Origin of the sequence: Neorhizobium sp. T6_25, from assembly GCF_002968555.1 — a bacterium.
Classification (GTDB): Bacteria; Pseudomonadota; Alphaproteobacteria; order Rhizobiales; family Rhizobiaceae; genus Neorhizobium.
In genome coordinates this window covers 1-218,899 of the sequence record NZ_PVBL01000004.1, presented here as the reverse complement: position 1 = coordinate 218,899, position 218,899 = coordinate 1, and the positions used below count along the sequence as shown (strand labels likewise).

Sequence of the window (218,899 nt, the reverse complement as noted above, 5' to 3'; positions counted from 1 at the left end):
CAAAGCAGCAATTCTGCGTCGATCCGGCCCGCATCTATGCCTCGGGCTATTCCGGTGGCGGCCGCATGTTGTCGGCCTACCTCTGCTCCGGTCATGACGATTTCGCAGCCGCCGGCTTCGTACATTCGCTGCGCGCCGGACGCCCGGTCGAGACCGACGGCAAATGGGGTCCGGATGCGCAAGGCTGCAATCCCGCCAGGCCTGTCTCGATCATGGCCTTTGCCGGCGTCAAGGATGCAGCCAACCCTTACGCGGGCGGCGGCAATACCTATTGGCAATACGGCTTCAAGACCGCGATCCAGCGCTGGACCGAACTCGACGGCTGCAAGGGCAATGGCGACGTAAAGACCGTCGACGGCGTGACCTTCAGTCTCTACGGTACCTGCAAGAACGGGGCACGCGTCGCATCCTACGTCTTCGCCAACGGCACGCATGACTGGCCGAAACCGGTTGCCGCCACGGAAGCCGTGATCGCTGCCGCCAAGGACGGGGCCGCGAGCGTCACCAAGGTGGCTGCGGTCACTGTCTCCAAGCCGGCATTCGACGCAAATGTTGATCCGGCCTCGCGGATGTGGGAGTTCTTCGGCAAGGCCGACAGCACCGACGTGATCGCCACCGCAGCGCCGGCCAAGATCGGTTCGGCGGGCAAGTCTGGCACGGGCGTTGCATCGGGCTGCGGAACCGAAGCCGATCTTCAGGGGACGACGTGCAACAGCAACCAGCCGATCGATATGCGCCGCAGCGGGCAAGGGGTGCAGGACGCCTTGTAACCAAGGCTTTCGGCGGGCGGACACGGCTCGCCGAATTCTACCAGGAAGGCTGCGCAAAAATTCGCCTTCCCGAAACATTTTCGCCTGAAATGGAGGCGATTTTAATCAATACGTCGGGGGGACTGACGGGCGGCGACGTGATCGAATGGTCCGTCGCCGCTGCCGCTTCCACAAGACTGTCGGTCACCACCCAGGCGAACGAGAAGATCTACAAGGCCTCGTCCGGCACGGCCTCCGTCTCCACCCATGTCACCGTCGGCGAAGACGCCTCGGTCCACTGGCTTCCCCAGGAAACCATCCTTTTCGACCAGTCCTCGCTGACCCGCCGGCTTGACGTCGATCTTTCCGAGAGGTCCGAATTTCTGGCCGTCGAAGCGGTCCTGCTCGGCCGCAAGGCGATGGGCGAAGCGGTCGCGAACGGCTTCTTCCGCGACCGCTGGCGGGTGCGCCGCGGCGGCCAGCTGATCCATGCGGAAGAGATGAAGTTCGAGGGCGAGATCGAGCAGCTTTCCCAGGCTGCCGCGGTGCTCTCCGGCCAGGTCGCCTTCGCAACATTATTTTACACCGGCCCGCTCGCCGAAATGCTCTTCCCGAAACTCCGCCAGATTGTCGACGGCACGCCCGGCGGAGCCAGCCTTTGGACCGGCGGAGCCAGCCACTGGAACGGCAAGCTGATCGCCAGGCTCGTGGCGCCGACCGGATTTGACCTGAGAAAAATCCTGACACCGGCAATTTCCGTATTGCGTAACGGCGCGCCAGTGCCGAAAGTCTGGAACATCTGATCTTACAGCGGGATTCCCATGAACCTGAGCCCACGAGAAAAAGACAAACTGCTGATTTCCATGGCGGCGATCGTCGCGCGTCGCCGGCTGGAACGCGGGGTCAAGCTCAACTATCCGGAAGCGATCGCCCTCATTACCGATTATGTGGTGGAAGGCGCGCGCGACGGGCGCTCGGTTGCGGACCTGATGGAGGCCGGCGCCCATGTCGTCACCCGCGACCAGGTTATGGAAGGCATTGCCGAGATGATCCACGACGTGCAGGTGGAGGCGACTTTCCCGGACGGCACCAAGCTCGTCACTGTCCACGAACCGATCCGCTGAGGAGGCGGCCCATGCTGGAACTGCGCCCCAACTGCGAATGCTGCGACAAGGATTTGCCCCCGGAAAGCCGGGAAGCGATGATCTGCACCTTCGAGTGCACGTTCTGCGCCGACTGCGCGACCGACGTGCTGAACGGCACCTGCCCGAATTGCGCCGGGGAACTGGTTCGCCGGCCCGTACGTCCGGCGGCCGCACTGCTAAGCAATCCAGCCTCCACCAAACGTGTTCTGAAGGCCGAGGGCTGCGCGCCCAAGGCGGCTTGAAGGAGAATACCATGATCCCCGGCGAAATCATTGCGGCAGAAGGCGAAATCGAGCTCAATGCGGGCGCTCCGACGGTGACCATAAAGGTCGCCAATACCGGCGACCGGCCGGTGCAGGTGGGTAGCCACTACCATTTCTTCGAGACCAATAACGGGCTCTCCTTCGACCGGGACAAGGTGCGCGGCATGCGTCTCGATATCCCTGCCGGAACCGCGGTGCGCTTCGAGCCCGGCCAGACGCGGGAAGTGACGCTGATCCCGCTTTCGGGCAAGCGCGAGGTCTACGGCTTCCAGCAGAAGGTCATGGGTGCGCTGTGAAGCCCGCATCCGCGTTTTCCGCCGCGTTCATGGCGCTTCTTGCCCTGCCGGCGGTGGCGCAGGAGCCGAAGGCAAATTGCAAGAACCCGCAGACGCAGATGGAAATGAACATCTGCTCGCAACGCGACTACGAGGCCGCCGACAAGGCTCTTAATGCCCAGTACCAGACAACTCGCAAGGCGATGAAGAAATGGGATGCGGACAGTTCCGCGGATCTCAAGGGCGCCGAGGATGCGCTGGTCAAGGCGCAACGGGCCTGGGTCGTCTATCGCGACGCGCAATGCATCTCCTCCGGCTTCCAGGCCCATGGCGGCTCGATGGAGCCGATGCTGATTTCCGGATGCCAGGCGGACCTCACCCGCAAGCGCATCGAGGAGCTCAAAGAGCTGACCGAGGCGATGGGGAACTGAACGTTGAGCGTGTTTGTGGTAGTTATGGGAGCGGGAAGGAGAGCGACATGACCGAAACAGTCAAGATCAGCCCTGAAAACCAGATAACCCTGTCTGCCGAAGCGCTCGCTTTGCTTGGCGTCAAGGCCGGAGACCAGGTGGATATCGTACCGAGTCAGGACGGCCATCTGGAAATCCGGCCGAAACGATGGACGTTCGCGGATCTGAAAGGGATCGTAAAGCTGGATAAGCCGATTACCGCCGCCGAACTGGATGAATGGGTCGCCGAAGCACGTGGCCGGATTCCTGAAGGCGGCAACGACCTATGATCGGAATCGACACGAATGTCCTCCTTCGTTGGCTCGTGCGCGGTCAGTTGATCGGAGAGCCGGCATTGATGCAGAGCGAGGCGCTTACTGCGCTCTTCGATAAGAGTGAGGAAGCGTTCTTCATCAACGAGATCGTGGTCGTCGAAATTGCCTGGGTCCTGAAACAGCGCGCTCGCCTACCAAAGGCCCGGATTGCAGAGATCATCTGGGGTCTTCTGAATTTGGAAAATGCGGTCGTGAAGGACCGAGAGATTTTGAGCGCCGCCCTCCAGACCTATTCCGAGTTCCCCGGCGATTTCTCCGACCACCTGATTGGAGAGATCAATAGCCGCAACGGCTGCCGTACTACTATGACGTTCGATAAAGCTGCATCGAAATCCTCCCATTTTACCGAGCTTACAAGGTAGACCGCCCATGCCCCACAAGATGTCCCGCGCCTCCTATGCCAGCATGTTCGGTCCGACCACGGGCGACAGGGTGCGGCTTGCCGATACCGAATTGTTCATCGAGGTGGAGAAGGATTTCACCGTTTATGGCGAAGAGGTGAAGTTCGGCGGCGGCAAGGTCATTCGCGATGGCATGGGGCAGAGCCAGGCGACGCGGGCGGAAGGCGCCGTCGATACGGTCATCACCAATGCGCTGATCGTCGACCATTCGGGCATCTACAAGGCTGACGTCGGTTTGAAGAACGGCCGCATCCACGCGATCGGCAAAGCCGGCAATCCGGATACCCAGCCGGGCGTGACGATCATCGTCGGCCCGTCCACCGAGGCGATTGCCGGCGAGGGCAAGATCCTGACGGCCGGCGCCATGGACGCGCATATCCATTTCATCTGCCCACAGCAGATCGAGGAGGCGCTGATGAGCGGCGTCACGACCATGCTCGGCGGTGGCTCCGGCCCGGCACATGGCACGCTTGCCACCACTTGCACCGGCGCCTGGCATATCGAGCGGATGATCGAAAGCTTTGATGCCTTCCCGATGAACCTCGCGCTTGCCGGCAAGGGCAATGCGTCGCTTCCCGCACCACTGGAGGAAATGATCCTCGCCGGTGCCTCGTCGCTGAAGCTTCACGAGGACTGGGGTACGACGCCGGCCGCGATCGACAACTGCCTGACCGTCGCCGACGCCTTCGACGTGCAGGTGATGATCCACACCGATACGCTGAACGAAAGCGGTTTCGTGGAGGATACGGTCGCCGCCATCAAGGGCCGCACCATCCACGCCTTCCACACGGAAGGGGCCGGCGGCGGCCACGCCCCCGACATCATCAAGGTCTGCGGCAATCCGAACGTCATCCCGTCCTCGACCAACCCGACCCGGCCCTACACGATCAATACGCTTGCCGAACATCTCGACATGCTGATGGTCTGCCATCACCTGTCGCCGTCGATCCCGGAAGACATCGCCTTTGCGGAAAGCCGCATCCGTAAGGAAACCATCGCTGCCGAAGACATACTCCACGATCTCGGCGCCTTCTCGATCATCTCCTCCGACAGCCAGGCCATGGGCCGTGTCGGGGAAGTGGCGATCCGCACCTGGCAGACGGCCGACAAGATGAAGCGCCAGCGCGGCAGCCTGAAGGAGGAAACCGGCAATAACGACAACTTCCGCGTCAAGCGCTACATCGCCAAATACACGATCAACCCGGCGATTGCGCACGGCGTTTCCCACGAGATCGGTTCGGTCGAGGTCGGCAAGCGGGCGGATCTCGTGCTCTGGAGCCCTGCCTTCTTCGGGGTGAAGCCGGAAATGGTGCTGCTCGGCGGCTCGATCGCGGCCGCACCGATGGGTGATCCGAACGCCTCGATCCCGACGCCGCAGCCGATGCACTACCGGCCGATGTTTGCGGCATACGGCAAGCTGCGCACCAATTCCTCCGTCACCTTCGTCAGCCAGGCTTCGCTGGATGGCGGCCTTGCCCAGCGCCTCGGCGTCGCCAAGAAGCTGGTGGCGGTCAAAAACACCCGCGGCGGCATCTCCAAGGCCTCGATGATCCACAATTCGCTGACGCCGCATGTGGAGGTCAACCCGGAGACATACGAGGTGCGGGCCGATGGCGAGCTGCTGACCTGCGAGCCCGCGACGGTGCTGCCGATGGCGCAGCGCTATTTCCTGTTCTGAGGCGCTGGCACCTCGGGGCCCCTGAATGAAGACGTTTTTGCGCTGGCTCCTCGCTGCGGTCCTGTTCGTGGTTGTCGCGGTGGCCGTCGGGACGTTCATCCCGCGACCGTTGTTTGCGCCGAGCCGAGCGGCGGACCCGGCGGCGCAAAGGCGCATCTTGGTTCTGTCCAACCCGATCCACACGGACATTGCCATTCCGCTGGCTGAGGATACCCGCGCCGCCTTCGCTTTTCTGGAGCGGTCCGGAATTCCCGTTGCCGATCCCGGTGCGGAATGGCTGGTGCTCGGTTGGGGTGGGCGGGCCTTCTATCTTGAAACGCCGACCTGGGCGGACTTGAAGCCGCTGCCGGTGTTGCGGGCACTGACGATCGACAGTTCGGTCGTGCATGTGGACGTTGCCGGCGGGATCGATGAAAGCCATCCGGCGGTGATGCCGCTCGACCTGGAGGCGGCGGAATTCCAGCGGCTTCTAGCGTTCATCCAGACGAGTTTCAGCCGTCCGGCAGGCGAGGTGGCTGTGGTGGCGGACGCGGGCTATGGCGATAATGACCGGTTCTTCGAGGCAAACGGCTATTTCAACGCAGTTGTCGGCTGCAACACGTGGGCTGCCGCGGCACTTCGCGCCGCCGGATTGCGCACCGGCCTCTGGAATCCGTTGCCGCAGACGCTTACCCTCTCACTCAAGCTCTTCAATTGACCCCGGAGTATTCCATGCAGCACGTCCACTCCTATCACCCCGCCGGCGTGGTCACCGATCCGCCGATCGATATCGTCACGCTGCCGCATGATCTGCGGCATCTGCGCCGCAAGCTGCTGCATCTCTCCAATGGCGAGATGGTGATGCTCGACCTCAAGGAGGCCGTGCTCTTCCATCATGGCGACCGCCTGGTACTTGAGAACGGTGACACGATCGAGGTACATGCAGCCCCGGAAAAGCTCTTCGAGATCAGGGGCCGCGATACGCTGCACCTGATCGAACTCGCCTGGCATCTCGGCAACCGGCACCTTCCGGCGCAGATCGAGGAAGGCCGTATCCTCATCCTGCGCGACCACGTGATCCGCGCCATGCTGGAAGGACTGGGCGCCACGGTTGCCGAGGTCGAGGAAGGTTTCCAGCCCGCCCGCGGCGCCTATCATTCGCATGGTTCCCACGGCCACGACCATCACGGACATTGAGCCGCAGTGACCAACCTCGATACCAAGGTTCTTCTGAGGCTGATGGCCTGGCTCTCGCCGGCCTTTCCGATCGGCGGTTTCGCCTATTCGGGCGGGCTCGAACGGGCGGTGCACGATGGCCTCGTCAAGGATGCGGCAGGCCTGATCGCTTGGCTGACGAGCCTGCTGCGGCACGGCGCCTTGTGGAATGACGCCGTGCTGTTCGGCGAAGCCTGGCGGCGGTATGAGGACGGTGTCGCGTTGAAGGAGATAGCCGAATTGGGGCTGGCGCTTGCCGGCTCCACAGAGCGCCACGCGGAGACATTGTCGCTCGGCAAGGCATTCGCCGCGGCGGCATCCGCATGGCCGCATCCGGTTCTCGACCGCCTGCCGCCAGCCGCGCCGTTCCCCGTCGCGGTCGGTGCGATTGCGGCAGGGCATGGCGTGCCGGTAGCCCAGGCGCTTGCCGCCTATCTGCATGCTACTGTCTCGCAATCGGTATCTGCCGGTATCAGGCTTGGGGTTTCCGGGCAGGTGGAAGGGGTGGCCGTGCTCGCGGACATCGAGAACCTGATCAGCCAGATTGCAGAGAAGGCAAGCCTTGCCACGCTCGACGATCTCGGCGGCGCCGCAGTGCAGGCGGAAATCGCTTCTCTGCGGCATGAAACACAGCATTCGCGGCTTTTCCGCTCCTGAAAGCGGGCCTAAGCTGATGTCTGAAAAAATGGAAGGACGACATATGAAATCGGCGAACGGACCCTTGCGCGTCGGCATCGGCGGCCCCGTCGGCTCGGGCAAGACGGCATTGACCGAGAAGCTCTGCAAGGCGATGCGCGCGGACTATTCGGTCGCGGTCGTCACCAATGACATCTACACCAAGGAAGACGCCGAGGCGCTTGTGCGCATGCAGGCGCTCTCCTCTGACCGCATCGTCGGTGTCGAGACCGGTGGGTGCCCACATACCGCCATTCGCGAGGACGCGACGATCAATCTGCAGGCGATCGCGGGCCTGAACGAGCGTATACCGGACCTTGACGTGGTGTTCATCGAATCAGGCGGCGACAATCTCGCGGCGACCTTTTCGCCCGATCTTGCCGACATCACCATCTATGTGATCTCCACCTGCCAAGGTGAGGAAATCCCGCGCAAGGGCGGCCCAGGCATCACCCGCTCCGACCTGCTGATCATCAACAAGAAGGATCTCGCTCCCTACGTCGACGTCGATCTCGACGTGATGGACCGCGACGCGTATCGCATGCGCGAGGCCAAGCCGCATCTGTTTACCGATTTGAAGCGCGGCGTCGGCGTGGACCATGTGGTCCGGTTCCTGAAGGAGCAGGGTGGGCTTTAAAAAATTGAGGCCGGTGCCCCCTCGAAGCCACCGGCCTTATCTGCATGTCGCGGTCCCGCCGCCAGTGTCGCAACATGCATCCAAAGAAAGCCCGGACCCGCCCGGCCGGTCTCGCTTCGTTTAACTTCAGATCTCGCGCAGGGCCTGCACGTCGACGACCTGGATCACTCGCCCGCGCACCGTCACTCCGGTCCGCCGGAGAGTGGAGAATGCGCGGGAGAGTGCCTCGGGCGCCAATCCCAACATGCCCGCTAGCAGGTTCTTCTGGAACGGCAGGCGAATGGAGGCTGGGCCGCCATCCACTGGGCATCTTTTCAGTATATAGTCGGCCACCCGCTGCGGCGCCGTATGCAACCTGTCGTTGGCGACGCAGTCCATCGTGGTGATGAGGTGTTTCGACAGCGAGGTGATCACCGCCTTGGCGATATCCCGTTCCTGCTCGGCCAGATCCCGCACCGCCTGCATGTCGAAGCGGGCAAGCGTCGTGGCTTCGGCCGTCTGGGCATGATGGCGATACTTGGTGCCGCCATAGAGAAGACATTCGGCGAACGTGTCACCCGGGCTGCAGATGCGGATATCCGCCTCGCGGCCGTCACGATTGAGCTGGTAAAGTCGCACATAGCCGCTGAGAACGCAGTAAAAAGCGTCTGCGTTCTCGCCCTCGCGAAAGATCGACTTGCGGTTCGTCAGACTGATGACACTCATGGCCGACATCATCCGGACGAGAGAATTGCCGGTCAGGCTCGTCAGGAAAGGCGTCTTCATCAGGACGGCCCGGTCCCTGTTGTTGAGCTTGAAATTGCTGTTCATCATGTCCGCCGTCTCTTCCATAACCTGAACCGCCGCGCATTCCCGATGTCGCTAAAATAACAGGTTCATGAAATCAGAATTTGACATCGATCAAATCCGTGAAATTTTTCTGCAATCTCCGCGAGTTGGCTTGTTCCAACGAAAAACGCCGGGCCCAAGGGCCCGGCGCTATCGAAGATAAGGTTCGGAAATGGAGTTATTCGGCGGCCAGCGGCGGCAGGCGCAGCACGTTGCTGCTGGCTTGCGCACCGGGAGAGCGATCGTCGTTGGCGCTCGTCTGCCGTTCCATCTGGTTGAGGCGTTCTTCCAGGGATGCGATCGACTGCGCGTTCTTGCGAGCCTCCTGGCTGAGCTCCTCGTTGGAAAGACCGAAGTCCTCCTGTTCCTTCTTGCCGACCATGCGGCCGAAGATCTTGCCGAGCAGGCGCGACAGGTCGTCCATGATCAGGAAGAAGGATGGCACGACGAGGAGCGAGAGCACCGTCGAAACGATGATGCCGCCTATCACCGCGATCGCCATCGGCGCACGGAAGGAGCCGCCTTCGCCGACGCCGAGCGCCGAGGGCAACATGCCCGCGGACATGGCGATCGACGTCATGATGATCGGACGGGCGCGCTTGCGGCCGGCCTCGACCATGGCATGGACCCGTTCCAGGCCTTGCCGCTTCATCTCGATCGCGAAGTCCACCAGAAGGATGGCGTTCTTCGTGACGATACCCATCAGCATCAGGATACCGATCAGGACCGGCATCGACAGCGCGTTCTGGGTAATGATCAGCGCCACCGCCACGCCGCCGATAGCAAGCGGCAGCGAGAACAGGATGGTGAAGGGCTGGATGACGTCCTTGAAGAGCAGGATCAGCACCACGAGCACGAGCATCAGGCCCATCAGCATCGCATTGCCGAAGCTCTGCTGCATTTCGGCCTGCACTTTGGCGTCACCGCTTTCGGCCAGACGAACCGTCTTCGGCAACTCGGTCTCGCCGACGATCCGCTTGAACTCGGCCGATGCGGTATCGAGCGCCGTGCCGAAGGGCACGTCGGAACCGATCGCCACGACGCGGTTGCGGTCGTTGCGCTTGATCGAACTCGGGCCTTCCGAATAGTCGATGTCGGCAACGTTGTAGAGCGGCACGCTGGCACCGGCCGCAGTCTTGATCTTGAGCGCCCGGATCGAGGCCAGATCGCGCCGCACGTCGAGCGAAGCCTGGACGCGGATCGGGATCTGCCGGTCGTCGAGCGAGATCTTGGCAAGGTTGGCATCGACATCGCCGATGGTCGCGACGCGGACCGTCTCGGCGATCTGCTGCGGCGTGATGCCGAGGCGCGAAGCCTCCGCCATGCGCGGCCGGATCTGCAGTTCCGGACGGGGCAGGGCGCCTTCCGAGGAGACGTTGAAAAGGATCGGCGAGGCCCGCAGCTTCGATTCCAGCATGCTGACGGCGTCGTTCAGGTGCGCCTCGTTGGTGGAGAGGAAGTTGAACGAAAGGTCGCGCTCGGCGCGGTCGTTGACCTTGGATATCCGCACGTCCGGAATGGAGCGGACGGCAGCGAAAATGTCCTTTTCGACATCCCATTGCGGACGCGTGCGGCCATTTTCCTTGATCCTCGGCACAACGTCACGGATCAAGGGGATCGATCCCAGGCCCTTGTTGACCAAGGTCTTGACCAGCGAATGGTCGAGGTTCTGCAGGATGACGCGCACGGTTGCGCGGCGCAGTTCGAGGTCGCCCTTAGGTGACGCTCCGCCGAGGATGAAGACGCTCTCGACACCGTCGATATGGCGCACCGCATCATAGATGACGTCGGTGCTGGCGCCCGTTTCGTCGAGCGTCGCATTCGGCGGCAATTCCACCGACAGCACGACACGCGAGTTGTCGTCCGGCGGCAGGAAGCTGCCGGGGACCTGGGATAGCAGCATCACGGAGCCGATCAGGAAGCCGATTGCGGCGAGCATCGTCGTATAACGCCAGTACCAGCGGCGGGTCGTGCCGGTGACAAGGCGCGTATAGGCCTTCATGATCCAGCCGTCGTTGTCCTGATGGTCTTCCATCCCGTCTTCGGGGCTCATCAGATAGGCGGCCATCAGCGGCGTGATCAGTCGCGCCACCGCAAGCGAGAAGAACACCGAGAAGGCGACCGTCAGGCCGAACTGGATGAAGTACTGGCCCGGAACGCCCGGCATGAACGACACCGGCACGAACACGGCGATGATCGTGAAGCTGGTGGCGATGACGGCGAGGCCGATTTCGTCGGCGGCTTCGAGCGCGGCCTTGTAGGGCGATTTACCCATCTTGATATGCCGCGCGATGTTCTCGATCTCGACGATCGCGTCGTCGACGAGAATACCGGTCGCGAGCGTCAGCGCCAGGAAGCTTACGAGGTTCAGCGAGAACCCCATGAGGTCCATGATCCAGAAGGTCGGGATCGCGGACAACGGCAGGGCAACCGCTGCGATCAGCGTCGCGCGCCAATTCCTCAGGAACAGGAAGACCACGATGACGGCGAGGACCGAGCCTTCCACCAGCGTATGGAGGGCAGCTTCGTAATTGCCGTAGGTGAAGTAGACCGAGTCGTCGACCATTTCGATCGCGACGTTCGGATTGGCCTTGCGCACTTCGTCGAGGCTGGTGGCAACGGTTTCGGCGACCGAGACCTCGCTTGCACCCTTGGCGCGGAACACGGCGAAGGTGACCGACGGCGTGCCGTTGAAGCGCGAGAAGGATTTCGGCTCCTCGTAGGTGTCGGTGATGGTGCCGAGTTCGGTCAGCTTGACGAACTGGCCGTTGGGCAGCGTGATCGTCGTGTCGGCAAGCTGAGCGACGCTGCGGGCATCGCCGAGCGTGCGGATCGTCTGTTCGTTGCCGGCCACCTGGCCGCGGCCGGAGCCGAGGTCGACGTTGGTGCCGCGCATCTGGGTGCTGACATCGGCAGCGGTAATGCCATAGGCATCCAGCTTGGCGGGGTTCAGCGACACCCGGACTTCACGGTCGGAGCCGCCGTAACGGTCGATACGGCCGACGCCGGCCTGGCCCTGCAGGGCGCGCTTGACCGTGTCGTCGACGAACCAGGAGAGCTCCTCGAGGGTCATGTTCGGCGAGGAGACGGCGAATGTCTGGATAGCCTGACCTTCGACGTCGACCTTGGTGACGACGGGTTCCTCGATGCCGGCGGGCAGGTCGCTGCGGATCTTGTCGATCGCGTCCTTGGTGTCCTGCACGGCCTCGGCGGTCGGCTTTTCGATGCGGAAAACGACGACCGTCTGCGACTGGCCGTCCGTCACCGTGGACTGGATTTCGTCAATGCCGCTGATGGAGGCGACAGCGTCCTCGATCTCCTTCGTCACCTGCATTTCCAGCTCGGCGGGGGCGGCCCCGCTCTGGGTGACGGTGATCGACACGACCGGAACGTCGATATTCGGGAAACGGGTGATCGGCAGCGCGTAAAACGACTGAATGCCGACAATAAGCAGCAGGGCAAAACCGAGCATCGGCGCTATCGGATTGCGGATCGACCAGGCAGAGAAGTTCATGCGGCTCAACCTCAGTTCGCGATAGTGGCGGGTTCGGCCGGGACCGGGGCGATCTTGTCGCCGTCCCGAACGAAGGCGCCGGCCTTCGCAACGACAATGTCACCGGCCGTAAGACCGCTGACGACCTGCACGAAACCGCCATCCTGGATGCCGGTTTCAATCTTCACCTGCTTGACCACATTGTCTTCGACCTTGCGGGCGGTGGAACCGTTCCGCCCGGTGGTGACGGCGGAGAGCGGCAGCACCAGTGCATTGGTCTCGGTGATGACGATCTCGGCGCTCCCATACATGCCCGAGCGTGCGCCGGTTTCATCGTCGATGACGATATGCACAGCGCCGAGGCGGGTGACCGCATCGACCGTCGGGGAGACGAGCCGAACCTTGCCCTCGATCTTCACCTTGCCGCCGGCGACCGTAACGATCGCCTTCTGGCCGGCCTTGATCTTCTGGATGTCGGTCTCGGAAAGATCGGCGACCAACTCGATCGCGCTATCCTTGATGATCGTGAAGAGCGGATTACCGGTGCCGCTGGCGATCGCGCCGACCTTGGCATTGCGGACGGAAATGACACCGCCGACCGGCGCCTTCACGCCGGTGCGGGCGAGCTTCAGGTTGATGTCCTCGATCTGGGCGTCAACCACCTTGATGTCGGACTGGCCAACCGCGACCGCCTGCTTGGCGGCGTTCAGCTTGGCGTCGGATACCTCTACGAGCGCGTTTGCCTGTTCGAGCTGCGAAACCGTGCTGGTGCCGCTCTGGCTCAGGCGTTGCGTGCGGTCGCGCTGGCGTTTGGCGTCGGCAAGGTTGGCTTCCGCCTCGATCACCTGCGCCTTGTACTGCGCAAGACCAGCCTCAGCTTTTGCCTTGTTGGCCTGCAGCTGGCTTTTCTCAAGGATCAGCGCGTCGTCGTTCAACGTCGCAAGCACGCTGTCGGCCTTCACTTCGTCACCGACATCGGCATTCAGCGTCTTGATCGACAGGGCGTCGACGAGCGGCTGGACATAGACTTCCTCGACGGGCCTGACGGTACCGGTCGCGATGACGCGGTCGATGAGCGGCTTTTCGATCGCTTCCGTCACAATGATCGAGGGCAGCTTGATTTCCGTCTGCGCCGGGGCCGGCTTGGCCGCGTCCTGCGCAACAGCAGAATTGGGGATCAATACGGAGCCTGCGGCAAGCGCAATGCTGGCGCCGAGTGCAAGGCGAAGAGCCGGGATACCGGCGGACTTGGTAAACTTGCGAAACATGCGATTACTTTCAAACTGAAGTAAGGGGCAAATATTCCGCTGGGAACCGCTCCGGTCACGTAACGCCCCCTCAGCGCACGATAACCCGGATCAAGGTGGTAACCGCGCAAAACGGTTACAAGACCGGCAGCGAAAGATTCATCAACGCCGCACTTTTACGTGTTTGCGTTGCACAAATCAATCCGTCGCCCTTATGAGACGAATGAGTTTTAGTTATGTTTTGTGTGAGAAAAATTTCAAAAACGCGCGGCATGTAGCCGCGCGTTCTCTTTTAACAAGCCAGCGGCGATTATTATTTCAATGCCGCGTCGGTGATCTCGCTCGTATAGGCGCCTTCCGGCTTCTTGGTGATGATCTTCTGGTCGAGCAGCGCCTTGACCGTGCGGTCGTAGGTGGCAGTGTCGAGCTTGCCGGTGCCGGTGCCGATCAGCTTGGCCACTTCGCCCATCATCCGCTTCTGGTGGTTCTCGTCCTGGCCGCCATTGTCCATGACGATCCCGGCGGCTTCACCCGGATTGGCGATGGCGTATTTCCAGCCCTTCATCGACGCACGGACGAACTTCACCATGGTTTCCTTGAACTTCGGATCCTTGAGCTTGGTGTCCATCACGTAGAGACCATCCTCGAGCAGGTCGTTGCCCATGGCGGAGAAGTTGAAGACGACGAGCTGCTCGGGCTTGAAGCCGGCATCGATCGCCTGCCAGTATTCGTTATAGGTCATCACCGAGATGCAGTCGGCCTGCTTCTGGATGAGCGGCTGCACGTCGAAACTCTGCTTCAGAACGGTCACGCCGTCCTTGCCTCCGTCGGTCTTCAGGCCGAGCTTGTTCATCCAGGCGAAGAACGGGTATTCGTTGCCGAAGAACCAGACGCCGAGCGTGCGGCCCTTGAAGTCGGCTTCGGTCTTCACCGGGCCGTCCTTGGGGCAGATCATCTGCAGGCCGGACTTCTGGTAGGGCTGGGCGATGTTGGTGAGCGGCACGCCCTTTTCGCGGGCAACCAGCGCACCGCCCATCCAGTCGACGATCACGTCGGCGCCGCCGCCGGCGATTACCTGCTCGGGAGCGATGTCCGGGCCGCCCGGCTTGATCGTGACGTCGAGGCCTTCATCCTTGTAGAAGCCCTTGTCCTTGGCGACGTAATAACCGCCGAACTGGCCTTGAGCCACCCATTTCAGCTGCAGGGTCACCTTGTCGGCGGCCATCGCAGCTTGGGCTGCCGCGAGCGACATGGCGCCCGCCATCAGCGCAACGAGAATTTTTCTCATGTTTTTTATCCTTCCCTCTGAGGTTTGCCGGTTCCGCCGAAGCGGGCCGGATTTTTCGCGTTTAACCACCGCGGTTAGACGGATGCCAGAACGTCGTCGCTCTTTCGCCAAGCGCCACGACGCCATAAAAAACTGAACCGACCAGCGCTGCAACAGCGATTTCGGCCCAGACCATGTCGACATTCATGCGGCCGATCTCGGTCGAGATCCGGAACCCCATGCCGACGATCGGCGTGCCGAAGAATTCCGCGACGATCGCACCGATCAGCGCCAGCGTCGAGTTGATCTTCAGCGCATTGAAGATGAAGGGCATGGCGGCCGGCAGGCGCAGCTTGATCAGCGTCTGCCAGTAGTCGGACGCGTAGGAACGCATCAGGTCGCGTTCCATGGCGCCCGAGGCCCCGAGCCCTGCCACCGTGTTCACCAGCATCGGGAAGAAGGTCATGATGATCACGACCGCTGCCTTGGAATGCCAGTCGAAACCGAACCACATGACCATGATCGGTGCGACGCCGATGATCGGCAGCGCCGACATCAGGTTGCCGATCGGCAGCAGCCCACGGCGCAGGAAGGCAATGCGATCGGCAAGGATGGCGACGACGAAGCCGGAGGCGCAGCCGACGACGTAACCGAACAGCACCGCCTTGAAGATCGTCTGCTGCACGTCTGCCCAGAGGATCGGCACCGAGCTTGCGAGCCTTGCGCCGATCGAGGACGGCGGTGGCAGGATGATGAAGGGAATGCCGGCACCGCGGGTCGCCGCTTCCCAGAGGATCAGGATCCAGGCCCCGAAGATCGCCGGGATCAGCAGCCGGAGAAACGTATCGCCGGTTTTGGATTTGGCACGGATGCCGGACAGGACCGTGACGCAGCGCCAGGCAATCAGCCAGCAGGCCGTGATTATCAGGAAGAAGGCAAGCGTCGCCTTGCCCTCGTTGCCGGCGATGCCCGCAAGCAGCAGCCAGACGGCGAGATGGGCCGCGAGGAACAGGACCGTTGCGAGGAGGGGCTGGGAAAGCCTGGTGAACGAGACCAGGGCTGCGCCGGCGACGAGGAGAAAGATCACGGCGAGGGCGCCGGCGCCGAACGGTGAGGGCGCGTCCGCCGCCATCAGCGGCAGGGAGGCGAGGGCGGCGAGACACAGGAGCAGCGCCATCGCGCCCTGCCAGGAACGAAGTGCCACCGTCATGCCGGCCTCCCGCCCATGGAGCGATCGACGATCTTGGCGATGATCCCGACGATGGCAACGAGAGCCGCCGCCAGCACCGAACCGGCGATCAGCGCCGCCCAGATATCGATCGTCTGGCTGTAATAGGCCCCGGCCAGCAGTTTCGAGCCGATGCCGGCGACGGCCCCGGTCGGCAGCTCGCCGACGATCGCGCCGACCAGGCTTGCGGCAATTGCCACCTTCATCGAAGTGAACAGGAACGGAATGGAGGCCGGCACCCGGAGTTTCCAGAAGGTCTGGGCACCGCTTGCATAATAGGTGCGCATCAGGTCGAGCTGGATGATCTCGGGGGAACGCAGGCCCTTTACCATGCCGACTGCCACAGGGAAAAAGGAGAGGTAGGTCGAGATCAGCGCCTTGGGAACGAGCCCGGTGACGTTGATCGCGCCGAGCACGACGATCACCATCGGCGCCACCGCGAGAATCGGCACGGTCTGCGAGGCGATGATCCAGGGCATCAGGCTGCGGTCGAGCGCCTTCAGATGCACGATGCCGACCGCGATTAGGATGCCGGTCAGCGTGCCCATGGTGAAGCCGACCACGGTTGAAGAGAGCGTCACCCAGGCATGGTAGACGAGGCTGCGGTTTGACGTGACGCTGCGCAGAAACGTATTCTCGAAGACGTTGCTCACCACCTGATGCGGCGCCGGCAGGATGGGCTTCGGTTGCGCCATCGTCTTGCCGATGAACTCCATCGTCGTGGAGGTGACGTTGGCACGCCGGTCGAGATCCCGCTGGAACGGCGCGTTCATGAAATAGGCGGCGACGTACCAGACGGCGAGGATCACAACGAGGATGGTGAGGACGGGGATGATGCGGGATTTGAGGGAGTCGGGTTTCATGCCGCTGCCCTCTCACGTCTCAGCCCGGAGCCACAGAGGGGGGGATTCCCGGAATGCAAAACCTCACTCCTCATAACTATGCCCCGCTCTCAACCCCTCGCGCACCCGATGCGCGATCTCCAGGAATTCCGGCGTCTCGCGGATTTCGAGCGGGCGTTCCCTGGGCAAGGTCGATTCGATCACGTCGGTCACCCGGCCCGGACGCGGCGACATGACGACGATGCGGGTCGAGAGGTAGACTGCCTCCGGGATGGAGTGGGTGACGAAACAGATGGTCTTTTCGGTGCGCGCCCACAGCTTCAGCAGCTGCTCGTTCAGGTGATCACGGACGATCTCGTCGAGCGCGCCGAAGGGTTCGTCCATCAAAAGCAGGTCGGCGTCGAAGGCGAGCGCACGGGCGATGGAGGCGCGCTGCTGCATGCCGCCGGAAAGCTGCCAGGGGTATTTCTTGCCGAAGCCGGAAAGGTTGACGAGGTCGAGGGTGCGCTCGATGCGCGCTTTGCGATCCACCGACGAATAGCCCATGATTTCCAGAGGGAGGGCGATATTCTTCTCGATCGTCCGCCACGGATAAAGCGCCGGCGCCTGGAAGACGTAACCGTAGGAGCGCGATTTGCGTGCCTCTTCCGGCGTCATGCCGTTGACGGTGATCTCGCCGGCAGTCGCCTTTTCGAGATCGGCGATGACGCGCAGGAAAGTCGTCTTGCCACAGCCGGACGGGCCGATGAAGGAGACGAAATCCCCCTTGTTCACCGTGAGATCGACATTCGACAGCGCATGTACCGGCCCGTCACCGGTCTCGAAGGTCAGGCCGAGCTTTTTGGCCGAAACGACGGAGGATGGAGCATTGTTCATCGGCATTTGGGCATGGGTCCGAGTTTGGTGCCGTCCGGGAAACTGACGGTATAGCCTTTGGCGGATTTGGTGAGCGTAGCGGTGTCTTCCGGTCCGACTTCCCCGTCGGCCTCGCATGCTGCCTTGATGGTGAAACCGTTCGCCGTCTTCTTCGGCATGCCTTTGAATTCGCAGGCGGAAACGGAAGTCGTCACGCCGTCGTCGTTCAGCAGCAGGAAATCATCGGCACCGGACGATTCGCCGGTCCTGGCGTAAATGCAGCCTTCCTTGCTGCCATAGGCGCCGTCGAGGAAGGTCGCGGCCTTGGCGGGAACGGCAATCGAGATCGTGGCAAGGACCGCCGATGCGATGCTGAAGTGGATTGTATTCAGTGACATTTCCCGAAAGGCCCCCATTCAAGTCCGTCTGCGAAGCGTACAGTATAGACATCACCGTTGCGCAGGATATCGATCATTGCGGTGTCCAAGAGCCCTCTCTTTTCGTCTGTCTCGGCTGCCGCTCTTGAGCCGGCGTGATATGCTGGCGGCGGATCCCGTTCGACGGAGGAACCTGGCGATGGACAGTGCATCAAAACCCACCTGCCGTGTCGTCAAGCCCGGTGCGGCCTACGACGGCAAGCAGGGCCTGAGCTATTTCGAGGGGATCGCGGCGGAAACGGTCGGCTCCAAGGGCATTTGCATGCATCTTGTCACCATCCCGCCAGGCGCGCGGGCGAAGGCCCATCTGCATGAAACCCACGAGACGGCCATCTACGTGCTCTCCGGCTCGGCCATCACCTGGTACGGCGACCGGCTGGAGGAATGCGCCGAACTCTCGGCCGGCGAGATGATGTATATCCCCGCCGGCGTCCCGCATCTGCCGGCCAACATTTCCGACGCGCCCTGTTCGGCGGTCATCGCCCGCACCGACCCGAACGAACAGGAAAGCGTGGTGCTGCTGCCGGAGCTGGACGGCTTGGTGAAGGGGTGACCTCTGCGGAAAGGACATCGTTTCCCGTTCAAACCCCGCTGGCCGGAATGCCTGCGCGTTCCACCTTGCGCGGCGAGGTCAGTTCCTTCCAGGTCGACAGCGCCTTGTTGACCGCCGGATAAGGCTCGCGCTTGACGAACTGGCCGTGGCCTTCCTGCGTCCTGATCGCCCCGTCCTCGATCGCGACCACGCCGCGGGTCAACGTGTAGCGCGGCAGACCGGTGACTTCCTTGCCCTCGAAGACGTTGTAGTCGATCGCCGACTGCTGGGTCTTGGCCGAAATGGTCTTCGACTTGTTCGGATCGAGAACGACGATATCTGCGTCGGCGCCGACCAGGATCGCGCCCTTCCTCGGATAGATGTTGAGGATTTTCGCTATGTTGGTGGAGGTCACTGCCACGAACTCGTTCATGGTGATGCGGCCGGTTGCGACGCCATGCGTCCACAGCATCGGCAGCCGGTCTTCGAGGCCGCCGGTTCCATTCGGGATCTTTCTGAAATCGCCGAGACCGGTGCGCTTCTGGTCGGTCGTGAACGCGCAGTGGTCGGTTGCTACCACCTGCAGCGAGCCGGAGGCGAGGCCCGCCCAGAGGCTGTCCTGATGCTGCTTGCTGCGGAAGGGTGGGCTCATCACCCGGCGGGCCGAATGGTCCCAGTCCTTGTTGAAATATTCGCTCTCGTCGAGCGTCAGGTGCTGGATCAGCGGCTCGCCATAAACGCGCATGCCGTTCTGGCGGGCGCGGCGGATCGCTTCATGGGCCTGCTCGCAGGATGTGTGGACGACATAGAGGGGCACGCCTGCCATGTCGGCAATGATGATGGCGCGGTTGGTCGCCTCGCCTTCGACGGAGGCGGGACGGGAATAGGCGTGTGCCTCTGGCCCGTTATTGCCCTCGTCCATCAGCTTGGTCTGCATGGCGGCAACGACGTCGCCGTTTTCGGCATGAACGAGCGGCAGGGCACCGAGTTCGGCGCAGCGCGAGAACGAGGCGAACATCTCGTCGTCGTTCACCATCAACGCGCCCTTGTAGGCCATGAAGTGCTTGAAGGTGTTGATGCCGTGATGCGCGACGACCGCTTTCATCTCGTTGAAGACCTGCTCGCCCCACCAGGTGACCGACATGTGGAAGGAATAGTCACAATTGGCGCGGGTCGCCTTGTTGTCCCAGCGCTTCAGCGCGTCGAGGAGGGACTGGCCGGGCTCGGGCAGGCAGAAATCGACCACCATGGTGGTGCCGCCGGCAAGTGCTGCCCGCGTGCCGCTCTCGAAATCGTCGGCGGAATAGGTGCCCATGAATGGCATTTCCAAATGCACATGCGGATCGATCCCGCCCGGCATGACGTAACAGCCGGCGGCGTCGAGCGTGGTGTCGCCGAAAAGGTTCGGGCCGATCTCGATGATCCGGCCGCCGTCGATCTTCACGTCCGCCTTGTAGGTCAGGTCGGCCGTGACGATGGTTCCACCCTTGATGACTGTGGTCATTGTTGTTCCCCTTTTCTTGTCGGTTCCCTTACGGGCGCGATGGTGTGCGTCAAGCCAGTGATGTGGACGAGCGCAACTTCGATCTGCCTCATGTCGCTGTCGGCCAATCGGCCGATCCGCTGGCCGATGACCTCTTTTCTGACCGGCGTGATCTTTTCGACCATGACCTGCGACGGATATTGAAGTCCGTTCTGAGCACTGGGCTCGATGATCGGCCGAAGAAGCGGTGCCTCAAGCAGATGGGTCGTCAAAGGGCAGGCAAGAGCCGTCGTATAGGTCACGAGAAACTCGTCAGCCTGAAGAATGACGGCGGGCCGAGGTTTGCCAAGTTCACCGGGAAAAACCGCGATCACGACGTCTCCTCGGCTCAGCTTCACGGCTTGTCCCAATCCGTTGGGCCAACGGCTTCGATCCAGTCCTCAATGTCTTCTTTCGCATCCGCGTCTGCGATCCGGCGCATTTCTTCCTCCGCCTGTCGGCGGAAGGCTTCGTGGGTGAGGTCCGGTACCCAGATCTCAATCGGCCGGTATCCCTGGCGGATCAGTTCGGCCCGTTCTTCGGGTGATATTTCCCTCGGTCGTCCCATTGTCCGGTTCCTGTCTTGAAGTGGCGGTGACGATGCTACTCCACAATCTCCGCCGTCTCCAGCACGGCATGGAACAGCACATCCGCCCCCGCCGCCGCCCATTCCTTGGAAATCTCTTCCGCTTCGTTGTGCGAAAGCCCGCCGACGCAGGGGCACATGATCATCGTCGAGGGTGCCACCTTGGCGGCCCAGCAGGCGTCGTGGCCGGCGCCGGAGATGATGTTCATATGGCTGTAGCCGAGCTTTTCGGCCGCTTCGCGAACACGGCCGACCAGGACCGGATCGAAGGTCACCGGGTCGAAATGGCCGACCGCCTCGACAGAACAGCCGACGCCGAGCGGCTCGCAGATTTCGACCGCCTGTTTCTCGATCGTCGCCCGCATGCGGTCGAGCTTTTCCTGGGATGGCGTGCGGATATCGACGGTGAACACCACCTTGCCCGGCAGCACGTTGCGGGAATTCGGCGAGAAGAACACCTGGCCCACCCCGCCGACGGCGCCCGGCTGTTCGGACATCGCCACCGCCTGCACCATTTCGAGGATGCGGCCGAAGGCAAGGCCGGCATTGACGCGCAGGTTCATCGGCGTCGAGCCGGTATGCGCCTCGCGGCCGGTCAGCGTGAATTCCAGCCACCAGAGGCCCTGACAGTGGGTGACGACGCCGATCTGCTTGTTCTCCGCCTCAAGGATCGGCCCCTGTTCGATATGGTATTCGAAATAGGCATGCATCTTTCGGGCGCCGACCTCTTCGTCGCCGAGCCAGCCGATGCGCTTCAGCTCGTCGCCATAGGTCTTGCCGTCCGGATCCTTGCGGCCATAGGCGTAGTCGATCGAGTGAACGCCGGCGAACACCCCCGATGCCAGCATGGCCGGGGCGAAACGCGCGCCTTCTTCGTTCGCCCAGTTGGTGACGACGATCGGATGTTTCGTCCTGATGCCGAGGTCGTTCATGGTGCGGACCACTTCCAGCGCGCCGAGCACGCCGAGCACGCCGTCATATTTGCCGCCGGTCGGCTGGGTGTCGAGATGGCTACCGACATAGACCGGCAGGGCGTCCGGATCGGTGCCGGCGCGGGTGGCGAACATCGTGCCCATCCTGTCGACGCCGACCGTCATTCCTTCGGCCTCGCACCATGTCTTGAAGAGGTGGCGGCCTTCGCCGTCCGCATCGGTCAGCGTCTGGCGATTGTTGCCGCCGGCAATGCCGGGGCCGATCTTTGCCATGTCCATGAGCATGTCCCACAGACGATCGCCGTTGATGCGCAAGTTCTCGCCGGGTGCTGCCACCATTTTTCAGTCCTCGCCTGTTTTCACGTCCACCCGTGCGGGCGGCATGTTTTTCGTTCCCATGGTCCTCCGCGCGCCCGCTTTGAAAAGAGGCATGCGAAGATCGGCATTGCGTTTATTCTGCTTGTCGCCGATAATTTGACCGCTTGGTAAAACATTACAATTTCCTCGGCTCCACTCAAGACGAAAATCACGAAAAATCCAGAGGAATTTCCAAAGCGCCGGGTGGACGCGGAAGAGGGCAAGGACAGGCATGGCCATCCCAAGGGCGGCGAAGACGCAGAGACGCACCCGCATTCAGGAGGAGAAGGAGGAACGCATCCTCGAAGCGGCGCTCGACGTATTTTCCCAGAACGGTTTCCGCGGCGCCACGATCGACCAGATCGCCGATGCGGCCGGCATGTCGAAGCCCAATCTGCTCTATTATTTCCGTACCAAGGAGGCGATCCACCGTCACCTGATCGACCGGGTTCTGTTCACCTGGCTGGAGCCGTTGCGTGCGTTCAACGCCGAGGGCAGCCCTGAATCCGAGATCCGCTCCTATATCCGCCGCAAGCTCGAAATGGCCCGCGATTTCCCCCGCGAAAGCCGGCTTTTCGCCAACGAAGTGCTGCAGGGCGCGCCGCATATCGAGGATGAGCTGAAAGGCCCGCTGAAGGCGCTTGTCGACGAAAAAGCGGAGGTGATCCGCGCCTGGGCGCGGTCCGGCAAGATCGCCAAATGCGATCCCTACCACCTGATCTTCTCGATCTGGTCGACGACCCAGCATTATGCCGACTTCGACGTGCAGGTGCGCGCCGTGCTCGGCCAGGACTATGCGGGCGAGGGGCGTTTCGAGGATGCAGCGCGGTTTCTGGAGCAGCTCTTCATTGACGGGCTGCGGGCGCGCAACGCCTGAGATTCCTTCGTAAATCCGAAAACGAAAAACGCCGGCGCTGAGGCCGGCGTCTTCTTACTTATTGATTGCCGGGCCTGGTATCAGGCGGCGGCGGAAGCCCGGTTGGTCGGGACTTCGGCGATCGTCTTCAGAACCTGGGAAGCGATCTGGTAGGGGTCGCCCTGGGAGTTCGGACGGCGATCTTCCAGATAGCCCTTGTAGTCGTTCTTGACGAACGAATGCGGCACGCGGATCGAGGCACCGCGGTCGGCAACGCCGTAGGAGAACTTGTTCCACGGAGCCGTTTCGTGCTTGCCGGTCAGGCGCTTGTCGTTGTCCGGGCCGTAGACGGCGATGTGGTCCATCAGGTTCTTGTCGAAAGCAGCCATCAGCGCTTCGAAATAGTCCTTGCCGCCAACTTCGCGCATGTACTTGGTGGAGAAGTTGCAGTGCATGCCCGAGCCGTTCCAGTCGGTGTCGCCGAGCGGCTTGCAGTGGTATTCGATGTCGATGCCGTACTTTTCAGTCAGGCGCTGCAGCAGGTAGCGTGCCATCCAGATCTGGTCGGCGGCCTTCTTGGAGCCCTTGCCGAAAACCTGGAATTCCCACTGGCCCTTGGCCACTTCGGCATTGATGCCTTCGTGGTTGATGCCGGCGGCGAGGCAGAGGTCGAGATGTTCTTCGACGATTTCGCGGGCGACGTCACCAACGTTCGAATAGCCGACGCCGGTGTAATACGGGCCCTGCGGAGCCGGGTAGCCCTGTTCCGGGAAGCCGAGCGGACGGCCGTTCTGGTAGAAGAAGTATTCCTGCTCGAAACCGAACCAGGCGTCCTCGTCGTCGAGGATGGTCGCGCGGGCGTTGGTCGCATGCGGCGTGACGCCATCCGGCATCATGACTTCGCACATGACCAGCGCGCCGTTGGTGCGGGCCGGATCGGGATAAAGCGCAACCGGCTTCAGCACGCAATCGGACGAGCGGCCTTCGGCCTGCATGGTCGACGAACCGTCGAAGCCCCACAGCGGCAGCTGTTCGAGCGTCGGGAAGGTGTCGAATTCCTTGATCTGCGTCTTGCCACGCAGGTTCGGTACCGGGGTGTACCCGTCGAGCCAGATGTACTCGAGCTTATACTTGGTCATATTTTATCTCTCAGGCCGTGACGTTCATGGTTGAGCCATCCTGAGGAAGCGGCATCGCAACGATACCGCGCCTCCGGGGTAACCAGAAGAACGCATTTCCCGTGCCAGTTTGCATCGGAGCGACGGTTTTGGATTAAAAAAGTGTGAACGAAGGGCCGCGGGGGGAGCGCCGGGAGGGACTAAAGGTCCGGTAGATCAGCACGGTCTCATGAAATCTCCGAGTTTTAAAGGTTCTATCCAGATTGCTCGGAACCGGGTTCGGTTGGCGCACGTTTCCCCGCCGGAGGTTCCTGCGAGCAAAATAGATCGCCGGGACCGCGCTGCCGCTAAATTAGCGCCTAGCGCGAGTCGGAAAAATGATATAAAATCATGCAATAAGCACAAAAAATGTGCAGATTTGTGCTCTGTGCGTGTTTGAATGCACTTTTGAAGTTAGGAGACGATAGGATGGCAATTCACATCCATCGTGAGTCGGCAACCATCTACCAGTTCCCGGTCCGCCCAAGGCGGCGGCTCGAGGATGGCCGGACCGTGCCGACCGGAATCCACGAAGTTGCCTTGAGCGTTGTCGATACCAATTGCTGGTACCATGACGAGGCGGTGCGGGATTCCGGCCCGAAGAACGACCAGCCGAAGCCATGCTGACCCATAGATGACGAAAGGCCGCGCCATTGGATGACGCGGCCCTCGTTCTTTCGATCTGATTTTCCTCAGAACGCGAACAGCTTCAGCATCGCGTAGCCGAAAACCGCGATGAACAGCCAGCCGAATGCGCCGAGCGCGAGCGGCCGCCAGCCTTCCGCCTTCAGCTTGCGGATGTCGGTCTGCAGTCCCATGGCCGCAAGCGCCATCGACAGCAGGAAGCTGGTCGCGGTCACGAGCGTCTGGCTCACCTCTGCCGGAATGGCGACGGCGCTGTTGATCAGCATCATCGCGATAAAGCCGAGAACGAACCACGGCATGGGCGCCGAGGCCTTCGATGTACCGTCCGCGCCAGAGCGCATGGCGAGCGCCAGCGTCATGATCAGCGGTGCCAGCATGACGACGCGGGCGAGCTTGGAGATGGTGCCGAACTGCCCGGCGACATCGCCGCCCTGGAAGGCGGCGGCCACCACCTGTGCGACCTCATGGATGGTGGAGCCGCTCCACAATCCGTAACCGCGTGCGTCGAGCCCGAGCGGGGCGGCGAGCAGCGGATAGGCAAGCATCGACAGCGATCCGAACAAAGTCACGCAGGCAACGGCGTAGGCGACATGCTCCTGCTTGCCACGCACCACCGTATTGGCGGCGATGACCGCCGAGGCGCCGCAGACCGAGGTGCCGGCGGCAATCAGGTCGGTCAGCGAGCGATCAACCCCCATCGCTCGGCCGACCAGCCGGATCGCCACGAAGGTGGTCACCAGCGTCAGGGCCACCATCGCCAGACCAGCGCCGCCGAGCGAGAGGATCTGGCCTGCGGTTACCTGCAGGCCGAGCAGCACGATGCCGAAGCGCAGGATACGCTTCAGCGAAAAGCCGATGCCGGGCTCGACAGCTGCCGGAACCGGCAAGGCGTTGCGGATCAGCATGCCGAAGACGATCGACAGGATGAGCGGGCTCAGCGTCATCCAGCCTGTCAGGTAGCGGACGGTGAGGGCGACCGTCGCAATCGCGGCGGTCAGCAGAAGTCCGGGAAGAAGCTGGGCGAAAGCCGGCCAATAGGGAGAGGAGAGGTGGGCGCGCTGTTCCGCAGTCGGCTGGATCGGCTTCATGATTTTTCCACGAGGGTCTCTATTCGTCGAAAATCATTCTCCCTTTTCCAGAAACACAAATCCAATTGATAAGTTTTCTGATATCGTTCGTTAAAAGCGAATGGTTTTGAACGATGACCCTCGATCAGCTCCGAATTTTTCTGGAAGTCGCCGCCCGCGAACATGTGACCCGTGCGGCGGAGGCGCTGAACCTCACCCAGTCGGCGGTGAGTGCAGCGATCTCGGCGCTGGAGGCACGGCATGCCGTAATCCTGTTCAACCGGGTCGGGCGGCGGATCGAACTCACCGAAGCGGGAAAACTCTTTGTGCCGGAGGCGCGCGCCGTTTTGGAGCGGGCACAGACCGCCGAGCACGTGCTTGCCGATCTCGGCGGGTCGGCCTCGGGCATCCTGCGGATCCATGCCAGCCAGACGGTCGCGAGCTACTGGCTGCCGGCCCGGCTCGTCAGTTATCACGAGCGGTTTCCGCGCGTCGACCTGCGGCTTACCGTCGGCAATACCCAGAGCGCGGCCGAAGCGGTGCTGACCGGGGCGGCGGAACTCGCGGTCGTCGAAGGCGAGGTATTTCTGGCGGGGCTCAAGCGCCGCAAGGTGGCGGAGGACCGGCTGGTGCTGGTCGTAGGCAGCCGCCACCCCTGGGCGGACGGGCGAAAAATCCGCTCGAGCGATCTTCTCGAAACCAACTGGATCATGCGCGAACTGGGATCCGGCACGCGTTCCGCCTTCGAGGCGCAGCTCACCAATCTCGGAATCGAACCGCAGTCATTGTCCGTTGTCCTTGAAATGCCGTCGAACGAAGCGGCGATGGCGGCGGTGGAGGCGGGGTTGAGCGCGACGGTGCTTTCAAGCCGGGCAGCATCGTCCCACTCCTTCTCCGGCCGGCTTCACATAGCGGATTTCCCGATGCCGCTCCGTCAGTTCTCGGCGATCTTTCATGGTGAGCGGCACGTCACCCGGGCGCTGCGCGCCATGCTCGACCTGTTGAACGAGCCCGCTGAAGACAGCTCCCGCTGATCCCCCACGTAAGTGCGCGCCTTGTGTGAACGATAAAATTTAAGTCGTTCAGTATCTGCGAACAATACGTCTGCAACTTGCTGTCTATTCCCGGCGGCCGTGTTGCACCATCTTGAGCATCAGAAGCGCGGCAACGAGCTTCGAAAGACAAGATCAGACACACAGAGGGGCTTCGAGAAACTCGACCCACCACATGCAAGGAAGAAGACAATGAACAGAATTTCCTCCGCCATCGCCGCAGCCCTCATCGCTTCGGCTTCGTTCGGCTCTGCCGCTCTTGCCGAAGGCGACTATTACCAGGGTGTCCAGAACGCTCCTGCCGCTTCGGCCACCGTTGATCGCATCAGCACCGGCAGCATCGGCCAGAACGACAAGATCCAGGCCGACGTCAACAGCGGCGACTATTTCGACGGCGCAAACCGCCCGAACTAATTGCAGCTCATTCAAGATACCGAAACAATCTCCGCAGGCCAGGTCGCAAACTCAAAGCCGCGGGTCACTCTGAAAGGACTACCATCATGACCAAGATCACTTCCGCTATCGCCGCAGCCCTTATCGCTTCGGCCTCGTTCGCTTCCGTCGCTCTTGCTGAAGGCGACTATTACGAAGGCGCCTCCAAGGCTTCCGCTACCGTCGATCATGTTCAGACCGGCAGCATCGGCAAGGATCAGCAGAACGCCAACCAGATCCCAGCTCCGATCGGCCGCGGCGACTATTTTGAAGGCGCAAACCGCCCGAACTGACCAACATTACACACAGACGAAGAAGGCCCGGTAACCGCCGGGCCTCTTTGCGTTCGTACGTCCGTCTCCAGGCAATTCGCATACGCTCCGGGTCGTGGTACAATCGCCGCATCGAAAGAAGTCTTGGGAGGCAAAAGCCATGGAGAGACTGCTTTTTAGGAACCTGCGGCCGCTATACGGCTGGCTTTTCATCGTCGCCTGGTTCGCCATTCTCGGATGGATGACCTGGGTGTTTTTCCGCAACAGCGGCGTAGCGCAGGAGCCCCTCAGGGCGCTCATCCTCGCCTTCTTCTGGGGGCTGGGCGGCTGGCTGGCATCCGGATCCCTTGCCCGGCCGATCGTCTCGGTCCGGCAGGAAAGCGATGGCAGCTGGATCGTCACCCGCCGTTGGCTCTGGACCCATGACGAGGAGCGTATCGACCCCGACCGCCTGCCATCGCCAACGGTCGAGGCGGAAAGCGACGGGGAGGGCGGCATGCACTACCGCTGCCTTTTGAAGACGCCGGAACACGGCTCGGTGGAATTCAGCGAACACCTCAAGCTCGACAAGGCCGCGCTCGCGCGCGATCGCATGGCATCGCTGATCAGGAGCGCCAGAACGAAAATGCCCCGGCCGAGCTGACCGGGGCATAGGATATGGCCTACTCGGCGGCCTGCCTTGTCATCGGGTTGTTCGGGTGCTGGGTCCAGTTGGCGTAGGTCGGATCGACCACCTTGCCGGTGCGCTTGTCCAGTTCGCCGGCGGGCAGGGCTTCCATGGTGATGCAGTTTTCGACGGGACAGACGTTGACGCAGAGATTGCAGCCGACGCATTCCTCTTCCATCACCTCGAAATGGCGAACGCCGTCGACCATGCTGGTGATCGCCTGGTGGGAGGTGTCCTCGCAGGCGATGTGGCAGCGGCCGCACTTGATGCAGGCGTCCTGGTCGATATGCGCCTTGGCGATGTAGTTGAGGTTGAGATATTGCCAGTCGGTGACATTGGGCACCGCGCGACAGATGATGTCGTCGAGCGAGCGATGGCCCTTCTCGTCCATCCAGTCGGAAAGACCGGTGATCATCTCCTCGACGATCTTGAAGCCGTAGGTCATCGCCGCGGTGCAGACCTGCACGTTGCCGGCGCCGAGCGCCAGGAACTCGGCCGCGTCGCGCCAGGTGGTGATGCCGCCGATGCCGGAGATCGGCAGGCCGTAGGTCTCCGGATCGCGGGCGATTTCGGCGACCATGTTGAGCGCGATCGGCTTGACCGCCGGGCCGCAATAACCGCCATGGCTGCCCTTGCCGCCGACCGACGGGTTGGGCGAGAAGGTGTCGAGATCAACGGAGATGATCGAGGAGATCGTGTTGATCAGCGAGACGGCGTCGGTGCCGCCGCGCTTGGCGGCGCGGGCGGGGTGGCGGATATCGCTGATATTGGGCGTCAGCTTGGTGATAACAGGCATGCGGGTATACTGCTTGCACCAGCGCACCACCATTTCGATATATTCCGGCACCTGGCCGACCGCGGAGCCCATGCCGCGTTCGGACATGCCGTGCGGACAGCCGAAATTGAGCTCGATGCCGTCGACTTCAGTCTCTTCGACCAGCGGCAGGATCGCCTTCCACGCCTGTTCCTCGCAAGGGATCATGATCGAGGCGACGATTGCCCTGTCCGGCCATTTCTTCTTCACTTCCTTCATCTCGCGAAGGTTTGTGTAGAGGTCGCGGTCGGTGATCAACTCGATATTGTTCAAGCCGAGCAGGCGGCGGTCGGCGCCCCAGATGGCGCCGTAGCGCGGGCCGTTGACGTTGACGACCGGGGGACCTTCCTCGCCGAGCGTCTTCCAGACCACGCCGCCCCAGCCTGCCTTGAAGGCGCGCTCGACATTGTAGGCCTTGTCGGTCGGCGGCGCCGACGCCAGCCAGAACGGGTTGGGGGATTTGATGCCGACGAAATTGTTGCGGATATCAGCCATTGTCGTTCTCCCTCAAGCCACTGCGGTTGCCGGCTGCGCTGCGGCAGCCAGGGCTTTTGCGATGCTTTCCGCGGCGTCGCGCCCCTGCGCGACGGCCGAGACGGTCAGGTCTTCGCCGGTGCCGATGCAGTCGCCGCCGGCCCACACGCCCTCGATCGAGGTGCGGCCCTCGGGATCGACTGATATCTTGCCCTTTTCGAACTGCAGCGCGCCGAGGCCCGAGGCGGAAAAGGTCTGGCCGATGGCCTTGAAGATCTGGTCGGCGGCGATGACGCCGGTCTCGCCGGTGCCGATCAGCCGGCCGTCGCGGATCGCGGTATATTCCACCTCGATGCCGGCCACCTTGCCGTCCTTGCCGATGATCGATTTCGGCGCCAGCCAATGGCGGATGATGACGCCGTTGGCCGTCGCAAGATCCTGTTCGTAAGGCGAGGCGTTCATGTTGTCCTTGCCGCGGCGATAGCAGATCGTCACCTCTTCGGCGCCGAGCAGCTTCGACTGGATGGCGGCATCGATGGCGGTCATGCCGCCGCCAAGAACGACGACGCGCCGGCCGATCGGCAGCACGCTCCTGTCCTTTGCTTGGCGAAGGGCGGCGATGAAATCGACTGCGTCCTCAACGCCCGTCAGCGCTTCACCCTCGATACCGAGGCCATTGACGCCAGCAAGACCCATGCCGAGGAAAACGGCGTCATATTGCGTGGTCAGGTCGGAAAGCGAGAAATCCCGGCCGAGCGCCTGGCCGTTCCTGATCTCGATGCCGCCGATCGCGGTGACGTAATCCACCTCGCGGGCGGCGAAATCGTCGACGGCCTTGTAGGTGGCGATGCCGTATTCGTTGAGGCCGCCGGCCTTTTCGCGGGCTTCGAGGATCACCACCGAATGGCCGTGCATGGCGAGCCGGTGTGCGGCGGCAAGGCCGGCGGGACCGGCGCCGACCACGGCGACCGTCTTTCCGGTCGAAGCTTTGCGGCTATAGAACTGCCGGCCCTGTTCCATGGCGATGTCGGTGGAATAACGCTGCAGCTTGCCGATCTCGACCGGCTTGTCCTCGGCGGTGTTGCGCACGCAGGCCTGTTCGCAGAGCGTCTCGGTGGGACAGACGCGGGCGCACATGCCGCCCAGAATATTCTGGTCGAAGATAGTCTTCGCCGAACCGATCGGATTGCCGGTCTGTATTTGTCTTATGAACAGCGGGATATCGATGGAGGTGGGACAGGCCGTCATGCATGGCGCGTCGTAGCAGAAATAACAGCGATCGGATTCGACCAGCGCCTCGTGCCTGTCGAGACGCGGGTGGAGATCGGCGAAATTCGCCTCATAGTCGGCAGCGGCAAGGCGGCCAGCCTCGATTCCGGCCTTCGGACCGTTTCCCAGTCGTTCCATCCTAAGTTCCCTCTTTTATGGATTCATGGACAACTATTGGGCAAAAGGTACCACAGCATAAAAATTTATCAAACGGTAAATTTTTGCCTTGGGCAGGCCGTATCAGGGCGCCCGATATATCATGATAAAAAGAGTCCACTTTAATCTTTACTCTGAAAATCAACTTTAATATGGTGCCGGCCATCGAGGAACTGCGGTTCAGCAGAATCGGCGGCGAGGGGCATATGGCCAAGAAGCAGAAGCACAGACATGGCAATTCCGGCGCGGCGCCGAAAGGCGCCGAAACGCGGGGGCCGGCTGTCACCGACGTCCGTAGCTTTCTCTATGTCGGCGGCCGTGACTGTCAGGTGGCGCACCTGAGGGAGATCGCCAGCAATTTCGGCGCGGAACTTATCCACCACGACGGCGGTTTGCGTGAAGCGGTTTCCCGCATCGATACCGTGCTGCCCTCGGTCGACTGCGTCTTCTGCCCCATCGACTGTATCAGCCACGATGCGTGTCTGAGGGTGAAGACCGGCTGCAAGAAGTTCGGTGTCGCCTTCGTGCCGCTTCGCAACGGCTCAAAATCCAGTCTGGAGCGGGCGCTTCAGACCATGAAGGAACGCAATGATGAACGAAGAACGTCGTGACACCAGCCTTTTCATCGGCCTCCACAAGCTCGCCGAACAGAACGGCGACGGCCTGGTTCCGGAACTTTACGCGCTGCTGACAAGGCGGGCGGAAGCGGCTGCGGATATGACCAACGTAGTGGTGCTGCCGAAGACGGTTCGGGCGGCTCCCGCAGAAGCCTCCAGCAGCGATAGCGCCCGGGTACTAGCGTTCAAGCGGTAGGCCCAATTGGCGCTCCCTCTTCTCCCCAGCGTGGAGAAGGTGGCCCGACGGGTCGGATGAGGGGGGCGAAGCCACAACTTAGTTGCCGAACGCGTGGGCCCCCTCATCGCCTTGCATACGCTCGGCACTTCTCCCCGCTGGGGAGAAGAGGGAGTGCGCGGTGGCGTTCCACCCCTTTTCTTGCCTCTGTGGAGAAGAGAACGAGGAGCCTTAAACCTCCCGCACCCTCAAAAACGCCCCGGCCGCGATGATCAGCCAGCCCAGCATCATCCCTGTTCCGCCCACCGGCGCGGCCATCGGAAACAGCCGATCGCCGAGATAGTGCCGGGAGACGAGATCACCCGCGAAGATGACCGTGCCGAGACCGAGCACCAGTGCGCCAGGCGTTGCCGTGCGAAAATGCCGGTGGCCGAGATAGAGCGCCAGCAGGACCGGGGCATGTGCCAGGCACATGGTCGAGGCGGAGCCGAGGAAAACCGTATCGCCGCCGTGGCTTGCCGCTGCCGCCAGCGCCACGCCGGCCGCGCCCATCAGGCCGCTCACAAACAGAATCAACGGCCTGATATTGTCGAGTCTTTGCAACGGCCTATTCCTTGTTCTGCATGTGGAAGGCCAGCCGCTCGATGGGCGGCCAGATGATCTGGCGCAGTTTCGGGTTTTCGATCGTCTCGTCCATCGCGCGGCGGAAGCAGAGCATCCATTCATCGCGTTCGAGAGGCCCGATCGCCGCCCCGAAATGGCGCGAGCGCAGCCTCGGGTGGCCGTGTTTTTCCACATAGACCGGAGGCCCGCCGAGATAGCCGGTCAGATAATCGTAAAGTTTCGCCTCGCTGCCTTCGAGGCTCGGCGGATGGACCGCGCGGCAGTGGGCCGCTTCCGGCAGCGTGTCCATCAGGCCGTAAAAGCGTCTCACCAGCGCCCGCACCGTCGCGTCGCCGCCGATCGCCTCGTAAAGTGTGATGGTTTCGTCCGCCATGCCCGTTTGGCTCGCTCGCTCTGATCGTCTCAAGCGGTGTTAGCGATCCAGGCCCGCACGGGCAAGCGTTACTGCGTCGCAGATGAAGAGCTGGAGGAGGATGCGCCGGTCAATCGGATCCCGCATCCACCTCTTTCGCATTGGGCTCGGGCAGCGAACCGGCACCGGGCGTTTTGTCCCTGTCGATCAGATGGTCCTTGGCATGCGGCCCTGCCGGCGGTTGCTGGGCCGTTTTCATCCGCTTTTCCGAGTGTTCGACGGTTTCCTGTGCAGTCCGATCTTCAGCCATGTCCAGTCCTCCGACATTTTCGGTTTCTGAAAAGCCAACGTCGAGGGAGGAGAGGAGTTCCGAGATCCGGCAATCTCCGGAACATGCGGCAGCCGGCCTTGGCCAGCCGATGTCGCAGCACGGCGCGATTCGCCTTCAAGCGATAAGGCGGAACCGGGAAAGAGCCCGGTTCCGCCTCTGCGCTACCCTTGATCAGCGGCGGGCTTCAAAGGGCAGGCGCAATTCCGTCTGGCAGTCACACCACCTTCATGGCGCCGGGGCCTGGCGTGGCGCCGGGCGGCACCTTGCCGAGGATGATCATGCCGAGCACCTCGTCCTTGGTGACGTCCTCGGTGCGGGCATGGCCGACCACCTTGCCGTTCTTCATCACGAAGACGCGGTCGGCGAGGTCGAAGACATCGTGGATGTCGTGGCTGATCAGGAAGATGCCGATGCCTTCGCGCTTCAGCTGCTTGATGAGGTCGCCCACCTGCGCCGTCTCCTGGGGTCCGAGCGCTGCAGTCGGCTCGTCCATGATCAGGATGCGGGCGTCGAACAGGATCGCGCGGGCAATCGCCACCGATTGCCGCTGACCGCCGGAAAGCGCCTTCACCGGTTCCTTGAAGCGCTTGAAGTTGGGGTTCAGGCGCCCCATCACCTCGCGGGCGCTGGCCTCCATGGCGACGTCGTCGAGCGTGCCCCATTTTGTCTGCAGTTCGCGGCCGAGATAGAGGTTGGCGGCGGCATCGACATTGTCGGCAACGGCAAGCGTTTGGTAGATCGTCTCGATGCCGTATTTCTTGGCGTCGCGCGGGTTGCGGATGTCGGCGGTCTCGCCGTTGATCATGATGTCGCCGTTGTCGCGCTTGTATGCGCCCGACAGGATCTTGATCAGCGTCGATTTTCCGGCACCGTTATGGCCCAGCAGCGCCACGACCTCGCCGGGGAAAAGATCGACCGAGGCATTCTCGACAGCGTGGATCCCGCCGAAGGAGATGGAAATGTTCTTCATTTCCACGAGCGGAGTGGTTTGTTCCGTCACGATGAAAACTCCTGTTATTTGGCGCGAGAGCGATAGACGGTGTCGAGCCAGACAGCGGTGACGAGCACCATGCCGACGACGATGCGCTGGAACGGCGAGTCGATGCCGAGCAGCACCATGCCGGACTGAAGCGACTGCATGACGAGCGCGCCGAGCATGGCGCCGGCGATCGACCCCATGCCGCCGGCAAGCGAAGTGCCGCCGATCACGGCTGCGGCGATCGTGTAGAGTTCGTCGAGCTCCCCTTGCGCATTGGTGGCGGCGTTGAGGCGGGCGGTAGAGATCGCGGCGGCGATGGCGCAGAGCATGCCCATCAGCGCGAAGATCTTGACCGTCACCCAGCGGGTCTTGATGCCGGCGAGTTCCGCCGCTTCCGGGTTACCGCCGATGGCGAAGACATAGCGGCCGAAGCGCAGGCGGGTGGCGATGAAGGTCATGACGATGCCGACCGCGATTGCAATCAGCACCGGGATGGCGATCCCCTGCGAGATCAGCAGCCCGCCTTCCGGCCAGGCGATGTTGTTTGCCTCGGCGTACCGGCGGGCGATGGCGATCGGCCAGTAATAATTGTTGGCGATATAAACCGCGCCGAGCACGACGATGCAGCCGAGCGCGACCAGCACGTATTCGGCCCAGACCGGGCGGCGCGGGAAGGAGAATCGCTTGCGCTGTCGGCGGGCGTTGATGATCGCCGCGATGATGGCGAGACAGGCGATGATGCCGACGACCCAGCTCCAGGTGGCGCCGATCGAGCCTTCGGTGCCGCCGCCCATCAGACGGAAGTTGACGTCCATCGGAGCCACCGTCTGGCCGCTCGTCACGAACCAGGTGGCGCCGCGCCAGATGAGCAGACCGCCGAGCGTCACGATGAACGAGGGCACGCCGAGAAAGGCGATGATGGAGCCCTGCAGCGTACCGATCAGCGCTCCGATGGCGATGCCGCCGGCCAGCGTGATGATCCAGATGGCCGGGTGGTTGAAGCCGAACAGTTCCGGCAGGAGCCGGGCCTGCAGCACGCCCATGATCATGCCGGTGAAACCGAGGATCGAACCCACCGAAAGGTCGATGTTGCGGGTGACGATGACCAGCACCATGCCGGTCGCCATGACGGCGACCGAGGCGGTCTGCACCGAGAGGTTCCAGAGGTTGCGCGGCGTCAGGAAGAGGCCGCCCGTCAGGATATGGAACCCGACCCAGATGATCAGCAGCGCGCCGATCATGCCGAGCATGCGCGTGTCGATCTCGGTCGCGCGGAAGAAGCGGGCAATGATATTGCCTTCCGCCTGTCCTGCCGCTCCCGATGTCTTGGAATTCGTTGTGGACTGTATTGTCTCGGCCATGATTCGCCGTTCCCCACTTTAGCGAGACGCTGCGGCTCGAAGATCTCGTGCCGGATCGCGCCTGCGCGACGTTCAGCCGCCGGGTAACCCGCCGGGGGTACCTTTTATGCGGCCGCGCCATCTTACGCCGAAAACCGACGCCGCGGCAGAAGTGCTGCGGCGTCGGTGAGTTTATCGTCTGCGCAAAGCCATGCGTTACTTGCAGGCAGCCACTGCGCCGGCCTTGACGCCCTGGCAGGCTTCAGCCTTGCTGATCCAGCCCGCCTCGATGACGACGTTCAGGTTGTCCTTGGTGATTGCCTGCGGCTTCAGGAAGACCGACTGCATCTTCACCTTCTTCGGACCGCCTTCGAAGGTCTGGACGCCCTTGATCTCGGTCAGCTTCTTGCCGCCGGCAAGCGCCAGAGCGATTTCAGCGGCGTTCTTGCCGAGTTCTCGGCTGTCCTTCCAGACGGAAACCGTCTGGGTGCCGAGCGCCACGCGGTTCAGGGCTGCCTTGTCGGCGTCCTGGCCGGAGACCGGAACCGAACCTGCCAAGCCCTGAGCGTCGAGCGCCGCGATCGCACCGCCGGCAGTGCCGTCGTTGGATGCGACGACCGCGTCGACCTTGTTGTTGTTCTTGGTCAGGAACTGTTCCATGTTCTTCTGGGCGTTTTCGGGCTTCCAGCCGTCGGTATAGGCTTCGCCGACATTCTTGATCTTGCCGCCGTCGATCGCAGCCTTCAGCACTTCCATCTGGCCGGCGAACAGGAAGTCCGCGTTCGGATCGGAAGAAGAACCCTTGATGAAGACGTAGTTGCCTTCAGGCTTCGCCTTGAAGACGCCCTGCGCCTGCAGGCGGCCGACTTCCTTGTTGTCGAAGGTGATGTAGAACGCAGCCGGGTTTTCGATCAGGCGGTCGTAACCGACGACCGGAATGCCTTCGGCTGCTGCCTTTTCGACAGCCGGGCCGATGGCGCTCGAATCCTGCGCCAGAACGATCAGGGCGTTGGCGCCCTGGGAGATCAGCGACTCGACGTCGGTGAGCTGCTTTGCGGCGGACGACTGGGCATCAGCGGAAATATACTTGGCACCGGCAGCCGTAAGTGCCTTCTTGATGGCGGCTTCGTCAGTCTTCCAACGCTCTTCCTGGAAGTTCGACCAGGAAACGCCGACGACGAGATCGGCTGCCATAGCGGCGGAATGCATGGAAACGAGGATGGCCGCGCCGGCCATCAGCTTTACGAATGATCTCATAATGTCCTCCCGAGTGACGGCGGATGGGCGCTAGCCTCCGTGCTCTCCCTCCGCCAGATGATCTGCCGGAGAAAGCATTCGGCTTTTTTCTCGACAGTCGAGAAATTAGATGTCAGAGATTCCGAGGGCTGTCAATCGGCACTTGTGGAGGGGAAGGCACTGCCGTATCGACAGTTGGAGTGAGGGAGGCTGTAGGCGGAATGCTGGCGAAATCGAGCACGGAACTGGTCCGGCAGCAGAACAGCGCGCTCGTGCTGTCTGCGCTGCGTCGCCACGGCCGGCTCGCGCATACGGAAATCTCGGATGCGACCGGGCTGGCGTCGGCGACGATCTCCTCGATCACCGCCGATCTGGAGCGCGCCCGCATCATCGAAAAAAGCGAGCAGCAGGCGACCGTCGGCCGGGGACGGCCCCGCGTGCTGTTCAGCCAGCGCCGCAATTGCGGTTATCTCATCACCGTCATCATCTCGTCGGACCTGATCCAGTATTCGCTGGTCGATTATGCGGGCACGCTGCTCGACCGGTTCAGCGAATCCCGCGGCGAGGGCGCCACCGCAGCCTTCCTGGCAGCCATCTCGGCGGGCCTGGAACGGGCGGTCGAACGCTCCCGCATCGACCGCGGCAGCGTGCTGCTCGTATCGGTCAGCAGCAAGGGGCTGGCGCATCCGAGCGAACCGGTGCTCGTCTGGTCGCCGGTTTTCGGTTCCCAGCCAGTGGATTTTGCCGCGGCGTTGAAAGGCGGCTGGCACGCCAAGGTCATCCTCAACAACGAGACGCTGTTGGTAGCCGGTGCGCTGCTCGAGCGGGAAGTGAAGACGCAGGGCGGCGGCGAGCCTGTTCTCGCGGCGCTTTCGCTCGGCCACAGCATCGGGCTCGGCATCGCGCGCCGGGTTGCCGCCGGGGTTCCTGAAATCTCCGCGCCCAATTTCGGGCACATGCTGCACATGCCGAACGGCGGACTTTGTCGCTGCGGTGCGCGCGGCTGCGTCGAGGCCTATGCCGGTTTCTACGCTATTCTCCGCGCCGCCTTCGAGGTGCCGCTGGATACGATCCCCGCGAAATTCGTGCCGGTCGCCGAAATCGACAAGATCGCCACCCGGGCCCGGCAGGGCAATCGCATGGCACAGCTCGCGTTCCGCAATGCGGGTGCGGCGTTGGGCTATGGCCTCTCGCGGCTGCTCAGCCTGCATGGCCATATGCCGGTCTTCATCACCGGTCCCGGCACCCGCTATCAGGATCTGCTGCAGGCGGGCATAGAGGAGGGGCTGGCGCAGACGCATGTGGTGCGGCTCGGCGGCATGCCGGGCCTGACCGTCGTGCCGGACGAACCTTCCCTGGTGTTCGAGGGACATCTCAACCTTGCATTTTCGATCGTCGACCAGGATATCATCGGTTCACGCCAGAGCATGCAGACCGCCGGGGAATGACCTATGGCGAGTGACTGGTGGCGAACGACTGGCCGGGAGTTAAGACTATGATCGATCCGAACCATCCCTTCTACGAGCCGCTCTGGCGCCGGGTGCTGATCCCGGCGGTCTGCGCCGCGTGGGCGATATTCGAACTGGTTGCCGGAGAACCCTTCTGGGCGGTCATCGTCGGCGCCATGGGTGCCTATGCCGCCTACAAGCTGTTCATCGAAAGGAAAAAGCCGCCGGCGGAGAAACCTGTCGACGAGCCGCAGGACCAGGATTTGAGCTAGCGCCAGAACAGGCCTTTGATCGCCGTGTCGATCAGCAGGTTGGCGGTTTTCATGCGGGTATTGGCGTTCTCCCGGAATTCCGGTGCGACCCCGTCGGGATGGTTGGCCTTGGCGAAATGCCGGCGTTTTTCGCCGAGCGTCGCCTCCGTGTCGGCAGCCGTGATGTCAAGCTCCGCGGCAATCTCCTCGGTCGTCAGCCGCAGCAGGTGGGCGGGAATGACCGGTGCCGGCGGTAGCTCTTGCGGCGCCTCTTGCGCTAGCACCGATTCGATTGCGATCTCGGTAACGTCCGGAAGGAAAGCGAAATAGGCCTCGGTCCCGGTGGCCGTCACCACCGGGCCATCATCCTGCGGCGCGACGAAACCCATGCCGAGCCCCTTGATGCGGAAACCCGTGCCGGCCTCTTCGGCCTCGTCTTCGCTATGCTCCTGCCTCAGTCGCGTCAGAACCGACTGGAAGACCGATTGCCCAAACAGCATGCGCCACCTCTTTTATGGGGCGGGACCAGAACATGCGAAGGTGGCGTCGAGCTTGCGGGCATATCGGCGACTGATCGGATGAGCCCCGTCCGGGGCTCATCGAGGCGTCAGGCTGGTTTCAGCGCACGACGGGTTCGCCGTGGTATCTGCGCTTTGAGGGCTTCGATACGCCGAACCCGACTTCCATCATGAGCCTCGGGTGATGTTTGGCGACCGTCCCCATATGGAAGCCGAAGGGGTCTTCGACGAACCCGTAGCCGGCCTTGCCCGTCAGGGTGACAGCGCTCTCCTCTCCGTAGAATTCGAGCACTTCTTCCGCCGGATGCCCGACGAGCAGGGTCAGCTGGTGCTTGAGACGCCGCTTGTTGTGGCTGCCGCGCATATAGACGTGCGGGCCAGCGTCCTCATCGACATTCGACAGGTAGAAGAAGAATTTCAGCATCCGCCAGTCGTCGAGATCGAAATGGAACTTGAAGGAGGCGCGGCTGAGGTCGGCCTCCGAAGCGGATTGTGTCGGAAAGCTCCACCACGTCCGGGTGGTGATCAGCTTGGCTTCGCCACCGAGGTAGTGCCTTGCGATATCCAGAAGAAGAGGATCCTGCTGCACCGCGACCGCCGCCTCGCAGTCGGCGATCCTTTCGAAATGGTGGCCGCTCAAGATCGCTCGACCGAATCGGCGCTCCGCTTCCGCATGTTCGCCGGCACGGAATTCGAGTTTCCGCTCGAAATTGCCGAAACAAGGGGTTTCGGATGCAAAACGGGCGATCTCCTGCCGAATCGCATCGGGCAGGACGAGGCCGGTGAAAATCCCGTTCCGTCTGAGTTCGTCGGCGACCATATCGGCTTCGATATCGCCGAACATCGATGTTTGCCTCGGCGCGGATTTCGAGACGGGCCTGGCGGTCAGCCAATGCGCCCGCCTGAACGGAATTGTCCGGGCCAAAAGGAACATCGGAAGCCAAGCCGGGTTTTCCCGCAGGTCGGTGAAGTAGGTGGGCAGGCGTGCGGCGATTCGCCGGAAAGTTCCGCCATGACGCGCGATCGATTCGAGATCCTGCGGCTTGGTCTTGGACGTCTCAAGCATCTGGTATCCTCATTCAGGCATGGCATTGCCATGCGTTTCGGTAACCCGCAGCCCCACGCATCGCAGCATAAGTCATGCCGCAATGCAGCATAAAGATCCGCCTTAGAGCGATCTTTCAACCCTTGAATTGGTTATGAAATCCGGCAACGCCGTCTATGGTTAACAAACCGTTGCGCCGCAGGGCGGTCCGAGCAGGTGATTTTACGGCCTGCCGAGAACGCCTGCCATGACGGAAGGCGCCCCGGTTTTTGCGCGTCCGTCACCCTTGGGACTGCGTCTGGCCCTGCTGGCTTTGGGTTTGCGCCACCGTCAGCGAGACCTTGAGGTTTTCGCCGGCCGGGCCGAGGCGCATGCCGGAGACGGGGGCGCAGTCGCGGTAGCAGAGGCCGGAAGCGACCCGCACGTAACTGTCGTTCGGGCAGATCTTGTTCGACGTGTCGAAGCCGACCCAGCCGAGGCCCGGTAGATGCACTTCCGCCCAGGCATGGGTGGCGGCCTGTTCGGTCTCGCCTTCCATCAGCAGGTAGCCGGAAATGTAGCGCGCCGGGATATCCAGCAGGCGGGCGGCAGTGATGAAGATATGGGTATGGTCCTGGCAGACGCCGGTCTTTGCCTCGAGCGCCTGTTCGGCGGTCGTCTCGGTGCCGGTCGCACCCGGCACATAGGCAACGGTCTCATGGATCGTTTCCATCAGCGCGTGCATTTTTGCAAGCTCGCTGTCGCCCTTCAGGCTTTTGGCGAGTTCGCGGATGAGCTTGCCCGGCTTGGTCAGCGCCGTCTCGCGCAGGAACAGCCAGAGCGGGCAGAAACCCTGATGCGGGCCGAACACGCCGGCGCGGTCGAGGGTCTCCACCTCGCCGGAGGCGACGATGCGGATCATGTGTTCGGTGCCCTCGGTGGAGACCAGCTCGACGCGGTTGCCGAACTGGTCGGCATAACCCGCCTCGATCTTGGCGCCATCGACGGTGATCGACCAGTTGACGACCTTCTGGCCGGGACCGTCGGTCGGCGTCAGCCTGAGCCGCTGCAGCGAATAGGGCACCGGCTCGTCGTAGAGATATTCGGTCGTATGGGAGATCTTCAGCCGCATGTGCGGTAAATCCTGTGCCTGTTGGGCCTACTGATAAAAGCGGTAGCCTTCGGAGATTTCGGCGCTGAGCTGGTTGTTGCGGCTGACGAAATCCTCCAGGAATTCGTGCAGGCCCTGGTCCATGATGTCGGAAATGGAGCCACGCTTCAGCGTCGAATGGATCGCTGCCGCTGTCTCGTGGGCCTTCACCTGCTCCCCATAGGTTTCCCCAAGATAGCCGAGATTGCTGACGATCTTCTCGTAACAATAGGCGAGCGAGCGCGGCATCTGGACTTTGAGGATGAGGAAGTCGGCGATGTTGGCTGACTGATATTCGCCGTCATAAACCCAGCCGTAGGAACGGTGGGCCGAAACCGAGCGCAGAATCGATTCCCATTGGTAGTTGTCGAGCTTCGACCCGACCTGGCTGATCGCCGGCAGCAGCACATAATATTTCACGTCGAGAATGCGGCTGGTATTGTCGGCGCGCTCGATGAAGGTGCCGATGCGCGAGAAATTGTAGAGGTCGTTTCTCAGCATCGAGCCGTGGAAGGCGCCGCGGATCAGGCCGCAGCGGTGCTTGATGACGTCGATCAGTTCCGGCAGGTCGGTCGCCTTCTGCTTGCGGGCGAGCCGGGCTTTGAGGTCGATCCAGCATTCGTTGGTCGCCTCCCAGGTCTCGCGGGTCAGCGCGGTGCGCACCATGCGGGCGTTGTTACGCCCGAATTCGATGCAGGACATGACGCTCGACGGATTGGCCTGATCGCGCAGCAGGTAGTCGATGGCGTCCGCCGCCGTCAGTTCGGTATGCACTTCCGAATAGGCTTCGCGAACTCCGGCGCTTTCGAGCACACCGTGCCAGTCCTCGTCGGAGGAGCCGGCGCGGGTCAGCGATACGCGCAGGCCGGCATCGACGAGGCGGGCGATATTTTCCGCCCGCTCGATGTAGCGGAACATCCAGTAGAGGCCGTTTGCAGTTCTTCCGAGCATGTATCTACGACCTCAATCTTCCAGTACCCAGGTGTCCTTGGTGCCGCCGCCCTGGCTGGAATTGACCACCAGCGAACCCTGTTTCAGGGCCACGCGGGTCAAGCCGCCGGGGATGATCTTCACCTTGTCGGAAACCAGCACATAGGGGCGCAGGTCGACGTGGCGGGGGGCAATCCCCTTGTTGACGAAGATCGGCACGGTGGACAGCGCCAGCGTCGGCTGGGCGATGTAGTTGTCGGGCCTTGCCGCCAGCTTCTCGGCGAAGTCGGTGCGCTCCTTCTTGCTCGCCGTCGGGCCTACCAGCATGCCGTAGCCGCCCGAACCGTGCACTTCCTTGATGACCAGTTCCTCGATGTGCTCCAGCACGTATTTGAGGCTGTCGGGCTCGGAACAGCGCCAGGTCGGCACGTTTTCGAGCAGCGCCTTGCGGCCCGTATAGAACTCGACGATCTCGGGCATGTAGGAATAGATCGCCTTGTCGTCGCAGATGCCGGTGCCGGGCGCATTGGCGATGGTGATGTTGCCGGCCCGGTAGACGTCCATGATGCCTGGAATGCCGAGCGCCGAATCCGCGCGAAAGGTCATCGGGTCGAGGTAGTCGTCGTCGACGCGGCGGTAGAGCACGTCGATCGCCTCGTAGCCCCTTGTCGTGCGCATCTTGACGCGGCCGTCGATGACGCGCAGATCGCCGCCCTCGACGAGCTCGACGCCCATCTGGTCGGCGAGGAACGAGTGTTCGTAATAGGCAGAGTTGAAGATGCCGGGCGTCAGCACCGCGACGCGTGGCCGGCCCTTGCAGCCGGGAGGCGCGAGCGAGGCGAGCGACTGGCGCAGCAGCCGCGGATAGTCCTCGACCCGCTGCACCTTGTTCAGCGCGAACAGTTCGGGGAACATCTGCATCATGGTTTCCCGGTTTTCCAGCATGTAGGAAACGCCGGATGGCGTGCGGGCATTGTCTTCCAGCACGTAGAACTGGTCCTCGCCGGTGCGCACGATGTCGGTGCCGACGATGTGGGTGTAGACGCCGCCGGGCGGCTTGAAGCCGATCATTTCGGGAAGGAAGGTGACGTTCCTCTCGATCAGCGCGCGGGGAATGCGGCCGGCCTTGATGATCTCCTGCTTGTGGTAGATGTCGTCGAGGAAGGCGTTGAGCGCCAGGACTCGCTGCTCGATGCCCTGCGCAAGCTTGCGCCATTCACGAGCCGAGATGATGCGGGGAATGATGTCGAAGGGGATGAGCTTTTCGGAACTGTCTGCGTGTCCGTAGACCGCGAATGTGATGCCTGTCTTTCTGAATATGTTTTCCGCGTCTTGGGTTTTGCGGATCAGGTGCGCAGCGTCCTGACTGGCATACCATTCGTGGTAGGTCTTGTATGGCGGTCGCGGAAGGTTTTCCGCAGTCAACATTTCATCAAATGCCAAAGGCGCATTCCCCTTTTTTGGCCATAAGAGTACAACGGTGCAGGCAATGCAAGAACTGTGCGCAATTCGCGGAAAAGAATTCTGCGCGTCAAAAAAATACAGGCTCAAGGCTCCACCTGTCAGTAAATGCGCTGATTCTAGCGTGCGGCAAGCATCCTATTTTAGGAGGAGGTGAATAAGCCTCCTGCCTTGAAAAACATCATCTGCCCCAAGTGATGTCCAAGCATTGTTCAAGCGCTGCTCATCGCAATCATCAGTTTTTCTGCTTTGACGACGAAACGGGGTGGGAATAAGCAGGCGGCTTCCGTGAAAACGGCCGCTGCCGAAATCTCCGCCGGACATCCCCATCATGCTCGACCGCCTGGCTCCGGCCCTCTTCGTCCTCCTTTGGTCCACGGGCTGGATCGTCGCGAAATATGCGGCGGTGCATGCCGACCCCCTGACGTTCCTGGCCGGACGGCACGCCCTTGCCGCCATGGCGTTTTTCGCGGTCTGCCTGATCACGCGGGCAAAATGGCCGAAGAGCCGGGCCCAGCTCGGCCATGCGATGTTCTCGGGTGTTTTCCTGCACGGGCTCTATCTCGCCGGCGTCTGGTATGCGATCGGGCAGGGCGTGCCGGCCGGCCTTTCCGGCATCATCGCCGGCCTACAGCCGCTGCTGACCGCCATGGTCGCGCCGCTTTTCCTCGGCGAGCGCATCAAGCCCTTGCAGAAGATCGGGCTGGCGCTCGGGTTTGCCGGCATCCTGATCGCGATCTCACCGCAGCTTCTCGACCTCTTCGAGCGCGGACTGGCCGGACTTGCGGTTCCGGTGCTAATCAATCTCGTCGCCATGACGTCGGTTACCTACGGCACGCTCTATCAGAAGCGGCACCTGCAGGAGGGCGATCTGTTTTCGATCGCCACGCTGCAGTTCGTCGGTGCGCTGATCGTCACCATCCCGCTGGCGCTCAGCCTTGAAAACCTGCGCTTCGACTGGACGCATGAGGCGATCTTCGCCATGGCCTGGTCGGTCCTCGGCCTGTCGATGGGCGCCGTCGGCCTGCTGCTCTACCTCATCCGCCGCGGCCAGGTGTCCCGGGCCGCCTCGCTCATCTACTTGATGCCCCCGGTGGTGGCGATCGAGGCGGCCGTCCTTTTCGGGGAACCGCTGACCCTGCCGATGATCGTCGGCACGGTGATCGTGGTGGCGGGCGTCTACATGGTGAACCGAAAGGCCTGAGGGAGTTTTTCATTCGGTCAGGAATCGGGTGTCGATGCGAACCGGGCGGCCTTAGACAGCGGATGTAACCAACAGGAGGTACATCATGCTAACCGACAAAGTGGCCATCGTTACCGGCGCATCAAGCGGCATCGGCCGCGCCGCGGCCCTTCTCTTCGCTAGGGAAGGGGCTGCCGTTGTTGCCAACGCGCGGGGCGAGGCAGAATTGCAGACGCTTGTTTCCGAGATCGAGGCGGCCGGCGGACGTGCGGTCGCCGTGGCAGGCGATGTCGCGGACGAGGAAACCCACCGGGCATTGCTCGAAGTGGCACTTGGCCGGTTCGGCGGCCTCGACATCGCCCTGAACAATGCCGGCACGGTCGGGCCCTACAAGCCGTTAGGCGAGGTGACGCTGGAGGAGTGGCAGCATACCCTGGCCATGAACCTCACGAGCGCCTTCCTCGGCGCCCGTTTGCAGATTCCGGCCATGCTCGAGCGCGGCGGCGGGTCGATCATCTTCACCTCTACCTTCGTCGGCACCAGCGTCGGCATCCCCGGCATGGGGACCTATGGCGCATCGAAGGTCGGGATCATGGGTCTGGTGAAAGGGATCACCGCTGATTACGGAGCGCGCGGCATACGGGCCAATGCGCTGCTGCCGGGCGGCACCGACACCCCGATGGCGGGCGACGCGGCGCAAAAGGAATGGGCGGCGGGCCTGCATGCCCTCAAGCGCATCGCCCAGCCTGAAGAAATCGCCCGGGCCGCACTTTTCCTGGCGAGCCCGATGGCGAGCTTCGTCGCAGGGTCCGCGCTCTATGCGGACGGCGGGAACGCCGCGGTCAAATGACAAAAAAAGGGGCCGCGCGAGCGGCCTCTTGGCTTTGTTTCCCTATGTAGGGTTTCTTTACGCCGGGCGGCGTGTGCGGCCCTGCTGGCCGGAGCGGTTGTCGTTGCCGAACTTTACCGGACCTCCGTTGCCGCCGGCGGCGGGCCGGGCGGCTTCGACGCGCGGGCCGCGGTTGTTGCGCTGGGCAGCGGGCTCATGGGCGCCGTGTGCGGCATGGGGGTTCTGAGCCCCATTGCCGCCCTTGCGGTGTTCCTTGCGGGGCTCGGTGCGTGCCGGGCGGCCTTCGCCGTTCTGGGAGCCGAACTGCTTCTTGGCCGGGCGGAAATCCGACGTGGTCGAGAGGTCGTTGTCGACTTCCAGGCGCGGAGCGTCCTCACCGCGGCGCTGGCCGCGGAAATCGTCGTTGCGACGGTTGTCGCGCTGCGGGCGGTCACCATGGGGACGATCGCCATTGGCGCGGGCCGGACGCTGGGGACGGTCACCGCCCTCGGCGCCTTCCGCTGCGAAGAACGGCTTGCGGGCCGGACGGTCGCGGCGCTCGGGACGGCCTTCGCCGTTGCCGCGTGCCTGGCCGTTGCCGCCCCGGCCGCTTTTGGCCGCGCCGCCACGGTTGTTGTTGCCGGCTCCGCCGCGTGGCTGGCGGCCGCCTTCAGGGCGTTCGCCGGATGCGGTGGTGATCTCGATGTTCATCAGGCGCTCGATGTCGCGCAGCAGGCGCGCTTCGTCGGGAGCGCAGAAGGCGATCGCGATGCCGTCACGACCGGCACGTGCGGTACGGCCGATACGGTGAACGTAGGCGTCCGGTACTTCCGGGAGATCGTAGTTGAAGACGTGGGTAACGCCGGGGATGTCGATGCCGCGGGCAGCAACGTCGGTGGCGACCAGAACGCGGATCTCATTGTCACGGAAGGCCTTGAGGGCGCGTTCGCGCTGGCCCTGGCTCTTGTTGCCGTGGATCGAGGCGACCTTGAAGCCGATATGCTCGAGATGCTTGGAGAGCTTCTCGGCGCCGTGCTTGGTGCGCAGGAAGACCATGGCGCGGCCGGTCGGATTTTCTTCGAGCGACTTCTTCAGAAGGTCCGTCTTGTCATTCTTGCCGACCACGAAGTGGACGAACTGTTCGACCTTGTCGGCAGCCTTGCCCGGAGGCGTGACCGAGACCTGAACCGGATCCTTGAGGAAGTCGGAGGCAAGATCTGCGATCGCCTTCGGCATGGTGGCCGAGAAGAGCAGGGTCTGGCGCTTGTTCGGCACCATCTTGGAAATCTTGCGCAGGTCGTGGATGAAGCCGAGATCGAGCATCTGGTCGGCTTCGTCAAGAACGAGGTAACGAACCGCGGTCAGGCCGATGGCACGGCGGGCGATCAGGTCGAGCAGGCGGCCCGGGGTGGCGACGAGAATGTCGGTGCCCTTTTCGAGCTGCAGCTGCTGTTTGTTGATCGAGGCACCGCCGACGACGGCGTTGATCTTCATCGGCGTGCCGCGCACGTAGCTCTTCAGGCTGGCGGCGATCTGGTTGACCAGTTCGCGGGTCGGAGCGAGGATGAGCGTACGGGTGGTGCGGTTGTCAGGACGCTTCGGGTCCTTGGCAAGCATTTCGATGATCGGGAGACCGAATGCGGCGGTCTTGCCGGTGCCGGTCTGGGCAAGGCCGACCATGTCGCGGCCTTCGAGAAGCTGGGGGATGGCCTGGGCCTGGATAGGGGTCGGCGTTTCGTAACCGAGCGCAAACAGAGTGGCTACGGTCTGCTTGGACAGACCAAGCTCGTGGAAATTCGTCAAGTCGAATACCTTTTCGGGGCGCCAAAAGCGTATCGCCGGACTGGCACCATGCCGTCCGGTCTGCCTTTGGCGTCAAGAACCCCGCGTGAAGTGGGAACTTGCAAGTTGGAAATTGCTCTCCAGCGCTTAAACCCTCCGGGATCGAGGGCGATCTATCTGTGCGCCTTGTTCCTTCTTCGCGGTGTCTTTAATGACGCGGGGCCAACTCACGCGGCGGCCGGAAGGTGAAAGCTGAAGCGCATTTGGTGGTTTTCCGGGCAAAAGTCAAGCAGATGTTTCGCAATCGCGAAATGGCGTGGCTTCCCGGCGGTGGCCGCAACGGCGCTCAGAACGTCTCCACCACAGCAAAAAGCCTGCCTCCGCCGCGGCGGAAACAGGCCCTTCAGGATATGCGATCAGCCTTGCGGATCAGCGCGAGCAGACTTCGACGCGATAAGGTTCGCCATAGCGGTTGCGGCGCCATTCGAGTTCGCAGACCGGCGGGTAGTCGCGGTAATAGGCGCGGCGGTAATAAACGGGCGGCGGGGGCGGGGGAGCGTAATCGTATTCCGGCTCCACATATTCGGGCTCGGCATAGGCCGGCCGCTGCGATCCGGCGACGATCGCGCCGCCGATGATGCCGCCGGCAAGTCCAGCCGCCACGCCCGGCCAGACGTCGCGATGGCGGTCGCGGGCTTCGGCCGCAGGAGCGGTCACCGTCAGGGCGCCCGCTACGGACAGTGCGACGAGGCCGAGTGATATCGTCTTCTTCAGTGCCGACATGTTTTTTCCTTTCCCTTTTTGTCCTCAAGGGGTGCAGAAATCGTGGCGCGCAAAGGCGGCGGATTGATGAAGACGATTTCCCGATAGTCTGAACGGACGTTCAGCTTCATGCCGCTTTCGGTTGATTTTCGTCAAGCCTGAGCAATCGCCAATGGGGATCGTGGCGAGATTGTGGCAATCTCACGGCAAAGATTTGGCAGGGCAAAACCGGCTAAGCCTCCGATTCTCCTTCCCGATCGACCCGCGACAGCCTTCATCCGCGTCGCGGGCGACCAGTAGCTGCACTCGACCTCAGGCTGTATTTTCGCTCACATATCGGAGCTTCCGATTGATAAATGCCAAAAATGATAAGTCGTACCGTTTCAACAACACGATATTAACACTCGCTATGGTGTTATCAGTCGATTGGGAGACAAACGAATCGAGCCGGATATCGGCCGGCACGAAGGAGCGGGGGAAGGTGGACACGGAAAGCGAACTCTTGAAAACGGCGTGCGAGCGGATCAACGATCTCGCCGAGCCCGCCTTCATCAAGGACAGCGCCCTCATCTACGTGGCGGTGAACGCCGCCTATGCACGCCTTTTCGGCATGCATCCGAGCGAATTTGCCGGCAATACCAGCCGCGGCCTTGCAGGCGCGCCCGAAGATGCCGACCGCAAGGAGAAGGAATGCCGGGCGATCGTCTTCGGCACCGACGAGACGGCGCTCTGCTTCGACCGCTCGGGTGTCGTCCGCCATGAGATCCATATCGAGCGTTTCCTCACGGAAGACGACCACACCTATCTCTTCGGCACGTTTGCAGCGGTTCCGGGCATTGGTGCCGGGTTCGAACCGAAGCTGGTCACCCCGGTTGCCGGCACCTCGATCACCGGCGCAAAGCCCATCGCGCCGTTCTCACCGTTCAACAATGCGCTTCTCGACGATGCCCTCGACATGCTCGAAATGGGTATCGGCATCTACGACAAGCACAACGTCCTGCTCTACTGCAATTCCCAGCTCATCAACCATTTTGCGTCGATCTCGATCGATATCCAGCCGGGGATCACCCTCAACGATATTCTCGGATTTGCCTATGATCGCCGCCAGCGCGTGTCGCCGGCGAGTTTCGGTCCCGATGTGCCGAGCAAGGACACATGGATTGCCGAGCGGATGAAGCCGTTCGAACTTCCCTATTCCGAAAGCACCGACCAGCTTTCCGACGGGCGCTGGCTGCGGAGCATCAACAAGCGCCTCGAAAACGGCCTGCTGATCGCCATCCGCCACGACGTGACCGAATTCAAGGAGCAAGAAATGCTCCTGCGCACCCATGTCTCCGAGACGGACCTGTTCCGCGCGGTCCTCGAAGACCTGCCGGTGCCCGTGTTCGTGCGAAACAGCGACCGCCAGCTCACCTATGCCAATGCCGCCTACGAGGCGATGCTCGGCAAGCCCAGAAGCCATTTTCTCGGCAAGACCGAAATGGAAATGTTCCCCGACGCGGCCGATCGTTTCCGTGTCGAGAACGACCGGGTGATGACAGGCGAGGACATCGAGAAGTCGGAGGACATCACCTTTCCCGACGGAACCGTTGTCCCGGTCATCACGCATCTGCGCCGGGTGACCACCAATGACGGCGCCCACAACCTCGTCGGCTCGCGCATGGACGTCTCCCGCATCAAGGAGGCGCAGAACAAGGCGGAGAAGATGGGCAAGGATCTGCAGACGATCCTGCGCACCATGCCCGTCGGCGTGGCGATCCTCGACGAGCAGTTCCTGTTCGAATACGCCAACCCGGCCTTCTATTCCTTCTGGGATGCCGGAGAGCAGTTCGATCTGCCCGGGCGTTCCTACCGGGATTTCCTGAAGGTCAATTTCGACCACGGCATCTATAGCGGCTCGACGAGCAGCTTCGAGGAAATCTACCAGGAGCGCATCGCCGCCTTGACCGATGGCCAGGAGCGGCCGCCGATCGAGGTGAAAAGCCGAACCGGTCTGGTGATCGTCATTTCCGGCACCCAGCTTTCCGGCGGAAAGATCCTGCTGAGCTACATGGACATCACGGCTGTCCGCAAACGCGAGCAGGAGATCCAGGAGGCCCGTGCGGCGCTTGAAACCCACGGCGCGCTGATGCGCGACGCGACGAGCGCGATGTCTCAAGGGCTGCTCATCCTGCATGACGGCGAGATCATCTTCTCCAACGATGCGCTGCCGGCCATGCTCGACATGTCGGCCGATATGGTGCGCGCCGGTGGCCTGTGGCGCGATCTGTTCCGCCATTGCGTCGAGCGCGGCGATCTCGGCACGCCCGAGGAGGCGGCGGCGACCCTCAAGGCCTGGGAAGACAATGTCGCAGCCGGCAAGCCGGTGTTTGCCGCTTTCCGCGTCGAAGGCCGCAAGTGGATCCATGTCGAGGCCAAGCTTACCGGCAGCGACCATTGGCTGGCGGTGTTCACCGACGTCACCGAAATGAAGAGCCGCGAGGAGGAACTTACCCGCCTCCTGCACCGCGCCGAGGCCGCCGACCGGGCGAAGTCGGAATTCCTCGCCAATATGAGCCACGAGATCCGCACGCCGATGAACGGCGTGCTCGGCATGGCGGAGCTGCTCGCCAAGTCCAATCTCGACACCCGCCAGAAGACTTTCATCGACATCATCGTCAAATCGGGCAACGCGCTCCTGACGATCATCAACGACATTCTCGACTTCTCCAAGATCGATGCCGGGCAGATGACGCTGCGCAAGGCGCCGTTCGATCCGGTCGAGGCGATCGAGGACGTGGCGACGCTTTTGTCGTCATCGGCCGCCGAGAAGGATATCGAGCTCATCGTGCGCGGCGACGTCTCGATCCGCGAGACGGTGATGGGCGACGCGGGACGTTTCCGTCAGATCATCACCAACCTCGTCGGCAACGCGGTCAAGTTCACCGAAAAGGGGCATGTCTTCATCGACCTGAGGTCGGAGGCGAAAGGCCCCGGCGAGATGATGCTGTCGATCCGCATCGAGGATACCGGGCTCGGCATTCCCGAAGAGAAACTGAAATCGGTCTTCGAGAAATTCTCGCAGGTCGATACATCCTCGACGCGCCGCCACGAAGGCACCGGTCTCGGCCTGGCGATCACCGCGGGCCTCACCGAACTGTTCGGCGGCTATATCGACGTGACCAGCGAAGTCGGACGCGGTTCGGTCTTCACCGTGCACCTGCCGTTCCAGGTGGTCAGCGAACGCAATGTGCTCACCACCCTGCCGATCAACACGAGCGGTGCCCGCATCCTCGTCGTCGACGACAATGCCGTCAACCGCCGTATCCTCACCGAACAGCTCACCATGTGGGGCTTCGACACGGTCGCAGCCGAAAGCGGCGCCGAGGGCCTGGCGATCCTCAACGAAGCCGCCCGTATCGGCGTCACCGTCGACGCGATCGTGCTCGACTACCACATGCCGGAGATGAACGGCCTCGATTTCGCAAAGCACCTCAGGCGCGACGCGCGCTTCGACGGCACCGGCGTGGTCTTCCTGACCTCCATGGACATGGCCGGCGACGACAGCATGTTTGCCGCCCTCAACGTCCAGGCCCATCTGATGAAGCCGGCGCGCGCCAATCTGCTGCGCAGCACGATCATCGACGTCGTCCGCTCGATCCGCACCAAGCGGCGGTCGGTCGAAGCAGGGCAGGCGGCTGCTCGTCCTCAGGCGACAGTGCCGACCCTCGTCCCGGTTGCCACGCCCACGCTGGCTGCTTCAACGCCGGTGATTGCCGAACAGCCGGCGGCGCCGGTTTCCACGCCGCCCATGCAGGCGGCACCGACGCTCGACGTGCTGGTCGCAGAGGACAACGAGGTCAACCAGATCGTCTTCACCCAGATCCTGCAGACCACCGGCTGGCTGTTCCAGATCGTCAAGAACGGTGCGGAAGCGGTCGAGGCGTGGAGAAAGCACGATCCGGCGGTCATCATCATGGACGTCTCGATGCCGATCATGAACGGGCATCAGGCGACCCAGAAAATCCGCGAGCTCGAACAGGAGACGGGAACCCACACACCGATCATCGGCGTCACGGCGCATGCGCTGGAAAGCGACCGCGAACTCTGCTTCCAGGTGGGCATGGACGATTATCTTTCCAAGCCGATCAGCCCGGAGGCACTGGAAGCCAAGGTCCGCAACTGGCTCGGCGGCGCAATCGTGAGTTCCGTTTCCAACTGAGCCGGAGTTTCTGGTTCGAGGCGCTCGCCTGCAGCAACGGGGGAGTTAACCCTGGCGGAAGCTCACTCTGGACAACTTGGCGCTGTGCGGTAAATCTCGGGACGCTAGGAGAGCTGCCATGATTACCCGCATCGTTTCCGTCCTTCGCCCGATCTGCGTCGCCGCCACGATCGCGCTTGCCGTCGTCCTGATCCTCTGCTTCTGGGGCATTCAGGTTGTGACGTGGGACATGTTCTGGAAGCTGTTTTTCTCGTATGTCGCGTTGATGATCGCATCGACGCTGATCTGTTACATCGACGATCCCAGGCGGATTACGGGCCGGGAGTAGTCGCCTCTCCGGGACGCCGCCGAAACCCTGGCCGACTGGACCACGGTCCCAGCTCATGCGGCGACGAGAACGTGGCCAAGCCGGTCAAATTCTCCTTTCCCGCGCCGTGCCGGCCATCGAGGGGGCGGGCATGGCGTCGGTAATCCTCATCTGCACTCTGCCCGTCGTCGGTTGAAACGTGATCCAGCGCGCCAGATCGTCGCCGAGGCTGGTGTCGACAAGCTTGATGCCCTCTTCCAGAAGGAACCGTCTCGCGAATGCGGAATTGAGAGATCCCGGATCGTAGCCGCTCGACTTTCGCGTGCGGCCGCCAAAGAGCTTGGCCCTGAGATTTCGGCGTTCGGCACCGAAATCATAAAGGTCGTCGACCAGCGTGCGCATGGCCAGGTCACCATAACGTTCCGGGCGCTCGGCGATATCCAGACCGCCGCTCGTCGGCAGGATGAAATGGTTCATTCCTCCGATGTTGGTGACCGTATCATAGATGCAGGCCGAGACGCAGGAGCCGAGAACGGTCATCAGTATGATATCAGGATCGGCGGATACCGCATATTGACCACCGAGGACATGAATATGGTGGGAGTCCATGAAGTTCATCTAATGCTCCGATCCCGTGCATGCGACATTCACTTTCCCGCAAAAGTATGAAGGCGCTACGCGGACGGGAAGGCCCAACAATGAATGACGAGAAATACTGGCTGGGATGCATTTTGTAATTCCAGGGACGTGGGCAGGGGCGGTCCGTGCTCGATCGGGAGCGGCACGCGCGGCGGCCCTTCTTTCGTAGAGCCGGCCGGACGCCTCGCGGTCGATCCTGTCACAGGCTTTCTGCTGCGAGCGGCTTTTCCGTTCAGGGAGCGTTAAGCAGGGCATGTGCATTGTTCCGGAATATCGGGCTTTTTCCTGCCGCTCGCAGGCGCGCTCGGTGGAAACGGAGACGCTTGTGATGAAGAAGATAATTGTCTCGGCGCTGATCCTGGCGGCCACCTGCACCAGCATCGTGGTACCCGCCGGTGAAGCTGCGGCCCAGCAATGGGACAGACACTATGACCGATACGATCGATACGACCGATACGATCGCCGTGGTCCTCCGCCTCCGCCGCGCAGACATCGTAACAACGACGGCGCCATAATCGCCGGGGGCCTGGCGGCCGGCGTCATAGGCGGCCTGATCGGCGGCGCTCTCGCCAATGACGGCGGGCCGCGCTACATCGATCCGCCACCGCCGCCTCGGCCGCGCTGCTGGTTCGAGGACCGCCGCGTCCGCAACGCCTATGACGGCGGCTGGCACATGGAAAGCCTGCGCGTCTGCCAATAGGTGGTCTGCGATGTGACGGATGGCAGCCGGTCCCAGGGCCGGCTGTTTTGCGTTGGGCGGCCTTGGATCAGGTCGCCGGTTTGATGCCGCACAACATCTCGCGCTTGCCGGCAAAGCCGGGCCGCCGCTCGACCGTGAAACCGGCGGCCTGCAGGTTCCGCCGCACGAAGCCGGCGGCCGCATAGGTGCCGAACGTGCCGCCGGACAAGGTCTTGTCGTAGATCGCCTGCATGATTTCCGGCGACCACATGTCCGGATTGCGCGATGGTGCAAAACCGTCGAGGAACCAGGCGTCGAAATCGGCCTCCGCCACCGAGACGCCTTCGAGCGCGGGGCCGCAGACGACCGTCAGCCGGGTCTGGGCGTCAGCGTCGATCACGACGTGGCCAGCGGGTTTGTCCGGCCAGGCCTCGATCAGCGCCTGCCGTTCCGCATCGATCTCCGGCCAGCGGGCAAGCGCCCGGTCGATCTCGTCGCGCTGCATCGGGTAAAGCTCGAACGAGGTGAAATGAAGCTTCGCGCCTGCGGATCGAAAAAGCTTCCACTGCCGCCATGTTTCGCAGAAGTTCAACCCGGTGCCGAAGCCGAGTTCGCCGATCCGGAAAGTCTGTTGCCTTTCCCAGCGCTCCGGCAGGCCCCAGCGCTCAGGCAGGCCATTGCCGGCCAGAAACGTGTGGCCGCATTCCAGCCGACCGTCGGTGCGGCAATAAAAGTGATCGCAAAACTTTTGCGAATAGGGCATATCGCCGTCATGCCAGTCCAGGGTCTGGCTTTCGGTCACACGAATTTCAGGATCACGGTCGCTCATGGGACATGCGGATAATCCTGCCGGCTCCGGTGGTCAATCTCATGTCCTTCCGCCATCCGCCGATCTCGTCATCCTCGGCGGCGGCATCATGGGCCTCTGGGCGGCGGTCAAGGCCGACCGGCTCGGTATCAATACCCTGCTTGTCGATGCTGGACCGCTGGGGCAGGGGGCGAGCGGCGGGCTGCTCGGCGCCCTGATGCCGCACATGCCGGACAAGTGGAACGACAAGAAACAGTTCCAGTTCGATGCGCTTCTGTCGCTGGAAGACGAGATCATCGAGCTCGAAGTCGAGACCGGCGTCGTCTGCGGCTACCGCCGCTCCGGCCGGCTGATCCCGCTGCCGAAGCCGCACTTACGGAAGATCGCGCTCGGGCACTCGGCCGATGCGGAAGCCTGCTGGCGGCGCGGCGACCGCCGTTTCCATTGGCATGTGCTCGACCGTCCCCCGCAAAAAGGGTGGCCGGATGCCTCATTCGCGGCTGCCGGACTGGTGCATGACACGTTTGCCGCCCGGGTTTCGCCGCGCGGACTCGTCTCGGCGCTGGTCGCTTATCTGCGGACGGCCAGCAATGTTCGGCTCGTCGAAGGCCTGGAGGCGGAGGCGATCGACCCCTCAGGAAATAGGATTATATTCCGAGGCGGCGAAAGCGTAGCCTTCGGTCACTGCATCGTCTCGGCCGGCCACCGGTCCTTCCCCCTGCTTCAGGGCATCTCGCCGCCGCTGAACCATGCGATCGGTCAGCCGGTCAAAGGGCAGGCAGCGCTCCTCAAGGCCGATGTCGATCCGTCCCTGCCGGTGATCTTCCTGAACGGCCTTTATGTGGTCGCCCATGAGGGCGGTCACGTCGCGGTCGGCAGCACCAGCGAGGATGTGTTCGACGACCCGTCCTCGACCGATTCCCAGCTGGACGAACTCATTGCGCGTGCCCGGGCGCTGGTGCCGGCCTTGGCCCGGGCCCCGGTCATCGAACGCTGGGCGGGATTGCGGCCGAAGGCGATCGATCGCGATCCAATGGTCGGCGCGCATCCCGATCACGCCCGAGTGATCGCGCTCACAGGTGGTTTCAAGGTGAGCTTCGGCATCGCGCACAGGTTGGCCGATGCTGCCCTCAATGCCCTGAACGGCCGGGAAATGCGACTTCCGGCGTCGTTCACGCTCGCCAATCACCTTGCCGTCGCCTCGCGTTAAACGCGAACTTTCAGTCCTTCGCGTCGTTATTCTGTCACGCAAATCACTTAACCCCCACGGTGGGGATTGTTGAGCAATGCGTAAAACATGGGGTTGCTGAAAAAGGACGTTCAGAAGGTGACGCATGCGCTATGCCATTCATTTCACGCCTCCGGCGCATGACCCGCTGACGCTTGCCGCGGCCCAGTGGCTCGGTCGCAATGCCTTTTCGGGCGAGGCGATGGAGCCGCCGGCGATCCGCGGCATCGGCATCCACGACATTGCCTTCAATACCGCGCTGCCGCGTCGCTACGGTTTCCACGCGACGCTGAAGGCGCCGTTCCGGCTGGCACCCGACGTCACCGAACCGATGCTGCTGCGCCACCTGATGCGCTTTGCGGGCACCCACAGCCCGTTCGAACTGCCGAAGCTCGAAGTCGTCCGGCTCGGCAATTTCTTCGGCCTTGCGCCGGTCGTCCCCTGCGATACCGCCCGGTTCCTCGCCGCTTCCGTCGTCCAGGAGTTCGACAATTTCCGCACGCCGCTGTCGGAAGCAGAGCTGGAGCGCAGCGATTCAGGCGATCTCTCGGCGCCGCAATTCGCCAACCTGTATCGCTGGGGCCACCCTTACGTGATGGACGAGTTTCGTTTCCACATGACGCTGACCGGCCCGCTGTCGCCGGTCGAGATGCCGCGTTTCGAAATTGCGCTGCGCGATTATTTCGAGCCCTATCTGAAAAAGCCGGTCGAAATCGCCAACCTGGCGCTGTTCATCGAGGAGGAGCCCGGCGCGCCCTTCCAGGTGCATTCACTGCACCCGATGGGACGAGTGGCGGCGCGCAAGATCGCCTGAGATTTTGGGTGCCGGCGGCGTCACTTTTGTTCAAGAGCAACCGCGCTGTCATCTGCTATATTCCCCCCATGGAGAATATCTCGCAGGAACAGGCCACCGACCACATGCCGCTGATGCCGGCAGAGGTGACCCGTTTCTGGCGCGACGATCGCTTCGGCGGCATGGAATGCCTGCGCGCGACGTTTCTCACCCACGAATTCGCGCCGCATGCGCATGATACGTTCAGCATCGGTGCGATCGAGCAGGGCATGCAGGTCTGCACCATCAAGGGCAGCCGTGAGAGCGCCGGGCCGGGCGGGCTCTACCTGATCAATCCGGGCGAGACACATGACGGTGCGCCCCGGGGTGGCGGTTATCGCTACCGGATGATCTATCCGGATGTCGCGCTGCTTCGCGAGATACTCGAAGACGTCACCGGCAAACCCTTCCGGGGCACGCCCGCCTTCGGCATCCAACTCCTCCACGACCAGGCGCTTGCCGACGCTTTCCACGAGGCGCACCGGACGCTGGAGGAGGGATCCGGCGCGCTCGAAGCCAGCCAGGCGATGTTCCTGGTGCTCGACGCAATGTTCCGTCGCCACGGCAGTTCGATCATCGTGCCGGCCGATTCGACCGAGCGCACCGCCGTGCGCCAGGCCCGCGACTACCTCACCGAGCATTTTGCATCCGATGTCGGGCTGGAGGAACTCGCGGCCGTCGCGGGGCTCAGCCGCGCCCACCTCATCCGCGCGTTCCGCAAGGAATTCCACATCACCCCGCATTCCTTCCTGACCGATATCCGCATCCGCGCGGCCCGCAAGCGGTTGAGGGAAGGAGGCCAGCCAGCCGAGATCGCCCTCGAATGCGGTTTTGCCGACCAGGCCCATTTCACCCGCCACTTCAAGGCCCGCACCGGACTGACGCCGGGGCAATACCGGGCTCGCTGATCACTTTCGTTCAAGACGGCTATCCGCTTGATCTCTAAGACCTCCGCCTCAACCGGAGTTTTTTCGACGTGAATGGCAATTCAAGATTTCTGGACTTCCTCGGCGGCATGCGGGCGATCTCGCCGCTGATCGCCGCAGTCATCCCGATCGGCCTCGTCTTCGGGGCGGTGGCGGCGACCAAGGGCCTTTCGCCGGCCGAGGCGGGGCTGATGAGCGCGCTCGTCTTTGCAGGCGGCTCGCAATTCGTGGCGATGGATATCTGGACTCATCCGGCCTCTTGGACCGGCGTCGGGTTTGCAGCCCTTTTGGTCAACATCCGCCACGTGCTGATGAGCGCCTCGCTCGGCACAAGGATGGAGGGTTTCGGCCAACCGGCGCGCTATCTTTCGATGCTGTTCCTCGCCGACGAAATCTGGGCGATGGCGGAGTTCCGGGCCAAGGTGGCGCGGCTGACGCCCGCCTGGTTCGCCGGCCTCGCCATGCCCTTCTATCTCGCCTGGGTGCTCTCGGGACTGGCTGGTGCCGCGCTCGGTGCCTTTCTCGGCGACCCGGTGGTGCTCGGGCTCGACTTCGCCTTCCCGGCGGTCTTCATCGTGCTGGTCATGGGGTTCTGGAAGGGACCGGAAACCGGCGCCGTGCTGCTGGCGAGCGGCGCGGCCGCCGTCGCCACCCAGCATTTCGTGCCGGGCGTCTGGTATATCGCCGCCGGTGCCATCGCCGGACTTGCCGCCGCCCTGGTGACCGGCAAGTCCCGGGATATCGAGGTGACGCCATGACTGTCGATCTCGCCACGTTCCTTGCCATCCTCGCCATGGCGGCTGCGACCGCGCTCACCCGGTTGAGCGGCCTCGTGCTCATCCGCCATGTCTCGCTCGAAGGCAGTCGCCGCAAGGCGATCGAATCGATCCCGCCCGCCGTGCTGATGGCCGTCGTCGCGCCGACTGCGTTTGCCACCGGGATTGCCGAAACCTTGGCCTGCGCGGTGACTGCTTTTGCGGCACTTCGGCTGCCGATGCTCGTTTCCGTGGCACTCGGGGTCGCCTCGGTCGCGATCCTTCGGGCGCTCGGCCTCTAAGCGTCGTTTCCATCTCGACATGGCCGGAAAGGGTGCGCTACCGTCCGGCCTCATTCGTCGAAGGTGACCCATGCAGGCAAAAGACTATCCGCGCGAACTCGTCGGCTATGGCCGTTCCACCCCTGATCCGAAATGGCCGGGCGGCGCCCATGTCGCGGTCCAGTTCGTGATCAATTACGAGGAGGGCGGCGAAAGCTCGATTATGGACGGCGATCCGGCCTCGGAAAACCTGCTGTCGGAAATCGTCGGCGCTGCCCCCTGGCCGGGCCAGCGCAACCTCAACATGGAATCGATCTACGAATACGGCTCGCGCGCAGGCTTCTGGCGGCTCTTTCGGATGTTTACCGAACTCAACGTCCAGACCACCGTCTATGGCGTGACGCTTGCCATGGCCCGCAATCCGGAAGCCGTCGCCGCCATGAAGGAAGCCGGTTGGGAAATCGCCAGCCACGGCTACCGCTGGCTGGAATACAAAGATTTCCCGGAGGCAAAGGAGCGCGAACACATCCTCGAAGCCGTGCGCCTGCATACCGAACTCGTCGGCGAGCGGCCCTACGGCATGTACCAAGGAAAGCCCTCCGACAACACGCTGAAACTGGTCATGGAAGAGGGCGGTTTTCTCTATTCTTCCGACAGCTACGCGGACGATCTACCCTATTGGGTACCCGGCCTCGACCGGCAACCGTTCCTGATCATCCCCTATACGCTGGAGACCAACGACATGCGGTTTGCGACAGCGCAGGGGTTCAACACCGGCGACCAGTTCTTCACCTACCTCAAGGACGCCTTCGACGTGCTTTACCAGGAGGGCAGGGAAGGCGCGCCGAAGATGATGTCGGTCGGCCTCCACTGCCGCCTCGTCGGTCGCCCCGGCCGCGCCGCCGCGTTGAAGCGTTTCATCGAATATGTGCTCAGCCACGACAAGGTCTGGATCCCGCAGCGGATCGAGATCGCCAGACACTGGCACGAACACCATAAGCCGGCGGCCGCGCTATGAGCGCGCGCGGGGATTTCATCGCGATGTTCGGTGGTGTGTTCGAGCACTCACCCTTCATCGCCGAGCGGGCCTATGATTCCGGGCTGATGCTGGTGCCGCTGACGTCCAAGAGCGTGCATGACGCGCTGACCTCGATCTTCCGCAAGGCAAGCCGCGAGGAACGCCTCGGCGTGCTGCGCGCCCACCCGGATCTCGCTGGCAAGCTGGCGATCGCCGGCGAACTGACCGAGGACAGCAAAAAGGAACAGGCCGGCGCCGGGCTCGACCGCCTGAGCGCCGCCGAACACGCTCGCTTCACCGATCTCAATACCGCCTATACGCAAAAATTCGGCTTCCCTTTCATCATCGCGGTCAAGGGCCTCACGAAAGACGATATCCTCGCGGCCTTCGAGAAGCGCATCGACAATTCTGCGGACGAGGAGTTCGACACCGCTACCGCCCAGGTGGAAAAGATCGCGCTCCTGCGCCTGCAATCGCTGCTTCCGGGACATTGAGGTCTTGGACGCTTCTTTCCTCGATCCTTTCCGTCGCATATATTGGCGATATCAGGAGTGACGCCGCCATGAGACCGTCGGAAGTGCTGGAGAAGAACCGGGAGGCGATCCGCGAAGCGGCAACACGCTTCAACGCGGCGAACCCGCGCGTGTTCGGCTCCGTTGCACGCGGCGAGGACGGGCCTGAGAGCGATATCGACATTCTTGTCGATGCGCTTCCCGGCACCACCCTGTTCGATCTCGGCGGACTGCAGGACACGCTCGAAACGCTGCTTCAGGTCAAGGTCGACCTCGTCACGTCCGGAGGCATCCGCAACTCGATGCGCGACCGGATACTGTCGGAAGCGGCTCCCATATGAGTGCTGACCGCCTGAGGGAATATCTCGACCAGATGCATTCCGCAGCCCTTCAAGCCTGCGACTTCGTGGCGGGGATGGAGCAGGAGACGTTTCTCGCCGACATTCGCACGCAGATGGCGGTCGGCATGGCATTGATCCTGATCGGCGAGAGTGCCGCGAGGATCATGACGCATCATCCCGACTTCCCCGTCGATCATCCGGAAATTCCGTGGTCGAAAATGAAGGGCATGCGCAATTTCGTCGTCCATGACTATTACGAGCTGGAGCTTCCCATCGTTCTGGAGACGGTGAAAACCTCGCTGCCGCAGCTTCTGTCCCAGCTCGACTCCCTGCGCAACTGGCGTGCCCAGGGCGAATGATGAAGACGAATGATCGAAGGCGAATGACGTGACCGAATATCTGGAAATCCTGCCCCTCACAAAGGAAGCCTTCGCGCGCTTTGGCGATGTCATCGAGGCCGATCCGGCGACCATGCGGCTGATCAACGACGGCACGACCGAGCGCTATCATGCGCTCGCCGAGCCCGTGGTGATCGGCGAGCCGGAGCGGCTGATCTTCAGCATCTTCCGCAGCAAGCCGCGGCAGTTCCCCTACGCGATCACCATGATGGAGCGGCATCCTTTCGCCAGCCAGAGCTTTTCGCCGATCTCCGGCCAGCCGTTCCTGATTGCCGTTTCGGATGACGAAGGCGGACAGCCGGGCAAGCCGCAGGTCTTCCTCGTGCAGCCGCATCAGGGCGTCAATTATTTCTCCAATTCGTGGCATCATCCGCTGATGGCGATCGGCGTCGTCAGCGATTTCCTGGTCGTCGATCGCGACAACCCAGCCGCAAATTACGAGGAAGCGTTCTTCGAGACCCCGTATCTCATCGCGGAGCCAAGCCTATGACGGGCCTCACCACCCATGTCCTCGACACCGCCAGCGGTACGCCTGCGGAGGGGCTTTCGATCGATCTCTACCGGCTGAAGAACGGTGAGACTCGCGAGAAGCTGAAGACCATCGTCACCAACAGCGACGGCCGCGTCGATGGCGGGCCGATCCTGATCGGCGAGACCTTTCTTGCCGGCGAATACGAACTGGTTTTCCATGCCGGCGCCTATCTTCGAGCCCGCGGCGTCGCACTTGCCGAGCCGGCCTTTCTCGACGTGATCCCGATCCGGTTCGGCATTTCCGACACGACGGCGCACTATCACGTGCCGCTGCTGCTCTCGCCCTACGGTTATTCCACCTATCGGGGGAGCTGATGCGTTTTGCCGCGATCGCCGACATCCACGGGAATTGCGCAGCGCTCGAAGCGGTGCTCGCCGATATCCACGCACAGGGCATCACCGAAATCGTCAATCTTGGCGATTGCCTGAGCGGCCCCCTCGAAGCCGGGCGCACCGCGGACCTGCTACTCCTTCTCGATACGATGGCGACGCTGACGGTGCGCGGCAATCACGATCGCTACCTGATCGAAAATCCGGCGGATGCCATGCCCTCCTGGGAAGTGCACGCCTTTTCGCAACTGGCGCCCCGCCACCTGCAATGGCTGCGCAAGCTGCCGTTCAGCGTCGTTTATCGGGACGAGGCCTATCTTTGCCACGCGACGCCGCAGTCGGACAACGTTTACTGGCTGGAGCAGGTGTCGGGCGAAGGCCATGTCTTCCTGAAGCCGCTGGAAGAGATCGAGGCGCTGGCTGATGGCATCGAACAGCCGCTGATCCTCTGCGGCCACAGCCATATTCCGCGGGCGGTGCAACTGTCCGACGGCCGGTTGATCGTCAATCCCGGCAGCGTCGGCTGCCCGGCCTATGACGACGACACGCCGCATTTCCACAAGGTGGAAACGGGCCACACCATGGCGTCCTACGCGATCCTCGAAAAGACCTCCGCCGGCTGGACACCGCAATTCCGCAACGTGTCCTACGATCACCTGGCAATGTCGCGCCTCGCCGCCGAAAACGGCCGCGCCGACTGGGCGGTGGCGCTGGCGACCGGCCGGGCGGGGTAGCTCAAATTGACTTCGATTGGTACTTGTACTATTTGTTGTACAAGTAATTGAGGAGCCATTCATGCGCACCGTCATGTTTTCCCAAGCCCGACAAGAACTGGCCAGCCTCCTGGACGAGGTCTCGAACGACCGTGCGCCGATCGAGATCATGCGCCGCGACAAGCCATCGGCCATTCTGATCGACAAGGATGAATACGAGGGGATGCTGGAGACGCTGCATCTGATGTCGACACCCGCCAATGCAACGCGGCTGATGGAGGCAATCGCCAATGTCAACGACGGCTCCAAGCTGATAGCGCACGACCTTATCGAACCTGAAGACTATATCCCCAATAAGAAAGCGGATTGATGCCTCCAGCGAAAGCCTGCCTGCTTGTCTGGGAGCCGGAGGCCTGGTGGGAGTATATTTTCTGGCAGGAGGCCGATCCCAAAATAATCGGTCGGATCAACGAGCTGATCAAGGACACATTGCGTCACCCGTTCGAGGGCATCGGCAAGCCAGAGCCTTTGCGCAATCAGCTCAAAGGGCATTGGTCGCGCCGGGTAACCCAGGAACACCGGCTCGTCTACCGCGTGGAGAGCAGCGAAGACCAGCCGCGGCTGATCATCCTCCAATGCCGTTTCCGCTACTGACCGGTCCTTCTGAAACCTTTCGGCAATCCTTCCCCCCGATACTTCTTTCCGATTCGACAGGAGAGATCTTCATGGCTCAAACGCGCGGCAAATCCGGTTCTCGGCGCAAGAGTTCGCCGAAGCGGTCGTCGGGCTCCGGTTCGTCGCTCTGGCCCTGGCTCGGGGCGCTGGCGCTGGTGGCCGGCGGTATCGCGCTTTACGAGAATTCCGCGGAGGCCCGGCGTTTCGTCAAAGGCCTGACGTCCGGCAACCAGGTTCAGGTTGCCGCAAAACCGGTGCCCGCAAAGCCTGTACAGGCAAGTTCCGGGCCGTCGCACCGCCCTGTGGCACCGAAGCCGGTGGCTGCTCCCGATCAGAGCCACACCGCCGCGATCATCCCGCCTGCGCCTATCGGCAAGCCTGTGATCGAGGAAATGCAGAAGGCCGCCGAGCAGCCAAACAGCAGCGAGAGCCTCGCCGGCGCCTATCAGGCGAAATTCTATCTGTGCGGTTCGGCCAAGCAGGACGACTGCGTCGTGGCTGCGGATCGTTTCGTGTTCCACGGCCAGAAGATCCGGCTGGTCGGCATCGAGGTGCCCGACATCAAGAAGCCGCGCTGCGAGGCGGAGCGGATCAAGGCGAGCGATGCGGAGTTGCGGGTGCGCGCCTTCCTGGATTCCGGTCCGTTCGAACTCGTCACCTGGCAAGGCAACGAGGACGAGATCGAAGGCCACAAGCTGCGCGAAGTGACGCGCAACGGCCGCTCGCTCGCCGATGTCCTTGTCAACGAAGGCCTGGCCAGGCGACCGGGCGCCGGCAAGGGCGGCTGGTGCTGATCGCAGCACCGACCATTCTCGTCGGCCGTCGTCAGAACGGCATGTTGGCGAGGATGTTGCGGTCGATATGCTGGATATCGCGCTTGCCGCAGAGTGCCATGGTGATGTCGAGTTCCTTGCGGATGATCTCGAGCGTCGTGGTGACGCCTTCCTCGCCCATGGCGCCGAGGCCGTAGAGGAAGGGCCGGCCGATATAGGTGCCGCGGGCGCCGAGCGCCACGGCCTTCAGCACGTCCTGGCCGGAGCGGATGCCGCCGTCCAGATGCACTTCGATCCGGTCGCCGACCGCTTCGACGATCCTTGGCAGCATGCTGATCGAGGAGGGAGCGCCGTCGAGCTGGCGGCCGCCGTGGTTGGAGACGATGATCGCATCCGCGCCGGTGTCGGCGGCGGCGCGCGCGTCCTCTTCGTCGAGGATTCCCTTGATGATCATCTTGCCGCCCCAGAGGTCCTTGATCCAGCGGATATCATCCCAGGAAAGCCGTGGATCGAACTGTTCCGCCGTCCAGGCGCCGAGCGAGGAGAGGTCGGACACATTGCTCGCATGGCCGACGATATTGCCGAAACCGCGGCGCTTGGTCCCCAGCATTTCCAGGCACCATCTCGGGCGCGTCACGAGTTGCAGGGCGGCGTTGAGCGTCGGCTTCGGCGGAGCGGCGAGGCCGTTGCGCAGGTCCTTGTGGCGCTGGCCGAGGATCTGCAGGTCGGCGGTGACGACGAGCGCCGAGCATTTCGCCGCCTTGGCGCGGCCGATCAGCCGTTCGACGAAGCCGCGGTCCTTCATCACGTAGAGCTGGAACCAGAACGGTTTCGTGGTCACCGAAGCGACGTCCTCGATCGAGCAGATGCTCATGGTCGAGAGCGTGAACGGCACGCCGAATTCTTCCGCCGCCTTGGCGGCCAGCATTTCACCGTCGGCATGCTGCATGCCGGTCATGCCGGTCGGCGCCAGCGCCACGGGCATCGCCGCTTTTTCGCCGATCATCGTGGTTTCAAGCGTGCGGTTGGTCATGTCGACCAGTACGCGCTGACGCAGCTTGATCTTGGAGAAGTCTTCCTCGTTCGCCCTGTAGGTCCCCTCGGTCCAGGCGCCGCTGTCGGCATAGTCGAAGAACATCTTTGGCACGCGACGGCGGGCAAGGTTTTTGAGATCGGCGATGGTCAGCGGTTTGGACATCAGTCGAATTGCTTTCGAAGGCGGGGAGACAAGACGGGCAAGGAACTAGCATAAATTTTCCGCGCTGGTCACCGAAAATGATCGGGTTTCCGCGGTCTGCGCGCGCATTCGTCGGGCGGGGATGCCAGACGCCTCGCTAACCTGCTCGCCACTCCTTTCAAGAAGCCTGGATGTCGAGGTGGCGGCGGACACATGGTCAGCTTGATCCTCATCGACTTGGCTGGAAAAACATGATATTCGATGCTGAAATTCGTGCTTAAATCAGGTCAAATTCATTCGCGGAAGGTCGAACTATGCAGCGCGTCGAGGCAGAAGTCGCCGTCAGTGTCTCCGATCTGAAGAAGAACCCGACGGCCATCGTAGAGGGCGCCTCCGGGGTTGCGGTCGCTATCCTCAATCACAACCGGATCATGGCATATATGGTGCCCGCCAGCACCTATGAGGCGATGATCGATGCCCTTGACGATCAGGCGCTTGCCGAAATCGCAAAGGCGCGGGCGACGGAAAAGGGCGTGCCGGTCAGCCTCGATGACCTTTAGGCTGGAGTTTCTACCCTCCGCCCGCAAGGAATGGGACAAGCTCGGCGCGACGCTCCGGGAGCAATTCAAGAAGAAGTTAGCGGAAAGGCTCACACATCCGCGCGTACCGCCCGATGCCTTGCGTGGCATGGCCGATCACTACAAGATCAAACTGCGGTCGCCCGGATATCGGCTGGTCTATCGCGTCGAAGACGAGAGGATCACGGTTGTGGTGGTCGCCGTCGGCAGGCGCGAGCGCTCCGAAGTTTACAAGGCTGCAAGAAAGCGCTGACCCGACTGAAAGGGTTGGAATGCCCTCAGACGGCGGGTCGGTCCACCTCGCCCTTCATCGCCTTGCCCGCCACATAGGTCTCAACCACGGCGCGGTCGTCGCCCATGGTCTGCAGCAGGAAGAGTTCCTCGGCCAGCGTCTTCACCGTTTCCATCCGCAGCCGCATGGCAGGCGTCGAGGCGCCGTTCAGCACCACGAGGTCGGCATCGGTGCCGGGCTCCAGCGTGCCGATATGTGCCGCCATAGACAGCGCCTCGGCATTGCCCCTTGTCATCAGGTAGAAGCTTTCGAGCGGGTTCAGGCGCTCGCCGAGGAGCTGCTGGATCTTGTAGGCCTCGTCCATGGTGCGCAGCATCGAATAGCTCGAGCCGCCGCCGATGTCGGTCGCGACCGCCACCCTGACCGGCTTTTGCCGCCGCATCAGCGATTTCATCGGGAACAGGCCGGAGCCGAGGAAGAGGTTGGAGGTCGGGCAGTGGACGGCGACGGCGCCGGCCTCGGACAACACGTCGGCTTCGCGGTCGGAGAGATGGATCGCGTGGCCGAGCAGGGTCTTGGGCCCGAGAAGGCCGTAATGGGCGTAGATGTCGGTATAGTCCCTGGCATCCGGATAAAGTTCGCCCGTGTAGCGGATCTCCTCGTGGTTTTCGGAGAGATGCGTCTGGATATGCAGGTCGGGAAACTCCTGCGCCAGCGCCTGGGCGGCCTTCATCTGGGCGGGCGTCGAGGTGATCGCGAAGCGCGGGGTGATGGCGACGTGGCAGCGGCCCTTGCCGTGCCAGTCGGCGATCACGGCTCTCGTTTCGTCATAACCCATCTGCGGCGTGTCGAGCAGGCCCTGCGGGGCGTTGCGGTCCATCATTACCTTGCCGCCGACCATGCACATGCCGCGCTTCAGCGCTTCGGCAAAGAAGGCGTCGGCCGAGGTCTTGTGAACGGAGCAATAAGCGACCGCCGTCGTGGTGCCGTGGCGCAGCAACTCGTCATAGAAATGTGTGGCGATGCGGGCCGCATGCTCGCTTTCGACGAACCGGCATTCCTCCGGAAAGGTGTAGGTGTTCAGCCACTCGAGCAGGTCGGCGGCATAGGAGGCGATCACCTGCATCTGCGGAAAATGCAGGTGCATGTCGATGAAGCCGGGCAGGATCAGATGCGGGCGGTGGTCGATCTCTTCGATGCCCTCGGGCGCGATCGCCTTGACCGTTCCGTAGCTGCCGGCAACCGAGATCTTGCCCCCGTCGATCAGCAGCGCGCCATCGCTCTCATAGGCGTAACTGTCCGTGTCGGTCAGGGAGTGCGGGGCGCGCTTGAAGGAAAGCAGCCGTCCGCGGATCAGCATCTGGGTCATCGGGATATCGTGCTTTCGTACCAGGCCACCAGCAGCCTGCGTTCTTCCGGCGAGATGGCGGTGACATTGCCAGGCGGCATGGCATGACTGCGGCCCGCCTGGATATAGATCTCCCGCGCGTGGGCGGCGATCTCCGCGTCCGTCTCCAGTTTGACGGATTTAGGGGTAAAACTGACACCCTCGTAAACAGGTTCCGCCGCATGGCACATGGAGCAGCGCGCCTGCACGACATCCCTTGCTGCACCGAAATGAGCGTTGGCGGCGAATTGCTGGGCGGCCGGGGTCATCGAGGTCTCGGTCTCGCCGGTCAGCGCCTTCGGAACGGTCGAGAGCCACATGATGACGATGAAGAGCAGCACCGTCACCAGCCAGGTCCAGGTCGGCTTGCCCTTGCGGGCATGGGTGGTGTTGAACCAGTGCCTGATCGTCACGCCCATCAGGAAGACCAGGGCGGCGATCACCCAGTTGAAATGGGTGGCGAACGCCAGCGGATAGTGGTTCGACAGCATGAAGAAGATGACGGGCAGGGTCAGGTAGTTGTTGTGCAGCGAGCGCTGCTTGGCGATGGCGCCGTATTTCGGGTCCGGCGTCCGCCCCGCGATCAGGTCGGCGACGACGATCTTCTGGTTGGGAATGATGATGAAGAATACGTTGGCCGACATGATCGTCGCGGTAAACGCACCGAGATGCAGGAAGGCGGCGCGGCCGGAGAATACCTGCGTATACCCCCAGGCCATGACGATCAGCACCAGGAAGAGCAGGCCCATCAGCCCCCAGGTGTTTTTCCCCAGCGGCGACTTGCAGAGCAGGTCGTAGATGATCCAGCCGACAGACAGCGATGCGAGCGACAGGCCGATCGCCTGCCAGGGCGCGAGATCCATCACGGTGCGGTCGATCAGGAACAGGTCGGCGCCGCCGTAATAGACGATGCAGAGCATCAGGAAACCGGAGAGCCAGGTGAAATAGCTCTCGTATTTGAACCAGGTCAGGTGCTCGGGCATCTGCGCCGGCGCCACCAGGTATTTCTGGACGTGGTAGAAGCCGCCGCCATGCACCTGCCATTCCTCGCCATAGACGCCGGCGGGCATGTTCGGGCGCTTCGTCAGCCCCAGATCGAGCGCGATGAAATAGAACGACGAGCCGATCCAGGCGATCGCCGTAATGACATGGAACCAGCGGGCGGCCAAGTTCAGCCACTCCCAAGCAATGGCATATTCGTACATTCAGTCTTCCCCTTTTGCCCCCCGACTCGTCACTCTGAGGAAAAAACTTCCCCAAGGGAAGAGGGGATGGCCTGGGACATTTTTGTCCGCGGTGGGAACTGTGGCCGCCGCTTCCAGTTCGCCCCCGCAATCTCTTAGATTACAATAGTAGGATATGCTCACTTGTGCATCGCAATAAATGAGGGTTAGGCCGGGTAACGCGACTCGAGTATTATGACAATTGCAAGTCAGCCGGTGAAAGCTTGGTATTGCGTGCGGTTTGAGCCGGTGGTGGGGGCATTCATCAACGGAGACTAAGCTCATGCGTGGTATTCTGACAGGTGTGATGATTGCATACGCGTCCTGCGTCTATGTCGGTTCGGCCAGTGCCCACGAGGCTCACGGTTCGAACGGCTCGACGTGGAAATACGATGGCTTTTGCTGCAACGGCGACAACCATACCGGCGATTGCCAGATGATCTCGACCAAAAACGTCAAGATCATCGACGGCGGCTACGAGATCATCCTGGGTCCCGGCGATCATCGGTTGATCACCCGCCCGCATGATTTCAAGCTGCCGCAGAGCCAGGCCAGGCGGAGCCAGGACGAAGAATATCATCTGTGCCTCTACCCAACCGAAGATACGCTGCGCTGTTTCTACGCCCCGGATATGAGCTACTAGAAGCAGCCACCGGACAAGTGCAATGTTCAGCCAGTTTTCCGTCCAGCAAAGCGGCGGATAGAAAACTGACTGCTAGTCCCGGAACGTCGGCATGGTTTTCCGCATGAAGTCGCGGAAGGCACGGATTTTCTTGGAGTTCCTGCGGGCTTCCGGGTAGACGAGCCAATAATCGCTGCCGTCATAGCCGAGGATGTCGAAAGGCTGAACCAGCCGCCCGAGGGCGATATCGTCGGCATAAAATTCCGGCTGCAGGATCCCGACCCCCTGGCCGGCGATCGCGGCGGCGGCCTCGAAGGCCTGCGCCCCGTACCTGCTCACCGGCCGACCGGTGAGATCGACCTCCGGCAGGCCGGCTGCGGCAAACCAGACCGGCCACCAGGGATCGCCGGGATCGATGATCCTGAGCTTCAGGATGTCTTCCGGTGTCTTCACGCCGCCGATCGTGGCGGCGAAATCCGGGCTCAGCATCGGCGTGAAATGATTGCGCATCAGAAAATGCCCGCGCAGGCCCGGCCATTCACCCTTGCCGCTGCGGATCGCAATGTCGGCCTGTGCCCGCGAAAAATCGATCATCTCCTGCGATGTCTCCAGCCTGACGGCAATGCCCGGGTTTTCGAGCTGGAAGGTGCCCAGATGGCGCGCCAGCCAGCGCGAGGCGAAGGTCGCCGTCGAATGGATGATCAGCGTGCCCTCCGATGCATCGTGCAGGGTGGAGAGCGCATCGCCCATGATCGCGAAAGCCTCGGTGATCCTCGGCGCCAGCCGCTCCCCCGCTTCCGTCAGCGAGACCTGCCGCGGCCGGCGCAGGAAAAGCTGTTCGCCGAGCGTGTCCTCCAGAAGCTTGATCTGGTAGCTCACCGCCGTCTGGGTGAGCCCGAGTTCCTCGCCGGCCCGGGTGAAGCTCATCAGCCGGGCAGCGGCTTCGAACACCCGAAGCGCATTCAGCGGAAACTGTTTCGACATTTTCATGGATAAGGTCTCTTGATCCGTGCAGACGGTAATTCGATTGGATTACCGAGGCTTTGGCGCGCAATCTACCTCCACAATCATCAAATGAAAACGGGGTATCCCGTTGGAGGCAAGAGATGTTTTCGATCCTCAACCGGCCGTTCGAGCAGTTTTACCCCAAGCTCGGCATTGCCGCTGCCATTCGCCGCCGCCTGGCTGTCCGCCGCAACAGTCTCGATCTGGAAGAGATGCCGCAATCCTGGCAACGGGACCTCGGACTGCTCGATGGTCGCGACAAGCGCGGCCCGCAGGACGAGGGCGCCTTCCACGCGGCAAGGCTCCTCTATTCGCAGCGGAATTTTTGAGCATGCGGCAGGTGGCGGGCTGGTCTGCTTGACGAGCAGCCATCGGCCCGCTTTATTCGCGGCGGGCCGCCTGGAGCCTGCCTCGATCGCTTGAAGGATTCTGAATGGCCCGGCCCTCTGACCTCGATCACATCGCCGGTCTCCTGCAGGCGAAGGCTTCCGCCCTCGTGCGGCAATCGAGGGCGGACCTGGAAGCGCTGCTCGACGAGGAATTCACCTATATCAATGCGCGCGGCGAGGTCTGCGACCGCCATCAGTATCTGGACCGGTACTGTTCCGAAACGGGCCTGCGTTTCCTGAAGCAGGAGACGACCGTGGTGCGGATTGTCCCATTCGAACCTGTCCTCGCCGTCGTGCTCGATTGCGAGGACGAATTCGAGTTCCGGGACGAGCGGTCCGGCGGTCTTTATCGCGCCCTCTACATGTTTCGCAAACAGGCGGACCGCTGGCTGTGGTGCGCCGGACAAGCCACCGAGATCCGGTAGCGCCTGCTAGATCGCCTCGATCCGATTTGCGCCCGTGGCCGCGAGGTCATCGGCGAGCGCCGCCTGGATCCAGGTCGCAAAGGCCGTGATCTTCGCCGCATTTCGCCGCGCCGGCGGGTAACACAGCCAATAGGTCTTGCCCTCGCCGACGCAGATATCGAAGGGCTGCAGGAGGCGGCCGGATGCCAGATCTTCCTGGAAGAGGAAGGGGCTCAGCATCGCCACGCCATGGCCGGATATCGCAGCCCTTGCCTCCAGATCGAGCGCGCCAAGGGCGTTGAGGCTGGTGTGCCGGATCTGATGCGGGTCGATGTGGGCCGCCTCGAACCATTCGTGCCACCCGTCACGGGTGTCGGTGATCCAGGGCAGTTTCAAAAGATCGGAAGGCTCCCGGATGCCACCCACGCTTTCCGCCAGTCGCGGAGACAGCATGGGCGCGTAGTTGAGCCGAAAGAGAGGATGGCTGATCAACCTGTCGGATGGCCGGGCGCTGATACAGATCGTGATATCGGCCGAACTATGGTGGTCGTTGTTATCCATCTGGCGCAGCAGGCGGACCTCGATTTGCGGGTGCAGGGCCTTGAAAATGTGGAGATGCGGCGACAGCCATTGCGCGGCAAACGATGGGGGCGAGTGGATTTCCAGCGTTTCCTCGATGCCGTTCCGCGTCGATTGCACCGCCTCGGTCAGCAGCGTGAAAGCCTCCGCCACCTTCGGAAGCAGCTTTTCACCCGTTTCGGTGAGTTTCAGCGCCCGTGGGCGGCGCAGGAAAACGGTGTCGCCGAGAAAATCCTCCAAGAGCTTGATCTGGTAGGTCACCGCCGTCTGGGTCATGCCGAGTTCTTCCGCGGCACGGGTGAAATTTTCCAGGCGCGCGACGGCCTCGAAGACCCGAAGTGCATTCAGCGGAAACCGGCGTGATAATTTCATCGATAAGTTCTCTTGATCGCGACCGACTGTATTTGAATTGGAATTTCCCGGCAATCGGCTCCATTGATGGTTGCAACCAAATAATCCTTTCCTGTCGATGTGGAGCAACCATGCTGTCCGCGGACGCCTATCCGTTGCCTTTGAAATCCTCCCGCCCGGTGTCCGCCTGGCGGCAGCTCGGCCGGTTTTTCCACAGGCTCCTGCAGCCCGCGGGTCCAAGCATCCCGGCACTGCCGGACGAGCTGCGCGGCGATGTCGCGCTCCCGGAAGCCGGGCCGCAAAGCCGTGAGGTGGCATTCTGGGACGGGAAACGGCGCTCAGGCGGTCGGGATCTGCCGCTTTGAGGTCTGCGCCTGCCGCGCGGCGTAAGTTTCCAGCAATTCGGCGGCGACGAGTGCTGCGATCACGGCCGGTCGCTTGTCCCTGACCGTCGTGCCGCCGATCGGCAGCACGAGACGGGGCAGCATGTCACCGCCGCCGCCCTCGCGCCTCAGCCAGTTGGCGAAGGTGGCGCGTTTGGTCCGCGAGCCGATCATGCCGACATAGGCAAGGTCGGTGCGTGCCAGTGCCTTTTGGGCAATCAGGAAATCCAGCGCATGGTCGTGGGTGAGGATGATCGCCGCGCCGCCGGCGGGAATCTTTTCGACAAAGGCTTCCGGCATCGCGGTCAGGTGTTTTTCCGTTTCGGCCGGCAGGTCTTCCAGCGCTTCGGCGCGGGTCTCTATGACGGTCACCGCAAAGGGCAGGGGTGTCAGCGCCCTTGCGAGAGACTGGCCGACATGACCCGATCCGAACAGGGTCACCGCCGGTCGGTCGTCTTCCTCGTCGCGCAGGCGCCTTTCCAGCGCTTCCGCCAGCTCCGGCGTCAACGGCTGGAAGGCAAGCCGGGTATGGCCGCCGCAGCACTGGCCGATCTCCGGCCCGAGCGGAATATCCATCACCGCCTCGCCACCGCCCGACAGCATCGCCCTGGCATTGTCGATCGCCATATATTCGAACTGCCCCCCGCCGATCGTCCCCCAGATCGCGTTGTCGGCGACCAGCATGAACGTGCCGGCTTCGCGGGGCGTGGAGCCCTTCGCCTCGTGGATCTCGACGAGGATTGTGTGTGGGTGGGTGGTGATGAAGGTGGGGAAGGAGAGGTCAGGCATGGCGGGGTGCGTGCCCCTCATCCGCCTGCCGGCACCTTCTCCCCGTCTGGACGGGGAGAAGGACAAATGCCGCGCCGCCCTCGTCCAACTGCAGCGTTGCGCTGGGCACGTCCCCTCGCCCCGCGTGCGGAGAGAGGGTTAGGGTGAGGGGCAATTGTCGAGCCATCACATCGCCTTCAGCCGCTCGACCGCCATCAGCACCCGTTCCGGCGTCGCCGGCGCGTCGAGTCTCGGGCAGGCGGAATAATCCGCCACACTCGCTACCGCCATCGACAGGGCTTCGAGCACCGAGATCGCCAGCATGAAGGGCGGTTCGCCGACGGCCTTGGAGCGGCCGATGGTCGGCTCGGCATTCTCCGCCCATTCGGCGAGCTTGACGTTGAACACTTTCGGCCGGTCGGAGGCGAGCGGGATCTTGTAGGTGGAAGGCGCGTGGGTGCGCAGGCGCCCCTTGTCGTCCCACCACAGTTCCTCGGTGGTCAGCCAGCCCATGCCTTGCACGAACGCGCCTTCAACCTGGCCGATGTCGATCGCCGGGTTGAGCGACTTGCCGACGTCGTGGAGGATGTCCGTGCGCTCGATCATGTATTCCCCGGTCAGCGTGTCGATCGACACTTCCGAGACCGCGGCGCCATAGGCGAAGTAGTAGAACGGCCGGCCGCGGCCTGCCTTGCGGTCCCAGTGGATGCGCGGCGTCTTGTAGAAGCCGGCGGCCGACAGCTGCACGCGGTCGTAATAGGCAGCCCGGATGAACGTGTCGAAGGGCACGATCTCGCCGCCGATCCGCAGGCGGTTCGGCAGGAACTCGACCTTGTCGCGGCCGACCTTCCATTGCCGCATGGCAAAATCGATCAGCCGTTCCTTGATCTGGCGGGCGGCGTCATAGGCGGCCATGCCGTTGAGGTCGGTGCCTGAAGAGGCGGCGGTGGCGGAGGTGTTGGGCACCTTGGCCGTGGTCGTTGCGGTGATCTTTACCCGGTCGATATCGACCTGGAACGTATCGGCCACCACCTGCGCCACCTTGGTATAGAGGCCCTGGCCCATCTCGGTGCCGCCGTGGTTCAGGTGGATCGAACCGTCATTGTAGATATGCACCAGGGCGCCCGCCTGGTTGTAGGCGGTCATGGTAAACGAGATGCCGAATTTCACCGGCGTCAGGGCGATGCCCTTGCGGATCACCGGGCTATGCGAATTGAACTCCAGGATCGCCTGTCGGCGGGCCTGGTATTCGGACGAGGTTTCCAACTCGTCGACAATCTTCGCGATGATATTGTCCTCGACGTCCTGATGGTAGGGCGTCATCGTCCGGTTCGAACCGCGCTGGCCATAGAAGTTCAGCTTGCGGATATCGAGCGGGTCCTTGCCGACCGCATAGGCGATCTCCTCGATGATCCGTTCGCCGCCGAGCATGCCCTGCGGCCCGCCGAAACCGCGGAAGGCGGTGTTGGAGACCGTATGGGTCTTCAGCGGCTGCGAGGTCAGGCGCACATGCGGGTAGAAATAGCTGGAATCGGCATGGAAGAGGGCGCGGTCGGTGACCGGGCCGGAGAGGTCGGCGGAAAAACCGCAGCGTGCCGCATAGATCGCGTCGACCGCGTGGATACGGCCTTCCTCGTCGAAGGCGACGTCGTAGTCGACGCGGAAATCGTGCCGCTTGCCGGTGATCGACATGTCCTCGTCGCGGTCGGGGCGGAATTTCACAGCCCGCCTCAGCTTCTTGGCGGCGACCGCCGCAAGTGCCGCGAACTGGTTGCCTTGCGTTTCCTTGCCGCCGAAACCGCCGCCCATGCGGCGGGTCTGCACGGTCACCGCATTGTTGGCGACGCCCAGCACATGCGCCACCATGTGCTGCACCTCGCTCGGATGCTGGGTGGAGGACCAGACGATCACCTCGTCGTCCTCGCCGGGGATGGCGAACGCGATCTGGCTTTCCAGGTAAAAATGCTCCTGGCCGCCGATATACATGTGGTTCTGGACCCGCAGGGGCGCGTTCTCAATCTCCGTTTCCGGCTCGCCGCGCTTCAGCGTCATCGGTTCGACGACATAAGGCGCGTCGTTTTCGCGGGCGCTGTCGATATCGGTCCAGTGCGGCAGGTCGCGGTATTCGATCTTTGCGAGCTTTGCCGCCCGGCGGGCCTGGTCGCGGGTCTCGGCGATGACGGCGAAGATGATCTGGCCGTGGAACTGGACGTTGGTGGTCGCCAGCAGCGGCTCGTCGTGCTGGCCGGTCGAGGCGACGTCGTTGAAGCCCGGAATGTCCTCCGCGGTGATCACCCAGACGACGCCGGGTGCGCTCTTCACAGCCGAAAGATCGATCGAGACGATTTCCGCATGCGCCCGGTCGGCAAGCCCGAGGCCGCCATGCAGGGTACCTGAGGGTTCCGGAATATCGTCGATATATTCGGCGGTTCCGGTGACGTGCTTGTGTGCTGAATCATGTTTCAGCGACACATGCATGCGGCCGTTGATGATCGGTTTGGTATCGAACGTGGTCTTGTCCATCACGCCTCCTCCGGCTCGAACCGGCGGAGTTCCGCCGGCGCTCCGGCGGTTTCGAGGAAGAAGCGGGTGAGCAGGTTGCGGGCGGTGAGGCTGCGGTATTCCGCGCTCGCCCGCCAGTCGGTGAGGGGCTGGTAGTCCTGCTCGAACGCGTCGCGCACGGCCGAGATGGCACCCCAGCTCCAGACCTCGCCGAGGAGCGCGTCCTCGACGTGTTTCGCCCGTTTCGGGGTCGCCGCCATGCCGCCGAAGGCGATGCGGATGGTCTCGACCTTGCCGTCGGCATCGAGCACGAGATGGAAGGCGCCGCAGAGCGCCGAGATGTCCTCGTCCCGGCGCTTGGAGATCTTGTAGACCGCGAAATGGCTGCCCTCTGCCGGGCGCGGCACGAAAACCTTCTCGACGAATTCGGTCGGCAGCCGGTCCTGCTTGCCGTAGCTCAGGAAATAGTCCTCGAGGGCGATGGTGCGGCGGCCGGAATGGGAGCGCAGCGTCAGTTCGGCGCCGAGCGCGATCAGCGGCGGCGGCATGTCGCCGATCGGCGAACCGTTGGCGATGTTGCCGCCGATCGTGCCCATGTTGCGGACTTGGCAACCGCCGATCCGATCGATCAGCCGGCCGAAGGCGGGGATTTCGTCGGAGAGCACGTCGAAGGCCTGAGTATAGCTGACGCCGGCGCCGATGGTGATGCCGGTCTCATCCGCCGTGATCGACTGCAGCTCGGTCAGGTGGTTGATGAAGATCACCGGGTTGAGGAGCCGCATCTGCTTGGTGACCCACAATCCGACATCGGTCGCCCCGGCGACGATCGTCGCCTCGGGTTCGTCGGCGAGGATATCGGCAAAGGCGGCGACGGAGGCCGGCACGATCGAGCGGGCGCCATCCTTGGTGATGATGGTCGTGTCGTTGCCCGAATGGATGCCCCAGAGTTTCGCCATGATCTGGATACGGTCGCGCTCCAGCGGATCGAAGAGCGAGCTCGGCCGGTTGACGGAGATATGCTCGGCCGCCTTGACGATCGGCTCATAGCCGGTGCAGCGACAGAGATTGCCCTGCAGCGCGCTTTCGATATCGGCGCGCGTCGGCGTGCCGTTCGAGAGCCACAGGCCATAGAGCGACATCACGAAGCCGGGGGTGCAGAAACCGCATTGCGAGCCGTGGAAGTCGACCATCGCCTGCTGCACAGGATGCAGCGCGCCGTCGCGGCCGGCCAGGTGCTCGACGGTCACCACATGGGTGCCGTGCAGTGACCCTAAGAACCGGATGCAGGCGTTGACGCTTTCGTAGCGCAGGCCGTGTTCCGTCAACCGCCCGATCAGCACCGTGCAGGCGCCACAGTCGCCCTCCGCACAGCCTTCCTTGGTACCCGTCAGCCGCCGCCTCAGGCGAAGATAATCGAGAAGGGTTTCCGTTGGTCCGAAATCTCCAAGGGTGACCTCATCTCCATTCACGATGAAGCGGATGGCTTCGCTCATTTCTCTCCTTCGTCCGCCGTTGCCGGCTTTGTGTTCCGTTACTGGCCCGTCCCGTCATTGGCCAGTTACTGTTCAATTACTGGGCGGTCCAGCCGCCGTCGATCGAGATATGCGTGCCGGTAATGCTCCTCGCCGCATCGCTCGCGAGATAGATCGCGGCCTGCGCCACTTCATCGATCGCCACGAATTCCTTCGTCGCCTGCAGCTTCAGCATTACCTCGGTCTTCACCTGTTCCTCGGTGATGCCGCGCTCGCGGGCGGTATCGGGGATCTGCTTCTCGACCAATGGGGTCAGCACGTAGCCCGGGCATATCGCATTCACGGTAATCCCGAATTCCGCAAGTTCCAAGGCCGCCGTTTTGGTTAGTCCTAAAATACCATGTTTGGCAGCCACATAGGCGGATTTGAACGGCGAGGCGACCAGCGCGTGAGCGGATGCCACATTGATGATGCGGCCTTTGCCACCCGCCTTCATCAGCGGGATCGTATGGCGCATGGTGTGGAAGGCGGATGTCAGCAGGATGGCGATCAGCTGGTCCCACTTTTCCGGCGGGAATTCCTCGATCTTCGCCACGTGCTGGATGCCGGCATTGTTGACCAGCACGTCGACCGTGCCGAAGGTCTTGGCGGCGGTCGCGATGAGGTCCTCGATCTCGGCGGGCCTGGTCATGTCGGCGCCATGGTAAAGCACCGTGCCTGCCCCCAGCACATCGAGTTCGCGGCGGGCCGCCTCGATCGCATCGGCCGGCCCGAAACCGTTGATGACGACATTGGCGCCCTCGGCGGCGAACGCTTTCGCAACACCGAGCCCGATGCCGCTTGTGGAGCCGGTGACGACGACGGTTCTGCTCATACCCAAATCTCCCTGCGATCCAGCCTTCCTGGGCGGCGTTCTTGTGCGCCGCAACGATCGCGGCAGGTTATGCGCAAATTCCGCGTTCTGGCAATCGGCATCGTCATGGGCGCCGTTGCCGCGAAAGCAACGTTCAGTCGAGAGGACGAGGAACATTCGGACGATCGTCCGGTTAGGTCGGCTTCCACTAACGAAAAGGACCATCCTATGTTCATGCGCGTCGATAAGCTGCAGGCGGAACTTCCTGTGCCCAAACGGGCCGATCCCAACGCTGCCGCTGCCCTCCAGGAACTCCTGGGCGGCAAATACGGGGAAATGTCCACGCTCGGGAACTACATGTTCCAGAGCTTCAATTTTCGCTCCAAGGAGAAGCTGCGTCCTTTCTACAGCCTTGTCGCGAGCATCACGGCCGAGGAACTCGGCCATGTCGAGCTTGTCAGCAACGGCGTTGCGATGCTCAACAACGGCCCCGACATTCCCGATGGCGACGCGATGCCCGGCGGGGACATTTCCGACGCGCCTTTCGAAGACATGAAGGACATCCGGCTTGCGGCCGCCTTCCTCTCGGGTGCCGGCGGCGCGATGCCGGTCAACAGCAACGGCGTCTCCTGGAACAACGACTTCATCACCACGACAGGCAATGTCGTGCTCGATCTGCTCCACAATTTCCACCTGGAATGCGGAGCCCGCCTGCACAAGCTGCGCGTCTATGAAACGCTTTCCGACCCGACCGGCCGCGAAGTGTGCGGTTACCTTCTCGTCCGCGGCTCGGTTCACGCGCATGCCTATGCGCTGGCGCTTAAGAAGATCACCGGCGTCGAGATCGAGAAATTCCTGCCGACGCCGAACATTCCGCTCGCCAACATTCCGGAATGCCAGAAATATCTGGACGAAGGTTCTCACCGGCGCCTCTACACGTTCAGCCCGGGCGACTACCAGGAAATGGCGGGCATCTGGGGCAATGGCGAAGTCGCCCTGCCGCTCGACCCGCCCGGCGAACTCGAAGTCGTCGACGGGATGCCGGAGGGCGGCAAGATCCACCAGCTCGTCGGAGTGCCCTCCGCATTCACGCCGGACTACGCGCCGGAGGAAATGTTCGAGATCGCCCAGAAGCTTTACCAAAAATCGCGGTGATCTCTGCCGGCGACTTCTGCCATGGGGGCACGCAAACAGCGTGTCCCCTTTTTCAATGACTCTCCATTTCCGTTTGACACTCCTTCGTTCCTTCTGCTCAAACCGTCCGGGCGCATTGCATGGACTGGGAGGAGCGGCATGGCGGGTTATGTTCTGGCGATCGATCAGGGGACGACTTCGACGCGGGCGATCGTGTTCGACGGCGACATGCGGATCGCCGGCATCGGCCAGAAGGAATTCACCCAGATCTTCCCGAAATCCGGCTGGGTCGAGCATGATCCGGAAGAGATCTGGGAGACCGTGCTCTGGGCGATCAAGCAGGCTCTGAAGGAGGCCAAGCTCCAGGCGTCCGAGATTGCCGCTATCGGCATCACCAATCAGCGCGAGACGGTCGTCGTCTGGGAACGCGAGAGCGGCAAGCCGATCCACAACGCCATCGTCTGGCAGGACCGTCGCACCGCCAGCTATTGCGAAAAGCTGAAGCGCCAGGACCTCGAAAAGCTGTTCACCCGCCGCACCGGTCTGCTGCTTGATCCCTATTTTTCCGGCACCAAGCTTTCCTGGATGCTCGCCAACGTCAAGGGCGCGCGGGCGAGGGCGGCCAAGGGCGAGCTCTGCTTCGGCACGATCGACACCTTCCTGATCTGGCGCCTGACCGGTGGGAAAAGCTTCGTCACCGACGCGACCAATGCCTCGCGCACCCTCATCTACAACATCGCCGATAACCGCTGGGACGAGGATCTTCTCGAAATCCTGCGCATTCCCGCCGCCATGCTGCCGGAGGTCAAGGATTGCGCCGACGAATTCGGCATCACCGACGAAAGCCTGTTCGGCGCGGCGATCCCGATCCTTGGCGTTGCCGGAGACCAGCAGGCGGCGGTGATCGGCCAGGCCTGTTTCGAGCCGGGCATGATGAAATCCACCTACGGCACCGGCTGCTTCGCGGTGCTGAATACCGGCGCCGACATGGTCCGCTCCAAGAACCGGCTGCTCACCACCATCGCCTATCGCCTGAACGGCGAGACGACCTATGCGCTGGAGGGCTCCATCTTCATCGCGGGCGCCGCCGTGCAGTGGCTGCGCGACGGGCTCGGCATCATCGAAAGGGCTTCCCAAACCGGTGAGTTGGCGGAAGAAGCCGATCCTCAGCAGGAAGTCTACCTGGTGCCCGCTTTCACGGGGCTTGGGGCACCCTACTGGGATGCGGAGGCGCGCGGCGCCATGTTCGGCCTGACGCGTGCGACCGGGCCTGCGGAAATCTCCCGCGCCGCGCTGGAGGCGGTCTGCTACCAGACCCGCGACCTCTACGACGCGATGCAGAAGGACTGGCGCAACGCCAACGGCAGCACGGTGCTGCGTGTCGATGGCGGCATGGTCGCCTCCGACTGGACGATGCAGCGGCTCTCGGATCTGATTGATGCTCCTGTCGACCGGCCAACCATTCTCGAGACGACGGCGCTCGGGGCGGCCTGGCTCGCCGGCTCGAAGGCGGGCGTCTGGCCCGACCAAAAGGCGTTCGCGAAAAGCTGGGCGCGTCAGCGGCGATTCGAGCCGCAGATGGACGAAAAGACCCGTGCCTCCAAGATTCGCGGCTGGAAGGATGCTGTCAGGAGGACGCTGACAAATGCCTAAGTCCTTATTTTCAATTAACCATCTTGTTAAAATTAGATTTAAATCCGCAATGCGTCATTTTCGCACCATGTTCGTTGCCTTATCTTCGCCGGCGACTTAGAGAGGGCGGCATGTTTCGAATTCAGCAGATTTTGGCTTTCATTTTGGTGCTTGGCGCCTCTCTGGCGGTCAGCCGTACGGCCGAGGCCGGCTACGCCCATTTCATCTATGATGTGAAGAGCGGCAAGGTTCTCGCGTCGGAAAACGCCGACGAGATCAACCATCCGGCGTCGCTGACCAAGATGATGACGCTCTACATGACTTTCGAGGCGCTGCGCGAAGGCCGTCTCAAATGGGATGAGGACATCCCGATGACACCGAATGCCGCGTCCAAGATCCCCTCCAAACTCGGTGTGCCCGCCGGTCGGACAATTACCGTTCGCGAGGCCGTCAACGGCATGATCGTGCGTTCGGCCAACGACGCGGCTGCGACGATGGGCGATTATCTCGGCGGTTCGGAAGACCGTTTCGGCGAGATGATGACCAGGAAGGCCCGCGCGCTCGGCATGAGCCGCACCGTGTTCCGCAATGCGTCAGGCCTGCCGGACGACTCCCAGGTGACGACGGCCCGCGACATGGCCCAGCTGGCTCTCGCGCTCATCCGCGACTTTCCCCGGGAATACCAGCTGTTTTCCGCCAGGAACATGGAGTTCCGCGGCAAGCGCCTGCGCGGCCACAACAACCTGATGTACCGTTATCCCGGCATGGACGGCGTCAAGACCGGCTTTACCAACGCTTCCGGCTACAATATCGCCAGCGCCGTCACCATCGACGGCCGGCGGGTGATCGGCGTGGTGATGGGCGGCAAGAGCGCCCGCAAGCGCGACGACCAGATGGCGGCGCTTCTCGACCGCTACGTGCCCGGCAACAATGCGGCATCCGGCGGTCTGGTGGCGTTCGAGACCCAGAAACGACCGGCCCAAGACACGCTGCCGCTCGCCTTTGCGACGCCTTCTCCGCGCAAGGAGATCACGCTCGGCGTAACGCCCAAGACCGCGATCGCCAACCTGTATGCGACGCCCCGGGCGACTGTTCCGAACGCTGCGCCATCCCCGACCGCGTCGTCTCAGGCAATGACGCCCCCGCAGCCGGCGGGCTCGGCCTGGCGCATCCAGATCGCCGCAGCCGCCAACCGCGATCAGGCATCCGCTCTGCTCGAAAAGGCAGTGCCGCTGCTCGCCCAGGGGTATGGCCGCGTCACGCCGAGCGTCGAAAGTTCTGCCGACGGCGGCAAGCAAATCTACCGCGCCCGTTTCGTCGGTTTTCCGGATGGCGATTCGGCCACGCGGGCCTGCTCGGTCCTGCAGGCAAAGGCGATCAGCTGCTTCGTAGTGCGATAGGCCGATAGAGCCCGCCGCCGGATCACCGGCGGCGTGCCGGTTTTCGTGGAGGTCAGCCCTTCACCGGCGCGTTCATCGCCCAGGCGACGCCGAAGGGGTCGCGGACCTGGCCGTAGCGGTCGCCCCAGAACATCACTTGCAACTCGGTTTCCACCGTCATGCCAGCATCGACGGCGCGTTTCCACCAGAAATCGATATCGTCGACCGGCAGCATCATGGTGAAGGCCTGCGGCTTTTCGAGTGGATGGCCGTAGTCCGGATAGGGGTCGCAGAGCATCACCGAGCTGCCGTTTATATAGAGATGGATGTGCATCGTGCGGCCCTGGTCATCCACCGGATGAAAGGACTCGATCTCGGCGCCGAGGGCCTTTTTGTAATACTCGGCAGCCTTCATCGCGCCGTCGAGCTGAAGATAGGCGACCACGCCGCCGCGGACGGGCGATTGCGCCTGCTTGTCGTTCGTCTGGGCATTCGTATCCATGATTTTCCCTCCTTGTTCGGATCATTCTCGTCCATGCCGGACGATACAAGGACGAAGGAGGGATGGGGATTCCGACAGGGGGCGGCGAAAAATCAGTCCCGTCCCGCAAATTCCTTCGCCAGGCCCTCATAGGCTTCCATCGGCGGAAAGGTTTTGTAGGAATACACGGCCGGCGTCGTCGCCCAGGGCAGCTTTTCGGACGTATAGGTCTCGATGAAGGGCGCGAACCATTGCGCGTCGTCGAGCATGGTCGGACGCAGGTTGACGAACCAGTCCATGCCGACCGGCCTGGTGAACATCCAGCTCTTGCAATGCGGGCAGTGGTAGTGGTGGGCGTCGCTGCCATGCAGGCCGCCGATCACCGGCTCGCCTTGCGTCACCTCGAACCCTTCTGAAGGGATCGCGGCGGAGAGCGAGAAGGCGCTGGCGCTCATCTTCTGGCAGCCGGTGCAGTGGCAGGCCATGGTCAGGATCGGCGGTGCGCTGATTTTTAGCCGCACCTGCCCGCAGCGGCATCCGCCTTCCATGGTGAGAGTGGGTTTCGGCATGTTTCTATCTCCATTTTCTCGACGGAATGCTGCCGCTGCGGCGTTCGATCAGGCCGGACGTTTCGGAATATCCAGGCCCCGCTGGACCGCAGGCCTTGCCAGCGCGCGCTCCAGCCATTCCGGTACGCGCTTCAGCTGGTCGTATTCGACGAATTCGCCGGCGCCGTAGAAGCCGATCAGGTTGCGCACCCAGCCGAGCATGGCAATGTCGGCGATCGAATATTCGTCGCCCATGATCCAGTCGCGGCCTTCGAGCCGGGTTTCGATGACGCGGATGATGCGGTGCGATTCCTTGGCGTAGCGGTCGCGCGGGCGCTTGTCCTCAATGTCCTTGCCGGCAAACTTGTGGAAGAAGCCGAGCTGGCCGAACATCGGCCCGACGCCCGCCATCTGGAACATCACCCACTGGATCGTCTCGTAGCGGCTGGCCGGATCGGCGGACATCAGCTTGCCGGTCTTTTCCGCCAGGTAGACGAGGATTGCGCCACTCTCGAACAGCGCCAGCGGCTTGTCGCCGGGACCGTGCGGATCGAGGATCGCAGGGATCTTGCCGTTCGGATTGAGCGACAGATATTCCGGACCCCAGGTCTCGTCGGCACCGATATTGATGAAATGCGGCTCGTAGGGCAGGCCGATTTCCTCCAGCATGATCGAAACCTTGACGCCGTTCGGCGTCGGCGTCGAATAGAGCTGCAGCACGTCCGGGTTCTGCGCGGGCCATCTGGAGGTGATCGGGAAGGCGGAAAGGTCGGCCATATCGGGGTTCCTTGGGAGGCAGAGTTTTTGTTCCCGCGGAATATAGCCACCGGCGCGCGATGCGCCAGTGGCGATCTCATCGAAGTCAGCGGGCGCTGGCGGGGAAAGCCGGCAGCTTGGCGACGTCGTCTGCGTCGTGCTGGATGATCAGCTTTGCGTTCAGCTGCTTGGCGATCCCGTTCATGCGCTCCATCGAGGCCAGGCTTTCGGCCCGGTCGATGTTGAAGGGCGGCACGCCGTTGTTTCCGATCTGCTCTTCGAAATGTACGACGTCGCCGGAGAGCAGCACCGGTCCGCTCTGCGGCAGTTTGACGAGCAGCGCGGTCTCGCCCTTGGTATGACCGGGCATGGCCAGCATCATCACCGAACCGTCGCCGAACACGTCGCGATCGCCTGAGACCGGGTCGATCTTCGCCTTGCCGTCCATCCAGGGCTGGACGAGCGCCGGCACGACCCCGAAGGGCAGGGGATTTTCGTGCAGGCTTTCCCAGTCGGCGGCGCCGATCATCAGCGTTGCCTTCGCAAACGTCGCTGCCTGGCCCATATGGTCGAAGTGGTTATGGCTGATGCCGACGATGCCGATCTGGTCCGGCTTGATGCCGATCTTTGCGAGTTGCGTCGGGATGTCGACGCTGAGCGACGGTGCCAGCGGCTGCGAGAGGTCCGGCGCCTTGCCGATCAGGGCGGTCGGCAGGCCGGTGTCCCAAAGCAGGTAATCGGCGCCGTGGCGGATCACGTAGCAGCTGTCGGTCAGGGTGCGGCTTTCGCCTTTATAAGCGAACGTATCGGAAAAGCTCGACAGGTCCTTGACCACGACCGAGCCGCAATCGAGCCGCCAGAGTTCGAGATCGGCTGCGGCCTGGGCGGAGCTGGACAGGGTGAGGAGGCCGGCGCCTGCGGCCAGAATGGAAGCGCCAAGGGTGGAAAGAGTGGCTAGGGTCTTCATCAAAAGTCTCCTGCGTTGAAGCCACCGCCTTCTGCCCCCGTTCCATGCTCCGTCAGGGCCGGATTTTTGCCGGCTTGAGCCCGAAACGCTCGGCTGGGGTATTTTTCGACTGGCATCCTCCGCTATAGTGCGGCGATGAACCTGATCGTCACCCAGCGCCTGCCCGATCTTTCCCGCCGCCTGCTCGACCGCCTGCGCCCTATGGTGTCGGGACGGCTGAAGCCCGGCATGAACGCCTATGCGGAGCAGCTGTTCATCTATTGCTGTTTCGACCGGGAAAAGGTGAAGGCGCTGGAGCTCGAAGATCCGATGATCGGCATCGTGCTCTACGGCCAGAAGGAAATCTGGCTCGGCGACCGGACGCATGCCTTCCCGCCGGGCTCCGTCTTCGTCCTGCCGGGCAAGGTGCCGATGGATGTCATCAACATTCCCGACGAGACGACCGGGTTCTACGTCGCGCTGCGCCTCGATGTTCCCTCGCTGCCGGAGGGGATTGCTCCGCTTTCGGCAACGGAGCGACTGGAAGGCGGCGAGGCGGGTTCGTTCGGCATCCCGCTCGGCGAAGATCTCGTGGAAGCGCTCTGCCATGCGGCGGCAGCGGTCACCGACGGGGCGGTCAGTGAAACGATCAAGCGCCTGAGGCTGACCGAGGTCCTGGCGCTGCTCAGGCCGCTGCCGGAGGCGCGGGCGCTGTTTCGCCAGAGCCTTTCGGAAGAGGTCGCCTGGCTGATCGCCACCGCACCCTCCGAACCCTGGAGCGTCTCCGACATGGCGGGAGAGCTTGGTATCGGCGCCTCGACGCTGCGCCGTCATCTCACGGCTGAGGGCACGTCCTTTCGCGCCATTCTGCGCCGCGAGCGCCTGAAGGCGGCCCACAGTGCAATTGCCTCAGGCGCGTCCAGCATCGCGGCGGCGGAGGCGGCGGGTTATGCCTCGCAGTCGCATTTCTCCCGCCGCTTCCGCGAAACGTTCGGCACCAGCCCGACCGGACGGCGCTGATCCAACAAAAAATTGCTGCGCCCTGTCGGCACCCGCGCTAATCCTTCGTCTTCATTAGGAGAAGGAGCTACGCATGCTTTACGCCATCCTTTGCTACGCCCATGAGGAAACCGTCTTCGCCTGGTCCAAGGAGGAAGAGGATGCCGTCATGGCGAAGCTCATCGAGGTGCAGACGCCTTACGCACAGGCCGGCAAGCTCGGCCCGGTCGGGCGGCTGATGCCGACGACCGCCGCCACCACGGTGCGAAAAGGCAAGGAGGAGCCGCTGGTGCTCGACGGGCCGTTTGCGGAAACCAAGGAAGTGCTGCTCGGTTTCTACACGCTCGATGTCGAGACGCTGGAAGAAGCGGTCGCCTTCTCGAAGGAGCTTTCGGCGGTCAATCCCGGCTCCAGCTCCTATGAAATCCGGCCCTTCTACGTCTTCCATCCCGGCGAGATCAAGAATAGCGAGACCAAGACATGACAGACATTGCATGGATCGATCTTGCGTTGACGGCGGCCCGGCCGCAGGCGCTCGGCGCGCTCCTTCGTTACTTCCGCGATCTCGATACCGCCGAAGAAGCCTTCCAGGAGGCGTGCCTGCGCGCCATCAAAACCTGGCCGGACAAGGGGCCGCCGCGCGATCCTGCCGCCTGGCTGATCTTCGTCGGCCGCAACAGCGGCATCGACGTCGTCCGCAAGCGCTCCAAGAACGATCCATTGCCGGAGGAGGAGGCCTTTTCCGATCTGTCCGACGCCGAGGGCGATATGGCCGACCGGCTCGACAATTCCCACTACCGCGACGACATCCTGCGGCTGATGTTCATCTGCTGTCATCCGGACCTGCCGGCGACCCAGCAGATTGCGCTGGCGCTCAGGATCGTCTCGGGCCTCAGCGTCGCGCAGATCGCCCGGGCCTTCCTCGTCGGCGACAGCGCCATGGAACAGCGCATCACCCGCGCCAAGGCCCGCGTTGCCAAGGCCGGCGTGCCGTTCGAGACGCCGGGACCTTCGGAACGGACAGAGCGGCTCGGCATCGTCTCGTCGATGATCTATCTGGTCTTCAACGAGGGGTATTCCGCCGGCATCACCAATCCCGACAGCGCTGCATTCTGCGACGAGGCGATCCGGCTTGCCAGGCTGCTGCTGCGCATCTTCCCGGCCGAGCCGGAGATCATGGGCCTTTTGGCGCTGATGCTGCTGCAGCATTCGCGTGCCAGAACGCGCATCGACAAGGACGGCCAGATCGTGCTTCTCGAGGACCAGGACCGCAGCCGCTGGGAAAGCAAGCTGATCAACGAGGCCCTGGCGCTGCTCGACAAGGCGATCCGGCACCGCAAGCCCGGCGCCTACCAGGTGCAGGCGGCGATCTCGGCGCTACATGCCCGCGCCGCGACGCCCAAGGATACGGACTGGAAGGAGATCACCATGCTTTACGGCCTGCTGGAACGGATCCAGCCATCGCCGGTGGTGACCCTCAACAAGGCTGTCGCGGTCTCGAAGCTCGAAGGACCGGAGGCGGCGCTCGAGATGATCGCACCGCTTGCCGACAAGCTCGACGGCTATTTCTATTTCCACGGGGTCAAGGGCGGGCTGATGATGCAGGCCGGCCAACGGCGCGAAGCCCGCGAGGCCTTCGACCGGGCGATCGCGCTTGCCAATTCCGCCGCCGAATGCGCCCATATCCGCCAGCAGATCGACAAGCTCGGCGCGGTGACGCCGCTGGCAGAGTAGGCGAGCGAGCCAGGCTCGGCTACCGCCGCGGGGGCCGTAGCGTCATCCCGACCAAAATCAGGTCGCCGGCCGTGATGCCGGTCTTTTTCCGCACGGCGTCCTTCAGAGGCAGGAGATAGGTCTCGTCCTTCGGAAACAGCGACGTGTAGAAGGAAACTCCGCCGATCGTCGCGTCGACCGGGATCACGCCCCATCCATATGTCAGAAGCTTTGACAGCCGCCTGATTTCCTCGGCATGGTCCAAGGGAAGCGGCGCGAAGAAGAAGGGCGAGGGACCTCGCCAGTGGATGACTTCGGCCTCGAATCTGAACTGGGTCACGGTTCCCCTCCCAATGCCTGCCATCCCATTCCCCAGGATATCTGGCCTATGAGCCGAAAAAAATCCATGACACTTGTCGGATATCGTGCCCGTCAAACGTCCTAAGTTCAGCATCGGATGAGATGTTTTGTAAAACCTCAAGGGAGACAGACAATGACCGCCAACACTGCCAAGCACGCCCTGCAGATCGTCCGCGAAATGAACGTGCCGGCCGACAAGCTCTACAAGGCCTGGACCACGCCGGAACGCATGGGCGAGTGGTTCTGCCCGCAGCCGTGGAAAGTGACGGAGGCCCGGATGGACGTTCGTGCCGGTGGTTCGAGCTTCATCCTGATGGAAGGGCCGAACGGCGAAAAGATCCCCAATTACGGGATCTACCTGGAAGTCGTGCCGAACAAGAAGCTGGTCTTCACCGACGCCTATACGAGCGCCTGGGTGCCGTCGGAAAAGCCGTTCATGACCGCGGTCGTCGAATTCGAAGACCTCGGCAACGGCCACACGAAATACACGGCAACGGCCTATCACTGGACGGAAGAAGACAAGCAGGCCCACGAACAGATGGGTTTCACGGTCGGCTGGGGCATCGTCGCCGACCAGCTCGAAGAGGTCGCCAAGACGTTCTGAAGCATGAGCCGCCGCCCGGGCCGAAGCTCGGGCGGCTTTGCCTCAAGGCGCTTTCGAAATCGATTCAAAAGGCTGCCGTAAGTCTTTGAAAACGGATTCGAACTTCGTTTGGCAATTCACCGGGTGCCGGGGCGCCGGGTCACTCGGGTACGGGGTTCCTGCGGTTCCGGTGGCTGAGGGATCAGCGCTTCCGGTATCGTCAGGCTCGAATAGACGCGGTTGCGGCCGTTCTTTTTCGCCATGTAGAGAAGCTGGTCGGCGGCGTTGAGCTGGTTGCCGAAGGTCTCGCGCTCCTCCATCTCCATCACGCCGATGGAGATCGTCACCGATATATCCTTGTCCTGCACCGGGATGCTGGTGGCCTGGACGCGCGTGCGTACCTGCTCGCAGAAGGAATGGGCCTGGAAGGCGTTGGTATCCTTCATGTAGATTGCGAACTCTTCGCCGCCGAGGCGGGCGGCGAGGTATCGCTTGTCGATGGTCATCTCCCTGAGGGTGCTGGCAAGACGCTTGAGCACCTGGTCGCCGGCCTCGTGGCCGTAGGTGTCGTTGACCGATTTGAAATGGTCGATGTCGAGGATGGCCACCGCGTCGTTTGCCGGTGCAGGCTCCAGGGGCGGGTTCTTCTCGAAGAAGAAGCGGCGGTTTGCGAGGCCCGTCAGATGATCTCGCTCCGCCAGGTAACGTAGCCGCTTCAGCTGGGTCAGCGTTTCGACATTGTTGTCGATGCGGCATTGCAGCTCTTCCGGGACGAAGGGACGGTACACGAAATCCGACGCGCCGGCCTTCAGGAAGCTTGCGGAAAGGCCGCGGTCGGACGAGGACGAAACGCCGATGATGCGCAGTTCGTCCGAAGGCCGGGTTGCGCGAATGCGCCTCGTCAGCTCGTGTCCGTCCATGTCGGGCATGTTGTAGTCGGTGATGACCAGTTCGATTGATGGGTTGTCGGCAAGCATGTCCAGGGCCTCCTTGCCGGAAAGGGCTTCGAGGACACGGAAGTTCTGCCGCTGCATGATCTCGACCAGACCGGAGCGGGCCCATCTCGCGTCATCGACGACGAGAACGGAAAAGGCGTTGTTGGTCAGGATGCGGTTCACCGTCTTGACGACTGTATCCACAGTCGTGTTGTCGCTCTTGACAATGTAGTCGATGATCTTCCGCTCGGTGTAGCGGACCGTGGTTTCCGTCTCGCAGGTTGCCGTGAAGACGATTGTCGGAACCGCGTATTCGGCAAGCAGAGCAAGGATCTCGCCGTTGGGCGCGTCAGGCAGGTTAAGGCCGGTCAGGGCCAGGGTGAATTTCTGCCCCGCCAGCAGCATGCGGGCTTGCTCAAGGCTCGCACAGCAAAAGGTTCTGCCGGCAGTCTCCCGCTCGAGCCGATGCCGCAGCAAGGCCGAAAGGGCGGCGGAATCCTCGACGATAAGAATATCATTCGATGATTGCAGGTTCGGAACGTCTAAGTCTGGCCGATTCTCGGTGCCGTCATCCATTCGACTTGCCCAAACTATTGTTCCTGTTGGCCGGGAAGAATATGCCGGATGGGTTACCATTTTCTTAGAATCTGAACCTATATTTGTGTCGAATATCTCGTAGTCCCGTGCAGGTTGCCAAGTCGGGGCGCAGGCGACGACCGTCGCACCCGCACCCATCCATTCCATCGAACGTTCCCTTCGAAAGAATAGCATTTGCGCCAAACGCGCCCGATAACTATCTGACGGCATCAACGAATGGATTTTTGCAAGATGGAACTCGGGCTTCATACTTTTGGCGATGTCGATGCCGCGGCACTGGACAAGGGCGCGGAAGGCGCAAGGCGGATCAAGGATTTGCTGGAGGAGATCGCGCTTGCCGATCAGGTGGGGCTCGACGTGTTCGGGCTCGGCGAACACCACCGCCCCGACTATGTGGTCTCGTCGCCCTCCACCGTGCTTGCCGCGGCAGCCGCGATCACCAGAAACATCCGGCTGACCAGCGCCGTCTCGGTGCTCTCATCCGACGATCCGGTGCGGGTTTTTCAGCAGTTTTCGACCGTCGATCTCATTTCGAACGGGCGAGCGGAGATCATGGCGGGCCGCGGTTCGTTCATCGAATCCTATCCACTGTTCGGCTACGATCTCGGCGACTATGACGAGCTGTTCACCGAAAAGCTCGACCTGCTGCTCGCCATCCGCGACGAGGAGATCGTCACCTGGCAGGGCCAGAAGCGCGCGCCGATCAACGGCCGCGGCGTCTATCCGCGCCCGCTGCAGAGGCAACTGCCGATCTGGATCGCCGTCGGCGGCACGCCGCAATCGGTGGCGCGGGCAGGGGCCATGGGCCTGCCGCTCGCGGTTGCCATCATCGGCGGCGAATATCCGCGCTTCGCACCCTTCTTCAACCTCTACCGCGAGGCCGCCCGCCGCGCCGGCCAGGATCCGGCCAAGCTGAAGACCAGCATCAACGTGCATGGTTTCATCGCGGATACGACGCAGGCGGCTGCCGACCAGTTCTACGGCCCGCAGGCGGAGGTGATGAACCGCATCGGCCGCGAACGCGGCTGGGGTCCGACCAACCGGGCGCATTTCGACGAGGCGCGCTCGACGCTCGGCAATCTCTTCCTCGGGGAGCCGGAACTGGTGGCCGAAAAGATCATCGCCGCCCACAAGGTGTTCGGCATGGACCGGTTCCTGCTGCAGATGGCGATCGGTCCGATGCCGCACGACCAGGTGATGCGCGGCATCGAACTCTACGGCACGAAAGTGGCGCCGCTGGTCAGAAAAGAACTGGGGTCGTCAGAAAAGAATTGACGGGCTCGGCCGATGGCGCGAAACCGGCGCCTGATCGAGACAGGACGCGTTAGGACGTTAGGCAGACCATGGTTATCTCCACCGAAGACGAACTGGCCAAGCTGAAGGAGATCGGCAGGCTTTGCGCGCAGGCGATGGAGACCATGGCAAAGGCACTGGAGCCGGGCATCACCACCCGGGAGCTCGACGCGATCGGCCGCAAGTTTCTGGAGGACAACGGCGCGCAATCGGCACCGGAGACCTGCTACCAGTTTCCGGGCGCCACCTGCATCAGCGTCAACGAGGAAGTCGCCCACGGCATTCCGGGCGACCGGGTGATCCAGGCGGGCGACCTCGTCAACATCGACGTGTCGGCGGTCAAGGACGGTTTCTTCGGCGATACGGGCTCTTCCTACGCCGTGCCGCCGGTGAAGCGCGAGATCGAAAAACTCTGCCGCGACGGTCGCCGCGCACTCTGGACCGGCCTGCAGCAGGTGAAGGCCGGCAAGCCGCTTTCCGGCATCGGCAATGCGATCGGGACCTTCGCCAAGAAGAACCGCTATACGTTGATCACCAATCTTTCGAGCCACGGCATAGGGCTGACGCTGCACGACGAGCCGAAGGAAATCCCGACCTGGCCGGACCGCCATGAGACGCGTTCGATGGAAGACGGGCTGGTCTTCACCGTCGAACCGTTCCTGTCGCTCGGCGCCAACTGGGCCGAGGACGGCGGCAATGGCGATCCCTGGACGCTCTACAGCGATCCCAAGGCACCTACCGTGCAATACGAGCATACGATCGTCGCGACCCGCAACGGGCCGCTGATCCTGACGCTTACGGATTGAGCGAAGACTTCTGTCGTTACGGAAAAATGCTGCCGTTACGGCAGATCGGTCAGTTGTGTTTGTTGCCGCCAGACACGGCATCGACACGACGATAGAAGGCGTCGGTACGCTCTGTCTGAAGGTTTCCAAGCATCTGGCGCGTATGGACGCGGGCGGCGCTCTGCAGCAATTGTGCAAAAGCGGCGTAACCGACGGAGTCGGCCTGGCGAAGCTGGGTGATCAACGGATCGACGAGTACTTCGGATAGGGTCAGGTCATGTTCCATGCGCATGCCTCCGCGCCCCGATGGCGATGGGTGAGAGATTGGCTGGCTTTCATGTCAGCAGCAAGACGGTTTCGGTCCTGCACTGCACCAAATCGTCGCGGCACATGCACGATCGCTTGAATACCGATCCATCATTGCGGTGCATCGCTGCAATGAAAATTCCTCATTTGCCGCGGCCGGGCGCGGCTGCGATAACCGTTCCATGCTGCAGATCAATACGAGCTATTCGCACCGCCCCCTGCTGATCGGCTTTGCCGGCTCGATCGCCATGGCGGCGGCGATGGGTTTCGGGCGCTTCTTCTACACGCCGATCCTGCCCGGGATGATGACGGGCATCCCCCTTTCGGCGGCCGACGCGGGTTATATCGCGGCGGGCAATTTCGCCGGTTATCTCGCCGGCGCCATTCTCTCCGCCTACGGCTGGGCGGCTGGGCGTGAGCGCAATGTGGCGCTCGGCGGGCTTCTGGCGACCGCGATCCTGCTCGCTGCCATGGCTGCGACCGATTCCGTCGTCGCCTTCATCGTCATCCGGTTTCTGGCAGGGCTTGCGAGCGCGCTTGCGATGATCTTCACCTCGTCGATCGTGCTGCCCTACGCAGTCGGCCGCGACAATGTGAACGTCCTGCATTTCGGCGGTGTCGGACTCGGCATCGCCCTGTCTTCGGCGCTGGTCTTCGTTGTCAACGCGGTGGCCGGCGATGGCGCACATGGATGGCGCGTGAACTGGCTTGCCGGTGCGGCGATCGTGCTCGTCGTGCTCGCCGTCGTCGCCTGGATCCTGCCGAAACAGGCGATCGGCACCGGCTCAGTGGTCGAACCGCCGCTTGAATGGCGCAGGCCGCTGGTGCTGCTCACCGCCTCCTATGGCCTGTTCGGCTTCGGCTACGTGATCACCGCGACCTTCCTCGTCACCATCGCGCGGATCGGCAATGCCGGCCCGGTCGTCGAATTCCTCGCCTGGTTCCTGACCGGTTCGGCCGCCGCCGTCTCGCTGATCCTGTGGCGGCCGGTGGTCAACCGCTTCGGGCTCGCCAGGGCTTATACCGCCGCGCTCGGGCTGCAGATGGTCGGGGTGCTCGGTTCGGTCATGCTGCCGCCGACTGCGGGCGCGCTTGTCGGAGGGCTGCTGCTCGGCGTCACCTTCATGGTGATCACCGCCTATGGGCTGCAGATCGGCCGGAAACTCTCGCCGGAAAGCCCCCGCCGGGCGCTCGCCTCGGCCACCGCCGCCTTCGGCACCGGCCAGATCATCGGCCCGCTTGTGGCCGGCTGGATCGCTGAAGCAAGTGGCGGCAGTTTTGTCGCCCCGACGCTGATCGCGGCGGCGGCGCTTGTCGTCTGCGTCCTGCTCGCACTCCCGGTTGCGCGCAACGCCTCCGAATAATCCCACGGTTACAATTACGTAACCACGGAACGCGGCCATTGCCGCTCCCTTGGAACTGCCTTAGTTTCCGGCTCAATAGTCGTTCCGACATCCCGTCGACTCGAACTCAGGAAAGCCCAAGCTCCGTGTTCCACTCATTCTTTCCCCGACCTAAACTGTTCGCAATTTCCGGCGTCGTTTGGGCCATCGTTACCATCCTGGCCTGGTATTTCGTCTTCGACGGTGTTGGCGCGTCACTTGGATATGTGATGCCGGAGCAAGAACCCTTCGACCTTTCATATTTCCTGGTGCCGGCGAACCTTTGGTTCTACGCGTATCTGGCGGTCTGCCTTGGGCTTTTCGGCGGTGTCTGGACCGTGATTGCCAAGGATCATCCCTGGAAACGTTGGTCGATCTGGGGGTCGCTATTGATCATCGCAGTGACCTATTTCGGGGTGCAGGTTTCGGTGGTGATCAACAACTGGCGACGACCGTTCGGCGACCTGCTGCAGAATGCGCTTTCCAAGCAGCCGGGTATTACCGCCTGGAATTTCTACGATCTTCAGATCGTCTTCGCCCAGATCGTCTTCCTCAGCATGGCCGTCTCAATCCTGACGGACTTTTTCACCAGCCACTACATCTTCCGCTGGCGCACGGCGATGAACGATTTCTACATGTCGAAGTGGGAAAAGCTGCGCCACATCGAAGGCGCGTCCCAGCGTGTCCAGGAAGATACGATGCGGTTTTCGGCGACGCTCGAGGGCCTCGGCATCAACCTGATCAATGCAGTGATGACGCTGGTCGTCTTCTTGCCGATCCTGTTCGCGCTGTCGGGTTACGTTTCCGAGCTGCCGCTGATCGGTGAAGTACCGCATGCGCTGTTCTGGCTGGCGATCTTCTGGTCGGCCTTCGGCACGATCCTTCTGGCGACCGTCGGGGTCAAGCTGCCGGGGCTGAACTTCCGCAACCAGCGCGTGGAGGCGGCCTACCGCAAGGAACTGGTCTACGGCGAGGACCATGCCGACCGTGCCCAACCGGCGACCATCAAGGAGCTCTACAGCAACGTGCGGCGGAACTATTTCCGCATGTACTTCCACTACCTCTATTTCAACGTGGCGCGTTATTTCTACATCCAGGCGGATGCCGTGTTCCTGTTGCTGATGCTGGTGCCGACGATCGTCGCAGGCAAGATCACCTATGGTATCTATCAGCAGATCGCCACCGCCTTCGGCCAGGTGAGCAACTCGTTTCAGTACTTGGTCAATTCCTGGACGACGATCATCGAACTGCTCTCCATCCACAAGCGCCTCAAGGCCTTCGAAGCAGCCATCGACGATCAACCGCTGCCGACCATCGACCAGCATTACCTGGAACGGGAGGCCGAAGCCGGCGAACTTGCGGCCGATAAGCCCTATTGATTTGGGTAACAGGTCTTAGGACAGCATTTTGGCCGCGCCGGACGTCTTGTCCGGCGCGGTTTTGGTTTGGGAATGGGGCAGGCGGTGTCGAGTATATGGGAGGTAGGTGGTTTTGCCTGCCCCGGCCGGTTCCTGCAGCTTTCCGGGAATTGTCGGTTCCCGTTCCACCACGTTCGACAGCCATCACCGGAAACCGGGGTCCGAAAACCCTTGGAGGAGAATGCCGGTTCGCGAACCCGGTTTCCCATCCGATGACGGGGTGATTATGGGATGGGTTCGGGGAGGCGGGGACGGACGGGGACGTGAATGCGGGTAAGGAGTTGACGGGGTTGGGCTGGTTTTTTGTAGGTGGGGAAATCGTCCCCGGCAAAGATCCCTACAACCCCGATGCCACCCGCGGCTTCTCCCGTTCGCGGATCAGCCTGATCGCCTCCGGATAACTCACGCAGGCGACGTCTTGCTTGCCGCAGACTTCGGTCACCAGCCGTTCCATCGCCCGCCAATAGGCGCCGCCGTTCATTTCGACGAAATGCAGGCCGATCTGGAGGGGGATGCGGTCGCCGTCATGTTCCTTGTCGAAGGCGGCCTTGAAGGCGGAATAGGCGCGTTCCTCGAATTCGGCGGAACTGCTCGGATTGTCGATGCCGCCGGAATGGCGGATGAAGAGGTTGTAGTCCATGGCGATGATCGGCCGACCCGCCGGACCTTCCGGGATAAGCGGCAGCCCGAAGCGGATGAGGCCGCCCTTTTCCTCCGGCATCATCGGTCCCTTGGTGACGAGGCTGGCGTCATAGCGGATGCCGGCCCGTCTTTCGGCTTCGACCAAGCCGGGACCGATGGAAAAATAGGGAGCGCGGAAACCGGTGATCCCGGTCGCGACGAAATTTTTCCAGCCTGGAGGCTCATCCGATCCGGCGCCTGATGTCTTCCAGGCATCGGTCATCACGTCGTGAAAGGTGGTGAACTCAGCGGTCCAATCGGCCGCCGTCCAGTCCTTGCCGTCGAAATGGCCGCAGGTATGGCTGGAAATATCGTGGCCTTCGAGATGCGCCTGCCAGACGTGGCCTAGCCTTTCGCGGGCCTCGGCAGCCGTCTGGGCAAAGCCGATATTCGATTTGCCCGGTTTCTCGTTCGGCGCCTGATAGCTTTTGGCATTGGCGCGCTCGATGACCAGCGTGCAGGAGAGGAAATAGGTGAAATGGGCGTTGGTGCGCCGGGCGAGATCGCGGCTGCGCTGCCAGAGATTGTTGGCGCCGGCGCCGTCGAAGGAGACCATCACCAGCTGTTTCGGCTTGCCAGAGGTATTGTCCGCTGCATTGGTTGCGAGGGGCGCGGCGAGAAGACAGAGGGCGAGGGGAAGGGCAAGCGGACGCATCGGGTACCTGAATCATGGCGAAGGGCAGCCGGCTTTGTGGCCGCTGAATAAGGCAAAGCTTTGAGCGGTTGGGTTTAAGTGCGGATTCCTGCCGAAAGGCGCCAACGAGCGTTCCTGGGCGGGTGTTTTTCGGCTTGCGCTCACCGTCCTGGCAAAACCGGCGCCCACTTTTGCGCGACAGGAGTTAAGGGGGGCCTTACATCTCAGGGAAAATAGGCTAGAAGGCGCTTTTCCGCATGATGGGCCGGTTGGGCCGGAGACTTTGATGGCGCAGGACGACGACAGTTTTATTCGCGAAGTGAACGAGGAGCTTCGCTCCGATCAGTTCAGGGGGGCATGGCAGCGTTACGGCAGGATCGTGATCGCGGTCGCCGTGCTGATCGTCGTCGGTACGGCCGCCTATCGCGGTTACGAATACTGGGACACGCATAATTCCTCGCAGTCCGGCGACCGTTTTCTGGCGGCCTTGAAGCTTGCTTCGGAAAACAAGAACGACGAGGCGCTCGCCGCCTTCGAAGCACTCGAAAAAGACGGCACCGGCGCCTATCCCGTGCTGGCCAAGCTGCGTGCCGGCTCGGTGCAGCAGTCCAAGGGTGATGCAGCCGGGGCGATCGCCACTTTCTCGGCAATCGGCAAGGACAACGCAGCGCCGCAGGCGATGCGCGACCTCGCCAGGATGCGCGCCGCATGGCTCCTGATCGACAACGGTACCTATGAACAGGTGGCCGCCGAAGTGCAGCCGATGGCGGTGCCCGCCAACCCACTTGCCAATTCCGCCCGCGAGGCGCTTGGTCTTGCCACCTACAAGGCCGGCAACTTTGCGCAAGCCAAGGAATGGTTCCAGCAGATTGCCAATGATGCCTCTGCGCCCCGTAACGTCGCCAACCGCGCGCAGATCATGCTCGACAACATCGCCTCTTCAGGCAAGGCGCCCTGACGGTTTTCGCCCAGGGCTTTAAGGATACAGAATGAGCTTCACCGTCGCCATCGTCGGACGCCCGAATGTCGGCAAGTCCACGCTTTTCAATCGCCTGGTTGGAAAGAAGCTGGCGCTTGTCGACGACACGCCGGGCGTCACCCGCGATCGCCGTCCGGGCGACGCAAAGCTCATCGACCTGAGATTCACGATCATCGATACCGCCGGTCTCGAAGAGGCGGGACCCGAGACGCTCGAAGGCCGCATGCGCGCCCAGACCGAGGCCGCAGTCGACGATGCCGACCTGACGCTGTTCGTGGTCGACGCGAAGTCGGGCCTGACGCCGCTCGACAAGACCTTCGGCGAGCTTCTGCGCCGCAGCGGCAAGCCGGTCGTGCTGGTCGCCAACAAATCGGAAGCGCGCGGTTCCGACGCCGGTTTCTACGATGCCTATACGCTGGGTCTCGGCGAGCCGGTGCCGATCTCGGCCGAACACGGCCAGGGCATGATCGACCTGCGCGACGCGATCGTCGAGGCGCTCGGCGAGGAGCGGGCGTTTCCGGAAGACGATGACGAGGCGGAGACCAATATCGACGTCCGGGATTCCGATTTTGCGGACGAGGGCGCGGACGAGGCCGAGCCGGAATACGACGAGACGAAGCCGCTGCGCGTCGCCATCATCGGCCGCCCGAATGCCGGCAAGTCGACGCTGATCAACCGTTTCCTCGGCGAGGACCGCCTGCTGACCGGCCCGGAAGCGGGCATCACCCGCGACAGTATCTCGGTCGAATGGGAATGGCGCGACCGCACCATCAAGATGTTCGACACCGCAGGCATGCGCAAGAAGGCGCGCGTCCAGGAGAAGCTCGAAAAACTCTCGGTTGCCGATGCGCTGCGCTCGATCCGGTTCGCCGAGACGGTGGTGATCGTTTTCGACGCCACCATTCCCTTCGAAAAGCAGGACCTGCAGCTTGTCGACCTGGTGCTGCGCGAAGGCCGGGCCGCGGTGCTCGCCTTCAACAAGTGGGATCTCGTCGAGGATACGCAGGCGGTGCTCGCGGATCTGCGCGAAAAGACGGAACGGCTGCTGCCGCAGGCGCGGGGGCTTCGCGCCGTGCCGATTTCCGGCCAGACCGGCTACGGGCTCGACAAGCTGATGCAGAGCATCATCGACACCGACAAGGTGTGGAACAAGCGGATCTCGACCGCCAGGCTCAACCGCTGGCTCGACGGCGTGCAGACCCAGCATCCGCCACCGGCCGTCTCCGGCCGCCGCCTCAAGCTCAAGTACATGACCCAGGTCAAGGCCCGCCCGCCGGCCTTCATGGTGTCCTGCACCAGGCCCGACGCGCTGCCGGAAAGCTATATCCGCTACCTGATCAACGGGTTGCGCGCCGATTTCGATATTCCCGGCGTGCCGATCCGCATGCATTTCAAGGCGGGTGAAAATCCGTTCGAGGGACGCAAGAAGAAGCGCTGAGGGCTTGATTGCCCCTCATCCGGCTGCCGCCACCTTCTCCCCGTTCTGACGGGGAGAAGGACGCAAGGCGCAAGCGCTCATTTCAAATCGCTCCATCGGAGTGCAGCCACCTTTTGCAGCGATGAGGTTGGCGAAAACGGTGCGACATCGTTTCCTTCTCCCCGTCAAAACGGGGAGAAGGTGCCCGGCAGGGCGGATGAGGGGCTGCTACTACACCGTCGAAGGCCGAATTCCGCCGCGCGGGGCCGGCAGCTTGGGCCGTCCTTGGGCGATCAGCACGTTGTTCAGGAACTGCTTCGACGCCGCCTCCCAGGTGAACTTGCGGGCAAGCGTCCGGGCGTTTTCACGCGAGCAGCCGAGCGCCGCAAGGCAGGCCTCGCGCAGATCTTCGCTGAGCGCCCCGGCGCCCGAACCTTCCTCGATAATGTCGATCGGGCCTGTGACCGGGTAGGCGGCGACCGGGACGCCGCTTGCCAGCGCCTCGAGGATCGTATTGCCGAACGTGTCGGTCTTCGAGGGGAAGACGAAGACGTCGGCCTGCGCATAGGCGCGGGCGAGATCCTCGCCGGTCTTCATGCCGGTGAACAGCACGTTCGGATACCGTCTCTGCAGATCGGCACGAGCCGGACCGTCGCCGACCACGACCTTGGAGCCGGGCAGGTCGAGATCGAGGAAGGCCGGCAGGTTCTTCTCCACCGCGACGCGGCCGACGGTCATGAAGATCGGGCGCGGCAGGTCGAAGGGACGCTCGTCGAGATCCATCGGATGGAACATGGTCTGGTCGATGCCGCGGCTCCAGCGCAGCAGGTTTTTGAGGCCGAGCTTGGCGAGTTCGCGCTCGAGACTGGCAGTCGCCACCATGCAGCCGTTACCGGCATTGTGGAACCAGCGCACGAAGCCATGCAGCCAGCGGACCGGGATGGGGAAGCGCGCCGACACGTATTCCGGAAAACGGGTGTGGTAGCTGGTCGAGAAGGGGATGTTGTTCTTGAGGCACCAGCGGCGGGCGAGCAGTCCGAGCGGGCCTTCGGTGGCGATATGCACGGCGGTCGGCATCGACGCCTGGATGGCGCTGGCGATCTGCCAGTAGGTGGCGACCGAAAGGCGGATTTCAGGGTAGGTGGGGCAGGGAACGCTGGTGAAATCCTGCGGCGTCACCATGGCCACGTCGACGCCCATCTGGGCGAGTTCGCGGTTGGTATTCTCGATCGAACGGACGACGCCGTTTACCTGAGGGTACCAGGCATCCGTCACGATGGTTATTCTTGTCATGGAAGGCCGAACCCGGTTGCCGATCCGTCCACGACTCGCGCGTGACGGAGCGTTGTCGGCCCTCTATCGGAAAAGTTTGTTACAGGCTGATGAAGGGGGCGTGTCGGGCACAGGTTGAACGGATTTCAGATAGGTAGCATCATCAGATCAGCTGAGGAGGATCGCCCATGATTACGTCGACCGTCGAGCTTCGCAACGTGGCCGGAACCGAGGCGGCCTTGGGCTGGGCCGGCAGCCATACGATTGTCGTCGACCGGCCGGAGGGCAAGGCCGGCGGGCGTAATCTCGGGTTCAACGGTGCGCAGCTCTTGGCGCTGGCGATCGGCGGGTGTTTCTGCAACGACCTGCGATACGCGGCGCACGAGATGAACATCGATATCGAGGATATCGCCGTCAGCGTCACCCTTCAGCTCGAGGGCGTGCCATTGATCGCAGTCGGTGCCGAGCTCGACGTCATCTGCACCTCGGGCGACGGTGCCGACACCAGGGCCCTGATCGAACGCGCGAAAAGCGTCTGCACGGTCGCCAATTCGGTGATGCGCGGATTTCCGGTATCGTTCCGGGTTGCCGGCTGACCCTTGAGCGAGGGCAGCCGACGCCGGGGCGGTTAGTTGGCGGCGATGGTGAATTCCTGATCGAACGTCGAGGTCTGGCCGCTGCTCATGTCGTGGATCGTGTAGGTCAGGGTATATTTGCCAGCCGGCGCGCCCGTCAGCGTCAGGGTGAAATCCATGGAGAATTCCATGTTGGCGTTGTGGCTCTGCAGGACATTGGTGGAGAAGGCCTTCTGGTCGAGCATGACCTCGCCGTTCGCCGCCTTGATCTTCAGGTCCGACACGAAGTTGAGTTCGTACATGTCGTGGGGAAGCTCTTTCCACCCAAATCCGATCGGCTCGACATAGGTGATGACCTTTTCACCCGGCTTGAAAATGCTGGACTGCTTTTCCTGATAGATGCCGTAGCCGGTGGAGGGCGCGGTGACGAAGGTCACCAGGCGCTCCGTCAGGCCGAGCTTTCCCCATGCTTCATAAGTCTTCGTTTCGGCCTTGGTCAGGACGTCGATCGGAGCGGAGTATGCGGCCGGGGAGAGGGCCAGGACGGTCAGGAAGGCAAGTGCGATACGCATTTTCTGTTCCTCGTTGGGAGCGATCGTTTCATCGATCCCAACCCTGTCACATAATGACTGAGAATTGATTTATGACGCAGCGAGGAAATCAGCCGGACAATTTTCGCCGGTTTCGGCCTCTGTCGCTGGTCGCTGCTGGCTGTGTCCGTCGGTGTTTAGCCCGGCAGCAGCGCCGGGCTGATCAGCGCCCCGTGGTGGCCGATGACGACGGATGCGACCGAGGCGCCGTAGGCCGCGGCCTGTGCCGGCGGGGTGCCGCGGACGAGGCGTGACAGGAAGGCACCGTTAAAGCTGTCGCCGGCGCTGGTGGTGTCGACGAGCTGGGCGGTCCTGACCGAAGGGACGTGGACGGGAGCGGTGCCGCCGAAGCTCAGCGTCGCGCCATCCGCGCCGTTCTTGACCACGACGTTCTCGACGCCGAGCGAATGGTAGCGGGAGATGGTGTCGGCCACCGTCGCGTCGCCGAAATGGGTGGTCTCGTCGTCGAAGCTCGGCAGGACCAGCGAGGCCGCGCGGGCGCCTGCCTCGATCGTGCGCAGCATATAGTCCCTGCTCGGCCAGAGGCGGGGGCGGATATTGGGGTCGAAGGCGACGGTCTTGCCGGAGGCCTTGGCGCGGCGCAGTTCCGACAGCAGCGTCTCGACCGCTTCGGGGCTAAGGATACCCAGCGTGATACCGGAGAAATAGAGGATGTCGGCAGCCCCGATGGCACTGCGTAGATGGTCGGCATCGTCGGCGAATTTCCTGGCGGCGGCGGTGTCGCGCCAGTAGCTGAAGGTGCGTTCGCCGTTCTTCAGCGTGATCAGGTAAAGGCCCGGCGTCTTGCCTTCGATGCGGCGGACGAAGTTCGTGCCGATGCCGGCATCCCTCATCATCGACAGCATTTCGCTCGACAGTGGATCGTCGCCGACCGCGGTAAAATAATCCACCGACCATTCGGCCGGCAGGCAGGCCCGCGCGTACCAGGCGGTGTTGAAGGTGTCGCCGGCAAAACCTTTACGCAACAGGCCTTCGCCCGCCTGCGACAGCTCCACCATGCATTCGCCGATCGAAAGAAGCCGTCCGCCCATTGCATCTCTCCCGTGTTTTGAAATTCGCATAGGCCGAAGTTTCGGCCGTGGCAAGGGAGCAGTCCCGGAACTTGGCAGAGCCTTGCTTTTGCGTTGTCTTTTAAGCCGGGGGCACTAGGTTGGCCTGGAACATTTGACGGAAGGAGAGTCCAAAGATGGCGACGCAGGCGGTGAAGGCGGTCGATGCAAACTGGTGGCGCGGCGCGGTGATCTACCAGATCTATCCGCGCTCCTTTCAGGACACGACCGGCGACGGGATCGGCGACATCAAGGGCATCACCGCACGGCTGCCGCATGTCGCCTCGCTCGGCGTCGATGCGATCTGGCTTTCGCCCTTCTTCACCTCGCCGATGGCCGACATGGGCTACGACGTCTCGGACTACTGCAATGTCGATCCGATGTTCGGAACGCTGGCCGATTTCGACCAGATGATGGCGGAAGCCGATCGCCTGGGGCTGAAGGTGATCATCGACCAGGTGATTTCCCACACCTCCGACCGGCATCCGTGGTTCGTCGAAAGCCGCTCAAGCCGCACCAATCCGAAGGCGGACTGGTATGTCTGGGCCGACCCCAAGTCGGACGGTACGGCGCCCAACAACTGGCTGTCGATCTTCGGCGGACCGGGCTGGGAATGGGACGGCGTGCGCAAGCAATATTACATGCACAACTTCCTGATCGCCCAGCCGGATCTCAACTTCCACAATCCAGATGTCCAGAACGCCATGCTGGACACGGTGCGCTTCTGGCTCGACCGCGGCGTGCATGGGTTCCGGCTCGATACCGTCAACTACTATTTCCATGACAAGCAGCTGCGCAACAACCCGCCGATGGTCTACGACACGGACGGTGCCGGCATGGAGACGGATACCAATCCCTATTCCATGCAGAACCATCTCTATGACAAGAGCCAGCCTGAGAATATCGAGTTCCTGAAGCGGCTTCGGGCGCTGCTCGACACCTATGAGGGGCGCGCGACGGTCGGCGAGGTCGGCGACGGCCCGCGCTCGCTGACGACGCTTGCGATCTACACCAGCGGCAACGACAAGCTGCACATGTGCTACACGTTTGACCTGCTCGGCCCGGCCTTCAACGCCGCCTATATCCGCAAGGTGATGACGACCGTGCAGGACACGGTGACGAACGGCTGGGTTTGCTGGGCCTTTTCCAACCACGACGTGGTGCGGCACGTGACCCGCTTCATCGAGGCTCCGGAAGAACAGGATCGCGTCGCCAAATTGTCGATCACACTGATCTCGGTTCTGCGTGGCTCGATCTGCCTCTATCAGGGCGAGGAGCTGGGGCTGACCGAGGCGGAGCTTTCCTACGAGGACCTGCGCGACCCCTACGGCATCCGCTTCTGGCCGGCCTTCAAGGGGCGCGACGGATGCCGCACGCCGATGGTGTGGGAGGCAAGCCAGCCGCATGCGGGCTTCACCACGGGTTCGAAGACCTGGCTGCCGGTTCCGGGCGATCATGCGGCGCGAGCCGTCGATGCGCAGGAGGGGCTTTCGGAGTCCGTGCTGCACCACTACCGGGCGGCACTTGCCTTCCGCAAGGCGCATCCGCCGCTTGTCGATGGCGACATGACCTTCCTCGATACCAATCAGGACCTGCTCGCCTTCGTGCGCGAGAAAGGCGGCGAAAAACTGCTGTTCATCTTCAACCTGACCCGGGAGGCCCAGGATTTCACCCTGCCGAAACGGCTCGGGGAAATCCTGCCGGTCAACCTGCCGGGCTTCCTATCGCGGCTCGACAAGGGCGTGGTGAAGCTCGACGCGCTCGACGTGTTCTGCGCGCGGGTGTGAAGCTGCTTCAAGCCGGCGGCATGTTTTGGAATTTCGGCAGGGCCGGATCGAGATGGTCCCAGGCGTGGCCGGCGGCGTGCCAGGTCACGAATTGCGGCTTGTACCGGCTCGGATCGTCGAGGCTTCCGGCGCGGATGACGAAGTAATCCGGCATGGCGGGGAACGTCATGTAGACCGGCGAACCGCAGGTGGGGCAGAAGGCCCGCCTCTTGACCGTTCCGCCGTCGCCGGTCGCCTCCCAATGGGTGGCCTTGCCCTCGACCTTGACGGCAGCGCTTGGGAAAGTGAGGTGGGAGGCGTGACCGGTGCCGCTTTCGCGCTGGCACTGGCGGCACTGGCAATCGACCATGACCGCCGGCTCGGCGGAGATTTCATAACGAAGTGCGCCACAGGCGCATCCGCCCGTAAAAGGGGTGCTCATAGCTTGTCTCCATGGGAGGGCCCAACCGCGGGCGGAAGGGTTCGGCTGAGACCTCCGCCGGGGTCCGAGGCGTCCCCGGACCATGGGGCGGAGGCGACTACGATGCTTCAGGCCGGGATGCGGCGGTCGTATTCTTCCTTGAGGCGGCTCCAGCCTTCCCAGAACGCTTCTGGTTTGGCGCCGGTCGCCCGGGCGACCAGGATATCGAGGTGCATGTGCCAGCCGGCGCCGACCATGACCATGTTGCGGCGATCGGAGATCCGCCGGTGCGTGACGGTGAGCAGGATTTCGCTGCCGGCCGGCTGTAGTTCAAAGCTGACCTCGCCGCGTGGCGGCCAGGAGAAGACCAGGCGATGTGGAGGCTCGAACGCGATCACCTCGCTCTGCATGCTGTGTTCGGCGGGAAAGCCTTCCGGCTTGCCTTCCGACGAGTCGGACAGTTCGTCGTTGCGCCAGGTGAGTTCGAAGGAACTGCCTGCCTGCGCCGGTATGATGCCCGATGCGAGCCACTGGCGGCGCAGATCGCTGTCGGTGAGGTAATCCCAGATCCGCTCGATGGGGCCGGGCAGCCGGCGCTGGATGGTGAAGGCGAAAGGTTCGGCTACAGCGCCGTATTTGTTCAACGATGTCATGTCGTTCATTGGTCTTCTCCCGTTTCAGGTTCAAGTTCAGATTTCCGTGGGGCAGGGGATTTCAGCGGGCTCTTCCCGATTTCGTCCCGGGCGCTCTTTTGAGCGTCCTCCTCCCTGAGAAGGCGTTCCAGGATATCGAGCCTGCTGGTCCAGAAGCGCTCATAGAAGGTGAGCCATTCATGGGCGGTCGCGAGCGGGCCGGGTTCCAGGCGGCAGAGATGGGTGCGGCCATGGATCTCGCGGCGGATCAGCCCGGCGCCTTCCAGCACCTTGATGTGTTTCGAGGCCGCCGCGAGCGACATGTCGTGCGGCTCGGCCAGCTGGCTGACGGTGCGCTCGCCCTGTGCCAGCTCGCGGAGCATGCGGCGGCGCGTGCCGTCGCTGAGGGCGTGAAAGACCGTATCGATCGGATGTGTTTGTAATTCAACCATGTGGTTGAATATGCGCGCGCAGGATTTTATTGTCAACCGATCGGTTGAATAATTTTCTGGAAGAGAGGTTAGGCCGGTTCAGGCCTCGGCGTAGCGGGCAGGTTCACTTCTGAGCCGGGTGATATCCTGGATCGGCGGGGCGCCGAACAGGCGGCGGTATTCGCGGCTGAACTGCGAGGGGCTGTCATAGCCGACCTGATGGGCGGCGGTGGCGGCATCCATGGCATTGCCGAGGATAAGCCGGCGGGCCTCCTGCAGGCGCAGCTGCTTCTGGTATTGCAGCGGGCTCATCGCCGTCACCTCGCGAAAATGCTGGTGCAGCGAGGACGTGCTCATGCGCGCTTCGATTGCCACCTGCTCGATCGAAAAGGGAGCGGAAAAGTTCTGGCGGATCCAGGATATCGCCCGGTTGACCTGCTGCAGCCGGTTTTCAGGCGTCAGGATCTGACGGATCATCTCGGCCTGATCGCCACGCAGCAGCCGGAACATCAGTTCGCGCTCGATCAGCGGTGCGAGATAGGCGATCTCGTCGGGCTTATCGAGAAGCTGGGCGAGGCGAAGTGCGGCATCCAGGAATTCCGGCGTGGTGTGACTGAGGCCGATGCATTTCTTGCGCATGGCCGGGACACCTGGTGCAGCCGGCATGTCCACCAGCATCTCGCTCAGCAGCTTCAGGTCGAGATCGAGGCGCAGGCAGAGATATGGCTCTTCCGGCGTCGCCTCGATGACCTGGCCGGTGACGGGCATGTCGACCGAGACGACCAGATACTGGCCGGGGCTGTAGCGAAAGATCTCGTCGGCCAGCATGACCTGTTTCGCCCCTTGGGCGATGATGCACACAGCCGGCTGATGGATGGCGTGCAGCGGCTCGGTCGGCTTCGACATGCGGATCACCGACAGGCGCGGGATCACTGTCTCGAACACGCCGTCGCTATCGGTGTTTTGTGCAATCAGCCGGGCAAGTTGATCGAGTTTTTCCATCTTGGGGCCTCGTTCGGAGGTACGGATACCATAAAACACAGGGTGTCAGCGGTTTGGTGTGGAGATCATATGGTGGCGCTGTTGGTCGTTTCAATGGAGCTTCGGAGGATTGTGCAATCATGCCGGAGGACTGGTCTACCGCTCGCCCGCTGCTTTCCGCCATATTCGGCTCGTCCGATCGAACCAGCCCGGACGCAAATGGAGACGGTGATGAGCAATTTTCAGCGCTTACTTGAAAGTCCCTTCCATTGGGCCGCCGATTTTGCCGGCGGCTTCCTCAAACACTCCCGTGGCACGGAAAGACGCCGCCGCGAACGGATGCTCAGGAGGGAATATCTCAATGGCTGAACGGTTTTTTCGCGCCCCTTCGGGTTTCCGAGCCCCGCTCGCGTTTGCCGCCTTTGCCGCGGCTTTCGCCTTCATCGCAACGTTTACGGCGCTTGCACACGACATCACGGAACAGGAGAAGACCATGGCTGAACATCCATACGCCGGAATGTGGGTGACCGAGGACAACCACATCCGCCACGAGTTGCTGCCGAACGGCCGCTATGTGGAAGCGCGCGGCACCCGCGAAAAGGCCTATGAGGGCCGCTACTGGGTGACCGGCGACCATATCGACTACAAGGACGACACCGGTTTCACCGCCGACGGGGATTTTCGCGATGGCGTGCTTTATCATGCGGGGATGGTGTTGAGGCGGCGGTGAGCGGAGGCGGCGCCCATCAAAGCGACCTTGTCTTTCCCGCACGGAATTCGGTCAAGGCATTCTCTGTGAGACGGTCGAATTCGCTTTCCGCATCGTCTTTCTCGATCTGGCGATCCCAGCGTTCAGCCTGAAATTCTTCGAACCAGAGCGAGAATGCTTCCAGCTCTTGTCGGTCCAGTTGGGCAACGGCTTTCTCGATCTGCTCCAGCTTGCTCATGGACGATCCTAACAGGATTTATGCGGCAGGACGTTTCACCGTCCTATCGCCGCGCCCTTCCAGAAGGCCGGCGATGGAGATGTCTTCGTCGAGATCATCCCAGTGAATGCCACCCGGGCTCAGTTCGAATTTTTGGCGATCGGCCGGCTTCGCAAGAAGCAGACGAGGAAACCAGGCAAGCGGCACGCCCAATGTGCGGCCGTCGTTGAGCGAGACCCACATGGTGTCGTCGTCGAATTTCACCTCAGTTGCCGAAATGCTCATGCCATGCCCGCTTGATCAGAGAACGATTGTCGATGACGAGCCGGATAATAGCAGACAGGTCACGGCTGTTGAAGCCGTCGCTTTCCGCCACTCCTATGGTCGGCTCCAACCAGATCTTCGCATTTGCGCCACCGCCCCGGACGTGAATATGTACGGGCTCCCGCGGGTCGCCTTCATTGGAATAGAAATAGAATTTCAGGGCGCCAGAACGGAAGACGATGGGCATTGGGTCCTCTTTCAACCAATTTTCTTGAGGACAGAATAATTCGCCAATGGTTGTTACCACCAACGCGTGGCCTTCAAGGTCACCCGATCAGCGCAAACCTATCGACATCCACCATGCCCTTGTCGGAAATCTTCAGGTGGGGAATGACGGGCAACGGCAGGAAGGCGACCTGGAGGAAGGGTTCCTGGAGGGTGGTGCCGAGCGCGTAGGCGGCCTGGCGGAGGTGGTGGAGGGTATCGCGCACCACTTCATAGGGTTCGAGGCTCATCAGGCCCGCGATGGGCAGGGCGATTTCCCCGGTGACCTTGCCGTCCTCGACCACCACGAAGCCGCCGTGGATTTCGCCGAGCCGGTTGGCGGCCATTGCCATGTCGTCCTCGCTGACGCCGACGACGCAGATGTTGTGGCTGTCATGCCCGACCGTCGAGGCGATCGCCCCTTTCTTCAATCCGAAACCCTGAACGAAACCATTGGCATGGTTGCCATTCTTGCCATGCCGCTCGATAACCGCGACCTTGATGATGTCGCGGTCGAGATCGACGCCTTCCTGGTTGCCCGCCGACGGCAGGCGGTAGCGGCGGTGTTCGGTGATGATCTTGCCTGGCATCACGCCGATAACCGGAGTTTCGTCCTCCGTGAAGGGCACGCCGAAATGCATCGCCTGCACCGGGCGTGCCCTGACGCTGTCGAGCCCGACCGGCGCAACGGGCTTGCGGGTGGCGAAGAGTTCGTCGGTGACCTTGCGGCCGGCGGAAAAGACCATCTCGGCCTTGCAGTTTCCGAGACTGTCGACGACGACGAGATCGGCCCGCCAGCCGGGGGCGACGAGGCCGCGGTCGCGCAGGGCGAAGGCGCGGGCGGCGGAGATCGAAGCGGCGCGGTACACCGCGAGCGGTTCGACGCCATGGGCGATCGCGGTGCGGATCATGTAGTCGAGATGGCCCTGTTCGGTGATGTCGAGCGGGTTGCGATCGTCGGTGCAGAGCGCGAGATAGGGTGAGAGCCGCTCGGTGAGGAGGGGCATCAGGGCGTGCAGGTCTTTCGAGACCGAGCCTTCGCGCACCAGGATATGCATGCCCTTGCGGATCTTTTCGAGCGCCTCCTCGGCGGTCGTGCATTCGTGCTCGGTGCGGATGCCGGCTGCGAGATAGCCGTTCAGGTCGTTGCCGCGCAGCAGCGGCGCGTGGCCGTCGATATGGTCGCCGTAGAAGGCCTCGAGCTTGGCGAGGCAGATCGGGTCCTTATAAATGACGCCCGGGAAGTTCATGAACTCGGCAAGGCCGATGACCTTCGGGTGATCGCGGAAGGGCAGCAGCTTTTCGATCGGCAGATCGGCGCCGGCCGTCTCCAGATGGGTGGCCGGCACGCAGGAGGAAAGCTGGACGCGGATGTCCATGATCGTTTCCAGCGAGGAATCCAGGAAAAATTGAATGCCCTCGGTGCCGAGCACGTTGGCGATCTCGTGGGGATCGCAGATCGCCGTCGTCACCCCATAGGGCAGGACACAGCGGTCGAACTCGTGCGGCGTCACCAGCGAGCTCTCGATGTGGAGATGGGTGTCGATGAAGCCCGGGACGACGATCTTGCCGGAAATGTCGATTTCAGTCTTGCCGGTATAGTCGCCGCAGGTGCCGACGATACGGTCACCGCAGATGGCGATGTCGGAGGCGATGAGCTCGCCGGTGACGAGATCGAAGAACTTTCCGCCCTTCAACACGATATCGGCGGGTTCGCGGCCGGTACCCTGGTCGATGAGGGTTTCGAGACGGGTGGTCATGGCGGGCTCCTCGCTGAATCGGTCGCCTAACCTACCCGTTCCATGAGGAAACGGGGAGAGGCGACCGATGCAAGCGGGACGTCATGCGATATCCGTGCGGACATTGCCGCCGCAGAGGACGGTGGCGACGGTTCGGCCTTTGAGGTTCGCGCCGTTTTCCAAGAGACCGGCAATGCCGGCGGCGCCGGCATCCTCGACGACGAGGCCGTAATGGATGCGGCAGAATTCCCGCGCCTCGCGGATGGCCGCTTCGCTCGCTTCCCAGACTTCGTCGACAGTCGTCCTCATGCAATCCAGTGCATAGGGAACGCACTCTCGAACCGCGATGCCATCGGCTGCGGTTGCTGCGGTCTCCGTGGAGACGAGCCGGCCGGTTTCATGAGATTGCTTCATGGCGGGCGCATTGGCGGCGACCACTCCGATGACCTTGCAGTTCGGTGCCTTGGCGCGGATCCAGGTGCCGATCCCGGTCAGCAGCGCGCCATTGCCGAGCGGCACGAGGATGGCGTCGAGTTCGACGGCTTGGCGGGAAAGGCGCTCGGTGATCTCCAGCGCGATCGTGCCTGCCCCTTCGGCGATACTCCGCAGTGCGCCGTCTTCGACAAAGGGGCAGCCATTCGCTTGCGCATAGGCACGTGCCGCGGCCTTGGCGGCGTCGAAATCACTGCCTTCCAGCCGCACGTCGGCGCCGAGCCGGCGCATCGCCTCGATCTTGCCGGGATTGGCCGTGGTGGCGGAAAAGATCACCACCTTGCGTCCGCGCGCCCGGCCGGCATAGGCGAGCCCCTGGCCGAAATTGCCGGCGGAGGCGGAGACGACGGGGTGGTCGCCAGCCGGTTCGTTCTGCATCCACCAGTCGGTGCCGCGTCCCTTGAAGGATCGGATCGGATTGAGCGTCTCCACCTTGGCAAGGAGGCGAAGGCCGAGAGCCGTATTGGTCGTCTGCTGCTCGATCAACGGGCTGTTGGTAAAGACGGGGTCGATGCTTTTCGACGCAGCGAGAATACCGTTGACGGAAGGGTGTGGCTGGTTCTGTGTCATAGCGTTAAAATGCCAAACGAAAAGCCGGCAGAATTCCTGAAGTTGTGGTTATGATCAGGAATATCTCCCGGAATTTGCTTTGAAGCCGGGAAATTTTCTCATGGCACTGAGGAAAGCCGATCGCCAAATCCTCAAGCTCATGCAGCGGGATGCGACCATCACCTTGAACGAGCTTGCCGAGCGTGTGGGCCTTTCGCCGTCCTCGGCGCAACGGCGGCTGCAGAAGCTTCGGGAGGACAAGGTGATCCTACGGGACGTTTCGGTCGTCGATCCGAAAAAGGTGGGCATGGCCGTTTCCATGCTGGTCGAGGTGGAACTGGAGCGCGACCGGCCGGAGCTCATGCCGCCTTTGCTGCGCTGGGTGGCGGATACGCCGGAGGTGCAGGAGGCCTGGGGGACATCGGGCAGGGGCGATTTCACGCTGGTGATCCTGGTCCAGTCCGTCGAGCATTTCGATGTGCTGGCGGACCGGATGATGGAGATGAACCCGAATATCCGCAAATTCACGACGAGCGTCGTGCTGAAGACGCTGAAGCGGACGCTGGCGGTGCATGTCGAGTGAGGAAGCTGGCCATCTGCGAACGGCGGCTCAAAAGCAAACGGGCGCCCGAAGGCGCCCGCCGATCATGCGATTTGAAAGATGTCACTCGGCGGCGACGATCTTGCCGTCTTCCCATTTGAACAGGGAAAAACTCTGCGAGGTCAGGTCGCCCGTCTTGCCATAGGTGAGCTTGCCGATGGCGGTGGCGATCGGTTCGCCGGACTTGATGGCCGCGGCCACCGCTTCCGTATCCTCGGCGCTCTTTGCCTTTTCGATGCCGGCCTTGATCACTTCGACGGCGGCATAGGCGTTCAGCGTGAAGGCTTCGGCGGGGATCTTGCGGGCGGCGAGCGCTTCGGCTGCAGCCTTGGAATCGGGGCTCTTGGTGGCGTCGGAGGCGTTGGTGAAGACGGTGCCGGCCGCAGCCTTGGTGCCGATGTTCCAGAACTCGCTGTTCGACAGGCCGTCGCCGCCGATGATCGTCGCCTTGACGCCGAGATCGGCGAGCTGGCGGGCGAGCAGGCCGCCTTCCGGATGGTAACCGCCGAAATAGATCACGTCGACATTCTGCGACTTCAGGCGGGTCGTCAGCGCGCTGAAATCCTTGTCGCCCGGCGTGACTGCGTCGTCGAGCACTTCCTTGACGCCGCCGGCGTTCAGCGCTGCCTTGAAGGCGTCGGCGAGGCCTTTGCCATAGGCGCCCTTGTCGTTGATGATCGCGACTTTCTTGTCCTTGAAGGCCTTCAGGACGTAATTGGCGGCAACCACGGCCTGCTGGTCGTCGCGGCCGCAGGTGCGGAACACGTTGGTGAGGCCGCGGTTGGTCAGGGCCGGGGTGGTCGCGGTCGGGGTGACCATCAGCACGCCGTTTTCGGCAAGCGCATCGGAAGCCGGCATGGCGACGCCTGACGTCACCGGGCCGACCACGAAACGGATGCCTTCGCCGACCAGCTGGTTGGCGGCGGAAACGCCCTGCTTGGGTTCTGCTGCATCGTCGGCCGCCTTCAGAACGACCTTTTCGCCGAGAATGCCGCCCTTCTTGTTGATTTCCGCAATGGCGGTTTCGGCGCCGTTCTTGACCTGGTCACCATAGGCCGCGATCGGGCCGGTGAGCGGGGCGATCAGGCCGATGACGATCTCGGCCTGGGCAAGCGGAGCGAAAGTCAGGGAGGCGAGTGCCGTTGCCCCGAGAAGCATCTTGAGGTTCATCTTGGTCTCCTTGGATGGGGCTTCAACCCCGCGGTGAACGCCGCATCCTACCTTCCGTCTTCGATATCGCGCCGGGCGCGGTCGTGCCAAGGACGGAAAGCGATGCGGTCGATACCGTGCCGAGCCATTTTTGGCTTTCGGCGGTCGGCAGCCAATTCTGTATGAATTTCGTCGGGATTCCGCAAGAAGATAACAAAACGGGATGGATTTTTGTGATTTTCACCCAGGAATGCGCCAAAATTCCGGATCTCGCCCAGATTCAGTGACGTTTGCGAAACTAGGCCTTGCGCTCCAGAGCGCCGAGGAAGGTGCGGACCTGACGGTTGAAAGCCAGGAATTCCTTCGGCGGCATGCCGGACCGTTCGATCAGCGTTTCGCCGAGGCATGTGCTTTTCGCGATCAGGGCGCGGCCGGCGTCGGTCAACCAGACATACACCTGGCGCTCGTCGGTCTTGCTGCGGCGGCGCTCCAGCAGTCCGGCCTGTTCGAGCCGCTTTACGGGCGGGGTGATGGTGCTCGATTCCAGGCCCAGTCTTTCCGCGATCGTGCCGATCGTCGAGCCGTCCTGTTCGCCGAGCACGCTCAGGACGAGGTATTGCGGATAGGTGATGCCCATGTCGTCGAGCATCGGCTTGTAGGCGCGATTGATGGCGATATGGGCCGCATAGAGCGAAAAGCAGAGCTGCTCGTCGAGCGGCGGAAGGGGGGAGGCGGGCATGCTTGCTCCGGTGCTGTTCCAGGTTCTTCCCGACATATAGCACAATTTTGATATCGCGATAAATATTTTTGTAGACACGATCGAAGAATGCCGCTACCCATATACTTATCGCGATAACAAATATCGAGGTATGGAGATCGCGATAATCCGAAGGGTGCGGTTCAAAGGAACGACACGCAACGGTACTATGAATGTCTGGTCGGCCATTTTTATTGCCGCGCCCGCCATTCATGTCGCAGTCATTGAAAAATCAGTTTCGAAAGGACACGAGAACCATGACCAGCAATTTCATCACCACCAAGGACGGTACGCAGATATTTTACAAGGACTGGGGTTCCAAGGACGCCCAGCCGGTCGTCTTCCATCACGGCTGGCCGCTCTCGGCCGACGACTGGGACGCGCAGATGCTGTTTTTCCTGCACCAGGGTTTTCGCGTCATCGCCCATGACCGCCGCGGCCATGGGCGATCGACCCAGACCGAAACCGGCAACGAAATGAATACCTATGCGGCCGATGTTGCCGAGCTTGCCGCCCATCTTGATCTGAAAAACGCCATCCATGTCGGCCATTCGACCGGCGGCGGCGAAGTTGCCCGCTACGTTGCCCAGTATGGCGGCGGTGGCCGGGTGGCCAAGGCGGTGCTGATGGGCGCCGTGCCGCCGATCATGCTGAAGACGGACAACAATCCGGGCGGCCTGCCTCTCGAAGTCTTCGACGGTTTTCGCGCAGCGCTTGCCGCCAACCGCGCCCAGTTCTTCCGCGACGTTCCGGCCGGCCCGTTCTACGGCTTCAACCGGGAAGGCGCGACCGTTTCGGAAGGCGTCATCGCCAATTGGTGGCGGCAGGGGATGATGGGCGGCACCAAGGCTCATTACGATTGCATCAAGGCATTTTCGGAAACCGACTTCACCGAAGACCTGAAGGCGATCGACGTGCCGGTTCTCGTCATGCATGGCGACGACGACCAGATCGTCCCGATCGCCGACTCGGCCCTGCTTGCGGTCAAGCTTCTCAAGAACGGTACGCTGAAGGTCTATGAAGGTTTTCCGCACGGCATGGCGACCACGCATGCGAACGTGATCAATGCGGATCTTCTGGCTTTCTTCAAGGCCTGAGGCCGTAGGCCGGACGATCTGCCGGCATGCAACCTAGAAGGCGGCCCTCGGGCCGCCTTTCCCGCATATGGGAACCGGGCAATAGTTTCGGACGGCGGACCTTGCGAGGCTTGAAGCGATGCGTCACGACCCTAGCTCTTGGACTGTCTTCGGCGGCCAGGCCTGCCTGCGGCCGGCCATGGGATGGGGGTGGTTCGTGCGTCTTTTTCTTGCTTGTCTGCTTTGGGTACTGTCTGCGGCAGCTGGCGCTTACGCGGCCCAGCCGGCTCCCGATGAGGAACTGCCTTTCGAGGCGCAGATCCAACGCTGCTGGTCCACGCCGACGGGCGCCGACACGCCGGCGACTATTGCTTTCAAACTGAAGCCAGACGGCAGCCTCGATGGGGATGCGGTGATCAAAAGCCGGGGTGAGGGGCCTCTCAACGAGGCCTTCGCTCAATCGGCTCTCAGGGCGGTGCGGAGATGCAGTCCCTACAAGGTCGATGGCGAGCTGGAATTCGAGACGACGTTCCATCCCGATCCGACCAGAGCCCTACCGGATGCAAATGCAAAACGGCTGAGGGACGAACAGACAGCCAAGGATTTCGAGAAGGACGATCCGCGCGTGCGGGTTTTCGATTTCGGCCCCGTGAAGGTCGGCATGAGGGTGCCGGAAGGGTTTTGCGCGATTGATCCGAAGCGCGGCGGCTATCATGAAAAAGTTTGGAAGTCATTGACCCCGCCGCCGAAACGGGCTGCTGAACTGCAGTCGCTGGATATCGATTGCGAGTCGCTGAAGACGTCCGAGGCCGGCCGGGAGACCCGGCCCAAGCATGTCTTCTCGGTCATGCGATTCTATAGCGGCAAGGAGCCTCTTCCCGAAAACCTGGCCTCTTACCTTGACTTCCTCCAAAAGCGCTACGAGAAAAGCAGGCCACTCACGCCACGGTTCTGGCAGGATCCGCCGGTGGAGGGAACGCCATTTTTCGGACGCGACAAGCGTGCCGTCTATCTGGGACAGCGGGCATTGCGGGAACGGGGAAAGATCGCCGTTTCAGGCGTCAGTGCTTATACGATGGTGGAAAAGATGCCGATGCTGATCAACTACTTCGCGGCCGACGGCTCCGACCTTGCCGCCGAGCGCCAATCGGCGATAGCCGGAATCATCGCGGACATGCGGGTCGTGTGGGCTGATTGAGGCCCATGTCTGGCACGGTAATGACAAAAGAAAAAGGCGGCGTCCCGGCCGCCTTTTCCGGGTCGAGATGTAAGCCTCAGATATTGCTCGTCAGGATCTCGCGCAGCTTTCCAAAAATCTCGTCGATATGGTGCTTTTCGACGATCAGCGGCGGGGACATGGCGATCGTGTCGCCGGTGGTGCGGATCAGCAGGCCGTTTTCATAGGCCTTCAGGAAGGCCGTGAAGGCGCGCTTGGTGGGTTCGCCGGCAATCGGGTCGAGCTCGATCGCGCCGATCAGGCCGAGGTTGCGGATATCGATGACGTTCGGCAGATCCTTCAACGAATGCAGGCCCGCTTCCCAATAGGGGGCGATGTCGCGGGCGCGGTCGAACAGGCCTTCTTCCTTGTAGGTTTCGAGCGTCGCAAGGCCGGCAGCAGAGGCGATCGGGTTGCCGGAATAGGTATAGCCGTGCATGAACTCGATCATGTGCTCAGGGCCGGTCATGAACGCGTCGTGGATCTCGGAGGTGACGAAGACGGCACCCATCGGGATCACGCCGTTGGTGAGGCCCTTGGCGGTGGTGATGATGTCCGGCTTGACGTCGAAATACTGGGCAGCGAACGGCGCGCCGAGGCGGCCGAAACCGGTGATGACTTCGTCGAAGATCAGCAGGATGCCGTGCTTGGTGCAGATCTCGCGCAGCTTCTGCAGATAACCCTTCGGCGGGATAAGCACGCCGGTGGAGCCGGCGACCGGCTCGACGATGACGGCGGCGACGGTCGAAGCGTCATGCAGGGTGACGATGCGCTCGAGTTCGGTGGCGAGATCGCCGCCATGCTCCGGCTCGCCCTTGGTGAAGGCGTTCTTGCCCGGCAGGTGGGTATGCGGCAGGTGGTCGACGCCGGTCAAAAGCGTGCCGAACATCTTTCGGTTGGAGACGATGCCGCCGACCGAGATGCCGCCGAAATTGACGCCGTGATAACCGCGCTCGCGGCCGATCAGGCGGAACCGCGAGCCGTTGCCCTTCACGCGGTGGTAGGCGAGCGCCACCTTCAGCGCCGTCTCGACCGATTCCGAGCCGGAATTGGTGTAGAGAACGTGGTTCATGCCTTCAGGGGCGATATCGACCAGACGATTGGCGAGTTCGAAAGCCTTGGGGTGGCCCAGCTGGAAGGCGGGAGCATAATCCAGCTCGCCGGCCTGCTCGCGGATCGCTTCGGTGATCTTCGGGCGGCAGTGGCCGGCATTGACGCACCAGAGGCCGGCGGTGGCATCGAGCACCTGGCGGCCGTCATGGGTCGTGTAGTGCATATCCTTGGCGGCGACGAAGAGGCGGGGTTCCTGTTTGAACTGGCGGTTTGCCGTAAACGGCATCCAGAAAGCCCGAAGATCGTTGGGCGTGGTATTCAGGCGGTTGGACATGACATTCTCCATGGCCATTCGGTTTCTTCGGGTGGCCATTTCCCGGTCGGCGTCATTGCACCAAGTTTTGAATGCATGGTCAAATTATCAGGGGGATCGGAGGCGTCAACCGCCTTCGAACAGAGGGCCGCTGCGAATTCCTGCGTTGGAGCGAAATCGATTCGGGCTGGCGTTGCTGGGTGGGGCGATCGGTACGGATTTCGATAAAGGCTCAAGATTTCAACGCGGTTTCCGCCGGTCGTGAAATTTGATTGCGCCTCTCTGGTCTTTTGGCGAAAGCTGCCAATATCGCGTTAAACTTCAATTCCGAGACCCCTCATTGGCTGATCCCGATCCTAACGAAGACATGCATATCGAGCGGCTGGAAGCGCTCGATGCCTATAACATCATGGACACCGAGCCGGAGCCGGAGTTCGACGATATCGTGCTTGTCGCGTCCACGCTCTGCGGCACGCCCGTGGCGCTCGTCAGCCTGGTCGAGAGGGACCGGCAATGGTTCAAGGCGCGCGTCGGGTTCGAGGCATGCGAGACGCCGATCGAGCAGTCGGTCTGCGCCCATGCGCTCGGCAGTTCCGATGTGCTGGTCATCCGCGACCTGCAGCTCGACCAGCGCACCCGCGCCAATACGCTCGTCACCGGCGAGCCGCATATCCGCTTCTACGCCGGCGCGCCGCTGATCACGCCGGACGAGGTGGTGATCGGCACTCTTTGTGTCATCGACGTGCAGCCTCGGCCGCAGGGGCTCGACGAGGGGCAGAAGGCGGCGCTGCAGGCGCTTGCGCGGCAGGTCGTCGCCCTTCTCGAAATGCGCCGCATCTCGCAGCGCAAGGACGACCTGTTCCGGCGCCAGAAGACCATCAGCGCCAATATCCGCTCCAGCGTCAATGCGAGCCTCGCGGCCCAGGAGGCGGGAAGGATCGGCACATTCGAAATCGATATCGCCACCTCGATGACGCGGGTCTCGCGGGAGTTCTGCCGGATCTTCCACGTGCCCATCGCCGAGACCTATCCGACGCGGATCTTCGAGGACATGGTACTGCCGCAGGACAAGGGCCTGCAGTCCGACGATATCTCCCGGCAGCAGGGGGATGCGCCGCTCGACGTCGAATATCGCATTCGCGTGCCCGGATACGGCGTGCGCTGGATCGCGCGCAATGCCAGCTTCCGCCATGACGAGGCGGGTCGGCCGGTCAAGATGATCGGCACGGTCAGGGACGTGACCGCTGCCAAACGGGAGGCCGCCCGGGTGCAGGCCCTGCTCGATGTCGGCGACAGGCTGCGCGACCTCAGCGACATGGAATCGATGGCGATCGCCGCCGGAGACCTGATGGCCAAAGCGCTCGATGCGACGCGTGCCGGTTTCGGCATCGTCAACGCGGCGGACGAGACGGTGTCGGTGCCGCCCGAATGGTGCGCCCCCGGCGTCAAGAGCCTTGCCGGGCTTCACCACTTCAGGGACTACGGGTCTTTTGTCGACGACCTGAAGCGCGGCGAGGCCGTTGTCATCGCCGACGTTGCCACCGACCCGCGCACCCGCGACCACGCGCCGGCGCTTCTTGCGCTTGGCATCCGCGTGCTCGTCAACGTGCCGATCTTCGAACTCGGGCGCTTTAGGCTCGTCGCCTTCATCCATCACGACCAGCCTTATCCCTGGATCGAGGAGGAGATTTCCTTCGTCCGCAGCTTCGGCAACCGCATCCAGATCGCGATGTCGCGGGTTCAGGCCGATTTGGAGCAGCAGATGCTCAACAGGGAAATGAGCCATCGCCTGAAGAATACGCTGTCGATGGTGCAGGCGATCGCCACCCAGACGCTCCGGCCGGTGGCGGAGCGGGGCCTCGTGGAGGCCTTCGAAAAGCGCCTGCATGCGCTCAGCACCGCCCATGACATCCTGTTCGAGCAGAACTGGACGAGCGCCTCGGTCTACGCGGTCGTCGACCGGACGATGAACGGGATCGGCATGCGTGACCGGATCGACGCGCAGGGTCCCAACGTGCGGTTCGGGCCGAAAGGCTCGCTTTCGCTTTCCCTGCTCCTGCACGAGTTGACGACGAATGCGGTGAAATACGGGGCGCTCTCCAACGATAGGGGGCGGGTGGCGATCGACTGGCGCATCGAAGGCACCGGAGACGGCGCGATCTTCTACCTCTCCTGGCGGGAAACCGGCGGGCCGCCTCCGCGCGAGCCGGAGCGCAAGGGGTTCGGCTCCAAGCTTATTCGGATGGGTTTGATCGGAACCGGCGGTGTGCTCGTTAGTTATGATCATCCGGGGTTCAGCGCTGAGATGACAGCTGTGCTCCTTCAGCTAGCACAGGCAGACTGACCGGATGGGACAATCCACACCGCCAACAAAGCAGGCTGTCCTCGTGGTCGAGGACGAGCCCCTTTTGCGCATGATGGCAATGGACCTGGTGGAGGACGCAGGTTTCCAGGCGGTCGAGGCGGCCGATGCCGACGAGGCGGTGACGATCCTTGAAACACGCACCGATATCCGCATCGTCTTTACCGATATCGACATGCCCGGCAGCATGAACGGCATGAAGCTGGCGGCTGCCGTGCGCGACCGCTGGCCGCCGATCGAGATCATCATCGTGTCGGGGCAGGTCCGCCTGAGCGAGGGCGATCTGCCGGAGCGCAGCGTGTTCTTTTCCAAACCCTACGACTGGCAGAAAGTGACCGCCACGCTGCATCGCATGGCCAGGCACTGATGCGTAAATGCCCGGACTAGCCCTTGCAGGCTCGATACCCGGTCGGCCGGCTTGGCATAGAAATGCCCCAGCCCCCGACCGTCATGGCGGGGGCTGGGGCAGGGCAGCGTGACGTCATGTCAGCGCTGTCATTCTCACGCGGCTGCTGATTTCTTCTGTACCGGAGCGCAGTAGATTTCTTCCAGGGTCTCGAGGACCTTGATCACCGATTCCGACGAACTGGAATAATAGATGGTCTGCGCATCGCGGCGGGTCTTCACCAGCTTCTGGGCCCGCAGCTTGGAAAGGTGCTGGGACAGTGCTGATTGGCTGAGGCCTACTTGCGACGCAAGCGCACCCACGGCGACTTCGCCCTTCACCAGGCAGCACAGGATCATCAACCGTTTCGGGTTGGCCATGGCAGACAGCAGGCCTGCGGCTGCGTTGGAATGCTCAGAAAGTGCCATCGTATCCATATGTCTTAAATTCCCCTCGTATTCTAAAGCGGTCCCCCCGCTCCAAAATTCGGCCCATCGTCTTATGGGTGAAAATTAACAAGGAGCAAAAGGGATTGTATATCCCTAAATTTCAGGTAACCAACTATCGTATGTTAGCGATCTCAAAAACATAATCAAGAACGGCTTGCGGAGACTCCGCAAGAAGGTCGAATTCGTGCCTGAGTTGAAAATCTCCCGCAATAAGGTCGATTCCAGCCCGGTCAACCCCTCCGAAGCGCCAGTTTTTCCCGTTTTCCGTGCCGAGACGAGCGGCAATTTTTTTCGCCTGCTCCGGCATATTTTTTAACTTCTCTTGCAGGTCCAGCCATTCCGTTGTCGTCCCCGGCTCGGGAATCACCAGGTCCGATCCGGTCAGCATGTATGCACGACCGAATCCTCCGTTCAAGGACGCTCCCTGCGGAGTGATTCGGAAAAACCGGAAATCACCGAAATCTGCATACAATGCGGCCTTGGGATGGCGATCCAGAAAACGCTGGCGCACGCGCGCATGTTCGGGCGTATCACGCACGACGCCCTCGGCAAGGCACTGGACGGTGATCCGGGGATGGGCGAGCGGATCGCCCTTGCCGGGCTCGCCGGCCAGAAGCGAGCAGCGCGGATCGGCGACCAGGCCCTTCGTATGGCCGGAGAGGCTTGAGACGAGGATGACAGGCACGCCGTCGACATCGGTGCCGGTGAGCGCGCGGCTGGCGGAGGGGAAACCGGTCTCCGGATCGAGGACCGCCAGCGCCATGTAACGGGCGCCGCGCACCAGCGTGCGGGCAAGCCGGCGGGCGTCATCATCCGTATCTCGCAGCACCTGCGGCTTGTCGGTCTGCTGTTCGTCGGCCAATTCGTCGATCTCCTGTTCGTCCGCCGCGAGGCGACCGCATTCGGCGTCGGCATAGCATCCGGCGCGGCGAAACGAAAGGTGACCTGACGTCTCCGCTTATGGGGCGTCGCGGCGGCGATGGCGGGTCAGGCCGGCAATCACGTCATCGGAGGAAATGCTGCCGATGATCGTGCCGTTGTCGACCACCCCGATGGCGCCCGGCTGGCGCGACAGCGCATCCAGGATATCGACGAGCGGCGTCGTCGGCAGCGCGGTGGCGGAGACGGCCGTGGCGCCTGCCACGGGGCTTACTCCGGCCCGCATCACGTCGCCGGCGGTCAGCATGCTGATCGGGTTGAGGTGCTGCACGAAATCGGCGACGTATTGGTCGGCAGGCGCACGGACGATCTCCTGCGGCGTTCCGCACTGGATGATGTGCCCGCCCTCCATGATGGCGATTCGGTTGCCGATCCGGAAGGCTTCGTCGAGATCGTGGCTGACGAAGAGGATGGTCTTCTTCAGCCGCCGTTGGAATTCGAGAAGCTCGTCCTGTAGCCGGGTTCTGATCAACGGATCGAGCGCCGAGAAGGGCTCGTCCATCAACAGGATCGGTGCACCGGTGGCAAAGGCGCGGGCAAGGCCGACGCGCTGCTGCATGCCGCCGGAGAGTTCGCCGACCTTGCGGCCTGCCCATTTCGTCAGGTTGACCAGTTCGAGCTGTTCGTCGACCCGCTTGGTTCGCTCCGCATCCGGAACGCCGGCGAGCTCGAGGCCGAAGCCGACATTTTCCGCGACCGTGCGCCAGGGGAGGAGCCCGAACTGCTGGAAGACCATCGAGACGGTGTGCATGCGCAGGTCGCGCAGCACTTTCGGGTTCGACTTGTAGGGATCGACCGGACCTGAGGGGGTTGCGACGCTGACATTGCCGCGCACCACGGGGGCGAGCCCGTTGACGGCGCGCAGCAGCGTCGACTTACCCGAACCGGACAGGCCCATCAGCACGAGGATTTCGCCCTCGTGGATGGTGAGCGAGGCATTGGCGACGCCCAGGACGATGCCGGTCGCGGCACTGATCTCGTCGCGGGTCTTGCCTTGGTCGAGCATGGCCAGCGCCCGTTCCGGCTTGTCGCCGAAGACGATGTCGACATTGTCGAAGACGACGCAATCCGTTGTCTGGGCTGTCATTGGCCGTCTCCCGTCGATGTGCGGAACATGCGGTCGAGGATGATCGCCAGGATGACGATGCAGAGACCGGAATCGAAGCCGCGGGCGACGTTCACGGTATTCAGGGCCCGGAGCACCGGCACGCCGAGGCCGTTGGCGCCGACCAGCGCCGCGATGACGACCATCGACAGCGACAGCATGATCGTCTGGGTGAGGCCGGCCATGATCTGCGGCATGGCAAAGGGCAGTTCCACCTTGCGCAGGATCTGCGACGGAGTGGCGCCGAAGGCGACGGCCGCTTCCCTAAGCGAACTCGGGGTCGAGACGATGCCGAGGCGCGTGAGGCGGATCGGCGCCGGGATCGCGAAGATGACGGTGGCGATCAGGCCCGGAACCATGCCGAGGCCGAAGAGGATCAGCGCCGGGATAAGGTAGACGAAGCTCGGCAGCGTCTGCATCAGGTCGAGGACCGGCCGCATGGCCTCGTAAAACCATTGGCGGCGGGCAGCGGCAATGCCGAGCGGCACGCCGACCACCATGCTGACGGCCGTCGAGGCGAGCACCAGCGCCAGGGTTTCGGTGGTTTCCTTCCAGTAGCCCTGGTTGAAGATCAGGAGCAAGCCGCAGAAGGTGAAGGCTGCCAGGACGAGGGAACGGCGCAGCCACCAGGAAAGCCCGGTCATGGCGGCCATGACGATCAGCGGATGCGGCGTCGTCAGACACCACAAAAGGCAGTTGATCACTCCCAGGAGAACGGAAGAAAGCCAGTCGAAGAACCAGTCGGCATTCGCCGTCAACCAGTCAACGACCGCCTTCGCCCAGGAACCTATAGGTATTCGATGATCTGCGATCCAATCCACGAGAAAACTGCCGTCCATAGGGAGAGAAAGGGCGGGCTCCGGGGCAGGCGATCCGCCGCCCCGGAAACATTTTCAGGACTGTTAGAGACCGAGTGCCTTCTTGACGGCGGCGAGGCCGTCCTTGCCGTCATAGGTGGTGACGCCGGCAACCCAGGGTTCGATGACCTTCGGATTGGCCTTCAGCCAAACCTTGGCAGCGTCGTCGGCGTCCTCGCCGTCGTTGAGGATCTTGCCCATGATGGTGTTTTCCATGTCGAGCGAGAACTTCACGTTCTTGAGGAGTTTTCCGACATTCGGGCATTGGGCGGCGTAACCGCCGCGCGCCACGGTGTAGACCGTCGCGCCGCCGTAGTTCGGACCGAAGACGGTGGAGTCGCCGCCGGCGAGATAGGTGATCTGATGGGCAACGTTCATCGGATGCGGCGCCCAGGCGAGGAAGACGATCGGCTTGCCTTCCTTGTCAGAGCGGGTGACCTGGGTCAGCATGCCCTGCTCGGAGGATTCGACGACCTCGAAGCCCTTGAGGCCGAAGGTGTTGGCTTCGATCAGCGACACGATCATGCCGTTGCCTTCGTTGCCGGGCTCGATGCCGTAAACCTTGCCGTCGAGTTCCTTCTTATGGGTGGCGATGTCCTTGAAGTCCTTGATGCCGAGCTTGGCGCCGGCGGCATTGGTGCCGAGCGTGTACTTGGCGCCTTCGAGGTTGACGGCGATGCTCTCGATCGACTTGTCGTCGAGATAGGGCTGGATGGCACCCTGCTGGGCCGGCATCCAGTTGCCGAGGAAGATGTCGATATCCTTGTTCTTCATGGAAGAATAGGTGACCGGAACACCGAGCGTCTTGACGTCGGCCTTGTAGCCGAGCGCTTCGAGAACCTGGATGAACGAGGCGTTGGTCGAGGCGAGGTCCGTCCAGCCTACATCCGAGATCCGGACGGTCTTGCAGGCTTCCGGTTCGGCGGCGGATGCGGTGCCGACGATCGCGAGGATCGATACGGCGGCGGCGAGCGTGGTCTTCAGTGAGGTAGTCATGCGCATGGGCTGCTCCCGTTTTTTTTGGTTCCCGCATTATCAATATATGCTGCGCCGAGGCAAGCGCGCGCATTCGCGGCGGAGGAGGGGGGGCATTTGCGACATTTGTGACTTTCTCCCCCAGCATTGCGCAGTCTACAGTTTCCTGTGGTTTTCGGCAAAGACGGCTTTTCCCGAATCCCGATCGCGATCAGAAGGCAGATATGGCCAAGCTCTATTTCCATTACGCCACCATGAATGCCGGCAAGTCGACGATGCTTCTGCAGGCATCCTATAACTACCGCGAGCGCGGCATGCGCACCGCGATCTTCACCGCATCGCTGGACGACCGGGCCGGGCAGGGCCGGGTCGCCTCGCGGATCGGGCTCTCCTCGGACGCCATTCCCTTCGGGCCGTCCGACGACCTCTTTTCGGCCATCGAGGCGATGCATGCGGAGGAGCCAGTCGCCTGCGTGTTCGTCGACGAAGCGCAGTTCCTGTCGCCCGAACAGGTCTGGCAGCTTGCACGGATCTCCGACCGGGTCGGCATCCCGGTTATGGCCTACGGCTTGAGGACGGATTTCCAGGGCAAGCTGTTTCCCGGCTCGCTGGAACTGCTGGCGATCGCCGACGAGCTGCGCGAGGTGCGCACCATCTGCCATTGCGGGCGCAAGGCGACCATGGTGGTGAGGTTGGACGAGGAGGGCAAGCTGGTGCGCGAAGGCGCCCAGGTGGATGTCGGCGGCAATGAGAAATATGTCTCGCTCTGCCGGCGGCACTGGGAAGACCAGATGCGTTGCGAGTGATGCCCGGATTTTAAGCCGCCGTTCACCGTACGGAGCGGAAACCGGCGGCGAAGTGGCGAAATTGATTCTGGTCAAAGTCTGCGGCTGGAAAACATGTCCAAGTATCACATCCAAAACGTCCCGGCCCGACCGGGCGGTGGTTCCCAGCAGGAGTTCGCCGCATGCGCAAGACCACCAAGACCTTTAGCCTTGCCACCAGCCTCGCCCTGTTCGCCCTGCCGGCGTTCAGCGCCGAAATCGAGGTGAAGATGCTCAACAAGGGCAGCGATGGCGAGGCCATGGTGTTCGAGCCGGCGGCCGTGAAGGCGCAGCCGGGCGATACGATCAGGTTCGTGCCGGTCGACAAGGGGCACGACGTCGTTTCGATGCCCGGCCTGATGCCGGAAGGCGCCGCCGAAATCAAAGGCAAGATCAGCCAGGAAATTTCCTTTACGGCCGACAAGCCGGGCGCCTACGTCTTCAAATGCACGCCGCATTTCGGCATGGGCATGGTCGCGGTGATCGTCGTCGGCGACGCCCCGGCCAATCTCGACGCGGTGAAGGGCGCCAAGATGCCGAAAAAGGCGAAGGACCGCCTTGATGCGGAAATCGACAAACTCGGGCTTTGATTTCTACGAGCTTTTCCGGCGTATCATTTGTGGCAACTTTCACCTCGAACCGGACGTCACCGATCTGTCACCGTTCGTTTGTATTTCCGCGCCAGCAAAGGAGGGCTGCGGAATTGATAATTTTTGAGACTGAAAGGCTGCGATTGGAGACTTGGGGCGAGAATGCCGTTTCCGAGTTAGTGAAATTGCACAGTAGCCTGGACGTGGTCCGCTTCCTGGATGCCGCGGGTGCTTTCTATGATCGCCCCAAAGCGGAAAAAAGGCTCGCCGAGTGGGATCAGGAGTATCACCAGCATGGTATTGGGAAGCAACGTCTAGTGCGCAGGCATGATAACGCTTTTCTAGGACGGGCGGGCTGTTCCCTTTTCAAGCCTGACACTCCCGAGATTGGATATTCTTTGTTACCCGAGCATTGGGGCAATGGATACGCGACCGAAATCGCCGCAGGCTTGCGAGATTGGTTGGCGGCGTCCGCGAAATGGAACGGGTTTATCGGCTTCGCCCATGTTGATAACTTGGCGTCCAAGCGGGTCCTCGAGAGAATTGGTATGAAGCCGACTCATCAAGATGTCATCTCCGACCTTCCGATGCAGTTCTATGCCATGAATTTCGGCATCGGCGACAACGCACAACCACCTCTGGCTCGTTCCGGCCGAAGCAATTTTTCCCGTCAATCGAGGCAGGACGGCGTGGCATAATTTTGCGGGGGCGTTATCTTCTCTTCCGACGGCGGGAGTATGTGCGTGGCGGCTTTCAAGAATTTCGACGGCGAGATCGAGCGGATCAGCGGTCTTTTGGCTGCGATGCGCGACGCGCTCGGCCCGGTCTCGTCCCTGCTTGCCGAAACCGCGCAGGATCTCGCCCTGCCGGATGAGGAGAAGCTGGCTGCGGAAGCCGAGCGGCTGAGAGCCGAGATGCCCGAGCGGCAGGCGGTCGAAGCGGCAATCGCCCGGTTGGTCGCGAGGCTGGCGGCCGAGATCGGCATCTGCGCCCAGGAATTCGACGATCGGGAGGTGCCGACCCGTTTCGAAACGCTGATCGGCTACGTTTCCGGGGCTGCCAGACACCGCCGTCAGCAGGCGCGCTGGCGCAGCCCCGTGCCGCTCAACCGGCTGGCGGAGCTTCTGCGGCGTGCCGATCTGCTGGCCGGTCTGGTGCGGCAGGAGCGCGACTTCCTGATCGGGCAGCGGAAGGAGAGCGAGGGCGATCTGGTGACGCTCATCGACCACCGACCGGAGATCATCGAAAAGCTGCGCGGCGAGGACGGTGCCGCAATGACCGGCCTGGACGTGATCGGCCGCACCGAGCCTGCGATCAGGGTCTTCCAGGATTTCGTCGCCGGGCTCAACGCCCGGGTAGGCACCTGCAACGTCCTTCTGCACAAGCTGATCACCGACACGGAAAACCTTCTGATCCTCTACCGGATTGTCGCCGATGCCAGCGGGCGTGGCGATGCCGGCCTGAAGCCCGAACTTTTTCCGCATCTGGTCCCCGAGGTCGAGCGCTTCTCAAGCGGGCTGCTGACATTGCACGGCCTCGACCGCCGGCGGCATCGCGCCGATCAGGCATTCGCCGAACGATTTCCCGCGGAGGCGGCGGGGGAGGCGGCCGAAGCTGACGGCGGAACGGGCGGCTTTCGACTGCCGGCCGTTTTCGGCTTCAAGCTCATCCGGTCCCAATAGGGTTGCCGAGGGTCGGCTACGCGGCCGTTTCCAGCGGTTGCGGCGAAACGTTGCGCCCCCGTTGTGCTTGTGACGCCGAGCACATATGTGTGAGCCAAGCCAAATCGGATGCACCCCGCCTCACAAGGAGACAGCGATGCTCGACCGGATTACCGCCTTCTTTCAAGGGATCGGCCAGGCCGTCGGGCGAGGCATCGGGCTTTTGATCGCCTGGATCGTCTGGCCGTTCATGGCCGCACACGGCTGGTACCGCCAGCGTCACTGGATGGTGAAGGGCCCCATCCTCGCCTTCCTGGTGCTGATGTTCGGGCTCTACGGCTATTTTTTCTGGCAGACGCAGGTCTGGACCAATTTCAATCCGAATTTCGTCGACAGCTATCGCTGGTCGGAGCGCAACGTGCCGGCCGGCCAGGAATTGCCGGCAACGGCTCCTGCAAGCGCCAATGCGACCGCTCCGGCGACCGGGGCGAGGCAATGCCAGTCGTCGGCGATCGTCGATGCGGCCGCCGATCTCACCGACATGAATGTCAACCAGAATGCCTGGATTTCCTCGATGCTGCTCTATCGGCTCGGGTTCTTCGGTATCGACTGGGATCACACGCCGTTCCTCGACAACAAGGCGTCGTTCCAGCGCGGCGTCAATCAGGCGGTGCGGCGCACATCGACGGAGCTCGTCGATTCGCTTGGGCGCGTGCGCGGAACGTCGAGCATCAACAATAATCTCCAGGATGCCCGCGGCAACCTGCAGTTCGACGAATATTCCTGGTATTTCGGGCTCAGCCCCTTCGGGCCGAAGACCCCGACCCCGAGCTATTATCGCGCGGCGATCGGCAAGCTGAGGGCTTTCAACACCGATCTGACCACCTGCAATGCGACCTTCGACAGCCGCGCCGACAACCTGATCCAGTTCATCGACCGGATCGCCAACGATCTCGGCGGCACGTCGGCGATCCTGCGCGAGCGTTCGGAGAACTACAATGCCGGCTGGTTCGATACGCGTGCCGACGACCGCTTCTGGTTCGCCTACGGCCAGCTCTACGGCTATTATGCGGTGCTTTCGGCGGCAGGCGCGGATTTCTCCCAGGTGATCCGCGAGCGCAATATCGGGCCGCTCTGGACCGACACGCTGTCGCAGTTCAAGTCGGCGCTGCGCATCCAGCCGGCGATCATTTCCAACGGCCGCGAAGACGGCTGGATCATGCCGAGCCATCTGGCGGTGATGGGCTTCTACACTCTCCGGGTCCGCTCGAACCTGGTGGAATTGCGCTCGGTGCTGGACCGGTAAGCCGGCCGGCACCGGTTGGGTTTTTAAGGAGTCAGGTTTTCGGGAGATCGGGTTCGTCGAGAAAGAACGTCACGCCTGGACGTTCGGCAAAGAACTCGTAGGTCATGCCGACGACCTCGCCGCTCGTGCCCGGCTTGTCGCGGAATTTGCCAACGCTGCGAACGTATTTGTAGTGCTCGGCATCGGCCTTGACGCGGTAGATGTTGTGATAGGTCAGGCGTTCGCCGCTGGCGCGCTCGAAGGTTTCCATCAGTTGCGGCATATCGTCGGGATGGATCCGCGCGATGATGGCGACCATGTTCATGGGACCGTCCTTCGGCTCCAGGCCGAGGATGCGACAGACATCCTCCGTCGCGAAGAAGTGGCCGGTGTCCAGATCGATTCGCCAATAACCGTAGAAACGAAAAGCCGAGGCGAGTTCAACCACCTCGTCTGCAGAGAGTCCCATTTCCCGGTATTGAGTATTGACGCGTTTTTCGGTGTGTTCGACCCAAAACGTCAATCTTTTTCTCCCATAGGCCGGGAGATAACGCCCCAACCTTACACTATGAGTCTCAATCTCAATGCCTTAGCTACCAACTGGGTGCGGTTGACGCAATCCAGTTTCTTTATGGCATTGGTCATATATGCGTTAACGGTATGATCCGAGAGGGAAAGAATCCGCCCGATTTCGGAGGATGTCTTGCCCTGCGCCGTCCAGCGGACGACCTCAAGCTCGCGGGTGGTGAGAGGGCCGGCGGTACCGGTCCTGGCACTGCGGCGGATCTTGTCGAAGACATCGAACGCATGCAGCACGATCATGCCGATCTCGTTGATCTCCACCTGGCTCAGCCGATGCCGGACGCCGTCGAAGCGCAGCATGAAGCGGCCGCCATCGATCGAATGCACCGCCATCGCGACGCTGGTGATGATGTCGTAGCGGCGCTGCAATTCGTCCATTTCAGCCGCAACCGGGAAACCGCGCACGCTTTCGGGATCGTCGATCGACCAACAGAAGGGAAGGGCGGATTTCGAGATGATCGGCGCAACCGGACAGAGCTTCAGAAGCCGGCGGCGGTCAAATTCCTGGACATAGGTTGCGGGCAGCGTCGTCTCGACGATCATCCGCGACAACAGCGTCTCATCCGCCCTGGTGGCGGCGAAGAGCGTGATGTGGCGAAACCCGAACTCGTGGGCAACGCGCTTCATGGCAGCAAATATTTCCACCCGGGAATCCGCGGCGGAAATCTCGCTGTTCAGAATCGATTGCCGTTCCAAAGTGATCATGCGGGCGAAGCTGACAGATGGTTTATGTGATGGTTAAGAAATATACAAATCGATTTGAATAGCCAGCGAAATTTCCTGCGCTGCAGCGGAAACCTCGCCATTTTCCGATATAGGCTCACTTTATTTCCATGAATTCATGGAGTTACGCGGTCAAGATTTATACGGGGATATATCCGGTCCCCTTGATTTCCTCCATGACGGCATAGGTGTGGGTCTCCCTGACCCCCGGAAGCGGAAGAATCACCTCCGAAAGGAACTGCCGGTAGGCCTCCATTCCCGCGACACGCGCCTTCACCAGATAATCGAACCCGCCTGCCACCATGTGGCATTCCATCACGTCGTCGCTACGCTTCACGGCGGCGGCGAAAGCGTCGAAAACATCGGGCGTGGTGCGGTCGAGCTTGACCTGCACGAAGACGAGCAGATTGCGCCCGAGCTTTTCCGGCGAGAGCAAAGCGCTATAACCAGTGATGTATCCTTCGCGGGTCAGCCGCTTGACCCGCTCGGCGGTTGCTGTCGGTGAAAGCGAGACGCGATCGGCGAGTTCGAGATTGCTCAGGCGCCCCTCTTTCTGGAGCGCGCGGAGGATTTTTCGGTCGAGACGGTCGATGTCCTTCATATTTCGCTAGATTTCACCAAAGTTGCCGTGAGATATTTTGTTAATGCCATAAAAATCCGCCGGAATCACCAGGGAATTCCCGCTATGGAGAGAATGAAACGGAGATGCGTATGAGCCAGATTCTGACAGAGCCCTTCATTCCCTTCAATGCGCCCTATGCCGGTGACGACGACCGGCTGATCCGGCAGTTTGCCGCCCGCACCAGCTTCACGTCGGCGCAGGACGCGGCGATCGACCAGCGGGCGCGGCGGATGGTCAATGCCATCCGCGACGGGGCCGGCAAGGTCGGCGGCGTCGAGGACTTTTTGCGCGAATACGGGCTTTCGACCCGGGAAGGGCTGGCGCTGATGGTGCTCGCCGAGGCGCTGCTCCGCGTGCCCGATGCCTTGACCCAGGACCGGCTGATCGAGGACAAGCTGCGCGAAGGCGGCTGGAGCACCCATGAGGCCTCCGGCGAAAGCTGGTTCGTGTCGGCTTCGGCCTGGGCGCTCGCGGTTTCGGCGCGCGTCATCGGCCCGGGCGAGACGCCCGAAGGAATCCTGCGCGGCCTCGTCAAGCGCGTCGGCCTGCCGACCGTGCGCACCGCCACCAAGCAGGCGATGCGTTTCCTCGGCCACCATTTCGTGCTCGGCGAGACGATGAAGGATGCGCTTGTCCGGGCCGCCAAGAGCGAGGAGAAAGGGTACCGCCACTCCTTCGACATGCTGGGCGAGGGGGCCCGCACCGCCGAAGACGCCAAGCGCTATTTCCGCTCCTATGCCGACGCGATCCAGTCGATCGGCGCGCATATGAAAAAGCATGGCAAGGGCAGGCAGCTTCCCGACCGGATGGGCATTTCCGTCAAACTTTCGGCGCTGCATCCGCGCTATCTCGCCACGCACCATGACCGGGTGATGGCCGAACTGGTGCCGGACCTTCTCGACCTTGCGCGGATGGCGAAGGAGCACCAGCTCAACTTCACCATCGATGCGGAAGAGGCCGACCGGCTGGAACTGTCGCTCGACGTGATTGCCGCTACCTTCTCCGACCCGTCGCTTTCCGGCTGGGACGGGTTCGGGCTGGCGATCCAGGCCTATCAGAAGCGGGCGCCTCAGGTGATCGACTATATCGACCAACTCTGCACCACGCATGGCCGGCGGATGATGGTGCGGCTCGTCAAGGGCGCCTATTGGGACACCGAGGTGAAGCGGGCGCAGGAACGGGGGATCGAGGACTATCCGGTCTGGACCCGCAAGCCGGCGACGGATCTTGCCTATCTCGCCTGCGCCCAGCAGCTTCTCGCCAAGCGGGCGCGGATCTTTCCGCAGTTCGCGACCCACAACGCGCTGACCGTCTCGACCATTCTGGAGCTCGCCGGCCCCGACCGCACCGGCTTCGAATTCCAGCGGCTGCACGGAATGGGCGAGGCGCTTTACGACGACCTGCTCGAAAGCAACGACCGGATCGCCTGCCGCATCTATGCGCCGGTCGGCGGTTATCGCGACCTGCTCGCCTATCTCGTCCGCCGGCTTCTCGAAAACGGCGCCAACTCCTCCTTCGTGGCGGTTGCCGGCGACAAGCAGGTACCGGTCGAAAAGCTGCTCGAACGACCGGCCGCGCGGCTTGGCCTCGATGACGGCATCAGCGCCCGGCACAAGCAGATCCCCCTGCCCTCCGATATCTACGGCCGCCGCAAGAACAGCTCCGGTTTCGAATTCGGCCACCGGGTCGAGCTCGAGCGGCTGATGGCGAGCGTCTCCAGATCGTGGGGCGAGGTGAAGGCGGGGCCGCTGGTGGCGGGCGTCGCCTCCAGGGCTGAGGAAAAGCCGGTTCGGTCTCCTTCCGACCGGTCGAAAATTGTCGGCACGGTGCGCGATGCGACGCCGGCAGATGTGGATGCCGCCTTCACTGCTGCGGCCAAGGCTTTCCGGGCCTGGTCGCGCCAGCCGGTGGAAATCCGCGCCGCCTGCCTGGAGCGGGCCGCCGGGCTGATGGAGGAAAACCGCGACCGGCTGCTGGCGCTGCTTGCCGCCGAGGCCGGCAAGACGCTGGATGACGGGATCGCCGAAATCCGTGAGGCGGTGGATTTCTGCCGCTACTACGCCGACAAGGGCCGCGAGCTGTTCGCCATGCCGAGCCTGATGCCGGGTCCGACCGGCGAGGACAACCGCCATTTCTGGCGCGGGCGCGGGGTATTCGGCTGTATCTCGCCATGGAATTTCCCGCTGGCGATCTTCCTCGGGCAGATCTCGGCGGCGCTGGTGGCCGGCAATACGGTCGTCGCCAAGCCGGCGCCGCAGACGCCGCTGATCGCTCATGAGGCGATCAAGCTGTTCCACCAGGCCGGCATTCCGGCCGAAGTGCTGGCGCTGGTGCCGGGCGGCCCGGATGTCGGCTCGGCGATCACCGCGCATCCCAAACTTGCCGGCATCGCCTTCACCGGTTCCACGAAGACGGCGCATGCGATCAACCGGGCGCTGGCCGCCAAGGACGGGCCGATCGTGCCCTTTATCGCCGAGACCGGCGGCATCAACGCGATGATCGTCGATGCGACGGCACTTTCGGAACAGGTGGCGGACGATGTCGTCGTTTCCGCCTTCCGCTCGGCCGGCCAGCGCTGCTCGGCACTGCGCATCCTCTTCCTGCAGGAGGATGTCGCCGACGGTATGCTGAAGATGATCGAAGGGGCGGCGGCCGAACTCAATCTCGGCGATCCGGCAAAACAGAATACCGATGTCGGGCCGATCATCGACGAGAACCAGAAAAAAACGCTGGCCGACCACATCTCGGACATGCGAGCCAGAAAACAGAAGATACGGTATGCCGGAGGCGCGCCCACGACCGGCAATTTCTTCGCCCCCCATATCATCGAACTCGACAGCGCCGCGGTACTGACCAAGGAAGTGTTCGGGCCGGTCCTGCATGTGGTGCGCTGGAAGGCGAAGGAGTTCGACAAGGTGCTTTCGGCGATCGACGCCACCGGCTACGGCCTGACGCTCGGTATCCACAGCCGCATCGAGGCGACGATCCGCAAGGTGACGGAGGCGCTCGATACCGGCAACGTCTATGTCAACCGCAACATGATCGGCGCCGTGGTCGGCACACAGCCTTTCGGCGGCTCCGGCCTTTCCGGCACCGGCTTCAAGGCGGGCGGCCCTGCCTATCTGATGCGGTTTGCCGAAGAGCAGGTGATCTCCGTCAACACCGCTGCCGCCGGCGGCAACGCCAGCCTGATCGCAATCGGGGAAGGGTGAGGAACGGTCTGGCGCAGCCGGAGCAATCGATCCAGTGAATCGATTGCAGTGACGAACGCGCGGAGCGAAAGCGAGGCGCCGGGAGGCGGCTGCGTTTCAGGGGACGCAGCGTCTAGCGCCGCGAGATAGCACGACTACCCAGAACCAAAAGGCTCGGAGCGATCCGGGCCTTCTTGCATTCGGTCCTGTTGTATTTTTGCCATCGGGCCAGCCTCGCATAAATATGATGATTAGAGTCATGTTTTAATAATTGACAATAACACTCATGTTTTCTAATGGCATGAATAAGGCATTTTCTGCCTCCCGCCACATTCTTGCCAGAATTGAAAAAGGGCCGCCGCCTTTCCGGTGCGTTCGCGCGCGCCGACGGTTTCGTGTGCCCCGTTGAAAGGACAGTCATGGTCACCCGGCGTCTGCGATCCACCCTTGCCACCTGCACCGCGCTCGCGGTGCTTTCCCTCGCCTGCGGCGCGGCCGCCCAGCAGGCTACCCAGCCGCAGACGGACACGACGCTGAAGCCGATCGTGCTCAAGGGGAAACGGGTGAAGGCGGGCGATCCCGAGAGCACGCCGCTCGCCACGCAAACCACCGAAACGCAGATCGAGAACAAGCAGATCCGCAGTATCGAGGACCTGGGCCGCGCGATAGATCCTGGCGTGAACTTCAGCCGTGCGACGAACTCGCTGAACATCCGCGGTCTGGAAGGCAGCCGTGTCACGACACTCGTCGATGGTATTCCGTTGACCTACCTGCGTGACAACGCGCGCAGCAATAACGGCGGCGCCGACGCCATTGATTTCTTTGCGCTGACGACAGTCAATGTCGTGAAGGGCGGGGATTCGAGCCGCCTAGGCGACGGGGCGCTCGGGGGCGCGCTTCTGGTTCGCACCCTGGAGCCGGAAGACCTCATCGGCGAAGGCAGGGATTGGGGCGGCAAGGTCGGCACTGGCTATGACAGCATGGACAAGAGCTGGTACGGAGGCGCCGCGGTGGCCAAGAAGATCGAGAACACCTCGATCATGTTTCTGGGTACCTACAAGAAGGGTCATGAGCGCCAGAACCACGGTTCGGTCGGGGGCTTCGGCCCGACACGCACGGCGACCAATCCGGCCGACTACGATCAGAGCAACCTGCTGTTCAAGCTGCGTCAGGATACCGAATCCGGTCATCGGTTCGGCTTCACCGCTGAGCGTTTCTCGACCGAGAAGGATATCGATCTGCGCCAGGCGCAGACGCTGACCGGCACCTATCGTCCCGGAAACCACGAATCCGGCGAAGAAAACCGCCGCACACGCGTTTCGCTCGACTACGAATACGACGCGCCGAGCACTGACGGACTGATCGACGCTGCCCAGGCGACGCTTTACTGGCAGCGTCAGGAGCGGGCGCTTACCCAGGATTCGTTCCGCTTTACGACAGTTCCCGGCGTCTACACGCGCGACAACCAGATAGAAGAAGCCGGCGTCGGCTTTACCGGCTTCCTGGACAACAACTTCCGGACGGGAACGGTCGACCACGTCTTTACGCTCGGCACGAACCTCTTCCTGTCGAGGGCAGAGCAATATTCCGCGGGCGTCGACTCATGCCCGGCCGCGCCGCCCTATGTCGGTGTCTTCGCGGGGTGCGCCATGCTGCACACCAATCAAGCGGATATGCCGGATGTGGACAGCACCAAGATCGGCATCTACGCCCAAGACCGCATGACGTTTGGCGACAGCGGCTTCTCGTTGACGCCAGGCCTGCGTTTCGACTGGTATGATCATTCGCCGAGGAACACTCCCTCTTTCACGAATAATGCATCCAACCCTTCCATGCCGGGCGGTTCGCAGGATAGCGCACTTTCACCCAAGTTGCTGGCCGAATACCAGCTTAATGATGACGTCACGCTTTTCGCCCAATGGGCCATGGGCTTCCGTTCGCCCACGGCGACCGAGCTTTATCTGAGCTATGGAAGCGTCGGCAGCTACGCGTCGATCGGCAATCCCGATCTGGAGCCGGAGACCAGCAGCGGGTTCGAAGTGGGCTCACGCCTGGGCGACGACAATTTCGGCGGTTCGGTGAACTTCTTCTATACCCGCTATAAGAACTTCATCGATGGACGGAACCTGACGGCTGCGGAAATCACCGCTCGGGGTCTCAACCCGCTCGATTACCAATTCTTCCAGCAGCAGATCAACCTGTCCAAGGTCGAAATCTTCGGGGCAGAGTTCTCGGCTCACAAGCGCTTTGACAGCGGCTTCAACGTCCGCGCCGGGCTGGCATTCACACGCGGTATCGATCTCGTCAACCACACCCACCTCGCTTCCGTCGCACCGGTCAAGGCAATCGTCGGCGCGGGATACGAGACTGAGACCTGGGGCGTCGACGTGCTGTGGACCGGTGTCGGCAACGTCTCCTACAAGTCCAGCGCCACCTACAAGGCAGCGGGTTACGGGCTTGTCGACCTGACGACGTGGTGGGAGCCCGAGCAAATCAAAGGCCTGCGCATCAATGCCGGCATCTACAACCTGCTCGACAAGAAGTATTGGGATGCACTCAACAACAAGGGCACGACGGTACCGCCGGCCACCGCAGACTACTATTCCGAACCCGGCCGCACCTTCAAACTCTCGCTGACCCAACGGTTCTGATCCAGACAAAGGGGCGGGGGCGCCTGAGAAGGGTGGTGCGAGCGATCGCGCCGCCCTTTTCCTTGTGCACGCTCCCGGCAGCTATCCGGTTGCGGCTATTCACATAGCCTTTCCTTCGCTAACCATAACCCCAAGGACATGTTTGATCCGAAAGCACTTGGGGGAGCGAAGCTATGGCAGAGGTCAGATCCGACATTGAAATCGCACGCGCCGCGAAAAAGAAGCCGATCGTGGAGATCGGCGCGAAGCTCGGGATTCCCGTCGAGGCGCTCGCTCCCTACGGTCATGACAAGGCGAAGGTCGGGGCGGAGTTCATCGCGTCGCTTTCGGGAAAGAAGGACGGCAAGCTGATCCTCGTGACCGCCATCAACCCGACGCCGGCGGGCGAGGGGAAGACGACGACCACCGTCGGCCTCGGCGACGGGCTGAACCGGATCGGCAAACGAGCCGTCATCTGCGTGCGCGAGCCGTCGCTCGGGCCGTGTTTCGGGGTCAAGGGCGGGGCGGCTGGCGGCGGGTATGCGCAGGTCATTCCGATGGAAGACATCAACCTGCATTTCACCGGCGATTTCCACGCCATCACGTCCGCCCATAACCTGCTGTCGACAATGATCGACAACCATATCTACTGGGGCAATGCCGAGAACATGGATACCCGGCGGATCAGCTGGCGGCGGGTGATGGACATGAACGACCGGGCGCTACGCCAGACGGTCGTATCGCTTGGCGGCGTCGCCAACGGTTTTCCGCGCGAGAGCGGCTTCGATATCACCGTCGCCTCGGAAGTGATGGCGATCCTGTGCCTGGCGGCCGACCTCAAGGACCTCGAAAGGCGGCTCGGCGACATCGTCATCGGTTACCGGTTCGACCGCTCGCCGGTGTTTGCCCGTGACCTCAAGGCCGACAAGGCGATGACGGTGCTGTTGAAGGACGCGATGCAGCCGAACCTGGTGCAGACGCTCGAAAACAATCCGGCTTTCGTGCATGGCGGGCCGTTCGCCAATATCGCCCATGGCTGCAATTCGGTGATCGCTACCCGCACGGCGCTGAAGCTCGGCGATTATGTGGTGACGGAAGCGGGTTTCGGGGCCGATCTCGGCGCCGAAAAGTTCTTCGACATCAAGTGCCGCAAGGCGGGGCTGAAGCCGGATGCGGCCGTTATCGTCGCCACCGTGCGGGCGTTGAAGATGAACGGCGGGGTGAGAAAAGAGGATCTGGGCCAGGAAAATGTCGAGGCGCTGAAGCGGGGTGCTGCCAATCTCGGCCGCCATATCGCCAATGTGCGGAAGTTCGGCGTGCCGGTGGTCGTTGCCATCAACCATTTCACCTCGGATACGGAGGACGAGATCGCCGCCGTCAAGGACTACGTGGCCCGGCACGGTGCGGACGGCATCGTCTGCCGGCACTGGGCGGAAGGGTCTGCCGGCATCGAGGAGCTTGCCCTCAAGGTGGTCGAGCTTGCCGAGGGCGGCCAGGCAAAATTCCAGCCGCTCTATCCCGATCACCTGCCGCTTCTCGAAAAGATCGAGATCATCGCCTCGAAGATCTATCACGCCGGCGAAGTCACCACCGACCGGGGCGTGCGCGACCAGCTGAAGGCCTGGGAGGAGCAGGGTTACGGCGACCTGCCGATCTGCATCGCCAAGACGCAATATTCCTTCTCCACCGACCCCGCTCTGCGTGGCGCGCCGGAGGGCCATGTGGTGCATGTGCGCGAAGTGCGGCTTTCGGCCGGCGCCGGTTTCGTCGTCGCGATCACCGGCGAGATCATGACCATGCCCGGCCTGCCGCGCGTGCCGTCCGCGGAACGCATCTTTCTGAACGAGGATGGTTTCGTGGAGGGGCTGTTCTGAGGGCTTGAGCGCCCGAGCCGGCTCGTGTTAAAGCTTATCCGTCGAAAAAGGCAGGGCCGGATATGGTAAGCACGGCCCCTTCCGCAAGGAAGCTCTGATCCTTCGGTCCACCGTTGAGAACCCGCGACGAGAAACGGCACATCCCGTGCCGCTCTCGGCGGATTCTCGTGGCTTTTTTAGCGTCGCGTACCGCCGGGTAACCTTGCGAGAAAACGATGCGTATGAACCATATCGATATCCACGTGCCCGACGTTGCGGCAACCACTGCCTTCCTCGTCCGGCATTTCGGCCTGACTCTGCGTGAGATGCGCGGTGGGAGCGGCCTTGCCATCCTCAACGACGCTTCCGGCCTCGAAATCGTCGTCAGCCAGCCGGTCGAAAAATTCGGCGGGGCCGAGCAGCAGGCGCTCGGGGTCGTCACCTATCATCTCGGCTTCATCCAGCCGGAGAGAGCCGAAGTCGACAGGCTCTACCGGGAACTGAAGGATGGCGATGCCGAGCTGGTGGGGGAGCCGCGAGAGATGCGCGGCGGGTATCTCTTCTATTGCCTGGCACCCGGCCGGGTGATGATCGAGGTAGGGTGGCGGGGGTAGAGCTGTGGCTTGTTCCTCGGCCGCATCAGTGTGGCATTGCGAGGAACGGAGACGGTGCGGCATATGTCCTTCTCCCCGCTTGCGGGGAGAAGGTGCCGGCAGGCGGATGAGGGGCCGCTATCCCTCGGCTGCCGGCATGAATTTCAGATCCGGCGCATCCTCAGGTTCATTCAACCTGCCCTCCAGAATCGCGACAATGGTCTCCAACACAGATTCCATTTCAGTTAGCACCGCCACATTCCAGAACCGGACGATCGACCATCCCTCGGCATTCATGAAGCGATCCCGCTGCCTGTCGTAATCGCTATTGGCGTGTTGGCTTCCATCCACCTCGATAACCAGCTTTCGATCCCGGCAAGCAAAATCCGCAAAGTAGCGACCGATCGGAAGCTGTCGGACGAACTTGAATCCATTCAGTCGCCGGGCGCGCAACTCTTCCCAAAGCTTTGCCTCCGAAACATTGTCGTAACGGCGCAACGAGCGGGCACGAGTAGTCGTGTTTGTTTTTGATTCCCGCATTGCAAGTTGCCCCTCATCCGCCTGCCGGCACCTTCTCCCCGTTGAAACGGGGAGAAGGAAATATGCCGCGCCATCGTCTCAATCTCAATGTCTGTGTGGCCGGAATGCGCGTTATGCGTGCGTTGTGGCGGGCGACATGCCGTCTACCGGCAATACCGATACCCGTCCTTCCGCTCGAGCACATCGAGATGAAGGTGGTTCTGGTGGGCGGCGTCGCTGCCCGGTGACAGGACGGTGGTGAAGTGGAGGCAGGCGCCTGCTGTCGCGGTGCGCTGGAACGCGCCTTCCATGGTCGAGTCCTCGGCCCGAGGCTTCATCTCCAACTTCTCGCCGTTGTCGAGCTTGAAGGCGGCGACGTCGAAGGCGTTGCCGCGGGCGTGTTCGGAAATCTTGCCCGTCGAGGCGCTGTTGCGCAGACGGCAGGCGTAGGTGGAGCCGGGCACTAGCCCGGTGATCCTGCGGCCCGGCATGGCGATGTCGAGCGCCGGCTGAACCGTGTCCTTCAGCCAATGCGCCAGGCTGACCGCCGTCTTGCAGCGCATCGTCGCGCCGCCGACCTCGACCCCCGGCAGGACTGCGGCGACGTCGATCGGGCTTTCGATGCCGCAGCCATTGCCCTCGTCGATCGGATCGGTCGGTTCGAATTTCGCGCCGAGCGAGGTGAGTTCGGCAAGGCAGGCCTTCAGCTCCTCGGGCTCTTCCTTGACAAGCGGAGGCGGCGGTGGCGGTGGAGGAGCTTCGGCCTTCTGCTCGTCCGGTTGCTTGCCGTCCTCCGTGGTCTCCTCAGGCTTCGCTGCATCCGCTCCGGGGGTCACCGCCTGGTCGGGTCTGTCGGCCGTCTGCGCGTCGGCAGCCGCAGTACCCGGTTTCGGCAGCGGCGTTGGAACTTCCGCCTCATGTGCCGGTTCGGTGGCGGTCCCGGGTTGCTCGACGACAGGCGGAGTTGGCGGCGGGCCTTGCGGATTTTCGCTCGGCCGGTTCTGCGCCGCGGGTGGCGGGGCCTCGGGAAGGGCGGGCTTGGCGGTGTTCTCCGCCTGCCGGCTTGCATTGTTCGGCTTCTGTACGTCCTCGACAGGCTTCGGGAGCGGCAGTGGAACGTCTTCCAGTGCCGGCGGTTGGGGCACTGCGCCGCTTGCCTGCGATTTTGGCGACGCGCGGCGACGCGGTGCGCGGTCACGCGATCCGCCGTCCTGCAGAATGCGGGTCAGGAAATTCACCTCCACGACGCCCGCCGGAACGCCGGAATGCTGCGCCTGCGGTATCGGTCTTTCGGGCGGCACACCCGCCCCGACCATCAGGGGCAGGCCTGCCAGAATTGCGATCCACGAATGCTGCATGCCGTATCCTTCTCGGATGCGTTTCTTCGGTCCTTGCGGGACTATAAACGCCGATCGCCGGTTTTGGTCGCATCGGACGCCAGAATTCCGTTTCCCGGTCATGGAAATTTGCTTGCACGGCTCGAAAAGCCAAGCTAACAATTCGGCCCATGATAAATTCGATGAACATCGCTAACTGGTGGCCGGCACGCTCAACGCGGCCTTGACCAGTCATGTCCATCGACAAGACCACAAGCCGCCCGGGACCCGAGGCGGCTTTTTTGTTATCCGCCGCAGGCCCCCGGGCAAAGACATTGGAGAGGCAGGACAATGGTAACGATCATTCGGGATGACGGTTCGGAAGTCTACGAGACGAGGGGCGGGATTGCGGTCAGCAGGCAGCGGCGCGCAGCGCCCTATGCGGATGCGATCTCCTCCTATGTCGACAGGCTCGACGAACGGCGCGGCGCGGTATTTTCCTCCAACTATGAATATCCGGGCCGCTATACCCGCTGGGATACCGCGATCGCCGATCCGCCGCTCGGGATCTCCTCGAATGGCCGCAGGGTGTGGATTGAGGCCTTCAACGGCCGCGGCGAGGTGCTGCTCGGTTTCGTCGAGGACAAGCTGAAGACGGTAACCGAACTGACGCTCGGGGAGCGGACGGCCCGGCGCCTCGATCTCACCGTCAACGAGCCGACGCGCGTGTTCACCGAGGAAGAGCGCTCGAAGATGCCGACGGTGTTTTCCGTGCTGCGGGCAATCGTCGACCTGTTCCATTCGGAAGCGGATTCGGCGATCGGCCTGTTCGGCGCCTTCGGTTACGACATCGCCTTCCAGTTCGACGCGATCAAGCTTTCGATGCAGCGGCCGGAAGACCAGCGCGACATGGTGCTTTTCCTGCCTGATGAAATTCTCGTCGTCGACCACCATGCGGCGAAGGCCTGGATCGACCGCTATGACTTTTCCAAGGACGGCGTGACGACGGAAGGCAAGGACCAGGAGATCGCACCCGACCCGTTCCAGCGCAATGATACGATACCGCCGAAGGGCGATCATCGGCCCGGCGAATATGCGGCGCTCGTCACCAAGGCGAAGGAAAGCTTTCGTCGCGGCGACCTGTTCGAAGTGGTGCCGGGGCAGAAGTTCATGGAGCGCTGCGACTCGAAGCCTTCGGAAATCTCCAACCGGCTGAAGGCGATCAATCCGTCGCCCTATTCCTTCTTCATCAATCTCGGCCATCAGGAATATCTGGTCGGCGCCTCGCCGGAAATGTTCGTGCGGGTGTCGGGCCGGCGTATCGAGACATGCCCGATTTCGGGCACGATCAAGCGCGGCGAAGACCCGATCGCCGACTCGGAGCAGATCCTCAAGCTCCTGAACTCCAAGAAGGACGAGTCCGAGCTCACCATGTGCTCGGATGTCGACCGAAACGACAAGAGCCGCGTCTGCGAGCCGGGGTCGGTGAAGGTGATCGGCCGCCGGCAGATCGAGATGTATTCGCGGCTCATCCATACCGTCGACCATATCGAAGGGCGCCTCAGGCCCGACATGGACGCGTTCGACGGTTTTCTCAGCCACGCCTGGGCCGTCACAGTCACCGGTGCGCCAAAACTTTGGGCGATGCGGTTCATCGAGAACCACGAAAAGAGCCCGCGCGCCTGGTATGGCGGGGCGATCGGCATGGTCGGTTTCAACGGCGACATGAATACCGGGCTGACGCTGCGCACCATCCGCATCAAGGACGGCATTGCCGAGGTGCGCGCCGGCGCGACGCTGCTCAACGACAGCGATCCGAACGAGGAAGAAGCCGAAACCGAACTGAAGGCCTCCGCCATGCTGACAGCGATCCGTGATGCAAAGGCCGGCAATGCGGCGAAGGCCGGCCGCGACGTGGCGCGGGTGGGGCAGGGGGTCAAGATCCTGCTCGTCGACCACGAGGACAGTTTTGTCCATACGCTCGCCAACTACTTCCGCCAGACGGGGGCGACTGTCTCGACCGTGCGCACGCCGGTGCCGGAAGAAGTGTTCGACCGCTTCGATCCGGATCTCGTCGTGCTCTCGCCCGGACCTGGCAATCCGAAGGATTTCGACTGCAAGGCGACCATCAAGATGGCGCGGTCGAAGGGCCTGCCGATCTTCGGCGTCTGCCTCGGCCTGCAGGCACTGGCCGAAGCCTATGGCGGCGAATTGAGGCACCTGGCGCTGCCGATGCACGGCAAGCCGTCGCGCATCCGGGTGCTGGAGCCGGGCATCGTCTTCTCGGGGCTCGCGAAGGAAGTGACCGTCGGGCGCTACCACTCGATCTTCGCCGATCCGAAGACGCTGCACCCGGATTTCATGATCACCGCCGAAAGCGAAGACGGCACGATCATGGGTATCGAGCACGTCAAGGAACCGGTGGCGGCGGTGCAATTCCATCCGGAATCGATCATGACGCTTGGCGGCGATGCCGGCATGCGGATGATCGAAAACGTCGTGGCGCATCTGTCGCGGCGGGCAAAGACCAAGGCGGCGTAAGGTGTTATCCGAGACCATCCCGATCGAATCCATCCGCGAAGAGCATATCGAGAGCTTTCACAAGGCGCTCGACATGGTCTCGCGCGAGCGAAAATACCTGAGCTTCCTGGAGGCGCCGCCGCTTGAAGACGTGCGGCCCTTCGTGCTCGACAACATCGAGAACGGCCATCCGCAGGTCGTCGCCGTCGTCGATGGAGAAGTAGTCGGCTGGTGCGACATCCGCCGGCATCCCCGCCCGACCGCCGCCCATTGCGGCACGCTCGGCATGGGCATCATTCCCGGTTATCGCGAAAAAGGCCTCGGCACTCGGCTGATCCGCGCTGCAATCGGGCAGGCTCGGGACCGCGGCTTCCACCGTGTCGAACTGCATGTCCATGCCGACAATCCGCGCGCCATCGCGCTTTATGAAAAGGTCGGGTTTGTGCGCGAGGGCGTGGCGCGGGATGCGGTGAGGATCGACGGGCGGTTTGTCGACAGTATCAGTATGGCAGTGATCATAGGGTAGGTGGTCCAGAAAGGTATCATTGAATGATACCTTTCTGTTGACTATTGTTGGTATCTCTCTATGATACGTTCATCGGGAGGCCAGCCGTGATCCGATCGTACAAAGACAAGCTTACCCGCTCGATCGATGACGGTACGGTCAGGAAAGGTTTTCCTCCCGATCTTGTTCGTCGCGCCCAGCAACTGCTGACGGTGTTGAATGCGGCCACCTCTTTGGAAGATCTCCGTTCTCCTCCAGGCAATCGCCTGGAAAAACTCTCGGGAGATCGGGAAGGGCAGTATTCCATCCGCATCAACAAGCAGTGGCGGATTTGCTTCGTCTGGACAGAAGCTGGGCCGGAGGAGGTCGAGATTGCCGACTATCACTAAGCCCACCACGGCACACAGGAGACCGCTATGAGTGTCAGCAACCTTCCGCCGATCCATCCCGGCGAGATTCTGCGTGATCTCTATCTGGAGCCGCTGGAGATGACGCCCTATGCACTGGCCAAGAAACTCAATGTCCCACGCACCCGAATAGAGCGTATCGTCGCGCAGAAGACCGGGATCACCTCGGATACAGCGTTGCGGTTAGCCAAGTTCTTCAAGACCTCTCCGGAATTCTGGATGAATTTGCAGAACAGTTTCGATCTCAAGATCGAGGCCGAGAACCTCAAGGACGAACTTGAGCATATTCCGGAATACGAAGCGGCCGCGTAGTGGCCTTTCGCATTCGCAGACCGTGCCGGTTTGGCTAACTCGGCACTATTCAGCGGCACCCGCCAACAGCGAAGCCTCCGCCGCCGCCGGCAACCTCTCGCATGTTTCCGCGAACAGCTTCTCGCTCAAGAAATCGACCAGCACCCGGACTTTCGGCGACAGGTGGCGGCTGGAGGGCCAGAGGAGGTGGAACTGGCCGGGGGCGTTGAGGTGCTCGTCGAGGATGGTCCGCAGCCGGCCATCGGCGATTGGTTGCCTTGCCAAAAAATCCGGCATGCAGCCAATGCCGAGGCCGGCGATGACGGTGTGGCGGAGCGCCTCCATGTTGTTGCAGGTGAGCGCCGTGCGCAGGCGCGGTTCGGCGCCTTCGGGCGGCAGGGTGATCGGCAAATCCTGGATCTTACGGCTGTTCGGATAGCGGAAACGGATCGCCAGATGGCCGTCGAGTTCGCGCGGGCATTCGGGAGTGCCGTGGCGTTCGAGGTAGGAAGGCGCGGCGCAGAGAAGCATCTGGAAAGGCCTGAGTGTCCGTGACATCAGCCGTGAATCCGGCAGGTTGCCGCTGCGGATCGCCACGTCGACCTCTTCGTCGATCAGGTCCACGACCCGGTCGTTGAAATCGAAATCGAGTTCGATCTCAGGATAACGCTCGACGAATTCCGGCAGCACCGGCAGCAGGAGATGATAGGTGACGATCGGGGCGCTGACGCGGAGCTTTCCGCGCGGCACGGCGACGGCACTCGCCAGCGACGCTTCGGCATCGTTGAGGTCGTCGAGCACGCGGCGGCACCGTTCGTGGAATAGCCGGCCCTCTTCGGTCAGCCGCAGGCTGCGCGTCGAGCGCTGGAAAAGCCGGACGCCGAGTTCCCTTTCCAGATTGGTGACGGCCTTGCCGACTGCCGAAGCCGACAGGCCGAGCACGCGGCCGGCGGCGACGAAACTGCCGAGGTCGGCGGTGCGCACGAAGGCCGTCAGTCCACCCAGACGATCCAATAGCGTCTCCCATTCGAGCGTTTTCTTCCGCCATATAAGGAACGGACCGGGGATTTTCCAAGCATTGCATCGGATTTATCTTGTGTTGGTGACATAAAGCCCTCCGGCCGGGTGGGTCCAAGGCGGTGGCTTCTCCCAAGGGCCGCCCGCCTTCCTCATTGCTCCAACACAGCGGAATCTCGGATATGAGAGACAACACACATGCTGTAATGGCAGCCGGACGGCTGTTCGTTCTGATCGCAGTCTGCTGCGCGGCGGTTGCCATGCCGCTGACCTTTACCGGCACGGCCGTCGGCCTTCCCGCCATCAGCCGTGCGCTCGGCGGCAGCCCGATCGCCCTCAACTGGGTCACCAATGCCTTCATGCTTTCCTTCGGCAGCACGCTGATGGCTGCCGGCGCGCTCGCCGACAGTTACGGGCGCAAGCGGATTTTCCTGAGCGGCCTCGGCATTTTCGCGCTGTTCTCGACGGGTCTCGCCTTCGCGGGCGATATCGTCTGGTTCGATGTGCTGCGGGCGCTGCAGGGCATCGGCGCGGCAGCCGCCTTTTCCGGCGGCATGGCGTCGCTCGCCCAGGAATTCGACGGCGCGGCGCGGCTCAGGGCATTCAGCATCGTCGGCGCGAGTTTCGGCATCGGGCTCGCCTTCGGGCCGATCGCGTCAGGCTGGATGATCGCCATGTTCGGATGGCCGGCGATTTTCGTATTGGTGGTCGCCCTTGCGGTGATCGCCTTCGTTCTCGGCGCGATCTTCATGCAGGAATCACGCGATCCGGACGCGTCCGGCCTCGATTGGAAGGGCGCGCTCAGCTTCACGGCGGCGCTGACCGCTCTGACCTTCGGCGTGCTGCAGGCGCCGGAAAGCGGCTGGAGCGATCCGCTCGTGATCGTCATGCTGCTGGCGGCAGTCATGCTTTTCCTGGCCTTTGGCCGGATCGAACGGACCGTGGCGCGGCCGATGCTCGACCTCACGCTGTTCCGTTATCCGCGTTTCGTCGGCGTGCAATTGCTGGCGGCGGCGCCGGCCTATGCTTTCGTGGTGCTGCTCATCCTCCTGCCGGTGCGGTTCATCGGCATCGAGGGCATGGACGAGATCGCCGGCGGGCGGATGATGATCGCGCTCTCCGGGCCGCTCCTCGTCCTGCCGATCGCCGCCGGCCTGCTGACGCGCTGGTTCGCGCCGGCGACGATTTGTGGCGCCGGGCTTGCGATCTCGGCGGCTGGCCTGTTCTGGCTCAGCCGGTTCCCGGTCGGCTCGGAGCCAATACTGCTGATTGCGCCGCTCCTGACGATCGGGGTCGGCATCAGCCTGCCTTGGGGCCTGATGGACGGTCTTGCCGTCAGCGTCGTGCCGAAGGAAAGAGCCGGCATGGCGACTGGCATCTTCAGCACCACGCGCGTGGCCGGCGAAGGTGTTGCGCTTGCGGTGGTGACGGCGGTGCTTTCGGCGCTCACCAGCGCGAACCTCGGCAGCGATACCGGTGACCAGGCGGGCGCGATCGCGCAGCGGTTGGTGACCGGCGACCTGCGGGAAGCCGCGGAGCTTCTGCCGTCGATCAACCAGGCGGCCTTGCTGCAGGGGTATGGCGACGGGTTTTCGTCGCTCCTGTGGCTGCTGACCGCGATCACGGCGCTGACAGCAGTGGTGGTGTCCTTCTTTCTCGGGCGGGGAAGCGAGACGGTGGAGGAACTCGAGGAGGAGGAGGAAGTGGTCACCGCGATGCAATCCGACAAGGCGCGATTGGGCCAGCCGGCCCTTTGACAAACCCGCTCATCTGAGCGATATGCAGACTATTCGAAACCGCCGGAGCGAAATCATCTCGCTCCGGCGGTTTCGCCGTTTTGGGCCTCCGGTCCTGCAAATCATTCGCACGCGCAAAAAGGAAGACATCGTGCCGAGGGAAGTCAAAATCGTCGAGCGGCTGGCCTTCTGGGGCATGCCGCTGTCGCTCGGCGTCATGTCCTTGAAGATGCTGGCCTGGTGGGTGACGGGTTCCGTCGCTCTGCTGTCGGACGGGCTGGAATCCTTCGTCAACGTCGCTGCCGCCTTCATCGCCTATTTCGTCATCCGCTATGCGCAGCGGCCGGCCGACCACGACCATCAGTTCGGCCATCACAAGGCGGAATACATGTCGGCGGTGGTCGAAGGCGGGTTGATCATCGTCGCGGCGATCCTGATCATCAGCGAGGCCTGGGACGGGCTTTTTGCGCCGAGACTTCCGGATGCGCCGGTGCTCGGCCTTGCGATCAACGGGCTTGCGGCGGTCATCAATGCGTTCTGGGCAACAACCCTGATCCGGATCGGTACCGCCCATTATTCGCCGGCGATGGCGGCCGATGGCCAGCACATCATGTCCGACGTGGTCACCTCGGCCGGGGTCTTTGTCGGCCTCATCCTGGCCATTGCAACAGGTTATGCGATCCTCGACCCGGTGCTCGCCATCCTGGTCGCGATCAACATTCTCTGGCAGGGCTACAAGGTGATCGCCCATTCGATCGGAGGGCTGATGGACCGGGCGCTGGAGCCGGACGAAGAGGCGGCGGTGCGCGAGGCGATTGCCACCCATTCGGTCGGCGCGCTCGGCGTCCATGATCTCAAGTCGCGCCGGGCCGGGGCTGCCGCCTTCATCGATTTTCATCTGGTCGTACCGGCCGACATGAGCGTCGAAGAGGCGCATGTGATCTGCGACCGCTTGGAAGATGCGATCAAAGAGATTATTGCGGGCGCCACGTTGGCGATCCATGTGGAGCCCGAAAGCGAAAATCCGCATGGACAGAAGGTCGAATTCGAAGGAACAGGCAAATGACGATGACCGATGTCACCGGGCTCTCGCAGCTCGGATCCCAGGTTGAGGCTCCGCAGAGCCCGGAGACCGCGGTGCTGGAAAGGGTGCCGAACGGCAACCAGGGCACCGATTACGTGGTGCGCTTCACGGCGCCGGAATTCACCTCGCTCTGCCCGATGACTGGCCAGCCGGATTTTGCCCATATCGTCATCGACTATATTCCGGACGGGTTCCTGGTGGAGTCGAAGTCGCTGAAGCTGTTCCTGCATTCCTTCCGGAACCACGGCGCGTTCCATGAGGATTGCTCGATCTATATCGCCAAGCGGATCGTCGACCTGCTCGCCCCGAAGTGGCTCAGGATCGGCGCCTACTGGTATCCGCGCGGCGGTATCCCGATCGACGTGTTCTGGCAGACGGGCGAGGCCCCGGCCGGCGTGTGGCTGCCGGAGCAGGGGGTTGCGACGTATCGGGGACGTGGGTGAGGAACGGTCCGGCGCAGCCGGAGCAATCGATCCAGTGAATCGATTGCAGTGACGAACGCGCTGAGCCGAAGCGAAGCGCCGGAATGGCGCGGCGCGCCCCGCTCACACGTCCATCGAATCGTCGCTGCCCAAATCGCTGTTGTCGAAATCCGCCTGGTCGTCGGAAAAGTCGTCGTTGCCGTAACCGGCTTGCTGAAGGCCGGAATTGTCGGCTGCGTCATTGGTGTTGGCGGCGGTGCTTTTGTCATCCGAGGCCTGGCGGATCGCGTCATCGCCGAAATAGTTGTTGTTGATGACGGTTTCCTCGCCCGGGGCGTTGCCGCTGCCGAACGGGTTCGCACCGGCGAGTGGCGAGCCCCAGCCGAGCGAGTTCATGTGGCTGCCGAAAATACCAGACAGCGAATTGGCGAGCAGCATGCCGCCCGCGACGCCCGCTGCTGTGCCGAGCGCGCCGCGCAGGAAGCTGCCGCCGGCTGACGGGACGGATGTCTGGCCGCTCCAGGGGGCGGCCGAGGGCGGGGACCCACGATACCCGTCGTCATAGTCGCTGCCGGTGCGGTAGCTCTGACGCGGGGCGGTACCCCATGGGCCGGATTGGGGGCCTACCTGGGGACCGGGACCGGTTCGAAGACCGGGCTGCGGGGCGGGGGACTGCTGGGCCTGGCCGGTGCCGAAGATCGAGCTCAGGAACCCGCCGCTCTGTTCGGCACGGTGATGATCGCTGGTCTCCGCTTCGAGCTGGCGGACGCGGTCTTCCAGTTCCTTGATATGGTTGGCCGCGGCTTCCAGGCCCTTTTCCTGCACGATCACGGCCTGGGCCAGATAGTAGGTGGCGTAGGGCTGTTCGCGGGTTGCCTGGTCTATCAAGGTCTCGGCATCCCGGTCGCGCGACGTGGCGGCGGCGGTGCGGATACGGTCGAAAAGGGCAGTCAGAAGCTGGCGTTCTTCCGGTGACATGTTTGCCTCCTTGCAGGCGTTTGCCGTCACCAGGAAGGTAGGCAGGGATTCCGGCATTTCAAAGCCGGAATCCCTTACATTTCGGTAATCTTGGCTAGTTACCGGGGGCTCAGCCGAAGACCAGCGACAGGCCGAGAAGCGCTGTCACGCCCCCGAGGATACGGGCGATATAGGGGCTGAAGCGGGCGATGCCGAGGCCGAGCGCGATGCCCGCTGCATGCAGGAACGCGGTGGCGATCATGAAGCCGATGCCGAACTGCAACGCGCCTGCCGCGCCGAGTTCGCCGCCATGGGCGTGGCCGTGGAACAAGGCGAAGACGCCGACAACGGCAGCCGCCGCCGAAACCGGCAGTTTCGCCGACGTTGCGACGAGCAGGCCAAGGCCGATCACCGAGGCGAGGATCGCCGGTTCGACGAAGGGGAGGCTGGCGCCACCGAGGGCGAGGAGGAAGCCGGCGGCCATGGTGCCGACGAAGGCCAGGGGGATTATCCACAGCGCATTGCGGCTGCTGCCGCGCGCGATCTGTGCCGCCCACAGGCCGACGGCGACCATGACCAGGATATGGTCGGCGCCAAAAAGCGGATGGGAAAAGCCGGCAAGGAACGAGCCGTGCTCGGCCGGGTCGATATGCGCGAAGGCGGGTGCGGTGGCGGCGGCAAGAATGGCGGCGGCGAGCGAAAGGCGTTTCAGCATTTGGGTCCCCTGAAATATGCAAATAAGGAATGGCATCGGAGGATAGGCAAGCGCCTGATGGCTGTCCATCGGCAATTGTCGCGCCAGGACGCTCGGTACTACGTCATTCACCTTAGTCCGTGGAAGGTGCCGTCTTAGACTCTGCGCTCCATTGTTTTACGGCGGCGAACACATTATGTCCGGTATATGAATCTGATGCAGGAGACTCTCAGCGTGCTCGACGACGAAGACGACAAGGACGACAAGACCAAGGAACTGCCGCTCGGCAAGGAAACGGAAGCGAATCTTTTCAAGTCGCGTTCGATCTTCATCTATGGAACGATTACCCAGGAACTGGCGCAGAAGGTCAACACGCAGCTCGTGGCGCTTGCCGCCGCCAGCGACGACGACATCCGCGTCTATGTGAGCTCGCCCGGCGGCCACGTGGAATCGGGCGATTCGATCCATGACATGATCAAGTTCATCAAGCCGAAGGTCTGGATGATCGGTACGGGCTGGGTCGCATCGGCCGGCGCGCTGATCTACGTGTCCGTTCCGAAGGAGCGCCGCATCTGCTTGCCGAACACCCGCTTCCTGCTTCATCAACCGTCCGGCGGCACCCGCGGCATGGCATCCGACATCGAGATCCAGGCCCGCGAAATCATCAAGATGAACGAGCGGCTGAACAGGATCTTTGCGGAAGCAACCGGCCAGTCGGTCGAGAAGATTGCCAAGGACACCGACCGCGACTATTGGCTGTCGGCCGAAGAAGCCAAGACCTACGGCCTGGTTTCGAGGATCGTGACGTCGCAGAGCGAAATCTGATCGCTCTCTCCATCTGAATTGAAAAAAGCCCCGCCGGTTGCCACCGGGGGGGCTTTTTGTTGTTTGCAGGCTCGCGTTGCCCGCGGATGGCCCATGCGGTTCAGGCAACCTGCGGACGCCAGGCGATGACGCCTTCCGTGCGGGCGCGGACGTCGGGAGCGGCAAGGCAGGTGGCGACGGCCTCGTAACCCGGTGCACCCGGGACAGGTGCGACGCGGCTCGGCGGGCTATGGTTGGCGGGGCAGAGGATGATCGCCTCATCCGGTCCGACGGCACCGAGATCGAGGATCGCCGAGGAGCGGGTCATGATGAAGAGCGGACGGGCGCCGGGACCGCGATTGCGCAGATAGACGGAGACTGCTTCCTGCGAGGGCTGGTGCAGACCCTGCTCGATCATGTCGATGACTAGGATGCCGTCCGCGTCGGATTCGATGGCGACGAGGAGGGCGGTGAGCGCAGGCGTTGCCGTAGCGCCCTCCTCGACAAGCCAGGCGAGCGCCTGCTCAACGCGTAGCTTTAGCGCCGAATCGGTTTCCATCCGTGCCCGGGCGTCGGCGGCATCGTTGGCGGCGCGATCGAGATCCACGAAGACCGCGCCCGGAAGATGTTCGGCGATCGCCTTGGAGAACCGGGTCTTGCCGCTGCCGAGCGGGCCGATGATGTAGTTGAGCGGCCTCACGTCCCTGAGCTCAAAGCGTTCGCCGCCCCAGGGCCAGGGAAGGTCGAACGCTGCGACGATCTCGGCCGCCGGACGCGTCAGGCGCGTCAACTCGTGCATCCGCGGCGGTTCGCCGGCGGCTAGGTCCGCGCGCAGAGCGCGGACTTTTTCGACCGTCTCGGCGATCCTGTGGGCTTCCGTTTCAAGCCGCGCCTGATGGGCGGTCAGCGCTGTAGCAAGGTCCTGCGCCTCGCCTTTCAGCACCCGCGCCACCTGTGCGAGGCTGAGGCCAAGGGCTCGCAATGCGGCGATCTCGCCGGCGCGGGCCATTTCGACAGGGCCGTAGGTCCGCCATCCGGCCGCGGTGCGCACCGGGGCGATCAGGCCGCGCTGCTCGTAGAGGCGTAGCGCCTTCGGAGATATGCCGAGCCGCTCGGCCGCGTCGGACGGGTTCAGGTAGCGTGCGGAAGAACTCAAGGAATCACCTCGCCGGTTGTTGACCGCTCCTCCTATCGGGGCAGCCCCAGGGGCCGGGTCAACATCTGTTTTGCGAGGCTCGATTTTTTCCGAAGACAGTTCGCTCAGTCGACCAGCGCCACCGATGGCACGAACCACGTATGGTTGCCTGCCCGCCAGTCCGTCGCAAAAGTGATGAACTCATTGGCCGGCATCGGCTTTGCGAAGACGTATCCCTGCAGGGTCTGGCAGCCGAGGCTGCGCAGGATGTCCACATGTGCTGCCGTCTCCACCCCTTCGGCGACGATCTCGATACCCTGGGAGCGGCCGATCTCGATGATCGAGGCCACCAGCCGGCGCTGCGAGCCGGCGGCTTCGAGCGGTGCAATCAGCTTGCGGTCGATCTTCAGCCGCTTGGGCCCGAGTTCGAGAAGGCTGACGATCGAGGCATGGCCGGTGCCGAAATCGTCGATTTCGATATCGATCCCGAGCGCCTTGAGGTCGAGAATGGCGGATCTCAGTTCCTTGTCCTGATCTTCGAAGGAGATCGATTCGAGAAGTTCGAACGAAAGGGTGCCGGGCGCGATCGGCAGTTCGGCCAGTCGTTTGAACAGCCTCTCGTCCTTCAGGCGCTGCGCCGAGATGTTGACGGAAAGATGCGGGATATCGAGGCCGAGCGCCCTCCATCTCGTCGATTGGAAGAGCGCCTTTTCGAGGATGATGGCATCGATATCGGCCGACCGGTGCAGGCTCTCGGCGATCGCCAGGAAACTGTCCGGCGCCAGCAGGCCGCGTTTGGGATGCTGCCAGCGGGCCAGCGCCTCGACGCCCACTATGTCGAGCGAATGCGCATCGAACTGGGGCTGGAAAAAGGGGATGATCTGGTCGCCTTCGAGCGCGTTCAGGAACTCGTCGGACATGCGCTTGCGCAGCACGACGGCCGAGCGCAGTTCCTTCGAGAAAACCTCGACGCGGTTGCGACCGCGCTTCTTGGCTTCATAGAGCGCGATATCGGCGTTGATCAGCAGCTGGCTCAGTTCCTCGCCGGCTACGGACTGGCAGGCGATGCCGGCGCTGCAGCCGATGCGACATTCATGCCCGCCGATATCGATGGGGCGGGCAAGGGTGTTGACGATCGATTGGGCAAGGTATTCCGCCCGGCGCTGCGGCTCCGCCCCGCCGGTCACGACGACGAATTCGTCGCCGCCGATGCGCGAGGCGAACTCGTCGTGGTCGATCAGTTCGAGCAGGCGGGACGTGGCCGCTTTCAGGACCGCGTCGCCCGCCGCATGGCCCAGCGTGTCGTTGACTTCCTTGAAGCGGTCGAGATCGATGTGGATGAATGCCAGCCGGTGGCCCGCAGCCTGGTTCTCCCCGGCGGTCATGAACTGGTCGAGGAAGCGCCGGTTCGGCAGGCCGGTCAGGGCGTCGTGCAGCGACTGGTGTTCGAGCGTGCGCCTTGCCGAACGCAATTCGTCGTTCTGCAACTCGGCCTTCGTCTGCGCCAGCCGCAGCTCGGAATGCAGCGTCACGTCCCTGGTGACGTCCCAGTTGGCGCCGACCACCCGCTTGACGCCTCCCGCGGTCCGGTAGGTTGCTCCGTGCGCGCGGATGTGACGGATTTCGCCGCTGCGGGAGACGACGCGGAACTCGGTACGGTAGCTCGTTTCATCCCTGAGTGCCTTGCGAAAGCAGGTCTCGGCGGTTTCCAGGTCTTCGGGATGCAGCGCATCGCGCCAGTCCGTGTATTCGAGGACATCGCTGTCGGGAGGCGCGTCGTAGAGCTCGCGCATGCGCTGGTCCCAGATCAGCGTGTCGGTCGAAGGTTCATATTCCCAGACGCCGACGCCCGAGGCCTGAAGTGCCAGTTCGAGGCGCTGGGACAGCGTTTCCAGCTGTTCCTCGCGCTGCTGCAGAGTAAGGATGTTGCCGTGACGCTGCTTCATCAGCAGTCCGGCCCAGAAGAGCGGGGCGGCGATGCAGAAGGCGATCAGAAGGGCGGTGATCCGGAAGCTGAACATGTCCGGCGGCGAGCCCTGCCACCCCTCTTTCGGGACTGCGGCGAGATACCAGGTGTCATAACCAAGTTCGATCCTCGACTTGACGGGATCCTGCGAAAATATGGCGCCGTTTCCGAGGAAGATGTCGCGCTCGGCGGGAATGGGCCGCTGCGAGATTGTGATGTCCAGTGTCTGGCGCTGGGTATTGACGTTGCTGTCCGCATAAAGCCTGTCGAGGTCGATGACCGCCGAGACGACACCCCAGAACCGGCCGTTGGCAAGCGAGAAGACCGGATAGCGGGCAATCAGCCCCTGGCCGCCCTGGACCAGATTGACCGGGCCGGTGATGACGAGCGTCCGCCGCTCGACGGCTCTCATCACGGCATCACGCTGGAGCTCGTTGGTGCGGTAGTCGAGGCCGAGGGCCTTCTTGTTCGCCTCTTCGGGGTAGACGAGGCCGACGACCAGATCCTTGGCGGCGACGACGTTGCGCAGCTGGGACGGAACCCCGAAAATCCGCTCGGAGAGCGCCGTGAATTGCGGCTGGTTGATGTTCGGATTGGCGGCAATCGCGGCGATGAGCCCGTAGATCAGGTTGACGTTGCCACGGATATTGGTCTCAAGGCTTGCCGCAACCCGGGCCAGTTGCTCGGCTGCCTTGACCTGCTGCGCCACGTGGTATTGTTCGCGTTTTTCGATGTCGGCGCGGACCACCCCGACCAGCAGGCCGGCGACCGCAAGGATGGCCGGGAAAAAATAGCCGAGGCCGAAGAACTGAAGACCAGACGATTTCGATTTCGAGATGAAGGGCAGCGAGGTCATTGGGATTTCCGATGGTGTCCCCCACTGTCGCCGACAAAATTTAAGATTGTCTAATTTATCCCCACGTCAGTTAGATTTGGCGCGGATAGCGCCGATCGAAAGTCCGACAGGGTGGGAAAAACGCTTGCCGCATCGACAATCGCCACTGGCGCCCCTCAAGGGCGACACTTTTCGCGTCATCCGGGTACAGGCCTCGCCTCAAGCTTCGGCGATCTCGTCCAGCCGCCTGGCCGCATCGACGCACCAGAACTGCCTATACGGGTGTGCGCTCCGGCACGCCCGGCCGGCGCCCGTAGACGGCGACGGAATCGTATTTCTTCTCGTCGGAGGCAAAGGCCGTCGAAAGAAGAAGCTGGATCGACCGCAGCACCGTATGCCGCCGGCCTGAAGGATGGGCGGTATATTCGCGGGTCCGGTCGTAGATCGAGGCCTCCCATTGCCGCCAGCTTGCATGGTGGTGGCGGGTATAACCCATGTATTGGAAGCAGGAGAAGGTGAAGCCGCCGAGGCCGATCGCCTTGCGAAGACAGGCGGGCGTGAAGAAGTAGAGATGACGCGGCGCGTCGAACATGGCCGAGCAGACGCCGAGGCTTTTGAAATGGGTGGCCGCGCAGTTGGGCACTTCGCAGAACAGTATCCCACCAGGACGCGTCAGGAAGAAGGCCTTCCGGAGCGCCAGGATCGGGTCGCGGCAATGTTCCAGCACATGGCGCATGATCACGAGATCGCAGCTCTGTCCTTTGAGATCGGCCGGAAGCTCCTCGCAGGTGCCCGCAAGCACCGTGATACCCGCCTTGGCTGCCTCGGCTCTTGCCGCTGCATCCGGCTCGACGCCGAGGACGTTGAAGCCGAGCGCCTTGAAACGGCTGAGGAGCTCACCGCCGCCGCAGCCGAGGTCGCAGATCGAGGCGCCCGGCGGCAGATCCTTGGCGATGCGCTCGGGATCGAGCGACTGGCCCTTGTCGAGGCGCCAGGCGGCGTGGAGCAACGCCCTGTCGAGGAGGGTCTGATTGACCTCCGCGAGATGGCTCTGCCCGTGGGTGTAATACCGCGCGGTATCATAAAAAGACGGGATTTCTTCCGAGCTGGGCATGGGGCTGACGGCGCCGAGCCCGCATTCCGTGCAGACCACGAAGTCTTTATGGGTGTTTTCGGCGCCCTTTAACGGGTCGAGCGGCATATACGTCCACGGGGCAGTCTGCCCACCGCAGGAAAAGCAGGTCATCTCGTGCTCCGCCAAAGATGGTCGCAATTTGCCGAGGATACCGATCTTCAACAACATGCCTAAAGTGATGATCTACCGATGGAGTATGGGTGATAATTGGGAATGGCGCTTGCCAATCCGCGTGTGTCGCCGATGCACAGTCCTCTGTTTTGTACCGCAGGGGATTTCGGCCGTGCCTATGCGGGGCTGATAAGGTTCCGGCCGGCACGCTTGGAACGGTAGAGACCGTCGTCGGCGCGCTTCAGAATGTCCTCGGAGGAGACATCCGCCGCCAGAAATTCGCCAAGCCGCCGCTGATCGTGGCGTGGTGGCCGAGCGTCTCCCGGACCTCGGTGGCGATGCGCTGGCGTAGCCGGTTGGCGATGACGATGCCGTGCTCCTGCCGGGTGGCGGGCATGACCACGACGAATTCGTCGCCGCCGAGGCGGGCGAGAAAGTCGGTCTTGCGCAATTCCAGGCGACAGACGCCGGCGATCGCTTTCAGAACCGCATCGCCCATCGCATGTCCAAGCTCGTCGTTGACGGTCTTGAAGTGATCGATGTCGAACATGAATACGGATGTCGGGATATGCTCGTCCCGAAAAAGCTCGAACTTCAGGGCGAGCACGTCCATCAGCTTTCGGCGGTTGAAGAAGCCGGTCAGCGCATCGGTTTCGCTTTGGTGGCGCAGCTGGTTCTCGACGGCGTTCTTTTCCGTGATGTTGCTGGCGACCCAGACGATCGCATCCTCGCCGTCGACCTGGAAATCAAGCGCCTGCAAGCGCCCCTCGAACCAGATCAGGTGGGCGGGACCATCGTTCTGCAGCCCCTTCACGTCGCTGCCGGAGAGGCTATATTCGATGATATGCAGGGCACGCGAGGCCAGCGCCTTTTCGATCTCCCGCACAAAACGTTGCGCCTTCTCGACGACGAGGACGTCGTAGAGGCTCTTGCCGACGAGATAGCTGCCCTCGTGATAATAGCGGGTGTCCTTGCCGCCGAAGAGCGCGGCATAACGGCCGCTACGGGTCAGGACGAAGCAGGGGTCCGGGAGCGCCGACAGAATGAAATAAAGCTGATCGCGGGAAAAGGCGGTTTCCTGTCCGATCTGGATCTCTGGCGCAAGGTGAGCTGCCGTCATTGCGTTTCCCGGGGCGTTGATGCAATCCGGGCTGCATGGCCGGACCGACCGGAAGCAACGGGCGCACGGTCCAGAGACTACCGCCAAACTCCTTCCAAATTATCAACAGATGCGAATATTCGCAGGCACGAACAAAGGCGTGGCCGGGTAGCCGGTAAAGGCAAATGGCCGGTCGCAGCCATGGCTTTCCCGTTCGGCCGTACCCCTTTGCGGTAAACGCGCCTTGCCTTTGCCGCCGGGCCTATGTTCGATTGCGGACTTTCAAATTCATGAGTCCCCGCCGGTATGTTCAAGGATTTTTCCGTTTCAGCCCTGATGATGGGGCTGCTCACAGCCTTTGTCGGGTTCATCAGCTCGTTTGCGGTCATCATGCAGGGGCTGCAGGCGATGGGTGCGACCGCACCGGAAATCGCCTCGGCGCTCTTGGCGCAGTCGATCTCCATGGGCATCTTGGCGATCGTGTTCTCGAGCTGGTACCGGATGCCGATCAGCATCGCCTGGTCGACGCCGGGGGCGGCGCTTCTGTCCGGCATCAGCATGATCGAAGGCGGGTTTCCGGCCGTGGTAGGCGCTTTCGTGGTCTGCGGCGTACTGATCATTCTCTCCGGCCTGTTCCGGCCGCTCAGCCGTGCGATCCGGCTGATCCCGGCGCCGCTCGCCAATGCCATGCTGGCCGGCATTCTCCTCAGCCTTTGCCTCGCGCCGGTGAAGGCTGTCGCCTTCAATGCCGCGCTCGGCCTGCCGATCGTGCTGACCTGGATGGTCGTGGTTTCCAGGTGGCGGCTGTGGGCGGTGCCGGCGTCGCTCGGCGCGCTGATCCTGGTGCTGGTCTTCGGCGTCGACCTTGCCCCCGACGCGATGGCGCAGATCGGCGCGGCGATCCATCCGGGCCTCACTTTCGTCACGCCGGTCTTCACCCTGCATGGGGTGATCTCGGTCGCGCTGCCGCTGTTCATCGTCACCATGGCCTCGCAGAACATTCCCGGCATGGCGATCCTGAAGGTGCACCACTACGAGCCGCCGCCGGGCGTGATGTTTGTCGGCACCGGCATCTTCTCGATCCTCGGCGGGCTGGTTGGCGGCGTGCCGGTCAACATGGCGGCGATCACGGCGGCGATGTGCGCCAGCGAGGATGCCCACCCCGACCCCGCCAGACGCTACTGGGCGGCAATCGTCGCCGGCTTCGGTTACATCGTGTTCGGCCTGATCGCCGGCGGCATCATCGCCTTCGTGTCGCTGGCTCCGCCGATCCTGCTGCAGGCGGTGGCAGGTCTCGGCCTGATCGGCGCCTTTGCCAACGCGGCCTTTGCCGCCTATCGCGACCCGGAAACGCGCGAAGCCGCGGCGATCACCTTCCTCGTGACGGCGTCGGGTCTTTCGTTTGCGGGGATTTCCGGGGCCTTCTGGGGGCTGGTCGCCGGTGGGGTGATGATGGCGCTGCAGCGTTTCATGCAGGCTCTGAAAAAGTAGAGGGCACTTGCGTCATTCGGGACACGCGGCTATACATCCTGCCCATGACCATGACAGGCGCAATCATGTCCGACCGTTCGTCTACCCGCCGCATCGCGCCCGGGACGATGGTATTTGCGCTTTCCTCGCTTCTTAGCCTCGACCTTACGCGCGGTTGCCGGGTCCGTTGAGGAGCGCCCGGCGGCCGAAGGCCCGCCCGGCATAAGAGCTCCTCTCACGAACATTCAAGACCGAGCCACCAAAGACCGCTGAAGGTCCGCATCGACGACGGCCAATTCCCCAGATGGGTGCCGAGTGACGCGTGAAGCGAGAAGAGACGACGACAATGGACGCCAAGACCCATTCCGCCAAATCCGGCCATAAATCCGGGATGCCCGACGCGGCTGTGAAATACCGCGCTTACCCGCCCATCAACATTCCCGACCGCACCTGGCCCACGAAAACCATCACCAAGGCGCCGATCTGGTGTTCGGTCGACCTGCGCGACGGCAACCAGTCTCTGGTCAACCCGATGGGCCATGACCGCAAGGCCCGCATGTTCCGCATGCTGCTCGACATGGGCTTCAAGGAAATCGAGATCGGTTTCCCATCCGCCTCGCAGACCGATTTCGACTTCGCCCGCTGGTGCGTGGAAGAGGGCGGTGTGCCGGAAGACGTGTCCATGCAGGTCCTGGTCCAGTGCCGGCCGGAGCTGATCACCCGCACCTTCGAATCTCTGGAGGGCGCCCACAAGCCGATCATCCACTTCTACAACTCGACCTCCGAGCTGCAGCGCCGCGTGGTGTTCGCCAAGGATGTCGCCGGTATCAAGCAGATCGCGGTGGATGCGGCCAAGATGATCACCGACATGGCAACCAAGTCGGGTGGCGGTTTTCGTTTCCAGTATTCGCCGGAAAGCTTTACCGGCACCGAACTGGAAGTGGCGCTGGAAATCTGCAATGCGGTCACCGAGGTGATCAGGCCGACCGCCGAGGACAAGCTGATCCTCAACCTGCCCTCGACGGTGGAGATGGCGACCCCGAACGTCTACGCGGACCAGATCGAATGGATGTGCCGCAATCTCGACAACCGCGAAAACATCATCATCTCGCTGCATCCGCATAACGACCGCGGCACCGGTATCGCTGCGACCGAGCTCGGCCTGATGGCGGGTGCGGACCGTGTCGAAGGCACGTTGTTCGGCAATGGCGAGCGCACCGGCAATGTCGACGTGGTGACGCTGGCCTTGAACATGTACACGCAGGGCGTCGATCCGGAACTGGATTGCTCCGATATCGAGCGGATCAAGGCGGTCTACGAATATTCCAACCAGATGGTCATTCCCGAACGGCATCCTTATGTCGGCGAACTGGTCTATACGGCCTTTTCCGGCTCGCACCAGGATGCGATCAACAAGGGCATGAAGGCGATCAGGCAAGCCAATCACCCCGTCTGGGAAGTGCCTTACCTGCCGATCGACCCGCGCGATGTCGGCCGTTCCTACGAGGCGATCATCCGCATCAACTCGCAGTCGGGCAAGGGCGGCATCGCCTATATCCTGGCGGAGGATTACGGCCTGAACCTGCCGCGCAACCTGCAGGTGGAGTTCCGCGAGGAGATCCAGCGGATCACCGACGAAGAGGGCGTGGAGCTTCCCGCCAGGCGCATCTATGAAAGCTTCATCGAGCGTTATGTCGAGCAGCCCGGCGGACGGCTGAAATTCGTCGATCACCACACCTTTCCGGCCGGGGTCGATCACAAGGGCGTTCGCGTCGTCGCAGCGGAGATCACCGACGGCGGCGAGACAAAGCGGATCGAAGGCACGGGCACGGGACCGATCGACGGCTTCATCAACGCACTGTCGACCTATCTCGGCATAGAACTTTCGGTCGCCGACTATTCCGAACATTCGCTGCAGCACGGCTCGAACGCGTCTGCCATCGCCTATGTGGAGATGGAGCACCCGAACGGAAAACTGTTCGGCGCCGGCATCAACAAAAACATCGTCGCGGCCTCGCTCGAAGCGATCGTCTCGGCGGCGAACCGGGTGATCGAGGGGCGCTGAGGAAGGTCGGGGCTGTAAAAATTGCAGAGGGCCGCTCGACTATCTGGGCGGCCTCTTGATTGTCGCAGGAAGTTTAGAACTGGACTTGTTTTTGCTCGCCTGACGTGCAATTTGCCCATAGTGTGGCGGGGGCATCAGACGTAAGTGCCGGGAACCAAAGCACGCATAGTACGCGATTTAATTTGTCATCACGTCTATTCGGCTGATTTTATGAATAGGTTGTGGCCATGAGTGATGATGAAGCGTCATATCTCAAAGAAATCTCGATTTTCGATATTCCCGAGTTTTTTTATTTAAAAATTTTATTCCGAAAAATACTCATGTGCTCATTTTTCATTTTTTTCAGCTTAGGTATTTTTATTGGTTTTTTCCGCTTTGATCATTCTTTCTGCGATAATTTTTTGAGTTCTGCCGGCTCAAGTATCAATTCACTATTGATACTTGAGCGTGATACAGATTTGTTGCGCTGCAGATTGATTTTGTCATTATGTACGTTTCCGGCCGTTATGCTTGCAATTTCGTTATTATTTTCTATTTTGATGGTGCGTCATTTTTTTATTTTTACTCAATTCCAGAGTGGAAGTTATAAATTCCAGAATTTCATGAGGGAAAGCTTTTCGAGTGTAATTTTCTCTTTAGCCTTGTTATTGGCAATATATTGGCATCCGCAGCAAGGGCGATATGGAGGCTCGGGTGAGGTTTTGCTTGGCGGCGCTTTTATCATCGTCTTTGCGTCATTCGCTTGGTATATTTTTTGCGCTGCATTTCTTGCTTTGATGATACTTACAGCAACATACTTCGGGCAATTTCGAGAAAATAGATCTTGAACATTATTGACGGCTGCACGGCGGTAATGCAGCAATTTTCGCTGACAGCTGCATCCCCGTTTTTGTCATTACTTTTAACTTTACTGCGGTTAACCGCTCACAGATAACTCGCTTGAATCTAAGGCGCTCTTAGGCAGCCAGGCGTTTCCGTATGTCGTAGCCTAAATCAGCCCCGCCGCCTTGGCCGCGATATCATCCAGATCGGCCGCAGACGAGGGGCCGACGATCATATAGGTGGCCAGCGGCGTGACCCAGGAGACGAGGCCGGTGTCGTTGCGGATTTCCTCGATCGAGCGGTTGCTCTCGGGCCGGGTCTTGGTGAAGGAAATGGCGATCACGTCGCCGTCTCCTTCGCCATCGGTCCGGCGGTAGAGAAGCTGGCCGACCGGCCCGCCGCCGGCGGCAAACAGCCGGGCACCCTGGAAGGTCAGGCCGCTGTCGCTGAGATCGGGGATCCGAAAGCCGACGCCGGTATTGGTGGTCAGCCATTCGAGGATATCGGCAGGCCTGTCGGCCGGGATTTCAGCAAGGTGATTGGTCTGGCGCGCATAGAGCCGGTAATGGGCGATGATATCGTCCAGCCAGTCGCGGCTGCTGGTGCCGGGCATGGAGATCATCGAAAACTGCGGCACCGCGGGATTGCCGCCGATCATATAGCCGATGCCGCCGCCGAACACGAAAAACAGGGCGCAGGCGGCCACTGCCTGTAGGCCGGACGGCTTGAAGGAAAGCGTCGGGCGCGGCCCCTGCGGCAGGCGTACGGCCCGGCGCGGCAGCGGCGCATTCTTGATGGTGCGCACCAGATCGAGCGGCACCGGCTCCTTCAGCATGTCGTCAAACGCGCGCCTTCCGAGATCGGCGCCGCGCTTCAGCGCGTCGTGCAGAGACCGCGCCTGCGGGTCGTTGACCAGCAGTTCCTCGACGTCATGCCTGTCGTCGTCGCTGGTCCGGCCATCGATATAGGCGGAAAGACGGAGTTCGAGCTGCGAAGGCTGGGGGATGTTCATCCTCACGCTCTCCGCTCGCTCGTTTCGGCGGCGGCCGCCGCCAGGCTGAGACGTGCGGTGCAAAGGCGGGCGGCAAAGAGATCCGGCTGGATGCCGAGAATGGCGGCGGCCTCCGCGTAAGCGAAACCTTCCACATCGGCGAGCAGGAAAACGCTCGCCAGCCCGTCCGGCAGGCAGGCGAGGGCGTCCTTCTTCGACGGGCGGGAACTTCCGGCCGTGGAAGCGTCGTCTGTGGCATGGATATCGGCGCGACGGCGCTTCTTGGCCTCGTCCACGAAGGTGCTGCGGATCATGCTGAAAAGCCAGCTTTCCAGCCGGCCTTCGCCCTTCCAGTGATGGCTTTTCTGGATCGCCCGGCCTGCCGCTCCACGCACCAGATCATCGGCCTCGGCAGCGCTTCCCGTCAGCGTCAGCGCAAAACGGCGCAGGCGCGGCAGGAGCGCTACGAGATCGCGCCGGATGTCGGTCGATGGGCTCGGCTGGGTCATGTATAGGAGCGGCTTACCTGTGATTTACTGAAATAACCGGAACGAACTCATAGCTATGACGGGATTGTGGCGATTCCGCAACAATCGCGCCATTGATTCTACAACATTCTCGCGACTTGCGGTATCGACATCGTTGCTGGCTCCTCGCCGTAGAGAAGCCGGCTGTTGTCGAGCGTAACGCCGTCGCCCCGTTCGGTGAGGCCATAACGGTCGCAAAGAAGGTTCCAGGCGCCGGGCTCGCCAGAGAGCGTGAAGAGGTTGTAGGCGGCGCGCGGCTTGTGTCCGCCAGGCCCCTGGGACGCCGACGCGATGCCGACCACCGGGACGTTGCCGGTATGGCTTCGCAGCCAGTAGAGCGTATTGAGATGCGTATGCCCATGCAGCACCAGTTCCGCGCCGCCGGTCGAGACCGCGGCGGCGAACCGGCGGATGCCGAGCATGCGCTTGTGCGAGGAAGCGGCACCGCGGATCGGCGGATGGTGGATCAGCACCACCCGGAAGAGGCCTTCGTCTCCGGCTCTCTTCAACAGGTTGACCGTCTCGCGGGCCTGCCGCGAGCCGAAATAACCCGAGGCCGAAAAGGGCAGGGTGGCATTGGAGGTCGAGCAGCCGATGATGGCCAGCGGACCGCGCCGGCGCAGCGTCGGGAAGATATGATCCTCTTCAGGCCATTCGGCCGGATCGTCGTCGCTCTTGATGAACGGATACCATTCGTTGACCGATTTGTCGTGCGCGCCCGGCACATAGGCGTCATGGTTGCCGGGCACGACAGTCGTATCATAGGGCTCGCCAATGGTGCGCAGCCACTCGCCGGCAAGCCGCGTCTCGATCTTGGTCGCCAGGTTGACGAGATCGCCGGTGATGACGAGCTGGTCCGGTTCGCGCGTCTTCAAATCGCTCAAGAGCAGGTCGAGCGTATTGACGAAAAGGTGCTTGCGCCGATTGCGGTGCCAGTTCACAAACCCGGTGATCCGCTTCGAGAAAAGCTCGCGGAGCGTGAGTTTTGGAAGCGGCCCCAGATGGATGTCGGAAATATGCGCGAATTTGAACATGGCGCAGACATAACGCATGAGCGCAGAAATCGTTATCGATTTTCTGAACGCTGCCGGAGTTATGAATGAGCCGGGAAGGGGTGCCGGAAATCCGCGGTATGCGCACCCGGGTCGTCGTCTGGCTGCTGCACCGGGTCTTCATGCTGACGCGCGGCATGACGCTCGGGGTGCGGGCCGCCTGCTTCGACGGCGAAGGCCGCATCTTCCTCGTGCGTCATACCTATGTGCCCGGCTGGTACATGCCGGGAGGCGGCGTCGAGCGCGGGGAGACGGTGTTCGACGCTCTGCGCAAGGAGCTACGCGAGGAGGGCAATCTGGAGATTGTCGGGGAGATTTCGCTCTTTCACGCCTACTACAATCGCAATGCCAGCAAACGCGACCATGTCCTGTTCTATCGGGTGACGGTGGAGCAGACGGCTCCGCGTGCGCCGGACCGGGAGATTGCCGAAAGCGGGTTCTTTGCGCTCGATGCGCTGCCGGAGGAGACGACCGCCGCGACGCTACGGCGGTTGCGGGAGTTGAAGGGCGAGGTGGAGAGGGCGGATTACTGGTGAGGCGCTGACGCCCCAAAACATCAAGCCACCCGCTTCAGCTTCTCCCGCCCATGCGGTGCGTCGAGGTCCATCACCGGGCCGACGGGGACGATGCCGGTCGGGTTGATGGTCTTGTGGCTCCCATAATAGTGGTGCTTGATGTGGAACAGGTTGCAGGTCTCGGCGATGCCGGGTTGCTGATAGAGATCAGCGAGATAGCCGGACAGGTTCGGGTAGTCCACGATGCGGCGGATGTTGCACTTGAAGTGGCCGACATAGACCGGATCGAAGCGCAGCAGCGTGGTGAACAGGCGCCAGTCTGCCTCGGTCGTGGTGTCGCCGAACAGGTAGCGGCTGCCTGACAGGCGCTGCTCCAGAATGTCGAGCGTTTCGAACAACCGGGTGACGGCGGCTTCGTAGGCGTCCTGGACGGTCGCGAAACCGGCCTTGTAGACGCCGTTGTTCACCGTGTCGTAGACGAGCGCGTTCAGTTCGTCGATTTCGCCGCGCAGAGCTTGGGGATAAAAATCCGCCGTCGAGCCGGTCAGGCCGTCGAAGGCGCTGTTGAACATGCGGATGATCTCGGAACTCTCGTTCGAGACGATGGTGTTCTCAAGCTTGTCCCAGAGGACGGGCACGGTGACGCGGCCGGAATAGTTGGGATCGGCCTTCAGATAGACCTGGTAGAGATAGTCCGAGCCGAACAGGTCGTCGCCGGTGGCGCCGTCACGTTTCCGGAATTCCCAGCCGTTCTCCAGCATCAGGTAATCGACGACCGAGACCGAGACCAGGTCCTCGATCTTTTTCAGCTTGCGGAAGATCAGGGTGCGGTGCGCCCAGGGACAGGCATAGGAAACATAGAGGTGGTAGCGCCCGGCTTCGGCCTTGAAGCCTTGCCTGCCGGAGGGACCGGCGGAACTGTCCGCGGTCACCCAGTTGCGGAACTGCGATTCCGCCCGCTTGAAATGACCCTTGTTTTCCTTGGTGTCGTACCAGACGTCATGCCATTTCCCATCGACAAGCATGCCCATGGCGATCTCCTTCGTGTTCGTTGCCGCAATAGATACGGCAACCTCACCGGATTGCGAGCCGGGTTTTTATGAACGCTGTGTTTTTGCATTGGACGATCAGAATTTTTCCTGCTACTTCGCTTTCCGAAATTTGGAGAAACCTTTTTCCATGACCGAAGTACGGACACTGCGACGACGCTGATCATCGACCACGACGCTTGAACAGGCGTCATCGAGATCCCTTGTCCTGTCCGCTCTCAATCTACGGCTTCGGTCCTTCATGTCTCAGCACAACGCCCTCTATAAGCACGAACTCGTTTATCTCACGGAAGATGCATCCCATGATGAGGTCATCGAACTCATCAACGCGGAAGCCTTCGGCCCCGGGCGCCATACCCGCGCCGCCGCCCGCATCCGCGAGCAGGGGCCGCATGACCGGACACTCTCCTTCGTCTGTGCCGATGACGGCGAAACGATCGCTTCGGTCAGGATGACGCCGGTCCATGCGGGTTCGGTGAAAGGCCATCTGCTCGGACCGCTTGCGGTGCGGCCGTCGCACAAGAACCAGGGCATCGGCCGGGAACTGGTACGGATCGCCATCGACGCGGCGAGGCGCCAGGGTTCGGAAGCGGTCATCCTCGTCGGCGATCCGCCTTATTACGGCCCGCTCGGGTTCGAGAAGGTTGCCTATGGCGCGCTGGAATTCCCGGGACCTGTCGATCCCGGCCGAGTACTGGTCGTGCCGATCGCAGCCGACGTGCATGCGCGGCTCAAGGGCGTCATCGGCTGGCGCGGATAGGCCGTTTCCTTTAAGCAGATGACGGATCGGTCGGCGAAAGCCGGCCGCACGATTCGTCGAAGCGAGGGACCGGGCGCATGACAGCAATCACCATGGACGAGGCGCTCGATCGCGCCGGAGCGGGGACCTATCAGCGACGGCTGATGGGGGTTTTCGGCCTCGTCTGGACGGCCGATGCGATGCAGGTGCTGGCGGTCGGTTTCACCGCCGCCTCTATCGCGGCAAGTTTCGGGCTGACCGTGCCGCAGGCGCTGCAGACCGGCACGGCCTTCTTCTTCGGCATGCTGCTTGGCGCGCTCGGTTTCGGCAGGCTTGCCGACCGGATCGGCCGCCGCCGGGTGCTGATCGTCACGGTTGGCTGCGATGCGCTGTTCGGCACGCTCTCCATCTTTGCCCCGGATTTCACCATTCTGCTTGTCCTGCGCTTCCTGACCGGCGCTGCCGTCGGCGGCACGCTGCCTGTCGATTATGCGATGATGGCGGAATTCCTGCCTGCCAGAAACCGCGGCCGCTGGCTGGTCCTGCTCGAAGGCTTCTGGGCAGTCGGGACGCTGATCGTGGCGCTCGCCGCCTGGGCCGCAAGCCTTGCCGGCGTCGCCGATGCCTGGCGTTATATCTTTGCGGTTACCGCCATTCCGGCGATCGCCGGCATTGGCCTGCGTTTCCTTGTGCCGGAATCGCCGCTCTACCTGATGCGCTCGGGCCGCAATGACGAGGCGAGGGCTATCGTCGACCGGATGCTCGTCGTCAATGGTCGTCCGCAGCTCGCGGCTGGCACCAGCCTGGTCCCGGCGCCGCCGGTCAAGGCAACCGGCCTCTTCTCGGGCGAGTTGCGCCAGCGCAGCATCATGATCCTGGCGATCTGGTTCCTCGTCTCGGTCTCCTATTACGGCGTCTTTACCTGGATGCCGGCGAGGCTCGCCGGCGAGGGCTTCGGTTTCGTGCGCGGTTACGGCTTCCTGGTCCTGGTCGCGCTTGCCCAGCTTCCAGGCTATGCGCTTGCCGCCTATGGTGTGGAGAGATGGGGCCGCAAGCCGACGCTGATCGGCTTCTGCCTGCTCTCGGCGCTCGGCTGCCTGATGTTTGTCGTCGCACCCAGCGCCCTCCTGGTCGGGGCGGCATTGCTGATCATGAGCTTTGCGCTGCTCGGCACCTGGGGTGCGCTCTATGCCTATACGCCGGAACTTTATCCGACCGCGTCACGGGCGACCGGCATGGGGGCAGCCGGCGCCATGGCCCGTCTCGGCGGCCTGCTGGCGCCATCACTGGTCGGTTATGTCGTGGTTCAGGGGCTCGGCCTGACGATCGGCATCTTTGCCGGCCTGCTGGTGATCGCGGCGATTGCCGCGACGATGATCAATGCGGAAACGCGGCAGGTCTCTATCGCCTGAGCTAGAACCGTTTTTGCAGCCACGTCACCGAATGGCCTCCTTCGAGGCCTTTCAGCGTGCCGATCTCTGTGTAACCCTGCTTCAGATAAAGCTTGAGTGCGGCGGGGTTCATCGTGTCGATATAGGCGCCGATCGCGCCGCGGGCGCGGGCTTCGGCCTCCGCCATGTCGAGCATGCGGGCGGCAAGGCCGCGGCCGCGCAGTTCGTCGGGGATGTAGAGCATCGAAACGTAGAGCCAGCCGCGGCCGGTATAGCCGGTCAGCCCACCGATGAGTTTGCCGTCGTCGTCATGCAGCGGCACCGCCAGCTCGCGGCGGTTCGTGGGGCCGAACGTCGCTGCATTGTGGGTCATCAGCCGTTCGAGGATGAAATCCTCCTCGTCGGCGGTCATGCCTTCGATGATTTTCAGGTCGATATCCATGCGGCTATTCCCGTCTCCATCTTCGGAGCGCACGGATAACCTACAGAGCTTTCCTGAGGAAGGTGCGGGTGCGGCCCTTCGGAAATTCCGGCAGTTCCCCGAAGATTTCGTAGCCCTGGCGCATATAGGCCTTGCGGGCGACCGGGCTGAACGTGTCGATCCAGGCGCCATGGCAGCCGCGGGCGCGGGCTTCCTGTTCGGCCTGGCTCAGCAGCTTGCCGGCCATGCCTTCCCCCCGCAACGTTTCCGGGACGAAAAGCCATTGGGTGAAGAGCCAGCCCCAGGCCGTATAGCCGGAAAGCCCCCCGATCGCCTTTCCATCCATATCGCGGATCAGGATGGCGAGAGCTTCACGTTCCGACGGGCCGACATCGGCTTCGTTGAAGGCGGTCAGTCCCTCGCTGATCGCAGCCAGTTCCTCCGGCCGGGGCGAGGCAGTCATATCAAGCTGCGTCATGCCTCAGCGACCCTCGCGCCACCACATCGCCGCGACCGCGAAGAGCAGGGCGGAGAGGCCGGCGAAACCGGCAAACAGCGGCAGCGTGTTGATGCCGCGCAGCACCGTCTCGTCGGTCAGGCGGATCACCATGCGGTCGGGATCGTTGACGCGCACTTCGCCGCGTACCGGCAATATGTCCGGCAGCGAGATGCCGTCGCCCGAGGCGACGCGGGTGACGAGCCCGCGGGTCTTGTCGGCATAGGGTTTCAAGGTGGCCTCGGTCGAGATCATCGCCTTGAACTCCGGCGCATCCACCGTGCCGACATGCACCAGCGTCGAAAACTCGCCGTTGGTGACTTCGAACAGGCCGGTCTCTTCCATGCGGCGCTCCAGCCGGTACTGGCCGGGACCGGCTGAAGTCATCGGCATGGTCTCGGTGCGGCCGGACGGATATTTGATCGTCGCGGGCCCCGGGTCGTCGCCGATCGTCTGGCGGGTGGCTTCGAGCGTGCGGCCGACGGCGCGGGCGGTCAGCGCCTCTTCCTCCAGTTCCGGTTCCTTCATCAGCCAGTGGGCGATGCGGCGATAGAGCGAGACGTGCGGGCCGCCGCCTTCGAAACCGCGGGCCCAGAGCCATCCCTGGTCCGAGAGCAGCATGGCGACGCGGCCTTCGCCCTGCCGGTTGAGGACGAGCAGCGGGCGGTCGCCGTCGCCTTCCATGACGGTCTGGCCCTGCGGCGTATCGACGTCGATGGTGCGGAACCAGCGGCCCCAGGCCGGCGGGTTGGCATTGGAGCCGTCGAGCCCGCGGGTCACGGGGTGCTTTTCGCCCTCCGGTGACAGATGCGGATAAAAGGCGGCGCTGTGGACTTCGCCGGTCGGCGCGGCCGGCAGGACCTGTTCGAGCGGCGTCGAGGCGATCGAATCCTCGCCGGCATGTTCGGGGCCGGCGGCGATCAGCAGCGCGCCGCCATTGTTCACGTACTGGGCGATGTAGTCGTAATAGAGGATCGGCAGCACGCCGCGGTGCTTGTAGCGGTCGAAGATGATCAGGTCGAAATCCTTGATCTTTTCGACGAAAAGCTCGCGGGTCGGGAAGGCGATCAGCGACAGTTCGTTGATCGGCGTGCCGTCCTGTTTTTCCGGCGGGCGCAGGATGGTGAAATGCACGAGGTCGACCGACGCATCGGACTTCAAGAGGTTGCGCCAGGCACGCTCGCCGGCATGCGGCTCGCCGGAGACGAGCAGCACACGCAGGTTCTGGCGGATGCCGTCGATGACGTGGACGGCGCGGTTGTTGGCGATCGTCACTTCGCCCGGAAGCTCGGCAACCGAAAACTCCATGACGTTGTTGCCGCCGCGCGGAACCGTGAAGGAGAAGGGCGTCTCCTGGCCCGGCGTGGCGCGCAGCGTCGCGGTCTGCTGGCCGTTCATGCGCACGGTCACCTGTGCCGGTCCGCCGCCGGTGCGACCGTCGTCGAAGACCCGCAGCGTCAGTTCCTGTTCCTCGCCGACGATGCCGAAACGCGGCGCGCGGACCACTTCGACGCGACGGTCGAACTCGTCGGGCTTGCCGGTGATCAGGCCGTGGACGGGGGCGTTGAAGCCGAGGTCCTGATTGATGCCGGGCAGGTCGTGGATCTGGCCGTCTGTCAGGAAGACCGCACCGCCGATACGGGCCGGCGGCACGTCGGAAATGGCGGAACGAAGGGCCGTGAACAGCTTTGTCGACGGCGTGTCGGATTCGCCGTCGTCATCGACCTCGACAATGCGCGTCTCGATGCGCGGGTAGCGGGAGAACCGGTCCTTGAGGCTCGCGAGTGCCTCGTCGGTCTGCTGCTTGCGCTGGGCGGTATCCTGGCTCTGCGAGCGGTCGACGATGATCGGCACCACGGTCGAAAGCTGGTCGCGGTCCTCCTGCAGCAGCGTCGGGTTGGCGAGCGCCAGGAGCAGGGCGGCGAGCGCCAGCGTGCGCAGGGTGGCGCCGCGGATGCCGCGCCAGAAGGCAAGGCCTGCGAGGATCAGCGCAAAGACGCCGAGCGCGGCGAGGATCGGCCAGGAGAAGAAGGGCGCGAATTCGATGGTCATGAGGATTTCCCTCTATTGGCCGGGGAAATTGCGGTTACCCCCTCATCCGATCCTTCGGACCAACTTCTCCCCGCTGGGGTGAAGAGGGAGTTTGCCGCGACGGCGCCGTTCCTCCTCTCCCCTTGGGGAGAGGGTCGCCGAGCGTAGCGGAGGCGGGGTGAGGGGGAACGCGTCATACGCTGGTTTTCCCTCACTGCCCAAGCCGCTCAAGCAGAGCCGGGACGTGCACCTGGTCGGCTTTGTAGTTGCCGGTCAGCATGTACATCATGATGTTGACGCCGGAGCGATAGGCATATTCGCGCTGCATCTCGTCCGGGGGGACGGTGGGAAGAACAGGCCCGCCCTGGCTGTCGACTGCCCAGGCGCCGGCAAAATCGTTGCCGGTGATCAGCAGCGGCGTCACGCCGTCTCCGCTGGAGGAGAGCTGCGCGCCGGTGTTCTTGGCTTCCTGCCGCGCCTCGACCCAGAGCGGGCTGCCGGTATAGCGGCCAGGGAAATTGGTGAGCAGGTAGAACGAACGGGTCAGCACATGGTCGGCCGGCGTCGGCTCCAGCGGCGGGATGTCGATATTGGCGAGGATCGCCTGCAGGCGTTCGCCATTCGGCGTGGTACCGCCTCCGTCGAGCGACGAATACTGGTCGCGCGTGTCGAAGAGCACCGTGCCGCCGTTGCGCATGTAGGCGTCGATCCGGGAGATCGCCGCTTGGCTGGGCATCGGCGCGGTGGCGGAGATCGGCCAGTAGATGATCGGATAGAAGGCGAGTTCGTCCTTGGTGATGTCGAGACCGACCGGGGCGCCGGGTTCCAGCGTCGTGCGGTAGGTGAGGAATTGGCTGAGACCTTCGAGACCCTGCTCGGAAATGCTGTCGACGTCCCTCTCGCCGGTCACGACATAGGCGAGGTGGGTCGTATCCAGCCGTTCGAGGATCTGCTCGTCACCGGGCTTGGCTCCGGCACCGGGCGGCATCTCCTGCGCTTGCGACGGGTTCGGGACGAAGGCGAAGAGGCCGAAGGCGAGGGCGGCGATGACCGCGGCGGCATTGCCGGCGGCGCGGCGACGAGTAGGCACGCGGGAGAAGGCGCCGTTCATGAAGAGCACCACAAGGCTGTCGAGGATCAGCATCGCCAGGGCGGCTGCAAAAAGGGCGGGGCGCAGCGACACGGCTTCGCCGCCGGCGAGGCCTTCGCGCACCAGCGGGCGACCGGCTGTCGTCGGATCGAAGCGGGCAATGACGGTCTTCGGCGCCAGCAGGTTGACGGCGGTGAAACCGTCCTCGGTGCCGTAAAGGCCGGGCGGGTGGTCGAAGCTTGCGACCGGCACCTGGTTGGCGGCAATCGCGATCGGTCGGGCTGTCCCGGTTTCGGTTGTGAGGACACCGTCGGCGGTGAGCAGCCGGTAGGGAGCCAGCGTCGCCGCGGTCCCCTCTGCTCCCGAGCCGGACGACGCGGCACCGCCCGCGCGGGCGAGCTGCACCAGGCGGCGGAGCATTTCGACGAAATTGCCCGACAGGGGCAGGTTGGACCAGGTCGCTTCGGCGCTGGTGTGGAAGAGTACGATGCGGCCGGCCTCGACTTCCTTTTCGGTGACGAGCGGCGTTCCGTCGGCAAGGCTCGCCCAGGTGCGTTCGGCAAGATCCGGCGTCGGTTCGGCGAGAACCTGGCGGGTGACAGTGATGTCGGCGGCGCGCGGCAAGCCGGCGAAGGGGCCGAAGCCCGGGAAATCGGCGAGCGACTGCGGCTCCGACCATGACATGGCGCCGCCGAGCGCGCGCTCGCCTTGGCGCAGGACGACCGGCACCAGCGGATCGTCGGCGGGGGCGGCGGCAAGGCGCGGACCGGCAAAGCGGATCAGCGTGCCCCCTTGAGCGATCCATCGCTGCAGCGGCGCATAGGATTCGGAGGGCAGGCGGCCGACATCGGCGAGGATGATGGCGGACGGATTGCCCTGCAGGATCTGCGGGATGGCGACCGAAAGGTCTGCGGTGTTCGGCTGGATGACGTCCGCATAGGGCAGGAGCGCGCGGCTGATATAATAGAGCGGCTGCAGGAGCGGCTGGAAGTCGCTGCCGCTTTCGCCGGCGAGAAGCGCGATGCGGCGGCGCTTGAAGCCGTCATCTAGGAGGTGTGCTGCGCCGGCCGTGGCAAGCCCGTCGATGTTGAGCCGGGCGAAATCGTTGCGCAGTTCGAACGGCGAGGCGATCTCGGCGGTCGCTGTCGCTGCACCCGCATCGAAGCGCAGCGTGCCGGAGGCGAGCGCGCGCCCTTGGGCGTCCAGCGCGTTGACGTTCATCTGCTGCGCCGATGTGGTCGAAAGGCGTGTTGCGGTCACGGACATGGCGGCGGCGTTGTTGACCGCGTCGGTCAGCGCCACGGCGCTGTGGCCGTCGCCTTCGATCAGGCGCATTTCGGCGGGTGAGAGGGCTGCGAGCGTCGACATGGCTTCGTTGTCGCCGGCCGCCGCCATGCCGTCCGAAAGGATGGCGAGCGTGCCGGGACGGGCGCCGTTCATGGCTTCTCTCACCGCCTGGGCGGCGCGGCCGCGATCGGGAACCAGCGGCTTGGGGCTTGCGGCCGTCAGCTTGTCGCGGGCAGCGGCTGCCGTGCCGGGCACGGCCTCATGGCCGGCATCGGCTGTGAAGGTGATCGACACCGGCACGTCGGCGCTTTCGGCGTCATCGATCAGGAGGTTGGCGGTCTGGACGCGGCGCTCCCAGTCGGCGGCGGTCGCCCAGCCGTTGTCGACGACGACAACCAGCGGGCCGCCGGCATTCAGGGAGTTGGCGCGCGGGTTCATGACTGGATCGGCGATCGCCAGGATTACGGCGGCAGCCAGCAGCATCCGCAGCAGCGTCAGCCACCAGGGGCTCTTCGAGGGCGTTTCCTCGCGCTTCAGGACAGTTGCCAGGATCCGGAGCGGCGGGAAGACTTCCGCCTTCGGGCGCGGCGGGGTGAGCCGCAGCAGCCACCAGATGACCGGCAGCGCAATCAGGCCGAAGAGGATGGCGGGATTTGCGAAGATGAGCGCGCTCATGACCTGCCTCCGCCCGGTTTTTGCGCCGGCAAGCCGGACAGGTAACCATGCACGGCGACCAGCGCCTCGGAGGCGAGGTGATCGGTCCGGTGAAAGACAAAACTCCAGCCGAGGCGACGCAGCGATTCACCGAGCGCGTCGCGGCGGGCGAAATAGGCGCGCTGGTAATCCTCGCGGATCATCTCGGCGCGGCCGGACACGAGCTTTTCGCCGGTTTCGGGATCGGTGAATTCGGTGCGGCCGGTATAGGGGAAAGTCTCCTCTGCCGGATCGGCGATCTCGACCACATGGCCGCGCAGGCCGCGGCGGCCGAGCGGGGCGATGCGTTCCATCACCCGGTCGGCGTCGTCGAGGAAGTCGCCGATCAGCACGATGTCGCTGTGACCGCGGATCATCGCGGTGTCCGGCAGGCCGGTGGTCAGTGGCGCGTGCATGATCGAGGCGGCAAGCCGTTCGGCGGCGTTGCGTGCCGATACCGGCTCCATGATGCCGGGGCAGCCGATCCGCTCGCCGGACCGGGCAAGGATTTCGGCCAGCGCCAGCATCAGCACCAGCGCCCGGCTTTCCTTCGAGGCAATGGCGAGCGTCGACTTGTACATCATCGACGGCGACATGTCGGCCCAGAGCCAGACGGTGTGGGCGGCTTCCCATTCGCGTTCGCGGACATAGGTATGGTCGTCGCGGGCGGAGCGGCGCCAGTCGATGCGAGACAGGCTTTCACCCTCGGCATACGGCCGGAACTGCCAGAAATTTTCGCCGACGCCGCGCTTGCGGCGGCCATGCCAACCGGCGATCACCGTGTTGGCGATGCGCTTTGCTTCCACCATGCAATCCGGCACAAGCGTCGCGCGGGCCTGGGCTCGGGAGAGGAGTTCGCTACTCGGTGTCTGCTCTACGATCTGGCCAATGGTGGATGCCACGCAGGTTCCTTTCTAGCCGGCGGACTTAGCCGCGGGCCTGCTTCACCAGACCGGCGATGACGTCGCGTACCGACATGCCTTCGGCGCGCGCCGCAAATGTCAACGCCATGCGGTGCTCCAGCACTGGTTCGGCAAGCGCATAGACGTCGTCGAGCGATGGGGCGAGACGGCCTTCGTAGAGGGCGCGCGCACGGGCCGTCAGCATCAGCGACTGGCCGGCGCGCGGGCCGGGACCCCAGGCGACATGCTTGTCGGTATGGGCATTGCCATGGCCAGGGCGGGCGGAGCGCACCAGCGAGAGGATCGCATCGACCACCTTGTCGCTGACCGGCATCTGGCGGATCAGCATCTGGATTTCCTGAAGGCGGGCAGCGTCGATGACGCCGCGGGACTTGGATTCCGAAAGGCCGGTGGTTTCGAGCAGGATCTGCCGCTCGGCGGCGAGTTCCGGATACAGCACGTCGACCTGCAGCAGGAAGCGGTCGAGCTGCGCTTCCGGCAGCGGATAGGTGCCTTCCTGCTCCAGCGGGTTCTGGGTCGCGAGCACGTGGAAGGGAGCGGGCAGATCGTAACGCTGGCCGGCGACCGTGATATGGTATTCCTGCATGGACTGCAGCAGCGCCGACTGGGTGCGCGGCGAGGCGCGGTTGATTTCGTCGGCCATCAGGAGCTGGGCGAAGACCGGGCCCTTGATGAAGCGGAAGGAGCGGCGGCCGGCATCGTCCGTATCCATCACTTCCGAGCCGAGAATGTCGGAGGGCATCAGGTCGGGGGTGAACTGGATGCGGTTGGCGCCGAGACCGAGCACGGTGCCGAGCGTGGTGACGAGCTTGGTCTTGGCAAGACCGGGGACGCCCACGAGCAGCGCATGGCCACCGGACAGGACGGCCAGCAGCGTGTTCTCGACCACCTTTTCCTGGCCGAAGATCACCTTGGCGACTTCGGTGCGGATGGCGGCGATGTCGGAGAGGGCCATTTCGGCGGCGGCGATGATGGCTTTCTCATCGAGGACGGTATCGGTGGAATTCATCAGGCCCATGTCGTTCTCCATCATCCAAAACTGGCTGGCATCCAGAACCGGCAGGCACTCAGAAACCGACTGGCTTTCCAAGGCCGGGGTCTTCATATCCCGGCATCGAATCGCTGCATCGCAGCATCCGGCTTATCCGATCAAACTTATTCCCCGAAATATGGCTGACAAGCACGTATTGAATGACTATCTCGTGAGGAACAATTGCTTTGGTGAATGCTTAAGGTCGAACCGGGACTGAAAGATGGCAGCGCAAACGATAAATTCGGCACCCGATGCCGCAGGGCTTGCGGCCCTGATTTTGCGCGCTTCCGAGCAAACCGGCGACGGAAAGCGCGGCTTGCCACCCGTCGACAGGTGGAATCCACCCTTCTGCGGTGATATCGACATGGAAATCCGTGCCGACGGCACCTGGTTCTACATGGGCACGCCGATCGGCCGCGCACCGCTGGTGCGGCTGTTTTCAACGGTGCTGCGCAGGGACGAGGACGGCAGGACCTACCTCGTAACACCTGTGGAAAAAGTCGGCATCCGGGTCGTGGACGCACCCTTTCTCGCCGTCGAGATGCAGGTGACGCAGCGTGAAGGCCGGCAGGTGCTCACGTTCAGGACAAATGTCGGTGATGTGGTCGAGGCAGGCGCGGAACACCCCTTGCGCTTCGAAATCTCGGGCGAAAACCGCGAGCTGAAACCCTATCTCCTGGTGCGCGGCCGGCTGGAGGCGCTCGTTTCCCGCGCGGTCATGTACGATCTCGTGGAACTGGGCGAGGCGATCGTGATAGACGGGGTGCCGATGTTCTCCGTCCGCTCCGGAACGGAGGTCTTTCCGGTGATGCCCAAGGCCGAATTGGACGCCTTATCGCAATGAGTGACTTTCCCCTTTTTTCGGCCGGCGATTTCCGCCGCCGGGCGCTGAACCAGAACGGCGGGCCGATCGATCACGCCTGGCGCGATCACGGCGACCATCTGCTCAATCCGACGCTGGTGGATTTTGCCGCGGGGCTGAAGCTGAAGGACGCGGCGGTGCTGGTGCCGGTGGTCGACGACGGCGACGGGGCGAAGGTGATCCTGACGCAGCGGACATCGACGATGCGCAAGCATTCGGGACAGATCGCCTTTCCGGGCGGCGGGATCGATCCGCAGGATCGGTCTCCGGAACAGGCAGCGCTGCGCGAGGCGGAAGAAGAGATCGGCCTCGACCGTTCCTTCGTCGAAACGCTGTCGCGCCTGCCGACCTATTACGCGGCGACCGGTTTCCGCATCACGCCGGTGCTCTCCGTGGTCAGGCGCGGCTTCGAGATCACGCCCAATCCGGCCGAGGTGGACGACGTCTTCGAGGTGCCGCTGTCCTTCCTGATGAACGAGGCGAACCACCAGCGCGGCAGCCGCGAATGGGACGGCAAGGAGCGGCATTTCTACGTGATGCCCTACGAGGAACGAAACATCTGGGGCATTACCGCGGGCATTCTGCGCACGCTCTATGAAAGGCTTTATGCATGACCAGTGTAGCCGACGAGGCCTGGTTCCGGGACCCGGCGCTGCAGCGCATCCTGACCCTGCTCAATGCCGACGGCGGCGAGGCGCGGGTGGCGGGCGGCGCGGTGCGCAATGCGCTGATGGGGCTTCCCGTCGCCGATGTCGACGTCGCCACGACGCTTCGTCCGGAAAAGGTCGTCGAGCGCGCGGTGACGGCTGGGATCAAGGCGGTACCGACCGGTTTCGAGCATGGTACCGTGACGCTGGTCATCGGAGGCCACGGCTTTGAAGTCACCACGTTGCGTCGCGATATCGAGACCGACGGGCGGCGCGCCAAGGTCGCCTTCGGTATCGATTGGCAGGTGGATGCCGAACGGCGGGATCTGACGATCAACGCGCTTTATGCGGACGCTCAGGGCGTTGTGATCGACCTTGTGAACGGAATTCCGGATATCGAGACGCGCACCGTCCGGTTCATCGGCGATGCGGCCGAGCGGATCGCGGAGGACTATTTGCGCATCCTGCGCTTCTTCCGTTTTTTTGCCCACTACGGTTCTGGCCGGCCGGATGCGGATGGGCTGAGGGCCTGCGCCCGCGCCAAGGATAAGCTTTCGACGCTGTCGGCCGAGCGGGTCTGGTCCGAGACAAAGAAACTCCTGTCCGCCGCCGATCCTTCCCGCGCGCTGCTGTGGATGCGGCAGGCGGGCGTGCTCACCGAAATCCTGCCCGAGACGGAAAAATGGGGTATCGACGGCATTCACGGCCTCGTGGCGGCAGAGAAGTCGCTCGGCTGGACGCTCGACCCGATGTTGCGGCTGGCGGCGATCGTGCCGCCGGATGCCGAGCGGCTGGATGCACTGGCGAAGCGGCTCAAGATGTCGAATTCGGAGGCTGCGCAACTTGCCACCTGGGCGAACGCGCCGGTGCCGCCGGACGAGGTGACGGATGTCGGCTTCGACCGGTTGCTCTACCGGCAGGGCGCGGAGGGGTTGGTCATGCGGCTGCGGCTCGCACTTGCCTCTGTTCGAACTGCGGCCGAAGGCGATCCCGCGGCGATGCGTAAATCCGCGCGGCTGTCGGTCTTGCTGAAGAGGGCGGAGAACTACGAGAAGCCGGTCTTTCCGGTCAGTGGTGCCGACATCGTCGCAGCCGGTGTACCCGCCGGAAAGCGGGTGGGGGAAATTCTGAAGGAACTGGAAGACTTTTGGGTGGAGCGCAACTTCGCCCTTGACCGGGCGGCGCTGACCGCCCGCCTGGAGGATATGATCCGAAATTCGCTCTGACGTCAGGCAACTCGCTGCCTGACATAGGCTTGGAAGTGAGGCCGTGAGGGTTCTGCTGCAGAACGGCTTGCGCCTCGTTACGCTCCAGGCGTCAGGCCGCGGCCGCGCCGTTTTCGTCGCGGATGCGCGCCTTGATGTTCTCGACCATGTTTTCGCGAATGATCTCTTCCCCGTGCACCGTGCGCAGATGCTCCACGGCGCGGCGGACCACTTCGGCGTCCTCGTCGGCACGGGTATGCCACTGGCAACCGGGCACGAGCGTCCCGCATTCGAACAGTCGCATGACATTTCCTCCTGTTAGCGTTGGACTGGAGGCGGCGGATATCTCCCATATCCGCCGGCGCCACCCTCGATAACTCGGAAACTACAAGGACCGTTCCAGACGCTTATTCGGAAAACGCCCAGGCGTGAAAGACGGAAGCCTGTTCCTGCCCCTTTACCCGCGCCGCCTCGTCATTGGCGGCCGACATTGCAACCGACCTGCCGGTAAGCTGGCGCCTGACCTGGTCCACATAAAAGGAATGGGGGAGCTCACCGCCGGTTCTCGCGCGCATTTCGGTGGCGAGGCGGTCGATCATTTCAGCAGTATCAAGGGAACGGGCGTCCTTGTCCTCAGACGCATCCGGCATTGGCATGCTATTCGGTGCCATCATGGCGTTCCTCCTCCGGTACAACCAAGGGGACGCTACCACCATCGCATCGATTCCGATATCGCATTTGTTAAGGATGAGATATTGGGGCCTGTTTATACCCGAAATCGTTAATTTTGTGATCTTTTATCTAAAGCCACCTTACAACCGGAGGCAGCGACGACAGAATGGACTCGACATTGCCGCCGGTCTTCAACCCGAAAATGGTGCCCCGGTCGTAGAGCAGGTTGAATTCGACATAGCGGCCGCGGCGGATCAGTTGCTCGTCGCGATCATATTCCGTCCAGGGTTTGTTGAAATTGGCGCGGACGATCTTCGGGTAGACGAGATTGAAGGCTCGCCCGACGTCCTGCACGAAGGCGAAATCCGCATCCCAGCCGCCTTTTTCCTCGACCGGATGCAGCCAGTCGAAGAAAATGCCGCCGACGCCGCGCGGTTCGTTGCGGTGCTTCAGGAAGAAATACTCGTCGCACCAGGCCTTGTAACGGTCATAGTCGGCGACCGCCTCGTGGCGCTTGCAGGTGATTTCCATGACCCGGTGGAAGAGGGCGCTGTCGGGATCCGTCTGGATGCGGCGCCGGTCGAGCACCGGGGTGAGATCGGCGCCGCCGCCGAACCACTGGCTCGACGTCACCACCATGCGGGTGTTCATGTGGACGGTCGGCACGTTGGGATTGACCGGATGGGCGATCAGCGAGATGCCCGATGCCCAGAAGCGCGGGTCTTCATCCGCCCCCGGCATCTGGCTGCGGAAATCGTCGGAGAATTCGCCGTGTACGGTCGAGGTGTGGACGCCGACCTTTTCGAAGACGCGTCCCTCCATCATCGACATTCTGCCGCCGCCGCCGGCACCGCCGTCGCGCAGCCAGTCCTTGGGCTTGAAGCGGCCGGGCTCCTGATCGGAAAGAGGTCCGGTCAGTTCCGCCTCGAGGCCTTCCAGCGAGGCGCAGATCGTGTCGCGCAGGCTCTCGAACCAGGCTTTCGCCGCCGCCTTCTTGTCTTCGATGTCCTCAGGCAATCCCTTGGGCAGTACCGGCCGTTCCATGTCTCTATTCCTCTCGCCATCCCCTTGGCGCGATTCGCATTTTTCCGATCGGGGATTAGCATTTCTGGCTTTCGCGAGCCATTCCATCGGTTGTCGCAGGTGGAAAATGAGACTCGCAAAGCGTGTCGCTGCGCATTATCTTTACCGCATAAACAGGTGCTGATCAGAGGCTTTCATGGCAAAGTTCACACCCCCGCCGCTCGACGGGCTGAAACGCAGGATCGACCGCCACCGGCAGGAAAAGGCCGGCGAGCGCCAGGGCATGTTCGTACGGCAAACCTTCCAGCTCTCGCGGGAAGAAGCCCGCGAAAAGGCGCGCGAATGGTTTCACGAATTTCCGAAGGCAGCCTACTGGACCGAAGTGGAAAGCTGGCGCCAGCTCGAAGGCGACCAGATCGAATTCACCATGCGCAGGTTGCCCACGGCGGATTGATCCGATCCGTCACTTCGGGTCCTCATAGGTGTAGAGCGCGCACATTTCGGCGCTGCTCTTCGGCGGGTTTCTGCCCGTAAACACGGCGATCGCCGACATTCCCTCGCCCGACGCCCAGTTGGCGACATAGGTCACGTCGCCCGATCCGCAGAGCTGGTTGCCGTTTTCGAGCTCCGGATCGGCCGGTTCCGCGACGCGGTAGACCGATCCCGGCACCCGCCTGCCGTCCACCCGGAAATTATCGGCAACGAGATCGGAGAATTCGAGGGTTTCCTCATTCTCGAAGGTGATGCCGAAGTCGTCGAGCCAGACGTCCCCGGTGACGCTCATCGCCGTCTTGCTGACCGCGGTATAGCGCTCTGCCTCCTGGGCGTGGACGGGCGAGGCCAACAGGATCATGGCGGCAGCGGTGATCGGGTAGCAAAGCAGAAAATTACGCATCGATTTCCCGGGGCTTGGTGTTTATGGCTTTCGGGAGAACGTTCTCCGTTGCGGAGACATATGCGATTTCCGAGATTTGGCCCATGGGCTTCGATCGGTCCGGCAAGCGTTTTTCAAAAGATGCTAAACGAAGACGGAGGCTGCTGATAGCGACCACTCAAGCGGCATTCTCAGCCTTGGCGAGAACTGGCGTGAGTTCGAGGCCGAGGGCTTTCATCACCTTCAGGATCGTCGCGAATTCCGGATTTCCTTCGCCGCTCAGGGCCTTGTAAAGGGCGGCGCGGCTCATGCCGACATCGCGGGCGAGCTTGCTCATGTTCTGGGCCCTCGCCACGATGCCAAGGCATTTGGCGATGAAGGCGGGGTCACCGTCTTCGAATGCGGCGATCATGAATTCCTCGATATCTTCATCACTGTTCAGATGTTCGGCAATATCGAACCGCCGAATTTCCAAAGCCATAGGTTATTCCTTCCATTCCTTGGCGAGGCGTTTCGCCTCGGCGATGTCCCTGGTCTGGCTGCTTTTGTCGCCACCGCAAAGCAACAGGACAACGATGTCGCCTCTCCGGCTGAAGTAAATGCGATATCCAGGGCCATAATGAATCCGCATCTCGCTGATGCCTTCGCCGACGGATTTGATGTCACCAAGATTGCCTTCTTCAGCGCGGGCGATCCGACCGAAGATTCTGATTGCGGCACGCCTGTCTCGGAGGTCGTCTAGCCAGTCATCAAAGACTTTGGTCGAGTAAATCGTGAACATGCGAACTGTACTCTATGGAGTGCATTTTCGCAATCAATTTAGGCTAAACCTATCCGTGCAATCAATCGAGATTCTCGACTTCATCCGCCTCCAGCAAGATCGGCCCCGCGCCTTTTTCGCCAAGCATGTCGAGCGGGTTCCTCAGCGGGCAATCCTCCATCGACAGGCAGCCGCAGCCGATGCAGCCGGTCAGGTGGTCGCGGAGTGCCGTGAGGCTGGCGATCCGCGCGTCGAGCTGGCGTTTCCAGGTTTCCGAAAGCCGCTGCCAGTCCTTGGCGGTGAGCGGCCGGTCGTGCGGCAGGACGGAAAGCGCCTCGGCGATATCGGCAAGCGGTATGCCGGTCTTCTGGGCGACCTTGATGACCGCGACCCGGCGCAGCACGACACGCGGATAACGGCGCTGGTTGCCGCGGTTGCGCCGGCTCTGGATCAGTCCCTTGGTCTCGTAGAAATGCAGGGTGGACACCGCCACGCCGCTGCGTGCCGCGACTTCCCCGACCGTCAGTTCAAGCTCCAGCCGCCCGTCCGGATTTTTCTTCATCATCGCTGTTGACCTCAATATTACTTGAGGTTTTATAGCAGGAGCTCCGTGAAAGAAAACCGGAGCCCGGTTCAATGAAGACGAAAATCGTTCTGCCGCAGCGCCTCGCCGGCGATCATGGCCGCCGACATGGCGACGTTGATGGACCGCTGGCCTTCGACCATGGGGATGAGGATACGGGCGTCGGCCGCCTCATGCACATGATCAGGCACGCCGGCGCTTTCGCGGCCGAAGAGCAGGATGTCGTCCGGCTGGAATTCGAAGCGGGTATAGGGCAGGGCGGCCTTGGTGGAGGCAAGCACAACGCGCCGGCCGTTCGCCTTGCGCCATTCGTCGAAGCGCTGCCAGTTGACGTGGCGGGCAAGCGTGACGCCCGCCAGATAGTCCATGCCGGAGCGCTTCAGGTTCCGGTCGGAAATGTCGAAGCCGGCCGGCTCGATGATATCGACCGACAGGCCGAGGCAGGCGGCGAGCCGGAGGATCGTGCCGGTATTGCCGGGAATATCCGGCTGGTAAAGGGCGATGCGGAGCCCGCGGGAGATGTCACTCATACACCGTCCTTACGGGAAACCGAGGCTGCGGCTCAAGCCCTTTCGATGCGCGGCATGGCTGTGACGATCGGGCAACAGAAAAGCTCAGGGTGGCGGGATACGGCGATTTTCCCTTTTCAATTGATACCCGAGAGGGTAGAAGGCTTGCGTCACTCAACGCCCACTCAAGGAGGCCTACATGGATATGACCGTGCTTTCGCGCCTCCGCCGCCAGATTACTCGCTTTCTGGCCTAGGCGTTCGCGGTTTCTCGCAAACTCTTCCCTTCCTGACTCGTTACGTGGCCGACATCCGGCCTCGATATCCTAGGTTTTCGCCGCCCGATTCTGGCCACCTTACGCGCCGAGCCGGTACGGCAATCCGATTTACGGAGCTTTTTCATGTTCTCGTGGTTCGAACGGCGCGTTGATCCCTATCCGGACGAAGCGCCCTCATTACCGCCCGCCGGCCTTGCGGCCTTCCTGTGGCACTACACCAGGCCCGTCTGGCCGTGGGTCGTCATCATGTCGACCTGTACGATGCTGATCGCGGTCGGCGAAGTGGCGCTGTTCCAGTTCCTCGGCGATATCGTCGACTGGCTGACCAATGCCGATCGGGCGACCTTCCTTGAAAGCGAAGGGCCGAAACTGTTCTTCATGGCCTTCGTGGTGCTGATCGCATTGCCGGCGATCGCGACCCTCAATTCGCTGATCATGCATCAGATCCTGATGGGCAATTTCCCGATGATCGCCCGCTGGCAGATGCACCGGTTCCTGCTCAGTCACTCGATGACGTTCTTCGCCAACGAGTTCGCCGGCCGCGTCTCGACCAAGGTGATGCAGACCTCGCTCGCCATCCGCGAAACGGTGATGAAGGTGCTCGACGTATTCGTCTACGTCTTCACCTATTTCGTCTCGATGATCGCCATCGTCGCAGCCGCCGACCTGCGCTTGGCCGTTCCGCTCGTCCTGTGGATCGTCTTCTACTCGATCACGGTTGCCTATTACGTGCCGCGTCTGAGGAAGATCTCGGCGGAACAGGCGGATGCGCGCTCGATGATGACCGGCCGCGTCGTGGACAGCTATACGAACATCGCGACCGTCAAGCTCTTCTCGCATGCGGGAAGGGAAGAGGCCTATGCGCAAGACGCGATGGACGTATTCCTGAAAACCGTACATGCGCAGATGCGCAAGGTGACGGGTTTCCAGGCGCTGGTCTATTTCTACAACTGTGCCGCCCTGTTTACCGTCGGCACGTTGTCGATCTGGTTCTGGCTGGACGGCGCCATCTCGATCGGGGCGATCGCGATCGCCATCGGCCTTGCGATGCGCATCAACGGCATGTCGCAATGGGTGATGTGGGAAGTGTCGGCGCTCTTCGAAAACATCGGCACCGTCTATGACGGCATGTCGATGATGACCAAGGCGCATGACGTGGTGGACCAGAAGGGCGCTTCGACGCTCACCGCGAAAAAGGGCCATATCCGCTACGACAACGTCCACTTCCACTACGGCAAGGGCAAGGGCGTCATCGAAGGCCTGACGCTCGATATCCCGGCCGGGCAGAAGATCGGCCTGGTCGGCCGCTCCGGTGCCGGCAAGACGACGCTGATGAACCTGCTGTTGCGCTTCTACGATCTGGAGGGCGGCCGCATCACCATCGATGGCCAGGACATCGCCGGCGTAACGCAGGACAGCCTGCGTTCGCTGATCGGCGTGGTCACCCAGGATACCTCGCTGCTGCACCGTTCGATCCGCGACAACATCGCCTACGGCAAGCCGGATGCGACAGACGCGGACATCATCGAAGCGGCCAGGCGGGCAAACGCCTGGGAGTTCATCGACGGACTTGCCGACATGCAGGGACGCAAGGGTCTCGATGCGCATGTGGGCGAACGAGGCGTGAAGCTTTCCGGCGGGCAGCGGCAGCGCATCGCGATCGCCCGCGTCTTCCTGAAGGACGCGCCGATCCTGGTGCTCGACGAGGCGACTTCGGCGCTCGACTCGGAAGTCGAAGCGGCGATCCAGGAGAACCTGTTCGCGCTGATGGAGGGCAAGACGGTGATCGCCATTGCCCACCGGCTGTCGACGCTGACCGAAATGGACCGACTGATCGTGCTCGATCGCGGCCGGATCGTCGAGGCCGGCACGCACCGCGAGCTGGCCGCGACCGGCGGCATCTATGCCGATCTCTGGAACCGCCAGTCCGGCGGCTTCATCGGCCATGAGGACGTGATCGAGGAAGAGGCGGCGGAGTAAGCTCCGCCGCCATCCCATTTTTCGCTCTGAAGCAAACATTCTGCGGCATCGCCCGCAACATTCAGATTCGGTCGACGCGGGTGGTGCCGGATACGCACATTAAGAAAATGTAAGCCGCGGCCCGGCCGCTTTTGCTTTGTCGGGAATGAGAATCCGCCTATATCCGGTCCATGTTGAAATCGGTCTTCCGCACCTTCGAGAGCTTTATCAAGCCGTTTGCGAGGCGGGACGACCTGAAGCCACCCGTTGGCCTTGTCGGCTTCATCTGGTTCTATGTCCGCCAGGCAAAGCTTCCCTTCTTCGCAATGCTGGTGCTCGGCGGGCTTGCCGCCGGCGTCGAGGCGGCGATGTTCTGGTATGTCGGCCGGCTGGTCGATATCCTCGACACGACCCAGCCTTCCGAGGGATGGTCGGGGCTGCTTTCCGACCACGGGACCGAACTCGTCGTCATGGCACTGGTGGTCGGCATCGGCCGCTTCCTGATCGGGCTGATGACGGCGCTGGTCGACCAGCAGATCATCACGCCCGGTTTCTACAACCTGGTGCGCTGGCAGTCGTATATCCACGTATCGCGCCAGTCGCTCTCCTTCTTCCAGAACGATTTCTCCGGCCGCATCGTCACGAAAGTCTGGTCGGCCGGCCAGGCGACCGGCGACGTTCTGACCTCCTTCATGGAAAGCGTCTGGTTCGTCGGCATCTATTCCGTCTCGACCATCGCGCTGGTCGCCGGGCTCGACTGGCGGCTGGCCGTGGTCGTCGTCGCATGGCTTTCGATCTTCGCGGTGCTCGCCAGATATTACGTGCCGCGCATTCGCGAACACTCCAAGGCCTCGGCCGAGGCCGGGTCGATGATCAGCGGCCGCATGGTCGACGCCTATTCGAACATCCAGACGCTTCGGCTGTTCGGCCGCGACGAGGCGAACGACCGCTACATGCTCTCCGGTTTCGAGAGCTTTCAGGACACGATCATCGCCTTCACCCGGCTATTGACCAGCGTGCGCGCCTCCATGGCCTTCCTCTCCGGCACGATGATCGTCACCATGGCGGCGATGAGCGTGCACCTGTGGCTCTCCGGCCTGATCTCGTCCGGTGCGGTCGCCTTCACCATGGCGCTGATGCTGCGGCTGAATTTCCTGCTCGGCCGGCTGATGACGCAGCTCAACGGCATCATGCGCAATATCGGCACCATCCAGAACTCAGCCGAGCTGATCTCGCAGCCGATCGGACTGGTGGATGCGCCTGATGCAACGCAGCTGGTGGTAAAACGCCCGGAAATCCGCTTCGAGAATGTCAGCTTCCATTATGGCAAGGCGAAGGGCGTCATCGACAATCTGTCGCTCACCATCCGGCCGGGCGAGAAGCTCGGCATCGTCGGGCGTTCCGGCGCCGGCAAGTCCACCCTCGTCAACCTGCTCCTGCGGTTCTACGATCTCGAAGGTGGCCGCATCCTGATCGACGGGCAGGATATCGCCCGGGCGACACAGGAATCGCTGCGCGCCCAGATCGGCATGGTGACGCAGGATACATCGCTGCTGCACCGGTCGATCCGCGACAATATCCTGTTCGGCCGGCCGGATGCGACGGAGGCGCAGCTCGTCGAGGCGGCGCGCAAGGCCGAAGCCGACACGTTCATCGCGGCTCTCGAAGACCAGCGCGGCCGCAAGGGTTTCGACGCGCATGTAGGCGAGCGCGGCGTCAAGCTTTCCGGCGGCCAGCGCCAGCGCGTCGCGATCGCCCGCGTGATGATCAAGGATGCGCCGATTCTGGTGCTCGACGAGGCCACCTCGGCACTCGACTCGGAGGTGGAAGCGGCGATCCAGTCGAACCTGGAACGGCTGATGCAGGGCAAGACCGTGCTCGCCATCGCCCACCGGCTCTCGACGATCGCAGCCCTCGACCGCCTGATCGTCATGGACAAGGGCCGGATCATCGAGGACGGCACACACAACGAACTGATTGCGCGGGGAGGGCTCTATTCGGAGCTCTGGGCAAGGCAGTCCGGCGGTTTCCTTGCCGCGGACGCAGCCCAATAGCGCTGCGGCTCACTGTCCGGTAACGGCGATCTCGGCGATCAGCCCGAAGTGGTTGGAGCCGTGCGGCTGGGGAATGCGGGTCAGCGACTTTATCTTGAGCGGCGCCCGCGCATAGACATGGTCGATCGGGACGCCGAACGCACCCGCCCGGATCGGCCAGGTGGCGGGCTCGAAGCCGGCAGTCGTCAGGTCGGCATTGCGGAGGAACCGACGCATGTTCGGCGCCAGGCTCGAGGCGTTGAAATCGCCCGAGAGCAGCAGGGGACCGCTCGTCTCGCTGATCGCGAGAGCGGCGCGGGTCAGTTCCACGGAGTGGAAATTGTCGAAATACGGCTTGGTCGTATGCATGCCGACGAAATGGATCGTTTGGCCGCGGACGGTCACCTTGGCGAGGATAAAGCGATCCGGAAAGATCTCGCTGAGCGATTGTACCGTCGGCGCTTCGATCGGCACCTTCGATAGCATGAGCTGGTCGCAATCCTCGATCAGCAGGCCGCAGCCCACCCGGTAGGGATAGGTTTTCGCCAGCTCGTCCATATAGACCCTGAGCGGGGCGGCTTCCATGACGTTGACCAGGTCGGCGCCGGACGACCGGATCGTTTCGACGATGTCTTCCGCATTGTCGAAATTGTCGTTGAGGATGTTGAAGGACATCAGCTTGATGGTCGGCGCATCCACCTCTGCCGGTGTCATCGGTGCGGCGAAGTCGCGGCTCATCAGCACCGCGTGGCCGGCAAAGAGGAGCGTGGCGGCGAACAGCAGCCAGACCAGGAAGTGGCGCTTGACGACGAGGGCTACCACCATGGCCGCCACGCAGCCGAGTGCCGCGTGCAGCTGCAGGCTGTAAAGCGTTCCCAAAAGCCAGTGGGGGTGTATGTAACGCGTCCCGATCGCCATCAGCACAAGCGACACGATGACGCAGATGGCAACCGATAGTGTTTGTCTCATTCGGGTCTGTCCGGGACGGCCGCCTTCTGTCGTGGGCTTGGCCTAACATGAGGCCCGATTTGTTGCAATGCGGTGCCCGGCAGGGCGGTTAACGGGAAGGGCGCCATCCCCGCTGTTTCGCTTGAAAAACGCCTGATTTTTCCGGCCCCAACAGGCCAGTGCACGCCTTGTTTCTCAGGCCTGTGCTCTGCCTGTCACGCTGGTCCGGAACCCTCCGGGTTTTCCGGCGACAAACTGGTCGGCACCCCTTGCCAAGGCTGGACATATTTTGCGATCAAGCATAGAACGCGCCGGATTGCTGGGGAATCTATGGTCGAATTGTGTTCAACTGAGATTCGCCCGGACGGGGGCAGAGCGGTTTCCGCGAATTGCGTGAGAAGGATGATTGAGCCGTGAGCGAGCACGACACACATAGCGAAACACTGGGCGAGCCCACTCGCCGTGATTTCCTTTATCTGACCACCGGCATGGCCGGCGCTGTCGGCGCTGTCTCGGTTGCCTGGCCCTTCATCGACCAGATGCGCCCGGACGCCTCGACGCTGGCACTCGCCTCCATCGAAGTGAATGTCGGCGCTCTCCAGCCGGGCATGTCGCTGACCGTCAAGTGGCGCGGCAAGCCTGTCTTCATTCGCAACCGCACGCCGAAGGAAGTGGAAGAGGCGAATGCCGTGGCGCTGGCGGATCTCAAGGATCCCGTCGCCCGCAACGCCAATCTGCCGGCCGACGCGCAGGCAAGCGATATCGATCGTTCCGCCGGCCAGGGCAAGGAGAACTGGATCGTGATGATCGGTTCCTGCACCCATCTCGGCTGCGTTCCGCTCGGCCAGTCCGGCGATTTCGGCGGATGGTTCTGTCCGTGCCACGGCTCTCACTATGATACGGCGGGCCGTATCCGTAAGGGCCCGGCGCCGCAGAACCTCGCCATTCCGACTTTTGCATTTGCGTCCGACACAGTGATCAGGATCGGGTGAGGGGATAATATTTATGAGCGGTCATTCCACATACCAGCCATCGACCGGCATCGAAAAGTGGATCGATTCGCGGCTTCCGCTGCCGCGCATGATCCATGACAGCTTCATCTCCTACCCCGTTCCCCGCAATCTGAACTATGCCTACACGTTCGGCGCCATGCTGTCGGTCATGCTGATCGTGCAGATCATCACCGGCGTGGTGCTCGCCATGCACTATACCGCTTCGACGGGCATCGCCTTCGACTCGGTCGAAAAGATCATGCGCGACGTGAACCATGGCTGGCTGCTGCGCTACATGCATGCCAACGGCGCATCGTTCTTCTTCGTTGCCGTCTACCTGCACATCGCCCGTGGCCTTTATTACGGCTCCTACAAGGCACCCCGCGAAATCCTCTGGATCCTCGGCGTGGTGATCTACCTCCTGATGATGGCGACCGGCTTCATGGGCTACGTCCTGCCCTGGGGTCAGATGTCCTTCTGGGGCGCGACCGTCATCACCGGCTTCTTCTCGGCCTTCCCATTGGTCGGCGAATGGATCCAGCAGTTCCTGCTCGGTGGCTTCGCCGTCGATCAGCCGACGCTGAACCGCTTCTTCTCGCTGCACTACCTGCTGCCCTTCATGATCGCCGGCGTCGTCGTCCTGCACATCTGGGCCCTTCACGTCACCGGCCAGACCAACCCGACCGGCGTCGAGGTGAAGACCAAGACCGACACCGTCGCCTTCACGCCCTATGCGACGATGAAGGATGCGCTCGGCGTCTCCGTCTTCCTGATTGTCTATGCCTGGTTCATCTTCTACATGCCGAACTACCTCGGCCACCCGGACAACTACATCCCGGCCGACGCCTTGAAGACCCCCGCTCACATCGTTCCGGAATGGTACTACCTGCCGTTCTACGCCATGCTGCGCGCGATCACGTTCAACGTCCTCTTCATCGACTCCAAGCTTGGCGGCGTTTTGGTGATGTTCGGTTCGATCATCATCCTGTTCTTCCTGCCCTGGCTCGACACGTCGAAGGTCCGCTCCGCCGTCTACCGTCCCTGGTACAAGCTGTTCTTCTGGCTGTTCGTCGCCAATGCGATCATGCTCGGCTGGCTCGGTTCCCAGCCGGCGGAAGGCATCTTCACCGCGCTGTCGCAGATCGGCACGCTGTACTACTTCGGCTTCTTCCTGGTGATCATGCCGCTTCTCGGCCTGTTCGAAACGCCGAGGCGCATTCCGAACTCCATCACGGAAGCGGTTCTTGAGAAAAAGAACGGCAAATCCGCCGAAGCCCGCGCCTGACGCCTGCGACCGAGAGGGATTAGAATTATGAACAAGCTTGTTACAAGCCTCGTCTCGCTGGCCTTTCTGGCGGGAATGGGCGTTGCCTCGGCCGTTGCGCAGGAAAATCACGCTGCGGCCCCGGCCGCAGAACATGCGGAAACGCCGCATTTTCCGATCCACCATCCCAAGGAAACCGACTGGAGCTTCGCGGGTCCGTTTGGCCATTACGACAAGGGCCAGCTGCAGCGCGGCCTGAAGGTCTATACGGAAGTCTGTTCCGCCTGCCACTCGATGCGTCTGGTCTCCTTCCGCACCCTGGAGGACCTCGGTTATTCGGAAGCCCAGGTGAAGGCGTTTGCCGCCAACTACAAGGTTCAGGACGGCCCGAACGACGAAGGCGAAATGTTCGAACGCACCGCCGTTCCGTCCGACCACTTCCCGTCGCCCTTCCCGAACACGCAGGCTGCCGCTGCCGCCAACAACGGCGCAGCACCGCCGGACATGTCACTGATCGCCAAGGCCCGCGGCGTGACCCGCGGCTTCCCGCAGTTCGTCATCGACATATTCACCCAGTACCAGGAAGGCGGACCGGATTACATCCATTCGCTGCTGACCGGCTACCAGCCGCCGCCGGCCGGCGTCGAGGTTGCTCCCGGCACCCATTACAATCCGTATTTCGCCAGCGCCGCGGCGCTCGCCATGGCTCCGCCGCTCAGCGCCGACCAGGTGACCTATGACGACGGGGCGCCGCAGACGGTCGATCAGTATGCCAAGGATATCTCGGCCTTCCTGATGTGGGCTGCGGAGCCTCATCTCGAAGAGCGCAAGCGCACCGGTTTCATGGTGATGATCTTCCTGGTGATCTTCACTGGCCTGATCTACCTGACCAAGAAGTCGGTCTATGCCAGCAAGGAACACTGAGGTTTTACCTCGTGATTGCGAAAAGGCGGCCTGCGGGTCGCCTTTTTTGTTGGGAGGGGAGCCATCAGTTGCTAGGCTCGTCCTCCCTTCCTGCCGCCAAATATGTGGGTCACATGTCTTCCAAAAACGCTCTCTCCGCCGCCATCCGTTCCATCCCGGACTATCCGAAACCGGGCATCATCTTCCGCGACATCACCACGCTGCTCGGCGACGCCGTTGCCTTCGGGCAGGCGGTGGATGAGCTGGTGGCGCCCTATGCGGGCCTTGGCATCGACAAGATCGCGGGCATCGAGGCGCGCGGCTTCATCCTCGGCGGCGCGCTGGCGCACCAGCTGAGGGCCGGTTTCGTGCCGATCCGCAAGAAGGGCAAGCTGCCGCACCAGACCGTGCGGATGGCCTACAGCCTCGAATACGGCACCGACGAGATGGAGATCCATGTGGATGCGGTGAAGGCCGGCGAGAAGGTGATCCTCACCGACGACCTGATTGCGACAGGCGGCACCGCGGAAGGTGCGGTGAAGCTGCTGCGTCAGCTTGGCGCCGAGATCGTCTCGGCCTGCTTCGTCATCGACCTCCCGGATCTCGGCGGTCGCCGGAAGCTCGAAGCGCTCGGCGTGGAAGTCAGAACGCTGGTCGAATTCTCAGGTCACTGAAGTCCCAGCCACGAAGGCAGGCCGGGCGAGGGGGCTCGCATAGGAAGCCCTATGTGAATTCCAGCACTGTGCCTTCGTAGCGCATCACCACGTCGCCATGCTGGTTCACGCCGTCACAGACGGTCATGTTGATCCAGGTGCCGGGACGCGAGGCAAGCGAGCGGCTCTCGGTCAGCGCGACGGAATAGGTGACGCTGTCGCCGGCATAGACCGGTTTCAGCCATTGCAGCTTCCTGAAGCCGGCCGAAGGCCCGAGCTTCGGGGCCGTGATGCCCTGGCTTTCGAGCCGCGCCACCTCGGTTTTCCAGTAGGCGATATAGGTCTTCATCCAGCCGGCGCAGGTGTGCCAGCCGGAGGCGCAGAGAGCCCCGAAAACGTAGTTCTGCGCCGCTTCGGCATCCACATGGAAGGGCTGCGGATCGAATTTCTTCGCGTAGCGGACGATGTCCTCGGCGGTGAAGAGAAGCGTGCCGGTGATGACTTTCTGGCCGGGCGGCGAAAGCTCGATCAGCCTCATGCAGCGTCCTCCCCGGCGTCGCGCAGCCGCATCATGATCGGATTCTCGCCGCGCATGACGATCTCGCCACGCTGGTTCTCCACTTCGTGCAGGAACTTGACGATGCCGATGCCGGGGCGTGAGCGAAGCGAGCGGGATTCGAGCACGGTCGAGCGGCCGGACAGTGTGTCGCCGGCCAGAACCGGCCTTTTCCATTCCATGAACTCGATGCCCGGCGATCCCTCCGACGAGGAACTGGACAGCCAGCCGTCGAACATCATGCGCATGAACATGCTCGCCGTATGCCAGCCCGAGGCCGACAGGCCGCCGAGAATGCTCGCCCTGCCGGCCGCCTCGTCGAGATGCATGGGCTGCGGATCAAACTCCGCGGCGAATTCGACCATCTCGTCCGCCGTCACCAGCTTCGATGCGAGCGGGAAAACCCGCCCCACCGAAAAGTCCTCGAAATAATACGCGGCTTCCGTCATGTGGCCCTCCCGCCCACGGTCTCAGGTGTTGAAGCGGAAGTGGATCACGTCGCCGTCCTGGACGACATATTCCTTGCCCTCGTCGCGGCCCTTGCCGGCTTCCTTGGCGCCGACTTCGCCCTTGAAGGCGATGTAGTCGTCAAAGGCGATGGTGAAGGCGCGGATGAAGCCGCGCTCGAAGTCGGTATGGATGACGCCTGCGGCGGCAGGCGCCTTGGTGCCGCGCACGATCGTCCAGGCGCGGGTCTCCTTGGGGCCGACTGTGAAATAGGTGATCAGGTCGAGCAGGTGGTACCCGGCGCGGATCAACCGGTCGAGGCCGGCTTCCTCGAGGCCTAGTGCCGACAGGAATTCCTTGGACTCTTCCTCCGGAAGCTGGGCCACTTCGGATTCGATCGCGGCCGAGATGACCACGCATTCGGCGCCCTGTTCCTTGGCCATGACGGCCACGGCCTGCGTGTGCTCGTTGCCGGTCGAGGCATCGGCCTCGGCGACGTTGCAGACATAGAGGACCGGGTGCGAAGTCAGAAGGTTGAGACCCTTCAGGATCTCGATCTCTTCGGGCGCCAGCGTCTTCAGAAGCAGGCGTGCTGGCTTGCCGTCGTTCAGGAGCTTGATAACCGCATCCATGACCGGCAGCTGCGCCACGGAATCCTTGTCCTTGCTGGCGGCGCGCTTGCGGGTCTGTTCGACGCGGCGCTCCAGGCTCTCGAGGTCGGCGAGCATCAGCTCTGTCTCGATCGTATCGGCATCGCCGACAGGATTGATGCGCCCCTCGACATGGGTGATGTCGTCATCCTCGAAGCAGCGCAGAACGTGCACCACCGCATCCACTTCGCGGATATTGGCGAGGAACTTGTTGCCGAGGCCTTCGCCCTTCGAGGCGCCGCGCACGAGGCCGGCGATATCGACGAAGGAAATGCGGGTCGGGATGATTTCCTTCGAGCCGGCGATTGCCGCCAGCTTCTGCATGCGCGGATCGGGAACCGCCACTTCGCCGGTGTTCGGCTCGATCGTGCAGAAAGGATAGTTGGCCGCCTGGGCGGCAGCCGTCTTGGTGAGCGCATTGAAGAGAGTAGACTTGCCGACATTCGGCAGGCCCACGATACCGCATTTAAAACCCATGGGTCCGGACCCTGTATTAGAAGAAATTTCGTTGGTGTGGCTATGGGGGAAAGTGCTCGGGCGGTCAAGGCTTGGCTGACGCGCCGGCTTGAAAGTAAGGTAAATGTGCCTTACGTTCAAGCGAGGAGACAGCGAATGACAAGGCTCAAAGTTACCGCGAAACGGCAGATAACCTTGAAGAAAGATGTTCTCGATCGTCTGGGCATCAAGCCGGGAGATCATCTCGACGTCAGTCAGCGTGCGGATGGCACGGTGGAATTGAGGCCTGTGAAGAAGAAGGCAGGAAAAATCGAAGATTTTTTCGGCAGCCTCAAGAACGAGCATAATGTCCATCTGACTCTGGACGAGATCAAGGAGGAGATCGAAAAAGCCTGGGCAGGTGAAAAGTGATCATCTTTGACACCAATGTACTGCTGCGCGCGTCCTTGGACGATGATTCCAGACAGTCACGCATCGCCCAAAAATATCTCGCCGAGGCTGACCAGATCGTAATTCCGCTTTACGCGTTTTGCGAGTTCGTATGGGTGATGTCGCGAAGCTACAAGCTCCGAAGGGAGACAGTCGTCTCCTCGGTTCTCAGACTCACCAACGCCGGTAACGTTATCTGCAACGAAGAGGCAGTCGAGGCGGGACTGACTTTCTTTGCGGAAGGCGGCGATTTCGCCGACGGCGTGATCGAATTCGAGGGGCGCAAGCTCGGCGGCGATACGTTCGCGACCTTCGATAAGGAAGCCGCAGCGATCATCCGCGCAAAGGGTCGCGATTGCCTTTTACTGGACGCCAATTGATCCATCGTTCACACCCGGTTGCTTGAAATTTTCCGGTTGCGGTGCGATATAGCCGGCATGTTCTCCCGATAGGATTGCATCGTCAGGAGAGGCCGATGGCCGAAGATACCACCCTAAAACCGAAGACGAAAACCAAGACCAAGCTGGAGCGGCCGAAACTCTACAAGGTTCTGCTCGTCAACGACGACTACACGCCGCGCGAATTCGTGACCATGGTGCTGAAAGCCGTGTTCCGGATGAGCGAGGAAACCGGCTACCGCGTGATGCTGACCGCGCACCGGATGGGGTTGGCGGTCGTCGTCGTCTGTACCAAGGACATTGCCGAGACCAAGGCGAAGGAAGCGGTCGACCTCGCCAAGGAGGCCGGTTTTCCGCTGATGTTCATCACCGAGCCCGAGGAATAGGTTACTTCCTCTTTTTCCCGGCCTTCACTCCGAGCGCTTCGGCGCTGATCCAGAACACCGCATCCTGCGATTCCGCCGTTTCCAGCCACAGGAAGTCGAGGTCGGGGAATTCCTCTTCGAGGATTTCGCGGCCCGAGCCGATTTCGCAGATCATGCCGCCCTCGGGATTGAGATGCACTGGGGCTTCCGCCAGCAGCCGGCGGACGAGGTCGAGACCGTCGACGCCGCCGTCGAAGGCCATGGCCGGTTCGGAGCGGAACTCTTCCGGAAAACCGTCCATCGCCTCGTGGTCGACATAGGGCGGGTTGGTGATGATCAGGTCGTATTTTTTGCTTCCGAGCGGCGTGAAGAGGTCGCCGTTCAAAAGCGTGACCTGATCTTCGACGGTATGCTCGGCAACGTTCAGCTTTGCCACCTCGAGTGCATCGGCCGAGAGGTCCACGGCATCGACCGCGGCGTTCGGGAAGAATTTTGCGGCGAGGATGGCAAGGCAGCCGGAGCCGGTGCAGATGTCGACGGCGCTCTCGACGCCCAGCGGATCGGGCAGAAAGGACGAACCGTTTTCTCCGAGATATTCGCTGAACAGGATTTCGCCGATATGGGAGCGGGGGACGATGACCCGTTCGTCGACCAGGAAGCGGACGCCCTGGATATAGGCGTGGCCGGTCAGGTAGGATGTCGGTTTGCGGGTCGTCACGCGGGCGTCGATCCGCTCGGCCAGCAGCCGCCGTTCGGCCGGCAGCAGGCGTGCGTCCAGAAACGGATCGAGCGCGTCGATCGGCAGGTCGAGGCTGTCGAGGACCAGGAAGGCGGCATCGTCGCTCGCCGTCGTCGTGCCGTGACCGTAGCTGAGGTTTGCGGCGCTGAACCGGGAGATGGCATAACGCCAGTAATCGCGAAGGGTGACGAGTTCGCCGGTGATGTCATCGATATTCGAAGTCTTGGTCATTTCGCGCTTCTGGTCCTGGTCTTTCATTCCTGAGGGCATTGATACTATTCGCCCTTGCCGCCGAACATCTTCTTGAGCATCTCGGCCATCGGGCCTGAGGTCGGCAGGTTCGGCTTGCCGCCGCTGCGGGCCTGGTGGATATGCGATTGCCCGGCCGGCTTGGCGGCAGGCTTCTTTTCGGGCTTCGGTTTTTCCTCATCCGGCTTGCCGCCGACCGCGAGCGCCAGCTTGTTCATGAGTTGCGAATCTTCCGCCTTCACCAGCATCTCGGCATTGTCGGCGAGCGCGTCGAGGAGAGGAGCGAGCCAGGTCTGGTCGACCTTGGCGAAATCGCCGAGCACATGATTGTGCACCAGTTCCTTGGCGCCGGGATGGCCGATGCCGAGGCGAAGCCTGCGGTATTCCCGGCCGCAATGGGCGTCGAGCGACTTGACGCCGTTATGGCCGCCATGGCCGCCTCCGGTCTTGATGCGGGCCTTGGCCGCAGGCAGGTCCAGTTCGTCGTAGATGGCGATGATGTTTTCCGGGCCGAGCTTGTAAAAACGCATGGCCTCGCCGACCGCTTCGCCGGAGAGGTTCATGAAGGTCTGCGGCTTGATCAGCAGCACCTTTTCGCCGGCGAGCTCGCCTTCCGAGATCAACGCCTTGAACTTCTTCGACCACGGCGAAAAGCCGGGACGGCGCTGGATCGCGTCCACGGCCATGAAGCCGATATTGTGGCGGTTGCCCGCATATTGGGAACCGGGATTGCCGAGGCCGGCGATGATGAGCATGGAGACGTCCATCCTTGACTGCTGGCTTTTCACCACCGCGAAACGCCGCCAAAGTCAACCGGTTTCAACGCCTGAGCCTCTATTGCTGCACGCCGATGCCGTAGCGCTTCAGGATTTCAGTCTGGATGCCGTCCTTGATGAGGCGGTCGAGACCTGCCTGCATCCTGGCGATCAGTTCGTCGGGTACATCCGGATTGCACGCAATGCCGAGATGCTGTTCGGTGAACAGGATGACCTTTTCGATCGGCGTCCCGTCCGCCTTCAGCTTCTGATAGACGCCTTCCGACATGGGCATCATGTCGATACGATCCTGCAGCAGTTTTCGCAGCGTCGTATCGACGTCGGCGCTGAGATCGATCTTCGGGAAGCCGGAACTCTTCAGAAGCGCCTCGGTATAGTCGGCACGATGGGTGCCGACCGTGTACTGCTTGGCCTCTTCCAGGGTGGTTGTCGCGACCTTCGAACCCGCATGGCGTACGAGAATGCTGCGGTCGACGAAAAGAGGCACAACCCATTTGAAACGCGGCTCGCGTTCCGGCGTGCGGGCGGCGGCGAAGACGCAGTGCATGGATTGCGTCTCGGCCATGGCGATGGCCCGGGCCCAGGGCATAATCTCCAGCGTGTAAGGCGTGCCCGCGTCCTGCATGATGATTACCACCTGATCGATGCCGACGCCGCGATAGTTGCCGCCGGGCTCCTGGTAGCTGAAGGGCGGGTAGGACTCGGTCGAAAAGACGATCGTCTGCTGGGCATGGGCGCCACACGCAAGGCTGAGGCTGGCAAGAAGCGGCGCTGCGATTTTCATCTGTCCACCTTCCAAACGCGCATGTTGTCATTTCTGACCCAGCATCTGGTCCGGAGGTGAGAACGTGTCAGCTCGCCATGGACTCGATTTCGGCCTGCCGGGTGGATAGGGCCGAGAGCAGTTCGGAAATCTCGCGGGGCTTCGAGAAGAGATAGCCCTGCGCATAGTCTATACCCATTTGCCGCAGCAACGAGCGCTGTTCTTCCGTCTCGACGCCTTCGGCGACGACCTTGCAGTTCATCTTGTGAGAAATAGCACTGATGCCTTCGACGAGCATCCTGTTCTTACTGCCTATGTCGCCCGTCTGTTCGGTGAGCGAACGGATGAAGGACTGGTCGATCTTGACGATATCGACCGGGAAACGGCTCATGTAGCTCAGCGACGAATAACCGGTGCCGAAATCGTCGAGCGCGATGCGGCAGCCGAAGCAATGGAGTTCGTTGAGGATGGTACGGATTTCCGGGTTGTCGTGCATCAGCACGGCTTCGGTGATTTCCACCACCAGGCGCGACGGATCGATGCCGTAGCGGCCGAGCAGTCCGGCAAGGCGTGCCGGCAGGCCGGGCTCGAATTGCAGCGGCGAGAAATTGACCGCGACATAGGTCTCGCCCATGCCGGGCAGGCGCGAGACGCGGGCGAGGTTCGCCATCGCGTCTTCCAGGATGAGGTTGCCGATCTGGCCGATCGAGCCGGTCTCCTCAGCAACGCTGATGATACCGGCCGGCGACAGCAGGCCCTTGCGGGGATGGCGCATCCGCATCAGCGCTTCGAAGCCCGAGGGAATGCCGGTCTCGATGTCGACGATCGGCTGGAAATGCGCCTCGAACCAGCTTGCGGCGATGGCGACTTCGATGTCGCTCTCGATCTCGGCCCGTTCCCGCGTCTGGTCGAGAATGGCGGGATCGTAGACCTGCGCGCCGTTCTTGCCGTCGCGTTTGCGGGCATACATGGCCATGTCCGATTTCTGCAGCAGTTCGGCGGCGCTGGCGGCATGGCTCGGATAGAAGGCAAGGCCGATACTGGCGCTCAACCGCACGCCGGTGCCCTGGATCCGGAAGGGAACCTCGAACATGTCGACGATCTTCTGGCTGAGTTCGGTCGCGCGGCGCTCGGCACCGTCCCCGGCAATCAGGATGGCGAATTCGTCGCCGCCGAGACGGGAGGCGGTATCGCCGTCGTTGAGCATCGGCTGCGTCCGTTCGACGAACTGGCAGAGCACGGCGTCGCCGGCTGCATGGCCGAGATTGTCGTTGATCGCCTTGAAGCGGTCGAGATCGACGAACAGGCAGGCGACCTCGGTGCGCGCCTTGTCGGCCTCGGCGATCTTCTGGTCGAGCGCCGCCTCGAAACCCTGACGGTTCAGGAGCCCGGTCAGATGGTCGGAGATGGCCTGCTGGCGGTTACGCAGTTCCGATTGCCTGAGTTCCGTGACATCCGTCATGACGCTCAGCGAGCCGGGAATGTTGCCGCCGGCCGTGCCAAGCTCGGTCTCTACGATCAGCACGTCCATAAGGCGGCTGTCGGCGCACAGGAACCGGACCGTGACTTCGATCGCCGGGCCGCTCGATTTTGCCTGCTGCTTGCGCCTTGCATAAATCTGGCGGTCCGCAGGGGCCACCAGTTCGGAAAAGGGATGACTGATCACGTCCTCGCGGCGATAGCCGGTCGCGAGAAGCCAATAGTCGCTGACCGCCGCGATCTGGTCGTCTCCGGTCAGCGAAAACAGCATGGCGGGCGTCAGATTGTAGATTTCGGTGGTCTGCTGATGTGCGCGCTTCAATTCGCGTTCCTCGCGCTCCAGCAGCGTCTGCATTTCGTTGAAGCTCTTCGCCAGCCGCCCCATTTCGTCGTTCGAGCGCCAGTCGACATGGTGGCGCGAACCGAGCCTGCGGGTCGCCTCGATAGCCGCGGTCAACCGCATCAGCGGCTTGATGACCATGACGCGATTGCCGAGGATCGCTGCGCCGAAGACCGTCAGGATGGTGATGATGAAGATGGAAATGAAGGCCATTTCCATCTGGTGCAGGGCAGAGAACCAGCCGAGCTTCGGCACATAGACGGTAATGCTGCCGACACTGCGGGTGCCCTGCTGCGACTTGTAGAAGACCGGCTCGGAGATCGCTTCCAGGCCGCGGAAATCGGCCGGATTGACGTCGACTTCGGAAATATTCAGCTTGCCCGTATTGTCGCTGATCTGCACGCCGTTGATGGCGGGATCGGCGATCAGCATCGAGGCGACCTGGTGGATGCTGTCGGTGTCGAGATCCCAGAGCGGCTTGCCGAGGGCCTGGGAATTGGTCACCAACACGACGTTGACGTGTTCGCTGAGGTTCTTGGCGGCCTGCTGGGAGGAAAGCGCAAGGAACAGCGTGAACAGTGGTGCGACGACGACCAGAAGGGCGCCTGAAATGATCGCAATAAAACGACTCTCAACGGAATGAGTCACCGTCTTCCCCGCATTCATCGTCTGGCTGCCGCCGGACTTTCCCCGTCATGCTGAAGTAGCGTGCATCGTTTCACGTATTCATTAAACTTCACTGAAACGACAATGCCAAGATTCGAACGAATTACGGAAGCAGCGTTACCAAACTGTATTCAGCGGACAATAAAAAACCCGCTTTCTTGCGAAAGCGGGTCCCATTTCAAGAATTTCGGCCTAGTTATTCAGCAGAAGCCGGTTCTTCCTCGGTAACGCCTGCAGCCGGGGCGACGATCGTCGCGATGGTGAAGTCGCGGTCGGAGATGACCGGACGTACGCCAGCCGGCAGCTTGACGGCGGAGATGTGGAGGCTGTCGCCGATCTTCGCGCCCGTCAGGTCGACGGTCAGGAATTCCGGAATGTCGTTGGCCGGGCAAAGCAGCTCGACTGCGTGACGGACGATGTTGAGAACGCCGCCGACCTTGATGCCCGGGGACTTCTCTTCGTTGACGAAGTGAACCGGAACTTCAACGGAAACTTCCGTGTTGCCCGAGACGCGCAGAAAATCCACGTGCATGGTGAAATCGCGGACCGGATCGAGCTGATAGTCCTTCGGCAGGACCTGGATCTTCTCGCCGTTGACTTCGATCGTGGCAACCGTGGTCATGAAACCGCCGGCATGGATGCGCTTCGTCACTTCGTTGGTCGACAGAGCGATCGCGAGGGGGGACTGCTTGTCACCATAGATGACAGCAGGAATGAAACCGTTGCGGCGAAGTTCACGGGAGGACCCCTTACCTACCCGTTCGCGCGCCTCGGCCTTGAGCTCGTAAGATGCGTGGCTCATGGCATATCCTTTCGAGGTTGTTTGGAGAGTTTTTCGCAAGCGTTGTCGGCTCGCGTCAAACTGAAGGGCATCATCCGATGCGCTTCATCCGCGTTGCCTCCAAGGGTGTCTACGCGGACCGGCGCGCTATAATACAATGAGCAGGGATGTGCAAGCTTTTCGGCCTGAAAACAAAGGACTTGCGCTTGACTTCGGCGGCCCGACTTCCATTTTGGTGCCCGTTGAACGAGGGAAGGGCTTGATTCATGAAACGGACTTTGATCGCGGCCAGCGTAATGGCTGCGTCCTGCGTATACCCAGTTGCGGCGGCTGAGATCAACGACAAGGGGGCCCGCACCCTCAAGGAAAGCCTCATCCACTTCCTGCCTGATACGGTCAAGACCACGGGCTTCCTGACCGTGAAGCCGGCCGGCGAGCGCTACGAGATCAGCTACGATTTCGCCAAGCTTCTGAAATCCATCAACAAGAAGAACTTCAAGATCTCCGGGCTGAAGCCGTTTTCGGTTTTCGCCGCACCCCTCGACAACGGCCAGTGGAAGTTCAACAGCGACAGCGACATGAATTTCACCGTGCAGGGCAAGATGCCCGACGGCAAGCCGACGAACCTCAATTACTCCGTCACCGACATGGTGTTTTCCGGCATTTTCGATCCGGCGATCAGCTATCTGCGATCGGGCGAGGCGACGTCCGGCCCGATCCGCATGGTCTCGAAGAGCGGCTCTGAAGAGGTCGAGGCGAGCTTTGCCAGCATGAACTATTCACTGGCGTCCACGGCGAGTGCGGCACCCGGCGGCACGGATTTCACCGGCAAGGGCTCGTTCCTGCGCTTCTACGAACGGATTGCGACGCCGGAAACCCCGCCGATACAGATACGCGCCGAAAGCCTCGATTTCGATGTCGGCGTCCAGGGCGTGATGGCCGAGAAGATCCGCGCGCTCGTCGCCTTCATGCTGGAACTCGTCAACGACGAAAAGCCGTCGCAGGCCGAGATCACCAAGCTCAAGGATCTCATCCGCGGAGCGATGCCGTTCTTCACGGCGCTTTCCGAAAGGATCAGCTTCAACCAGTTCACCGTGGCAAGTCCGCTCGGCGATTTCGGCGTCAACAAGCTCGACTATACGTTCACGATGAGCGAGCCCGCCGAGGCAACCCGGATCGGCTTCGGTGCCCGCATCGAGGCCATCTCGACACCGGACGGCATCATTCCCCCGCTTTACGCCCAGCTGGTGCCGGACATGGCGGAAATGGAGTTCGGGATCGCGGATCTCAACTTCCAGCGCTTCATCGACACCTTCATGGAAATCGATTTTTCGAAGCCCGACCCGTTGCCGGATTCGGAGGGCGAGCGTTTGGGCAAGGCCTTCCTCGATGATGGACAGCTGACCCTCGATTTCCCGCGGATTGCCGCGAAATCCGCTCTTTATGATGTGGAAGCCTCCGGGAAGGTCAAGGGCTATCCGGACGAGAAGGAACGCTACACGCTCGAGACCTCGATCCTTGCCCGCGACATCGACAAGCTGATCCAGTATTTCCAGACCGCCGCCAAGAGCGATCCCGAATTCAATCAGGTTTCGTTCGCGATGATGATGGCGAAGGGCATGGCGAAGACCGAACCGGACGGCCGCCTGCGCTGGGACATCAAGTTCGAGGACGGCAAGAATTTCAGCGTCAACGGGCAGCCGATCCAATGATTTGACGACCTGCACACTTTCTTATGCCGGCTGTACGTTTGCCAGTCAGCCGGCATTTACCATCCACAGGAACGTTTCGAACATGTTTCGATGCTAGAACTTCTCAACCAAAACAGTTGAAAAGTATCAGGCATTCATGTTTCGCGTTTTCTCCTGCATCTTCGTCGAGCACGATCTTCGCTATGTCGCCTGCGCGGTCTTGATCTGCGTGATCGGATCCTTCCTGACCATCCGGCTTTTTTCCAGAGCCCGGCGCGGCAGCGGGATCGAAAAGGTCATCTGGCTTTTCCTGACGGGCTTCATCGGCGGTTCGACCATCTGGACGACGCACTTCCTCGCGATGCTCGGTTATCTCGGAGGCGGGCAGGCGGGATATGACCCGACCCAGACGCTTCTGTCTTTCATGATCGCGGTGGCGAGCGCGACGATCGGCTTCGGCGTTGCAAGCTATGGCGGCCGGTCCCTGCTAGCGGAGGCCGGCGGCGTCGTCATGGGGCTCGGTATCGCTGCGATGCATTATACGGGCATGGCCGCCTACGAGGTGCAGGGCATCATCGACTGGAACCCGTCCTATGTTGTCGCCTCGCTCACCTTTGCCGCCGTTCTCGGCGCTCTGGTGACCAATCGCGTCGCGCACCCGGTGACGCGGTTCTGCAAGTACGGTTCGGTTCTGGCAATGATCCTTGCGATCGCCACCACCCATTTCACCGCGATGGGGGCGATCGAGGTCGTTCTCGATCCGCGTGCGGTCCTGCCGAACGAGGTCGTCCCGCCGGTGGTGCTCGGGTTCGCCGTGCTGTCGCTGATGCTGATCCTGCTGGCGCTGACGGCAGCCACCTATCTGATCGATGCCTGCGTGACCAAGGCTGCCGTCGAGCAGTATCGCCACCTTTCCCTGCACGACGCTTTGACCGGTCTTGCCAATCGCGCCGCGTTCAACGAGCAGCTTGCTGAGATCGCGGCGCGACCGGCGGATCTGACCGCTCGCATCGCAGTTCTCTCGCTCGACCTCAACCGCTTCAAGGAAATCAACGACGTCCATGGCCATGCCGCTGGCGACGAGGTGCTGCGCGCGATCGGCAGCAGGCTTGCCGAGGCGGCAGGCGAGGGCGAATTCATCGCCCGTGTCGGTGGCGACGAGTTCGTCGCGCTGAAACACATGTACTACCGTCGCTCCGATGCGATGTTGCTCGCCGGCCGGCTGCTTGCGGAAGTCTGCAAGCCGGTCGAATGGAACGGCAACACGCTCACCGTCGGTTCGAGCGTCGGGATTGCGCTCTATCCGGGGGACGCAAAGACGGTCGACGATCTCGTGGCCCAGGCGGACGTCGCCATGTACCGCGCCAAACAGTCGGGCGACAACGCCATCCGCTTCTACGACTCTTCGATGGACCAGGCGGCCCGCGAACGCAATGCGCTTGCCATGGACATGCGTTCCGGGCTCGTGGCGGGTCAGTTCGAGCTATACTACCAGCTTCAGAACGATACGTTCTCCGGTGAGGTCATCGGTTTCGAGGTTCTGTTGCGCTGGAACCATCCCGTCCGCGGGCTGGTGTCTCCCAACGAGTTCATCCCGATCGCCGAGCGCACCGGCTTCATCATCGAGCTTGGCGAATGGGTGCTCCGGAGTGCCTGCGCGGAGGCGGCGACCTGGAAAAACCCGTTCGGCTTTGCCGTCAACGTCGCCGACCAACAGCTTGCCGATCCGCAATTCCCGAACAAGGTCCGCGACATCCTCAAGGAGACGGGGCTGGATGCGGAGAGGCTCGAGCTGGAGATTACAGAGTCCGGCATCATCGCCGATCATCAGCGGGCGCTGCAGACCGTTCGCCACTTGAAGAGCCTCGGAGTGAAGATCGCCATGGACGACTATGGCACCGGTTATTCGTCGCTTTCGACGCTGATGTCCTTCCCCTTCGACAAGATCAAGATCGACCGCACCTTCGTGGACGGGCTTTCGGACAATTCCCAGTCGGCGGGGATCGTCCGCTCGACCCTCATCCTCGCCTCGAGCCTCCAAATACCGGTGCTTGCCGAAGGGGTGGAGACGGAGGCGCATATGGCCTTCCTGCGCAAGGAGGGCTGCATGCAGGTGCAGGGATACCTTTTTGGAAGGCCCGGCCCGAGGGCGCTGATCGAGCATCTCGTCAATGGCGAGGCCGGCGGCGAAATCCGATCGGCGGCCACCAAGGTCGCCTGACCTCGGCGTCAGCGCCGGGGTTCGCCACCCGGGGCATAGACCGTCTTCTGTTCGAAACGGAACTTGTGGCCGCACTGGCTGCAGCGGATCATGTATTTGCGCGGATCGGTCGAGGCGAATTCCGTCAGAAAACCTTTCGGCAGCTCATCGATGCGAAAATCGCGATTGCCCTGCCGCCTGTCGTCGGTCTCGGAAACCTCGGCGAAACCGACATTGCCGCACTGGGAACATTCGAGCTTTCGGGAATAACGGTCGCGAGCGGCCATGCTTGTCTCCTTCTTCGGGGGGCCTTCTAGCCGAAGCTTTGGCACAAAGCAAAACGCCGGAACTAGGTTCCGGCGTTTTCCATCGACCATTTACAGTTACTTCAGGCAGGTCCCCTAGCGGCGGCACTCGCCGGACGCGACGACGCCGAATCCGGCGTTTGCCGCTTCGCAGGCGTTCGGGAAAGTCTGGGTGCGTCCACCCTGCTGGCCGCAGACGGGACGGTACTCCCGCGTGCAGAAGCGAGGCTCTTCGGGCCTGCCGGGACGGCCAGGCTGGTTCCAGTCCGGACGATCCGGGCGATCCGGCCGGTCGGGACGATCAGGCCTGCCGGGTTGGTTCCAGTCCGGGCGGTCGGGCCGTTGCGGGCGATCCCAGTCGGGACGATCCGGCCGACCGGGGCGGTCAGGAGTTCCCGGACGGTCCCAATCCGGGCGATCAGGCCTATGGGGACGGTTCCAGTCCGGCCGAGGCCGTTCCGGCGGATAATAGCCGCCAGGCCGGCTGCTGCTATCGACGCATGCCGACAGCAGCGGGATCAGAAGGAAAATGGCCAGTTTCTTCGACAGGCCGATCAAGGAAGACATTGCGACTCACCCTCAGTTTGCGTTCGGAGGCGAGTCTATCCAAATACTTGTGACAGAAGAAGGTCAGTCGAACAGGCTGGAGACGGAGGCTTCCATCGCGGTGCGGTTGATCGCCTCTCCGAGCAGGTTGGCGGTGGTGATAACCCGGATGTTGTGCGCCGACTGGACGGCCGTGGTCGGCTGGATCGAGTCGGTGATCACCAATTCCTTGAGCTTGGAAGCGGCGATGCGGGCAACGGCGCCGCCGGAGAGTACGCCGTGGGTGATGTAGGCGGTGACGCTGGTGGCACCGTTTTTCAGGAGCGCTTCGGCCGCGTTGCAGAGCGTGCCGCCGGAATCGACGATATCGTCGATCAGCAGGCAGTCTTTGCCGGAGATGTCGCCGATGACGTTCATCACCTCGGACTCGCCGGCGCGCTCGCGGCGCTTGTCGACGATCGCCAGCTGACAGTCGATGCGCTTGGCGAGCGCACGCGCTCGAACCACGCCGCCAACGTCGGGCGAGACGACCATGACGTTGTTGAGGTCGTAGTGTTCCTTGACGTCACGGGCGAGCACCGGCACCGCGAAGAGATTGTCGGTGGGGATGTCGAAAAAGCCCTGGATCTGCCCGGCATGCAGGTCGAGCGTCAGGACGCGGTCGGCGCCGGCCTCGGTGATCAGGTTGGCGACGAGCTTTGCCGAGATCGGGGTGCGCGGGCCGGCCTTGCGGTCCTGGCGGGCGTAACCGAAATAGGGCAGAACCGCAGTGATGCGCTTAGCGGAGGACCGCCGGAACGCATCGATCATGATCAGCAGTTCCATCAGGTGGTCGTTGGTCGGGAATGACGTGGACTGGATGATGAAGACATCTTCGCCACGCACGTTTTCCTGAATTTCAACGAAGATTTCCTGGTCTGCAAATCGCCTTACGCTGGCTTTTCCGACTGGAACATTAAGATAGCTGCAGATCGCGTCGGCGAGATGCCGGTTCGAATTGCCTGCGAAAACCTTCATTGCGGTCCGCCTGTTTTGAAGCTGGATGCGGGCCTTTTACCGCCGCGGCCTTCGAATGCAAGTGCGTTTCGTCCCCGCTCACTCTTTTTTATGAAGAAACTGTGACCCGTGGCTTTTGAGGTTCAGTGCGAGATCGGCCGACCGGACCGCTCAGCCCTGGGATTGGCGCCAGGCCACATAGTCCTGGATCGTCTTGGCGGCGATGGTCTCCATGGTCGAAGCGGGAACCGATGTCCAAGGGTCCTGGCCGCTGCCGGGCACGCTTTCCTGTCCCTGCATGCGGTGCAGCCGCGCGCCGGAACCGTCGAGGATATCCCAGACATAAACGATGGTGACCTTGCCGCTGTCGGAGAAGGCGGAGAAATAGCCTTTCAGGATGTGCTCGGTGCTGCTGTCGCTCGACGGCCGGATCGTCAGCCCGTTGGCGCGCGCCTGGGCGCCGAGCTGGCGCGACAGCGGCGTCACCGCCTGGACCGGAGCGCCGATGATCGGCAGGAAGCGGACGGTCGGACCGGACGCGCGCGGCAGCGAGGCGCTCTGCTGCTGACCGGATTGTTGCTGCTGCGGCTGAGGTTGCTGCATGGTCTGCTGTTGGCCCTCCCATTGCGGCGGCGCGCCGGAGGAGGAGGGCGAGACGGCGCTGCCGGATTCCAGCGCCCGCGCCTGGGCTTCGAGCGTGTTCTGGGGGCCGGAGCGATAGCCGCCGCTATAGGTTTCCGGCTGCGCGGAGCTTGCCATGCGGTCGGCTTCGGCCTGGGTCACCGGCGAGGAGGCCCTCGCGCCGCCGCCGACATTCGCCTGCGGCGTCAATGCTTCCGTCGTGTTGCAGGAGGCAAGCACGAGTGCCAGCAGGGCAGCGGACAGCAGTGTTCCGAAAAGCCGCATATCCGTCTCCCCTGCCGTAGATTCCTCGGCCGGAGCTTAGGGTTGGCGTTCCCAACCTGTCAATTGCCTGATTTTCGCAGCGCTCAGCGCTGAATGAGCTCCAGGGTGTGGCGGGAAAGTGGCTGCGGATCGCCTTCGGTCGTCAGGTAGGTGTGGCCGAGGGTCATGGCGGCGCCGCTGTCGGAATCCATGATGATCATGTGCACGAACAGCGTCATGTCCGGCAGGATTTCCTGCGGATTGCCGAAGTGGAACATCTGGTGCTCCATCCAGGAAGGCGAGAACCGCGCGCCGAGCGAATAACCGCAGGCGTTGAGGCGGTGGCGCGACAGGCCGCGCTCGTCGAGGATGCGGGCATGGGTGTCGAAGACGTCGCCGAAAGTCTGACCGGGGTGCAGAACCTCCTCGATCGCCGTGATGGTTTCGAGGCAGGCCTTGTGGAGCTCGCGGTGGCGAGGCGACGGTTCGCCGACGATGACCGTGCGCATCATCGCCGCATGGTAATGCGCGGCCGCACCGGCCCATTCGAGCGTCAGCTGGTCGGTCGCGTCGAGCTTGCGGCGTCCGGCCTTGTAGCGGCAGAGCAGCGCGTCGGCGCCGGAGCCGATGATGAATTCGTTGGCGGGATAATCGCCGCCGCCGAGAAAGACAGCGCCCTGCATGGCGGCGAGGATTTCCGCCTCGTCGCCGCCGGCCTTGATCAGCGGCAGCGCCGCATCGAGCGCATCGTCGGCAAGCTCGGCGGCGCGTCTGGCATAGGCGATCTCGGCCGGGCTTTTGACGAGGCGCAGCGTGCTGACCAGATAGGAGGCGTCGCTGATCTGGCCGAAGGTGGCGAGCTGGTTGTCGAGCAGGCGGGCGACGCGGCCGGTCATGCCGTGGGTATCGTATTCGATGCCGATCCTGGCGCCGAGCAGGTCCATGTCGCTCAACAGGTTCTTGAGGTCGAGCGTGGGGTCGGCATTCACCCGGTCGACCCAGACGACGATGTTCTCGACGATCGAGGTGTGGCGGGCCTGGCGCAGGTCGGCCGAGCGGGTGAGCAGCGTCATCGCCCCGTCCGCCTTGACGATCAGGGTCTGGAAAAAGCAGTAGCCGAACGTGTCGTAGCCGGTCAGCCAGTACATGCTTTCCTGGGCGAAGATCAAAAGCGCGTCCAGCTTGTCGGCGCGCATCTTCTCCGTCAGCCGCGTCAGCCGGTCGGCGTATTCGCTCCTCTCGAAATGCAGGGCCATATCAATTCTCCCGAAGTGCGATTGCTGAAATCTGGCGGCCGTAATCCGGCTCTTTGGCATGGGTGGTGCGGCGGTAGGAATAGAACCGTTCCGCATCCGGATAGGTATCGAGACCGAGGCTTTGGGCCCGCACGCCTGCTGCCGTCAATCGCTTGATGGTCAGCGACGGCAGGTCGAACATGGAATGCCCCGCACTCGATGACGGCGTGAAGAAAGCCTCGTAGGAGGGGTCGTAGCTCAGGAACCGTTCGACGAATTCCGGTCCGACCTCGTAGCTTTCCGGACCGATCGAGGGGCCGAGGACGGCGGTGATGTTTTCGCGCGCGGCACCCAGCGAGACCATCGCCTCGATGGTGTTTTCGAGCACGCCCGTCAACGCACCCTTCCAGCCGGCATGGGCCGCCCCGATCACGCCGTTCTCGCCGTCGGCAAACAGGATCGGGCCGCAATCGGCCGCGAGCACCCCGAGCGCCACGCCCGGCACGCTGGTCACCATCGCGTCGACCTTCGGCCGTTCGCCCGCATAGGTCTCGTCGACGACGAAGACGTCGGGCGAATGGACCTGGTGCACGGTCGCCAGCTTTTCGAGCGGCAGGCCGAACCAGGCGGCAACGCGGGCGCGATTCTCGGTGACCCTCGCGCGGTCGTCGTCCGAGCCGATACCGACGTTGAGGCCGGCATAGAGCCCTTGCGAAACGCCGCCCTTGCGGGTGAAGAAACCGTGGCGGATACGGGCGCCGGCCCTGTCGTTCAACAGGGGGCTCTCGATCGGCTCCGGCAAGGGTATGTCCTGCATCGGCGTTATCTATCCCGTTGATTTGAAGAGGTTTTGGGCGAGCTCTCAAGGCCTGCCCACTGCTTCGATCTAGGGCGAGAGTTGCGCAAGAAAAGGGCGGATGTCAATCGGTTGATGAATTGGCGGCCGCTGTTTAATCCACCGCGCGAAACGGCATCAGCTTCAATGCCGGGCTCGATACCGCGACGACTTTGAAGAGTTCGCCCATCTTGCCGGCACCTTCGCCGGCCAGCCGGTCGACGGCGGCGGCGATCAGGCGCTGCTCGGTGGGCTCCTTGTCCCTGGCAAGCGCGTTTGCCCGCTCGGCAAGGCCGAGGCCGAAAAGAAAATCGCCCTGGTGCAGGCCGCCGTTCAGGTGAACGCCCGTGGAGACGGCAATGCGCGCGAGGTCCTCGAAATCGACATGGCTGGTGAGATCCGCCTCGCCGGGATTTTCGAGCGGCGGATCGTAGTCATGGTGGCGGATCGCCTGCAGCGTATCGCCGAAACCGGTGACCAGGTGGCCGTAGTCGATGATCAGAGCCGTGCCGCCGAAGGTCCGCAGGCGTTCGCACAGCGTCAGCATCACCGCCTGGCGGGCCGGAGAAAGTTCGAAGATCGTGCCGTCGGGAATGCCGGCGACGGGCGAGGGCAGCAGCTGCGGGTCGAGTGTGGCGATGCCGACGGCAAAACCGAGTTCATCGTCGGCGTTAAGGCCGACGAGACGTTCGCGAAAACCGGTCGGCGTCTTGATGAACTGGCGGATCGGGATCGCATCGAACAGCTCGTTGGCGGCGATCAGCGTAAAACCTTCGGGAATGTCCTCAAAGCTGTCGTGCCAGGAGATTTTGGTGGAGAAGGCTTCGAGCGTGATGCGCTGCACGCCGCGCAGGCGCTCGCTGGTCTCGACCAGATGCACGTGCAGGTCTTCGAAAAACCGGGGCGCGATGCGTTTGATCACCCGCAGCATGTCGGCCATCATCGTGCCGCGGCCGGGGCCGATCTCCACCAGCCGGACTCCGGTCGGCGTGCCGTGCTGCTGCCAGGCATGCACCATGAAGACGCCGATCATCTCGCCGAACAGCTGGCTGATCTCCGGCGCGGTGATGAAGTCACCGTGGCGGCCGAAAGGCTCGCGGGTGCGATAATAACCGTATTCCGGATCGGCAAGGCACAGCGCGAAATAGTCGGTCACGCTGATCGGGCCGTTGGTACGGATCAGGGTCTTGATCTTTTCGGTGAGGGGGGTGCTCAACGGCCTTGCCTCCCCTCAGGCCTTCGCCGCGGACGTTACCGCCGCGCGGGCACGGAGAATGGCCCAGACACCCGCAGCGATCATCGGCAGCGACAGGATCATGCCCATGGTCAGCCAGTTGGTGCCGAGCAGATAACCGAGCTGCGCATCCGGTTCGCGAAAGAATTCCACGAAGATGCGGCAGAGCGCGTAACCGACGACGAAGGTGCCGGCGATGGTGCCAGGGACCTTCAGCGCCTTGAAACGGAAGATCAGCAGGGCAAGCACGAGGACGAGTACGATACCTTCGAGGCCTGCCTCGTAAAGCTGGCTCGGATGGCGCGAGAACGGGCCGCCGGCCGGGAAGACGACCGCCCAGGGCGCGCTGCTGAGGCGTCCCCAGAGTTCGCCGTTGATGAAATTGGCGATGCGGCCGAAGAGCAGGCCGAAAGGCACGACGGCGGCGACCGTGTCGAACATGCTCCAGACGGGAATGGTATTGCGGCGGGCGAAGATGATCATCGCGATCGTCGCGCCGATGAAGCCGCCGTGGAAGGACATGCCGCCGTTCCAGATCTCGATCGCGCGGATGGGGTTCGCGGCCACGGCCCCCATGTCGTAGAACAGGATATAGCCGATGCGGCCGCCAAGCACGATACCGGCTGCGACCCAGACGAGGAAGTCGTCGAGCTGGACGGCCGTGATTGGCGACTGGCCGTCTTTCCACAGCGAGGCGTTCGCCGCCAGCCGACGCGCATAAAACCAGCCGAGCATGATGCCGGCGACATAGGCGAGCCCATACCAATGGACCGCCAGCGGTCCGATGGAGAAGGCCACCGGATCGATATTCGGGAACGGCATCAGAGCGAAAAGATGAAGCGCTTCGTACAAATTACAAGGTTCTCATACAAACCGAATTGTCGCGGAACATGGCGTTGCGCTCATCGCCGGTCAAGGCGAATCTCGGGGATCGCCCCTTTACCCCCCGTGAAGTTCAGCAACTGCCTGAAACCTCAGTTATCCTTCATCTGTATCAACTGAATGAGGTTTCCGCAGGTATCGTCGAGCACCACCATACGGACAGGGCCGGCATCCATCGGTTTCTGGGTGAAGGAGACGCCGAGCGAGACAAGCCTCTCATATTCGGAATCGATGTCGTCGACCTGGAACGAGGTTGCGGGGATGCCGTCCTCGACGAGCGCCGCCTTGAAGGGCTTGGCGGCCGGGTGTTCGCTCGGTTCCAGAAGCAGCTCGGTCCCTTCGGGATTTTCGGGCGAGACGACGGTCAGCCAGCGGTGTTCCCCCATGGGGATATCGTGCTTCACCTTGAACCCCAGCACGCGGGTGTAGAAGTCCAGGGCTTTCGATTGGTCGTCCACAAGGACGCTCGTGACGTAGATTCTCATGTAAACATCCTTTCTAGAGATGGTGGCGGAGCCACAGGTCAACAGCCTCTCGCAGCGGACCGGGATCGAGAGAATGGATCCTGGTCCGGCCTGACCATTCGACACGAACCAGTCCGGCCTTTTGCAGCATGTCGATGTGCTGGGTGATCGCCTGGCGCGAAAGCGCCATGCCGTTCTCCGCGAAAAAGAGAGCGCAGATTTCGAACAATGACTGGCCAGGGCGTTCGCGCAGGCGATCGATGATCTTGCGACGAGTGGGGTCGCCAAGCGCTTTGAAAATGTGATCGAGATCGTCATCGTTCATCGCATCGAATATGCAATAAAATTATTGCATGTCAAGGAAGGGCCGACGGCGAGGCAAGCGGACGATTTGTCCGAGACGCGGCGAGCGGTACCTCGGATGATGCTTGCAAGCGGCCCGCACAGGCCCTACTTGATCCCTATGGACATTCGCCGGCCCGGATTGCCGGCCAGACGATATGGGAGTTCAAAACCATGGCAACCGGCACGAACCGCATTCTCGACGATTTCGCGCGGCTGATGACCGATGCGGCCGGCGCTGCCCAGGGCGTGCGCAAGGAGGTCGAAACGGCATTCCATGCGCAGGCCGAGCGGTTTCTCAACAATATGGATGTGGTCAAGCGCGAGGAATTCGAGGCCGTCCGCGAAATGGCCGCCCGCGCCCGCGACGAGAACGAGGCGCTGAAGGCGCGGATCGAAGCGCTGGAAGCGAAGCTTTCGGGACAGTGACACGCGTTTTCCGGGGATGATCTGTGTCTCTCCGGTAAAATCCGGCACTCAGCTTGTCGGCTAAGACGTTGTTTTTCCTTGCTCGCCCCATGGGGAGAGGAAAGCCGTGCACCTGATACCTTCCCCGCTCTCCCCACCCATGCCTACAATTGCCTCGCTTCCGTCGCCGGAGTGTTTCGCGAGACGTTCGCGGGCAGGCGGGGGCCGGCGCTTTCGTCAGAACCGTAACGTGCGGGAATGGTGGAAGAGGTGAAAGCCATAGAGGGCGCGCTGAAAGGCAAGCCTTCCTATCAAGCCTCCCCCGGACAGCCATGTCCGGTTCGGTTGAGCCGTGCAAGTGGCAAGGTTTCCCGAAAGGAAGCCGTGAACACAGCCACGCAGCGAGGCGAGATGATCACCTGTAGGGGCCGGAAGCCCCGAAAAGACGCCGAAGGCCACGCGAATGCGGAGCCACCATTAAAAAACCAATCGAGGTTCCGCATTCGTGTGGGCTCTCCGATCGTACCGTGCCGAACAGATTTTCGGCGCGGGCGCAGGTGCTGAAACGAAAAAAAATGACGCCCTGTGGACACATTCAAAAAAGCCAGTGTCCAGAGTCGCTTATGACTCCGTTCTGATCTCTGCTGCGAACCATGTTTGGAGTTTTGCCCATGTAAAAACCAAGGAAGGGGCTGGCAGCCGGACTCCGTCTAGGTACACTGATTTTAAAGGATGATTCGAAACGGCTTGGTAAGCTCCAGACAGGGTGACTGCGTTATTCTGGAAGCGTCGGACGATCATCGACAGTGTTGTTCCCGGTTAGTGTTCGCGTGTTTTTGGCGTTTTACCGCACGAATTCGCATTCATTCCGGTCAAGAAGGTGCCGCATGACGCTTATGGAAATGGAAATCGAACGCCAGTCGAATCCGGTCGATATGATCGAATTCGTTGCTGCCTCGAACGATTGGACGTTCGAACGGTCGGGTGAAGACGAGATCGCCATGACCGTGGAAGGCCGCTGGACAGACTACCATGTTTCCTTCTCCTGGATGGAGGAGTTCGAAGCGCTGCATCTCGCCTGCGCTTTCGACCTCAAAATTCCCGACGCCCGCGTCAACGAGGTCATCCGCCTGCTGAGCCACGTCAACGGCCAGGTACTGATGGGCCATTTCGACGTATGGCGCCAGGAAGACGTCGTCATCTTCCGGCAGTCGCTGCTGCTGGCCGGCGGTGCCGAACCCAACAACCAGCAGGTCGAAGTGCTGCTTTCGAGCGCCCTCGACGCCTGCGAATCCTATTACCAGGCGTTCCAGTTTGTCGTATGGTCGGGCATGGAGGCGAAAGCCGCCATGGAAGCCGTTCTGTTCGAAACCGTGGGCGAATGCTGATGATCTCGGGTCATTTGGGATCCATCATTCTGATCGGCGCCGGCAATATGGGCGGCGCCATGCTGTCCGGCTGGCTGAAGAAGGGCGTGCCCGGCGCGTCCGTGACGGTCATCGATCCGTCGCCTTCGGACGCCATGAAGACGATGATCTCGGAAGCCGGCGCGTCTCATTTTGCGTCGGTGCCCGATGGTGCTTCCGCCGACATCCTGTTTCTTGCCGTCAAGCCGCAGCTCATGGATGCGGTCCTGCCGCCTCTGAAATCTGTCGTCGGGCCCGGCACGGCCGTGGTTTCGGTCGCCGCCGGCAAGACGCTCGCCTATCTGGAAAAACATCTCGGCGAGGCGGCCATGGTGCGCGCCATGCCGAATACGCCGGCAATGATCGGCCGCGGCGTTACCGGCGCCTATGCCAATCCCAAGGTTACCGACGCCCAGCGCGAAACGGTGCAATCCCTGCTCAAGGTCAGCGGGCCGGTGGAATGGGTTGCAAGCGAAGCGGATATCGACGCCGTGACCGCCGTTTCGGGCAGCGGCCCGGCTTACGTGTTCTATCTCGTGGAGTGCATGGCGGAAGCGGGCCGGAAAGCAGGCCTGCCGGCGGACCTCGCCATGCGGCTTGCGCGGGAAACTGTCTCGGGGGCTGGCGAGCTCCTCTACCAGTCCCCGGACGACGCTTCCAGACTTCGCCAGAACGTTACCTCGCCGAACGGTACGACGGCTGCGGCACTTGCCGTGCTGATGGCCGACGACGGCATGCAGCCGCTGTTCGACAAGGCAATCGCGGCTGCCCGCGACAGAGCCGAAGAACTCGGCGCCTGAGTGAATTCGAATGGCTGAAGACATCACCTACGGCGACTTCGAAAAGGTGGACATCCGCGTCGGCACGATCGTCGAGGTCGAGCCGTTTCCGGAAGCCCGGAAGCCCGCTTTCAAGCTGAAGATCGATTTCGGCCCGGAGATCGGCATCAAGAAATCCTCGGCGCAGATCACCGTGCATTATACCCCGGAAGCGCTTGTCGGACGGCAGGTGCTAGGCGTCGTCAATTTTCCACCGAGGCAGATCGGGCCGTTCCGCTCGGAAGTGCTGACCCTCGGATTCGAGGACGAAAACGGTGCAATCGTGCTTGCCTCCGTCGAACAGCCGGTGCCGAACGGCCGGAAGCTGATGTAGCCCGGGCGCTGATCCGCATGCGGATTGTCAGTGGATATCGCGGCTGTCGACCTCGGTCAGGCTGAACGACCGGAACTCGACCTCGAAGCCTTCACGTTGCGGCGAGCAGAAGGTCATGCCGACGGAGAGGTCGGTGAGCTCGGGCGGGAAGAAAGCGAGCCGCGCCATGCGCCAGTCCGGCTGCGTGTCGGTTCGGTACTGCACGAAAAGGGCGTCGCCCATGCGGGTGACGCGGACGGAGATTTCCTCGAAATCGTCGGTGAGGCGGAAGGCGGACCAGTCGGAGTGGCCGTTGGTCACCACCACGCTGAAATGGCGGGCGCCGTCGGTGAATTCGACGCCGCATTTCATCCAGTGTTTTTCGTCATGGCGGATCATCAGGCCCGCCTGGTCGTAGAGCGCCTCGTAGCGGCCGACGAAGGAGGTTTCGGCGGTGAAGTCGCCGCTTCGGGTCCGATGGAGGAAGTGGCCGCTGTCGCGGTGAAAGCCGTAATAGGTGCCCTGCCAGAAGTCGGTCTCGAAGCCGGAGCGGGCGACCAGACTGCCATTCTCCTCACGGCTTTCCGGAGGCGGGTTCAGCCAGGTCATGTGGGACAGGTCGATCGGCATCGGTTCCTCGAAAGAATGATCAGGCGGGGACGCGCACGACGGCGCGCAAGCCGCCGCGGGGGCTGTCGGCGAGCGTGACGTTGCCGCCATGGGCGCGGGCGATGTCGCGAGCAATCGCAAGGCCGAGGCCGGTGCCGGACGCATTGAGGTTGCGAGCTTCGTCCAGGCGGTAGAACGGCTTGAAGACATCCTCGCGAGATTGCGGCGGAATGCCCGGACCGTCGTCGTCGAACGTCAGCGTCAGCCACTTGGCGCTATGCCGTGCGTCCACATGGAGCGTCTTGGCGTAGCGCTCGCTGTTGGACACCAAGTTGCCGACAAGCCGGGCGAAGGCATTCGGACGCACCGCGATCTCGTCCTCGCCGTCGATCTCGTAGGTCATGGTCTTGCCGTGCAGCGCGAATTCCGACCGGAGCTTTTCAAGCAGTTCGCTCAACCGCAGTTCGCCGAAATCTTCTTCCGCTTCGCCCTTGGCGAAGGCGAGATAACCTTCCAGCATCGATTGCATGTCGTCGGTATCCTGGCTCATGCCGGCCAGTTCCGGCTTGTCGCCGGCAAGCGCCAGCTGCAGCTTGAACCGGGTGAGGATGGTCCTCAAATCGTGGCTGATGCCGGCGAGCATGGCGGTGCGCTGCTCCATCTGCCGCTCGATGCGCTCGCGCATCTGGATGAAGGCAAGGCCGGCGCGGCGGATTTCGTCAGCGCCGCGGGGGGCGAAACCATCGGTCTTCTGTCCCTTGCCGAAGCTTTCGGCGGCACGCGCGAGCGTCAGGATCGGCCGGATCTGGCCGCGCAGGAAAAGGATGGAGATTATCACCAGAACGACGGCCGCGCCGATCATCCAGACGAGGAAGATATGGGTGTTGGAGGCATAGGTGGAGCCGCGGCGGACGAAGACGCGCAGCACCCGGGTATCGAACTTGATACGGATCTCGACAAGCCGACTGTCTCCGATCGTGTCGATCCAGAAGGGCATCTGGATCTGGCGGGTGATCTGTTCGGCGAGAATATCGTCGAGGATGGCGAAGAAGGGGCGGGGGCGGGGCGGCGGCAGCTGGCCGTTTTCCTCGACGGCGATGGTGAGGTTCAGCGCGTCGTTGGCGATGCGGCTCACCACGTCGTAATTGCTGTCCTGCGGGTAGGCCTGGATCACCTCGATAATGCCGGCGATGTCGCGGACGGTGCCTTCCGACAGGCGTTCGGTCACCATGCGCCAGTGTCGTTCCATGAAGACGGAGGCGACGATCCCCTGCAGCAGCAGCATCGGCAGAATGACGATCAGAAGCGAACGGGTATAGAGGCCGGTCGGCAGGCGGCGGCGCAGCCAGCGGGTCATCGGGCGCCAGCCCGGCAAGGCGAGCCGGTCCATGTCGCGCTTCAGTGGGTCGAAAAGTGCCATCCTGCCTTCAGCCTGTGCCGGTCTCTTCCGGCTAATCGATACTCAGCCTGTATCCGATGCCGCGCACCGTCTGGAGATAAACGGGGTTGGCCGGATCCTCCTCGATCTTACGCCGCAAACGATTGATCTGCACGTCGATCGTGCGCTCGCCGACCTCCGCATCATCACCGATCAGCTCGTGGCGGGGGATGGTGTCGCCGGCCCGCAGCGCGAAAAGCAGCATGATCTCCTGTTCGCGATCGGTCAGCCGGATGGTTTCGGCGGCCTTGCGCAATTCCTTGCGCGGGATCGAGAAGGTGAAGGGGCCGAACATGATCTGCTCGATCTTGGGCGTATCGGGCGAGGTGCTGCGGCGCAGGATATTGTTGATGCGCAGCACCAGTTCGCGCGGATCGAAAGGTTTCGAGAGATAATCGTCGGCGCCGGCTTCGAGACCGGCAATACGGGATTCCGATTCGGCGCGGGCCGTCAGCAGGATCACCGGAACCGTCTTCTTCTGGTAGAGCGATTGGGTGAGCGAAATGCCGGATTCCCCGGGCATCATCACGTCGAGAATGATGAGGTCGAAATGCAGGCCTTCGAGCTTGCGGCGGGCTTCGGCGGCGTCGCCCGCGACGGTGATGCGAAAACCCTGCTCCATCAGGTAGCGGTTCAGAAGATCGCGGATGCGCGTGTCGTCATCGACGACGAGAAGATGGGGCGCATCATCGGAAGGGGGCGGTGTCGTCATCTCAAAGGTCCCACTTAGTCCAAGTCGCTGTCGATAGGCTCAAGGCTTTCGTCGCGGCCGCGCATGCGGCGCAGGAATTCCTTGACCGAGGCCCGCGTGTCGGGGGGCAGCTCGTCCATGGCGCGAGCGATACGGCGCGATTGCGGCTCGGAAAGGGCGAGAGCCAGCTCACGGCCTGCAAGGGTCGGATAGAGCCTGCGCTCGCGACGATCCTTGGCGCCGGCCATCTGGCGTATATAGCCGGATTCGATCAGCTGCTTGAGAACGCGCGCAAGGCTCTGTTTGGTGATCTGCAGCGTGTCGAGAAGGTCGGTGACCATCATGCCCGGCTGGCGGCAGACGAAATAGACGACGCGGTGGTGGGCGCGGCCCATGCCGATCTTGGCGAGGATCGCATCTGGGTCGGACACGAAATCGCGGTAGGCGAAGAAAAGCAGTTCGATGGTCTCGAAGTCGATCTGGGCTTCGTCGACTGCCGGCATTGTCGGCATGACCTTCTTGACGGCTTTTCCCGTCGATGCGCGCGACACTCGCGTTTCCTTTCCCTTTATGGCTGCTTGCCCCAGGGTCCAAAGATCTTGGGGCCGAAGCTCTTATTGCCGATCTCGCATTGTAACCTGCCGCACGTCATAAAGCGCGATCAGGCTGAACAATCAACAGCATTTGTTGGGGAGGGCGGGAGCGCTGGGAGCCACCGGGAAGGGCGCTGCCGAACAGCGCCCTTTTACGGTGGAGCTCAATCGTAGATGTGGACGATACGGCGGGTGCCGGGGTCAACAAGAACCGGGCGGGCGTTGACGA

The 218,899-nt window shown here is 62.5% G+C and carries 237 protein-coding genes (1 of these 237 cut by a window edge); 115 read left to right on the top strand and 122 right to left on the bottom strand.

Going from position 1 to position 218,899, the window contains the following annotated elements:
- The 13 genes in view from C5L10_RS07590 to ureG are tightly spaced (at most 47 nt apart) and all read left to right on the top strand, a layout consistent with a single transcriptional unit that may run on beyond the window.
- On the top strand, positions 1-770 hold the 3' portion of the coding sequence (locus C5L10_RS07590) for a PHB depolymerase family esterase (RefSeq protein WP_172716938.1). Its footprint begins 391 nt before the window's first position; the window shows 770 of its 1,161 coding nt (coding positions 392-1,161); the start codon falls outside the window, past its left edge; it ends in the stop codon at positions 768-770.
- A complete protein-coding gene (locus C5L10_RS07585; RefSeq protein ID WP_105429140.1) occupies positions 707-1,552 on the top strand; it encodes an urease accessory protein UreD in 846 nt (281 codons plus the stop codon). Before C5L10_RS07590 ends, C5L10_RS07585 begins: the two co-directional genes overlap by 64 nt.
- A gap of 18 nt (positions 1,553-1,570) precedes the next feature.
- Positions 1,571-1,873 (top strand): urease subunit gamma, encoded by a 303-nt coding sequence (locus tag C5L10_RS07580; RefSeq protein WP_046666684.1) that lies wholly within the window; start codon positions 1,571-1,573, stop codon positions 1,871-1,873.
- 11 nt (positions 1,874-1,884) lie between these two features.
- Positions 1,885-2,136 (top strand): DUF1272 domain-containing protein, encoded by a 252-nt coding sequence (locus C5L10_RS07575; protein ID WP_105429139.1) that lies wholly within the window; start codon positions 1,885-1,887, stop codon positions 2,134-2,136.
- A gap of 11 nt (positions 2,137-2,147) precedes the next feature.
- Positions 2,148-2,453: an urease subunit beta gene (locus tag C5L10_RS07570; RefSeq protein WP_105429138.1), complete on the top strand. Its 306-nt coding sequence runs from the start codon at positions 2,148-2,150 to the stop codon at positions 2,451-2,453.
- 29 nt (positions 2,454-2,482) lie between these two features.
- The gene (locus C5L10_RS07565) at positions 2,483-2,863 is read left to right on the top strand and encodes a lysozyme inhibitor LprI family protein (protein WP_105429234.1); all 381 of its coding nucleotides are present in this window, start codon (positions 2,483-2,485) and stop codon (positions 2,861-2,863) included.
- A gap of 47 nt (positions 2,864-2,910) precedes the next feature.
- Entirely contained in the window at positions 2,911-3,171 is a 261-nt protein-coding gene (locus tag C5L10_RS07560; protein WP_105429137.1) for an AbrB/MazE/SpoVT family DNA-binding domain-containing protein, read from the top strand.
- Positions 3,168-3,578 (top strand): PIN domain-containing protein, encoded by a 411-nt coding sequence (locus C5L10_RS07555; protein WP_105429136.1) that lies wholly within the window; start codon positions 3,168-3,170, stop codon positions 3,576-3,578. The genes C5L10_RS07560 and C5L10_RS07555 overlap by 4 nt, the downstream gene beginning before the upstream one ends.
- Positions 3,579-3,585: 7 nt before the next feature.
- A complete protein-coding gene (gene ureC, locus C5L10_RS07550; RefSeq protein ID WP_105429135.1) occupies positions 3,586-5,295 on the top strand; it encodes an urease subunit alpha in 1,710 nt (569 codons plus the stop codon).
- 25 nt (positions 5,296-5,320) lie between these two features.
- Positions 5,321-5,992 carry a TIGR02117 family protein gene (locus C5L10_RS07545; protein ID WP_105429134.1) on the top strand — a complete coding sequence of 224 codons (672 nt, stop codon included), beginning with the start codon at positions 5,321-5,323 and terminating at the stop codon, positions 5,990-5,992.
- A gap of 14 nt (positions 5,993-6,006) precedes the next feature.
- Positions 6,007-6,471 (top strand): urease accessory protein UreE, encoded by a 465-nt coding sequence (gene ureE / locus C5L10_RS07540; protein WP_105429133.1) that lies wholly within the window; start codon positions 6,007-6,009, stop codon positions 6,469-6,471.
- A 42-nt stretch (positions 6,472-6,513) separates the two neighbouring features.
- Positions 6,514-7,146, top strand: a complete 633-nt coding sequence (locus tag C5L10_RS07535; protein WP_105429233.1) for an urease accessory protein UreF — start codon at positions 6,514-6,516, stop codon at positions 7,144-7,146.
- A gap of 43 nt (positions 7,147-7,189) precedes the next feature.
- Positions 7,190-7,801 (top strand): urease accessory protein UreG, encoded by a 612-nt coding sequence (gene ureG / locus C5L10_RS07530; RefSeq protein ID WP_105429132.1) that lies wholly within the window; start codon positions 7,190-7,192, stop codon positions 7,799-7,801.
- A 126-nt stretch (positions 7,802-7,927) separates the two neighbouring features.
- Here the strand turns inward: ureG and C5L10_RS07525 are convergent, their stop codons facing one another.
- The 8 genes from C5L10_RS07525 to C5L10_RS07490 form a co-directional block, all read right to left on the bottom strand.
- Complete coding sequence (locus tag C5L10_RS07525; RefSeq protein ID WP_046635546.1) at positions 7,928-8,611, bottom strand: Crp/Fnr family transcriptional regulator; 684 nt, start codon at positions 8,609-8,611, stop codon at positions 7,928-7,930.
- 196 nt (positions 8,612-8,807) lie between these two features.
- On the bottom strand, positions 8,808-12,143 hold the full coding sequence (locus C5L10_RS07520; RefSeq protein WP_105429131.1) for an efflux RND transporter permease subunit: 3,336 nt from the start codon (positions 12,141-12,143) through the stop codon (positions 8,808-8,810).
- Positions 12,144-12,154: 11 nt separating this feature from the next.
- Positions 12,155-13,390, bottom strand: coding sequence for an efflux RND transporter periplasmic adaptor subunit (locus C5L10_RS07515; RefSeq protein ID WP_080951132.1), 1,236 nt, complete (start codon positions 13,388-13,390; stop codon positions 12,155-12,157).
- 292 nt (positions 13,391-13,682) lie between these two features.
- Positions 13,683-14,657: an ABC transporter substrate-binding protein gene (locus tag C5L10_RS07510; protein WP_105429130.1), complete on the bottom strand. Its 975-nt coding sequence runs from the start codon at positions 14,655-14,657 to the stop codon at positions 13,683-13,685.
- 61 nt (positions 14,658-14,718) lie between these two features.
- Positions 14,719-15,846, bottom strand: coding sequence for an ABC transporter permease (locus tag C5L10_RS07505; RefSeq protein ID WP_105429129.1), 1,128 nt, complete (start codon positions 15,844-15,846; stop codon positions 14,719-14,721).
- Positions 15,843-16,727, bottom strand: a complete 885-nt coding sequence (locus C5L10_RS07500; protein WP_046666674.1) for an ABC transporter permease — start codon at positions 16,725-16,727, stop codon at positions 15,843-15,845. Before C5L10_RS07500 ends, C5L10_RS07505 begins: the two co-directional genes overlap by 4 nt.
- A gap of 63 nt (positions 16,728-16,790) precedes the next feature.
- Positions 16,791-17,582, bottom strand: a complete 792-nt coding sequence (locus tag C5L10_RS07495) for an ABC transporter ATP-binding protein (RefSeq protein WP_046666673.1) — start codon at positions 17,580-17,582, stop codon at positions 16,791-16,793.
- On the bottom strand, positions 17,579-17,959 hold the full coding sequence (locus C5L10_RS07490) for a hypothetical protein (RefSeq protein ID WP_172716937.1): 381 nt from the start codon (positions 17,957-17,959) through the stop codon (positions 17,579-17,581). The genes C5L10_RS07495 and C5L10_RS07490 overlap by 4 nt, the downstream gene beginning before the upstream one ends.
- Positions 17,960-18,137: 178 nt before the next feature.
- On the opposite strand from C5L10_RS07490, the gene C5L10_RS07485 reads away from it, so the two are divergent.
- Positions 18,138-18,551 (top strand): cupin domain-containing protein, encoded by a 414-nt coding sequence (locus C5L10_RS07485; RefSeq protein ID WP_105429127.1) that lies wholly within the window; start codon positions 18,138-18,140, stop codon positions 18,549-18,551.
- A gap of 28 nt (positions 18,552-18,579) precedes the next feature.
- On the opposite strand, the gene hydA is transcribed toward C5L10_RS07485, so the two are convergent.
- The 5 genes from hydA to C5L10_RS07460 are packed head-to-tail and all read right to left on the bottom strand — an operon-like array spanning position 18,580 to position 22,161.
- The gene (gene hydA / locus C5L10_RS07480) at positions 18,580-20,034 is read right to left on the bottom strand and encodes a dihydropyrimidinase (RefSeq protein WP_105429126.1); all 1,455 of its coding nucleotides are present in this window, start codon (positions 20,032-20,034) and stop codon (positions 18,580-18,582) included.
- Positions 20,031-20,387 (bottom strand): type II toxin-antitoxin system PemK/MazF family toxin, encoded by a 357-nt coding sequence (locus tag C5L10_RS07475; protein WP_172716936.1) that lies wholly within the window; start codon positions 20,385-20,387, stop codon positions 20,031-20,033. The genes hydA and C5L10_RS07475 overlap by 4 nt, the downstream gene beginning before the upstream one ends.
- A 20-nt stretch (positions 20,388-20,407) precedes the next feature.
- Positions 20,408-20,620 (bottom strand): antitoxin MazE-like protein, encoded by a 213-nt coding sequence (locus C5L10_RS07470; RefSeq protein WP_172716935.1) that lies wholly within the window; start codon positions 20,618-20,620, stop codon positions 20,408-20,410.
- Between the two features lie 35 nt (positions 20,621-20,655).
- Entirely contained in the window at positions 20,656-21,909 is a 1,254-nt protein-coding gene (locus C5L10_RS07465; protein ID WP_105429123.1) for a Zn-dependent hydrolase, read from the bottom strand.
- A 3-nt stretch (positions 21,910-21,912) separates the two neighbouring features.
- Positions 21,913-22,161 (bottom strand): hypothetical protein, encoded by a 249-nt coding sequence (locus C5L10_RS07460; RefSeq protein ID WP_105429122.1) that lies wholly within the window; start codon positions 22,159-22,161, stop codon positions 21,913-21,915.
- On the opposite strand from C5L10_RS07460, the gene C5L10_RS07455 reads away from it, so the two are divergent.
- Complete coding sequence (locus tag C5L10_RS07455; RefSeq protein WP_105429121.1) at positions 22,160-22,804, top strand: TetR family transcriptional regulator C-terminal domain-containing protein; 645 nt, start codon at positions 22,160-22,162, stop codon at positions 22,802-22,804. The two genes, C5L10_RS07460 and C5L10_RS07455, sit on opposite strands and share 2 nt — an antisense overlap.
- Before the next feature lie 80 nt (positions 22,805-22,884).
- Here the strand turns inward: C5L10_RS07455 and C5L10_RS07450 are convergent, their stop codons facing one another.
- Positions 22,885-23,922: a glutamine synthetase beta-grasp domain-containing protein gene (locus C5L10_RS07450; RefSeq protein ID WP_046603692.1), complete on the bottom strand. Its 1,038-nt coding sequence runs from the start codon at positions 23,920-23,922 to the stop codon at positions 22,885-22,887.
- Between the two features lie 447 nt (positions 23,923-24,369).
- On the opposite strand from C5L10_RS07450, the gene C5L10_RS07445 reads away from it, so the two are divergent.
- Positions 24,370-24,567, top strand: coding sequence for a DUF2735 domain-containing protein (locus C5L10_RS07445; protein ID WP_105429120.1), 198 nt, complete (start codon positions 24,370-24,372; stop codon positions 24,565-24,567).
- A gap of 65 nt (positions 24,568-24,632) precedes the next feature.
- On the opposite strand, the gene C5L10_RS07440 is transcribed toward C5L10_RS07445, so the two are convergent.
- The gene (locus C5L10_RS07440) at positions 24,633-25,673 is read right to left on the bottom strand and encodes a YeiH family protein (RefSeq protein WP_105429119.1); all 1,041 of its coding nucleotides are present in this window, start codon (positions 25,671-25,673) and stop codon (positions 24,633-24,635) included.
- A 113-nt stretch (positions 25,674-25,786) separates the two neighbouring features.
- On the opposite strand from C5L10_RS07440, the gene C5L10_RS07435 reads away from it, so the two are divergent.
- The 4 genes from C5L10_RS07435 to C5L10_RS07420 all read left to right on the top strand — a co-directional run bounded on the left by C5L10_RS07435 (position 25,787) and on the right by C5L10_RS07420 (position 28,051).
- Positions 25,787-26,686 (top strand): LysR substrate-binding domain-containing protein, encoded by a 900-nt coding sequence (locus C5L10_RS07435; protein ID WP_105429118.1) that lies wholly within the window; start codon positions 25,787-25,789, stop codon positions 26,684-26,686.
- A gap of 210 nt (positions 26,687-26,896) precedes the next feature.
- The gene (locus C5L10_RS07430) at positions 26,897-27,118 is read left to right on the top strand and encodes a DUF680 domain-containing protein (protein WP_105429117.1); all 222 of its coding nucleotides are present in this window, start codon (positions 26,897-26,899) and stop codon (positions 27,116-27,118) included.
- 86 nt (positions 27,119-27,204) lie between these two features.
- Positions 27,205-27,429: a hypothetical protein gene (locus C5L10_RS07425; protein ID WP_105429116.1), complete on the top strand. Its 225-nt coding sequence runs from the start codon at positions 27,205-27,207 to the stop codon at positions 27,427-27,429.
- A 139-nt stretch (positions 27,430-27,568) separates the two neighbouring features.
- A complete protein-coding gene (locus C5L10_RS07420) occupies positions 27,569-28,051 on the top strand; it encodes a hypothetical protein (RefSeq protein ID WP_105429115.1) in 483 nt (160 codons plus the stop codon).
- A gap of 19 nt (positions 28,052-28,070) precedes the next feature.
- Here C5L10_RS07420 and preA read toward each other — a convergent pair whose 3' ends face one another.
- A complete protein-coding gene (gene preA / locus C5L10_RS07415; RefSeq protein ID WP_105429114.1) occupies positions 28,071-29,384 on the bottom strand; it encodes an NAD-dependent dihydropyrimidine dehydrogenase subunit PreA in 1,314 nt (437 codons plus the stop codon).
- A gap of 12 nt (positions 29,385-29,396) precedes the next feature.
- Complete coding sequence (locus C5L10_RS07410; RefSeq protein WP_105429113.1) at positions 29,397-30,770, bottom strand: NAD(P)-dependent oxidoreductase; 1,374 nt, start codon at positions 30,768-30,770, stop codon at positions 29,397-29,399.
- A 224-nt stretch (positions 30,771-30,994) separates the two neighbouring features.
- Between C5L10_RS07410 and C5L10_RS07405 the strand changes: the two genes are divergently transcribed.
- A complete protein-coding gene (locus C5L10_RS07405) occupies positions 30,995-31,399 on the top strand; it encodes a DUF2325 domain-containing protein (protein WP_105416537.1) in 405 nt (134 codons plus the stop codon).
- Positions 31,380-31,601, top strand: a complete 222-nt coding sequence (locus tag C5L10_RS07400) for a hypothetical protein (RefSeq protein WP_105429112.1) — start codon at positions 31,380-31,382, stop codon at positions 31,599-31,601. The genes C5L10_RS07405 and C5L10_RS07400 overlap by 20 nt, the downstream gene beginning before the upstream one ends.
- 210 nt (positions 31,602-31,811) lie before the next feature.
- Here the strand turns inward: C5L10_RS07400 and C5L10_RS07395 are convergent, their stop codons facing one another.
- From C5L10_RS07395 to xylF, 6 genes are all read right to left on the bottom strand, one after another.
- Entirely contained in the window at positions 31,812-32,132 is a 321-nt protein-coding gene (locus C5L10_RS07395; RefSeq protein WP_245447953.1) for a DUF423 domain-containing protein, read from the bottom strand.
- A gap of 55 nt (positions 32,133-32,187) precedes the next feature.
- Positions 32,188-32,577, bottom strand: a complete 390-nt coding sequence (locus C5L10_RS07390; protein ID WP_105429110.1) for a group II truncated hemoglobin — start codon at positions 32,575-32,577, stop codon at positions 32,188-32,190.
- Positions 32,578-32,686: 109 nt separating this feature from the next.
- Complete coding sequence (locus C5L10_RS07385) at positions 32,687-32,866, bottom strand: hypothetical protein (RefSeq protein ID WP_105429109.1); 180 nt, start codon at positions 32,864-32,866, stop codon at positions 32,687-32,689.
- A gap of 235 nt (positions 32,867-33,101) precedes the next feature.
- Complete coding sequence (locus C5L10_RS07380; protein ID WP_046635213.1) at positions 33,102-33,887, bottom strand: ATP-binding cassette domain-containing protein; 786 nt, start codon at positions 33,885-33,887, stop codon at positions 33,102-33,104.
- A 14-nt stretch (positions 33,888-33,901) separates the two neighbouring features.
- Positions 33,902-35,227, bottom strand: coding sequence for a sugar ABC transporter permease (locus C5L10_RS07375; RefSeq protein WP_046666658.1), 1,326 nt, complete (start codon positions 35,225-35,227; stop codon positions 33,902-33,904).
- Positions 35,228-35,422: 195 nt separating this feature from the next.
- On the bottom strand, positions 35,423-36,463 hold the full coding sequence (gene xylF / locus C5L10_RS07370; RefSeq protein WP_046635217.1) for a D-xylose ABC transporter substrate-binding protein: 1,041 nt from the start codon (positions 36,461-36,463) through the stop codon (positions 35,423-35,425).
- A gap of 200 nt (positions 36,464-36,663) precedes the next feature.
- Here xylF and C5L10_RS07365 point away from each other — a divergent pair, with 200 nt between their 5' ends.
- The gene (locus C5L10_RS07365) at positions 36,664-37,890 is read left to right on the top strand and encodes an ROK family transcriptional regulator (RefSeq protein WP_105429108.1); all 1,227 of its coding nucleotides are present in this window, start codon (positions 36,664-36,666) and stop codon (positions 37,888-37,890) included.
- 47 nt (positions 37,891-37,937) lie between these two features.
- Positions 37,938-38,162 carry a hypothetical protein gene (locus C5L10_RS07360; protein ID WP_105429107.1) on the top strand — a complete coding sequence of 75 codons (225 nt, stop codon included), beginning with the start codon at positions 37,938-37,940 and terminating at the stop codon, positions 38,160-38,162.
- Here the strand turns inward: C5L10_RS07360 and C5L10_RS07355 are convergent.
- The 5 genes from C5L10_RS07355 to C5L10_RS07335 form a co-directional block, all read right to left on the bottom strand.
- Positions 38,159-38,641 (bottom strand): hypothetical protein, encoded by a 483-nt coding sequence (locus C5L10_RS07355; protein WP_105429106.1) that lies wholly within the window; start codon positions 38,639-38,641, stop codon positions 38,159-38,161. The two genes, C5L10_RS07360 and C5L10_RS07355, sit on opposite strands and share 4 nt — an antisense overlap.
- Before the next feature lie 118 nt (positions 38,642-38,759).
- Positions 38,760-39,725, bottom strand: coding sequence for a hypothetical protein (locus C5L10_RS07350; protein WP_105429105.1), 966 nt, complete (start codon positions 39,723-39,725; stop codon positions 38,760-38,762).
- A gap of 259 nt (positions 39,726-39,984) precedes the next feature.
- Positions 39,985-40,815 carry a transglutaminase family protein gene (locus C5L10_RS07345; RefSeq protein ID WP_105429104.1) on the bottom strand — a complete coding sequence of 277 codons (831 nt, stop codon included), beginning with the start codon at positions 40,813-40,815 and terminating at the stop codon, positions 39,985-39,987.
- A gap of 27 nt (positions 40,816-40,842) precedes the next feature.
- The gene (locus C5L10_RS07340; RefSeq protein ID WP_105429103.1) at positions 40,843-41,784 is read right to left on the bottom strand and encodes an alpha-E domain-containing protein; all 942 of its coding nucleotides are present in this window, start codon (positions 41,782-41,784) and stop codon (positions 40,843-40,845) included.
- Between the two features lie 12 nt (positions 41,785-41,796).
- Positions 41,797-43,206: a circularly permuted type 2 ATP-grasp protein gene (locus C5L10_RS07335; RefSeq protein WP_105400380.1), complete on the bottom strand. Its 1,410-nt coding sequence runs from the start codon at positions 43,204-43,206 to the stop codon at positions 41,797-41,799.
- Positions 43,207-43,552: 346 nt separating this feature from the next.
- On the opposite strand from C5L10_RS07335, the gene C5L10_RS07330 reads away from it, so the two are divergent.
- Both C5L10_RS07330 and C5L10_RS07325 read left to right on the top strand, forming a co-directional pair.
- Positions 43,553-44,428 carry a DMT family transporter gene (locus tag C5L10_RS07330; RefSeq protein ID WP_105429102.1) on the top strand — a complete coding sequence of 292 codons (876 nt, stop codon included), beginning with the start codon at positions 43,553-43,555 and terminating at the stop codon, positions 44,426-44,428.
- 85 nt (positions 44,429-44,513) lie between these two features.
- The gene (locus C5L10_RS07325) at positions 44,514-45,257 is read left to right on the top strand and encodes an SDR family oxidoreductase (RefSeq protein ID WP_105429101.1); all 744 of its coding nucleotides are present in this window, start codon (positions 44,514-44,516) and stop codon (positions 45,255-45,257) included.
- Between the two features lie 57 nt (positions 45,258-45,314).
- Here the strand turns inward: C5L10_RS07325 and C5L10_RS07320 are convergent, their stop codons facing one another.
- Positions 45,315-47,039 carry a DEAD/DEAH box helicase gene (locus tag C5L10_RS07320; RefSeq protein WP_105429100.1) on the bottom strand — a complete coding sequence of 575 codons (1,725 nt, stop codon included), beginning with the start codon at positions 47,037-47,039 and terminating at the stop codon, positions 45,315-45,317.
- Between the two features lie 408 nt (positions 47,040-47,447).
- On the bottom strand, positions 47,448-47,801 hold the full coding sequence (locus C5L10_RS07315) for a hypothetical protein (RefSeq protein ID WP_046631445.1): 354 nt from the start codon (positions 47,799-47,801) through the stop codon (positions 47,448-47,450).
- A gap of 460 nt (positions 47,802-48,261) precedes the next feature.
- Between C5L10_RS07315 and C5L10_RS07310 the strand changes: the two genes are divergently transcribed.
- Both C5L10_RS07310 and C5L10_RS07305 read left to right on the top strand, forming a co-directional pair.
- Positions 48,262-51,981: a response regulator gene (locus tag C5L10_RS07310; protein WP_105429099.1), complete on the top strand. Its 3,720-nt coding sequence runs from the start codon at positions 48,262-48,264 to the stop codon at positions 51,979-51,981.
- Between the two features lie 118 nt (positions 51,982-52,099).
- Positions 52,100-52,309, top strand: coding sequence for a hypothetical protein (locus C5L10_RS07305; protein ID WP_046635240.1), 210 nt, complete (start codon positions 52,100-52,102; stop codon positions 52,307-52,309).
- Positions 52,310-52,393: 84 nt separating this feature from the next.
- On the opposite strand, the gene C5L10_RS07300 is transcribed toward C5L10_RS07305, so the two are convergent.
- Positions 52,394-52,906 (bottom strand): chemotaxis protein CheD, encoded by a 513-nt coding sequence (locus C5L10_RS07300; RefSeq protein ID WP_105429098.1) that lies wholly within the window; start codon positions 52,904-52,906, stop codon positions 52,394-52,396.
- A 349-nt stretch (positions 52,907-53,255) separates the two neighbouring features.
- Here C5L10_RS07300 and C5L10_RS07295 point away from each other — a divergent pair, with 349 nt between their 5' ends.
- On the top strand, positions 53,256-53,627 hold the full coding sequence (locus C5L10_RS07295) for a hypothetical protein (protein ID WP_046625253.1): 372 nt from the start codon (positions 53,256-53,258) through the stop codon (positions 53,625-53,627).
- Positions 53,628-53,694: 67 nt separating this feature from the next.
- Here the strand turns inward: C5L10_RS07295 and mnmD are convergent, their stop codons facing one another.
- A complete protein-coding gene (gene mnmD / locus C5L10_RS07290; RefSeq protein ID WP_105429096.1) occupies positions 53,695-54,435 on the bottom strand; it encodes a tRNA (5-methylaminomethyl-2-thiouridine)(34)-methyltransferase MnmD in 741 nt (246 codons plus the stop codon).
- Between mnmD and C5L10_RS07285 the strand changes: the two genes are divergently transcribed.
- The 15 genes from C5L10_RS07285 (at position 54,434) to C5L10_RS07215 (ending at position 63,748) form a co-directional block, all read left to right on the top strand.
- The gene (locus C5L10_RS07285) at positions 54,434-55,624 is read left to right on the top strand and encodes an FAD-binding oxidoreductase (protein ID WP_105429095.1); all 1,191 of its coding nucleotides are present in this window, start codon (positions 54,434-54,436) and stop codon (positions 55,622-55,624) included. The two genes, mnmD and C5L10_RS07285, sit on opposite strands and share 2 nt — an antisense overlap.
- A gap of 124 nt (positions 55,625-55,748) precedes the next feature.
- Positions 55,749-56,456, top strand: a complete 708-nt coding sequence (locus tag C5L10_RS07280; protein WP_105429094.1) for a DUF1045 domain-containing protein — start codon at positions 55,749-55,751, stop codon at positions 56,454-56,456.
- Between the two features lie 68 nt (positions 56,457-56,524).
- Positions 56,525-57,382, top strand: a complete 858-nt coding sequence (locus C5L10_RS07275) for an AraC family transcriptional regulator (RefSeq protein WP_046666855.1) — start codon at positions 56,525-56,527, stop codon at positions 57,380-57,382.
- Between the two features lie 107 nt (positions 57,383-57,489).
- Positions 57,490-58,158, top strand: a complete 669-nt coding sequence (locus tag C5L10_RS07270; RefSeq protein ID WP_105429232.1) for an AzlC family ABC transporter permease — start codon at positions 57,490-57,492, stop codon at positions 58,156-58,158.
- Positions 58,155-58,457 (top strand): AzlD family protein, encoded by a 303-nt coding sequence (locus C5L10_RS07265; RefSeq protein WP_046666643.1) that lies wholly within the window; start codon positions 58,155-58,157, stop codon positions 58,455-58,457. The genes C5L10_RS07270 and C5L10_RS07265 overlap by 4 nt, the downstream gene beginning before the upstream one ends.
- A 70-nt stretch (positions 58,458-58,527) precedes the next feature.
- Positions 58,528-59,454: an allantoinase PuuE gene (gene puuE / locus C5L10_RS07260; protein ID WP_105429093.1), complete on the top strand. Its 927-nt coding sequence runs from the start codon at positions 58,528-58,530 to the stop codon at positions 59,452-59,454.
- Positions 59,451-59,948 (top strand): 2-oxo-4-hydroxy-4-carboxy-5-ureidoimidazoline decarboxylase, encoded by a 498-nt coding sequence (uraD, locus tag C5L10_RS07255; RefSeq protein WP_105429092.1) that lies wholly within the window; start codon positions 59,451-59,453, stop codon positions 59,946-59,948. The genes puuE and uraD overlap by 4 nt, the downstream gene beginning before the upstream one ends.
- Positions 59,949-60,016: 68 nt before the next feature.
- Positions 60,017-60,307, top strand: a complete 291-nt coding sequence (locus C5L10_RS07250; protein ID WP_105429091.1) for a nucleotidyltransferase family protein — start codon at positions 60,017-60,019, stop codon at positions 60,305-60,307.
- The gene (locus tag C5L10_RS07245; protein ID WP_105429090.1) at positions 60,304-60,666 is read left to right on the top strand and encodes a DUF86 domain-containing protein; all 363 of its coding nucleotides are present in this window, start codon (positions 60,304-60,306) and stop codon (positions 60,664-60,666) included. The genes C5L10_RS07250 and C5L10_RS07245 overlap by 4 nt, the downstream gene beginning before the upstream one ends.
- Positions 60,667-60,694: 28 nt before the next feature.
- Positions 60,695-61,195: an ureidoglycolate lyase gene (locus tag C5L10_RS07240; protein ID WP_105429089.1), complete on the top strand. Its 501-nt coding sequence runs from the start codon at positions 60,695-60,697 to the stop codon at positions 61,193-61,195.
- A complete protein-coding gene (uraH, locus tag C5L10_RS07235) occupies positions 61,192-61,551 on the top strand; it encodes a hydroxyisourate hydrolase (RefSeq protein ID WP_105429088.1) in 360 nt (119 codons plus the stop codon). The genes C5L10_RS07240 and uraH overlap by 4 nt, the downstream gene beginning before the upstream one ends.
- Positions 61,551-62,300, top strand: a complete 750-nt coding sequence (locus C5L10_RS07230) for a metallophosphoesterase (RefSeq protein WP_105429087.1) — start codon at positions 61,551-61,553, stop codon at positions 62,298-62,300. Before uraH ends, C5L10_RS07230 begins: the two co-directional genes overlap by 1 nt.
- Positions 62,301-62,361: 61 nt before the next feature.
- Complete coding sequence (locus tag C5L10_RS07225) at positions 62,362-62,649, top strand: type II toxin-antitoxin system Phd/YefM family antitoxin (RefSeq protein WP_038544445.1); 288 nt, start codon at positions 62,362-62,364, stop codon at positions 62,647-62,649.
- Positions 62,649-62,933 carry a Txe/YoeB family addiction module toxin gene (locus C5L10_RS07220; RefSeq protein WP_105429086.1) on the top strand — a complete coding sequence of 95 codons (285 nt, stop codon included), beginning with the start codon at positions 62,649-62,651 and terminating at the stop codon, positions 62,931-62,933. The genes C5L10_RS07225 and C5L10_RS07220 overlap by 1 nt, the downstream gene beginning before the upstream one ends.
- A gap of 71 nt (positions 62,934-63,004) precedes the next feature.
- The gene (locus C5L10_RS07215) at positions 63,005-63,748 is read left to right on the top strand and encodes a hypothetical protein (protein WP_105429085.1); all 744 of its coding nucleotides are present in this window, start codon (positions 63,005-63,007) and stop codon (positions 63,746-63,748) included.
- Between the two features lie 31 nt (positions 63,749-63,779).
- On the opposite strand, the gene C5L10_RS07210 is transcribed toward C5L10_RS07215, so the two are convergent.
- On the bottom strand, positions 63,780-64,925 hold the full coding sequence (locus tag C5L10_RS07210) for an alpha-hydroxy acid oxidase (protein ID WP_105429084.1): 1,146 nt from the start codon (positions 64,923-64,925) through the stop codon (positions 63,780-63,782).
- Positions 64,926-65,218: 293 nt separating this feature from the next.
- Here C5L10_RS07210 and C5L10_RS07205 point away from each other — a divergent pair, with 293 nt between their 5' ends.
- Both C5L10_RS07205 and C5L10_RS07200 read left to right on the top strand, forming a co-directional pair.
- On the top strand, positions 65,219-65,464 hold the full coding sequence (locus tag C5L10_RS07205) for a type II toxin-antitoxin system Phd/YefM family antitoxin (RefSeq protein ID WP_105429083.1): 246 nt from the start codon (positions 65,219-65,221) through the stop codon (positions 65,462-65,464).
- Positions 65,454-65,735, top strand: coding sequence for a type II toxin-antitoxin system RelE/ParE family toxin (locus tag C5L10_RS07200; RefSeq protein ID WP_105429082.1), 282 nt, complete (start codon positions 65,454-65,456; stop codon positions 65,733-65,735). The genes C5L10_RS07205 and C5L10_RS07200 overlap by 11 nt, the downstream gene beginning before the upstream one ends.
- Positions 65,736-65,760: 25 nt before the next feature.
- Here C5L10_RS07200 and guaD read toward each other — a convergent pair whose 3' ends face one another.
- Together guaD and puuD are read right to left on the bottom strand one after the other, a co-directional pair.
- On the bottom strand, positions 65,761-67,083 hold the full coding sequence (guaD, locus tag C5L10_RS07195) for a guanine deaminase (protein ID WP_105429081.1): 1,323 nt from the start codon (positions 67,081-67,083) through the stop codon (positions 65,761-65,763).
- Positions 67,080-68,306, bottom strand: a complete 1,227-nt coding sequence (gene puuD / locus C5L10_RS07190; RefSeq protein WP_105429080.1) for a urate hydroxylase PuuD — start codon at positions 68,304-68,306, stop codon at positions 67,080-67,082. The genes guaD and puuD overlap by 4 nt, the downstream gene beginning before the upstream one ends.
- A 301-nt stretch (positions 68,307-68,607) precedes the next feature.
- Between puuD and C5L10_RS07185 the strand changes: the two genes are divergently transcribed.
- Entirely contained in the window at positions 68,608-68,967 is a 360-nt protein-coding gene (locus tag C5L10_RS07185; protein WP_105429079.1) for a hypothetical protein, read from the top strand.
- A 72-nt stretch (positions 68,968-69,039) separates the two neighbouring features.
- Here C5L10_RS07185 and C5L10_RS07180 read toward each other — a convergent pair whose 3' ends face one another.
- Positions 69,040-69,936 carry a LysR substrate-binding domain-containing protein gene (locus C5L10_RS07180; protein ID WP_105429078.1) on the bottom strand — a complete coding sequence of 299 codons (897 nt, stop codon included), beginning with the start codon at positions 69,934-69,936 and terminating at the stop codon, positions 69,040-69,042.
- 116 nt (positions 69,937-70,052) lie between these two features.
- Here C5L10_RS07180 and C5L10_RS07175 point away from each other — a divergent pair, with 116 nt between their 5' ends.
- Entirely contained in the window at positions 70,053-70,280 is a 228-nt protein-coding gene (locus tag C5L10_RS07175) for a hypothetical protein (protein WP_105429077.1), read from the top strand.
- Positions 70,281-70,384: 104 nt separating this feature from the next.
- Positions 70,385-70,765, top strand: coding sequence for a nuclear transport factor 2 family protein (locus C5L10_RS07170; RefSeq protein ID WP_046666617.1), 381 nt, complete (start codon positions 70,385-70,387; stop codon positions 70,763-70,765).
- Positions 70,766-70,771: 6 nt separating this feature from the next.
- On the opposite strand, the gene C5L10_RS07165 is transcribed toward C5L10_RS07170, so the two are convergent.
- The gene (locus tag C5L10_RS07165) at positions 70,772-71,695 is read right to left on the bottom strand and encodes a LysR substrate-binding domain-containing protein (RefSeq protein WP_105429076.1); all 924 of its coding nucleotides are present in this window, start codon (positions 71,693-71,695) and stop codon (positions 70,772-70,774) included.
- Between the two features lie 110 nt (positions 71,696-71,805).
- On the opposite strand from C5L10_RS07165, the gene C5L10_RS07160 reads away from it, so the two are divergent.
- Positions 71,806-72,039 carry a hypothetical protein gene (locus C5L10_RS07160; protein WP_105429075.1) on the top strand — a complete coding sequence of 78 codons (234 nt, stop codon included), beginning with the start codon at positions 71,806-71,808 and terminating at the stop codon, positions 72,037-72,039.
- On the opposite strand, the gene xdhC is transcribed toward C5L10_RS07160, so the two are convergent.
- The 4 genes from xdhC to C5L10_RS07140 all read right to left on the bottom strand — a co-directional run bounded on the left by xdhC (position 72,013) and on the right by C5L10_RS07140 (position 77,673).
- On the bottom strand, positions 72,013-72,846 hold the full coding sequence (xdhC, locus tag C5L10_RS07155; RefSeq protein ID WP_105429074.1) for a xanthine dehydrogenase accessory protein XdhC: 834 nt from the start codon (positions 72,844-72,846) through the stop codon (positions 72,013-72,015). The genes C5L10_RS07160 and xdhC overlap by 27 nt on opposite strands.
- Positions 72,847-73,011: 165 nt before the next feature.
- The gene (gene xdhB, locus C5L10_RS07150) at positions 73,012-75,348 is read right to left on the bottom strand and encodes a xanthine dehydrogenase molybdopterin binding subunit (RefSeq protein ID WP_105429073.1); all 2,337 of its coding nucleotides are present in this window, start codon (positions 75,346-75,348) and stop codon (positions 73,012-73,014) included.
- Complete coding sequence (gene xdhA, locus C5L10_RS07145; protein ID WP_105429072.1) at positions 75,348-76,820, bottom strand: xanthine dehydrogenase small subunit; 1,473 nt, start codon at positions 76,818-76,820, stop codon at positions 75,348-75,350. Before xdhA ends, xdhB begins: the two co-directional genes overlap by 1 nt.
- A gap of 76 nt (positions 76,821-76,896) precedes the next feature.
- Positions 76,897-77,673 carry a 3-hydroxybutyrate dehydrogenase gene (locus tag C5L10_RS07140; protein ID WP_105429071.1) on the bottom strand — a complete coding sequence of 259 codons (777 nt, stop codon included), beginning with the start codon at positions 77,671-77,673 and terminating at the stop codon, positions 76,897-76,899.
- A 207-nt stretch (positions 77,674-77,880) separates the two neighbouring features.
- On the opposite strand from C5L10_RS07140, the gene C5L10_RS07135 reads away from it, so the two are divergent.
- From C5L10_RS07135 to C5L10_RS07125, 3 genes are all read left to right on the top strand, one after another.
- Complete coding sequence (locus tag C5L10_RS07135; protein ID WP_046666851.1) at positions 77,881-78,807, top strand: manganese catalase family protein; 927 nt, start codon at positions 77,881-77,883, stop codon at positions 78,805-78,807.
- Between the two features lie 138 nt (positions 78,808-78,945).
- Positions 78,946-80,439, top strand: coding sequence for a glycerol kinase GlpK (gene glpK / locus C5L10_RS07130; protein ID WP_046635473.1), 1,494 nt, complete (start codon positions 78,946-78,948; stop codon positions 80,437-80,439).
- A 119-nt stretch (positions 80,440-80,558) separates the two neighbouring features.
- Complete coding sequence (locus tag C5L10_RS07125) at positions 80,559-81,818, top strand: D-alanyl-D-alanine carboxypeptidase (RefSeq protein ID WP_105429231.1); 1,260 nt, start codon at positions 80,559-80,561, stop codon at positions 81,816-81,818.
- 52 nt (positions 81,819-81,870) lie between these two features.
- On the opposite strand, the gene C5L10_RS07120 is transcribed toward C5L10_RS07125, so the two are convergent.
- From C5L10_RS07120 to C5L10_RS07105, 4 genes are all read right to left on the bottom strand, one after another.
- Complete coding sequence (locus C5L10_RS07120) at positions 81,871-82,299, bottom strand: glyoxalase/bleomycin resistance/extradiol dioxygenase family protein (protein ID WP_046635474.1); 429 nt, start codon at positions 82,297-82,299, stop codon at positions 81,871-81,873.
- A gap of 92 nt (positions 82,300-82,391) precedes the next feature.
- On the bottom strand, positions 82,392-82,847 hold the full coding sequence (locus C5L10_RS07115) for a GFA family protein (RefSeq protein WP_105429070.1): 456 nt from the start codon (positions 82,845-82,847) through the stop codon (positions 82,392-82,394).
- Between the two features lie 48 nt (positions 82,848-82,895).
- Positions 82,896-83,603, bottom strand: a complete 708-nt coding sequence (locus tag C5L10_RS07110) for a glutathione S-transferase N-terminal domain-containing protein (protein ID WP_105429069.1) — start codon at positions 83,601-83,603, stop codon at positions 82,896-82,898.
- An 85-nt stretch (positions 83,604-83,688) separates the two neighbouring features.
- On the bottom strand, positions 83,689-84,549 hold the full coding sequence (locus C5L10_RS07105; RefSeq protein WP_105429068.1) for an N-acyl homoserine lactonase family protein: 861 nt from the start codon (positions 84,547-84,549) through the stop codon (positions 83,689-83,691).
- 135 nt (positions 84,550-84,684) lie between these two features.
- On the opposite strand from C5L10_RS07105, the gene C5L10_RS07100 reads away from it, so the two are divergent.
- The 3 genes from C5L10_RS07100 to C5L10_RS07090 all read left to right on the top strand — a co-directional run bounded on the left by C5L10_RS07100 (position 84,685) and on the right by C5L10_RS07090 (position 87,261).
- The gene (locus C5L10_RS07100) at positions 84,685-85,548 is read left to right on the top strand and encodes a helix-turn-helix domain-containing protein (RefSeq protein ID WP_105429067.1); all 864 of its coding nucleotides are present in this window, start codon (positions 84,685-84,687) and stop codon (positions 85,546-85,548) included.
- Between the two features lie 73 nt (positions 85,549-85,621).
- The gene (locus tag C5L10_RS07095) at positions 85,622-86,011 is read left to right on the top strand and encodes a YciI family protein (RefSeq protein ID WP_105429066.1); all 390 of its coding nucleotides are present in this window, start codon (positions 85,622-85,624) and stop codon (positions 86,009-86,011) included.
- A complete protein-coding gene (locus C5L10_RS07090) occupies positions 86,008-87,261 on the top strand; it encodes an RNA polymerase sigma factor (RefSeq protein ID WP_105429065.1) in 1,254 nt (417 codons plus the stop codon). Before C5L10_RS07095 ends, C5L10_RS07090 begins: the two co-directional genes overlap by 4 nt.
- 19 nt (positions 87,262-87,280) lie before the next feature.
- Here the strand turns inward: C5L10_RS07090 and C5L10_RS07085 are convergent, their stop codons facing one another.
- Positions 87,281-87,580, bottom strand: coding sequence for a DUF1905 domain-containing protein (locus C5L10_RS07085; RefSeq protein WP_245282773.1), 300 nt, complete (start codon positions 87,578-87,580; stop codon positions 87,281-87,283).
- Positions 87,581-87,733: 153 nt separating this feature from the next.
- On the opposite strand from C5L10_RS07085, the gene C5L10_RS07080 reads away from it, so the two are divergent.
- On the top strand, positions 87,734-88,204 hold the full coding sequence (locus tag C5L10_RS07080) for an SRPBCC family protein (protein WP_105429064.1): 471 nt from the start codon (positions 87,734-87,736) through the stop codon (positions 88,202-88,204).
- A gap of 116 nt (positions 88,205-88,320) precedes the next feature.
- Here C5L10_RS07080 and C5L10_RS07075 read toward each other — a convergent pair whose 3' ends face one another.
- Entirely contained in the window at positions 88,321-89,694 is a 1,374-nt protein-coding gene (locus tag C5L10_RS07075) for a diguanylate cyclase (RefSeq protein WP_046666603.1), read from the bottom strand.
- 252 nt (positions 89,695-89,946) lie between these two features.
- Here C5L10_RS07075 and C5L10_RS07070 point away from each other — a divergent pair, with 252 nt between their 5' ends.
- Both C5L10_RS07070 and map read left to right on the top strand, forming a co-directional pair.
- Positions 89,947-90,990, top strand: a complete 1,044-nt coding sequence (locus C5L10_RS07070) for an LLM class flavin-dependent oxidoreductase (protein WP_105429230.1) — start codon at positions 89,947-89,949, stop codon at positions 90,988-90,990.
- 68 nt (positions 90,991-91,058) lie between these two features.
- Positions 91,059-91,814: a type I methionyl aminopeptidase gene (gene map / locus C5L10_RS07065; protein WP_105429063.1), complete on the top strand. Its 756-nt coding sequence runs from the start codon at positions 91,059-91,061 to the stop codon at positions 91,812-91,814.
- Between the two features lie 49 nt (positions 91,815-91,863).
- Here map and C5L10_RS07060 read toward each other — a convergent pair whose 3' ends face one another.
- Positions 91,864-92,079, bottom strand: coding sequence for a hypothetical protein (locus C5L10_RS07060; protein ID WP_046666601.1), 216 nt, complete (start codon positions 92,077-92,079; stop codon positions 91,864-91,866).
- Between the two features lie 202 nt (positions 92,080-92,281).
- On the opposite strand from C5L10_RS07060, the gene C5L10_RS07055 reads away from it, so the two are divergent.
- On the top strand, positions 92,282-93,463 hold the full coding sequence (locus C5L10_RS07055) for a YbfB/YjiJ family MFS transporter (RefSeq protein ID WP_245447944.1): 1,182 nt from the start codon (positions 92,282-92,284) through the stop codon (positions 93,461-93,463).
- A gap of 125 nt (positions 93,464-93,588) precedes the next feature.
- Positions 93,589-94,860, top strand: coding sequence for a peptide antibiotic transporter SbmA (sbmA, locus tag C5L10_RS07050; protein WP_105429062.1), 1,272 nt, complete (start codon positions 93,589-93,591; stop codon positions 94,858-94,860).
- Between the two features lie 376 nt (positions 94,861-95,236).
- Here the strand turns inward: sbmA and C5L10_RS07045 are convergent, their stop codons facing one another.
- Positions 95,237-96,235, bottom strand: a complete 999-nt coding sequence (locus C5L10_RS07045; protein WP_105429061.1) for a polysaccharide deacetylase — start codon at positions 96,233-96,235, stop codon at positions 95,237-95,239.
- A 265-nt stretch (positions 96,236-96,500) separates the two neighbouring features.
- Here C5L10_RS07045 and C5L10_RS07040 point away from each other — a divergent pair, with 265 nt between their 5' ends.
- Complete coding sequence (locus C5L10_RS07040) at positions 96,501-97,172, top strand: tetratricopeptide repeat protein (RefSeq protein WP_105429060.1); 672 nt, start codon at positions 96,501-96,503, stop codon at positions 97,170-97,172.
- A 31-nt stretch (positions 97,173-97,203) separates the two neighbouring features.
- Complete coding sequence (der, locus tag C5L10_RS07035) at positions 97,204-98,631, top strand: ribosome biogenesis GTPase Der (RefSeq protein WP_105429059.1); 1,428 nt, start codon at positions 97,204-97,206, stop codon at positions 98,629-98,631.
- A 210-nt stretch (positions 98,632-98,841) separates the two neighbouring features.
- Here the strand turns inward: der and C5L10_RS07030 are convergent, their stop codons facing one another.
- Positions 98,842-99,903 carry a glycosyltransferase family 1 protein gene (locus tag C5L10_RS07030; protein WP_105429058.1) on the bottom strand — a complete coding sequence of 354 codons (1,062 nt, stop codon included), beginning with the start codon at positions 99,901-99,903 and terminating at the stop codon, positions 98,842-98,844.
- Positions 99,904-100,070: 167 nt separating this feature from the next.
- On the opposite strand from C5L10_RS07030, the gene C5L10_RS07025 reads away from it, so the two are divergent.
- Positions 100,071-100,478, top strand: a complete 408-nt coding sequence (locus C5L10_RS07025) for an OsmC family protein (RefSeq protein ID WP_105429057.1) — start codon at positions 100,071-100,073, stop codon at positions 100,476-100,478.
- Between the two features lie 32 nt (positions 100,479-100,510).
- On the opposite strand, the gene C5L10_RS07020 is transcribed toward C5L10_RS07025, so the two are convergent.
- Both C5L10_RS07020 and C5L10_RS07015 read right to left on the bottom strand, forming a co-directional pair.
- Entirely contained in the window at positions 100,511-101,029 is a 519-nt protein-coding gene (locus C5L10_RS07020) for a hypothetical protein (protein WP_105429056.1), read from the bottom strand.
- A 155-nt stretch (positions 101,030-101,184) separates the two neighbouring features.
- A complete protein-coding gene (locus C5L10_RS07015; RefSeq protein ID WP_105429055.1) occupies positions 101,185-102,099 on the bottom strand; it encodes a sugar kinase in 915 nt (304 codons plus the stop codon).
- Between the two features lie 155 nt (positions 102,100-102,254).
- Between C5L10_RS07015 and C5L10_RS07010 the strand changes: the two genes are divergently transcribed.
- Positions 102,255-103,904, top strand: a complete 1,650-nt coding sequence (locus tag C5L10_RS07010; protein WP_105429054.1) for an alpha-glucosidase family protein — start codon at positions 102,255-102,257, stop codon at positions 103,902-103,904.
- A 7-nt stretch (positions 103,905-103,911) separates the two neighbouring features.
- On the opposite strand, the gene C5L10_RS07005 is transcribed toward C5L10_RS07010, so the two are convergent.
- From C5L10_RS07005 to C5L10_RS06990, 4 genes are all read right to left on the bottom strand, one after another.
- The gene (locus C5L10_RS07005) at positions 103,912-104,325 is read right to left on the bottom strand and encodes a GFA family protein (protein WP_046666585.1); all 414 of its coding nucleotides are present in this window, start codon (positions 104,323-104,325) and stop codon (positions 103,912-103,914) included.
- 107 nt (positions 104,326-104,432) lie between these two features.
- The gene (locus tag C5L10_RS07000) at positions 104,433-104,966 is read right to left on the bottom strand and encodes an SRPBCC family protein (protein ID WP_105429053.1); all 534 of its coding nucleotides are present in this window, start codon (positions 104,964-104,966) and stop codon (positions 104,433-104,435) included.
- Positions 104,963-105,388: a helix-turn-helix transcriptional regulator gene (locus tag C5L10_RS06995; RefSeq protein WP_105429052.1), complete on the bottom strand. Its 426-nt coding sequence runs from the start codon at positions 105,386-105,388 to the stop codon at positions 104,963-104,965. Before C5L10_RS06995 ends, C5L10_RS07000 begins: the two co-directional genes overlap by 4 nt.
- A 78-nt stretch (positions 105,389-105,466) precedes the next feature.
- Complete coding sequence (locus tag C5L10_RS06990; RefSeq protein ID WP_105429051.1) at positions 105,467-106,369, bottom strand: AraC family transcriptional regulator; 903 nt, start codon at positions 106,367-106,369, stop codon at positions 105,467-105,469.
- Positions 106,370-106,579: 210 nt separating this feature from the next.
- On the opposite strand from C5L10_RS06990, the gene C5L10_RS33535 reads away from it, so the two are divergent.
- Both C5L10_RS33535 and C5L10_RS06985 read left to right on the top strand, forming a co-directional pair.
- Positions 106,580-106,717, top strand: a complete 138-nt coding sequence (locus tag C5L10_RS33535; protein ID WP_172716934.1) for a hypothetical protein — start codon at positions 106,580-106,582, stop codon at positions 106,715-106,717.
- On the top strand, positions 106,710-107,078 hold the full coding sequence (locus tag C5L10_RS06985) for an Atu4866 domain-containing protein (RefSeq protein WP_105429050.1): 369 nt from the start codon (positions 106,710-106,712) through the stop codon (positions 107,076-107,078). The genes C5L10_RS33535 and C5L10_RS06985 overlap by 8 nt, the downstream gene beginning before the upstream one ends.
- A gap of 16 nt (positions 107,079-107,094) precedes the next feature.
- Here C5L10_RS06985 and C5L10_RS06980 read toward each other — a convergent pair whose 3' ends face one another.
- The 5 genes from C5L10_RS06980 to C5L10_RS06960 all read right to left on the bottom strand — a co-directional run bounded on the left by C5L10_RS06980 (position 107,095) and on the right by C5L10_RS06960 (position 110,603).
- Positions 107,095-107,295, bottom strand: coding sequence for a hypothetical protein (locus C5L10_RS06980; protein WP_105429049.1), 201 nt, complete (start codon positions 107,293-107,295; stop codon positions 107,095-107,097).
- Positions 107,296-107,313: 18 nt separating this feature from the next.
- Entirely contained in the window at positions 107,314-107,559 is a 246-nt protein-coding gene (locus C5L10_RS06975) for a DUF2442 domain-containing protein (RefSeq protein WP_038544351.1), read from the bottom strand.
- Positions 107,540-107,785: a DUF4160 domain-containing protein gene (locus tag C5L10_RS06970; protein ID WP_038544349.1), complete on the bottom strand. Its 246-nt coding sequence runs from the start codon at positions 107,783-107,785 to the stop codon at positions 107,540-107,542. The genes C5L10_RS06975 and C5L10_RS06970 overlap by 20 nt, the downstream gene beginning before the upstream one ends.
- 79 nt (positions 107,786-107,864) lie before the next feature.
- Positions 107,865-109,562: an adenine deaminase gene (gene ade, locus C5L10_RS06965; protein ID WP_105429048.1), complete on the bottom strand. Its 1,698-nt coding sequence runs from the start codon at positions 109,560-109,562 to the stop codon at positions 107,865-107,867.
- Between the two features lie 81 nt (positions 109,563-109,643).
- Positions 109,644-110,603: a threonine/serine dehydratase gene (locus C5L10_RS06960; protein ID WP_105429047.1), complete on the bottom strand. Its 960-nt coding sequence runs from the start codon at positions 110,601-110,603 to the stop codon at positions 109,644-109,646.
- Positions 110,604-110,703: 100 nt separating this feature from the next.
- On the opposite strand from C5L10_RS06960, the gene C5L10_RS06955 reads away from it, so the two are divergent.
- On the top strand, positions 110,704-111,165 hold the full coding sequence (locus tag C5L10_RS06955; RefSeq protein ID WP_105429046.1) for an Lrp/AsnC family transcriptional regulator: 462 nt from the start codon (positions 110,704-110,706) through the stop codon (positions 111,163-111,165).
- An 81-nt stretch (positions 111,166-111,246) separates the two neighbouring features.
- Here C5L10_RS06955 and C5L10_RS06950 read toward each other — a convergent pair whose 3' ends face one another.
- Entirely contained in the window at positions 111,247-112,353 is a 1,107-nt protein-coding gene (locus C5L10_RS06950; RefSeq protein WP_105429045.1) for a branched-chain amino acid ABC transporter substrate-binding protein, read from the bottom strand.
- Between the two features lie 14 nt (positions 112,354-112,367).
- Here C5L10_RS06950 and C5L10_RS06945 point away from each other — a divergent pair, with 14 nt between their 5' ends.
- Positions 112,368-112,619 carry a hypothetical protein gene (locus C5L10_RS06945; RefSeq protein ID WP_105429044.1) on the top strand — a complete coding sequence of 84 codons (252 nt, stop codon included), beginning with the start codon at positions 112,368-112,370 and terminating at the stop codon, positions 112,617-112,619.
- Positions 112,620-112,630: 11 nt separating this feature from the next.
- Here the strand turns inward: C5L10_RS06945 and C5L10_RS06940 are convergent, their stop codons facing one another.
- Complete coding sequence (locus C5L10_RS06940; RefSeq protein WP_105429043.1) at positions 112,631-113,071, bottom strand: MarR family winged helix-turn-helix transcriptional regulator; 441 nt, start codon at positions 113,069-113,071, stop codon at positions 112,631-112,633.
- 275 nt (positions 113,072-113,346) lie between these two features.
- Here C5L10_RS06940 and C5L10_RS06935 point away from each other — a divergent pair, with 275 nt between their 5' ends.
- Positions 113,347-114,186: an alpha/beta fold hydrolase gene (locus tag C5L10_RS06935; RefSeq protein ID WP_105429042.1), complete on the top strand. Its 840-nt coding sequence runs from the start codon at positions 113,347-113,349 to the stop codon at positions 114,184-114,186.
- A gap of 196 nt (positions 114,187-114,382) precedes the next feature.
- Positions 114,383-115,363, top strand: a complete 981-nt coding sequence (locus tag C5L10_RS06930) for an energy transducer TonB (protein WP_105429041.1) — start codon at positions 114,383-114,385, stop codon at positions 115,361-115,363.
- Between the two features lie 76 nt (positions 115,364-115,439).
- Here C5L10_RS06930 and C5L10_RS06925 read toward each other — a convergent pair whose 3' ends face one another.
- The gene (locus C5L10_RS06925; protein WP_105429228.1) at positions 115,440-116,768 is read right to left on the bottom strand and encodes an aspartate aminotransferase family protein; all 1,329 of its coding nucleotides are present in this window, start codon (positions 116,766-116,768) and stop codon (positions 115,440-115,442) included.
- Positions 116,769-117,087: 319 nt separating this feature from the next.
- Between C5L10_RS06925 and C5L10_RS06920 the strand changes: the two genes are divergently transcribed.
- Together C5L10_RS06920 and C5L10_RS06915 are read left to right on the top strand one after the other, a co-directional pair.
- Positions 117,088-119,091, top strand: coding sequence for a GAF domain-containing protein (locus tag C5L10_RS06920; RefSeq protein ID WP_172716933.1), 2,004 nt, complete (start codon positions 117,088-117,090; stop codon positions 119,089-119,091).
- Positions 119,092-119,095: 4 nt separating this feature from the next.
- Positions 119,096-119,476, top strand: a complete 381-nt coding sequence (locus tag C5L10_RS06915) for a response regulator (RefSeq protein WP_046666572.1) — start codon at positions 119,096-119,098, stop codon at positions 119,474-119,476.
- A gap of 134 nt (positions 119,477-119,610) precedes the next feature.
- Here C5L10_RS06915 and C5L10_RS06910 read toward each other — a convergent pair whose 3' ends face one another.
- From C5L10_RS06910 to C5L10_RS06890, 5 genes are all read right to left on the bottom strand, one after another.
- Entirely contained in the window at positions 119,611-119,931 is a 321-nt protein-coding gene (locus tag C5L10_RS06910) for a helix-turn-helix transcriptional regulator (RefSeq protein ID WP_037076453.1), read from the bottom strand.
- Positions 119,932-120,055: 124 nt separating this feature from the next.
- Positions 120,056-120,805: a HugZ family protein gene (locus C5L10_RS06905; RefSeq protein WP_105429039.1), complete on the bottom strand. Its 750-nt coding sequence runs from the start codon at positions 120,803-120,805 to the stop codon at positions 120,056-120,058.
- Positions 120,806-120,901: 96 nt separating this feature from the next.
- Positions 120,902-121,969: a choline ABC transporter ATP-binding protein gene (gene choV, locus C5L10_RS06900; protein ID WP_105429038.1), complete on the bottom strand. Its 1,068-nt coding sequence runs from the start codon at positions 121,967-121,969 to the stop codon at positions 120,902-120,904.
- Entirely contained in the window at positions 121,966-122,826 is an 861-nt protein-coding gene (gene choW / locus C5L10_RS06895; protein ID WP_371411919.1) for a choline ABC transporter permease subunit, read from the bottom strand. Before choW ends, choV begins: the two co-directional genes overlap by 4 nt.
- A 63-nt stretch (positions 122,827-122,889) precedes the next feature.
- A complete protein-coding gene (locus C5L10_RS06890; protein WP_105429037.1) occupies positions 122,890-123,846 on the bottom strand; it encodes a choline ABC transporter substrate-binding protein in 957 nt (318 codons plus the stop codon).
- Positions 123,847-124,043: 197 nt separating this feature from the next.
- Here C5L10_RS06890 and C5L10_RS06885 point away from each other — a divergent pair, with 197 nt between their 5' ends.
- The 5 genes from C5L10_RS06885 to C5L10_RS06865 all read left to right on the top strand — a co-directional run bounded on the left by C5L10_RS06885 (position 124,044) and on the right by C5L10_RS06865 (position 128,200).
- A complete protein-coding gene (locus C5L10_RS06885) occupies positions 124,044-124,625 on the top strand; it encodes a thymidine kinase (RefSeq protein WP_105429036.1) in 582 nt (193 codons plus the stop codon).
- Between the two features lie 161 nt (positions 124,626-124,786).
- Positions 124,787-125,233 carry a pseudoazurin gene (locus C5L10_RS06880; RefSeq protein ID WP_105429035.1) on the top strand — a complete coding sequence of 149 codons (447 nt, stop codon included), beginning with the start codon at positions 124,787-124,789 and terminating at the stop codon, positions 125,231-125,233.
- A gap of 113 nt (positions 125,234-125,346) precedes the next feature.
- Positions 125,347-125,931, top strand: a complete 585-nt coding sequence (locus tag C5L10_RS06875) for a GNAT family N-acetyltransferase (protein WP_172716932.1) — start codon at positions 125,347-125,349, stop codon at positions 125,929-125,931.
- A 45-nt stretch (positions 125,932-125,976) separates the two neighbouring features.
- The gene (locus C5L10_RS06870; RefSeq protein ID WP_105429033.1) at positions 125,977-126,915 is read left to right on the top strand and encodes a hypothetical protein; all 939 of its coding nucleotides are present in this window, start codon (positions 125,977-125,979) and stop codon (positions 126,913-126,915) included.
- Positions 126,916-127,051: 136 nt separating this feature from the next.
- On the top strand, positions 127,052-128,200 hold the full coding sequence (locus C5L10_RS06865) for a DUF2333 family protein (RefSeq protein WP_046666565.1): 1,149 nt from the start codon (positions 127,052-127,054) through the stop codon (positions 128,198-128,200).
- A gap of 31 nt (positions 128,201-128,231) precedes the next feature.
- Here the strand turns inward: C5L10_RS06865 and C5L10_RS06860 are convergent, their stop codons facing one another.
- From C5L10_RS06860 to C5L10_RS06850, 3 genes are all read right to left on the bottom strand, one after another.
- A complete protein-coding gene (locus C5L10_RS06860) occupies positions 128,232-128,702 on the bottom strand; it encodes a PAS domain-containing protein (protein WP_105429032.1) in 471 nt (156 codons plus the stop codon).
- Positions 128,703-128,740: 38 nt separating this feature from the next.
- Entirely contained in the window at positions 128,741-129,466 is a 726-nt protein-coding gene (locus C5L10_RS06855; protein WP_105429031.1) for a LuxR family transcriptional regulator, read from the bottom strand.
- A gap of 157 nt (positions 129,467-129,623) precedes the next feature.
- Positions 129,624-130,085, bottom strand: coding sequence for an Lrp/AsnC ligand binding domain-containing protein (locus C5L10_RS06850; RefSeq protein WP_038544317.1), 462 nt, complete (start codon positions 130,083-130,085; stop codon positions 129,624-129,626).
- A 110-nt stretch (positions 130,086-130,195) separates the two neighbouring features.
- On the opposite strand from C5L10_RS06850, the gene putA reads away from it, so the two are divergent.
- The 4 genes from putA (at position 130,196) to C5L10_RS06830 (ending at position 138,394) form a co-directional block, all read left to right on the top strand.
- The gene (gene putA / locus C5L10_RS06845) at positions 130,196-133,318 is read left to right on the top strand and encodes a bifunctional proline dehydrogenase/L-glutamate gamma-semialdehyde dehydrogenase PutA (protein WP_105429030.1); all 3,123 of its coding nucleotides are present in this window, start codon (positions 130,196-130,198) and stop codon (positions 133,316-133,318) included.
- Positions 133,319-133,716: 398 nt separating this feature from the next.
- A complete protein-coding gene (locus C5L10_RS06840; protein WP_105429029.1) occupies positions 133,717-135,948 on the top strand; it encodes a TonB-dependent hemoglobin/transferrin/lactoferrin family receptor in 2,232 nt (743 codons plus the stop codon).
- A 173-nt stretch (positions 135,949-136,121) separates the two neighbouring features.
- Positions 136,122-137,801: a formate--tetrahydrofolate ligase gene (locus tag C5L10_RS06835; protein WP_105429028.1), complete on the top strand. Its 1,680-nt coding sequence runs from the start codon at positions 136,122-136,124 to the stop codon at positions 137,799-137,801.
- Positions 137,802-138,016: 215 nt separating this feature from the next.
- Entirely contained in the window at positions 138,017-138,394 is a 378-nt protein-coding gene (locus tag C5L10_RS06830; protein ID WP_105429027.1) for a VOC family protein, read from the top strand.
- A gap of 117 nt (positions 138,395-138,511) precedes the next feature.
- Here C5L10_RS06830 and C5L10_RS06825 read toward each other — a convergent pair whose 3' ends face one another.
- Together C5L10_RS06825 and C5L10_RS06820 are read right to left on the bottom strand one after the other, a co-directional pair.
- On the bottom strand, positions 138,512-138,913 hold the full coding sequence (locus C5L10_RS06825; RefSeq protein WP_105429026.1) for an endonuclease domain-containing protein: 402 nt from the start codon (positions 138,911-138,913) through the stop codon (positions 138,512-138,514).
- Between the two features lie 143 nt (positions 138,914-139,056).
- Positions 139,057-140,250 (bottom strand): extensin family protein, encoded by a 1,194-nt coding sequence (locus C5L10_RS06820; protein ID WP_245447942.1) that lies wholly within the window; start codon positions 140,248-140,250, stop codon positions 139,057-139,059.
- Between the two features lie 309 nt (positions 140,251-140,559).
- Between C5L10_RS06820 and C5L10_RS06815 the strand changes: the two genes are divergently transcribed.
- From C5L10_RS06815 to C5L10_RS06800, 4 genes are all read left to right on the top strand, one after another.
- Positions 140,560-142,749, top strand: a complete 2,190-nt coding sequence (locus tag C5L10_RS06815; protein ID WP_105429025.1) for an anthranilate synthase — start codon at positions 140,560-140,562, stop codon at positions 142,747-142,749.
- A 1-nt stretch (position 142,750) separates the two neighbouring features.
- A complete protein-coding gene (locus tag C5L10_RS06810) occupies positions 142,751-143,254 on the top strand; it encodes a GNAT family N-acetyltransferase (protein WP_105429024.1) in 504 nt (167 codons plus the stop codon).
- 86 nt (positions 143,255-143,340) lie between these two features.
- Positions 143,341-143,622, top strand: a complete 282-nt coding sequence (locus C5L10_RS06805) for a type II toxin-antitoxin system RelE/ParE family toxin (RefSeq protein ID WP_105429023.1) — start codon at positions 143,341-143,343, stop codon at positions 143,620-143,622.
- 27 nt (positions 143,623-143,649) lie between these two features.
- The gene (locus tag C5L10_RS06800; protein ID WP_105429022.1) at positions 143,650-143,952 is read left to right on the top strand and encodes a HigA family addiction module antitoxin; all 303 of its coding nucleotides are present in this window, start codon (positions 143,650-143,652) and stop codon (positions 143,950-143,952) included.
- Between the two features lie 45 nt (positions 143,953-143,997).
- Here the strand turns inward: C5L10_RS06800 and C5L10_RS06795 are convergent, their stop codons facing one another.
- On the bottom strand, positions 143,998-144,945 hold the full coding sequence (locus C5L10_RS06795; protein ID WP_105429021.1) for a LysR substrate-binding domain-containing protein: 948 nt from the start codon (positions 144,943-144,945) through the stop codon (positions 143,998-144,000).
- Between the two features lie 185 nt (positions 144,946-145,130).
- Here C5L10_RS06795 and C5L10_RS06790 point away from each other — a divergent pair, with 185 nt between their 5' ends.
- Genes C5L10_RS06790 through queF form a run of 3 tightly spaced genes read left to right on the top strand, consistent with a single transcriptional unit; the run spans position 145,131 to position 148,211 of the window.
- Complete coding sequence (locus C5L10_RS06790) at positions 145,131-146,705, top strand: MFS transporter (protein WP_105429020.1); 1,575 nt, start codon at positions 145,131-145,133, stop codon at positions 146,703-146,705.
- 22 nt (positions 146,706-146,727) lie between these two features.
- Complete coding sequence (locus tag C5L10_RS06785) at positions 146,728-147,750, top strand: cation diffusion facilitator family transporter (RefSeq protein WP_205837028.1); 1,023 nt, start codon at positions 146,728-146,730, stop codon at positions 147,748-147,750.
- Positions 147,747-148,211: a preQ(1) synthase gene (queF, locus tag C5L10_RS06780; protein WP_046666552.1), complete on the top strand. Its 465-nt coding sequence runs from the start codon at positions 147,747-147,749 to the stop codon at positions 148,209-148,211. Before C5L10_RS06785 ends, queF begins: the two co-directional genes overlap by 4 nt.
- Before the next feature lie 102 nt (positions 148,212-148,313).
- On the opposite strand, the gene C5L10_RS06775 is transcribed toward queF, so the two are convergent.
- Positions 148,314-149,168 (bottom strand): DUF2076 domain-containing protein, encoded by an 855-nt coding sequence (locus C5L10_RS06775; protein WP_105429224.1) that lies wholly within the window; start codon positions 149,166-149,168, stop codon positions 148,314-148,316.
- Positions 149,169-149,277: 109 nt separating this feature from the next.
- A complete protein-coding gene (locus C5L10_RS06770; RefSeq protein ID WP_105429223.1) occupies positions 149,278-149,862 on the bottom strand; it encodes a HupE/UreJ family protein in 585 nt (194 codons plus the stop codon).
- 195 nt (positions 149,863-150,057) lie between these two features.
- Between C5L10_RS06770 and C5L10_RS06765 the strand changes: the two genes are divergently transcribed.
- Positions 150,058-150,666 carry an ATP-dependent Clp protease proteolytic subunit gene (locus tag C5L10_RS06765; RefSeq protein WP_046633751.1) on the top strand — a complete coding sequence of 203 codons (609 nt, stop codon included), beginning with the start codon at positions 150,058-150,060 and terminating at the stop codon, positions 150,664-150,666.
- A 100-nt stretch (positions 150,667-150,766) separates the two neighbouring features.
- On the opposite strand, the gene C5L10_RS06760 is transcribed toward C5L10_RS06765, so the two are convergent.
- The 4 genes from C5L10_RS06760 to C5L10_RS06745 form a co-directional block, all read right to left on the bottom strand.
- Entirely contained in the window at positions 150,767-151,801 is a 1,035-nt protein-coding gene (locus C5L10_RS06760) for a MerR family transcriptional regulator (protein ID WP_105429019.1), read from the bottom strand.
- Positions 151,802-151,905: 104 nt separating this feature from the next.
- Complete coding sequence (locus C5L10_RS06755; RefSeq protein ID WP_105429018.1) at positions 151,906-154,602, bottom strand: EAL domain-containing protein; 2,697 nt, start codon at positions 154,600-154,602, stop codon at positions 151,906-151,908.
- Between the two features lie 253 nt (positions 154,603-154,855).
- Positions 154,856-155,827 carry a class I SAM-dependent methyltransferase gene (locus tag C5L10_RS06750; RefSeq protein WP_172716931.1) on the bottom strand — a complete coding sequence of 324 codons (972 nt, stop codon included), beginning with the start codon at positions 155,825-155,827 and terminating at the stop codon, positions 154,856-154,858.
- 241 nt (positions 155,828-156,068) lie between these two features.
- A complete protein-coding gene (locus C5L10_RS06745; RefSeq protein ID WP_205837027.1) occupies positions 156,069-156,947 on the bottom strand; it encodes a sensor domain-containing diguanylate cyclase in 879 nt (292 codons plus the stop codon).
- A 285-nt stretch (positions 156,948-157,232) separates the two neighbouring features.
- Between C5L10_RS06745 and C5L10_RS06740 the strand changes: the two genes are divergently transcribed.
- From C5L10_RS06740 to C5L10_RS06730, 3 genes are all read left to right on the top strand, one after another.
- Positions 157,233-158,417 (top strand): benzoate/H(+) symporter BenE family transporter, encoded by a 1,185-nt coding sequence (locus C5L10_RS06740; RefSeq protein WP_105429016.1) that lies wholly within the window; start codon positions 157,233-157,235, stop codon positions 158,415-158,417.
- 325 nt (positions 158,418-158,742) lie between these two features.
- The gene (gene leuA, locus C5L10_RS06735; RefSeq protein ID WP_105429015.1) at positions 158,743-160,461 is read left to right on the top strand and encodes a 2-isopropylmalate synthase; all 1,719 of its coding nucleotides are present in this window, start codon (positions 158,743-158,745) and stop codon (positions 160,459-160,461) included.
- Between the two features lie 227 nt (positions 160,462-160,688).
- On the top strand, positions 160,689-161,288 hold the full coding sequence (locus C5L10_RS06730) for a hypothetical protein (protein WP_105429014.1): 600 nt from the start codon (positions 160,689-160,691) through the stop codon (positions 161,286-161,288).
- A 161-nt stretch (positions 161,289-161,449) separates the two neighbouring features.
- Here C5L10_RS06730 and C5L10_RS06725 read toward each other — a convergent pair whose 3' ends face one another.
- From C5L10_RS06725 to C5L10_RS06715, 3 genes are all read right to left on the bottom strand, one after another.
- A complete protein-coding gene (locus C5L10_RS06725) occupies positions 161,450-162,295 on the bottom strand; it encodes an anti-sigma factor (RefSeq protein WP_105429013.1) in 846 nt (281 codons plus the stop codon).
- 2 nt (positions 162,296-162,297) lie between these two features.
- Entirely contained in the window at positions 162,298-162,783 is a 486-nt protein-coding gene (locus C5L10_RS06720) for an RNA polymerase sigma factor (RefSeq protein ID WP_105429012.1), read from the bottom strand.
- A 98-nt stretch (positions 162,784-162,881) separates the two neighbouring features.
- Positions 162,882-163,835, bottom strand: a complete 954-nt coding sequence (locus C5L10_RS06715) for a metallophosphoesterase (RefSeq protein WP_105429222.1) — start codon at positions 163,833-163,835, stop codon at positions 162,882-162,884.
- A 65-nt stretch (positions 163,836-163,900) separates the two neighbouring features.
- Here C5L10_RS06715 and C5L10_RS06710 point away from each other — a divergent pair, with 65 nt between their 5' ends.
- A complete protein-coding gene (locus C5L10_RS06710) occupies positions 163,901-164,389 on the top strand; it encodes an NUDIX domain-containing protein (RefSeq protein WP_105429011.1) in 489 nt (162 codons plus the stop codon).
- Between the two features lie 20 nt (positions 164,390-164,409).
- Here the strand turns inward: C5L10_RS06710 and C5L10_RS06705 are convergent, their stop codons facing one another.
- Positions 164,410-165,399, bottom strand: a complete 990-nt coding sequence (locus tag C5L10_RS06705) for a glutathione S-transferase family protein (protein ID WP_105429010.1) — start codon at positions 165,397-165,399, stop codon at positions 164,410-164,412.
- Positions 165,400-165,658: 259 nt separating this feature from the next.
- Between C5L10_RS06705 and C5L10_RS06700 the strand changes: the two genes are divergently transcribed.
- Positions 165,659-166,177, top strand: a complete 519-nt coding sequence (locus C5L10_RS06700) for a GNAT family N-acetyltransferase (RefSeq protein WP_105429009.1) — start codon at positions 165,659-165,661, stop codon at positions 166,175-166,177.
- 77 nt (positions 166,178-166,254) lie between these two features.
- Positions 166,255-167,568, top strand: coding sequence for an MFS transporter (locus C5L10_RS06695; RefSeq protein WP_105429008.1), 1,314 nt, complete (start codon positions 166,255-166,257; stop codon positions 167,566-167,568).
- Between the two features lies 1 nt (position 167,569).
- Here the strand turns inward: C5L10_RS06695 and C5L10_RS06690 are convergent, their stop codons facing one another.
- The 6 genes from C5L10_RS06690 to C5L10_RS06665 form a co-directional block, all read right to left on the bottom strand.
- On the bottom strand, positions 167,570-167,989 hold the full coding sequence (locus tag C5L10_RS06690) for a GNAT family N-acetyltransferase (RefSeq protein ID WP_105429007.1): 420 nt from the start codon (positions 167,987-167,989) through the stop codon (positions 167,570-167,572).
- 40 nt (positions 167,990-168,029) lie between these two features.
- Entirely contained in the window at positions 168,030-168,446 is a 417-nt protein-coding gene (locus C5L10_RS06685; RefSeq protein WP_105429006.1) for a GNAT family N-acetyltransferase, read from the bottom strand.
- Positions 168,447-168,449: 3 nt separating this feature from the next.
- The gene (locus C5L10_RS06680) at positions 168,450-170,516 is read right to left on the bottom strand and encodes a hypothetical protein (RefSeq protein ID WP_105429005.1); all 2,067 of its coding nucleotides are present in this window, start codon (positions 170,514-170,516) and stop codon (positions 168,450-168,452) included.
- A gap of 190 nt (positions 170,517-170,706) precedes the next feature.
- Positions 170,707-173,547, bottom strand: a complete 2,841-nt coding sequence (locus C5L10_RS06675; protein ID WP_105429004.1) for a DUF4159 domain-containing protein — start codon at positions 173,545-173,547, stop codon at positions 170,707-170,709.
- On the bottom strand, positions 173,544-174,467 hold the full coding sequence (locus C5L10_RS06670; protein ID WP_046668674.1) for a DUF58 domain-containing protein: 924 nt from the start codon (positions 174,465-174,467) through the stop codon (positions 173,544-173,546). The genes C5L10_RS06675 and C5L10_RS06670 overlap by 4 nt, the downstream gene beginning before the upstream one ends.
- A 25-nt stretch (positions 174,468-174,492) precedes the next feature.
- Positions 174,493-175,506 (bottom strand): MoxR family ATPase, encoded by a 1,014-nt coding sequence (locus C5L10_RS06665; protein WP_046631167.1) that lies wholly within the window; start codon positions 175,504-175,506, stop codon positions 174,493-174,495.
- Positions 175,507-175,741: 235 nt separating this feature from the next.
- Between C5L10_RS06665 and C5L10_RS06660 the strand changes: the two genes are divergently transcribed.
- The 3 genes from C5L10_RS06660 to C5L10_RS06650 are packed head-to-tail and all read left to right on the top strand — an operon-like array spanning position 175,742 to position 178,256.
- A complete protein-coding gene (locus C5L10_RS06660) occupies positions 175,742-176,365 on the top strand; it encodes a DUF1285 domain-containing protein (RefSeq protein ID WP_105429003.1) in 624 nt (207 codons plus the stop codon).
- Positions 176,362-176,997: a CoA pyrophosphatase gene (locus C5L10_RS06655; RefSeq protein WP_046668678.1), complete on the top strand. Its 636-nt coding sequence runs from the start codon at positions 176,362-176,364 to the stop codon at positions 176,995-176,997. The genes C5L10_RS06660 and C5L10_RS06655 overlap by 4 nt, the downstream gene beginning before the upstream one ends.
- On the top strand, positions 176,994-178,256 hold the full coding sequence (locus C5L10_RS06650) for a CCA tRNA nucleotidyltransferase (protein WP_105429002.1): 1,263 nt from the start codon (positions 176,994-176,996) through the stop codon (positions 178,254-178,256). Before C5L10_RS06655 ends, C5L10_RS06650 begins: the two co-directional genes overlap by 4 nt.
- A 91-nt stretch (positions 178,257-178,347) precedes the next feature.
- Here the strand turns inward: C5L10_RS06650 and C5L10_RS06645 are convergent, their stop codons facing one another.
- From C5L10_RS06645 to hemF, 3 genes are all read right to left on the bottom strand, one after another.
- Positions 178,348-178,539, bottom strand: coding sequence for a DUF1059 domain-containing protein (locus C5L10_RS06645; protein WP_037076377.1), 192 nt, complete (start codon positions 178,537-178,539; stop codon positions 178,348-178,350).
- A 103-nt stretch (positions 178,540-178,642) separates the two neighbouring features.
- Positions 178,643-178,909 carry a hypothetical protein gene (locus C5L10_RS06640; protein ID WP_245447941.1) on the bottom strand — a complete coding sequence of 89 codons (267 nt, stop codon included), beginning with the start codon at positions 178,907-178,909 and terminating at the stop codon, positions 178,643-178,645.
- Positions 178,910-179,036: 127 nt separating this feature from the next.
- The gene (gene hemF, locus C5L10_RS06635) at positions 179,037-179,951 is read right to left on the bottom strand and encodes an oxygen-dependent coproporphyrinogen oxidase (protein ID WP_105429001.1); all 915 of its coding nucleotides are present in this window, start codon (positions 179,949-179,951) and stop codon (positions 179,037-179,039) included.
- Positions 179,952-180,126: 175 nt separating this feature from the next.
- On the opposite strand from hemF, the gene C5L10_RS06630 reads away from it, so the two are divergent.
- Entirely contained in the window at positions 180,127-180,384 is a 258-nt protein-coding gene (locus tag C5L10_RS06630; protein ID WP_037076370.1) for a hypothetical protein, read from the top strand.
- 9 nt (positions 180,385-180,393) lie between these two features.
- Here C5L10_RS06630 and C5L10_RS06625 read toward each other — a convergent pair whose 3' ends face one another.
- From C5L10_RS06625 to C5L10_RS06605, 5 genes are all read right to left on the bottom strand, one after another.
- On the bottom strand, positions 180,394-180,825 hold the full coding sequence (locus tag C5L10_RS06625) for a hypothetical protein (RefSeq protein ID WP_105429000.1): 432 nt from the start codon (positions 180,823-180,825) through the stop codon (positions 180,394-180,396).
- 157 nt (positions 180,826-180,982) lie between these two features.
- Positions 180,983-181,285, bottom strand: a complete 303-nt coding sequence (locus C5L10_RS06620; protein WP_105428999.1) for an addiction module antidote protein — start codon at positions 181,283-181,285, stop codon at positions 180,983-180,985.
- Between the two features lie 3 nt (positions 181,286-181,288).
- The gene (locus C5L10_RS06615; protein WP_105428998.1) at positions 181,289-181,585 is read right to left on the bottom strand and encodes a type II toxin-antitoxin system RelE/ParE family toxin; all 297 of its coding nucleotides are present in this window, start codon (positions 181,583-181,585) and stop codon (positions 181,289-181,291) included.
- 61 nt (positions 181,586-181,646) lie between these two features.
- Positions 181,647-182,126, bottom strand: a complete 480-nt coding sequence (gene soxR, locus C5L10_RS06610; RefSeq protein WP_105429220.1) for a redox-sensitive transcriptional activator SoxR — start codon at positions 182,124-182,126, stop codon at positions 181,647-181,649.
- Between the two features lie 71 nt (positions 182,127-182,197).
- Positions 182,198-182,677: a tRNA (cytidine(34)-2'-O)-methyltransferase gene (locus tag C5L10_RS06605; protein WP_046668685.1), complete on the bottom strand. Its 480-nt coding sequence runs from the start codon at positions 182,675-182,677 to the stop codon at positions 182,198-182,200.
- Positions 182,678-183,056: 379 nt separating this feature from the next.
- Here C5L10_RS06605 and C5L10_RS06600 point away from each other — a divergent pair, with 379 nt between their 5' ends.
- Both C5L10_RS06600 and C5L10_RS06595 read left to right on the top strand, forming a co-directional pair.
- Complete coding sequence (locus C5L10_RS06600; protein ID WP_105428997.1) at positions 183,057-184,913, top strand: ABC transporter ATP-binding protein; 1,857 nt, start codon at positions 183,057-183,059, stop codon at positions 184,911-184,913.
- Positions 184,914-185,083: 170 nt separating this feature from the next.
- A complete protein-coding gene (locus C5L10_RS06595; RefSeq protein ID WP_105428996.1) occupies positions 185,084-186,946 on the top strand; it encodes an ABC transporter ATP-binding protein in 1,863 nt (620 codons plus the stop codon).
- A 9-nt stretch (positions 186,947-186,955) separates the two neighbouring features.
- Here the strand turns inward: C5L10_RS06595 and C5L10_RS06590 are convergent, their stop codons facing one another.
- Positions 186,956-187,894, bottom strand: coding sequence for an endonuclease/exonuclease/phosphatase family protein (locus tag C5L10_RS06590; RefSeq protein WP_105428995.1), 939 nt, complete (start codon positions 187,892-187,894; stop codon positions 186,956-186,958).
- Positions 187,895-188,286: 392 nt separating this feature from the next.
- Here C5L10_RS06590 and petA point away from each other — a divergent pair, with 392 nt between their 5' ends.
- The 4 genes from petA to C5L10_RS06570 all read left to right on the top strand — a co-directional run bounded on the left by petA (position 188,287) and on the right by C5L10_RS06570 (position 191,706).
- Positions 188,287-188,865 (top strand): ubiquinol-cytochrome c reductase iron-sulfur subunit, encoded by a 579-nt coding sequence (gene petA, locus C5L10_RS06585; RefSeq protein WP_037076345.1) that lies wholly within the window; start codon positions 188,287-188,289, stop codon positions 188,863-188,865.
- Positions 188,866-188,878: 13 nt separating this feature from the next.
- Positions 188,879-190,150, top strand: coding sequence for a cytochrome b N-terminal domain-containing protein (locus C5L10_RS06580; RefSeq protein ID WP_046668693.1), 1,272 nt, complete (start codon positions 188,879-188,881; stop codon positions 190,148-190,150).
- Positions 190,151-190,177: 27 nt separating this feature from the next.
- Positions 190,178-191,053 (top strand): cytochrome c1, encoded by an 876-nt coding sequence (locus C5L10_RS06575; RefSeq protein ID WP_105428994.1) that lies wholly within the window; start codon positions 190,178-190,180, stop codon positions 191,051-191,053.
- 113 nt (positions 191,054-191,166) lie between these two features.
- Positions 191,167-191,706, top strand: coding sequence for an adenine phosphoribosyltransferase (locus C5L10_RS06570; protein ID WP_105428993.1), 540 nt, complete (start codon positions 191,167-191,169; stop codon positions 191,704-191,706).
- Positions 191,707-191,755: 49 nt separating this feature from the next.
- On the opposite strand, the gene C5L10_RS06565 is transcribed toward C5L10_RS06570, so the two are convergent.
- Genes C5L10_RS06565 through ychF form a run of 3 tightly spaced genes read right to left on the bottom strand, consistent with a single transcriptional unit; the run spans position 191,756 to position 193,815 of the window.
- A complete protein-coding gene (locus C5L10_RS06565) occupies positions 191,756-192,223 on the bottom strand; it encodes a MaoC family dehydratase (protein WP_105428992.1) in 468 nt (155 codons plus the stop codon).
- Entirely contained in the window at positions 192,220-192,690 is a 471-nt protein-coding gene (locus C5L10_RS06560; RefSeq protein WP_105428991.1) for a MaoC family dehydratase, read from the bottom strand. The genes C5L10_RS06565 and C5L10_RS06560 overlap by 4 nt, the downstream gene beginning before the upstream one ends.
- Before the next feature lie 21 nt (positions 192,691-192,711).
- Entirely contained in the window at positions 192,712-193,815 is a 1,104-nt protein-coding gene (ychF, locus tag C5L10_RS06555) for a redox-regulated ATPase YchF (protein ID WP_105428990.1), read from the bottom strand.
- 135 nt (positions 193,816-193,950) lie between these two features.
- Here ychF and C5L10_RS06550 point away from each other — a divergent pair, with 135 nt between their 5' ends.
- The 3 genes from C5L10_RS06550 (at position 193,951) to clpS (ending at position 195,007) form a co-directional block, all read left to right on the top strand.
- Positions 193,951-194,205 (top strand): AbrB/MazE/SpoVT family DNA-binding domain-containing protein, encoded by a 255-nt coding sequence (locus C5L10_RS06550; RefSeq protein ID WP_046668699.1) that lies wholly within the window; start codon positions 193,951-193,953, stop codon positions 194,203-194,205.
- A complete protein-coding gene (locus tag C5L10_RS06545) occupies positions 194,202-194,603 on the top strand; it encodes a type II toxin-antitoxin system VapC family toxin (protein ID WP_105428989.1) in 402 nt (133 codons plus the stop codon). The genes C5L10_RS06550 and C5L10_RS06545 overlap by 4 nt, the downstream gene beginning before the upstream one ends.
- A gap of 95 nt (positions 194,604-194,698) precedes the next feature.
- A complete protein-coding gene (gene clpS / locus C5L10_RS06540; RefSeq protein ID WP_046632978.1) occupies positions 194,699-195,007 on the top strand; it encodes an ATP-dependent Clp protease adapter ClpS in 309 nt (102 codons plus the stop codon).
- A 1-nt stretch (position 195,008) separates the two neighbouring features.
- Here clpS and prmB read toward each other — a convergent pair whose 3' ends face one another.
- The 5 genes from prmB to C5L10_RS06515 form a co-directional block, all read right to left on the bottom strand.
- Positions 195,009-195,956 (bottom strand): 50S ribosomal protein L3 N(5)-glutamine methyltransferase, encoded by a 948-nt coding sequence (gene prmB / locus C5L10_RS06535; RefSeq protein ID WP_105429219.1) that lies wholly within the window; start codon positions 195,954-195,956, stop codon positions 195,009-195,011.
- A gap of 44 nt (positions 195,957-196,000) precedes the next feature.
- Positions 196,001-196,729, bottom strand: a complete 729-nt coding sequence (gene pth / locus C5L10_RS06530; protein WP_105429218.1) for an aminoacyl-tRNA hydrolase — start codon at positions 196,727-196,729, stop codon at positions 196,001-196,003.
- A 79-nt stretch (positions 196,730-196,808) separates the two neighbouring features.
- Positions 196,809-197,534 carry an ABC transporter substrate-binding protein gene (locus tag C5L10_RS06525; RefSeq protein ID WP_105428988.1) on the bottom strand — a complete coding sequence of 242 codons (726 nt, stop codon included), beginning with the start codon at positions 197,532-197,534 and terminating at the stop codon, positions 196,809-196,811.
- Between the two features lie 67 nt (positions 197,535-197,601).
- A complete protein-coding gene (locus tag C5L10_RS06520; RefSeq protein ID WP_105429217.1) occupies positions 197,602-199,980 on the bottom strand; it encodes an EAL domain-containing protein in 2,379 nt (792 codons plus the stop codon).
- A 214-nt stretch (positions 199,981-200,194) separates the two neighbouring features.
- Positions 200,195-200,800: a 50S ribosomal protein L25/general stress protein Ctc gene (locus tag C5L10_RS06515; RefSeq protein WP_046632981.1), complete on the bottom strand. Its 606-nt coding sequence runs from the start codon at positions 200,798-200,800 to the stop codon at positions 200,195-200,197.
- Positions 200,801-201,045: 245 nt separating this feature from the next.
- Here C5L10_RS06515 and C5L10_RS06510 point away from each other — a divergent pair, with 245 nt between their 5' ends.
- Positions 201,046-202,491 (top strand): hypothetical protein, encoded by a 1,446-nt coding sequence (locus C5L10_RS06510; protein WP_105428987.1) that lies wholly within the window; start codon positions 201,046-201,048, stop codon positions 202,489-202,491.
- Positions 202,492-202,627: 136 nt separating this feature from the next.
- Positions 202,628-204,691 carry a bifunctional diguanylate cyclase/phosphodiesterase gene (locus C5L10_RS06505; protein ID WP_105428986.1) on the top strand — a complete coding sequence of 688 codons (2,064 nt, stop codon included), beginning with the start codon at positions 202,628-202,630 and terminating at the stop codon, positions 204,689-204,691.
- Between the two features lie 8 nt (positions 204,692-204,699).
- On the opposite strand, the gene C5L10_RS06500 is transcribed toward C5L10_RS06505, so the two are convergent.
- The 10 genes from C5L10_RS06500 to C5L10_RS06455 form a co-directional block, all read right to left on the bottom strand.
- Entirely contained in the window at positions 204,700-204,957 is a 258-nt protein-coding gene (locus tag C5L10_RS06500; protein WP_037076303.1) for a hypothetical protein, read from the bottom strand.
- Positions 204,958-205,071: 114 nt separating this feature from the next.
- Positions 205,072-205,542 carry a Kazal-type serine protease inhibitor gene (locus C5L10_RS34265; RefSeq protein WP_172716929.1) on the bottom strand — a complete coding sequence of 157 codons (471 nt, stop codon included), beginning with the start codon at positions 205,540-205,542 and terminating at the stop codon, positions 205,072-205,074.
- Positions 205,543-205,605: 63 nt separating this feature from the next.
- Positions 205,606-206,538: a ribose-phosphate pyrophosphokinase gene (locus tag C5L10_RS06490; protein WP_105428985.1), complete on the bottom strand. Its 933-nt coding sequence runs from the start codon at positions 206,536-206,538 to the stop codon at positions 205,606-205,608.
- A 150-nt stretch (positions 206,539-206,688) separates the two neighbouring features.
- The gene (locus tag C5L10_RS06485) at positions 206,689-207,423 is read right to left on the bottom strand and encodes a hypothetical protein (RefSeq protein WP_105428984.1); all 735 of its coding nucleotides are present in this window, start codon (positions 207,421-207,423) and stop codon (positions 206,689-206,691) included.
- Between the two features lie 83 nt (positions 207,424-207,506).
- Positions 207,507-208,658: a Xaa-Pro peptidase family protein gene (locus tag C5L10_RS06480; RefSeq protein WP_105428983.1), complete on the bottom strand. Its 1,152-nt coding sequence runs from the start codon at positions 208,656-208,658 to the stop codon at positions 207,507-207,509.
- A 1-nt stretch (position 208,659) separates the two neighbouring features.
- Positions 208,660-209,454: a peptidoglycan editing factor PgeF gene (pgeF, locus tag C5L10_RS06475; RefSeq protein ID WP_105428982.1), complete on the bottom strand. Its 795-nt coding sequence runs from the start codon at positions 209,452-209,454 to the stop codon at positions 208,660-208,662.
- A gap of 133 nt (positions 209,455-209,587) precedes the next feature.
- Positions 209,588-210,688, bottom strand: a complete 1,101-nt coding sequence (locus C5L10_RS06470) for a class I SAM-dependent methyltransferase (protein WP_105428981.1) — start codon at positions 210,686-210,688, stop codon at positions 209,588-209,590.
- A 15-nt stretch (positions 210,689-210,703) separates the two neighbouring features.
- The gene (gene lgt / locus C5L10_RS06465; RefSeq protein WP_105429216.1) at positions 210,704-211,528 is read right to left on the bottom strand and encodes a prolipoprotein diacylglyceryl transferase; all 825 of its coding nucleotides are present in this window, start codon (positions 211,526-211,528) and stop codon (positions 210,704-210,706) included.
- Positions 211,529-211,680: 152 nt separating this feature from the next.
- Entirely contained in the window at positions 211,681-212,073 is a 393-nt protein-coding gene (locus C5L10_RS06460; RefSeq protein ID WP_046632996.1) for a VOC family protein, read from the bottom strand.
- A gap of 13 nt (positions 212,074-212,086) precedes the next feature.
- Positions 212,087-212,377: a helix-turn-helix transcriptional regulator gene (locus tag C5L10_RS06455; protein WP_046632997.1), complete on the bottom strand. Its 291-nt coding sequence runs from the start codon at positions 212,375-212,377 to the stop codon at positions 212,087-212,089.
- A 191-nt stretch (positions 212,378-212,568) separates the two neighbouring features.
- On the opposite strand from C5L10_RS06455, the gene C5L10_RS06450 reads away from it, so the two are divergent.
- The 4 genes from C5L10_RS06450 to C5L10_RS06435 all read left to right on the top strand — a co-directional run bounded on the left by C5L10_RS06450 (position 212,569) and on the right by C5L10_RS06435 (position 215,360).
- Positions 212,569-212,823 carry an accessory factor UbiK family protein gene (locus C5L10_RS06450; RefSeq protein ID WP_037076291.1) on the top strand — a complete coding sequence of 85 codons (255 nt, stop codon included), beginning with the start codon at positions 212,569-212,571 and terminating at the stop codon, positions 212,821-212,823.
- Positions 212,824-213,689: 866 nt separating this feature from the next.
- Entirely contained in the window at positions 213,690-214,190 is a 501-nt protein-coding gene (locus C5L10_RS06445) for a YbjN domain-containing protein (protein WP_046632999.1), read from the top strand.
- Positions 214,190-215,008, top strand: coding sequence for a pyrroline-5-carboxylate reductase (gene proC, locus C5L10_RS06440; RefSeq protein WP_105429215.1), 819 nt, complete (start codon positions 214,190-214,192; stop codon positions 215,006-215,008). Before C5L10_RS06445 ends, proC begins: the two co-directional genes overlap by 1 nt.
- 10 nt (positions 215,009-215,018) lie before the next feature.
- Entirely contained in the window at positions 215,019-215,360 is a 342-nt protein-coding gene (locus C5L10_RS06435) for a tRNA-binding protein (protein WP_105428980.1), read from the top strand.
- 27 nt (positions 215,361-215,387) lie between these two features.
- On the opposite strand, the gene C5L10_RS06430 is transcribed toward C5L10_RS06435, so the two are convergent.
- Genes C5L10_RS06430 through C5L10_RS06415 form a run of 4 tightly spaced genes read right to left on the bottom strand, consistent with a single transcriptional unit; the run spans position 215,388 to position 218,589 of the window.
- Complete coding sequence (locus C5L10_RS06430) at positions 215,388-215,969, bottom strand: DUF1349 domain-containing protein (RefSeq protein WP_105428979.1); 582 nt, start codon at positions 215,967-215,969, stop codon at positions 215,388-215,390.
- A gap of 19 nt (positions 215,970-215,988) precedes the next feature.
- Positions 215,989-217,368 (bottom strand): ATP-binding protein, encoded by a 1,380-nt coding sequence (locus C5L10_RS06425; RefSeq protein ID WP_105428978.1) that lies wholly within the window; start codon positions 217,366-217,368, stop codon positions 215,989-215,991.
- A gap of 31 nt (positions 217,369-217,399) precedes the next feature.
- The gene (locus C5L10_RS06420; protein ID WP_105428977.1) at positions 217,400-218,098 is read right to left on the bottom strand and encodes a response regulator; all 699 of its coding nucleotides are present in this window, start codon (positions 218,096-218,098) and stop codon (positions 217,400-217,402) included.
- A 14-nt stretch (positions 218,099-218,112) separates the two neighbouring features.
- Entirely contained in the window at positions 218,113-218,589 is a 477-nt protein-coding gene (locus tag C5L10_RS06415; RefSeq protein ID WP_105400934.1) for a MarR family winged helix-turn-helix transcriptional regulator, read from the bottom strand.
- Positions 218,590-218,899 lie beyond the last annotated feature (310 nt).

Excerpts from the sequence above, each read along its gene's own strand:
- C5L10_RS07580 (WP_046666684.1), top strand. The coding sequence starts at position 1,571 with ATGAACCTGAGCCCACGAGAAAAAGACAAACTGCTGATTTCCATGGCG.
- C5L10_RS07575 (WP_105429139.1), top strand. The coding sequence starts at position 1,885 with ATGCTGGAACTGCGCCCCAACTGCGAATGCTGCGACAAGGATTTGCCC.
- C5L10_RS07570 (WP_105429138.1), top strand. The coding sequence starts at position 2,148 with ATGATCCCCGGCGAAATCATTGCGGCAGAAGGCGAAATCGAGCTCAAT.
- C5L10_RS07565 (WP_105429234.1), top strand. The coding sequence starts at position 2,483 with ATGGCGCTTCTTGCCCTGCCGGCGGTGGCGCAGGAGCCGAAGGCAAAT.
- C5L10_RS07560 (WP_105429137.1), top strand. The coding sequence starts at position 2,911 with ATGACCGAAACAGTCAAGATCAGCCCTGAAAACCAGATAACCCTGTCT.
- C5L10_RS07555 (WP_105429136.1), top strand. The coding sequence starts at position 3,168 with ATGATCGGAATCGACACGAATGTCCTCCTTCGTTGGCTCGTGCGCGGT.
- ureC (WP_105429135.1), top strand. The coding sequence starts at position 3,586 with ATGCCCCACAAGATGTCCCGCGCCTCCTATGCCAGCATGTTCGGTCCG.
- C5L10_RS07545 (WP_105429134.1), top strand. The coding sequence starts at position 5,321 with ATGAAGACGTTTTTGCGCTGGCTCCTCGCTGCGGTCCTGTTCGTGGTT.
- ureE (WP_105429133.1), top strand. The coding sequence starts at position 6,007 with ATGCAGCACGTCCACTCCTATCACCCCGCCGGCGTGGTCACCGATCCG.
- C5L10_RS07535 (WP_105429233.1), top strand. The coding sequence starts at position 6,514 with ATGGCCTGGCTCTCGCCGGCCTTTCCGATCGGCGGTTTCGCCTATTCG.
- ureG (WP_105429132.1), top strand. The coding sequence starts at position 7,190 with ATGAAATCGGCGAACGGACCCTTGCGCGTCGGCATCGGCGGCCCCGTC.
- C5L10_RS07525 (WP_046635546.1), bottom strand. The coding sequence starts at position 8,611 with ATGAACAGCAATTTCAAGCTCAACAACAGGGACCGGGCCGTCCTGATG.
- C5L10_RS07520 (WP_105429131.1), bottom strand. The coding sequence starts at position 12,143 with ATGAACTTCTCTGCCTGGTCGATCCGCAATCCGATAGCGCCGATGCTC.
- C5L10_RS07515 (WP_080951132.1), bottom strand. The coding sequence starts at position 13,390 with ATGTTTCGCAAGTTTACCAAGTCCGCCGGTATCCCGGCTCTTCGCCTT.
- C5L10_RS07510 (WP_105429130.1), bottom strand. The coding sequence starts at position 14,657 with ATGAGAAAAATTCTCGTTGCGCTGATGGCGGGCGCCATGTCGCTCGCG.
- C5L10_RS07505 (WP_105429129.1), bottom strand. The coding sequence starts at position 15,846 with ATGACGGTGGCACTTCGTTCCTGGCAGGGCGCGATGGCGCTGCTCCTG.
- C5L10_RS07500 (WP_046666674.1), bottom strand. The coding sequence starts at position 16,727 with ATGAAACCCGACTCCCTCAAATCCCGCATCATCCCCGTCCTCACCATC.
- C5L10_RS07495 (WP_046666673.1), bottom strand. The coding sequence starts at position 17,582 with ATGAACAATGCTCCATCCTCCGTCGTTTCGGCCAAAAAGCTCGGCCTG.
- C5L10_RS07490 (WP_172716937.1), bottom strand. The coding sequence starts at position 17,959 with ATGTCACTGAATACAATCCACTTCAGCATCGCATCGGCGGTCCTTGCC.
- C5L10_RS07485 (WP_105429127.1), top strand. The coding sequence starts at position 18,138 with ATGGACAGTGCATCAAAACCCACCTGCCGTGTCGTCAAGCCCGGTGCG.
- hydA (WP_105429126.1), bottom strand. The coding sequence starts at position 20,034 with ATGACCACAGTCATCAAGGGTGGAACCATCGTCACGGCCGACCTGACC.
- C5L10_RS07470 (WP_172716935.1), bottom strand. The coding sequence starts at position 20,620 with ATGGGACGACCGAGGGAAATATCACCCGAAGAACGGGCCGAACTGATC.
- C5L10_RS07465 (WP_105429123.1), bottom strand. The coding sequence starts at position 21,909 with ATGGTGGCAGCACCCGGCGAGAACTTGCGCATCAACGGCGATCGTCTG.
- C5L10_RS07455 (WP_105429121.1), top strand. The coding sequence starts at position 22,160 with ATGGCCATCCCAAGGGCGGCGAAGACGCAGAGACGCACCCGCATTCAG.
- C5L10_RS07460 (WP_105429122.1), bottom strand. The coding sequence starts at position 22,161 with ATGCCTGTCCTTGCCCTCTTCCGCGTCCACCCGGCGCTTTGGAAATTC.
- C5L10_RS07450 (WP_046603692.1), bottom strand. The coding sequence starts at position 23,922 with ATGACCAAGTATAAGCTCGAGTACATCTGGCTCGACGGGTACACCCCG.
- C5L10_RS07445 (WP_105429120.1), top strand. The coding sequence starts at position 24,370 with ATGGCAATTCACATCCATCGTGAGTCGGCAACCATCTACCAGTTCCCG.
- C5L10_RS07440 (WP_105429119.1), bottom strand. The coding sequence starts at position 25,673 with ATGAAGCCGATCCAGCCGACTGCGGAACAGCGCGCCCACCTCTCCTCT.
- C5L10_RS07435 (WP_105429118.1), top strand. The coding sequence starts at position 25,787 with ATGACCCTCGATCAGCTCCGAATTTTTCTGGAAGTCGCCGCCCGCGAA.
- C5L10_RS07430 (WP_105429117.1), top strand. The coding sequence starts at position 26,897 with ATGAACAGAATTTCCTCCGCCATCGCCGCAGCCCTCATCGCTTCGGCT.
- C5L10_RS07425 (WP_105429116.1), top strand. The coding sequence starts at position 27,205 with ATGACCAAGATCACTTCCGCTATCGCCGCAGCCCTTATCGCTTCGGCC.
- C5L10_RS07420 (WP_105429115.1), top strand. The coding sequence starts at position 27,569 with ATGGAGAGACTGCTTTTTAGGAACCTGCGGCCGCTATACGGCTGGCTT.
- preA (WP_105429114.1), bottom strand. The coding sequence starts at position 29,384 with ATGGCTGATATCCGCAACAATTTCGTCGGCATCAAATCCCCCAACCCG.
- C5L10_RS07410 (WP_105429113.1), bottom strand. The coding sequence starts at position 30,770 with ATGGAACGACTGGGAAACGGTCCGAAGGCCGGAATCGAGGCTGGCCGC.
- C5L10_RS07405 (WP_105416537.1), top strand. The coding sequence starts at position 30,995 with ATGGCCAAGAAGCAGAAGCACAGACATGGCAATTCCGGCGCGGCGCCG.
- C5L10_RS07400 (WP_105429112.1), top strand. The coding sequence starts at position 31,380 with ATGAACGAAGAACGTCGTGACACCAGCCTTTTCATCGGCCTCCACAAG.
- C5L10_RS07395 (WP_245447953.1), bottom strand. The coding sequence starts at position 32,132 with ATGGGCGCGGCCGGCGTGGCGCTGGCGGCAGCGGCAAGCCACGGCGGC.
- C5L10_RS07390 (WP_105429110.1), bottom strand. The coding sequence starts at position 32,577 with ATGGCGGACGAAACCATCACACTTTACGAGGCGATCGGCGGCGACGCG.
- C5L10_RS07385 (WP_105429109.1), bottom strand. The coding sequence starts at position 32,866 with ATGGCTGAAGATCGGACTGCACAGGAAACCGTCGAACACTCGGAAAAG.
- C5L10_RS07375 (WP_046666658.1), bottom strand. The coding sequence starts at position 35,227 with ATGGCCGAGACAATACAGTCCACAACGAATTCCAAGACATCGGGAGCG.
- xylF (WP_046635217.1), bottom strand. The coding sequence starts at position 36,463 with ATGAGATCATTCGTAAAGCTGATGGCCGGCGCGGCCATCCTCGTTTCC.
- C5L10_RS07365 (WP_105429108.1), top strand. The coding sequence starts at position 36,664 with ATGCTGGCGAAATCGAGCACGGAACTGGTCCGGCAGCAGAACAGCGCG.
- C5L10_RS07360 (WP_105429107.1), top strand. The coding sequence starts at position 37,938 with ATGATCGATCCGAACCATCCCTTCTACGAGCCGCTCTGGCGCCGGGTG.
- C5L10_RS07355 (WP_105429106.1), bottom strand. The coding sequence starts at position 38,641 with ATGCTGTTTGGGCAATCGGTCTTCCAGTCGGTTCTGACGCGACTGAGG.
- C5L10_RS07350 (WP_105429105.1), bottom strand. The coding sequence starts at position 39,725 with ATGCTTGAGACGTCCAAGACCAAGCCGCAGGATCTCGAATCGATCGCG.
- C5L10_RS07345 (WP_105429104.1), bottom strand. The coding sequence starts at position 40,815 with ATGCGGCTGAAGATCTCCCATACGACCGAATATCTCTACGACGAGCCG.
- C5L10_RS07340 (WP_105429103.1), bottom strand. The coding sequence starts at position 41,784 with ATGCTCGGAAGAACTGCAAACGGCCTCTACTGGATGTTCCGCTACATC.
- C5L10_RS07325 (WP_105429101.1), top strand. The coding sequence starts at position 44,514 with ATGCTAACCGACAAAGTGGCCATCGTTACCGGCGCATCAAGCGGCATC.
- C5L10_RS07315 (WP_046631445.1), bottom strand. The coding sequence starts at position 47,801 with ATGTCGGCACTGAAGAAGACGATATCACTCGGCCTCGTCGCACTGTCC.
- C5L10_RS07305 (WP_046635240.1), top strand. The coding sequence starts at position 52,100 with ATGATTACCCGCATCGTTTCCGTCCTTCGCCCGATCTGCGTCGCCGCC.
- C5L10_RS07300 (WP_105429098.1), bottom strand. The coding sequence starts at position 52,906 with ATGAACTTCATGGACTCCCACCATATTCATGTCCTCGGTGGTCAATAT.
- C5L10_RS07295 (WP_046625253.1), top strand. The coding sequence starts at position 53,256 with ATGAAGAAGATAATTGTCTCGGCGCTGATCCTGGCGGCCACCTGCACC.
- C5L10_RS07285 (WP_105429095.1), top strand. The coding sequence starts at position 54,434 with ATGGGACATGCGGATAATCCTGCCGGCTCCGGTGGTCAATCTCATGTC.
- mnmD (WP_105429096.1), bottom strand. The coding sequence starts at position 54,435 with ATGAGCGACCGTGATCCTGAAATTCGTGTGACCGAAAGCCAGACCCTG.
- C5L10_RS07280 (WP_105429094.1), top strand. The coding sequence starts at position 55,749 with ATGCGCTATGCCATTCATTTCACGCCTCCGGCGCATGACCCGCTGACG.
- C5L10_RS07275 (WP_046666855.1), top strand. The coding sequence starts at position 56,525 with ATGGAGAATATCTCGCAGGAACAGGCCACCGACCACATGCCGCTGATG.
- C5L10_RS07270 (WP_105429232.1), top strand. The coding sequence starts at position 57,490 with ATGCGGGCGATCTCGCCGCTGATCGCCGCAGTCATCCCGATCGGCCTC.
- C5L10_RS07265 (WP_046666643.1), top strand. The coding sequence starts at position 58,155 with ATGACTGTCGATCTCGCCACGTTCCTTGCCATCCTCGCCATGGCGGCT.
- puuE (WP_105429093.1), top strand. The coding sequence starts at position 58,528 with ATGCAGGCAAAAGACTATCCGCGCGAACTCGTCGGCTATGGCCGTTCC.
- uraD (WP_105429092.1), top strand. The coding sequence starts at position 59,451 with ATGAGCGCGCGCGGGGATTTCATCGCGATGTTCGGTGGTGTGTTCGAG.
- C5L10_RS07250 (WP_105429091.1), top strand. The coding sequence starts at position 60,017 with ATGAGACCGTCGGAAGTGCTGGAGAAGAACCGGGAGGCGATCCGCGAA.
- C5L10_RS07245 (WP_105429090.1), top strand. The coding sequence starts at position 60,304 with ATGAGTGCTGACCGCCTGAGGGAATATCTCGACCAGATGCATTCCGCA.
- uraH (WP_105429088.1), top strand. The coding sequence starts at position 61,192 with ATGACGGGCCTCACCACCCATGTCCTCGACACCGCCAGCGGTACGCCT.
- C5L10_RS07230 (WP_105429087.1), top strand. The coding sequence starts at position 61,551 with ATGCGTTTTGCCGCGATCGCCGACATCCACGGGAATTGCGCAGCGCTC.
- C5L10_RS07225 (WP_038544445.1), top strand. The coding sequence starts at position 62,362 with ATGCGCACCGTCATGTTTTCCCAAGCCCGACAAGAACTGGCCAGCCTC.
- C5L10_RS07220 (WP_105429086.1), top strand. The coding sequence starts at position 62,649 with ATGCCTCCAGCGAAAGCCTGCCTGCTTGTCTGGGAGCCGGAGGCCTGG.
- C5L10_RS07215 (WP_105429085.1), top strand. The coding sequence starts at position 63,005 with ATGGCTCAAACGCGCGGCAAATCCGGTTCTCGGCGCAAGAGTTCGCCG.
- C5L10_RS07210 (WP_105429084.1), bottom strand. The coding sequence starts at position 64,925 with ATGTCCAAACCGCTGACCATCGCCGATCTCAAAAACCTTGCCCGCCGT.
- C5L10_RS07205 (WP_105429083.1), top strand. The coding sequence starts at position 65,219 with ATGCAGCGCGTCGAGGCAGAAGTCGCCGTCAGTGTCTCCGATCTGAAG.
- C5L10_RS07200 (WP_105429082.1), top strand. The coding sequence starts at position 65,454 with ATGACCTTTAGGCTGGAGTTTCTACCCTCCGCCCGCAAGGAATGGGAC.
- guaD (WP_105429081.1), bottom strand. The coding sequence starts at position 67,083 with ATGACCCAGATGCTGATCCGCGGACGGCTGCTTTCCTTCAAGCGCGCC.
- puuD (WP_105429080.1), bottom strand. The coding sequence starts at position 68,306 with ATGTACGAATATGCCATTGCTTGGGAGTGGCTGAACTTGGCCGCCCGC.
- C5L10_RS07185 (WP_105429079.1), top strand. The coding sequence starts at position 68,608 with ATGCGTGGTATTCTGACAGGTGTGATGATTGCATACGCGTCCTGCGTC.
- C5L10_RS07180 (WP_105429078.1), bottom strand. The coding sequence starts at position 69,936 with ATGAAAATGTCGAAACAGTTTCCGCTGAATGCGCTTCGGGTGTTCGAA.
- C5L10_RS07175 (WP_105429077.1), top strand. The coding sequence starts at position 70,053 with ATGTTTTCGATCCTCAACCGGCCGTTCGAGCAGTTTTACCCCAAGCTC.
- C5L10_RS07170 (WP_046666617.1), top strand. The coding sequence starts at position 70,385 with ATGGCCCGGCCCTCTGACCTCGATCACATCGCCGGTCTCCTGCAGGCG.
- C5L10_RS07165 (WP_105429076.1), bottom strand. The coding sequence starts at position 71,695 with ATGAAATTATCACGCCGGTTTCCGCTGAATGCACTTCGGGTCTTCGAG.
- C5L10_RS07160 (WP_105429075.1), top strand. The coding sequence starts at position 71,806 with ATGCTGTCCGCGGACGCCTATCCGTTGCCTTTGAAATCCTCCCGCCCG.
- xdhC (WP_105429074.1), bottom strand. The coding sequence starts at position 72,846 with ATGCCTGACCTCTCCTTCCCCACCTTCATCACCACCCACCCACACACA.
- xdhB (WP_105429073.1), bottom strand. The coding sequence starts at position 75,348 with ATGGACAAGACCACGTTCGATACCAAACCGATCATCAACGGCCGCATG.
- xdhA (WP_105429072.1), bottom strand. The coding sequence starts at position 76,820 with ATGAGCGAAGCCATCCGCTTCATCGTGAATGGAGATGAGGTCACCCTT.
- C5L10_RS07140 (WP_105429071.1), bottom strand. The coding sequence starts at position 77,673 with ATGAGCAGAACCGTCGTCGTCACCGGCTCCACAAGCGGCATCGGGCTC.
- C5L10_RS07135 (WP_046666851.1), top strand. The coding sequence starts at position 77,881 with ATGTTCATGCGCGTCGATAAGCTGCAGGCGGAACTTCCTGTGCCCAAA.
- glpK (WP_046635473.1), top strand. The coding sequence starts at position 78,946 with ATGGCGGGTTATGTTCTGGCGATCGATCAGGGGACGACTTCGACGCGG.
- C5L10_RS07120 (WP_046635474.1), bottom strand. The coding sequence starts at position 82,299 with ATGGATACGAATGCCCAGACGAACGACAAGCAGGCGCAATCGCCCGTC.
- C5L10_RS07115 (WP_105429070.1), bottom strand. The coding sequence starts at position 82,847 with ATGCCGAAACCCACTCTCACCATGGAAGGCGGATGCCGCTGCGGGCAG.
- C5L10_RS07110 (WP_105429069.1), bottom strand. The coding sequence starts at position 83,603 with ATGGCCGACCTTTCCGCCTTCCCGATCACCTCCAGATGGCCCGCGCAG.
- C5L10_RS07105 (WP_105429068.1), bottom strand. The coding sequence starts at position 84,549 with ATGAAGACCCTAGCCACTCTTTCCACCCTTGGCGCTTCCATTCTGGCC.
- C5L10_RS07100 (WP_105429067.1), top strand. The coding sequence starts at position 84,685 with ATGAACCTGATCGTCACCCAGCGCCTGCCCGATCTTTCCCGCCGCCTG.
- C5L10_RS07095 (WP_105429066.1), top strand. The coding sequence starts at position 85,622 with ATGCTTTACGCCATCCTTTGCTACGCCCATGAGGAAACCGTCTTCGCC.
- C5L10_RS07090 (WP_105429065.1), top strand. The coding sequence starts at position 86,008 with ATGACAGACATTGCATGGATCGATCTTGCGTTGACGGCGGCCCGGCCG.
- C5L10_RS07080 (WP_105429064.1), top strand. The coding sequence starts at position 87,734 with ATGACCGCCAACACTGCCAAGCACGCCCTGCAGATCGTCCGCGAAATG.
- C5L10_RS07075 (WP_046666603.1), bottom strand. The coding sequence starts at position 89,694 with ATGGATGACGGCACCGAGAATCGGCCAGACTTAGACGTTCCGAACCTG.
- C5L10_RS07070 (WP_105429230.1), top strand. The coding sequence starts at position 89,947 with ATGGAACTCGGGCTTCATACTTTTGGCGATGTCGATGCCGCGGCACTG.
- map (WP_105429063.1), top strand. The coding sequence starts at position 91,059 with ATGGTTATCTCCACCGAAGACGAACTGGCCAAGCTGAAGGAGATCGGC.
- C5L10_RS07060 (WP_046666601.1), bottom strand. The coding sequence starts at position 92,079 with ATGGAACATGACCTGACCCTATCCGAAGTACTCGTCGATCCGTTGATC.
- C5L10_RS07055 (WP_245447944.1), top strand. The coding sequence starts at position 92,282 with ATGCTGCAGATCAATACGAGCTATTCGCACCGCCCCCTGCTGATCGGC.
- C5L10_RS07045 (WP_105429061.1), bottom strand. The coding sequence starts at position 96,235 with ATGCGTCCGCTTGCCCTTCCCCTCGCCCTCTGTCTTCTCGCCGCGCCC.
- C5L10_RS07040 (WP_105429060.1), top strand. The coding sequence starts at position 96,501 with ATGGCGCAGGACGACGACAGTTTTATTCGCGAAGTGAACGAGGAGCTT.
- der (WP_105429059.1), top strand. The coding sequence starts at position 97,204 with ATGAGCTTCACCGTCGCCATCGTCGGACGCCCGAATGTCGGCAAGTCC.
- C5L10_RS07030 (WP_105429058.1), bottom strand. The coding sequence starts at position 99,903 with ATGACAAGAATAACCATCGTGACGGATGCCTGGTACCCTCAGGTAAAC.
- C5L10_RS07025 (WP_105429057.1), top strand. The coding sequence starts at position 100,071 with ATGATTACGTCGACCGTCGAGCTTCGCAACGTGGCCGGAACCGAGGCG.
- C5L10_RS07020 (WP_105429056.1), bottom strand. The coding sequence starts at position 101,029 with ATGCGTATCGCACTTGCCTTCCTGACCGTCCTGGCCCTCTCCCCGGCC.
- C5L10_RS07015 (WP_105429055.1), bottom strand. The coding sequence starts at position 102,099 with ATGGGCGGACGGCTTCTTTCGATCGGCGAATGCATGGTGGAGCTGTCG.
- C5L10_RS07010 (WP_105429054.1), top strand. The coding sequence starts at position 102,255 with ATGGCGACGCAGGCGGTGAAGGCGGTCGATGCAAACTGGTGGCGCGGC.
- C5L10_RS07005 (WP_046666585.1), bottom strand. The coding sequence starts at position 104,325 with ATGAGCACCCCTTTTACGGGCGGATGCGCCTGTGGCGCACTTCGTTAT.
- C5L10_RS07000 (WP_105429053.1), bottom strand. The coding sequence starts at position 104,966 with ATGAACGACATGACATCGTTGAACAAATACGGCGCTGTAGCCGAACCT.
- C5L10_RS06995 (WP_105429052.1), bottom strand. The coding sequence starts at position 105,388 with ATGGTTGAATTACAAACACATCCGATCGATACGGTCTTTCACGCCCTC.
- C5L10_RS06990 (WP_105429051.1), bottom strand. The coding sequence starts at position 106,369 with ATGGAAAAACTCGATCAACTTGCCCGGCTGATTGCACAAAACACCGAT.
- C5L10_RS33535 (WP_172716934.1), top strand. The coding sequence starts at position 106,580 with ATGAGCAATTTTCAGCGCTTACTTGAAAGTCCCTTCCATTGGGCCGCC.
- C5L10_RS06985 (WP_105429050.1), top strand. The coding sequence starts at position 106,710 with ATGGCTGAACGGTTTTTTCGCGCCCCTTCGGGTTTCCGAGCCCCGCTC.
- C5L10_RS06980 (WP_105429049.1), bottom strand. The coding sequence starts at position 107,295 with ATGAGCAAGCTGGAGCAGATCGAGAAAGCCGTTGCCCAACTGGACCGA.
- C5L10_RS06975 (WP_038544351.1), bottom strand. The coding sequence starts at position 107,559 with ATGAGCATTTCGGCAACTGAGGTGAAATTCGACGACGACACCATGTGG.
- C5L10_RS06970 (WP_038544349.1), bottom strand. The coding sequence starts at position 107,785 with ATGCCCATCGTCTTCCGTTCTGGCGCCCTGAAATTCTATTTCTATTCC.
- ade (WP_105429048.1), bottom strand. The coding sequence starts at position 109,562 with ATGACCACCCGTCTCGAAACCCTCATCGACCAGGGTACCGGCCGCGAA.
- C5L10_RS06960 (WP_105429047.1), bottom strand. The coding sequence starts at position 110,603 with ATGACACAGAACCAGCCACACCCTTCCGTCAACGGTATTCTCGCTGCG.
- C5L10_RS06955 (WP_105429046.1), top strand. The coding sequence starts at position 110,704 with ATGGCACTGAGGAAAGCCGATCGCCAAATCCTCAAGCTCATGCAGCGG.
- C5L10_RS06950 (WP_105429045.1), bottom strand. The coding sequence starts at position 112,353 with ATGAACCTCAAGATGCTTCTCGGGGCAACGGCACTCGCCTCCCTGACT.
- C5L10_RS06945 (WP_105429044.1), top strand. The coding sequence starts at position 112,368 with ATGGGGCTTCAACCCCGCGGTGAACGCCGCATCCTACCTTCCGTCTTC.
- C5L10_RS06940 (WP_105429043.1), bottom strand. The coding sequence starts at position 113,071 with ATGCCCGCCTCCCCCCTTCCGCCGCTCGACGAGCAGCTCTGCTTTTCG.
- C5L10_RS06935 (WP_105429042.1), top strand. The coding sequence starts at position 113,347 with ATGACCAGCAATTTCATCACCACCAAGGACGGTACGCAGATATTTTAC.
- C5L10_RS06925 (WP_105429228.1), bottom strand. The coding sequence starts at position 116,768 with ATGTCCAACCGCCTGAATACCACGCCCAACGATCTTCGGGCTTTCTGG.
- C5L10_RS06915 (WP_046666572.1), top strand. The coding sequence starts at position 119,096 with ATGGGACAATCCACACCGCCAACAAAGCAGGCTGTCCTCGTGGTCGAG.
- C5L10_RS06910 (WP_037076453.1), bottom strand. The coding sequence starts at position 119,931 with ATGGATACGATGGCACTTTCTGAGCATTCCAACGCAGCCGCAGGCCTG.
- choV (WP_105429038.1), bottom strand. The coding sequence starts at position 121,969 with ATGACAGCCCAGACAACGGATTGCGTCGTCTTCGACAATGTCGACATC.
- choW (WP_371411919.1), bottom strand. The coding sequence starts at position 122,826 with ATGGACGGCAGTTTTCTCGTGGATTGGATCGCAGATCATCGAATACCT.
- C5L10_RS06890 (WP_105429037.1), bottom strand. The coding sequence starts at position 123,846 with ATGCGCATGACTACCTCACTGAAGACCACGCTCGCCGCCGCCGTATCG.
- C5L10_RS06885 (WP_105429036.1), top strand. The coding sequence starts at position 124,044 with ATGGCCAAGCTCTATTTCCATTACGCCACCATGAATGCCGGCAAGTCG.
- C5L10_RS06880 (WP_105429035.1), top strand. The coding sequence starts at position 124,787 with ATGCGCAAGACCACCAAGACCTTTAGCCTTGCCACCAGCCTCGCCCTG.
- C5L10_RS06865 (WP_046666565.1), top strand. The coding sequence starts at position 127,052 with ATGCTCGACCGGATTACCGCCTTCTTTCAAGGGATCGGCCAGGCCGTC.
- C5L10_RS06855 (WP_105429031.1), bottom strand. The coding sequence starts at position 129,466 with ATGATCACTTTGGAACGGCAATCGATTCTGAACAGCGAGATTTCCGCC.
- C5L10_RS06850 (WP_038544317.1), bottom strand. The coding sequence starts at position 130,085 with ATGAAGGACATCGACCGTCTCGACCGAAAAATCCTCCGCGCGCTCCAG.
- putA (WP_105429030.1), top strand. The coding sequence starts at position 130,196 with ATGAGCCAGATTCTGACAGAGCCCTTCATTCCCTTCAATGCGCCCTAT.
- C5L10_RS06840 (WP_105429029.1), top strand. The coding sequence starts at position 133,717 with ATGGTCACCCGGCGTCTGCGATCCACCCTTGCCACCTGCACCGCGCTC.
- C5L10_RS06835 (WP_105429028.1), top strand. The coding sequence starts at position 136,122 with ATGGCAGAGGTCAGATCCGACATTGAAATCGCACGCGCCGCGAAAAAG.
- C5L10_RS06830 (WP_105429027.1), top strand. The coding sequence starts at position 138,017 with ATGCGTATGAACCATATCGATATCCACGTGCCCGACGTTGCGGCAACC.
- C5L10_RS06825 (WP_105429026.1), bottom strand. The coding sequence starts at position 138,913 with ATGCGGGAATCAAAAACAAACACGACTACTCGTGCCCGCTCGTTGCGC.
- C5L10_RS06820 (WP_245447942.1), bottom strand. The coding sequence starts at position 140,250 with ATGCAGCATTCGTGGATCGCAATTCTGGCAGGCCTGCCCCTGATGGTC.
- C5L10_RS06815 (WP_105429025.1), top strand. The coding sequence starts at position 140,560 with ATGGTAACGATCATTCGGGATGACGGTTCGGAAGTCTACGAGACGAGG.
- C5L10_RS06800 (WP_105429022.1), top strand. The coding sequence starts at position 143,650 with ATGAGTGTCAGCAACCTTCCGCCGATCCATCCCGGCGAGATTCTGCGT.
- C5L10_RS06790 (WP_105429020.1), top strand. The coding sequence starts at position 145,131 with ATGAGAGACAACACACATGCTGTAATGGCAGCCGGACGGCTGTTCGTT.
- C5L10_RS06785 (WP_205837028.1), top strand. The coding sequence starts at position 146,728 with ATGCAGACTATTCGAAACCGCCGGAGCGAAATCATCTCGCTCCGGCGG.
- queF (WP_046666552.1), top strand. The coding sequence starts at position 147,747 with ATGACGATGACCGATGTCACCGGGCTCTCGCAGCTCGGATCCCAGGTT.
- C5L10_RS06775 (WP_105429224.1), bottom strand. The coding sequence starts at position 149,168 with ATGTCACCGGAAGAACGCCAGCTTCTGACTGCCCTTTTCGACCGTATC.
- C5L10_RS06770 (WP_105429223.1), bottom strand. The coding sequence starts at position 149,862 with ATGCTGAAACGCCTTTCGCTCGCCGCCGCCATTCTTGCCGCCGCCACC.
- C5L10_RS06765 (WP_046633751.1), top strand. The coding sequence starts at position 150,058 with ATGCAGGAGACTCTCAGCGTGCTCGACGACGAAGACGACAAGGACGAC.
- C5L10_RS06755 (WP_105429018.1), bottom strand. The coding sequence starts at position 154,602 with ATGACCTCGCTGCCCTTCATCTCGAAATCGAAATCGTCTGGTCTTCAG.
- C5L10_RS06750 (WP_172716931.1), bottom strand. The coding sequence starts at position 155,827 with ATGACCTGCTTTTCCTGCGGTGGGCAGACTGCCCCGTGGACGTATATG.
- C5L10_RS06745 (WP_205837027.1), bottom strand. The coding sequence starts at position 156,947 with ATGACGGCAGCTCACCTTGCGCCAGAGATCCAGATCGGACAGGAAACC.
- C5L10_RS06740 (WP_105429016.1), top strand. The coding sequence starts at position 157,233 with ATGTTCAAGGATTTTTCCGTTTCAGCCCTGATGATGGGGCTGCTCACA.
- leuA (WP_105429015.1), top strand. The coding sequence starts at position 158,743 with ATGGACGCCAAGACCCATTCCGCCAAATCCGGCCATAAATCCGGGATG.
- C5L10_RS06730 (WP_105429014.1), top strand. The coding sequence starts at position 160,689 with ATGAGTGATGATGAAGCGTCATATCTCAAAGAAATCTCGATTTTCGAT.
- C5L10_RS06725 (WP_105429013.1), bottom strand. The coding sequence starts at position 162,295 with ATGAACATCCCCCAGCCTTCGCAGCTCGAACTCCGTCTTTCCGCCTAT.
- C5L10_RS06720 (WP_105429012.1), bottom strand. The coding sequence starts at position 162,783 with ATGACCCAGCCGAGCCCATCGACCGACATCCGGCGCGATCTCGTAGCG.
- C5L10_RS06715 (WP_105429222.1), bottom strand. The coding sequence starts at position 163,835 with ATGTTCAAATTCGCGCATATTTCCGACATCCATCTGGGGCCGCTTCCA.
- C5L10_RS06710 (WP_105429011.1), top strand. The coding sequence starts at position 163,901 with ATGAGCCGGGAAGGGGTGCCGGAAATCCGCGGTATGCGCACCCGGGTC.
- C5L10_RS06705 (WP_105429010.1), bottom strand. The coding sequence starts at position 165,399 with ATGGGCATGCTTGTCGATGGGAAATGGCATGACGTCTGGTACGACACC.
- C5L10_RS06700 (WP_105429009.1), top strand. The coding sequence starts at position 165,659 with ATGTCTCAGCACAACGCCCTCTATAAGCACGAACTCGTTTATCTCACG.
- C5L10_RS06695 (WP_105429008.1), top strand. The coding sequence starts at position 166,255 with ATGACAGCAATCACCATGGACGAGGCGCTCGATCGCGCCGGAGCGGGG.
- C5L10_RS06690 (WP_105429007.1), bottom strand. The coding sequence starts at position 167,989 with ATGGATATCGACCTGAAAATCATCGAAGGCATGACCGCCGACGAGGAG.
- C5L10_RS06685 (WP_105429006.1), bottom strand. The coding sequence starts at position 168,446 with ATGACGCAGCTTGATATGACTGCCTCGCCCCGGCCGGAGGAACTGGCT.
- C5L10_RS06680 (WP_105429005.1), bottom strand. The coding sequence starts at position 170,516 with ATGACCATCGAATTCGCGCCCTTCTTCTCCTGGCCGATCCTCGCCGCG.
- C5L10_RS06675 (WP_105429004.1), bottom strand. The coding sequence starts at position 173,547 with ATGAGCGCGCTCATCTTCGCAAATCCCGCCATCCTCTTCGGCCTGATT.
- C5L10_RS06665 (WP_046631167.1), bottom strand. The coding sequence starts at position 175,506 with ATGGGCCTGATGAATTCCACCGATACCGTCCTCGATGAGAAAGCCATC.
- C5L10_RS06660 (WP_105429003.1), top strand. The coding sequence starts at position 175,742 with ATGGCAGCGCAAACGATAAATTCGGCACCCGATGCCGCAGGGCTTGCG.
- C5L10_RS06655 (WP_046668678.1), top strand. The coding sequence starts at position 176,362 with ATGAGTGACTTTCCCCTTTTTTCGGCCGGCGATTTCCGCCGCCGGGCG.
- C5L10_RS06650 (WP_105429002.1), top strand. The coding sequence starts at position 176,994 with ATGACCAGTGTAGCCGACGAGGCCTGGTTCCGGGACCCGGCGCTGCAG.
- C5L10_RS06645 (WP_037076377.1), bottom strand. The coding sequence starts at position 178,539 with ATGCGACTGTTCGAATGCGGGACGCTCGTGCCCGGTTGCCAGTGGCAT.
- C5L10_RS06640 (WP_245447941.1), bottom strand. The coding sequence starts at position 178,909 with ATGATGGCACCGAATAGCATGCCAATGCCGGATGCGTCTGAGGACAAG.
- hemF (WP_105429001.1), bottom strand. The coding sequence starts at position 179,951 with ATGGAACGGCCGGTACTGCCCAAGGGATTGCCTGAGGACATCGAAGAC.
- C5L10_RS06630 (WP_037076370.1), top strand. The coding sequence starts at position 180,127 with ATGGCAAAGTTCACACCCCCGCCGCTCGACGGGCTGAAACGCAGGATC.
- C5L10_RS06625 (WP_105429000.1), bottom strand. The coding sequence starts at position 180,825 with ATGCGTAATTTTCTGCTTTGCTACCCGATCACCGCTGCCGCCATGATC.
- C5L10_RS06620 (WP_105428999.1), bottom strand. The coding sequence starts at position 181,285 with ATGGCTTTGGAAATTCGGCGGTTCGATATTGCCGAACATCTGAACAGT.
- C5L10_RS06615 (WP_105428998.1), bottom strand. The coding sequence starts at position 181,585 with ATGTTCACGATTTACTCGACCAAAGTCTTTGATGACTGGCTAGACGAC.
- soxR (WP_105429220.1), bottom strand. The coding sequence starts at position 182,126 with ATGAAGAAAAATCCGGACGGGCGGCTGGAGCTTGAACTGACGGTCGGG.
- C5L10_RS06605 (WP_046668685.1), bottom strand. The coding sequence starts at position 182,677 with ATGAGTGACATCTCCCGCGGGCTCCGCATCGCCCTTTACCAGCCGGAT.
- C5L10_RS06600 (WP_105428997.1), top strand. The coding sequence starts at position 183,057 with ATGTTCTCGTGGTTCGAACGGCGCGTTGATCCCTATCCGGACGAAGCG.
- C5L10_RS06595 (WP_105428996.1), top strand. The coding sequence starts at position 185,084 with ATGTTGAAATCGGTCTTCCGCACCTTCGAGAGCTTTATCAAGCCGTTT.
- C5L10_RS06590 (WP_105428995.1), bottom strand. The coding sequence starts at position 187,894 with ATGAGACAAACACTATCGGTTGCCATCTGCGTCATCGTGTCGCTTGTG.
- C5L10_RS06580 (WP_046668693.1), top strand. The coding sequence starts at position 188,879 with ATGAGCGGTCATTCCACATACCAGCCATCGACCGGCATCGAAAAGTGG.
- C5L10_RS06575 (WP_105428994.1), top strand. The coding sequence starts at position 190,178 with ATGAACAAGCTTGTTACAAGCCTCGTCTCGCTGGCCTTTCTGGCGGGA.
- C5L10_RS06570 (WP_105428993.1), top strand. The coding sequence starts at position 191,167 with ATGTCTTCCAAAAACGCTCTCTCCGCCGCCATCCGTTCCATCCCGGAC.
- C5L10_RS06565 (WP_105428992.1), bottom strand. The coding sequence starts at position 192,223 with ATGAGGCTGATCGAGCTTTCGCCGCCCGGCCAGAAAGTCATCACCGGC.
- C5L10_RS06560 (WP_105428991.1), bottom strand. The coding sequence starts at position 192,690 with ATGACGGAAGCCGCGTATTATTTCGAGGACTTTTCGGTGGGGCGGGTT.
- ychF (WP_105428990.1), bottom strand. The coding sequence starts at position 193,815 with ATGGGTTTTAAATGCGGTATCGTGGGCCTGCCGAATGTCGGCAAGTCT.
- C5L10_RS06550 (WP_046668699.1), top strand. The coding sequence starts at position 193,951 with ATGACAAGGCTCAAAGTTACCGCGAAACGGCAGATAACCTTGAAGAAA.
- clpS (WP_046632978.1), top strand. The coding sequence starts at position 194,699 with ATGGCCGAAGATACCACCCTAAAACCGAAGACGAAAACCAAGACCAAG.
- prmB (WP_105429219.1), bottom strand. The coding sequence starts at position 195,956 with ATGACCAAGACTTCGAATATCGATGACATCACCGGCGAACTCGTCACC.
- pth (WP_105429218.1), bottom strand. The coding sequence starts at position 196,729 with ATGCTCATCATCGCCGGCCTCGGCAATCCCGGTTCCCAATATGCGGGC.
- C5L10_RS06525 (WP_105428988.1), bottom strand. The coding sequence starts at position 197,534 with ATGAAAATCGCAGCGCCGCTTCTTGCCAGCCTCAGCCTTGCGTGTGGC.
- C5L10_RS06515 (WP_046632981.1), bottom strand. The coding sequence starts at position 200,800 with ATGAGCCACGCATCTTACGAGCTCAAGGCCGAGGCGCGCGAACGGGTA.
- C5L10_RS06510 (WP_105428987.1), top strand. The coding sequence starts at position 201,046 with ATGAAACGGACTTTGATCGCGGCCAGCGTAATGGCTGCGTCCTGCGTA.
- C5L10_RS06505 (WP_105428986.1), top strand. The coding sequence starts at position 202,628 with ATGTTTCGCGTTTTCTCCTGCATCTTCGTCGAGCACGATCTTCGCTAT.
- C5L10_RS06500 (WP_037076303.1), bottom strand. The coding sequence starts at position 204,957 with ATGGCCGCTCGCGACCGTTATTCCCGAAAGCTCGAATGTTCCCAGTGC.
- C5L10_RS34265 (WP_172716929.1), bottom strand. The coding sequence starts at position 205,542 with ATGTCTTCCTTGATCGGCCTGTCGAAGAAACTGGCCATTTTCCTTCTG.
- C5L10_RS06490 (WP_105428985.1), bottom strand. The coding sequence starts at position 206,538 with ATGAAGGTTTTCGCAGGCAATTCGAACCGGCATCTCGCCGACGCGATC.
- C5L10_RS06485 (WP_105428984.1), bottom strand. The coding sequence starts at position 207,423 with ATGCGGCTTTTCGGAACACTGCTGTCCGCTGCCCTGCTGGCACTCGTG.
- C5L10_RS06480 (WP_105428983.1), bottom strand. The coding sequence starts at position 208,658 with ATGGCCCTGCATTTCGAGAGGAGCGAATACGCCGACCGGCTGACGCGG.
- pgeF (WP_105428982.1), bottom strand. The coding sequence starts at position 209,454 with ATGCAGGACATACCCTTGCCGGAGCCGATCGAGAGCCCCCTGTTGAAC.
- lgt (WP_105429216.1), bottom strand. The coding sequence starts at position 211,528 with ATGCCGTTCCCGAATATCGATCCGGTGGCCTTCTCCATCGGACCGCTG.
- C5L10_RS06460 (WP_046632996.1), bottom strand. The coding sequence starts at position 212,073 with ATGAGAATCTACGTCACGAGCGTCCTTGTGGACGACCAATCGAAAGCC.
- C5L10_RS06455 (WP_046632997.1), bottom strand. The coding sequence starts at position 212,377 with ATGAACGATGACGATCTCGATCACATTTTCAAAGCGCTTGGCGACCCC.
- C5L10_RS06450 (WP_037076291.1), top strand. The coding sequence starts at position 212,569 with ATGGCAACCGGCACGAACCGCATTCTCGACGATTTCGCGCGGCTGATG.
- C5L10_RS06445 (WP_046632999.1), top strand. The coding sequence starts at position 213,690 with ATGACGCTTATGGAAATGGAAATCGAACGCCAGTCGAATCCGGTCGAT.
- proC (WP_105429215.1), top strand. The coding sequence starts at position 214,190 with ATGATCTCGGGTCATTTGGGATCCATCATTCTGATCGGCGCCGGCAAT.
- C5L10_RS06435 (WP_105428980.1), top strand. The coding sequence starts at position 215,019 with ATGGCTGAAGACATCACCTACGGCGACTTCGAAAAGGTGGACATCCGC.
- C5L10_RS06430 (WP_105428979.1), bottom strand. The coding sequence starts at position 215,969 with ATGCCGATCGACCTGTCCCACATGACCTGGCTGAACCCGCCTCCGGAA.
- C5L10_RS06425 (WP_105428978.1), bottom strand. The coding sequence starts at position 217,368 with ATGGCACTTTTCGACCCACTGAAGCGCGACATGGACCGGCTCGCCTTG.
- C5L10_RS06420 (WP_105428977.1), bottom strand. The coding sequence starts at position 218,098 with ATGACGACACCGCCCCCTTCCGATGATGCGCCCCATCTTCTCGTCGTC.
- C5L10_RS06415 (WP_105400934.1), bottom strand. The coding sequence starts at position 218,589 with ATGCCGACAATGCCGGCAGTCGACGAAGCCCAGATCGACTTCGAGACC.